Here is a 230686-nt window from a genome sequence, read left to right as displayed (position 1 = left end):
AGATAAACACGAAATCCTTTGACCAAATTTTGTCGGAGATAGTTGAAGTCTTTACCTGCGAATATGTAGTCATTAATTCCGTCCCTCCTATCGTTACTCAAAAACACATTATACATGGCTCAATCGCGCCTGTCACTTTCCGTTTTACAGTGTTAATACTTTTTCAGTTCTTGAGTTTATTCACACTAGTAGCAGAATATGGTATACTTAAAATAGATAATAAATATTTTAAAAATTTGGCATATCGCTAAAGGATTCTTATTAATGCTACTTTGATTCTTAGAATCCCTTATACTTTGAGTGCATAGATTAGCCTTAGTTGCACATATTATAAGAAAAGACCACAGCGTGAACTGTGGTCTTTGGATAAGTGGTTCCCCTAAAGGGATCGGCCATTTCTTTGCGAATAGACCTCACCCTAAAATCATTTCAGGGAAAATAGGGAGGGTCTATTTTTTATTGATCGTCGATATGATCAAGGCGAGCAATGCAATCAACATGGTACCAAAACTTCCCAGCACCATCATCACTTCATACACGCTCAGAGGCATCACCCCCTTTTCACAAAAGGGTTAGCCGACCTCCCTAAAAGAACATTATCCTTGTCCTATTATAATATGAACTTATACAATAAGAAACGTACATTCGTACCAGTTTTAGAATTTTTTCAAATTTATGGGCTATTGAATCTGCTGTGCAAGCATTAGTTGTGACTTATGAAGTAAGAATGTATTTATACGTTCTTACTTGCATAGAGAAACCCGGATGAAAACCCGGGTCATAAATCTATTCGCCTATTACACCACATGCTATCCGATCACCTGCATTACCAGATGGCTGTGACTTATAATCGTCTGCTTCAGCATGAATTATAAGCGCCGTTCCTTCATTTCCAAGTAAGGAATTCTTTTTACCTTTTATCAGTGTTACCATATCAGCTATGCCTTCTGTTCGTACTGTTCCATCCTCTTTTACTACTATATTTGGCAAGTCCCCCGCATGTGGACCCTTTGGATGTTCAAATCCATGTTTCGCGTTGGTCGGATTGAAGTGACCACCGGCCGACTCAAAATCGGGTGTTTCACATACTCCTTTTTCATGAATGTGAAACCCGTGAGTACCTGGTGGCAAGTTTGACGCATCAAGCGTAATATTAGTTCCCTCATGTACTTGTCTGATTGTCGCTGTGCCGACTTTTTCCATATCCCTATTATACATTGTTACATTAACTTCTGTTGTTTCTTCGCTTAGACTTCCAAAGGTTTCTATACTCGTTTCACTTCCATGGTGCCTAGTATTCTCCATGTCATCATCCGTATCTGCACAGCCGCTCAATACCATGAAAAATAACAATGCAGCTAATAAAACAACCCACCTCTTCATGTTTAGCAAGCTCCTTTCTGTTTTGGTGAAGTTCTTTTCTCAAACCTTATTCTGCACAAAACTGGAAGACTTAAACATTTCATGAAAGTGTAATAAATTTTTTTACTAAAGATTTTTCTTATGGGAATTTTTGATAATATGATGGAAAACGCATCTGAAGTTGATGGAAAAGAATGATCATTGCCGACGTTTGGCTGTGTCGTAAATAAGTATTGCTGCAACGCCGACACTATCACGTCCTATACAGCCTTTTGTTAGGATCAAGTCCACATTGTTAACCATGATGGGTCCTCGTTCCGTTAATTCAACAAATCCCGTGTTTGGAGATTGGTTTAAGATCCTCTTCATATCTCTTGGAACAGCTTTTTCTGCTTTTAGCGAAGAGGATTCATATTGCCGATCTGCATTTCGAATTAGCAATAAAAAATACACACGCTAGTTTAACGTGTGTATTTATTTTTTTACATATGCACCTATTTTTAAAGTTAGACAGTTGCTGCCTCGTTTCTATGTTTTTGTTTAGGATTATGTGCCTTTAGGAATGGAACAACCCAGCGGTCTAATCCAAATCGACCTGCGTTATACCCAGCTACCAGGATGAACACTGTAATTAATACCATTTGAGCGTTTGTGCTGACCGTACCACTGAATAAGAATGCAAAGTTCATTGTGATACCCATCAGTGCTGCAAAGTTTGTGAAAATACCTATGATTAGCGCTAACCCGACTAACAACTCGCCCCACATAACCATAAAGCTAAATAACTCAGCGTTCGGCAATGCGAAAGTTTCAAGGAAGGTTGCCCACCAGCCTTGAACAGCTGGATGTTCCCCGCTTGCACTTGCTATTGCTCCTTGCATAAAACCACTTGCATCAAAATTGCCTCCCGCTATCTTTCCATATCCTCCGGTCAGCCATTGGTACCCAATGTATATTCTAAGAAACGCCAATACTCCAGCTGCTACTTTATTATTGCGAATGAAATTTACAAACATGATATCCATCTCCTTAAAGTTTTTATTATTATTTGTTCAGTATTTCACAAATTAACTTGGATGAATCTCTTTACTACACTTATATAATAACATGGATCTACTGATCTTTGATTATATTGTTCAGTATTTCACAATTTAGATGAAAAGTTATGTCAAAAATGTGAACTTGCTGCTTTGTTGTGGTTAGACTGGTTATCTCTTATGATTTTTTTATTGCGTAAATAATAACATATATACCCGCCAGTGCTGTAATACTAGCTATTGTAAGGGGGATTGCAACAATTTCTTTTAATTCCATGCTAAAATTATGGAACTCGACTGCATAAATTGCATTTGCAATCAGCGCTGAGCCATATATGATTGCGCTAACCAGTAAAAGTTTAACCCCAAAGTCTATTTTCTCCATCATAATTAGTCTTCCCTCCTTCACATTTCGTATAAAAATCAGTTGTAATGAAACAATAAGCGTTAGATTGGAGGCTTGTACATGCGACTATTACTCATTTCATTCAGTGTATTTCTACTACTATTTTCATCTAACCTAGAAGCATTTCCAGTTCAACAAATTGCAGTTGCGGAGAAAGATATCCCTTCTTATGCTAAATGGGGAAGAATGGCTATGAAGGAGACGCAAGCAAAATACCCTAATGCTGATATCATCGACTACCTTCACAGAGGACGGGAAACCAAAGAAGGTTCCACAATTGAAAAATTCAAGTTGTGGTTAAAGGAAAATGACAAAGAGTTCGGTGTCTTCATTAACATAGAATTTAATACCGAAACAGAAAAAGTTATCGATATTACGTTCCGGGAGTCATCAAGCTAAGGTTGTTCTTTATTTTTTAACGTGAACTCCTCTGTTTCTTCGCCCCACTGAACACTGACTTTAACCTCTTGGTTCTCAGAGCTAGTAACTCCACTGCTAGCGCCGCCATGTCTAAATACTTTCTTTTCAGGTGCCTTATCAAATGTACGATTGGACCCCATACTTCCAGACGAAGTTTCAAACTTATATTTCAGTTTTCTCACTGACGACAATTCGCTAAGTTTTCCCTTATAAGCAAGTATAATGTCGGTTTCACTTTCACTGTCACCCCTCAAGGTGTCATTCTCTTCATAGAAGACTTGTTCCCCTTCTACATGATATTCTGCTTTCCAATTTTCACTTTCGCCTGCAAACGTATAGTCATGTTCAATAACTTCTCTATTCTCTGACCTCATTACGGAGGTTGTCGCAATTAGTAAAATTACAAGTCCGACAATGCCAATTATTAGCTTATTACGGTTCAATTGCAGCCCTCCTCTTTTTAATAACTTCTATTATAATAATTAAAAGTCCTGCGAAAAGACGCATCCTTTATGGAAGATATGCGCCCTTTTTGTTGATTATTTAAATTCTCCCCCGCTCTAATACTTCTAATATCGACTCTTATGGATAGCCTCCTGTGCCTTATGCAGATATTTCTGTTTAACCTTAATATCATATGTTGATGAAAAGCTTGAACTTCCTAAATTTCCGTTCATTGGTGTGGCTGTTTTTGTTTTAGTAATTATTCCTGCATCATTAAGATTACCTTTAACTCTCCCGTATTCCTCCAGATTTTGAGTGAAGCAAACAGTTTCCCAGCTATTTTCTCGAAAAAATAAAACAATGCGCCGCAGCATTTTAAATACCTCCAGTCACTTATCATGAGTGAATTTTTTCCACATCAACATTTCCTGGCATTAAAAAGAAACCGGTGTCATCATTAATTATTATATCTCACCCCTCCACATTCCCCCTCTTCTTGATTAGCTTCACCGACTCTTCTACTCCTGCTGCAATCACACATTACTCAGACAGTTTACTTGATAGATATCCTAATCACCTTATGTTTATATTTATTAATATTGGTCTGTCCTTTATGAAAAAGTCTTATTGACAATTTCTACTCATTCGATAAAATTCCTGCAAAAAAAACGCATTCTTTATGTAAGAAATGCGCCTGTCTTTAACTCGTAGAATTAATTAACTCTTCCTTTTCACCAAAAGGGTTCCTGTTTATTGGATAACTTTAGTATAGATGGGTGAAAAATGAACGAAGCAATTACAGCCGCTATTATAGTCACCAGTACCGCCCACAAGCTTAAGTCAAGTAACACAGTGATTGGGAATACAGCTAACGGTAAGAAGTCTAACCATGACCTTATTTGTCTTGACTTGTTCGTCTCATATTGTTTTTTGCCACAATGAGGACATTTCATCTTAAAAGCTGCAACTGATTGGATCCACGTCCATTCGTTCCCGCAATTTTGACAAATCGGCATTACAAGTTAGTCACCCTTCTCATTCGGATACGTTTCTCTTAAAATACTTGGCCCCCACATCCTCGCTGGATAGCCTGTCGTTTCCGTAAATATATCCAGCAATTTGTATGCATCTTCACGCTTTTTAGTGCTGTCGACATTTTCAATAAACTCTATCACACTTTTGTCATTTTCCTTTGTTTTCAGTTCATACATTTGTGTCACTACTATTTAATAGATTTTTCATATCTGTTGGGGTTAAAAGATCCGTATCAGATGGAATATATCCTAACTGCCTAGCCATTGATACAATTTGGCCTTTGTGATGAAACTCGTGAGTGGTTGTATGTGTGAAAAGCCATAATACAGAGAGTTCCTCGTGATCTTCTTGCCAAGGAACTCGTCCTGTCAGTTTATATTCATACTCACCTTCGTATTCATCTATAAAACTGCAGACCAGGGTATCTATTTCATTAAAGACTTCTCTCATATTATTAACGTTACGTACATTTTCAGGGTTCACTGGTGTTATATTTTTCTTTAGTCCGAACTTACCCAGCCAGGACTGGTAGCATTCAGCTACATGGGCATGGAGATTTCGTACAGACCCCCAGCCAAACCCTTCAATTTCCTTTACATAATCATCATGATCCAACTGTTCACATAAGCTAAAGAGCTGCTCTCTAGTATATTTAATTAAGTCGTACTGGCTTTTTAATAGATTCATAATGATTGACTCCTCTCTATGTTTAATTAACAAAAAGCTATTTCTTCTTACTGCGAAAAATTACGAACAGATAAAAAGATAACATAACAAAATAGATCAGGCCGATACCCAGTAAAGCTTTAATAATAAAGTCCACAGAACTCCTCCTTTTTCATGCTTCCCAAGTACGGCTTAATCTCTTTTTGATAGTTATTTAATAATTTTTTCAGTTTCTTCCCGGAATTGTTCCACCAATGGCATCAGTTCATTAGTCATACGGTCAAATGATTCCTGGTTCATTTCCTCATCACTGTATATAATTAGCGAATTGAAAATCTCATTTAGAGTACTTTTAACTTTATTATATGAATCGGCATCACTATTTAGTAAATTACGAACGCCCTGTTCATAATTTGAGAGAAGCCTGTTAGCGTTTAAATCAGTAGAGTGAAACGTTTCCAAGGTAGATATCTGTAACAAAACATTCTCCATAAGGGTACTGTCTCTCTTTTCTATAGCTCTCACAGTCCCTGTTATATGGTTCTGAAAAATTAATAACTCCTTACGATACAGCGCACTCTCCATATCTTCGTTCGTTTCGTATTGATTTAACGAAACAATGCTTAAAATAACGATTAAGAGAATGGCAATTACTGAATATAAAGTTCTCCTATTAATCTCCTGCCTAATGTTACGTTTTTTAATCTACCTCAATCCTCCCATACTCTTTTCACTTCCACTAAAGCTTTTTCATCGAACGTTAATTTATAGATATCCGGCATACTTAGCGCTTTCCAAAAATGAAAATCATATTGCTTATCAAAATAGTTCATGATTATCGCCATAATATTACCATGTGTTCCAACCGCAACATTTCTCCCTTTATACTGTTCTGACACATGCTTAATAGCTTTCACGCCTCTTTGTTGAGCATGGTAATTTGACTCTCCCCCGGTCCACGCAAAATTATAATCTTGCCAAACCTTCGTTATAGCATCATCAAAATCATTAACAGGCTTTCCAGCTAACTTCCGCTCCTTGAACCCTTCCTCTATAATAACTTCCTGTTCTATGTATTCTGCTATTCCTTCAACCGTCTGAACCGCACGCATATAAGGGCTAGATACCACTACATCAATGTTTTCAGCTTGGAGCAATTCCGTAACCTTTTCAGCTACAATAAATCCTTTCTGAGATAAAGGCCGTTTTCGTTCATCAGGCGTATAAGTCGAGTGGGCATGGCGAACTAAATATATATTTGTATTCATAATGCATCCAACACTCCATTATCCTAATCAATAATTAACATGTCATTCTCATCAAATTCCCAGTCTTCCCCATAGGCAACTTCCCACATATAGCCATCTGGATCTGAGAAATAACCACTATATCCTCCCCAAAAAACGCGCACAGGATATTTCACTACAGTACCTCCAGCTTGTTCAGCTTTTTCTATTACCTCATCAACCTCCTCAGCTGATTTTGCGTTATAAGCAAGGGTGATCCCAGAGAATCCCTGTTTTGCTGGTGGATGTTCAGCATTTATATCCTTTGCTAATTCTTCCAGCGGGTATAATGCCAGTTTTGTCCCATTATTATGGAAAAAAACAATCCCTGGATTATCGTCTGTTACGGTAGTTTGAAAGCCTAGTCCATCACGGTAGAACTTTAGAGATTCACTTATATTTGTTACACCAAGTGTTAATAGATTTATTCTGTTCATCCTAATTCTCCTTCCTACACTATTATTTACTTCTCTATTTTCCAATTAAATCCTCCATTTTTTGCTAGTTCTTTTGATTTATTTTGCAGAAAAAAGGTTTATTATTTTTTATAAAGGAAATAAAATGACCATTAAGTTTAAGGAGGATTTCATGAAACAAAACCAAACTGTCACTATTGTTGGTGTCTTTTTGCTATTACTTTTAGTATTTATACCCTCCGTTCATGCCGATAGTGGACAGACATATGAGGTTGGCACTGATTCACTGAATGTCAGATCTGCCCCGGCCCACAGTGCTGAAGTAATCGGTCAGCTTAATGATGGTGACCGAGTAGTTGTTTTCGATAAAGCTTTTGGTTGGGTACAAACATATTACAACGGACAAGAAGCGTGGGTGGCATCGGATTATTTGTTTGCCGCTAATGGGGTTACTTCTGTTAACCAAAAGGAAATAACTGTTATTGCTGATGAGGTGAGACTCAGAACAGGTCCAGGTACACAACATAAGATACTCGGGTATGCTTCCTCTGGAGATACATACACCATGGTTAAAACATCAAATAAGTGGAATAAGATTATGCTCAACGATGGCTCTATTGCATGGATTGCTTCATGGCTTACAAATGCCAACGGAAGTAATCATCCAGCCGAAACTAGTGAAAATCACAATCATGCAAAAAAGCAATCCAGCGGCTCTTTAGCAGGTTACAACATCGTCCTTGACCCTGGTCATGGCGGTAAAGATCCTGGTGCTATTGGGATTGGCGGAACGTTTGAAAAAGGTATCATCATGGATACCGCTGATAACGTTGCAAAACAGTTACGTGATGCTGGCGCGACCGTTATTCTGACCCGAGAAGACGATTATTTCATCCCACTTGAAGAACGCGTGAGGATCAGTAATGCTTATAACACACATGCTTTTATCAGTCTTCACTATAATGCATATCCCTCACTTGCGATAAATGGTGTGAGTACTTATTTCCATTCCGGTGGGGATGATCGTGTTCTGGCAGGTGAAGTTCAATCTGCCATTGCACAAAAAGTTCCATTAAAAAATCGAGGTGTTATGCAAAAAGGTTATCATGTGCTGCGTGAGAATAATGATTTGTCTGTGTTAATTGAATTAGGATTCATCACCAATCCTTATGATTTAGATACGGTTCGAACAGCGGAATATCATAATAATGTAGCAGCAGGAGTTGTTGAAGGTTTAAAGAATTATTTTAATGAGTAATATGAAGGGCTGTCCATTAGCTATTATGGCTAATGGACAGCCCTTCTTTAACAATAAACAGCATAAGTATAATTTTTAACTACCTTTTCATAGCATAGACCATACTCAATATATCGTTAAACTGATATGTCTCCACGCGATAATTGTTAGCAAACAGCCATTCTACCAGCTTAGATTGATCGGCATAATATTCATCCTCGATTGCCTCGATTGCTTCGGTATTACCCTGTGTACGGAATCGTTCTATCACTTCTTTTCGATGCTGTTCATCCTGAAACATCAAATCCACAATGCAAATCTGCCCATCTTCTTTCAGGACACGGGACATTTCTTCTAATGCAAGCAATTTCTCATTTTCTGAAATATGGTGCAATGCATAGCTTGATACGATTCCGTCAGCATGGTTATCCAATAACGGGAGCGCGAGAAAGTGTCCTTTTCGTGTTTCGATTGTCGGGTGTTTTTCGCTACATACGTTAAGCATTCGTTCGGATTGGTCTACACCGATTACATTTACTTGCTTATCGAGAAATCTCGAACCTAAGTTACCCGTGCCGACTCCTACATCCACACATACATCATTTGGCTGTAGCTTGATAGTATCTGCAATTCTGGATAATGCTTTATCATAATCCTGATGAACATTGAATCGATAGCCTGCCATTTTGATATTCTGATCATATCCTGCAGCCTGCTTATCAAAATTCCATTTATCTTCCCAATTTTTGCGCAAGTTTTTCATGTTTTTCAGGTGCTGGGAAAGTATGAAGATATCTCGTGCCTGATAGTTATCATCAGCTGTCTGTTCAACCATCTTATCAATCGTGTTGATCATATCCTTCATCTCAATCCATTTTTCAAAGAGAGCTGATCGCTGAACGTTCAAATAATCTTTCATACACATATTGGGATCATCCAGAATTCGCTTTATATTTTCAATACGCATACCGATTTCCCTTAAAGCAAGAATCGTACTTAGGCGCAAAAGGTCTTTTTCAGAATAAATTCTGTAATGATTTTCTGTGTCCTTCTTTGGCGAAATCAGTCCCTTTTGTTCATAAAATCGAATTGCTCTTGATGTTGTGTTTAACTGTTTTGCGACTTCTTTAATTTGCATGTTTTAGCCCCTTTCTATTACTACTATAAACGTTGACGTTACGTTAATGTAAAGGGACAAATTTAATAATATTGTTATCACTATATAATCGAACCTCACGGCAAAAAAGTGCCATAATTTATTTTTAAATTTATGACACCTAATTGGATCGAGATTCGATAATAGGGTGAATAGATCTTTATTTATTTCGATCATCTGAAGTCATTAGTGTGACAACAATCAGTACGATTACGGCTACCGGAAGTGCTATGATAACACTGTTCAATTCAAACGGCTTTCCAAGCAGAATCTCCCAGATTAACGTCGTTACGACACCTGCAACCATCGAGGATATACCACTCGCCATGTTTACCCGCTTCCAGAAGAAAACGGCGAGTAATGCTGGGGTAAGACCCGCTCCGTATACTGTATATGCGTACATTTGTACTTCAAGGACTGTTGGGAAAAATCTGATCAGAATATATGATATTACACCCAACAGGATGATGAAAAATTTTGTCATTCCTAATAATTGCTTGTCCGAGGCTTCTTTTTTTATATATTTTCCCACGATATCATATGTCACATTTGTCGCTGCTGATAAAAGATAAGAATTACCAGTCGTTACAATAAACGCTGTTGCTGCAGCCAGCAGGATCCCGCCAATTACTGTTGGCATAACAGTGGTTGTAGCCATTAGTGCCATCCCCGGATCAATATTTGGGAACATGGAACTTGATGCAAATGCAATAAAAGAAATCGCTGGAGAAATAAGCAACATTCCGATCAGCCAGCCGATTTGCGCTCTTTTTGCTGATTTACCACCTGTCGATGATGCCAGACGCTGGTACATGTTCTGGTCACCTAACAGTAGAAATAAGGATGGTAACAGGAATCCGAGTAATTGAATGTTGTTTAATTCACCTGTTGCAGTTAAGTGTTCAGTCGGAACATTATTCGTTACGCCATCCCATCCACCTGCTATCACGTAAATCGTTGGCAATGTTATAAACAATGCTGCAATTGCCAGAAATGCGCTTAATGCATCGGTTGGTGCGACTGAACGTAAGCCACCGATTGAAGCCAGAAACACAATGAGAACTGCACCAATAATGGTACCAACCTCTACTGACATTCCAGTTGTTAAGTTTAAAATAAATCCAAGACCTGTCATTTGGTAAGAAACGATTCCAACAAAGGCAAGGATAATAATGATACTTGCAATCATTCTGGCAGTTGAACCGTATTTTTCTTCCAAAATTCCCGATACAGTATATTTACCGAACTCACGAATTTTTGGGGCAATTAAATAAAGTATACCAATACCTACAAGGGTGGGGATCATCATCAATAGTGCGGGGATAATTCCATAGGTGAATGCCATTGATGTTTCCCCACCAGAAATACTTCCACTGCCTGTCCAGGTGGCAAGCAATGTACCTGTTAAGACTATCGTTCCTAAACCTTTTCCTGCTAAAATAAAATCTTCACTGTTGGATATTTTTCGAGAATAGTAAATACCCATTATAATCATGATAACTCCATAAGCACCTACAAACCAAAGCAGAGTAGGATTATGTTCAATACCCATATGTTACGCTCCTTTTCTAAGTTGTTTTTCCTTATAATGCTGTTATTTAGGCTAACATATACAGTTGAAATTAATATGGATAGAAAGAACTAATTGAAATGTTATAATGGATATAATTCGAAAAAAGAGAGGTTTTAACGATGAACGGACAGCTTCAGAACTTAATTGACTATACCCGTGAGAAATTTGGACTAAATGATTATTATTTGAAAAGACATCATTTTTTCCGCGAAATAAATAACTTTAATGAGACAGCGTATATTTTGAATATGGAATGGTTCCCGAATAATTCTGCCCAATCTGATGAAGATTATAACTCGTCTGGGACAGCGGTAATTGATATTAATTTCCACACGAAGGCGTTAAATCGCATTATTTTTGTGGAGGATGTTTCACATGCCGAAAGCAGCTTGTATCCATCTTCCGAAAAAGAAAGTGCGATTGAATGGATTGAAGAGGTGACAGACCTAACATTTGGCAGACAATTCCTGCTAGTTAGTGAAGATGACAACGTATTAAGCTTTGGAGCAGCTGTTGACAATATCCCTGTGGCACCAACTGGAACAATTGAAATAGAGTTTAACGAGGAAGGAAAACTAACCTTATTTTCGATTGATGGAGATTTTCCGAATGAGGACCAAATACAATGGGAACCGTTTGGTTTGACACCCGATAAGTATGAGCCCTTTGCAAGCAGGCAGTGTAAATTGATAGAGGTCCCTGATAAGGACCAGGAGAAATGGCTGCCAATCTATGGTATAGAGGAGATTTATTTAGTAAATGACGGGGAAAAAACAATCCCATTTGATAAGGATCTAAACTCATTTGTAAAAAAAGATAGTGTTATGAAATGGGACAAGCCAATCGAAGGAGAATTCACAAAACAAGATACAGACTTGTCGATCGAAGTGACGCTTGACCAGGTACTGGCAAATGAACCGCATCCGGACACAATACCAATTACCAATAGAGAAATGGAGACTTGTGAACAAGAGGTGCTACGTTTTTTACAATTGGAATTCCCGAATGGAAGCGGTGAATGGAAGTTAACTGGATTATATCTGGAAAATGGATATATTTTCGCGGAACTAAAACCAACTAAGTTTACAAACCGTGCTTTTGATCGAAAATTAAAACTAATGATTGATCGTGAAAATTATAAAGCTGTTAATTATATCGATAATGATATGCTGCTTGATATGTTTAAGCATTTTAAGGATGCGGATGATCCATCTGTTACACAGGAGGGAGCATTTGAAAAGCTTCGCGATTATGTAGAAGTAGAACCTGTTTATGTTTATGATCATGAGCAAAAGAGTTACATCATGTGCGGGAAGCTTGAATGCCCATATGGCGTGAATGCTATTACCGGTGATATAGTCTTATTGGCTGGATTATAAGGGGGAAACGGTGTGCTCTGGAGGGGGCACACCGTTTGTTGTAATAATTACGAAACCTGGTCAAACATTTGTCTGGCTAATTATGAACATTCGAGCCGAAAATTTGTGAACTTGAGCCGAGTTTGTGACAATACGAGCCGAACTTGTGACTACTTCAGCCGATTTTGTGTCTACTTTAGCCAATCAGCCTTCTCACGCCAAACTAAAGGTCATCAAATCCATTTAAATCGCTCGTCTTCGTATATTGTCGTGACTTCTGCTCAAAAAAGTCTGTTTTCGTTCCATCGAAGTTATCAACATAAGCACGGATCCATTTCATTGGGTTATCTGTATGATCAGGATAGATTTCACTGAGCCCCATCATACGCAGCATCTTGTTCGCACGGTATTTAATGTATCCTGACATTTCATCCAAATCGATGCCTTCAACATCTGCCAGCACATAACGGGACCACTCTGTTTCCAGTTCAACCGATTCCTTGAACTGCTCATATATCCAATCTGAAAATGAAGCAGTATTCAACTCCGGATTCTCATCCAGGGTTGCCCGGAATAATTCAGCAATAAACCGGCCATGCTCAAGTTCATCCCTATTGATATAGCTTATCATTGTTGATGTGCCGACCATTTTATTTTGCCTGGCCAGATTATAAAAGAATGCGAACCCCGAATAGAAGAACATACCTTCAAGTAGTCCAGTATACACCATAGTTTTTAGTATATTTTCCATTGATGGCTCGTCCACAAACGCATTGTATTGCTGCATGAGATTATCATTCCGCTTGATTAAAACAGGATCATTGCGTCCGAGCTGGAATGCTTCATTTTGTTCATCCAGTGAAACGACAGACGACAGCACATAGGAATAACTCTCATTATGGACGGCTTCCTGCTGAGCAATCACTGCCATAATCGACTGGACAGATGGGTCACTGGCATACAAGGAAAAGAGCAGTGCCGTTCTTGTCTGAGGTGCATCCAGGGTCGATAATAGTCCAATAATTTTTAAATACGCGTCCTGGTCCGTTTTCGTCAGCAGCGAAAACTGGCGTACGTCGCCTGACATATTTACTTCATCAGCCTGCCAGTAGTTTCCGATGAGTCGTTTATACATTTTATACCAATGCGGATATGCGATATCGTTCCAGTTCAGGATTCCACTTGCTTCCCCTCCGAATAGTGCCGTTGATTTGTTAGGGTGTAATGGTTCCAATGTTTTGGCTTTTTTAAGCAAGGATTTTGACATCATGCAACACTCCTTCTACCCATTTTTCTACTACGTGCTCCTGTGAACCTCGTGGTGACTGCTCAATTTTCAACCCAGGCCACTGGCTATGATAAAATGCCGATAATTTATCCACTGCCCTGCAAAAAAGCGTATCCCCGCCGAATTGCGTGTCACCAGTGCCAAACACAGCAACATGCTCCGGTTTATAGCCAACCTCCTGCACAAAATCTTTCACTTCGTCCGGCGTACGACCCATATCCCACGTGAACGTTCCGAGAAAAATTTGGTCATATTCAGAAGCATCAATTGGATAATCAATTCCAATCCGATGCATATCAACAGTCACATTGTCTGTTTGAAGTTGATCAGTAATAATTTCCGCTACTTCCTTTGTGTTTCCGCTGTATGATAAATACGCTACTAAACTTCTCAACTCTCACACCACACACATTCTTCGACATCATTAGCTGTTGAACGTACATAATAGGTCGTTTTCAGGCCTTCCTTCCATGCCCGGAGATGTAAATCCAGCATCACAGACGCTTTAATAGTGTGCGGGACATAAAAGTTGAATGAGATACTTTGATCAATATGTTTTTGTCTTGCAGCGTTCTGTCTAATCGACCAGCGCTGGTCAAGTATATATGCAGAGCGTCGGTAAACATCATAGGACTGGTAATCCAATTCTGGCGCAGTGACTGCAATCTTGAAATCCTTTTTTTCCTCATAGTAAAATGGTTTGAAAATTGGATCGATACTCGCTGTCGAGCCAGCAATCATGGATGTTGATGAATTTGGGGCAACTGCCATTAAGTAGCCATTTCTAATGCCATTATCTGCTACATCACGCTTCAGATTCAGCCACTTTTCATCGGTATAGCCCTTTTCGGTAAAATAACTCCCTTTCTGCCATTTACTACCTTCAAATGCTGGATAGTTCCCTTTTTCTTTACTAAGTTCCATGCTGTTTTTGATTGTCAGGTAGGCAATTTTTTCATATAAGTTGTCGGCATAGGATACTGCCTCGTCTGATTCCCAATGGATATGTTCTTTTGCCAGCAGATGGTGCCAGCCGAATGTTCCCAGACCAATAGCACGGTATTTCTGATTTGTCATTTGCGTTTGCTTGATTGGTAATGTGTTGATGTCAATCACATTATCCAGCATACGAACCTGAATAGTAACAAGCCGCTCAAGCACACCATCTGGAACTGCTTGTCCCAAATTAATCGAGCTTAGATTACAAACAACATAATCGCCTGTCTTATATTTTTTCACAATCGTATTTTCCGCTTCCACATACTCCTCCAGAAATTCGGTCGGTGATTGATTCTGAGTAATTTCAGTGCATAAATTCGAGCAATAAATCATCCCATTATGTGGATTATTATTTTTTCGGTTTACTTCATCACGGTAAAACATGAATGGTGTTCCCGACTCAAGCTGTGATTTCATAATCCGTTTGATAATATCTATTGCCGGCACGACTTTTCTCGATAGCTCCGTCGATTGCACACATTCCAGATACCTTTGACGCCATGTGCCATCGCCTTTTTCCTCATCATAAAAGTCTTCCAGCGAATAACCCATAACCTGACGAACTTCATGCGGATCAAATAAATGCCAATCACCGCGGTTTTCTACCTGTTCCATAAAATAATCCGGTAAGCTGACACCCGTGAAAATATCATGGGCGCGCATACGATCATCACCATTATTTAATTTCAAGTCGAGAAATGGCTCAATATCTTTATGCCATACATCCAGATAGATAGCGATCGCACCTTTTCGTGTCCCTAGCTGGTCTACGTTAACAGCGGTATTGTTGAGTTGCTTAATCCATGGAACGACACCGCTGGACATATTCTTGTATCCCTTAATTGAACTGCCGCGGCTACGGATTTTCCCCATGTAAACGCCAATTCCTCCACCATTTTTGGAAAGCTTAGCAATGTCAGTATTACTGTCATAGATAGACTGCAAACTGTCATCTACTGTGTCGATAAAACAGCTGGACAGCTGACCGTGCGATTTACCAGCATTTGTTAATGTTGGTGTGGCAACCGTCATATATAAATTACTCAACGCCCAGTATGCTTCTGTGACATAATGACTGCGATTTACTTGCGCTTCGTCCTGCATTAAGTACATCGCAATGATCATCCATCTTTCCTGTGGTAGCTCATATGTATTCTTGTTATGGTCTGTTGCAAGGTAGCGAGTTGCCAGCGTGTACAGTCCCAAGTAGTTAAATAATAAGTCCCTCTCTGGCTGAACTACTTCGGCAAAATAATCGATTTCCTCTTTCTTATACGTTTTTAACAAATGCTCTGAATAGATACCCTTTTCCGTAAGTGTTTTGATAAGTTCATAGAAGTTTCCGTACCGTAAATTCGCATCGTATCCCCTGTTTTCTGCAGCAGTTTTGTATAATTCCTTTAAATAAATACGGCTAGCTGCAAAGGTCCAATCAGGGTTGGCTTCATCGATATTTTCAAGGGCTATTTTTATCAGATTCTCCGTAGTTCCGGTCCGATTGGCTTTTTCCAACAAAATTTCCTTGTCTATATTTAATCCTTTTGTTGCATATTCAATCAGTTGTGAGATTTGCCCATTTGCTGTCATTACCATGTTTTTTCCTCCTTTTTTCTAAAACAAAAAAACGTTCACCCAGGGGATGAACGGTTAGAACGACAGAAAATATGTATATATCTCTCTATCGTTTCACCTTCTCTTACCCCGAGGAATTGAAACTACAAGCTATGGCAGGTCTCCTGGCTCGTGCTTCTATCTACTAGAGTCCTTCCCATACCGTAGCCGTGAAGCTTTCGGTACAGTGGGTTACTCGTTCGTCCACACTTACAGTTGCGGGGACAGCTCCAGTTTTTCACTGGATTCCCTATTATGACAATAAATGTCACCTTAACTTGCAACACTATATATAGTTGTTATTTTTATTTTTATACCAATATATTGTATTGAAAGACTATCATATAATATTACTTCTTGCAATACAGATATGTAAAAATAGTCTTAATGGAGGATTTAAGTTTTAATATAATTGCAACGATTTTTAAGAACTTCGGCGAACTAGTTGTGAACTTCGAGCAACCTAATTGTGATCTTCGGCGAAATCAGTGTAATCTTCGGCGCTTCCATTGTGAACTTCGGCAATTTGGTGATTTCCGCTGGATTATATTAATAATTTCGTTTAAATTTCTCGTCTTAACTGATCTTCTTATAAACCTTATTCCGCTCAATCACATGACACCCATTGGCCATAAAAGTTTTTAACATCGGCTGGTTACTTTCACTCGTACCGCCAATATAACGGGAAGCATTAAATTCATCCTTTAACAGCTGCAGTGCGAGTTTATGAAGGGGGATGCTTTTGCCTTTGCCACGTTCGCTTGGAATCAAGCCAAAATAAAAAAGCCTTCCTTCGTCCAGGGTATCTGGTTCAATATGTGGAATAGCAACTCCAACTGGCCGCCCTTCCTCATAAGCAACTAAACAGGAGTCTTTATAGTCTGGCCCTAACTCTATTTCCAGGCTTTTCATTTGTTCATCAAGCGTTAATGAAGATGGGGCATTGAGTGAATCGGTCATTGATTCTGCCCAAATTTCTCTAAACTCATGTTGCGAAATACTATGTAATGACTTAAATGTAAAATTAGATTCCAGTTCAACTACCTCATTAAGTTCCTTATAAACAGTGACCAATTCATCATGAAACTGAAAATCATTGTCTTGAAGCACTTCATAGACCTCTTCAGTGAATTTACTGTTTACCATAATATTCACATTGGGGATTTCCCCGAGCTCAAGGTCATTAATAAAATTAGATATAAATTCAATCATTTCCTCAGCAGTTAATGCCTTTGTCTCTTCAATCGTTACAAAGTTTTCACCTTTCACAATTTTAACTTTTGCATAAATTTCTAATCTGCCAATAGTTCCTTCAGGTTCCATAATTCACACGACCCCCAACCCTTCTATTCCTTAAACCATTCATTCTCCAATATACTCATTTCCCATACGTTCCAGTACTCATCTCCAACTTTTGCTGCTTCTCTATGTAACCCTTCTTTTGTAAATCCTGACTTCTCATAGCAAGCAATTGCTGAAGCATTAAAATCATACACACCAAGACTCACTCTGTGCAAATTATGTTTTTCAAAAGCAATGCTTAAGACTTCTCTAATCATTTGCTGACCTATCCCTTGTCCTCTCACGCTTTTATCACCAATTAATACTCTGCCGATTCGCCCCTTATTGTTGGCTTTATCAATCCTTCCTAACGAAATATGACCAATTGTGCTTCCTGATTCTTTATACACAACTTTATATGCAAATGTATTGGAGTCTTCGCTATTCGCATTCTGAATATAGTTTAATAATTGGGTTTCACTTAAAGGGTACTCAAATTGATTAGCACCTCCCCATTGGTATAAAAATTCTTCTGTGTTAATCCAATTGATCAGCTGTTGGAAATCCGTACTTTCGAATTGCTTTAACTCAATCATTTTTACATTCTCCCCTAAAAATTAATTGTATTTCTTAGTATAAAGGTTACTTTCAAACTTTCAAACGCTCCATTATTTTGAAAACTTGGCTTATCGCCAGCCTTTATATAGAAAATCCTTAGTTGCGCTTATTCAGTAAGAAAGTATTGGTACTTTCTTAACTCAAAAATTAAGACGCTACTCCATGAGCAACGTCCATACCATTTACTTCTTCTTGCTTCGTATTCCTATTACTCGGCCAGCTTCTTTGGGCTTTTCATCTGGAGTATGATTATCTGCTAAATCTTTAACCTTTGCAAAAATTTCATCTGGAAAAGGTGCAGGTCTGCCTGACGTTTGGTCAATTCCCATCAGCATTTGCTCGCTTGTTGCAGCACGTTTTCCATTTTCCCCATACAATTCATAAAAAACATGTGCACGCTTTTCGTCATAATCAAGCATTTGCAGATGTACTTCAAACGGCTCACCTAACTTCATTTCAGCCAGATAACAAACATGATTTTCCATTGTAAAAACCGTATAGTGATTATTTTCGCGAAAGTCATCTGTAATTCCAACCAGCTTCATAAATCGATCGACGCCCCAGCTAAATGCGCGGACATATTCAGCATCATTCATATGCCCATTATAGTCAATCCAATCTTTTGGAACCTGATCATTAATAATTACTTTTGCTTCTCCCATATAAAACTCCCTCTTTCTATCAAATTTTACCGGTAAGATTTGCACCAGGCCAGTATTTTTCTAATAATTGCTGCAGTTCAATTAAAAATTGATCCCTGCGTTCTTCGAGACTGTTCATCTCAACTCCATCAGTCTGCTTTTCACACCCAGTAATGACTTTCTCAGCCAATTCGTCGGTTAATTCAGGGGCTACAAGTTTCGTCCATGGCAGCTTTAAAGCTGGTCCAAATTGATCAAGTAAATGACGCATACCTTGCTTACCGCCTCCCATATGTAATGTTAGAAATGGCCCCATCAATGCCCAGCGTAACCCAGGCCCATAGATAATAGATGCATCAACTTCTTCCGTTGTTGCTACACCATCGTTAACAATATGAAGCGATTCACGCCAGATAGCTTCCATTAACCGATCGGCGACATGCCCTTCGATTTCTTTTTGGATAACAAGTGGTTTCATATTAAGTTTATCATATAAGTCTTTTGCTTTTTCAATAAAAAATAGTTCCGTTTTACTGCCGCCAACCAATTCTACTAATGGTATTAAGTATACTGGATTAAATGGATGAGCAACAATAACGCGCTCTGGCTGGTGAGCACAATCAGCCTGAAGTGTGCTTGGCAATATTCCGGATGTGCTCGAAGCGATCACCGTTTCTTCAGGTGTGTATTGGTCAATTTCAGCCATGACTTTTCGCTTAAGCTGCTCACGCTCCGGTACGTTTTCCTGCACAAAATCAGCATGAGTCAGGGCAATTTCAAGGTCTGTTTCAAATGATAAATTATGCATAGATGCCTCATCTGCTAATCCCATCCTCTCCATTGCTGGCCAGGCTTTTTCTACTGCATCACGCATTCGTTCTTCTGCCGCCGGATCAGGGTCAGTTGCTGTGACATGATAACCGTTCGCTAAAAATCGAGTAATCCAGCCATTACCGATTACGCCAGTCCCTACGACAGTGATGTTTTTTATCTGAGATGTATCATGTCCATCCATGTTAATCCGCCTTCCCATCTTGTTTACGAAGTTTTAAAAATTCACGTGCATCATGTGGAGTCATGATTTCTGACCCTAAACTATGAACAATTCCAATTGCTTTATCGACCAGTTGTTCATTTGTCGCCAATGTTCCCTTTTTCAAATAGATATTATCTTCCAAGCCAACACGAACATTTCCGCCCTGGAGAACTGATTCGGCTACCATTGGCATTTGCATCCGTCCGATACCAAACGCAGCCCAGCTAGCATTATCCGCGACACAGCCTTTCATATATGCTAATGTCTCTGCATCGGCATCAGCTCCCCACGGGATTCCGAGGCAAAATTGAAACATTGGATCACCATCAATTAAACCCTCTTCCACCAATTGATTGGCAAATCTGACATGACCTGTATCAAAGCACTCAAGTTCTGGTTTAACACCACTTTCCTGAATTAGCTTTGCTTGTTTTCGCAGCCAGTCTGTAGGGCTGACATAAACCTGATTTCCAAAATTGACACTTCCGCAATCCAGCGTACAAATTTCAGGTAACAGCATACCCACAGGCTCATGGCGCTGTTCAGGGGTTTGCATATCAGTACCTTCACCACCCTTAGTAGGATCAGCATCACTTGGAACCCAATCGCCACCACCACCAGCAGTAATATTTATAATCACATCAGTATCTGCTTCACGTATTCGTTCCACTACTTCTCTAAAAATCTCCACATCATGACTTAGCATTCCTGTCTCAGGATCACGTACATGAACATGAGCAATCGTCGCACCTGCTTTTGCCGCTTTAATGGATGAATCCGCAATTTCTTTTGGTGTTACAGGTACATTCGGATTTTTTGATGTGGTATCTCCCGCACCTGTTACCGCACATGATAAGATGACATTTTTATTCATGAAATTCCTCCTAACAGTTATCCGTTTAATTTAAAAATTTTTCTCCTGCTTATACTGTTTACAAAAATAAACTTTATTATTATTTCTTTTGAGGTTTACAGCGGTACTAATGTCTTCTCTAAAACAAATCAGAAAGATTAATGATTGTGTATATCCTGCTAAGTTATAGAAAAGCTATCTTTAGAAAGGGTGATATAGATATGAATAAAAATTTGATTGACTGGCCCACATTTATAGGTGCTCTAATATTACTCCTAGCTGTTTCCATTCCACTTGCTGTTTTCCCTGAAGAAGGTAAAGAGATCGTCGGTGCTGCAAATGAATTCATGACAGGGAATTTTGGTGTACTTTATTTATTGGGTGGACTCGCAGCTTTTGCATTTCTAATCTTCGTTGCGTTCAGTAAAAACGGTCGTATTAAACTTGGGGATGAAGATGCCGAAAGGGAATTTGGAACAATATCCTGGGCGGCAATGCTTTTTGCAGCGGGTATTGGCTCGAGCATTCTTTACTGGGGAATGATTGAATGGGCTTACTACTATCAAGGTCCGCCGTTTGGCATAGAGGGAAGCTCACGTGAGGCGATTGACTGGGCGCCTGCATATGGTATTTTTCACTGGGGTCCAATCGCTTGGGCAATTTATACGCTACCGGCTCTACCGATTGCATACTTTTATTATGTAAGAAAAAAACCTGTATTGAAAATAAGTGAAGCAGTAAGACCTGTCCTTGGACGATTGGTAGATACACCGCTAGGAGTTGTTATTGATGTCCTTTTCATGTTTGGGCTAATGGGAGGTGCAGGAACAACACTTGCATTAGGTACCCCTATGATTGCTGAAGGCGTTAACTCGATAACCGGCTTACCGGTAAACCTAACTTTAAAAGCCTTCATTATGCTGATTTGTACTGCTATCTTTGCAGTAAGCGCCTATTCCGGCTTGCGTCGCGGAATAAAAGTGTTAAGTGATATCAACCTATGGCTTGCCATCTTCATTTTATTATTTATGTTTATCTTTGGACCAACCTTATTTATCAGTGAAACAACATTGACCAGCATCGGTCTAATATTCGATAATTTCTTTAAAATGGCGACATGGCTGGAACCGTTTGGAAATATAAGCGGATATAGTGAAACAGAATTCCCAGAAGCATGGACGGTTTTCTATTGGGCATGGTGGGTTGTTTACGCCCCATTTGTCGGTCTGTTTGTTGCACGTATTTCCCGCGGAAGGACTATACAAGAAATGATTTTCGGGACGATGATGTACGGTACGATAGGATGCATCCTGTTTTTTGGAATTATGGGGAACTATGGTCTGCATTTACAGCTGACCGGAAGTTTCGACGTTATTGGTTTTATGAATGAAAATAGTGCACCTGCAGCTATTATCGCCATTATGAACCAGCTTCCAATGTCCGGCATAATGGTTACCCTCTTCACCATTCTTGCAATTATTTTCCTGGCAACGACTTTCGATTCATCATCCTATATACTGTCTGCTGTTGTGCAGAAGGAAGTGAAGGGAGAACCACTCCGCTGGAATCGCCTGTTCTGGGCATTCACACTTTGTCTGATGCCACTTGTTCTGATGATTGTCGGGGACCTCCAGACGCTGCAAACAGCCAGTATTGTAGCCGGTTTTCCAGTCATTTTCATCATGGCACTGATGGCCTGGTCATTTATGAAAGCGTCTAATGAAGACATAAGGGCATCCAAGGATTATGAGCCACCAACAATTCACATTGATCATCGTGAAACAAAAGAACTTCGCCGAAGGAAAAGAAAAGAAAGGCGGTCCGCGCTGGAAGCCCTGGAAGGTAAGGATATAAATAAAGATAATAATCGTGATAAATAGACCGTTGGCATGCAGACGGATGATCTCTCAGCATGATTTGCAAATACCACCCTTTCATTAGAGTAAGTGTTCTCAAATTAGCAAAAAAGTGATTGTACTTTCATTACGTAATAAAGTGTTCTGGCATGTCTCCCTTGTTGGGTATAAGGGTTGATTAGAGGGCGAAGACGGTAAAGAAATTCCTGATCACATTTACATGAGGGACCATACCGTCTATAGCACATATCATGTTCTTTACAGGCAGCATCAACCGGGTTAACTGGAGAACCTGGTCCACTGCAGCCCGGCCCGCACCATCTATATCCTGGAAACAGGCAAATTCGCGTACGTAAATTCCCATTCTTTTTTTCCATAACTTTACCTCCTGACTTACAGGAATAATATCTAGTTTATGTGAGGCAAAAACGATTGGTTGTTTGAATACCTAAGTACAACTAATACTTTAATTAACACAGAATGAAATCAAGTAAATCGTAGCTATGGAAGGTGGCAGTTACAATGGAACATGCTTGGCTATCCTTAATTCCATTTATAATCGTTATCGGATTGTCCATTTGGCTTAAAAAAATCCTGCCAGGACTTGTGCTTGGCCTCCTTGTTGGAGCGTTGCTTGTTGAATTCAGTGTGTTAGGCGGGTCCCAGGAAACTGTCAATTATATCGTAACGACTTTATCAGACGAAAATAACATTAAGATTATTGCCTTTCTTTATTTATTTGGCGGCCTTATAGGCATGATGAACATCTCGGGTGGTATTAAGGGTTTTTCTGAGTGGATTGGTGGAAAGATAGATTCACAACGTGGGTTGTTAAGCCTTATTTGGCTCACATTGCCATTTACATTCATGATGCCGATGTTCCGGATTATGATGATCGGTCCAGTGGTTAAATCGCTGATGAGTGAAATGAAAATATCCAAACGGAAAGTCGGTTTCACGATGGATGTATCGACTAGTTCGGTAATTGTCCTGTTACCTGTTGCGACTGCATTTGTCGGTTTTATGGTCTCACTTGTTGAGGGTGGCATTCAGAAACATAATCTGGATATGGATCCATACCAAATTTTCCTGCTCAGTATTCCGTTTAACTTTTTTGCCATCGTTATGCTAATCATAGGGCTGATTCGAACATTCTGGTCGTCTTCTGAGAAAGAAGTGGAAAAAAAGAAATCAAATGAGGAAGAAAGCTATCACCGTAAAGGAATTAAAAAGGAGTTATCGATGGTTAAAGCACAGCCATGGAACCTGATTGTGCCTTTATTTTTATTACTGGGGTTGTCGCTATTCCTTTTGTGGCAAGATGGAGTTGCTAAGGGAGCGGACACTATTTTCCAGGCGTTCTCGGAGGCCGATGCAACGTTTGTGATGCTGCTGGCAGTATTTATAACACTAATAATAACCTTTGTTTTTTACATGATACGTAAACAGGAGTTAGGAGAAACAATCTTCCACTTCTTTGATGGAGGAAACCAATTGATGCAAGCGATTATTCTGCTTGTACTTGTTTGGGCATTGTCGCTCGTTGCAGAAGATCTCGGGTTTTCCCAGTTCATCAGCTCAACGCTCGGTTCTTTTTTACCAAGCTTTACTATTCCTGCTATCATATTTCTCCTCGGTTCGGTTGTTGCTTACTTCATTGGATCATCCTGGGGAACATGGGGCTTATTCATGCCACTCGGAATAGCACTGGCTGTATCGACAGGTGCGTCGATTCCTTTGACGGTAGGGGCTGTATTTGCAAGTGGATCATTTGGCGCGATGACATCTCCACTTGGCGACACAACCATAACAACTGCATCCATCCTGGAGATGCCTTTGGTCGATTATGCGCGCTATAAATTAAAAATTTGCTCTATAGGCGTAGGGATTGCTGTTGGAATATATCTTGCCGTCGGGTTCTTTGTATAGTCAGTAAAACACCCCCACCTTATTGTAAATGTTTTGGCGAGGGTGTTTTCGGATTATCTTCGTCCAATTCGTTAAAAATATCTTTCTGGTTGGTTACTTGTGTCAATTGATTATTCAGTTGTGTTAATTGCTTGTTTAACTGTTGAATCTCTTTATTTGGTGCCAATTGATTCAGTGTTCCCTGCATATCAGTTGCCAGCTGCTGAAATTCTTTCTTTGTAACTGGCTGTGCTTCTTTTTTCAATATAAATCCTACTTGACCATTCGGTTCCAGTGTTGCCCACTCTATATCACTTAGATTTAATACATTTTTAAGGCGCAGGTTCATCTCAAGCTGATCTACTGTTAATCTTAACTTCTTTAGGTTTTGTTCCTGTAATTGACCGTTTTTAATTAACACTTTGGATTTTCCCGTAATAATTCTTTCAAATATATTTCCCTTAACTTGTGCATATTCCATTAAGAATAATGTGAAAACCAGTACTGCCCCTACAGCTAGAGTCTGCCAGATGCTATTGCCAGAAACCGGTTGTATAAGTAATGAGCCGATACCAATCATGATTACTGTTTGCGGAAGAGTCATTTGTGAAATTGACTTTCTGCCTGCAAACCGCAATAAGAATGTACCACCCAAAACGATAAGTACTGCCTTCCATATCCAATCAAGCTCCATCATACCAAACTCCTTTATCATTCTCTAGGCTTAGTTTGATATGATTGGTGATTATTATACGAAAAGATACAGGAACGTAACTAAACTTTCCATTTTAAAGGCGAATAATAACACGACAGGATGTTTAGAACGTTCATTTTCAATGGTTGGATATAATAAATAGTTGATATAAAATGCGACACGACTATGAAAAATAATTTAAGTGCAATTACACCGCTCCGGAAATATACACTACGCTTTCCGTGGGCAACGCTTCAGCTTCCTCGGAAGCAAAAACCGCTTCCTGCGGGATAGCGAGGCGGCCACTGAAAAACTACCGTCTTTTTATTCGAGTGAAAATCAATCCCCAACTTTCATGCAATAATCACCTTGTAGTGGGAATAAATTTTCCAAAATATGTTTTTCGGTCGCCTTTTTACCCGGAGTGGTGAAAGCGAATATATTCCATCTGCGCGGTCAGGGATCCACACTAAATACTACGAATCGGCACCTTTAGTTTACTTAGCAACATTAGAAACATTCACCGAGCCTTTGGGGAATGCTTAGTTGAACTTATGCAGTATGAAAGTAGTTATACTTTTTAAACTGCAAAATAAATCCGAACTAATTCGAATTCTTTTTCAAGAATTTTGAATCATAGTTCGGATTTTTACTTTGACTAAGACACTTTTGTGCCGGCCACTTTCATTATTTATTCATTTTTGAGAAAAAGTCACCTAATGGATCTTCCTCGTCTTCCTCAGGTTCTTCTTCCTGATGAAGTTCATCTAATTTATCCAAATCCACTCCGTCTAAATTGATTTCCTGTTCTTCATTTGTGACAGCAGCATCTTCTTCCTGTAAATAAAGTGCCTCTTCCACGTCACGGGAATTACTGTTTAAAGACGCCAGCAAAGTTGTTGCCCGCATTGGATCCTGAAGCAGCTGGTATAGTATACTGCCAATTAATGCTTCAGAGTGCTCATGCTTCAACCAGCTTTTCTGTTCTTTGGTCAATTGTTTCGGGAGCGGTACCGTTAATGTTTCCCGTTCCTTTGCAAAAGTCTCGTTAACGCCTCTAAGTACATATTGTGCGATTTCGCTTGAAAAATTCCGGCGTTCCGTTTCCTTCAGTCGTTGCAGTTGCTTTAATAAGTAATCAGGTGTATCTGACGGGACACGAAACGTAATCGATTGCCCCCGTTCGATGCTTTTTTTGGAATCTCGCATACTATCACCCTACTTTTCTTTCGTTGTCTCTTGTTCCTTTACCTCTTTTGGAGCATTCTTGTTCGTAAAATCAGTGATTAACTTGTAATACGCATTGGCCATCATCCAGATGCTCTCATTTTCATCTTCAAAGAAGTCTAAATTGTAGCCATCGAGCTTGTTATTAAGTGCCTTTAGATAATCCTTCAGCACCGCTGATCCGCCACCAACAAAGTAACAGATTTCCGACTGGGAATTCTTTTGCCATACATTACGTAGATAACGATATTCTTTCTTAGCAAGCTCCAATAAAATTCGATCAGTAATGTCATGAACATTTGTCCGACTTCCTTTTACCATAATGTGATGACGATCATTTTTACGTGTAATTATATCAACTACATCACGGCGGCTGTCGAGCTCTACACCATGTCTGGTACGAATTTCTTCGCGGATCTCCTCAAGGGATTCTGCAACACCAAGATGGAATCCTTGTGCTTTATCATCGTCAACATTCCGGTTGCGAATTACAGCAATATCCGTTGAAAGTCCGCCAATATCTTGAATTAGTATTTGCTTATCAATTAATTCCTTATTAATAACGTTAAGATCATTATCCATAATCAGGTTTACATATGCTGCAAAGCCCTCAGGATAAACCTTTACTTCATCAAATTTGATGTTTACTTTCTTCCCTTGGTGTTGCGGTGTTACTAAAAACTCAACCTGATGAACGGAACCAAGTAATTGGGAGCGGTACCCTACATCTTTTCCTTCCTTTACTTCACGTAATGGAAGACCTGTTCCCAGTGTATAGTTGGCATCAATTACATCTTTTTTTGTCGCTTTAAATGCATCACTGCTTACTGCATCAAATGCAATAGAAGCAAACAGCATAATCAATGTCTGGTCTTCCTCCGACTTACTGCTTCCCGGATCCAGTTCTGTTGAATTATTCGTTTTAGTTGCCAAATTACCAACCCGATATACCGCATTGTTTTCTTCCAGGGCAGGGGAGTGGACACGAATGTGCAGGTTATCTATTGGATCCTTTTTATCGAGGTCTTCAATTCCAATAACCGGCCTGTCCTCCATATCCCTCGCAATTACATTTGGTATGTAGCAATTACTTTCCATTTTACCAAAGTTTGCCTTTAATGCATCATTTCCTACATCGACTGCTGCAATTCTAGATTTTGTCATGTTTGTATTTCTCCTCTCGTGAAAATGAACTTGCTAGTATAACGTTAATAGATTTGCTTTAATTACGCAATCGGACTTTTATCGTATTCTTTTATGTATACATGTTTTCAATATTGCAATCATTTATATAACGGTATGCACACAGTTTTGTATACTTGTACACGGTAATGAATGCAATACGCAAACAATTTGTATTCATGTGTACATTATTGTTTACACATGAATGAACAGAGGAAACTTGAATTATCCCTAATCTTTTTTATAAAATTCTACTTTCTTAACTGCCATAAAAAAGCTAGTTATGATATGATAAAGGTTATTATATAGGTTGTAAGTCCTATACATATAAAAAGGGGGCCATACTATGTTGCGAGTCAAAATCTTCATTATATTTCTATTCTTAACTTCCTTCGTTCTGGCTTTTATGTCAGGACCAATTTCAATCGAAACCTCAACATATATGAAAGCCCTTGTACTGTATTGGCTTTTCTCAACTCTTTACACACATCTTAGAGTGAATTCAAAAAGCGGAAAGTTAAATATGGATTACGGTGTTTCCTATAGTATGTCAATTGCTCTGTTCGCTGGACCGATTGGGCTATTTATCTATGAAACACTTTATCGTTTTACTGTATATATCATTAGAAGAGTTACAAAAACAGGTGACCCGGATGAATTGTTACATACATTTTATAATATTGGTTCGTTTGCACTTAACAACACAATTGTCTTCTATTTATTTTTTTACTTTTATCCCAGTTTTCAAAACATCCCTTTTGGTTTTTGGCTGCTTATTATCCTATTAGCGCTAATTGTTGCCCTATTATCGGATATATACCTAATTACAATATCCTACTTTTTTGGTGATATAAGCACTCCTAGAGAAGCATTCGACTTCATAAAAAGCCGCAGCATAACAGATTTAGGTAAAATAGCATTCTCAAACGGATTCTTGCTAGTATTTTTACAAGCGGAAAGCTGGCAGATGGTTATCGCCCTATTTATCTTAAACTATCTGGTCAGTCGTTCTTTTGTTGATAAATCACTAAGCATCCAAAATAAAGTGGAGCGTGACAAATTTGAACAAATGGCGTATACAGACTTTATGACAGAAGTGTATAACCGCGCTTTTATGGATAAAAAAATGAAGGAATTTAATTTATCAGGTGAATATCTAGGGATAATTGTAGCGGATATAGATAAATTCAAGCAATATAATGATAATTATAATCACGCTGTTGGAGACAAGGTTATTCAGAGTTTTGCTACCACTTTGCACAGGTACCTAAACGACGAAGACTTCCTGTTCAGAACAGGTGGTGAAGAATTTACGATTTTCCTAAGAAATAGAACATTTGAAGAATGCTCGGTACTCGTTGAACAGATGCGAGATGGTGTAGTGAATAGCCCGGTACATGCGGAATTTCATTCAAAAAACGTATCCATTTCATACACAGCTTCATTTGGATTATATTTCTATAAAACTAGTGAGTTTCTATCTATTGAAAAGGGTTATATTTATGCAGATCACTTATTACTACGATCAAAGGAACTTGGTAAAAATCTTGTGTCAGTGAAGAATGGAATGAATGATCTTCCATTGTCTGTGAGGTATTCTGAGTGACAACCTAATGTCGAATAGGGGGAACTTCTGTCCCCTGTTCCTCCATTAGTGAAATCTGAAGCTCGTGCTGATAATTAATGGAGGCATAAAAAACGTCATCTAAGTTGTCAATATTCCTACTGGCTAATTGCTCCATCAACCAGCTTTCATCCAATTTAAGACTGTACAGCACATTAGTATATATATTTCCCTCTACGATAACAGGAAAGGTTATTGATGAGGTTGTTTTGACTATGCCCAAATCTTGTGCAGTAACTGAATGATTGGATGCTTTTTTCAAAACACTTAGTGATCCATTCGCTTCAATGATTGCCGTCTCAACTTCGTTTAAATCAAATACACTCTTCTCTCTGAGCATCTGCAGGATATTGTCAATGGAATAACGCATCTGTTTCATGTTTTTATGTAACAGTTTGCCATTTTGGATAACGATGGTTGGTTCAAATGTCAGTAGTTTTCCAATTTTTCGATTGGATATTTTCCATTTAGCTACGATTTTTTGAAGTATAGCGATAGCAATAATTGCAAACGCAGTTGGAAGATGGTGTATATTCGGATCTGCTATGTCAGCCCCCACTACCGCACCCAAAGTGACGATAATTAGAAAATCAAATATTGGTAATTCCCCTATCGCACGTTTACCCATAAAAATTGTTACAAAGAGTAATAATGGCAAAATAGTAACAATCCTACCTAGAATGATAAGTAATTCTTTTATTGTTTCCAGCATGGCTTACCCCTTACTCATACTCTCTTCTAATGGATATTGGATAGTAAAGTATGAAAAATATGATACTAGCATTCTTTCCTGCATTGACCCTATTCATACATTTATAGATTACATGAAAGATGCATTTATTATTCATGAAGGCTTCCATCGGCTAAGAATCAACCATCTATGTTATCCTTGTTATGCTTAATAGTAGGAGGCGGAAATAGATGGGCGATAAGAAGGGTATTTTCTTTGTATTAATAGGTGCAGGCAGTTTTGGATTCACTCCGGTTTTTGCCAAACTAGGATTCACTATACACTCGGGCAAATTAATATTGTTCAAATGCTTATATCCCTTGTTTTACTGTGGGGCATCGTCATAGCAAAGCGCTCTTCATTCAGGGGATTAAACAAAAAGAACATTAAACAAATTATGATAACAGGCTCATTTGTTGGACTAACGAGCATATTTTACTATGGTTCGATGATATACCTTCCTGCTTCATTAGCAATTATATTATTATTTCAATTCGTTTGGATTGGTATCCTGTTTGAATGGATTCTTAGTAAAGTAACACCAAGCCTAGTAACATTATTGGCAATGGCACTGATATTAATAGGCGTGTTTTTTGCCTCAAATATTCTAAATGGCAGTCTGGAAAAGTTGCCTGCGATGGGATTTGTATTTGGGATTCTTGCGGCATTTACATATGCAGGATTTATAAATTTCAGTGGTAAAGTGGCAATTGAGGTTGATCCATGGGTTCGTAGTTCATTGATGGTTACAGGATCGACTGTGCTGGTAATCCTGATTTTTATAAAGGATATACCATCTATACCTGTGACAGATGGGTCTTTATGGATAGTAACTGCGGGGGTTGCCTTATTCGGATCCGTTATGCCTCCATTATTTTTCGCGCTTGGAGCGCATTTGATTTCAGGTGGTCTCGTAAATATTCTGAGTTCATTTGAATTACCAGTGGCTATTATATCGGCAAGTATAATTCTCTCCGAATCTATCACTCTTGTACAATGGTTAGGAACGTTTTTGATTATAGTCGCTATTATATTGAATGAATTGGGGAGTATGCGGCTTTACCATAGAAAACATTCAGCAAGTGACTAGGACATAGATCCTCCTTTATGGCTTTACCGTATTAAAGAAAATGATACATTCTTAACTGCATGAAAAAACCAATCGCCTGATAATGACGATTGGTTTTTTGCTTGGCAGATAAGAAAGTATAAATCCTTTCTTACTGCATAAGTGCAACTAAGGCTTTCGCCATAAAAGCATGGCGACAAGCCAAGTTTTCTAAACCACTATACTGTTTTCTTTTCTTTGTTTTTCTTTATTTGTTTGCTTCGGAGCTGTCCGCATGCTGCGTCAATATCTGCTCCGTTTTCCCAGCGAACACCACAATTAATACCGTTTTGTTTCAATGTTTCATAAAACGCCTGAATTGTTTCTGAATCACTTCGCTGATATTGATTATCATCAACTGAATTGTATGGAATTAAATTCACATATGTCAGGTGCTTCTTATCACCAAGCAGTTTAGCAAGCTGTCTTGCTTCTGTCTTATGGTCATTTACATCCTTCAGCATGATATACTCATACGTTATGCGACGATTTACTTTTTCCAGGTAATAATCGACAGAATCCATGAGCTTCTCAATTGGAAATGCCTTATTTATTTTCATAATACGTGTTCTGAGTTCGTTATTTGGTGCATGTAATGAGATGGCAAGGTTAACTTGTGTGCCAGCATCAGCCCACTCATATATTTTGTTTGCAATACCACTTGTTGATACAGTGATATGTCTTGCACCAATGCATAGACCTTTGTCATCGTTCACGACATTAATGAAGTCCATAAGATTTGTGAAGTTATCAAATGGCTCACCAATTCCCATAACAACGATATGACTAACGCGCTCACCTTCATCCTTCTCATCAAGATGCTTCTGTACATTCATGATCTGTTCGACAATCTCGCTACTATTCAAGTCGCGACTTTTCTTCAATAGACCACTCGCACAAAATGTGCATCCAATGTTACAGCCTACCTGTGTCGTTACACAAACAGATAAACCATAATTGAAACGCATTAACACCGTTTCAATAATATTGCCGTCTGACAGCTTGAATAAGTATTTAATCGTACCGTCAGCTGATTCTTGCTTGATTTCCTCCGATAATGTGTGCAGGACGAAATTCTCTTCCAGAAGTGCTATCGTTTCCTTGTTCACATTTTTCATCTCAGAGAACGCTGTGACGCGTTTTTTATAAAGCCAGTTCCATACCTGGTCGGCACGGAATCGTAGTTGACCATTATCCATTAACCAGTCTGTTAATTGTTCATATGTTAGTCCATAAATGGATGTTTCACTCATTTTGTACCCTCATTTCAAACATTGCAATTCTTATATTGTACTATATTACTGCATCAATCGCAACGTCGCAAATACAAACCTTCTAATCATCGAATCCGATTCAACGTTAAAAGATTGATTTCAGGTGGATTGAACATTCGAAACTTAAAAAAAGATAATGCATCACTGCTTCCTAAACCTGCACTGACATATTGTTTTGTTTGTTTATACTCCCACAGTCCCTTCACACGATCATTTGATGGGAAAAAGCTGCTTTTATGCCATGGCTCCGGGACAAAAAGCGCTCCAACAAATGGCAGTCGAAATTGTCCCCCATGATAATGTCCTGCCATTATCAGGTCATAGTCCCTCCAAATTGTTTTGTCGTTAGTATGGATAAAATCAATTCGGTTATCTGCCACTGGATAATGGTTTAGTGCGATTACCACATCCGCTTCATCTACATTATCAAGGACTTTCATATCCTGCCATAACTGTTTTTGGTATGTAAGATAGTTCTCATTTGAATTATACGGCGGTGTGACGATTCCCTCACTTGTTCCCACATATTCAGAGCTGCTTATTATCGACAACTCGAAGTTAACAAAATGGATATTCGCTTCTTCCAGTTTAACCGTTTCAACAGACTCTAATAATTCAACCCCTCTTTGTTCCATACCTTTAATGAACTCACTTTTTTCAATGCTAGGGGCAAATTGATAACTATAGGGGTCATCGTTCCCTGATACGAACCAGGCATTTTCCTTATCCGTTATCCCATCAAGTATCGAATAAAAGGACTTGTAATTAGTGCTTTCTGTATTGTCGAGAATGTCTCCTGTGAAAACAATCGCATCATAGTCAATATCATTAATAGCACCGATCAAGCGCTTCTGATTGTTACCGAATTCTTTTTCCTGCAGGTCAGAAACCTGAAGAATCCGGAATCCATCAAGCTCTTCCGGCATATCATCAATTGCGATATCTTCCTCTGTGAGGGTGATTCGATTGTTATCCCAAACTATATAACCAATTAAAATGAAAATACCAAGTAAAGACCCTAGTAAGATCCTGCCTCCAATCTTCTTCAATGATAACCCGCCCCAATGTTCATTATTGTGTTACTTCTGTCTGATTTCGCAATAAATAGCTGAATGTACTTCTTTTTTCTCTGGCCAGCTCCGTAAAACCGCCCTTTTGGATAACTTCTCCCTCCTCCAGTACAACAACTTGATCCGCATTCCGGATGGTCGACAAACGGTGCGCAATCACAATAATCGTCATCTTCCCTTTTAATCTATCTAATGCTTCCTGGATTTTCGCTTCATTTTCCGTATCAAGTGCACTTGTCGCTTCATCCAGCACAAGAATGGACGGGTTGCGCAGAATTGCACGTGCTAATACAAGACGTTGCCGTTCGCCGCCTGATAACTTAATCCCCCGATCACCAATCAGTGTATCAATACCGTCTGGAAGTCCGTTGACAAATTCAGCTGCTGAGGAAAATTCCAAAGCTTCCCACATCTGCTGTTCGTTCGCGTTTGGTTCTACTAACAACAAATTTTCTCTTATACTCGTATTAAATAGAAATGGATCCTGTGGCACATAGCTAATCGACCGCCTTAATGATAGAAGATTGTCACTCGTTAAGGGCACTCCATCAATTAACACCTTCCCTTTTTCGGCCTGGTTAAGGCCCATCAGTAAATCGACTAATGTGCTTTTTCCTGCACCAGAACGCCCGACAAATGCAGTCATCTGATTGGAAGGAATGCTTAAGTTTATTTTCTGTAATGCATAGTGTGGTTCATTTTGGTTATATCGGAAATAAACACTGTCACATTGCAAGCCTTCTCTAATATCAAGCGACTGGATATTCTGATTACCACCCATCGCAAATTCTCTAGCAATCTCACATTCATTTTGAAGCGCATTTACAGCTTTAAAGGATGGGATCGTTGTTGCAATTTGTTCCATTGAAGATTGAATCCCTGCAACTCTTGGCCAAAGCCTTGAAAAAATGACGATAACTAACATTAGTTGCGCTGCCTTCGCGCTAAACATGGTTACCGCAATATAAATAAATACAGCAATTAGAACTGCAGATGCAATTTTATAATATAATTGCGAGGTTGATTTCAATCTCGTATAATCCACCTGCTGGTTTTGCATCTTTTCCGTGATCGAGCCAAACCAGTCTAACCTCGAATCCTCCAATGTATTACTTTTGATATCCTTAATCCCATTAACCTGATCGGTTATACCCGAAAGATAACTTCTTCCCAGTTCAAAGTTCATTTTCCCTAAAGCAAGCGATCGTTTAAGAAACTTCCGGTTAAAAAAGATAAGTACTAATCCACAAAGTAATACAAATACCGTAATATTTGGTGAAAGCCAGAATGCAAGCCCGATCTGTATTAACGTGAAAACAAGTGAAGCAGCAAATTGTAAAAATGAGTATGTGCCCGCACTGGCACGGGCTATTTCAGCTGTTAATATATTGATAAGGTCAGATTTTCGTTGTTTAATGAAAAAATCCCAGTTCGCGTGAAGTAACGTCCGGTAAGTCTCCATCCGCATATGCCTTAAAAACCCTTGCTGTATAACTGTATTTTTTACAGTTAACTGCCTGTTCATAACATTTTGTCCAACAACAACAAGCACAAATATCGCTAATATTATCGGCAGACCAAATGAACTTGGAATATCCTGTAAAAACCCAAACATACTAAACAATGGCGATCCTCCAGCATCCATATCTACTATCCCGCTCATACTAATTAAGGGAATCAATAAAATTATCCCAATCCCTTCAAGCAACCCTATGCCTATCATTGCAAAGAGGTTAATATACAGGATTTTACCGGAATACGCATGAATTTGTTTTAAAAAGTAAAATACATGTTTCAATTGAAAGTCCCCCTAGGGTAAAGCATGCTTTCTTGTTTTTCTCCAGACCCACAAAAATGGGCGCAACGGAAAATAGAGAAAATGAAACGTCTTTGGTAATGGCAATGTGCTCTCATCCTCTGGATATGGATAAAGAAAGCTCATCATAAAAAATAATTTTTGCTGTGTACTCATTAACGAAAATAGATAATGTTTATGATAGCTGGCAATAGCTTCAGGTACAGGATCCGTATGTAAGTTGACCTGTTGTTTATAATAAAATAGTGCCTTTTGCGCTAGTTCCTTTGGGCAGGTATGATTGGTTAATGCTTTCATCCCTCTAGTAAGCTTTTTATCTAGCAGCTGTTCTACTAAAATTAACGGTTGCCCTGCAGTTTGATATAGTTGGTATTTTTTTAATAAACGTTTGGTTAGCTGCCAATCCATTTGCTGATGGAGTAATTCACGAATATCGAGCAGCCACCGCATACGGGACCAGCCATGGCGTGCCCCGTGAGACACAAGGAATAAAAACATGTCTTCTTTACTGAGAACATGAACTGGAAAGCTGGTAAGATTACTAATGCACTTTCGCTTCCACAAGTCATTAAAACTCGGTTCCTTTCCGGGTCCAGGATTCAGCCTCCAATGTACTTCAAGTTTAATCTTCTTTTGCGGGTGAAAATAGGTAACATGATGATGCCGCCACTTCCAGTCATTCAGCACCGTTTGAATATAATCATCCTTTTGATACCCTTGTTCTGTAAGTAGCGTTTCAGCCTTTTCAAGTTGATTGATCGGAATCAGCATATCCAAGTCACTCGAAGTACGAAGCGAAATATCTCCGTATAGCTCATGCGCAAGAACAGGCCCTTTCAGGAAAATCAGTGGAATGTGGTCGTCAGCAAACATCCTACCTACCCGCTCCATTTCACCACTTAAATAAAGCATCTGAAACGTATTTCGTTTATATTGCTTATTGAGGAATTTTTTTACAAAAAGGGGAATTATATCGTCATCCATCTGTTTTAACTTTGGACTTAACACCGGATAGACACGGTGGTGCATCGTTAAATCAATGAACTGATCCCAATCGATATCTGTTAGCAGTTCAAAATATTGTGTTTTAAGGTGAGCAGGTGAATCACTCTTCAGCAGCATAAAAATAAGCTGTAATTCTTTTGGTATAGCTGTGAGATCAAGCTTGAACTTATTAACCATTGGTAGTTACCCTCCCTGCTCAAACACTTTTGGCAAACTTACTGATTACAGTAAAGCGTTCCATTCCTTCCGAGCCCGTAATGTAAAAAGGACCACTTCGAAGCCATGCATGTGCGATTAATTGGCCGGTGTCATCCTTGGCAGTCCCCAGATAAAGCGTGCTTTCGATTTTCCTTCTTTCCAGCATTTTCATTGCAGCAATTGCTTGAACAAGACACTGACTTTCCCATAACGTGTAACGGCTTGTGATTTGTATAGTCTGGGATATATGTGCCAGGAGAGCTTTATTATCTGTCTGCAGCGTAAACGGTGTCTCACCCATAATATCTCCCAGTGAAGGTGCAACTTTCGCAAATGGAAGGGCTTTGAGAATACGCCCCCATCCTAAATAAAAATATGATTCAAATAAGAGCAGCTTCGACTGTCTATTTAATTTTAAAAAAACACCTAACTTTTTCATAAGGGTCGTTCCTTTCTTAATTAGGCTGCGTCCACTATGCCTTCCTCTACTAAAAGGGTTAAAAAAGACAGGACCTGCTCTTCACATTCACTATGTTCGACATCATACTGCTCGGTTAAGATAGTAATTAGGTTTTGGACGGTGATTGGCACTTCAAGTAACTCCCATATTTCACCGCCCATTTCGCCCAAGTTATAATACTTACCATTGTGAATGCTCAGCATCACTTTTTCTCCATCCATATCACTGACGATGTTCCCTTCTTTTTGACTAACCATATGTTGAACTGAAAGGCTTTGGTGTTTAATCATACAATCTCCTCCTTCTTAACTCTAGTTAAAATGAAGTCCGCTAACTTATCGGCTGTAAAATGGGAAGTCGGCCGAATTAACCGATGAAAATCTATTTTATTGACCATGCTTGCAGAAGTACTGAAGTGCCAATCCATCATCCCTGAACGAGAAACAAGGAAGTTTCGATATGTATGGTGAAACAATGCATGGAACCGTTCCAGTTTCTGAATTGGAGCAACCTCAATCTCATTAACATCTGATCTGATCAGTTCAAAAACACCTGCTAAAGGGACTGACTCTCCAGCAAACTGATCACGAACTGGAACTGCGAATTTAGTCTCTCTATCTATTATTGGCCGAAGTTGTTTTGAATCAATTCCAAACTGATCCAGACTCTCCTGCCACAATTTCTGCTGTGGATATGCTGGGGTAACGATTGGGACATTCTTTTCAGAAAGAGTTACTGGAATTACGTCATCACTTAAAAGCTGGTAGCCCCGCTTTAATAACGCTGAGGCAAGTGTTGATTTTCCAGCACCAGAATCACCAACAATTGCATACGCCTTTCCATCGATCACTAGTGCACTGCCGTGTAATGGGAGAACCATTCTTTGCATGAGTAATGCCCCCATGCAGGTGCCGAGAATATAGAGACGTATTTGATCTTCCTCTGAACCTTTGATAGGTGAAACGAAGATCTCCCGCCCATTTTTAACTAAATAAATAGCGGTGTCTGGCACATGAAACATAATAAAGTCCTTCTCCACCACAAAATATCTATCTGGCATGGAAAATTCAGACCACAGCTCTGTTAAATCAGCTTTATGAACCTTCACACTGGCCAAATGTTCTTCCATGTCTATTTGTGGCAATTCCGGTAAAAAAAATTCACTGAAAATGCTTAAGCCAAAAGCTCTGTATGTGAATTTTTTTAACGTGTTAATCATCATGTGAGTTCCCCCATTTTTATGGCGGCCCTTATACCTCAGTTTTGGTATAAGGGCCGACTTTCTTAAGTAGTGCGCTTAGCTACCCAAACAGCTTGCGTTTGACCTTCCTTCATGTGTTTCCTCTTTCCCATCCGAAACATCAAAACAATCAGCATTTGCGTTTCCTGGTCCATTCAGGGTCATGCTAACGTCGAGCACCTCAAGCATTGGTTGTTTCCATACTTTTTTCACGTTATCACCTCCTTCTTAGCGAAAACGTTTAATAAAACGGGAAACGATCAAACTTCGCGTCAACAATTTAAAATTTGCATCAAACAGTAATTCTTGCTTTGGCTCAGTCCCTATATTTGATAATGCTTCTTTAATTATCCTCCCGTTTATAAACTCGTTAACTTTACTGTCTTTAGAAAGCTCATGTAGTTCATAAATAAAACCATTCCAATCAGATTTCATTCGGTGGACGATATCTGCTCCCTGTATGCCGCGTTTTCTTTGGTTCAGCCTTACCTCATCTGGCAGGAAACCTTTCATAGACCGCCGAATGATCGATCTTTCCATACCACCTGTTACATACTGTTCATTTGGTAGCGCTAGGCAAAAACGAATGACGTTTAGATCGTTGGTTGGGTCACGATTCCATATTCCATATCGTAAAGACAGTTTTGTTTCAGCCACCCCACTTTTATTCCAAGTAAATAGCTGCTTATAATAATTATTTCTATATTCAGTTAGATTAGTAAGGTTACTGTTCAAGCTGAAGCCATTAGCTTTAAGCTTTTCAAATACATTCGTCTCTTCTGCCAATGATGGACTAATAAATGCGGGGAAGTAATCATGCTGTTGTTTCTTTTTTGTAACTAATGACCGCAGTGCTCTTTGAACAATAAAAGGAGCAACAACGGACTTCCCAGTATTATAATTAGTACAGTATGCATCTAATTCGTTATAAAGGCTGATCCAACTTAACTTCTTAAACATATCTGTATAATAATCATACGTTAATTTCATGGACCCCCACGAAATAGAGTGGTTTCCTCTTGCCCCGTTTAGCATCATTTTTACCCCGTTTTTCTGGGCATGTTCATTTATTCCTTTTAACCAAAAAGCATTTTCAAAGAACTTATAAGGCATCTCCATAATTTCGAGAAAATTATCGACTTCTGATAAAGGGCTTTTGCCATCGAAACTTAAATAGTTATCCGATATATTACCTACATGATTTACAGTTTCCTTTATATACGGACTTTCATTTGCTACATAGTAATTAGGAGTCCAATCGTCAAAAGAACCTTCGGGAACATAACTAAAAGTATGTAATCGTTTATTTTCCTTTTTAAGCACCGGTGCTGCAAAACTGACTACAGAACCAGAATCTAATCCGCCACTTAAATGTGATCCAACCTCTCCATGTGTACGAACCCTTGCCTTTACTGACTTTTGAAATACATCGCGAAATGCTTCCTCATACTCTGCGTTGGAATTAAGCCTGAGTGTTTCATTCACTTCGACCGTGCAATATCTTGACAGCGAAACCTTTCCATCCTTAACCGTTATACAATGTGAAGGTGGAATCTGTTGGATGGACTTGTAAACCGTCGAAAACATATCAACCGCTTCGACCATCGTTGGGATTGCTATAAATTCAGCAAGCCACTGTTCATTCAATTCTTTATTTACATACGGCAATGTGAATAATGGTTCTATCGTTGTAGAAAAGGCAAACCTGCTGTCGTTACGGTAATAATACAGAGTCCTTGCACCTGAAAAATCTCTTGCACCAAATAACTTATGTTCTTTTTCATCCCATATCATGAATGCAAAATCACCGAGCAGCTTCTTTGGTGCTTCTTCTCCCCATTTATAATACGCCAACAGAATTAATTTGCTATCGGGCATTGACTTCCTTTGTTCTTGATCAACCTGTAGCATATTGAACAATTCATCCCGATTATCGATAATGGCATCAGCTGTAATTGCTAGCTGTCTTTCATAATCATAATATGGCAGTAGCTCGCCTATTGACTCTGGTGTTATCCACTGGGCATGGCACCCCAGGAATATATTATCGTTTTTCCATGTATTAATATTGTCGGAGGGATATTGTAAGAGGGACTTCATTAGGCTATCGATATGGTCAACTGGAATAGGACCTCTGTTAGCATGAAAAATTCCCGTTATTGCACTCATTGGGGGCCTCCTTATCGATTACACCAAAGCTGTTGTTCTCATTAAAGAACTATAAATCAAAAAAAATATATGTTAAAAAGTATTCGTAGTATAAGAATATTTTGTTCGTTATAAAATACAACGTTTACATAAATTTACCACTTTTCAGCTATAGTGTCAATCAAGCAATTAAGATTTTTATATGGAATTAGCCCTCATACCTCACTATATGTATAAGGGCTGTAAATCCATAATGTTGCTGTAAAATCCAAAATTAACTTTCATGAAGTTGAACTGACTCATCGTCATCTTCAAATGTAGCATCTACATCCCTAATTCCAGGTCCCTGCATTGTCTTGTTAATGTCTAACACTTCCAACATTGGTTTTTGCCATTCTTTTTGCATAGATATCACCTCCCTCAAGGTAAAATGACTTTAAGAAACGATAAACAATTAAGGCGCGCATTAAAACCCTGAGTTCTGGGTCAAACGCATATTCTGGTCGTGGTCCTTCCTGAACTTTGGGAATGGCTGTTTCAAGCATTTCTATATTCAAAAAATTCGAGACTATAGGATCTTTAACGAGTTGTTTTAATTCTTCTAAAAACGAATCCCAAGATGGAGTTGATCGATGAATCCAATCAGCCCCTTGAATCCCTCTTACCTTTTGATTCAATCTAACTCTATCAGGAAGAAATCCTTCTGTTGCCCTTCGAATAAGTGCTCGGTCTAATCCATCTTTCACAAACTGTTCTTCCGGTAATGATAAACAAAATCGAATGACCCTTATATCATTAGTTGGATCGCGGTTCCAAACCCCATAACGTAAAGATAATTTCGTTCCAGATGTTCCAGTTGAATTCCACATAAATTCCTTTTCAAAGTGTCTTTTCCTTATTTCATAAATGTTGTATTTTGAGGCTCCATCCATATCAATCCCGTTTTCCTGAAGCTTATTAAATACCTTATATTCCTTTGCAAATTCAGGATTTATTAGCATCGGCAATTGATAAACTTCTTGCGGCTGACCCAATCGATTCATTAACGGAAATGCTTTCTTTCCAATAACTGAAAGTAATCGGGATTTATTAGTTATTCCTGTTTTTAAGCTATAACGCTGCAATTCGTCCCTAAGTCGAGGCAACTTCATCTTTTTAAGGAGGAGCCCATAATAATCCAAAGCCGGTCCCCAGGAAATTGAAAAGTTACCCCTCGCACCATTCAAAAGCACCCCGATTCCCTGGTGTTTTGCTTCCGCATATATCCCCTTTAACCAAAGAGAATTTTCAAAAAATTTATAAGGCATTTCCATTATTTCAAGCCATTCATCAATTTCTGAAATGGAACTTCTGCCTTCAAAGCGCAAATAGTGGTCCTCTATATTACCAGCATATTTAACAGTTGATTTAATATAATCCTGTTCATCAGCCATTCTGTGACTAGGTGTCCAATCTATAAAGTCGTTCTCTGGAATATAACTATATGTATATAATTGTTTATTTACTTTTTGTAAAGACTTAGCTGCAAAACTAGCGACTGCACCCGAATCTAAACCACCACTTAACTGAGAGCCAACTGAGTGGAATGTACGTAAGCGTGAATTCACTGCGGTTTGAAATACCTCTTTAAATGCTTCAACGTAATCTTCATCCTTTTTATAGCTAACATTTTTAACTGAAATCAGCGTATTATACTTTGATATTATTATTTTTCCATCCTCTACTGAAATTGAGTGAGATGGAGGAACTTGTTGAATATTTTCAATGACGGTTATTGAGCTATCGACGACATCAATCATGTTAGGTATAGCTAGGTATTCCGCAAGCCACTGTTCATTTATACACTTTTCTATATAAGGTAACGCTAATAATGGCTGCATGACCGTACAAAAGGCGAATCGCTGATTTTTATGGAAAAAATAGAGCGTTCTAGCTCCAGAAAAGTCCCTCGCACCAAATAGTCTTTTCCTTTTCTCATCCCAAATCATAAATGCAAAATCACCTATTAAATGTTTAGGAGTTTCCTTCCCCCATTTATAGTAGGCTAGCAAAATTAGTTGGCTATCAGGTATGATTTCCCCTTCATCTTCATCAATTTGCAATTTCTGAAACAATTCCAGACGATTGTCAATAATCGCATCCGCTGTTATTGATAATTGCCGCTCATAGTCATAGTAAGGTAGCTGCTCCCCAACTGATTCAGGTGTTATCCACTGGGCATGACAGCCTAAAAAGATATTCTGTTTTTGCCATATCTGAACATCATCCGCAGGGAATTTCTGCAATGCTTTCATCATTCCTAGACTATGTTCCCGTGATACAGGTTCTTCGCTTATATTATAAATTCCAGCAATTGCACTCATGGCTTCCTCCAGTTTAAAATACTCTAGCATTTCTATATTTAGAATTAGTTCAATACCATACCAATTTGTTCCTTATAACGAACAATACTATAAATACTTAAAGAATGCAACCGTAAAATATACTTTAAACCCTGGCATTTATTAAGATTTTCTCCATAGTATTGATATTTGGATAATATGTATTTTTAAACTGCCCAATCACATCATGTTCGTTATACTTAACTCTTACAATAGACACTTGAAAACTCTCATTTTCAACATCCACCACAACGTACGAAGCCATGTTCAGTCCGTCAAACGGCAAGCCAACACTACCTGTATTCACAATACATTTTCCATTTATATATCTGATATAGGCTTTATGGATGTGCCCATATATATATAGATCAGCATCTCGTTGCATTAGTTTTTCCTCTACGGAATCATCATGCTCATGTGGTTGAACAACATCAAACAAACTTAACGGCGTCGCATGGAATGCATGAATTTTGAAGTTACTATATTCTAGGTTTAACTCTGTTGGAAGCTGACTAAGATAATCGATGCTATTCGAACTAAGTTTGGAGTAAGTCCAGTCTCTTTCCTTATTCATTATTTCGAAAGCCTGTTCAGGTACCTCGTCATTTTGAACTCCACGTACTACCCACTCATCGGCATTTCCTTTGATAACATCCGTATTCAATGATTTTACTAACTCAAGTGAACGCTTTGGCTCTGGACCTCTAAAGCACAAATCGCCAAGAACAAAAATCTTATCTATTTCTTTCTGTTCTATGTCTTTCAAAACTGCATCCAAAGCAAGTGCATTACCATGGATGTCAGAGATAAATGCTAGTTTCATTGTTACCACCTCATTTTCTTTAAATAGCTGTCTTTTTAACTTCTTCTTCCATCATGGGGGCACTGTTCTTGCTGGTATTATTACCAAATCTAAGCAAAGAAAATAACAAATTAATCCTATACAGACATAAGTTAAATACTTTATAGAAGTAATAAGAAATAATAAAAATGACAAACGCAAATATAAAATTAAACAAGATATTATTCCTTAAATACTCCAGCCCCATAAAATTAAGAGAAAGCGCTGCAATACTTATTATAAATAAATGTGAAACATATATCCCTACTGCATTTTTACCCACTTTTGCTATAAATGTTTTTGGACCTATCGATTTATTTTTCAATGCTATAAATAAAAAACATAATGTTAAAGGGGCAGTTGATAAGTAATAATCCCCAATGGTCCGTTCACCGTCTAGCACAAATACAGTAATTAATCTCTCCATAACCTGAATTAATGAAAAAAGCAGAATCAAGTAAATAAAGTATCTTGATTTAATTCCACGGACTTTCTGCATTATCCATTTATAATGAAAGGCAATATAGCAGCCAAGTGTTGTATAAAATACTCCAAAGAACAATGCGTCTTTCGTTTGTATTGGTAAGTGAAATATACTTGTATATGTTTGTCCAAAGAGACCAATTATATTTAAGATAGCGCCCAAAATCAGCAGCAGACCTAGCTTTCGAATTCTGATAAATACATATAAGATAACAATCGACCAAATTAACGCCGTCAAGTACCACAAATGATACGACGTCATCCCTTCTCCATAATAAAGGGCATCTATATTTACAAAAGTCTTTATGTATTGATTCAACTCAGAACTTACGTTTAACCCCATATAAATAGCTAGCACAGCTCGTAAAATAAGATCATAAATCAGATAAAATAAGTACCAAGTAATAAACAATCCAATCAGCTTGAACATATAGCGGCTAAAATAGGCTTTTGAGGTAAAGTTATTCATCACTTTTTGGCCAAAGAAGTATCCTGAAACAATAAAAAAGAAGGGGATTACCCATCTTGGAAAAACACCTATTATAAAGGATATATGTTCACTACTCTGCCAATCGTAGCCATAAGTTACGGTATGTAAACAGACAACTATAAATACCGCAAAACATTTTACAACGTCTATTGTAGTGTTTCTTTCCAAGTAAAGTTCCTCCCTTCAAAGTCTCGAACTTGACTTGTAGCAGAATGCTATATCAATACAGACTCACATTTAACGCCGGCCTTCCAACCGAATGATATTCTATCCCTTTATCTTTAACCATATCTAGTGAAAAGCAATTTCTTCCGTCAATAATAATAGGGTCAATCATCAATCTTCTGACATTGTTAAAGTCTAATTCTATTATTTCTCTCCACTCTGTTATGATAAGAGCTAGATTAGCTTCGGTTAGGGCATCATTAATCGAATTAGCAAATTGTACTTTTTCAGAAAGTACGTGCTTTGCAACTTCATTTGCAATTGGGTCATAAGCAATAACCTCAGCACCTTCTTGAAGAAGTCCAGTTGAAATAACAATAGATGCAGCCTCACGCATATCATCTGTATTTGGTTTGAATGCTAAACCCAGCAAAGCAATCCGCATAACTTTCAGACTACCCAAGCGTTGTCGTGCCTTCTCTACTAACAGTGTTTGCTGATTATTATTAACATTTATTACAGCTTTCAATAGATTAAAATCATGTTGTACTCCACCAGCGATTTGAACCAAAGCATTTGTATCTTTTGGAAAGCAAGATCCTCCATAGCCTATTCCTGCATTCAAAAATTGATTTCCAACTCTTTTATCCTTCCCCATTCCTTTAGCAACATCATCAACATTTGCACCAAGCTTTTCGCAAATAGTAGATATTTCATTTATAAAACTAATTTTTGTTGCTAGAAATGCATTAGATGCATATTTAATCATTTCTGCACTTCGAATATCAGTTTTAAAAATCGGGACACTGAATGGTTTATTAACCTGTTCGATTATTGATGCTGCTTTATCATTTTCTGCACCAATCACAATACGATCGCCATTAAACGTGTCATTGATTGCTGAACCTTCTCGCAAGAATTCCGGATTCGAAACAATGTCAAAGGATATATCTTTGGGGATCTTCGCTTTAATTAATTCCCCAATATATTCATTCGTCCCTACTGGTACAGTACTTTTAATGATTCTCTATATCTTTTGAAATATTCATTGCAATATCTTCTGCTACTATTTCCAGGAAATTCAAATTAGCTGTACCATCTTTATTTTGTGGAGTCCCAACTGCAATATATATAATATCAGTATCTTTAAGGCACTCTTTCAAACTACTTGTAAAACTAAGCCTATTATCATCTATATTCTTTAGCATAAGTGATTCCAGGCCAGGTTCATGAATAGGAGAGACCCTCCTTCAATTTAGCAATCTTATCTTTATTAACATCAACACATGTGACATAATGACCAATATCTGCTAGAGAAACGCCAGTAACTAATCCTACATACCCCGCCCCAACTACTGTTATATTCAACTGTTCTCCTCCCTAAATTCATTCCATTTTTAGCCTTCAACTCGTTATCAACTATTAATTGGCAACTTTTCAATCGTCTCAAGCCATGCTGTTAAAGCTAAGCTCTCGGGCAGCTCCACATCATCGAACGTAATGATTTGTCCTTCTTCGACTGTTCTTTTCATGACTGCATTCACCAGCAAACCAACAGGAACGTGATTTTGATTCGAAGTCATTTTAACGGCTTCTCCTCTTACCTGAAAACTGCCAATTCCTTTTTCGATTTCCTCTCCAGGCTGAAGTGTTCTCTTTGCAATAGCCGCGACTCCAACTGAAGGATTTTCTCCGTTGTTTAATAGAACACCACCCCCATTGATAACCCTTTTGATTGTTTTTACGACTTCCAGGTGGCAAAGATGAAAGTTTTGCAGAATTGTATAATATGGTCCTTCTCCCATCTTAAAATAACGAAGGGCATCTTTTTGACGGCTGTCGTGTTCTGCTGTAATAAATACACCAGGGGGAGCTTTTGGTGCTAACACAAATTCAGAAATAGGATACCCTAACTGTTTAGCCTCTTCAGCTAATTCGGTACCAGTCGCGTTTAAGTCATTTGAACTGGGTGCCAGAAGCCCATCAACAGCAATTCCAGCGCCAAGTCCGTTAGCAACTAATGCTTGTTCTACTTGAACTTTTGTGCCATCTGTAAACGATATTGTCATGTCAAGACGAACACCATTCCTTTTCGAGAAATACTCCATATCTTCAAGTATCGGATCTAATTTGAGAAAGCCTTTAATATTTCCATATACTAATGGTTTAAAGCCCATCTCTACTACATTTTCATGTAATGATGCTAAACAACCAGGTTGATCTCCCTCTGCTTCAGTAATGAATCCCCTCTTTGCAAAATATGAACCGGTTGTCACTTGAAGTTCAGCATTCATTGTTATAACAGGTAAGGAAGCTTTGCATGCCTGATCGATAACTTCAGTTCCATATATAACATCACCACTGCATTCGACTACTAAGTCACAATTTCCAATGAAATCTTCTACGGAATTTGTAAGTCTTTCTGGAAAGGGATAATCATTCATAGTAGTAATATCACGGCGCGTGAGAACCTTTGCTAAGCTTAATTCAGATTGTTTTCCAACTTCCAACGCTATCCCTTTACCAATTAAACCTGTTCCAGCAATACCAACTCGCGTTATTTTATCCATTAAATAGCCTCCTAATAAAGTGTTCTTTCTCAATAAAGAACGTTTCAATTAAAAAAACACTCCCCGACTTCGGTGAGCTATACTTAATTGGTCATTTTTTTGTATTTCTAAAATACCGCCATACATGCCTACCTGCTTCATTATGTTCTGCCATTTAATTAATTCTTTATACCAATTTAGCGTTATTGTTTGCTCCGTCTTTTCGAGGGTTCCAGCTTCCAACTTCTGATAAATTTGAAGTGCACCATCTGCCGCTGTATAGTTAGCCTCCCAATTCAGAGCGTTCTCGATCTTCTCAAAATTAACACGATATGAGCGGTGATCTGGTTCGCCATACCACTCAATCTTTACATCAATTGGCAATGCAGCGGCAATTTCCTCCGCAAGTGGTCCTAATTGATAATTATTTCGCTTAGATCCTACATTAAAAATCTCACCATTAACCATATGAGCATCCGCTTCTAACAACAGGCACATTACATCGGTCGTATCTTCCACATGTACCATTGGCCTCCATTGTGACCCATCGCGCATTAAAGGAATAATTCCATTTTCCCATGCACCATAAGTCATCCCATTTACCGCTAGATCGAACCTCATTCTTGGTGAATAGCCATAAACAGTTGCTTGCCGCATCACAGTCACCGTAAAATTATCCTCAGCTAATGGAAGGACCCCATTCTCAGCCCCTTCATTTGCTTTTGCATAGACTGTTAATGGATTTGTTTCAGCATACTCATCAACGATTGTATCCTTATCCTGAAACCCATAAATACTGCAGGAAGAAGGCAATATGTATCGTTCTACACCCATCTTTTTTGCAAGCATAGCCGTGTTCACTCTTGCTGCAAAATTCACTTCATACGTAACTTCCTTAAATAACTCCCCACTTGGATCATTTGAAATAGCTACTAGATCAATAACTGCATCAACGTCAATGAAATGCTCTTCTTTTAACCGCCGACAATCTTCATGAATAATCGTTAAGTTGTTGTGGGGTTGTAGTTTATCAACTCCAAAAAAAAATCGATCAATTACCGTAACTGTGTAATTTTTTTCTAATAACTTCGGTACTAAAATACTTCCAATATACCCACCTGCACCTGTTACGAGCACATTTTTCACTTTTTTCTTCCTCCTTACGATATTTTATCCTTCTCTAACTTTCTCCCTTGCCTCTTAACAATTCCATCCACTACATATCGTGAAAATGGGAATGCACAGGTAAAGCCTGGTGAAACTGCATTTAGTATATGGAAGGAACGATTATCACCTTCAACAACAAAATCCTGTACGAGCTCTAATGTTTCTTTGTTCAATAGTTGAGCACGAATCCCGGGTCTCATGAAATCACCAAATCCTTTATGATTTAAATGCTTAACCATCTTAAAGGATAAATTTATAAAATAAGCTTTCTTATATTTTTTCATTTCTTCAAATGCCAGGGATCGGAAATTAAACGAATTGGTTAAAAACAACTTTGCCTCATAAAATAATATGCTGAAAAACTCGTTAAACTTGAAATTACCCAACCCACTGTAGTTTTCCCGCCATAAAGCAGGGATAGCTGTTGGCCCGATTTTAATTGAACCATTCACTGTCTTCGTATAGTGAACACCTAAAAAAGGATTAGCTAAGTTCGGCACAGGATATATATTTGTCTTCACATCCGATTTATTCTTGGCATACTTAAGATAGATACCTTTAAACGGAATAATTGTATACTTCTCACCGAACTGATAATCCTTAGCAATTTTATCTGCATATAACCCAGCTGCATTTATAAAATAGTCACATGTGAAGGTTCCATTATTTGTTCGAATCTGTTCATTTAATTTCCCCTTATATTGGGTGTTGCACCTGATGTCTACACCCTTGTTTATGACTTCAGCTTTAACTGCCTGACATACCTCAATTGGATCTACAGAAGAGGTTGTTGGAGAATAAAGAGCCCACTTACAGGTCTTTACATTAGGATCAATCAAATGTGCTTCCTGTTCTTTGAGCCAGTGGAGTTTAACGCCGTTTTTCTCTGCTCGCTTTTTTAATTCTTTTAATCCCTGCAACTCTTCCTCATTTGTAGCCACAACAAGCTTCCCACACTTATTTATCTTCAGGCCATGTTCATCGCAATATGCCGTCATTTCCTGGTTACCTTCTCTAGTAAACTTTGCTTTCAAGCTATTAGCGGTATAATAGAATCCAGCATGTAGCACGCCACTATTCCTACCGCTGGAGTGATGGGCTACATCGGATTCCTTCTCTAAAATACAAACAGACTCATCTGGAAATCTATTCTTTAATTCCCTTGCAATGGACAATCCTATGATACCGCCCCCAACAATCAGGTAATCATAAGACTCCATGATCAACACCTTCTTTAGTCTGATACAGGAAGTTAATTTCCGCATCGTTTAGCAATGGCTGCTTAGCATCTTTTTCGGATAAAATTGGATTAGAGGTAGGCCAGTCAATTGCAAGTGCAGGATCATTCCAAAGTATGCCCTTATCATTTTCTGCCGAGTAATAGTCATCTACCTTATACTGAACATGTGTGTTTTCCTGCAATGTACAAAATCCGTGAGCAAATCCTTTCGGAACAACAAGCATCCGGTGATTATCCTCACTCAACTTAACCCCCATCCATTGACCAAATGTCGGGGAACCTTGACGAATATCTACTGCTACATCATAAATCGACCCAGTAATCACCCTGACAAGTTTTGTTTGAGCATTTGGATTCAACTGATAATGAAGCCCACGAATTACGTCCTTATCTACTGAAAGTGAGTGATTATCCTGAATAAAATCAAATTTTAACCTAAGTTCTTCAAACTTTTTAAAATTAAAGCTCTCCATAAAAAAACCCCGATTATCCTTAAAAACCTTTGGCTCAATAATTTTCACACCATCAAGCTTTGTATCAATTAGTTTCATTATTTTCCTCCCAAGGTATTTATTAATTTACTTCAACAGATGTAATCCTTCTCTCTCTTTATTCCTGTTAATCTCCACCAACCGAATCAAATATTGACCGTACTCACTCTTCCTTAGGGGATCCGCTAACTCTAATAGCTTAGACTCAGAAATATAACCTTTGTTATAAGAAATCTCTTCCAAGCATGCCACTTTTAAGCGCTGTCGCTTTTCGATTATTTCAATAAACTGTGATGCTTCTAACAATGACTCATGTGTTCCAGTGTCTAACCAGGCAAATCCTCGACCGAGTAAATCAACATTTAACCGATCTCGCTCTAGGTATTCTTGGAGAATATCGGTTATTTCCAGTTCACCTCTTGCGGATGGCTTTACACTTTTTGCTATATCTACAACCTGATTATCAAAGAAATATAAGCCGGTTATCGCATAATTAGATTTAGGCACCAAAGGCTTCTCTACAATAGAAAGTGCCTTCCCATTTGGATCAAATTCCACTACACCAAACCGTTCAGGATCTTTAACATTATAGCCGAAAATAGTAGCACCATTTAATTGCTTTGTTACTCTTTCAAGGTGCGACGTGAATTCATGACCATAGAAAATATTATCACCTAAAATTAAAGAAACATCGTCATCACCAATAAAATCTTCACCAATTATAAAAGCCTCTGCTAACCCATTAGGTTCATCTTGAATGGTGTAAGACAAATTAATTCCTAACTCCGCACCATCACCTAATAACTGCTCAAACCGTGGCGTATCCTCAGGCGTCGATATAATCAAAATATCCCTAATCCCAGCCAGCATTAACACCGAGATGGGATAGTAAATCATCGGTTTATCATATATCGGCAGCAACTGTTTGGATATCGATCTTGTTAATGGGTATAACCGTGTTCCGCTTCCACCAGCCAGAATAATTCCTTTCATAGTAGACCACCTTTTAATTGTTTTTGTAAAAAATTGCATAAAAAATAAAAGACCTATAAAGTCTTTTACTAGTTTTCTAAGTTATGGATTAACTACTTACTGTCTTTTATAGCAGCAAGAGAACCGGGTTTACCCTTTATCTTATCCTCAACGTTGTATGTCATAATACGTCCGACAAAATATTTACCAAAACTAAACTGGTTAAATAAATAAGCTGTACCGATGCATAGGAGCATGGTTAATAAAAATACCAGAAGTGTATAAGAAACTACATTCAAAAAAGCAGGTGGTTCTATATATCTTAGTAAGTGGAAATAAAGTAAGTTCAATAAAAAAATACTGAATGAATGGTTGCTAATAAACATCACTAATTTTGGAACCTGTTTTATTCGGGATGCTATATACATAATAAAAAATATTACAGAAGTGCTATAAATTAACATATCCACCCTCTTAGAATCATAATCCATATAAAATACCTTATTTATAATTAAAAGTAATAACAAAGATAATATAGGTGCCACTAGTACCCATCTTTTCTTTAGAATCGTTAACATATTATGGTAATTACGGCCACAATAAAATCCTAAAACAAAATAAAAAATCCATCCAGCAAATGGCATCCAATAACCTTTAGTCCAAATGAAATGTCCAACTGTATTATTAGGGGATTCCACAAAATTAAAAAAAGCTAAGTACAAAAAATTAATCACCAAGGCTAAAGGAATAACAAATTTTGCTGACAAGTGATTTAAGTACTTACGTAATAGCAAATGTAAAAAGTAAAATTGGAATATGATTAAAATAAAATAAACTGCTGAATCTCCAAGGAAAATACTCATAGCCAATCTAGAAACTACAGCTTGTAAAGTCCATGTATCAATAGAAATAATTGCATAAACAATACTCATAACCAAATATGGCAATAATAAAATCTTAACTCTTTTCATCATAAACCCCTTAGGTACGTTTTCAGTATATTTATTTGCTAAAAGAAGCTCAGAAATAAATACAAATACAGGGACCCCAAAAAGAACAGCCATATGTAAAACATATAAGCTCGAATGAAAAAAATTTGGCTCCATATAAAAGTGAAACCCATTACCAATAGCATGACCTAATGTAACAGCTAAACAAGCTATGCAACGGAGCCAAAAGACTTCATTCATTAAAAGTTGATTTTTCATTGGATCCCCCTTTCATGTCATTAACCATTTCTATTAAATCTGTGCAGAACTTTCCTTAAATATCCGTCGCCATGTGTTTTTAAATTTTGCATACCTCCTTCACCTATGAATCTGCCTTTAAAATCATTCATCTAATATTCTCGGTTGACCCATCCAGTATTAGTTTTAATTATCTCTGGGTGATAAATTTTCAACACTTAAATCAACTCCTAAACTCCAATCAAATTAATAATTTACAATTATGTGTGTCTATTATTAGCATTTAACTTATGAAACCTTTCTTTTAAAATGTCCACTCCATAAATTCCTTAATCTAGTATAAGTACCCTTGCCCATGAACTTACTAATAAAATAAAATTTTATTATATATCCGAATGCCATAAATTTTGATGAGAACGGAATTGTAAAGTCTCTGACCAACATTTCTTCATAAACCTCTTGCAATGATTTGACACTTTTTCTTTTTGCTAGAACGGTTGCGATATATTGATGCCTGCTAGAGTAATATGCTTTAAGATTAAAGACATTTGAGTAACATTCTATTTTTCCAATTACTTCAAGTATCAATAGTGTTTTTAAACACTTAGGACATTTTCCGCAATTATACTTATTAAAATAGCAAACATTCAAATACCTATATGAAGGTTTATAATTAGCTACAAGTTCAGTTTTTTCAATCCTTGTCATAAATGGACAACCTGAGAAAAACCTAATTGTTTCAGTAGATAACATACTCATATTAAAGATATCAAAAGCTCCTGTGTCCTCTTTGACCAACCTGAATCTTTTCAAAGGAACACTAGATGAATAATAGTATACCTTAAATAATTTTTGTAAGATAAGAACTGCAGACAAACTTCTTAAAGTGTTAGTCTGTTTAAAATTCATGTGTAATACTTCGCTAATATTACTATCTACAGAAATAAATTCCTTCCCAATCTCCCGAGCATATTCACTAGTAATTTTCGCCCTTTCTCGAAAAAATTTCCTTGCCTTTTCTCCGCCATTATCACCATGAGAACCAACATTAAAAAATGTATAATAAGTAATCTTATAATTTTCTGGACATTTATCATCCAAATGATCGATAATCGTAGCGAAAGAATCAATTCCACAAGAAAGACCAGTACCAACAGCACCCTTATTTTCTATGGGCTCCGTAATTAGTTCACTACAATATATATTAATGTTACTATACCCATATACTTCTGCTAACAGTGGAAGTAAATAGTTGTTAAGTGAATAATATAAGTTCTGTGAAACAGGTGCTACAACTTCTATGTCATAACCATTTTTTAGCGCGTAAAACAATAAGCCAACTAAAAATCCATCAGCTGTTTCATCTGTCAGATATTCGCTATATTCCTCTTCTACTTCGTACCATAATGTATCTATACTTCGTTCATCCTCAAACGCAGTTTGTATTCTAACACCAGTATTAGTTTTTATTATTTGTGGTTTATGAATTTTCAGCACTCTTATCAACTCCGAATTTCTTTTAAATTAAATAATTCTTATTGATATCACGGATATGAATATTTATCGTATTAATAACTGGGTTGCTTCTAGATGATTGACTTTTCTATTTTATTATCAACTGCAACCAATTCTGCTTTATTTATTTTAAAAACGATATCACAATTTTCAATAGTACTTAATCTATGGGCTATTATAATCAAGGTCTTTTCACCTTTTAAACCATCAATTGCCTTCATAATTTCTTTTTCCGTTTCATTGTCTAAAGCTGACGTTGCTTCATCCATAAATAATATTTCAGGATTGTGATATAAGGCTCGCGCTATTCCTATACGTTGTCGTTGACCTCCAGATAGTCTTACTCCTCGCTCTCCCACCGTTGTTTCAAGTTTTTCTGGGAGTCCTTTAACAAATTCTAGTAATTGCGCTTGATCTAATGCACGCCATACTTCATCTTCATCTATTTTAGTTTTATCTATTCCAAATGCAACATTTCCACGTATAGTATCATCTGAAAGGAATATGCTTTGAGGAATATATCCTATTTTTTGCTGCCATAATGCTTTTTGATCATGGAGGTTTTTTTCATCTATCAACACTTCTCCTTCTTCTGGTCGAAACAATCCCAGAATAATATCAACTAGGGTTGTTTTCCCAGCACCCGACTCGCCAATAAACGCAACTGACTGTCCTATTGGTATAGTCAATGAAATATCCTTTATTGAATATTCCTTTTGGTTTGGATAGCGAAAGGATACCTTTATTAATTTTATGGAGTCTTTAAAAGTCTTTTCCCCTTGATTTACTATAATTGATTCTTTATTACTTTTAATCTTTGTATTTTCATCTTTGTTCAGAAATATGTCATTATAAACAACTGATAATGCAGGTTGACTATACCTAATTCTAGTAATCAGTGATACCACACGTGTAATTGAGGGCATTAAACGAAAAGAAGCCATAGCAAATAAGGCCATTGTCGATACAATTTGAGTTATACCTGTTCCTTGAAAAACAATAATTAACATCGTAATTAGAACGATAGATACCAATAAAGTCTCGATAAACAACCTTGGAGCTACCTCCAACATCTTCATATATCGGCTATTGTTTGCCTTAATTTGACTCTGTCCAGTGTATGAATTAATAAAGAAACTCTCTTTTCCTGATACTTTTACTTCTTTACTTGCGCCTAACCCCTGATTAACCCATTTAATCATTGTTCCACTTACTTTTTGCTGCTCTTTCCCTAAATGGCTAATCTTTTTACGAAGAATCGCAAAAAATAAAAAAACACTTCCACCTAACAAGATAGAAGCTACTAATGTTGCAATTGGAGCTGTTGCCAACAACAATATTAAAATACACGCAATAACAAGGAACTCAGTAAATAATTGAAACCCCGACATAACGATTCCTTGAAACACCTTAGATACTTCTCCATTTACATTCCGGAGTAGATCTGCAGTATTTCTTTGTAAATGAAAAGTATATGGTTTTGTTAAATACTCTCTAAATAAATTCCGAGATAACTTAACTTGTTGATTTAAGATGACTCTAAACTGTGCGTAGTTAAAAAGAAGTAAGTATAAATTCTTTAAAACAAATATTGCCAGCAAAGTTATCACTGAAAACACAATAAAATTAGTTTCTGATTGAAAATTAAACAGTTCGTAAATATAAGTCAAAATAGCTTGTTCCTGAATAATAGCAGGATCGGTTACAATCCCAACAAAGGGGACTATTAAACCTATTCCAACCGTCTCAAATAAAGCTGCAACTATCATCATAAAGAGTAATATTAATAACTTTTTCTTTTCCCTTTTGTTAAAAAACTGCAGTAATTTTTTAATGGACATTCTCATTTTTGACATCACCTTTTTAAAGAATTCATTATGGCTCTGTTAGAGCAAGAAATATATATATAGACTATAATAATAATAGATCTAATTTATTAAATTGTTTTTCAGCTTCCAACATTACACTTCTATTCTTTAATTTATTTCCGGGTAAAATTTTTATCATTTTCTTTACATCAAGCTCTTCAATATCTTTAATAAAGCAGCATTTACCATCCATGTTTATATCTTTTAGCACATTGTAGGACTTATCACTATAAATTATTGGGAAAATATTTTGATTGAATAACAGACTCAAAATAATAGAATGGAATCTCGTTCCTATTACAGTCTCACAAGCTTTATATTCATCTAGAAATGTGTTTATATCTACGCTGTAATTAACAACTTTCACTTGTTCTGTGTAACAAGAGTCCAAGCTATTTAAAATATAATTTATTGCTCTCAAATCGCCTTCGTTTTCACAGAAAGAAAAAAATTTAATTTTATATCCAAGGTCTATATAGGTAATTGCTATTTCACTCATCTTTTGGATATATCTATAAAAGTATTGTTTCAAGTCTTTTCTCTTCTCAACATCAATGATTGAAAAGCCTATAAACTTATCTTGTGCGACGGAGTATCCACCTTTCAAGCTAAAGACAACGTCTGGTGCAGATCTAACATTATTTAAATCACCAAAAATTTTGTAAGAATAATTGTCTCTAAAACATATGTCATCAAAATGCGAGAAAAATTCTTTATGTTTCTCAATAAATAAGTCATCTTCAAATGGCCCAAAATTTGCTCCTATAATATATGTTTTCTTATTTCCCTCTTTAAACTTTTCAGGTAATTGGCTTCTACTTTCTAAACTCTTTTGCCAACCCATACTTTCCATAAAAATAGAGCCACCTATGTTTAAAAATGCATTATAATTTCTATATTTCACAATACCCTCGTGTAACTTATTAAATAAATTAACTGTGCGATTTCCTATTTTCATACTAAGACTTTTTATGATTTTAACTTTTCTGTAATTTTGAAATACTATATTGTAATTTTCACTTGCTGTTAATAAATGAAATTCAACGTTAGGGTATCTATCAAATAGTACTTTTAAAAATAAATCGTCTCCCAGGTTTTGAGCAAAGTACGCATTTACTAATACTCTTTTTTTACTCACGAGTCACTACACCTCTTAAATAAGTTATTAATCTATATTAGATCTAAATCCCATAATAAAATTATGTATATTTTGAACTCCAATCTTAATTCTTACAATACTTATTAATAGTTTTATTTTTTTTCTAATACTTAATACTTTTAGAACTTGATAAAAGAATGATGGGCTAGAATAGCTTAATATATCATTCATAAATACTTCATCTTCCATAATTGACAACAATATCTTTTGTTTATCCACTTTTGTTAAATTAGCATTTAAAACAACATCCTGTATGTGCAATAATGTAACATTTGTAAAATGGCTAGTTACAAATTTGATTTTTTCGTTCATATTATACTTTTCACATAATTTTACTAAAAAGGTCCTGTTATCTTTTATATACTCAAACAGATTAGGTCTAAAAACTTGTGTTAATGAACCCCTCTCCCTTATGTAATATATGTATAAGGGCTTATCTACAAAGACCAAGGTATCTATTATCATTAGTAGAGTGAAATTTAACCTTGCATCTTCACTGTGATGCTTTTTTTCATCAAATCTTATACCATAGAAGTCAAAAATTGTTTTTTTATATAATTTGTTGACACTAGATACTAAACTATACGTTTTATTAACTAAAATAGATGGTATGATCTCATTCTCTATTATTTGCTTATTTAGTACACATCCAGATTTATTCCAAATCGAGGAAATGGATATTCTATTAATTACTTGATTTATCGTCTTAATAGGACAAACCACAATATCTGCATCTAGTTGTTTTGCTGATTTCCACAACTCCTCATACATGGTTGGTTCAATAACATCATCTGGATCTACAAATGCTATAAATTCCCCTTTTGCAGCCTCAATACCTTTATTACGTGCAGAAGAAACACCACCATTTTTTTTATGGATCACTTCTATCCTGTTGTCCATATTTTCATATAAATCACAAATAGCGCTGGATTTGTCAGTAGAACCATCATTTACTAGAATTACTTCAATATTTTTAAAAGTTTGGGCAAGTATTGAACCCATACATTTGTGTAAATATTGCTCCACGTTATAAATCGGTACAATTATACTAATTTGTGGGTTCACTTAATTCCACTCCCCTAATTACTGTTACTATGAAAGACTAAGTTATTTCAGTAATGTGACACAATTTTTTCAAAGTGCTCCTTTGATATGCTTTCAGAATATCGTTGGCATAATAATTTATTATCTAACATTTTTTTTATTGCGTTATACACATCTGTTTCGCCAATATTTACAATAACGCCTGTCTTTCCATTTACTATTTGCTCTCTAGCCCCGGTAAAGTTGGTACTGACAATGGGTTTATTGAAACACTTCGCCTCAGCCAATGTTATACAATAACCCTCATGTCTTGATGGTTGAACATATATATCGCACTGTTTCATATAAGGATACGGATTAGGCTTTGCACCTAGTAATATAAAATCATTATCTACCTCATATTCCTTTATTAATTCTTGATACTCTGCTCTAGCACTTCCTTCGCCAATGCAATACCATCTAACATTAAATCCTGCCTTTTTTAATTTTGCTAGTGCACGAATTGCCAAATCCTGACCTTTTTCCTTACTTAATCTCCCAACGGTTAAAATTCTGACTCCATTAAAGTTACCTTCAAATCCTGGACCTTCATCAGCCATTTTTAATACTATTTCTCGGGACACCTTATTAGGAAATGACTCTACCTTATTCTCAAATTGCGGAAATAAATTGATGAACTTGTTCTTTCCTTCTTTAGACACCACAAAGATCTTATCAAACTGTTTATAGAGTTTAGCCGCAAACCTATTATCAAATCCTACCTTAGTAATATCAAAATGGATCCATTGAATTTTCTTTTTAGCGTTAATTTTCATGGCAACAAAATAGCTTATGAAGTCCATTGGACCTGCATAAGCTATGGCGACATCATATTCATTTGTTAATTCAGGGACATTTTTTAAGAGATAGTTAAAAAAGATACTTTTGTTTTTTGTCAACTTTGATAATAAAACTATAGTTGAAAATAATATTCCTTTTATGAACCTACCTCTTTTAATAAGTTTAAGTGCTTTTTTCTTTGGCGGCTGATTAAGTTCCTCTTTAAATGTAGGATATTCTTGTAAATATTCAACATTTACTTCACTAGGGATAGATTCTAAAAATCCTCCATATTTCTCAAGCATTAAAATTGTAATATCATAATCAGCTTTTGGCATTTCAGCTATCATATTAAGTAATGCTTTTTCTGTTCCGCCAACATTCATGTTTATTATCATGAAAATAACTTTCTTTTTCATAGACCTACTCACTTTCAACATATAAGTTTTATTATGTGTATTTTTTATAACTGCCTAGTTACAGTCCTTTTTATTTTATTATTCAAAAATAAAAATCTCACATTGTAATTTATTAAGGTGGTTAAATATTTATACTTCAATGACAAACGTGCATTTTTAAGGATTTCTTTATAATATTTCCTAATAAATTTTTGTATATATAAAATGTACTTCTCCTTCTCGGCCGGGTCTTTTACTTGATTCAAAATGGAGTACACATGATCCATACTATAGTACACAAAACAAGAAATATACTCTTTAGATAGCTGCGGATAGTTTTCATTCATAAAAGCAATGATTTCATCCCAACCTATAAATACATCTAGTTTTTTTTCATTATAAGAAGAAGTTAATATACTGTTTTCTCTTAGCAAATATACATACCCAGCATAACTTGTATAAACAACCTTATTTGCATTCGTAAATATTTTATATGTGGTTGGTAAGTCGTCGAGCCTTCTGTCTTCTGGATACTGAATATTTTCAAAGCAACTTTTTTTATACAATTTTGCCCATACTGCAAATCTGAAATATTTTCCTGTAAATAACTGTCTCATCGCTTCCGTATTATCCATTTCTATTACAAGTTTTTCTCTTTCAACATGAATGACATCTCCATTTACCTCTCTGTAGTTTCCACAAATTGAAATATCACTATCTGTTTCTTTACATAACTCATATAACCGATAATACATATCGCTATAAATCCAGTCGTCTCCATCTACAAAGCTAATATATTCCCCCTTAGCTATGTTAATCCCAGTATTTCTTGCAGAGGACACTCCTCCATTTTTTTTATGAATTACAATTATCCTACTATCTTTTTCAGCATATTGATCACAAATTTGACCACTATGATCCGTCGATCCATCATTAACTAAAATCAGTTCAAAGTTCCTAAATGTTTGTGCCATAATACTTTCTATACACTTACTAATATACTGGCTAGAATTATAGATAGGAACGATAATACTTATATCTGGTTGCTTCATTTTTCTCCTCCCACTCTATAAATATCATCCAATTAATTGATAAAACTTCTCTATTTCTTCAACATTTCCTTTTTTCTCATTCTCCAAATAGCTTACAATACTTTGTCTTAACTCATGATCATTTATTAATGCCATAATCCCATCACATACTGCAGCGGAATTCATATCAACAACAAGGCCATTTTTTCCATCAACCATTTGACTATATACTGCATCGAATTTAGTAGTTACGACTGGAACATTAAGCATCCGTGCTTCTGCAATGGCAATACCGAAACCTTCAAATTTGGACGTCTGCACGTACATATCAGCGTTTTTTATGAATGGATAGGGATTTGCTTTTACACCTAATAAAATAAAATGTTCACTTAAATCATGTTTTTCGATATAATCCTCTATTTCTTTCTTCAGAGGCCCCTTGCCAAGAACATACCATCTAAAATGAATACCTTGCTCTTTCAGCTTTCTACATGTCTCAAGTGCAATATCATAACCTTTTTGATTCGCTAATCTCCCAATAGTAACTATTCTAATTCCATCAAACAAATCCTCATAATCACTTCCAATCCCTGACATATCAGAAATTAATAGAGGATTATTAATATCATGAATCACTTTTATTTTATCTGTGTATTTAGGAAATGATTCCAAAAGGACCTCTTTGGTAGAGTCAGACACTGTAACAATTTCATTTATTTGATCATAGAACTTTTCTTGGAATTCTTTCTCTTTTTTATCTAATCTATAACTAACATTAACCCAACCAAATTTCTTCGAGGCATTAACTTTTTCAGCTACATAGAAAGTTGGAACTCCCTGAGCATAACTTATAGCCACATCGTATGTTTTCGGATTTCGCTCAATTACTCTCGAAACACTCTGCCAATATAATCTTGCTTTCTGCGAATTGCGGTATTTTTTACTGTGTATCTTTACTGAATATTTCAGTCTCGCATAAAGCATTTGAAAGCTACCCTCTTTAAAGGATTCTACAAATACTTCTGATAGCCTTGATTTCGCAAATTGAGTATACTTGAAAGGTGGAAGAATATTTACCTCATCAGGAACAAGTTGTTCTAATTCACCACCGTGACCAAACAAAATTAAATCAACATTGTATTTAGAGTAATCCAACAACCCCAATAAGGTAACTAAGCTTTTTTCTGCACCTGCACAATGAAGTGAGTCAATAACAAATAATAAACGCTTCTTCATTTTTTATTCTTCACACTCCTTTCTAAAATCAGTCTAAGCTTAAGATTCATAATTTGAATGTCTTTTAATAAATTTAATTATTTTTGAAAAATCTTTTGCAAATTCCCTATTCTCAAACTGTATAAGCCTTAATGTTATGTCCTCTAAATAAAATAAATCTAAATAATTATTCATATAACGTTGGATTAACTCGTTACCTCTTTTAGTTTTATTAGACAACTTATCGAATAAGTATTTATTTAACTTAGAATAGAAATCATCTCCAAAATTCGGAAACCTTGTTTTAAATTTTATTAAATCAAAAGTTGGAGAACGGAATCCACAAAACTCCCAATCTATTAACACAATTTTATTATTCTGTACTAGAAGATTATCTTCTTTTATATCACCATGACTAAGTGTTAGTTGTATAAACCTTTCTTCATTGTTTTTGATAAACCTTTCGTATATTCGAACAAGAAAATTTCTCACATAACGAGATTCTTTTTCCGTTATCCCCTCAGAATTTCTATCCAAAATTTCTAATGTAAGATCGACAAGTGATTTAGCATAGACCCTAGCATTAACATTTCTTATGTCTGATTCTGCTAATAAGCTTATAAACATATCTGTTAACCTATTTTTAAGAATTTTACTTTTTGTTTTATTTAGGTTAGGGTGATGTCCGTTATAAAATAATCCTGTTATTATTCTGTTTTCCTTATCAATATCCCAAATTTTTTCATACAAAGTGCTTGAGTCTTTATATATCAAGCTGCCACAAATTTTATCTTCGTTCTCCTCATCGAAAATTGTTTGAATGATTTTCCTTTTCAAGTTTATGACTTTGTAATTACTATCGACAACCTTTATAGCGACGTCCCCATCACTTCTTAAGATGTGTTCATTAGACACATTATTTCGTCTGAACAGAATTAAATAGTTATATACAACCCTTAGTCTTTTTAGTGGGTTTCTCGGCATTAAAGGTTTACAACAAAACAATTTGAAAGCTATAGATGGAATTGATAATTTCTTGTTTATACTTATAAAATTACCCAGAGATACAAATGTGCTCATCTTAATCCAACCTTTTTCAACTATATTGTATGCTTATATTTCAGTTGTTTATCCCAATTTAATTTTCTCATTCACGATCGTCGACGAAACACCCTTTGTATATGGGAAATAGACGATGTCGACTCCTTCTTTGTTAAACTTTTTTTCCAGTTCATTAAAAAGAGCATTTCCTTTCCAGTCGTCACCAACAAACATGACGTCAAAAATTAAATGCTCCCAAGCTCGATATTTATCTCTGTCTTTTTGTGGTATTGCTTCATCGACATATTTAATCCCTTCTACAATTTCTATTCTTTCCTCATAAGGGATGATGGGTTGCTTATTTTTGTATTTCATCACTAACTCATCTGTACTTACGCCTACAATGAGAAATTCGCATTTTTCTTTTGCTTTTTTTAAAATGTTCAGGTGACCAACATGAAATAGATCAAATACCCCTGTTGTATAGCCGATTTTATACTGCTTCATATATTTCTTCACTCCTTTTCCCTTTTTGGCCATGGCAAATACGGTCGATCCGCTTTACCAATTGTTTGCTTGCATTTCCGTCCTCGAAAGTACCAACCTTATATAGGAATTTTTCTATTTGTTTTCTATATTGAACGTAATCAAACGTGGCAACTTTTTCTAACAGGTCATTGTTACTTGTTGCACTAATGAACGGAAGGTCTGTTATATCAAAATACAGCTTTCTGTCTTGCCTTGTATACTCCTCTAGATCCGGTACATAGAGAAAACATGGCCGTTTGGTTATCGAATAATCAAATATTAGTGATGAGTAGTCGGATATCAGTACGTCTGCTGCTAGCAGCAATTCCTGTATATCGTCGTATGAAGTTACATCCATAACACGATCACCATAAGTAAGCTTGCCTGATTCTGCGGTTAAGTGTGGATGAAGTTTGACCAATATTGTCCACTCATTGCCAAATCTGCTTTCCAGCTGGCGTACCAAGCGAGACCAGTCAATATTATAAACTTCCAGGTTATTATTTTTTCTAAATGTTGGTGCATATAACAAAACTTTAGAATCAGAATTAACATGTAACTTTTCTAATACATCCGCTCTCTTGTCTGGATTACGTTTGAACAATAAGTCATTCCTTGGTGTTCCATGCTCAAAAATCTCTCCTCCATACCAGAAGGATCGTTTAAATATAGCGGTACTGTACTTACATCCGGATAATAATAAATCACATTTTACTGAGTCTTTCTTCGCCATTTTTACGTAGCTTGGTGGGAGCACAGCCTCAGCATCCTTTTCAATATGTTTTAACCGTAGTGAACTGTGCCATGTTTGAATGTAATACTGCTTCTTTCGTTTAACAAATAAACCAGTAGTTCGATAATTTGTAATGATCACTTTCGACGTACACAATTCATAAAAATATCGTAATGACATGACCTTTACTTTTTTAACTTGGTCCAGGTGTTTTTTGGAATCAGGGTCATTAAAGGCCCAGACAACGTCAAATCTGTCTTTTGGGTAATACTTCTTAATATATTCGGTAATATACTTTGGACTGCATCCATACTGACTTCCATAATAACTAAATAAGAATATTTTGTTCTGTTTTATCGGAAGACAGTTACATATATAAATAATAATTAACGCGATCCATTTCTTCATTTAGATGACACCTCCTGCTTTAATCCAACTGGTTTAGGCAATATTCTAGCCGCCCTCATCACTTTCCTTACTCCAAGAAATAGAACATTTAAATAAGGATGTAGGGAAAATAAATATAATTGCTTTCTTAACGTTTTGTCGTCCATTACTGCTCTTCTCAGCCTATAGTAGTTTTCACTTATGTAGGATTGTATTTCTTTTCTATGCAACCCGTTTTTATCCTTCTCTCTGTTAAGCAGCAATAGATTATAATGGATAAAACTCATATTCAATATAGCCTTATAGGACTCATCTGTTAGTCCCTGATAATAATTCTCGATAAACCGGTGCCTTTCCTTTAACCCTTTAATAATATCGAGGTTTCTTGGAGTATAGGATGCGACGATGCTATCATACCGTTGATAATAGTAATATAATGGCTTATGTAAAAGCACAAACTTTTCAACTCGTTGCATCACTTGATGTGCCCAAAACACATCTTCAAATAACACCCCTTTTTGAAATGGGATATCGTTGATCAGCTTTGTTTTATAAAGCTTACCCCAGGCAAAATTCTTCACCCGTTCGTTAATAACTAACTCATACATTAGCTTTCTATTATCCAGTTGTATTGGCGCATCATGTTCATTATGATACCTATTATCCAAAAGTAATTTATCTTCATGGGCATAAAAAAAAGCTGATTGAACAACTTCAGCTTGATATGCCTGGCTACATTTAACCAGGCTTTCAATCATGTTATTCTCCAGCCAATCATCACTATCAACAAACATGGTGAATTCTCCTGTTGCACGTTTCATTCCATGATTTCGTGCGTCCGATAACCCCCCGTTTTCCTTATATATCACCTTTATCCGGGGATCTGATTTTTTGTAATTAGCTGCAATAGCTCCACAATTGTCCGGAGAACCATCATCTACAAGGATGACTTCTAAGTTAAAGTATGTTTGATTAAGAATACTTTCGATGCAGCGATGAATATATTTTTCCACCTTATAGATTGGGACAACAACACTAACTTTTCCCTTTCGCATCCTGTATTGCCCCCCTCTATATCAGTTCGTATAGTTTTTCCAGTTCCTTGCTATTATGAAAATTGATGTTGCTGCAGTTTGCTGCGAGTCTATCTCGCAATGCCTTATCGCTATATAACGTTTCTATCCCATCCGCTATACCGCCAGCCGATAAGTCGCAAATCATTCCATCAACCCCATCGTTCACCTGGCTTCTTGCTGTTGGATAATTTGTTATCAGTACTGGCTTACCAAGTATCTGCGCTTCCCCAACCGTTACAGCCTTTCCTTCATACCGTGATGGCTGAATATAAAGGTCTGCTTCTTTTAAATAGGTATATGGATTGGTTTGTTTCCCCAATAAAATGAAGCTGTCTTGTAAATCATTTGTCGCAATTAACTTCTCCAGCATTTCCTGATCACCGCCATAACCAACAACATACCAGACGATATCATCATAACCTCTGTCCTTTAGTAGCTTTAAAGCACTCACTGCATTATCAATTCCTTTTGCATGAGAAAGTCTTGCTACTGTTATCAGTTTAAATCGCGGATCAGCAGTCATCGGATTTTCAACTTTCTCATCTGATAATGCTTTCACAATGTCTGGTGATGCAATGTTCTCGATGACAATAACCCTCTCTTTTAAGCTAGGGTATTTTTTAATAAATGCGTTTTTACATGCTCCGGATACGGCTACAATATAGTTAAATTTGCACCACATGTTTAAATCCATGTTTATATCCGTTTCTACTGTTGAAAAATCAGTATGTATCCAGGCTATCTTGGTCTCGGCTTCTACCTTCTCTGCTACAACGTAATGCGGCCATAAATAGCTGATTGCAGCATCGTATTTCTTTTCCAATCTTGGCAGAAATGGCAATGCATACTTCCACATAAATTGCATTTGCCTGTATCCTGGTTCTGAAACAACCTTGCTCTTATTTGCTTTATACTTAGCCATAAGCCTTGTCAGACCTAGTATTACTTTACCTGATTTTAAAACTTGCCCGATCGGTATTCGAAAGGTTTTATAGGCGTTTGACTCTTCCAGTAAATTTGCTTTATCAGGGAGCAGATCGATTAAATCGCCTGTATGGCTGTATATCATAAGATCAATATGGCTTCTGCTGTAATCGAAGTTATCCAACATACTAATCAGACTTCTTTCAACACCTCCAACCTCCATATCAAAGCTGGCGATTAAAATCTCTTTCATATTGCCCTCCTGAACTGGATTGATATATAGTCATCAAAGTGGCTATTGCTCGCTTTAGGGAATACCCGCTTTTTTCAAATCCATTTATAATATTATAGGTGTTTTTTTCTTTCTGACCTGCCAATTCAACTATTCTGTCTGCCCAAACATCAGGTCCATCAGCTAATGAAAGCTTTGATATTAAACCTATTCCTAAATCTGCTTCTGGCTGGATAGCTTCTGATACCACGGCGGGCAATCCACATGCTTGAGCTTCAAGCAGCACAAGACCTAATCCTTCATAATGGGATGGAAAAATAAAAACATCCATGCTATGCAACATGGTAGATATGTCATGTCTTATCCCCGTAAATCTTATGTTTTCAAGGATGCCTTCCTGTTCAGCCTTTTCTTCTATTTGTCGTCTTAAATTTCCATCTCCTACTAGTAACAGTTTAATAGCAGGGTCTCTATTAATGAGACATTTCATTATTTCTAATATAAATTCATGATTCTTTGCTTCTATAAACCTGCCAATATGACCAATAACGATGCTCTTACCTAAACCTTCCTTTACTTTAAGTTCCGTGACCTTCTTTTGCGGATTTACCAGGAATGTTAAATACTCAATCGTATTTGGGAAGTATGAATACTTCGATTTTGCTAACCCTTTATTTCCAAATAAATACTTTCCTGCCCCCTCGCTGCACGCTAGTAAGTTTGTAGAGAAATGGTTGATGATAAACCGCATTACTTTGATGTAGGCTTTTCGCATAAATCTGCTACTACTGTCCATGGTTGTATGTGCATGTGAAATTCTAATTTTAACACCAGCTAAGTAGGCAGCAATTGCTGCAATACCACAATGAAACAATGTATGTGCGTGTACAGCGTCATATGGTCCATATTTATTGATGACATGATAAAGTTCTTGTATGGAATTGGTCTTCGATAATTTGATAACTCTGCCACCGCGGTCTTTAATTTCGTCATCGTAATGAGCATCTTGATCGCTATATGAAATAAAATCAAACTGTACCTTCTTACGATCAACGTTTCTGTAAATATTCATTAGCATGGTTTCTGTTCCTGCTCTGTTCATTGCCCCAACAACGTGAAGAATCCTCATTTTGTTATCCTCTTTTCACGTCTTTTCCCCAAATTTGTCATTCTGCCATTTAGCAAATTCAATAACCGTCTTATATTTCTGGAGCTCATCTTTATCAACTCCCGAATTCTTCAGTTCCTCAACAAAATCCAGCCATTCATTTTCTGGCAATAGTTCATCAATCGGTTTTGTACCTAGTAATGTTCTAAGGTCCGCATCTAAGACTGCTGCGATTCGGTCAATAATTTGAATAGATGGATTTTGATTTAAATTACGTTCAATATTACTCAAATACGACTTAGATATATTTGCTCGCTGGGCACACTCAGATAAACTGAGCCCTTTCTGTTTACGGATAATTTGTATTTTTTCACCTATCATAGTCTATACCTCATGTTTTCTTAGGATAAAATAACTTGTATTTTTACCGATTTCACGAAACATATCTCGAATACATCTTATAACCCTCTGTTGATCGTCACCTGTTAAGTTTGACCCAGATGGAAGACATATTCCTGAGGTAAATAATTGTTCAGCAACATGCTCGTTCCCCTGGTGAGGATAATAACTTGCTTCTTTGAAGAGTGGCTGCATATGAAGGGGCTTCCATACAGGACGGGCCTCTATGTTTTCATTGTTAAGTGCTGTTAATAATTGTTTCACTGTCACCCCTGCTTCTTCCTCATTAAGAGTTAACGTTGTAAGCCAGCGATTCATCCTGGTTTCTTCCAATTCTGGCATAAACGTTATTCCGGGGAGGTTAGCTAATCCTTGATAGTAAATTTCATAAATGCTTCTTCTTGCTGAAACGCGACTGTCGAGTACTTGTAATTGCGTCCTGCCGACCCCAGCTAATATGTTACTCATCCGGTAATTAAATCCGACTGTGCTATGCTGATAGTGAGGAGCCTGATCAGCCTGACTTGCCAGGAACCTGGCTCGTTGTATGGCCTTGGCATCATTCGATATAAGCATGCCTCCGCCGGATGTGGTAATAATTTTATTGCCATTAAAGGAATAAATACCGAACTTGCCTAATGTGCCACTGGCTTTTCCTTTATAGGTAGTTCCAAGTGATTCAGCTGCATCCTCAATAATTGGTACATCATATGCGTCACAAATCTCCAAAAGTTCATCCATCTTGGAACTTTGGCCATACAAATTTACAATAATTACGGCCTTTGGCAGCCTTCCAGCAAGTGATGCTTCTTGCATCGCCCTTTCAAGTGCTTGTGGTGACATGTTCCATGACTCAGGTTCTGAATCAATAAAAACTGGATTTGCTCCTTGATATAAAATCGGATTTGCACTTGCTACAAATGTAAAAGTTGAACAGAAAACTTGATCACCCTTTGTTACATTTAATAAAGAAAGAGCCAAATGAATTGCGGCAGTACCCGAACTTACGGCTGCAGCATCTTTGACTCCAACTTTTTCTGCTATTTCCTTTTCAAACGCATCCACATTTGGACCTAGAGGCGCTATCCAATTTGTTTCAAATGCTTCATTTATATACTGTTGCTCCCTTCCACTCATATGTGGGAGTGATAAATTAATTCTCGGCTTTGTCAAAAAACCACCACCTTTTCTAAATCATTAATCGTTCAATTATTCTCGTCGGACTTCCAACGGCTTTGCTGAATGCTGGAATATGTTCTATTACTGTAGACCCAGCACCTATTACGGACCAGCTGCCAAGATGCTTTCCAGGAATTATTGCTGCCGTTGATCCAACATGCACCCCTTCGCCAGAAGTAACACCTCCAGTTAACGTTGCGTTTGGTGAAATATGTGTATAATCACCAATATTGTTGTCATGCTCTATGACTGCTCCTGTGTTAATAATACAGTGCATGCCGATTTTGGCACTTGCATTGACTACCGCATTTGGCATAATGACAGTTCCATTTCCGATTTCGGCAGAACTGCTTACAACTGCTGTTGAATGAATAACGGATAAAAATTGCTCGGGAAGTAAATTTACTTGGTCAACTATCTTCTTCCTAATTTTATTTTCTCCAATGGCAACCACTACTCGTGTATCGTGCTGAAATAATTGTGTTAAGTAATCTATTGGTGCATAAATAATTCCATTTTGTTTAAATCCACGTTTATGCTTATCATCCAAAATAGCAGTGACTTGATAGTTCACATTCGGAAATAACATCTCTTGTATGACTCTGCTATGTCCACCATCTCCTAAAATAATTACATTCACCCTACAGCACTTCTTTCGTGCCATTAAATTTTTCAATCGTAACAGAATCCCGGCCCGTGATTCCTTCTTTTTTGACTACTTTTAAAAAAGTTTTCAGCAGAATCCTGCAATCAAGAAATAGTGATCGGTTTTCGACATACCACGCATCAAGTCTGAACTTTTCTTCCCAGGTAATTGCATTTCTGCCATTTATTTGTGCCCAGCCAGTAATACCTGGTTTCACGGTATGACGCAATGACTGCTCCTTTGTGTAAAGAGGTAAATACTCCATCAATAATGGCCTGGGTCCAACTAAACTCATATCTCCCTTTAAAACATTGAACAACTGCGGGAATTCATCCAGGCTATACTTTCTAAGAAATTTCCCTAATGGTGTGAGCCTGACATCATCAGATAATTGCTTACTATTATGATAAAATCCGTTAGCCATTGTTCTGAATTTATATAAATAAAAGCCTTCACCGTTCAATCCGGGACGTTGTTGTTTAAACAATATTGGTCTCCCCATTCGCAACCAAATGATTACTGCCACTATAATTATTAAAGGAGAAAACAGTGCAACAATCATTATCGAAATGACACTATCAAGTAAGCGTTTCATTCACCTCTCACTCCTCAGGACATTATTTGGGTATTAGAAAACTAAGCATTCGTTAAAGGGAATCTTATGAAAGCGTATTTTGCTTTCTTAGAAGCCCTTATACTATGGTGTGCAAGCCTTAGTTGCACTTATGCAGTAAGAAAGTATTTATACTTTCTTACCTGCTTAAAAAATCCGCTGCATGTAGCTGCACCGGAGATTTACTAGCTTTATTTGTTTTAGTAACCTTTTCGTAACCATTTGGATTATTATATTGCCATCGCCATGTATCTTCACACATAGCATCTATGCCTCGGATTGGCTGCCAGCCGAGTTGTCTCTTTGCCTTTGACGGGTTTGCATAACATAAACATATTGCAGCATCACCTGGGCGCCGTTCCTCAATGCAGTAGGGGACTGTCTGATTAGTAGCCCTTTCAAATGCATTGATCATTTCGAGTACGCTATAACCTTTACCGGTCCCAAGATTGTATGCATCTACACCATTGGCATACTGAATCTTTTTTAAAGCTTTTATGTGACCAGCTGCTAAATCGACTACATGGATATAATCTCTGACACCTGTTCCATCTCTTGTTGGATAATCAATCCCAAACACCTGTAGTTGCTGTCTTTTTCCAACCGCAACTTGTGATATATATGGCATCAGATTGTTTGGAATGCCATTCGGATCTTCCCCAATACGACCAGTCTTATGAGCTCCGATTGGATTAAAGTATCTTAGTAAGGCAATACTCCATTCCTGGTCTGAACGATATACATCCCGCAACATCTCCTCAATCATTTGCTTTGTGCGACCGTATGGATTTGTCGCTCCAAGATGGGTTTCTTCTGTAATAGGTACGTTACCCGAAGTACCGTATACAGTCGCTGATGAACTAAATACAAGTTTTTTAACCCCATATTGTTGCATCACTTCACACAATGTAATAGTTCCTGTGATATTGTTTTTATAATAGCTAAGTGGATCGCTAACTGACTCGCCAACAGCTTTTAAGCCTGCAAAGTGAATGACTGAATCAATTTTGTTTTCTCTAAATACATCAGTAACATGTTCTTTATCAAGTAAATCAACATTATATGCTTTAAACTGTTTTCCTGTGATTTCTTTTACTCGCCTTAATGCTTCATCATTACTATTCGATAAATTATCCAGGACGATAATTTCGTAACCCTCATTAAGAAGCTCCACACATGTATGACTCCCGATATATCCAGCCCCTCCTGTTACTAGAATAGCCATTAAAATCTCCTCCTTTCAGCTACCAAATTAAATAGTCACTTTTATATAAAATATTGAGATTAATAACATTTTCAAAGAAGTAATATGCAAGGTAACATGCAACAATTCCAAAGTAGATAAATTTTTGATCCTTTTTAGTAAACACTTTTACAACCCATGAAATAAGAACTATCTGGTAAAGCTCAAAGTAAATTGAAATTCTGGCAAAAATCCAATTTTGTGTTGAGATAATCATAAAGACCAATCCAAGTATTGCCATATTTACGATATAATCACTTTCAGGAAATATCCGCCTCAGTTTATCTCTCCCTAAATAGGCAATAACTATGGGAGCTGCTGCAACCGCAACCCTCAGAAAGTTAGCACCACCTTCAGAAAAACTTTTGTAATGACTATACTGCGTATCATCTAATGCCGAAAACAATAATGCTGAAAAATAATCAAATCCTATAACAATAAACACAGAAAGCATAAGCAGTACTACGGTGGCCTTTGACCATGCCTTGAACCTAACTAAAAAGTAAATTGGTAATAATATAAGTGCACTTTGATGGAAGAAGGATGACAAAACTATAACTAAAGCATACTTCACGAAGCTTCCTTCAATTAAATATTTTGTAGCTGTAAAGGCTATTGCTGCCGCAAGCACTTGTCTTATCCCATTCATGGACACTAAAAATAGCCCACCCGTTATATAAACGTATAGGCTAATCTCAATCATCCTGGAATAATTATATAAAACCATTACAATAAGCACGTTTGTTATTAAGGCTGCCGTAAAAATCATGATTTGCGGATCTTCTGATATATACGACTTTAATAATCTTTGTAGAATGCCAAATCCGATATCCTTTTGGGCTAGAATGAAATCCCAAGAAAAATCATTTTGCTCATATATTCTTTTATAAACAAATGTATCTCCAATATTTGACCGAAGCCCTGATACAAGTATTAATGATAATAGTGCACCAGATATTAAAAGTTTGTTAGGTTTAATTGGAACAGGTGATTCAATTTCTTGTGCAGGGGACGCAAAGTATCGTGCAAAAAGAGAAAAACTGAAAACGATGGCAAGGTTTATCCATAATATTGTCATCTGAAGTTTCCTTTCAATCTAAAACATTAAACTGTCCTCGTTTTGGTTTTTATATATAGATATAATAAAATTCCTATAGGCAGTGCCGGAATAGTAAGCATTTTACTTGGTGTTTCCTGTAAAAATGACCAATTACGACCTAATAAACTGCTAGATACATAGTGGATTGCTTGCTTAAATTTAAATACAAAACTCGCGGATGGTATCTTCATTAATTCTTTACGATAAAAAGAAAACCCCTTTGGATTCCTGCGATATTGATGAAGCATGTTTCGCGAAGAACCATCTGGAAGATATTCGACACAGCATAACACTTCATTCATCAATAACATTTCATAGTCCTGATCGAGCATGTAATACTTGTATGCGAGACCAACATATTTTTCATTCTGAATGATCGGATATGGATAATTTTTGGTTAATTCTGTACGATAAACAAGCTTCTTATCACCTGTTACCCCATGCGTGTAATGCAGATTAAACAACGTGGAACACTTTATATGATCCGGCAAGATAGAACCAATTATTTGATTATTGCTGTCCGAATCAAGACCAATAATGCCACTAACATTATTACTTCCATACTTCTTCCAGAACGATAAAATCTTTTCCACTGCATCATCTGGCATATAGTCATCTGAATCAATACAAACATTTAATTCTGTATTGATCAGTTCGTATGCGGTGTTATGTGCACCATGCATTCCTTGATTTTCTTGGCGGTAATAGTTTATTTCAAGGATGCCTTCCTTAATCCACGACCTAACCAGGTCCTCGGTATCATCAGTTGACCCATCATCAATAATTAGCCAAATAAAGTCTTTACACGACTGGCGTTTCAGACTCTCGTAACAGATATGAAGACAATATGCCCGATTATATGCTGGGGTGAATATGGTTAGCTGTTTCATATAGCTGCTGCTCCTAATGCCAGATAGGATGCTTGTGTCTGCCCGGCTGTCTCCTTTATGTCATAGCCACTTTTCGATAAGGCGTGGTAATCAATTATTCTGGGTCTGATTTGTTTATCTAAACTTACAATACGTTTAATCCAAATGGCTGTATCTGTTAATGGCAGATAATCAACAAGTCCTGACCCCATATCAGCTTCCTTGGTAATCGTGTCAGCGATTAAACATGGAAGTCCTGCACCTTGTGCTTCTATTAAGGTTACTGGTAAACCTTCATGTATCGAAGGAAAAACAAAAATGTCAATGCCCTGAAGGATTGCGTCAATGTCATCCCGTACCCCCAGTAATTTCACCTTACCGTTTAAATTTAACGCATTAATCTTCGCTTCGATTTCTTTCCTTAGTGGCCCCTCACCAGCTATTAACAGAACAGAATTTGCTATCTGCTTATTCAGACCAGCGAAGATATCTAATAAATGTAATTGATTCTTCTGAGGTGCCATTCTTCCAACATGACCGAGGACCAGAGTATCTTTGTCCAGGTTTAGTTCTCTTCTGATAGCATTACGGATCTGCTGTGAGAATTTAAATTTATCCGTTTCAATTCCGTTTTTCAGGATAAAAGCCTCTCCTGATTTATTTTTAAATAACCATTTAGCTGCTGCATGCGAACAGGCATAATAATGTGTTGCATGTGCATTAATTTTGCTGCCTGCGTACCATTTATAGGTTCTTGATGTAAATCCACCTTCACTTTCCGTATTATGGCTATGAGCAATTCTTACCGGTATATTCGCTTTTTTAGCTGCTCTTAACACAAATCCGCTCATTTTATCCATGTGGGAATGGATGATTTTATACTCATGGTGTCTCTTCAGGAATTGATTCAGTGCACGGATAAAACCAGTATGTCCGGCATCAGTAACATATGGGATACGATGAATCTTACCTCCCATGCTTATTATTTCTGAGTCAAAGACTCCCTCTTTACATGTTAAAAAGTCAAATTGTACCTTTGAGCGATCTATGTTTCGGTAGAGGTTCATGATTAGGGTTTCAGCACCACCTCTGTTCATATTAACGACAACATGTAGTACCCTTAACGGGCTGCCCATACCGGTTCCCCCTCTTCCTGCATATAGGATCTATAAATTATTTCCTTCTCAGCCAATACTTTATTTGTAGAATACTTCGCGATAATTGCATTCCTTCCATTTTGCCCAAGCTGATGCTTCATATCGACTGCATTCGAAAGAGCTATTATTTTATTAGCAAACACCTGTGGCTCGAATTTAGCTAACAGCCAGCCTGTTTTGTTATTTTGAACAAGTTCTCTATGCCCTCTATTATCAACCGCTACGACAGGGAGCCCACATGACATCGCCTCCATGACATTGACAGGGAGTCCTTCTCTGTAGCTTGATGCAACTGCTATATCACACATTGGCAGAATCTGGTCAATATCCTTTCGAAAACCAAGAAAATCGACCATATGGCTTATTCCAAGACTATTTGCTAATTCCTGGCAGTTCTCTAATAAAGCACCTTCTCCAGCAAGCAGCAGCTTTGCATTTGGAATTTTTTCTTCTAGTAAAGCTAACGAGCGAAGGAGAAATTGCTGATTTTTATTTTTATTAAACTCAGCTGCATAAAATAATAAAAAGTCATCGGCATGATAGCCAAATGACTTTTTCAGTTCTGCCCGTTTATTTTCATTGATCGGCTTATAACGTACAGTATCGACTCCTACGCCATGAATTTGTTCCGTTCTTTCTGCTTTAAAGCGATGTTTGGTGGCAATATTATAATCTTCCTGATTAATCGTTATTAGACTGTCCGTATATCGTGATAAAAACTTTTCAATCGGATAATAGATAAACCAATTAATAAGAGGTGCGCCTTTACAGAAGTGGAATCCATGTGCTGTATAGATAACTTTTGTTCCTTGTTTTCTTGTCTGCTTTGCAGCGATTCGGGCAAGCACTCCTCCTAGGGGGGTGTGACAATGAATAATAGAATAATTATTCTGACTCATAACCTTCTTTAACTGCTTATAGGCTTCTATATTTGATTTGCTAAAAGGGGATCGTTCAATTGGAATATTATATTGATTATCTGTGTAAGGTAAATTTATGTTTCCTGCTGCAGCAACATCAACATCCCACCCTTGTTCCTTAAACCACTTCATATAAGGCAAATGAAAAGCTTTAAAATGATAATCAACTGTCGCACAGTACAGTATTTTCTTCGTCATGAACATCCCCCCTTTCGCTATAGTTTCTATTTTGTTAATTCTGTTTCGACAACTGTTGAAAGATAATCTAATAAGTCCTTACGCAAATCTTCCCGATCCAATGCTAATTCTATAGTTGTTTGGATAAATCCCATTTTCTCTCCAACATCATAACGCTTACCTTCAAAGTCATATGCATATACCGCTTCGTGCTTATTAAGCTCTGCGAGGGAATCTGTAAGCTGTATCTCATCTCCGGTACCTGGCTTTTGGTTACCCAGAATTTCGAATATTTGCGGACTTAGAATGTATCGGCCTAAGATGGCTAAATTGGATGGTGCATCTTCCTGTTTTGGTTTTTCCACCAGATTGTGAACATTATAGAGATGGTTTTCTATTGTACTTCCACCAACTATTCCGTACCTTGACACATCTTCATCTCTTACTGTTTGCACGCCAAGGATGGAGGCGTTATATCGGTTATACTGATTTATCAGTTGCTTCAGGCACGCAGTTTCAGATTTGACAATGTCATCTCCGAGCAGCACTGCAAAAGGTTCATTCCCGATGAATTTACGTGCACACCAAATTGCGTGACCAAGACCTTTAGGTTCTTTTTGGCGTATATAATGGATATCCACCATTTTTGAGGATTTTTGGACTTCGCTTAATAAGTCGAACTTCCCTTTATCGAATAAATTTTGTTCCAGTTCAAATGAATTATCAAAGTGATCCTCTATGGCTCTCTTTCCTTTGCCAGTTACGATAATAATGTCTTCAATCCCTGATTCAATTGCTTCTTCAACAATGTATTGGATCGTTGGCTTATCAACAATCGGCAGCATCTCTTTTGGCATTGCCTTTGTTGCTGGAAGAAATCTTGTTCCTAATCCAGCTGCTGGTATAATGGCTTTTTTTACTTTCATTGTATTCCCCCTCTATGCCTTTTATAATGAAATAGCTTTTCTTTGTTGTTGAACCACATCATTATTTGCGAGATTTATTAATTTTTTCCTGAGTAATTCTCTCTCAAATTTGGTATAACTTGAAACGATTTCTTCAATATCTTCCACATAAACACTTGTGGTTTTTCCGATATAAATCTTGGAGTACACTTGCTTTTTATTTACTTCATCTTCTTTTAACAACTCTTCAAAAAGCTTTTCACCTGGCCTTATCCCAGTGAACTCTAATCCAATTTCATCAATTGAATTACCGGATAGTTTGATAAGATTCTTGGCAAGCTCGACTATCTTTACCGGATCTCCCATATCCAGAATAAAGATCTCTCCACCTCTTGCCAATGCGCCGGCCTGAATAACCAATCTCGATGCTTCAGGGATAGTCATGAAATAGCGAACCATGTCTGGATGGGTCACTGTTACCGGGCCACCTTTTTCAATTTGCTTTTTAAATAGTGGAATGACACTTCCACGACTTCCTAATACATTGCCAAATCTCACTGCAACAAATTTTGTACTGCTATTTTGATCCATGTCTTGAATGACCATTTCGGCAAGTCTCTTTGATGCACCCATAACACTTGTTGGGTTGACAGCTTTATCTGTTGATACCATTACAAATGTGTCAACATTATTTAAATGTGCAGCATGAGCAATATTAGTTGTCCCGATAATATTATTCTTAACTGCTTCTTCCGGGTTACGCTCCATTAACGGAACATGTTTATGTGCTGCAGCATGGTAGATGACGTCAGGATTATATGTACTGACTACCGACAACATTTTCTCGGCATCCTGTATATCAGCTATTTCTGTTACGAAATCAATTTCATCCTTTTTAAAGTTCTCTTTCAGCTCCATTTCAATCGTATAGATACTGTTTTCACCATGGCCCAGTAAAACAAGCTGCTTTGGATTAAATTCTGAAATTTGTCTTGATATTTCGGATCCTATCGAACCACCAGCACCTGTAACTAAAACAACTTTATCCCTAATGTTGTCTGAAATGCTTTCGATATCCATTTCCACAGGATCCCGCCCTAGAAGATCTTCCACTTGAACATCACGAAATTGATTAACTGAAACTTTTCCTGTTATTAAATCCTCCAATAATGGAAGGATTTTCGTCTGTGCTTTTGTTTTAGCACATTCCTGAAAAATGATATTTAAATCTTTCTTACTAAGGGAGGGAATCGAAATGATGATATTATCAATCTCGAATTCTTTAACACATTCTGCTATCTGTTTCACCCCGCCTACCACGGGAAGACCTAGGATATCAAGCTGATGTTTCTTTAGGTCATCATCGATAAATGCAACTGGTAATAGATTCCCCTCATTATGTTTTAGTAGCTGTCTTGCAACCATTGTCCCAGCTGAACCTGCCCCAATAACTAATGTCCTGATTTTATTGTCCTGCTTATTCATTACTGAGTCACGGTATAATCTCCATACAAACCTTGAACCGCCAATTAGAAACATATCGAGCAGCCATGTAACGGCAAGAAGTCTAAATGAAATATCGTTTAGAAAAATAAATTGGATAACAGCCGCGGACAAAATGGAGTAGGATACTATCTTAAAGATTATTAATAATTCTTTTGTACTGGCATATTCCCAGACTTTTTTGTAGAGTTTGTATTTTACGGATAAAATATAGTGACACAACAATATTGCCATTGAAATTACAATTAACGGCACAGTAATAACATAGATACTTGCATTAACAAGAAAGCTGCTAATAAAAATCGCTGATAATACGATACACGAGTCAATAATGATGAATAAAGATAAGCGTTGCCGGTATGTCATACATATCCTCCTTTCTTTTAAAGGCCTTAAAATTAAATTATGTATGTATGGGCATTTAACCCGCCCTCACACCACACTACCGACGACTGGCGTCTAAGGTTTATATTGGATAAACCCACAGCATGATCGAGTGCCTACATCGATAATGGCAAGTAGACATCACCAAGATTTCTTAATAACAAATTTAAATAGCGATTTAATTCTTAATAGAGAACGTTTTGTGTTTAGAAAACCTGGCTTATCGCCAAGCCTTAATGATGAATATAGTATTTATGAAATCGACTCAACTGCCAATAAATTTGTATAACTACTTATTGACAATCACGCCTACTATTTCTGCATGAGCTAGGTCCAGAACCCTTTGTGCCTCAATGGCTTTCTCCATACCCGTCTTTCCACGTTGTAAAATTAAAACAACGCCATCACACATATTTGCCAGTATCCTGGTTTCTGTAAAGTCTAAAACAGTCGGAGAGTCGATCAGCACCATATCATAAGCACTTGTTTCTTTCTTTAAAAGATCTATCATCAACTCATTTCCTAGTAATTCAGCAGGGTTGACCAGTGTGGAACCACTTGTAAGTACCTTTAGTTTTCCAATTCCCGGAATGTACGTTGCCTCTTCAATCGATATTTTGCCAGTAAGTACATCCGTTAACCCAATTTCATTCGATGTTTTAAATACATTATGGATATTCGGATTTCTCAAGTTAGCATCGATTAACAATACTTTCTCCTTTTGCTGTGCCATGGAAACTGCCAGATTCGCTATTAATGTTGTTTTTCCTTCACCTGATCCTGGAGATGTCATTAGAAAAGTCTTATTTTCTTTCTCTTCCGTTAAAAATTTAATATTAGTGCGGATTGTTCTAAATTGGTCAGAAATTATCGAGTTTGATCTTGTGTATGTGATTAGATTTTGTTTTTTTAAGTTAGCAGTTTGTGTCCTTTTATTTAACATCAACTGTTTCACCTCTAATTTCAAGTTGCTTATGTTTTGTTTGCTGGGCCGTTAATTTCTTCTTATTCATATTGGAAACAGTTCCAAGTACATGCACCCCTAATACTTCCTCAATTTCAAGTTCTTTATTGATTGTGTCATCCATTGAATCCAGTAAAAACACCAATCCCGTTCCAGCAATAATTCCAAATACAAATGCAATGATGACGGTTTTATTTTGCCCCCCATTTATAGGAGTAGCATTCACCATCGCTTCATTTAAAATCTGTACGTCATTAAAATTAAGTATGTTCGCTACTCTGCTTTTAAATGCCACTGCTGTTGAATCTGCTATAGCAGCAGCTAACTGCGGATCAGTATTCGTGACAGATATATTAATAATCTGAGAATCTTCCACTCTCTGTACTTCTATCTGACTTTTAATATTTCCTGATGACTGTGATAACCCTAAGTCTTCCTTAACCATATTCATAACGATTGAATCTGTAACCATGACCATAATCGTGCTCATAGACTCGGCTTCTGGGCCAATAATGACATCCGTTGAGGTATTATAAATTGGAGTGCTATTCGCACTTATATAAAAATGCCCTGCTAAAGTAGTGATAACAGTAATTAATGCAATTATCCAAAACCTCTTTTTAATTAGAATAAAAAAATCCTTTAAATTTACTTCTTTAGCTGTTCTTCGATCTATGTATCGATTTTGTTTTAATCTGCTCAATAGCACCAGCCACCCTATCTTTTATAGAATTACATATATATGCATAAAACACATTTATATTCTTTATAACGAACATTTATTCCAAAAAAAATTTCCTTTGCTCATGAGGATATAATATATATGATTAATACTTATTTTAGTTCTTTATAATGAACAAGTCAACAGTTATTTGGTAATTATATTTAAATTTTTGCTAATTAATACTTAATAAAGAACATACGCTTGTATTTTCCCTACTTATTAATCAATTATTTTACCCAATTAAAAAGCACCCCCAATTGGGGAGTGCTTTATTTTATGGCAATACGGTTTCGCCCATCAAATATCGATCACATTCACGTGCAGCTTCCCGGCCTTCATTAATAGCCCATACAATAAGGCTTTGACCTCGGCGCATGTCACCAGCAGCGAACACGCCATCGACGTTTGTTGTGTATTCACCATATTCAGCTTTAATAGTAGAATTTGGACTTCGTTCAACATTAAGCTGATCCAGCAAGTCCTGTTCTGGTCCGGTAAAACCGATTGCAATCAAAACAAGATCGGCCGGCCAAACTTTTTCAGTGCCTGGTATTTCGTCACGAACCTTTTTCCCGCCTTCATAGCGAAGTTTTACGTTGACCGTATGAACTTCTTTAATATGTCCATTCTCATCGCCAACAAATTTCTTGGTCATAACTGCATATGCTCGAGGATCCTCACCAAGCGTGCTTGCTGCTTCCTTATGACCGTACTCAACTCGGTGAATCACTGGGTATTGCGGCCATGGGTTTGTTTCCACATCACGTGTTGAGCCTTTTTTATCATAAATATCAAACTGTGTAAGACTCTTACAGTTGTGACGTACAGACGTAGCAAGACAGTCGGTTCCAGTATCACCGCCACCGATGACAATAACATCTTTGTCAGTAGCAGAAATATAGTTACCATCAGTCAAATTAGAATCAAGCAAGCTTTTTGAGTTTGCGTGAAGAAAATCCATCGCATGGTGAACACCTTTTAGTTTACTACCCTCTACCTCGATATCACGGTGAACTGCAGCGCCACCGCATAGAATAGTAGAATCGTAATCTGATTTAAGCTCAGAAACTGTTATATCTTTACCAACTTCGGTATTTGTTATAAATGTTATACCTTCCTGTTCCAAAATATCCACACGGCGTTTTACAATCTCGTAAGATAGTTTCATCTCAGGAATTCCATATGTTAGTAATCCACCTACACGGTCACTGCGTTCAAATACCGTAACGGTATGTCCTGCTTTATTCAACTGAGCAGCGGCAGCAAGTCCAGCTGGACCAGATCCTACGACTGCAATCTTTTTACCTGTACGTTTCTCGGGAGGATTTGGCACAACCCATCCTTCGTCGAAACCTTTTTCGATAATAGAGCGCTCAATTGTCTTAATTGCCACAGGTGGTTCATTTATACCTAACACACATGCTCCTTCACAAGGGGCAGGACATGCGATTCCTGTAAATTCAGGGAAATTATTCATTTCATGTTCACGTTCTAATGCCTCTTTCCATTTACCTTCATAAACAAGATGATTCCATTCAGGAATAAGGTGGTAAACAGGGCAACCAGTTGTTACGCCATTGATTTCCATTCCTGTATGACATGTTGGGACACCACAGTCCATACAGCGTGCCCCTTGCTGCTGCACTTCTTGTTCAGACAATGGCTTTGTATAGTCGACCCAGTCTTTGGTACGCTCGGCTGGGTCTCGTTCTTTTTGTGCTTGACGGCTATATTCCATAAATCCCGTTTGTTTCCCCATTAGACTCCTCCTTCTTTTGTGAAAATTCTTTTCGTAAGGATCTTTTCATAAACTTTTGTTGCTATTTAAACCCCGCAGTTGATATAAAATACGACACATACTAGGATTACCGATTGTAGTATTTAGTGTGGTTCTCTAACCACGCAGTTGGAAGATACTCGCTTTCCGTGGGCTCACCACGAGCCTCCTCGCTCGCAAAGAACGCTCACTGTGGGTCTCTTAGGATCGCTGTCCCACAGGAGTCTCGCATATTCCAACTGCTGGTTTAAATGGTTTGAAATCTAGTTTTTCTATCTCAATATACACTTTGTAAATTTTTAGGATATAGTAAGCAAAATCCAGCTTCGGAAATACACGAAGACTCCTGCGGGAGGATAGGCATAGGTGAGACTCTGAAATGCTTCAGCATGAAGAGGCTCACCAGCCGCCCGCGGAAAGCGAAGTGTATTTCCGCAGCGGTGTCATAGCACTCAACTATTTTTCCACATTACTTCGCAGTTTATATCTTTCGCGACAAATACACTATCTTTTACAAAACAGACTTTATGAAATACCAATTATTCGATGTGCACTTTAACCGATATCACTTCATAACGGGTTCCAATTTTTCTATCTCCGTTTTTATTTTACTGACTCCATTTTTACTTTCTTCAAATGCCTTCATTTCAGCATCAAATTTCGTTAAACCGCTATTTTTCAGCTCTTGAATTCGATTTTGAATTTTAATGTACGATTTAGGGATAACTCGAACAAAACGACCTGCATATATCTCCCAATAAGCAAGAATTCGTTTTGCATGCTTACTTCCAGTATAAAGGATATGCCGTTCGATCATTTCTTTAATATCATTTATTTCTGACTGATTAGTCAGTGGGTCCACACTTACCAGCTCAGGATTCACATTCTCATTAAACGTGCCTTCCTCATCAAATACATATGCAACACCACCTGACATGCCTGCTGCAAAGTTACGACCAGTTTGGCCTAATACGACTACTTTCCCACCAGTCATGTACTCGCAACCATGGCCGCCAACTCCTTCTACAACTACGTTTGCACCACTATTTCTAACACAAAAACGTTCGCCAGCAATTCCTTCAATATACGCTTCACCGGCTGATGCTCCGTAAAAGGCAACATTTCCAACAATAATATTATCTTTAGGCTGAAAAGTTGTAACTGGATCAGGATGCACAATAATCTTTCCACCTGATAATCCTTTTCCAACAAAGTCGTTGGCATCTCCTACAAGGCGTAAAGTCATGCCCCGCGGAATAAACCCTCCAAAGCTTTGACCGGCCGACCCTTTGAGGGTCAAGTCAATAGTGTCTTCTGGCAGTCCTTCCTCACCGTAGCGACGAGTTATTTCACTTCCCAGCAGCGTACCAGTAACCCGATTAATATTACGAATCGCTGTTGTGAATTGAACAGGCTCTTTATTGTCTATTGCCCGCTGACAGCTTGGAATGAGTTCTTGGTAATCAAGGGTTTTCTCGATTCCGTGATCTTGCTTTATCTTGTTATATCTACCAACCTTTGCTGGCAGATCTGGTTGGTAAAGAAGCGCAGATAAGTCAACATCTTTTGCTTTCCAGTGATCAATGTTTTCATTTCTCTCGAGCGAATCGGTGTTACCAACCATTTCGTTTATTGTTCTAAAGCCTAATTCTGCCATGATTTCGCGTGTTTCCTGTGCGATAAATCGCATAAAATTCGCAACATGCTCTGCTTCGCCTGTGAATTTTTTACGTAATTCCGGATTTTGTGTTGCCACACCTACCGGACACGTATCTAAATGACAAACTCGCATCATTACACAGCCTAGTACAACGAGTGGGGCTGTTGAAAACCCATACTCTTCTGCCCCAAGCAATGTCGCATAAACAACATCATGACCAGTCATCATTTTTCCATCAGCTTCCACAGCGATACGGTCTCGTAAACCGTTCAATAAAAGAGTTTGATGGGTTTCAGCAAGTCCGATTTCCCATGGCAGCCCAGTATGCTTAAGGCTAGTTCTAGGAGCCGCACCGGTTCCACCGTCATAGCCACTAATTAACACATGATCAGCACGACCTTTTGCTACACCAGCAGCAATCGTTCCAACACCAACAGCAGATACAAGCTTAACGCTAATCCGAGCATCTGGATTCGTGTTTTTCAAATTATGGATTAACTCGGCTAAGTCCTCAATTGAATAAATATCATGGTGCGGTGGCGGTGAAATTAATTCAACCCCAGGAGTTGATCCACGAACCTCGGCAATCCACGGATATACTTTTTGGCCTGGAAGATGTCCACCTTCACCAGGCTTGGCACCTTGAGCGACCTTGATTTGAATTTCATCTGCATTAACAAGGTAATGACTATTCACACCAAATCTACCAGATGCAACCTGTTTAATAGAGCTTCGTCTAGTATCACCGTTGGCATCAGGCGTAAATCGATTTGGATCCTCACCGCCTTCACCAGAATTGCTTTTCCCGCCAATGCGGTTCATAGCAACTGCCAGTGCTTCATGGGCTTCCTGACTTATTGCTCCGTATGACATTGCACCAGTTTTAAATCTGGCACAAATAGCTTCAACCGATTCAACTTCTTCAATCGGAACCGAGGTTTGTTTTTTATAACGCATTAATCCACGAAGTGATTGCAGATTGTTTCGTTCATCAGTCAGCAGCTTAGAATATTTTTTGAAAGTATCATAGCTGTTCGTCCGACATGCATGCTGCAGCATATGGATTGTATTCGGATTATATTGATGGTCTTCGCCGTCTCCTCGGAACTGAAACTCGTCTCCTGCAGTTAAAGCTTTGTTGCCGCCACGGTTCTCAGTAAACGCTGCTTGATGACGTAATAGTACTTCTTGTTCAATTGTCTTTAAGCCTATACCGCCAAGTCTTGATGCTGTTCGGGTGAAATATTTATCTATCACATCGCTCCGAATACCGACAGCTTCAAAAATCTGTGCGCCACGATAACTTTGAATCGTTGAGATTCCCATCTTGGACAAAATTTTAATAATACCATCTGTAACAGAAGTAATATATTGATCAATTGCTTCATGCTTAGACGAAACAGCTTCGATGTCATTATTTTCAACGAGATCACCAATTGTATCAATCGCCAAATAAGGATTTATCACTTCTGCTCCATACCCTATAAGCGTTGCAAAGTGATGTACCTCTCTCGGTTCGCCTGATTCAACTAATAGACTAACTTTAGTTCTGATACCTTTTCGAATCAGGTAGTGATGCAGTCCTGAAACGGCTAATAACGCTGGTATCGCAGCTTTTTCCTCTTTAACACCGCGGTCGGATAATATAAGCAGCGTCGAACCATCAGCTATTGCTTCATCTGCTTTTTCAAACAGAACATCTAACGACCCCTCTAGACTTCCTTTTTTTGCATCGAAAAGGGTGGATAACGTTGCTGCTTTGAATCCAGGCAAATGCTCTGCACGGAGCTTTTCCAACTGGTCCTTAGTTACAATAGGAGTTTTTAACCTTATATGCTTACAACTCTCCGGCCCCGGATTAACCAGATCTCCCTCAGCACCAATCGTCGTTTGTGCCATCGTTACAATCTTTTCGCGGATCGCATCGATTGGCGGGTTCGTGACTTGGGCAAATAGCTGCTTAAAATAGTTATATAAAAGCTGTGGTTTTTTTGAAAGAACAGCAAGTGGTGAATCATAGCCCATTGAACCAATCGGATCTTTTCCATCACTGACAAGTGGCTTGATAATTTTATTTAATTCTTCACGTGTATAGCCAAACGCTAGCTGTTGCTCTAATAATGAATCCTCACGATACGATGGCTGCTGCACTGTAGTTCCAGGAATATCCTCAAGATTTTTCATGTTCGTAAGCCAATCTTTATATGGCTCCTCAGCAGCAATTTCCATTTTAATTTCTTCATCTGGTACTATGGTTCCTTTTTCCAAATCCACAAGCAGCATTTTCCCTGGATGCAATCGTTCTTTGTAAAGGACTTCATCAGCAAATATGTCCAGAGCACCTACTTCTGACCCAAGCACAATCATGCCACCTTTTGTAACATAATAACGTGCTGGCCTTAGCCCGTTTCGGTCCAAACATGCACCAATCTGATTGCCGTCAGTATATACGAGTGCTGCAGGGCCATCCCACGGTTCCATTAATGTACTATGAAATTCATAGAAATCACGTTTCTCCTGATTCATTGCTTCATCATTCGCCCATGGTTCAGGCACCATCATCATTGCAGTATGGGCTAGTGAACGACCTGATAAATGTAAGTATTCAAATGTATTATCGAATATTGATGAGTCACTTCCATCATCATCAATAACAGGCAATATTTTTTCTATATCCTCATCACTAAAATACTCTGATGAACAAAGCTGTTCACGTGCATGCATCCAATTTACATTACCTCGTAAGGTATTAAACTCACCATTATGAATGGTATATCGATTTGGATGTGACCGTTTCCAGCTTGGGAAGGTGTTCGTACTAAAGCGAGAGTGTACTAATGCTAACGCGGATTTAAAATTCGGATGGTTTAAATCAATATAGAAGGAATCCAGCTGCTCAGGAATAAGCATACCCTTATACACAATTGTGCGGGTTGATAAGCTGCTAACGTAAACGTCCTCAAATCCTGTTAGACTGGCAAGTTCCTTTTCCACCCGTTTACGAATTACATATAGTTTACGTTCAAATGCCATTTGATCAGTCAGGTCATCTGATTTCTGAATAAACACCTGACGGATAAACGGCTTACGCTTAGCCGCAACTTTTCCAATAAAGGATTCGTTTATTGGTACAGGTCTCCAGCCCAGAAAGGTTTGGCCCTCTTCGCGAATAATATTTTCAAATATCTCCTTACTCTTTAGTCTAGTCTCACGGTCTTGCGGGAGAAAAGTCATCCCAATGCCATATTCACCAGCTTGAGGTAAAGTGATATTTTCTTTTTCACATTGCTTTTGGAAAAATCGATGAGGAATCTGTGTAAGTATACCAGCACCATCACCTGTACTTGTGTCAGCTGACTGACCACCACGATGCTCTAAATTACACAGAATGTTTATCGCATTTTGTACGATGTTATGTGTCTTTTTGCCATTTATATTTGCAATCATCCCAATACCGCATGCTTCGTGTTCCAAATCAGGATGATACAGTCCCTGCGATTCAGGAAATCCATTTTTAGTTCTTGTCATCACAACAACTCCTCTCTTTTGTGGTGCCTTTATTCCCCGGTTTTTGTTCGATATTTACCAAGCCGGGATCAACTTTCTTTTAAAACGGTGTCCTTCAGTATATCATAAATACATTTTTAACTCAAAATTCAGATAAGTTATTTACATACATTAGTATACAAAATGGTCGCTTGTAAACGCTGTCATTTTAGTATTTACAAAACTTTTTATGCACCTTTAATGCATTACTGACAAGGGATTAAGAGTAAATGTGACTAAAATTGAAATTTTTTTATAAAAAGTTTAGATTTTTTTAGAACTTGTTTAGATTTTTGCGTTATGCTAAAGAATATAACAACTGAAGGTGGATATTATGTCAATACGTAAACGGCTTTTTATATCAAATGCAGCAATGATTGTTATGCCAATCATTTTTATAATAGTTATCGTTATTTTATTAAACATCGTCATTAGTGGCGGTTTTAATCAATTCCAGAAAGGAGGATGGAATTCGATGGAAGAAAATGATATAGAAACTTTTAATAGCTTAAAAAAAACGGCATCATTGGAACAGGGTAAATTAGATGACCCTGCCTATCTCCAATCGCTAACAAACCAGCTGGAAGGCGATGAAAGCGGAATAGTTATTCGTAAGGGTTCAGAGCTTTCTTACACGTCGAATCGTATAGGAGATATCTCATATCACGATCTTCCACAATTTGGTAAAAATGAGTTCAACACCAGACCTCCGTTTGGACATGATAAATATACCATTAAGCAGTATGATTTTTATTTTGACAATGGCACAGAGGGTTCTATTTTTCTATTAAGTGAATCTTCATCATTCGCACAATTTGCCAGAACATTTTTTCCGATATTATTTATTAGTTTAATACTCCTGCTTATCCTTACTAATGTGCTCTTATCTTATTTTATGTCTAAAGGCATCCTAAAACCGGTCCGTCAACTATCAAATGCTGCAGCAAATATCCGCAATGAAAATCTTGATTTTTCTGTCAAACCAGTAAGCAAGGATGAGTTAGGTGAATTGGTTAAATCTTTTGATGAAATGCGATTACAATTGAAGGAGTCAATGGAGCTACGTGATAAATATGAAAATAACCGTAAAGAATTGATTGCTAATATTTCACATGATTTGAAAACCCCTATCACTTCAATAATGGGCTACGTGGAGGGGATACAGGATGGTGTTGCCAATACAAAAGAAAAACGAGGAAGGTATTTGGAAACCATACATGCCAAAGCTGAATATATGGATATGTTGATTAAAGAACTATCCCTATATTCCAAACTGGATGTAAAAAGCCTTCCGTTCCATTTTGAGGAAGTAAATATTAAAGCATTTGTGAAAGATTATCTGGAAGAAATGAAGCCAGAACTTATGGACAACAAAGTTCAATTAACATTTAACGAGAATGCAGTTTCGCAAACAACTGTTTCATTGGATAGAGACAAACTCATTCGTGTGATGAACAATATTATTTACAACAGTATAAAATACATCGATAAAAGCGAAAGCATCATAAAAATTTCACTTAAGGATCTTGGCAATATGGTTGAAGTACGTATTAGTGATAACGGTCCAGGGGTTTCGGAAGTAGACCTTGCCAACATTTTTAACCGATTTTACCAAACAGATCCATCACGAAATAAAGGGGGAAGTGGACTTGGTCTTGCGATAGCTTCACAAATTATTAAAGCTCATGGTGGTACAATCAGTGCTACAAGCCCTCAAAATGGGGGATTAACTATTTGCTTTACCCTTAATAAAACTGAAGGTGATAAACATGCGTAGGATATTAATCATTGAAGATGACAAGAGCATTGCAGAATTGGAACAGGATTACCTTGAAATAGAAGGTTTTGAAGTCGTAATTGCTTCAGATGGAGAAAGCGGTTTAGAAGCTGTATCGCGACAGCACTTCAATCTTATTTTACTAGATCTAATGCTTCCTAATATAAGTGGTTTTGAATTATGCAAAAAAATACGCATAAATTCCAATATTCCTATCCTCATGGTTACAGCTAAGGATGAAGATATTGATAAGGTACGCGGCCTTGGACTTGGCGCTGATGATTATATTGTAAAACCGTTCAGTCCCAGCGAATTGGTGGCACGAGTAAAAGCGCATTTAGCCAGATATGAACGCTTGATTAAGACCAATGACACTACCGAGGATATTCATAAAAGCGGACTTCGAATAAATATAGCATCCCGACAAGTTTTTATCCACGAAAAGGAAGTTCCATTTACCACTCGTGAATTCGACTTATTAACATTCCTGGCTAAGCACCCAAACCAGGTTTTTAGTAAAGAGCACTTATTTGAAAGAATATGGGGAATCGAATCCATGGGTGACACAGCGACCGTAATCGTTCATGTGAAAAAAATACGCAAGAAGATTGAAAAGGATACAGCTAATCCACAATTTATTCAAACAGTGTGGGGATCCGGATATCGATTTAAAGGCTAAACCATTCCGTTACGGGTGGTTTTTTTGTTTCTTTTTTTTCATCAGATGTTTATAAAAAGTTTACAAATGCTTTAGTAAGGGTTTATATCTGCTTGTTACATTAGAATAGCAGAACATTTCCTTACGAGGTGGTGAAAAAATGAAACTATCCATTACGCCTAAAAGGTGGTTATTAACTGCCCATATCCTGTTTGCGGCAATCATGCTAGGTAATATGGTAACTTTCTTGCTATTGAGTATAACCATAGCTGTTACGGAGAATGGACAGCTTATCGAAAGCAGTTACCAAGTCATGCATTTATTATCCAAAACTTCCGTTAAAGCATCGACATTCGGAACGATTATCACCGGCATCCTTCTTTCTATCTGGACAAAATGGGGGCTATTTAAATTTTATTGGATTATCGCAAAAGAGTTATTAACAATTCCAATATTCGCGTTAAATTTGTGGGGAATGTACTACTGGACATTACAAGCATTTGAGTTGATTGAATCATCAGGGGCACGCGCAGATATTTTCATCGTACAGGCAGAGCTTTGGATAGGGATAATCATTCAACTCATTTCACTACTTCTCATGTTTGGACTATCTGTCTTTAAGCCATGGGGAAGGCGTACTACGGTTTCTAAATGAATATAAAAAAGGAGGGAATTCATGAAAACTGAAACACTTTCGAGTACCGATCGTATAGTTCGAGGAATCTTAGCAGTAATTTCCCAGTTATTTTTCATTTGCGTAGTTATTCAGGTATTTCTTGCTGGCATTGCAACCTTTGTTAATTATGGTGATTGGGAATTGCATACAACTTTCATTCATTACTTTGAATTCACCCCAATTATCATGCTGATTCTTTCATTCTTTGTAAGGGTCCCTAATAAATTACGGTGGGATTATGCAAGTCTGTACCTCTTAATCATTATGCAATATGTGACAACACAGTTAACTGGAAGTGCACCCTTTGTAACCGCAATCCATCCAGTTATCGCATTAGTATTATTCTGGAGATCGCTTGTTACTGTGAAGTCAACTATGAAAATGATGCAATTAAAATAAAAAACTATAGGAGAGTTGATCATTATGTATGGAGAATACTTTCATCCATTCGGGTTCTTTCTCTTTATATTACTCTTCACATTATTCATTACAAACATTATCATGTGGAAGCGCAGAAACAGTGAGAGGTGCTATTATAATAGTGGTAGCCCCAACGCAATAGCTACCTTGGATAATCGCCTCGCTAAAGGCGAGGTTAGTATAGAGGAGTATAAGGAGATCAAGGAAACCTTAAAACATTAAATAGTTGCCATCAAAAGTTAAGAACTTTTGATGGCTTTTTTTATACAAAAAGAGGAGCTTGTTAAAGCTAATAATTGGACGTTCTGTTATTATCGTCGTATCATTTCTCAATAAGGAGTGAATAAAATGACTAAAAAAACATTTAACAATATACCGCTATCCGTATTGGACCTTGCTCCTGTACTGGAAGGCAGTGATCCAGCAGAATCTTTTAAAAATAGTGTAGAACTTGCTCAAAGTGTTGAAAAAAACGGCTTTAACCGGTTTTGGCTTGCAGAACATCACAACATGCCTGGGATTGCGAGTTCAGCAACGTCAGTAATAATCGGACACATCGCTGGTGCAACCAATCACATGCGTGTCGGCGCTGGTGGTGTTATGCTACCAAACCACGCAACATTAGTTATCGCAGAACAATTTGGCACACTTGAATCCATGTATCCGGGGCGAATTGATCTCGGCTTAGGGCGTGCACCCGGAAGTGATCAAGCTACAGCATATGCCTTGCGTCGTACGTTGAATCAACGTGTGGAGGACTTCCCATTACAAGTTGATGAGCTTGAAGCATATTTTGAGGGAACTGCCAGAGTCAGATCTGTTCCAGGCGAAGGATTAAATATTCCAATTTGGCTATTAGGCTCAAGTGGATTCAGTGCACAACTGGCTGCAAAAAAAGGCTTGTCATTTTCTTTCGCAAGTCACTTCGCACCAGATTACACGATTCCAGCTTTGAATCTTTATCGTGACAATTTTAAACCATCTGATACATTAGCAAAACCTTATGCAATGGTTGGCGTAAATGTAATTGCTGCCGACACAGATGAACAAGCAGAGTACTTAGCAACATCACAGCAACAACAATTCCTAAGTATAAGACAAGGAAAACCTACAAAATTGCAACGTCCAATTGATGATATTGACAGCGTTTGGACCGAAATGGAAAAAGCTGCAGTCGAACAATCAATCAATTCCCGCTCAACCATTGTCGGAAGCAAGGAAACTGTAAAACAAGGACTCGAAAAGTTCCTGGAAGAAACCCAAGCTGATGAAATGATTATCAACTCACAAATTTTTGACCAGGAAGCCCGGAAACGTTCTTATGAAATCGTTGGAGAACTGATGGACTAGAACGATAAAATGCCCCTCACTATTACATGAGGGGCATTTTAATATATCATTTAACTGTCCACCCACCATCAATTTTGATTGGTGCTCCATGGATAAAATCTGATTTATCACTTGCTGAAAATACAGATAAATAAGCAATTTCCTCCGGCTTTGCTGCGCGGACTGCTGGAGTATCATTCAGCAATTCTGCAAAGCCTGAACAGCTGGCATTTATGCGATTTTGGCGATTTATAGTTGTGCATATATCCAATAAGAAAGGATTTACTACTTTCTTACCTGTAAAATATTCATTCATTTAAGCACAATTACAGACGGACACCTATATGTTGTATTAAAAGCATATAGAGGTGTTTTCTATGGAAAATTCTGTTACATCAGGATTCACTGATGGTAATAAGATCAACATTTATATAGATTTAAATTATCCAATTGAATGTATTCAAGTGTATCGTGGCAACCAATTAGTTAGAACATATTCACCCTCACCTGTGATTCGATTGCAAAACAGGAATGTACAGCTACTAACAATTGTTTGTATATTTTCTAGTGGCTACAAACATTCTACAGTCTTTGCCCCTAATTTCAGACAGCCTGAAGGCGATACAGTTGGTAGGATTTTCAAACCTGGCGACATCTTATGTGCCAGTGATAATTATGGAGATTTCCTGCCGCCAGGATATATGGGACACTCCGCTATAGTAGTTGATCAAGACTCTATTATTGAAGCTGTAACCTCCCATCCTCAGGTTAAAAAAAGTCCAATTGACGAGTTCCTAACTATCCATCCAATCCATGTTCATTATCGAAGTAAAGAATCAGATTCAGGAAATAAAGCAGCTAATTTTGCTGAAGAATTCCTGCAGAGATACAATGATAAATTGGACAATGGATTAGCTGTTCCGCCCTTCACATTCAGCAACCAAATCCCATTAGAAGATCTGGAGACAGGTCTCTACTGTTCAAAGCTTGTCTGGCATAGCTATTATCAAGGAGCTAATATAGCATTTAATAATGACTTCTTCCTTTTCGCACCAGAGGACCTTGCTACAACCCTTCAAAATGACAGTCGCTTTAAACAAATTTATAAACACCCAGAATTCGGCTTTAAAATAGACTTGTAGGGCCTTCCCGGTTAAAAAAAGCCCTTCATTCGTACTTAATGAAGGGCTTCTTAAAGTTGAAATTAGCTTCCTGATTTGATGCGTGTTGCAATATCTACGGTTCGTTTTGCCTGATGCTTAACCGCACCTTCTACCTCTTCGACCATGTTACCGTCCTGGTCGACAGAAACGCTTGTTCCATATGGATTACCACCAGCCCCAAATAATACAGGGTCAGTGTATCCTGGGGTTGCGATGATCATACCCCAATGCATCATGGAAGTATATAAGTTAAGCATTGTTGCCTCTTGTCCCCCATGAGGGTTTTGTGCAGATGTCATTCCGCTTACTACTTTGTTAACAGTTTTGCCTGAAGCCCACAGCCCACCTTGTGAATCGATGAACTGTTTCATTTGAGCAGGAAGGTTTCCAAAACGAGTTGGAACACTAAAGATAATTGCATCTGCCCACTCAACATCTTCTGAAGTTGCTTCTGGGACGTCTTTGGTTGCCTCAGCATGAGCTTTCCATGCTGGGTTAGAAGCAATTGCTTCTTCCGGCGCAAGTTCAGGTACTTTGACTAGTTTTACTTCAGCACCTGCTTCTGCTGCTGCAGCTTCTGCCCATTGAGCCATTTGATAGTTTGTTCCTGTAGAGCTGTAATAAATAACTGCTAGGTTTACGTTTGCCATGTTATTTGTCTCCTTTGTAGTTGATTTTTTACCTAATATTTTCTCTAAAAAACCCATATTGACTTTCCTCAATCCTTTCACTTCTATATTTTGTATCAAACACTCCTTTATTATTAAAGAGTTTTAAAGTAATAATTTATTACTAACTTACTTTATGTAACTATATTATCTTGAATTACTAATAATGTCAACTTTGAAAGTCCGAAAACAGTTCACAAAAAAAGCCCAGCACTAACTGAGCTATTTTTTGTGAATTAATTAAATTATGACCTTCCCGGAGGATCGTATGTCACATACGTTCCAGCTATAAAGTCATGAATTGAACGACTATCTTCCCTAATACCAATCATAAAGGCACTTACAATTAACCCAATTCCTAATGTAAATGCATAGGCCATACCTGCTACAATGACTCTTAATAACATGGTCCCTAAACCTACTTTTCTCCCATCTACTCTGACAATACGGTTCCCATACAAACGTCTTCCCAGTGTATACCCATACCAGCTAACTGGTAATAACAATGTGTACAGTGGCCCTAGTAATTCGATTGGATTAATTGATTCACTATATAAAAACTGACCATATGAAATTAATGAAATGATGCCTCCTGTTAGAAATATAATGATTAAATCTGCAATCCTTGCTCCAAATCTATTCTGAAACCCGGCTGGATTACTAACCCCCATACATCCACTCCTCAAATGCACAAAGAACTTTGTTTAGTTAAATTGTTTTCTCACCTCATGCAGACCTTCCATTCGTTGAATATCCTTATTAACTTTCCAACCTTCATCCGTTTTGATGACACGGATTTGTCCAAAATTTGATATAATTTCCTTCTTACCTTCCTTATTAATTCGTTCAAATTCAATTTCAATGTCATAGTCAAGGCTTACTTCTGATTCTGTTTCCATATTGCCAATTTCAAACGAAATATCCTTAACTGTTAACTGATAAATGACTTTTTGAATCCTGAGCTAGATTGGGGGCAATGGTGTCTAATGCCGTCATCAAGATTTTTGTCATATGAGATTCTGTAACATACATACTATACTTTTCCTCCGCTTGCTTCCGCCTGTCGGGCAGACTGTCGTAACCAAGGTAATCAGAACTTTCATCGTAATCAATCGTAAATTGCTCCGTCTTAAAATCTCTAGCCACATCAATTGCCCTGCTTGTCATTACCTTCTGTGATTCAAAAGTTGCAACCTTATCCTCTTCACTGGTAGTGAAAATTACAATAATTACAAACAGAACAACAACAATGACACTAATAAAAACTTTACTTCTCATCAAATCTACCACCTTAACTGACATCTAGCACAACCTTTATAGTAAGTTTAACACAAATATTCAGAATATGATGTAAACTAAAAAATGGCTAACAAATCTTAAAGATTTATCAGCCATATTAGTTTCTTTATTACTTTTCTCTCGAAAGTTCTTGTCTATTCGGTACAAGCGGCTGTTGCTCCAGCCACTTATTTTCCACCATAATTTTATACCATTTTTGAGTTACCCTAAGATTTCTTAAAATAACACGTTCATAAGCGGTTAAAATATCTGTTCGCATGGCTGAGGCTAAGCCCTTACCATAATAACCCTGTGCAACTTGTGACAAAAAGCCAATATGATACATCAGTAATTTATCGGAAAAAGGAGATTCAGTTGAAGTTGTTACCTCTGTCTCCCAAGACTTCGGAACCGATAAATTGTCATCGTCCAAAATTTTTGAGAAAGATTTTATGTTAGCCTCAGCAATTTTTTGGGAATCAGTCATAAACTTTCTCACATCTTTTGATTGAGCAACCTGACTGAATGCAACACAAAGCGTCTTGGCTAAAATGCTTTTTTTAATATTAAGTGACATACCTATGATTTCTGTTGAAGCTAATCGCCTTCCTTTTCCAAAAAATCCATCCGTAAAATCTTTGGTCGTAATAAATTCCGGGGATTCTCCAGGATAACAGTACGGATCTCTCTGAAAGTCTCCTTTTTTAAGTAATAAATCAATTGTTTGATGGTACATCTTTTTTCCATCAGTATCACATGAATCATAAAAATACCGTAAATCCTCTCTAACGGCGATTCCAAATGAAGTTGTGTGACCAACTAAACCATGTATAGTCATGATATGTAAATAATTCAGACAAAAAATATCACTGAACAATCTCTTCGTACCTTTATTAAGGTCAGATTCATTAAATCCAATTGGCACTGGAAACCCTTCGTTCTCTATAAAAAATACTAGTTGTTTCTTTTGTTTAGCAAAAGTATTAATAGCACCCTGAAAGATGGCTTTTATGGCCTTATCCTCGATAATCGAGAGCATATAGCGATTTATGATATCTGTCATCGTTCCGTTCATATACTGTCCCCACAATGATCCTATTTCGGAGGATGTGAGTTTTAATTTTTCCTTATTCATATCTTCACCTCATTAATACCATTTACTAAAACAGTATTAAATATGAGACTTTTTTGGATTTAACGATTGTGAACAGAAGGTTTTGAAAACATGTTTACATGACTATTCCATTTCCGCTAATTTTACTGCTATTTCCGCTCCAACATGCGCATTATGTTTCACCAACGCAATGTTGGCATCTAAGCTCTTGCCATCGGTTAATTCTTTTACTTTACCTAACAAGAAAGGCGTTACATCCTTTCCGGAGACATAATTTTCTCGGGCTTCCTCCAACGCCGTTTCAATTACTGCGGTAATGTCTTTTTCATCCATTGCATATTCTTCTGGAATCGGATTTGCAATTACAGCTCCACCAGACAAATTTAAATCCCATTTTGCCTTTAATGTAGCAGCAACTGTCTCCGCCTCGTTTATTCGAATATTTACCGGAAATGGGCTTGTCCGTGTGTAAAATGCCGGAAGCACATCTGTCTGATACCCCATTACAGGAATCCCTTTTGTTTCAAGGTATTCCATTGTTAAACCAAGATCCAGGATCGACTTTGCCCCTGCACAAACAACAGCTACATTCGTTTTTGCGAGTTCCTCAAGGTCTGCTGAGATATCCATTGATGTTTCCGCTCCACGATGAACACCACCAATACCACCTGTCACAAACGTCTTGATACCAGCTGCTTCAGCACAAATCATTGTCGCAGCCACTGTCGTTGCACCCTTTTTGCCAGTAGCTAATATAAAAGGCAAATCACGGCGGGAAGTTTTTGCAATATCTTTACTACTGCCAAAATTCTCAAGTTCATCATCACTTAAGCCTATTTTGATTTTCCCATCCAGAATGGCAATGGTCGCCGGTGCTGCTCCATGATCACGAATAATTTGTTCAACTTCACGAGCCGTCTTGACATTTTGGGGATATGGCATTCCATGCGAAATAATTGTTGACTCCAGTGCTACGATAGGTTTTCCTTGCTCTTTTGCTGTGCGGACCTCTTCAGATAATGTAATATAGTTTTTCATGATAACTCCTCCATGTCTTCTTGTAATTGTAATGCCGTCAAGTCACGGCGAACCGTGTAATCTGTTTGCAGTGTTTTCGTTGCATTGGCAATCCCGGCCTTTGTAATGTCTATCAGGCTTTTACCTTCCAGCCATGCATAAGCAACAGCGGATGAGAAGGCATCTCCCGCTCCTGTCACATCAATAATCTCCCTTGTTTCAATCGCCGGTACATGATAGATCTCTTCCGCTTTATTTCCAACAACTGCTCCTTCTTTTCCCTTTGTGATTACTACATTTTCTACACCTAATGCAAGCCACTTTTCAACAACTTCACTTGGTGTAAGATCACAATTAAAGAATGCATTTGACTCGTCAAGATTTGTTATCATCCAGTTCAGCCCATCAAGTGTATCTGGAATATGCTTCATTTTTGGTGCTGATACAGCTACCAGTATAAGTGGTATATCACGACTATTGGCAAATTTGCATAGAAATTGAAGTGTATCTTTGGGACAATTAAGGTCAGCAAGAATGCATTTTGCCTGTTGCAATAGTGACACATGTTGTTGAATCCATTCTGGAATCATTAAATCAAAAACGTCCATATCAGCTAGACCCAGGACGAGTCCACCCGTATCATCCAGTACAGCAGTATATGATCCGGTTGTAGCCTTTGAGAAATGAGTAACATCTTCTAGATTCATATATGGAAGTGATTGCTCTGCAATGTAGTTCCACTCTGAGTCCGATCCGCTGACTGTAAGTAATGTTGCATCCATACCTAGCCTCCCCAGGTTTTCAGCGATATTACGCGCCACACCACCTGCATTTTTTGTTGAACGAATAGGATTAGAAGTCCCCAATTGAATACTATCTTTGACATAAACTTTACGGTCTAAATTGGCACCTCCAACACACACAATCTGTTTTAAATCATTCAGCACATATGCCTTACCCCTGATGTATCCCTTTTTCACTAGCCCTGAAATAAGATTAGCTACTGAAGGACGTGATAATTCAAGTGCATTCGCCATTTCCTGTTGGGATATGTATGCATTTTTCTTTATTAAATCGTAAATTTTTTGTTCATTTTCATTCATACGGAAACCTCATCTCTAAACTTTTGTTTATTATACAAACATTTGTTTAAATTGTACACATAAGTTTCTTTATAGTCAAGTAGAAAACGCCGTTTAGTGCGAATCATAAAACCTGGCATTTGCTAGACCTTGCCTTGGTGGTACTTATGCTGTAAGAGTGTCGTCTTTTTACGAAACAAGTGAATAAAATTCTATCAATAGTGAAGAGGCTGCCGTTAAGCAGCCTTTTCATTATTAAAAATTATTGTGAAGTGATATTGGGTCCAAGGTTACCTAGTAGGTTAGATAGAAAGTCTAAGATTTGTTGCGCTTGGTCTGGTGTTAAATTGTCTTCTGAAGTTAGTCTGATACATGGTAATTCTAATTGAAGTTCAAGCCCGAGAAGTACAACGGTTATTGGGCAAGGGATAGAAACACATAGTAGTTCGTCACCTCGACAACATCCTTCTGGGCATTCTGTCTGTTGTTGGTTGTTTTCAATGTTTGAAGGAACTCAAAAGTAGTGCTTAAACCAAGTCACACCTATAATCACATAATTTTCACTAAACAGGCCTATGCAATGATTTGGCGGATCCTCATTCCGTTATTTCCTGAAAAACGCCTATTTTGATTGTGTTATGTAATCCTCATTCCGCTATTTACCCTTTTCAGCCACATTTTTCATTGTTATTAGGTAAATAACGGAACCAGGAACCGATTCAACCTTCTAAGACGGCTTTTTCACCCATTTAGCGGAACCACGATTCATTCACTGGTTTGTGTGATTCACATTCTGCTGAATCCACACCTGGAATCACTGTGAATGGACATTAAGAACCCTTTCAAACCTTGATATAGCAATAAAAATACACATAGGATTTTACAAGCGAAATCCCGTGTGTATTTTTTGTTTTTAATGTCCCGTTAATACTTTTATTTACTCTACTTATTTGATAACTTGCCTCTATCCTCCATTTGAGGAGGCTCCTCTGTCCAGCCATGTGTAATCATAAGATTACCTCCATCACTTGCAAAGTTGAATATATCTTTAGCGGACATCGCCATCTTAAGCGGCAAGTCATTTCTTAGGCTGAAGGAGGTTCCTAGCGCATTACTTCCTAAACCAAAAGTGCTTAATAGTGACGTGTTATACATCATAAGTTTATCTGAGAAAGGAGATATAGTTGAGTTTGTAACCCTTCCAGATGATGTGGATGGAATATTGATATCGCTATCCATTAATATTTCACCAAATCTTGATATAATTTTTTTCGCCAACTCTTTTCCTCGAAAAAAGTACTTTATAACCTCTTTTTCTTGAGCCACTTGAGCGAAGCCTGTCATTAATTTCATCCCTACAACATTAGATTCAATACCTTGATAAATATAAGAAACCTCAACAGTGTTTAATACTCTCCTGTTACCAGCAAACTTAAATCCTGCACGGTAGTCCTTATCATTTGCAAAAGCTACATGATTTGGTAATGTAACAGCCGGAGATCTAGGAAGAACACCTTTCTCCAATAAATACGTTGTCGTTTTTTCATAATAATCTTCTGAGAATGCAGAACACCTTTTGTATAGGTCAATAATGTCTTTCCGATAGGCCATGGTCATATGTAATGCATGGAGACCAATGGCAATTTTCATCATCATTCGCAAATACATAATATCAAAGATATCATCATACAACTGCGGCGCATTTAAGTTTACATCGTTCTCTGTAAAGGCAACTGGAACTGCGACCCCTTCCCGTTTAAAAATCCCCTTTATTTCATTGACTAAATCCTGTTCTTTTTCGTGAAAATCCCTTAATATTTCTAGCGCTACTGGATTTTTATTTGTAATTAAAAAATGGTCCATAACTCTTACTATCATCGTTTTCTTTTGGTAAACAACCCAAAGAGTTGCGAGCTCAGAGGATGCTAATGGTGCATGTTCTTCGGTCAATTTCATCCCTACCTTTCAAGCCGGTCCAAACTAATATCGATTATTTTATTTATATACTCCCCACTTTATAAAATCTTATTACCTAAAGAGTTATCAATAGGCAATACACCAATTTACACAAAAGACTTTATTCCGAGTAAACAACTGTGTATAATATACTTTAAGAAGGAAGGGGATAAACATGACTATTCCAAAGCCGCTTGTTCAGATCAATCAGGCATTTATTGTGATTTCTGCTTTATTAGGTATAATTATTCAACCAGCGATCTTACTTGTACCATTCGCTGTCGGTGTTTATACTTTGCTTACAAAACAAAACCCAATTATTCTATTCAGCAAACGATTTTTACGCAAGCCTTTTGAAAAATATAGACAAGAAGATAAAGATCAGCAGCTTTTCAACCAATGGATCCCAACGGTTTGCTTAGGGCTATCAATTATATTCTTTTATGTTAATCTGACTGTACTTGGATTTGTATTTAGTCTGATGGTTTTAGCTGCTTCAGGAGTGGCTTTAATGGGCTATTGTATCGGCTGCACGATTCGATACCGGTACATGATGTGGAGGCACAAACGTTCAAACGCTCATTCATAAATCACTCTGATTACCCACCATAAATTGGTGGTTTTTTTATTTTTTAGGAAACTACAAAATTTAAGTGCTGTGGATAACTGGACTTCCGAATCAGCGACGTACAGCTACGACGTACAGGACGTACTAGTGCCGGTGACGCCACAGGACGTGGCGTTCTCACCGGTCAGCGCCTAGTGGACTTCCTTCCCAGTGTCTACGATAAATCAACATCGAACTTCATTAAGTAGGGAATTTTTTATTACAATGAGGTTTGTTAATAAAAAGGATTAACGGTATGATCAGAGTAATCAAACAGCAAATCAAAGAATTGGAACAGGAGATTTTTAGAAAGAAAAGGGCTTTAGCGGAGTTGCGAAAGAAAGATGAGCAAAAATATATTACTGATGATGAACTGCGCGAGGCAGACGGCAGAAAAGTCAAGCTAAACAAATTATTCGGTGATCACAAACATTATTCGTCATTCAAAATATGGGTAAAGGCTGTAATTATTGCACATTGTGGGCTGATGAAATCAATGGAATATTCCACCATATGGAAAGCATAGCACCAGTAGTGTTAGCATCACCTGATGAGCCTTCTGTGATGGCTGAATTTGCTAAAAGTAGAAACTGGAAATTCCACTTGATTTCAACAGCAGGATCCGAGTTTAAGCAATCATTGGATTTTGAGACAAAACCAGGTCCACCACAGCCTGGGGTCTTAATTTTAAAAATGAAAGATGATGGCACGATATATCAGTATACCAAGGCCAATTTCGATCCGGGTGATGACTTCTGTGGTATATGGTCCTTCCTGGATCTTTTACCAGAAGAAGAAGCAGACTGGCACCCTAAAAAGAAATATTAATCGAAGTATCCCTGCTGAGTTTGGCAGGGATTTATCTTGTCATTAAGCCGAGCCCTTATTTCACCTACATCCACTTTTGATAGCCAGTCCATATTAAACTTTTCTAAATTAAGTATGAAAAATCATCCTCAAAATTACGGATTCATCTTCGCAATGTTTCAGATTTTAGAATTGGATATCAAATTGGTATAATTAGGTTAACTACATTAGAGGAGGATACGTATATGAATGATTTAATGTATACACAGTTTGATAAAACGCGAAAAGCCTTTATAAAGAAAATAGACGGTTTGGATAAGGACCTTGCCGATATACAGCCTGCTGGTTTCAATAATACGATTCATTGGCATATCGGTCATGTTCTAACAGTAACGGAGCAAGTGTTATTTGGTTTCCCAAGCAAATCCCAGCATCTTCCTTCCCATTACAAAGAACTATTTGCTTATGGAACAAATCCTGCCGATTGGTCAGATGATGTTCCATCAGTCGAGGAGCTAATAAGTCAATTAACGGATCAGCTTGATCGCATTAAAGAAATACCACCGGAAAAATTCAATGAAACACTGCCAAAACCAATGATGGGTAATGAATCATATGGTGAACTGGCTGTTATGACAACATATCACGAGGCCAATCATCTAGGACAAATCCATGCGATGGAAAGAGTTATTGATAATAAATAGCATTCCTTCCCCTCTCTATACTAAAAACCACGTCCCATTTAAGGAACGTGGTTTTTTATACGGTTTCAGCAGAAAGCACGCGCATTGTGCCATTTTCTTTAAAATTTGTATGCCATGATAGGGCTTTTTCCAGTATGTGCGGAGTTTGTCCGCCACGTTCAAGTGCTTCTTGATAATACGCCCAAAGCTGCTCGCGGTACATGGGATGTGCGCAATTTTCGATAATCAACGGTACACGTTCGCGTGGAGCAAGTCCTCGTAAATCTGCATAGCCCTGCTCAGTTACAACGACATCGACATCATGTTCCGTGTGATCGATATGAGAGGCAAACGGGACAATACTTGAAATGTCGCCATTTTTGGCAATAGATTTTGTTACAAAAATAGCTAATCGCGCATTACGAGCAAAATCACCTGAGCCACCTATACCATTCATCATTTTCGTACCAGAAACATGTGTGGAATTAATGTTTCCATAGATATCAAACTCAAGTGCTGTATTGATTGATATTAGTCCCAGGCGACGAATAATCTCCGGATGATTAGACATTTCCTGTGGTCGCATAATCAATTTATCACGGTACTTTTCAAATTCAGAGAATACCTGCTTCATCTTTGGCTCTGATAGTGTAATTGAACAGCATGAAGCGAAATCTACTTTTCCGGCGTCAATTAGATCGAATACCGCATCTTGTAACACTTCGGAATATACTTCCAGATTTTCAAATTCTGAATCTACCATTCCGTGCAGCACTGCGTTCGCAACCGTGCCGATACCAGATTGAATTGGTGCAAGGCTTTCAGTTAATCTGCCGGATTTCACCTCTTTCCCTAAAAATTCCAGCAAGTGTTCAGCCATAATTTCTGTTTCATGGTCTGGCTGTACAATGGTTGAAGGTGAGTCCTCCTGATCTGTAAAAACTATTCCTTTTATTTTCGCAGGATCAATCGCAATCCCGGTTGTACCGATTCGGTCATCTGGCTTAACTAATGGAATCGGATTACGTTCCCCTTGCTCCCCAGGGCTATACAAGTCATGAACTCCTTCCAATAGTTCTGACTGTGCCATATTCAGTTCAATAATAACGTTCTCAGCATGCTCGGCAAATGCAAGTGAATTTCCAATCGAAGTTGATGGAATAATCATACCATCCTCTGAAATAGAAATCGCTTCCAAAATAGCAAAATCAATTGATTCCAGTACATTACCTCTAATTAATTCTGATGTGTGTGATAGATGATGATCTACAAATAAATGCTCACCTTGATTAATCTTCTTTCGCATAGTCGGATCCGCTTGAAATGGTAAGCGCTTATAAACAATACCAACTTCAGCAAACATCTTGTCAATATCAGATCCTAGAGAAGCACCTGTAAACACATTTACTTTAAATACCTCTGTCCCGGCCCGCTCAATCAACGCAGTTGGCACCGCTTTCACGTCACCCGCTCGAGTGAATCCGCTCATTCCCAACGTCATGCCATCCTGGATCCATGATGCAGCTTTTTCAGCTGAAACAACACGGCCCTGCAAGCGAGGGTCCCTGATGCGATCATAGTTAGTATTCATATATTATATCCCTCTTTCACAACTTTTAAGATAATTCTAACTAATAAACGCTTACATTTGGGGATTTTAGAAGGGAATAGAGAATAATTGACTAAAGCATAGGATCAAATGTATAAAGCAGCATTTTTCATCAAAAACCCAGCAATTTTCTGAAATAGCTCGAATAAGACTGACTGACAGGAATCCGTGTGCCATTATCCATCGCCAGCACGAATGTGGAATGTGTATCTGGGTAAATGTCCGTTATATGATTAACATTGACAATAAAAGAACGATGGCAGCGTATAAACGATTCTCGCGGCAAGGAATATTCAAAATCCTGCAGTGCCCTTTTATTCGTGCCGACGTACTCATTTGCATATACATGTGTCTTTCGGTCCTTCACTTCCAGGTACTTTACATCATTAAATGGGATTGGCTTCCAACCGTCTGATGTTTTTACAGTAACTACAGACTTCCCTTCTGTCATTGCTGGATAAATAGCAGTCACACATCCCTCAAGCGTACCCTCATTATGAAATGGGACTGCCATCCCGTGATAAGGAACTCCAAATACATCACGATCGATGAATTCAGATGCCTTTTGTTCCGTATGCAACGCTTTATGAGCTATCGTCCCTTCTTTAACCGGATCACCATTCCTTATTTTTAAATCAATCCGTTTACTTGGGCGATAATAAATGTATTCTGTTGTATTCGAAACCGCTATGGAAATTTCATCTGAAAACAACTCCCCGATCACGTCCAACAGGGATCCAAACGTCAATCTTTGCATATGTAAGCACCTTTCTAATCGTTCATTTTCTTTACATAATGTATCATTATCACAAGAAAAACAACAATTCCATGCTTTTCCTAGTTTTCAAGCACAACTTTTGGTAATCTTAACAATAGAAGTATTTATACGTACATAAGGGGTTTTTTACTATGAAAAATTTAGTCATTTTAGGTGGCGGCTATGGCGGTGTTAATATTGTACTTGGTTTAATTGATCAAAACCTGCCTGAAGACGTGCGAATTACGGTTATTGATCGCAACCCTTACCATTCGGTTAAAACAGAATTTTACACAATAGCGGCAGGCACATCCGCTGATAAAGATGTCCGCATCGAATTTCCAGACCATGAAAAAGTAGATTATGTTTATGCTGAAGTTAGTCAAATAGATTCAGAAAACCAGCAAATTCTTTTTGAAAACAGAAGTGAGCCAGTATCATATGATTATCTTGTGATTGGCCTTGGATGTGAAGACAACTATCATGGAATCGAAGGGGCTTCAGAATTCACTGAAAGTATCCAAACAATTGGCCATGCTCGTCATGCTGGAATGTCCATTGGTAATTTAAAAGCCTATGGCAAGGCAACGATTGTTGGTGCAGGCTTGAGCGGTATTGAAGCAGCAGCTGAGATACGTGAAAGTAGACCAGACTTGAACATTCGATTACTCGATCGAGGTGCCACAGTATTAAAAGCGTTTGATACAAAAATTCAAAATTATGTTGAAGACTGGTTTTTGAAAAATGACGTTGAAGTCGTACATGGTGCTAACGTTGAGTATGTAGAAAAGGATGGCGTATGCAACAATGGTGTTTGCTTCGTTAATGATGTGACCATCTGGACTGCCGGTGTTCGACCTAATTACCTGGTGCGCGAGCTTCCTTTTGAAAAAGATGATCAGGAAAAGATTATCGTCAATGACTTTTACCAGGTGCCCAAACAGCCAAACACATATGTAGTTGGTGATTGCGCAGCCTCCGAACACTCGCCGAGCGCACAGCTTGCTCGACAGCAAGGTGAGCAGATCGTGGAAATACTAATGGATGTATTCCATGGCAATGAACCGAAAAAGCCAAAAGAACTTAAACTTAAAGGAACTCTCGGTTCACTTGGAAGTTCAGAGGGATTCGGAGAAATGATGTCAAAATCAGTTACCGGCTATCTGCCTCGCGTTGCAAAGTCCGGTATACTATGGCTAAATAAACGACACTAAATTAATACTAAACCAATCGGGCTCTAAAACGGTTCGATTGGTTTATTTTATTTAAGATAATGCCTTCAATCCGACCACACCGATAATAATTGCGGCAAGACTCACAATACGAGACAGGCTCTTGGATTCTCCAAAGAAAAGCATATTCATCAATACCGCACCAGCAGTACCAATACCTACCCACATGGCGTAAGCAACACTAACTTGTAAAAACGAGAAGGAAATCAAAAGCATCCCCAGTGAAGCGCAAAATCCGCCTATATACAAAATCCCATTTCGAAATGTGCTCTTTTGACTGAATAACTTCAAACCAATGACACCACTAATTTCAAAAACAGAAGCTAACAATACTAAGATTAATCCCATCAGTGAGAACCTCCTTTAGAACGTTTTTCATCTGCCGTATCCGCAAGTTTTAATCCTACTACACCTGCAATCAGGAGCATGATGAAAAACATTTTTCCCAAATTTAAGCTTCCATCAAATAAGTACACGTCCATTAACGCTGTTCCAATTGTACCCGTTGATGCAAATATCGCATAAACAGTGCCAGTCGGAAGTGCTTCACAAGCTTTTCTTAGGAATTGAAAATCCATTATAATTACAATAACTACCAATCCCCATTGCCACCAACTCACAGCAAAATTAAACCCAAGTACCCAGAGCATTTCAAATAAGCATGTTAATAACACATAGATCCAAGCTTTATTCATCACGAGCACCTCCTTTTGACTGACGTTCAGTCATTTTTGCGCAAAAATAATGTAAAGGACATTGCACCAGTTTAGAGTCCGAGCGCATGCCCCGCAAATTCCAATACTTCTTTTTTCTTTAGATCAGCAACCTTCTCATCATCATTGCCATACATATAAGATTGTTCTGCAGCTGCTTCAATTAATCCGATTAATATCTCTGCCGTGCGCTGTGGATGTAATGATTCTCGAACGACGCCATCCGCTTGCGCTTTTTGCAGCTGTTTACTTAGCCATTCATAATATGGTTCGTATATCGTTTCCCATTCTTTCAAATACTCAGTTGACGCAAGTCCTGCATAAGTTAAAGCAAACAAATCCCGGTATTCCCTCGTCACATCGAACACTATATCAATAGCTACCTCCAGTTTTTCCGGGAACGGTGAGTCATCCTGAACATTATCATTTATTTTTGTAAGTATTTCTTCTGTCAAAACTTCCGCAATTGATAGCATTACAGATAGTTTAGATGAGAAATATAAATAAAAGGTACCTTGAGCAATGCCGGCGCCTTTAACGATATCTGATACCTTGGTCTTCTCTACACCTTTCTCACGAAAAACATCGATAGCTGATTGTATAATACTCTCTTTTTTATTATCCATTTATAAGCCCTCCGTTGGTGACTGACTATCATTCATTTTACAATTTACTTTCATTTTTGTCAAATTTACGTTCCAGGCATAACACTTTTATGTTTTTTTTAATTTCGATGCCACCTAACCACCCCTCTCCAACGATAGTAATTGTGAAAACAATTACTAGGAGGAGACTATATGAAGCTACTATTTGAAAAAACATCCTACACATTGGTATCACTGCCTGTCATCCTACATGATCCAGGGTTATGGTACCAACTCAGAGCAAGTCTAACGCTAAACCAATGGAACTGGATCTATTACCACATTATTGGCGGTATGACCATAAGCGAACTTGCCATCCAGGAAAATACTACTATTGAGGCGGTGAATACTTGGGGCAGACAGGTAGAAATGATGCTCACAAGTGAGACTTTCCGGAAGAAAATTATTACCAGAACATAGCCTTGCTGTGAGGGGATTTTTCGTTTAAGGAGGAATAAACTAGTTGTGGTTCGCTTTTCAATGATTACGACATTTCAAGCTACGTAAACGCGGTAATAGGAAAAGACGGCTTGTTGATAAACTGATTATAAGTTAAATCAGGGTCAATTTGCTGTTCTGACGGATCCTCATTCCGTTATTTCCTATAAATCCCTTGTTTGGAGCATAGTTTAGGATCCTCATTCCGTTATTTGACTGTTTATACCTCATTATCACTTGAATTTGTGCTATTAGCGGAATGAGGATTCATATCACCCCTGTTAGAGCAGCTTTTCTTCCTTTTTGCGGAACGAGGATTCACTTTGCCGAACCTCTTTCCGTCATAGGAAATCTTTTAATATAAAATAACTTTTAGTTTTGTCCCAAAAATAAGGGGTACTAACCAACGTTCGATTGTACCCCTTTTAAGCAGGATTGTTATTATTCACCTGTATCGGCAAAACGTTTGATTCGCTCGCCAATTTGGTCGCGTACACGTTGAAAAACCCGCCACTGTTCCTCTTCTGTTCCTTTTGCTTTTGCAGGATCGTCAAAACCCCAATGTTCTCGCTTTACATGGGGTGGTGTCATTGGGCATTTATCTGCAGCATCTCCACAAAGCGTGATAGCCATTGCAGCATTATTTAAAATATCCATATCAATAATTTCTGATTTCTGATCAGAAATATCGATATCCACCTCACCCATTACTTTAACTGCTTTTGGATTTAATCCATGTGCTTCAATTCCTGCACTCTTCACTTCCCATTCTTCACTTAGAAACTTTTTTGCCCAGCCTTCTGCCATTTGGCTTCTGCAGGAATTTCCAGTGCACAAGAAGTAAATTGTTTTTTTAGACATAGTGGTTCACTCTCCTAATTAAAATATCAGTAACGTTAAATATAGTCCTACTAAGGTTATCAGCAGAATCGGAATGGTAAGAATAATTCCCGTTTTAAAGTATGTTCCCCATGATATTTTGACTCCTTTTTGAGACAAAACATGCAGCCATAACAGAGTTGCCAGGGAACCAATCGGTGTAATCTTCGGACCCAGGTCAGAACCAATGACGTTCGCGTAAATAAGTGCTTCACGCATCACGCCGGAAGTATTCGTTTCCGCAATTGCCAGCGCATCAATCATAACTGTTGGCATATTGTTCATAATTGACGACAGGATAGCAGCAATAAAGCCCATTGAAATGGTAGCTACAAATAAACCTTGCTCAGCACTTGCTTGAAGGGCCTGAGCTAATAAATCAGTAAGCCCGGCATTTCTCAATCCGTATACAACAACATACATACCAATTGAGAAAAAAACGATATCCCAGGGTGCTCCCTTAACCACTGATTTAGTATCAACAGCCTTACTTCTTCTAGCCATTAGTATAAAGAAGATTGCAATTACACCAGCAACAATCGAGACAGGCAGATTAATAAACTCACTGATAAAATAACCAATCAGCAATACACCAAGAACATACCATGATAAACGAAACATCTTTTGATCTTTTATCGCTTCAACTGGTTCTCTCAATTGTGACAGGTCATATTTATCCGGGATATTCTTTCTGAAATAAATTAATAATACTACTATGGTCGCAGTCAGTGAGAATAAGTTTGGAATTATCATTCTGGAAGCATACTCCACAAATCCAATATCAAAGAAATCTGCTGACACAATATTAACTAAGTTACTTACTATAAACGGTAATGATGTTGTATCCGCAATAAATCCACTAGCCATAATAAACGGAAATATCATCTTTTCCTGAAAATTTAAATTGCGGACCATTGCTAAAACAATTGGTGTCAGGATTAGAGCTGCCCCATCATTCGCGAAAAGTGCAGCAACAATTGCACCTAACAAACTCACATAAACGAACATCTTGACCCCGTTGCCATTTGCTGCCCTTGCCATATGAAGAGCTGCCCATTCAAAGAATCCAATTTCGTCTAATATTAATGAAATAAGAATAACAGCAACAAATGCTAATGTTGCGTTCCATACTATTTGTGTAACTTCTATTACATCACTGAATTCAACTACTCCTACTATTAAAGCAAGAACAGCTCCGCCACATGCGGACCATCCAATTGATAACCCTTTTGGCTGCCAAATAACTAAGACAAGCGTTGCCAAAAAAATGAGTGATGCTAGTATAACCGATGATAACAAATCAATTTCCCTCCAATTAACAACATGTAATTCGTGTACCTTGTTCTTCCAATTCTTTTAATCTAAAAACCTGGTCAGGCAGTTGTTCTAGAAGCTGCTCAACAAATGGATAATATTCATTATTTTTATTTATCGAGTAAAAAATCCATTGCCCTCTTCTTTCTTCTTTTACCAATCCTACATCACGCAGTTTTCGAAGATGTTGACTAATGGATGGCTGACTTGCTTTAAAAATCTCAACAAATTCACAAACACAGCAATCATGATTATCAAGTATTTTAACCATGGTCAAACGCGTTTTATCACCCAATAATTTTAAAATTAATGCCGCACTATCTATTTCAATCTCTGTTTTCAGCAAAGAAACACCCCCCTTAACACTCGGATATAAATATATAATAATTTACTTATATATACAACCGAAAAGATTATTCCCGAACACGAATTCATTTACAAACCTTATATATGCTAGAATAATACTATTATCTTCAGGAGGTGAATAGTAATGGATTATAAGCTTGATCACATTGGAATTGCCGTTCGAAATTTAGAGGATAGTATATACTTCTATGAATCCATATTAGGCGGATCATTAATTGACCGGTATAAAAGCGATGCAAAAGGGGTGGAAAGTGAAATTGCTATCATGGAAATTGGTGGAGATCGAACCGAATTACTGGCACCAACTAATAACACCACCTCTCCTATTGCCCGTTTTCTAAAACAAAAAGGAAAAGGTGTTCATCATATTGCCTATCATGTTGGTGACCTTAATAAAGCACTGGATGACCTCAAAAACAGGAATATCCGTGTACTAGAAGATTCCTTACGCACTAATAAGCATGGAAGACGACTAATTTATTTGAATCCTGCTGACACAGATGGAACAATAATCGAATACTGTGATTATCCAAATTAATAAGAAACAATTGTAAGAAAATTATAAAGTTTAGTATACTGTTAGTATGTTATACAGATTGGGTAGATACATATGGAGGGATGTTGAATTGAACAAAAATTATATATATCTTATGGCTTTAATCGGCTCTATTATGGGCATTCTTGGATCAATAAGCTGGGTTTACTATGGGACATCCTTTATTGGAGGATGGATTGAAGGCGACATACAGTCCACCCCTTTTCAGCTCTCTGATAACGCAATGAAAACAGGTTTAATAATTGCATTCATACAAAGTATCATAACGATTTCCTTTTTCATCGTTACTTTAGTTAAAACAACACCAGAGAACCTGGAAAATGAGACCAGGCTGACTGGATTGTGGTTTTTATGGACAGGCATAGGAATTGCGGTTATCAATTTCTTTCACGTAATACCTTGTATTTTATTAATTCTAGCAGGAACTTATAGCATTAAAGAGACGAAAGAAACCGATAATCACACTACTGATCGTGAAATGGATACTAATGAGAATGGTCCTGGATACATCGAAACCTAAAAACGCGCGCATTTATAAAACAGAACATCAGAAAGGGTGGTTTATAATGGTTAATAAAGTCGAGTTAGGAAAAACAGGTCTATATATTCATCCGGTTGGATTGGGAGCAAACAAGATTGGTGAAAAAAATAAAGAAACGAATACGGAATATGGCGGTAAAATTGTTTCTTCAGCAATTGAAAACGGCTTGAATTTCATTGACACTGCATTCATGTATGGGAGAGGGCTTTCTGAAGAAATTATCGGAAGAACATTAAAAGAAAACAACTGGAGAAATAACGTTGTACTAGCAACAAAAGGAGCTCATAAGTATACTGGCGACCAGGTAATCACCGATAATTCACCCGAATTTTTAAAGCAAACAGTGGAAGATAGCCTCAAGCGCCTGCAAACAGATGTTATCGACTTATTCTATATTCACTTTCCTGATGATAAGACGCCTAAATTCGAAGCTATCGGTGCACTGAATCGGTTAAAGGAAGCAGGGAAAATCCGCTCGATTGGTGTTTCCAACTTTTCTATTGATCAGCTAAAAGAAGCAAATCAGGACGGTTATTTAGATGTTGTACAAGGGAATTATAACCTGCTTGACCGCTCAGCAGAAAGTGAACTTTTCCCATACTTTTCGCAACATGAAATATCCTTTGTTCCATATTTTCCTTTAGCATCAGGTCTATTAGCAGGAAAGTATGCAAAAGATACGGTCCTTTCTGAATCACAAAAGAAACGACCTCAATTTCAGGGTGAAACATACATCCGTCATTTAGAAAAAGTCGATACGATCCGGGAGATTGCTGTGAAACATAATGTGGGCGTTTCACATGTTGTACTGGCATTTTATTTATCTCGTGATCAGATTGATTCTGTTATTCCAGGTGCGAGAAATTCCAAGCAAGTAGTAAATAACTTAAAAGCAGCAGATGTAAAACTTTCTTCAGATGATATTCAAATCATTGATGAACTATATCCACTGCATAAGAACTAGTATTGAACTTTAACTAGCGGACACAAAATCCGTTATTTCAATTAAAAGATGCTTTTAATTGGATAGGAGGACACACTGGACCTTATTTAGCATATATCAATTTAAAATAAGAGCATTTCTACTAAATAAGGTCTCTGGTGTCCGTTAACACTTTTATATTGTTCGTTTTCTGTAAAATAGCGTACCTGATGTCCGCCAATGTAATTTGCTTTTCCTCAATTAAGTATTTTCAATTTTGATGCCACCAAAACGTCCCCACAAACAAAAACTGCGGATAACTTAAATCAATGGCTTAACAAGATATTATTACTTACCAAAGGTATCGGGCATGAGTGCGGCAACAACTTCACCTTTTGCACAGCATATTTCCCCTGCATAAACTTCCGTATGTATCTTGAATTTCTTGGGATGTATCTCTTCCACCTTCCCAAATGCTTTCAGCGGAACATCCTGTGGTGTCGGTTTAACGAACTTCACCTCGAGTGATGCAGTTACAAAACGTGGTGGTTCTGCACCATCACCAGGTTCATTCCCGTTCTTCCGGTGCAGTGCCAGTGATGCTGAGCCTGTTCCATGACAGTCAATTAGTGATGCAATCAAACCGCCGTAAACATAGCCAGGTATTGCCGTGTGTTCAGGTCGCGGCATGTATACAGTAATCGTTTGAGCACCATCCCAGCCAGTCCGAAATTGATGACCCTTTATATTTAATCGACCACAACCATAGCAATGTGAAAAATCATCCGGATATTCATCTTGAATTGCGTTTTCTATCTCTTGATTCATTCGTTTACCTCCTTTTTCTATTAGTATAGCATGAACTTTTGTCAATAATTTGTTTAATAAAATAATATAAATTACACAAACTAAACCTCAGCAGATATATTAAGGAGGGTTAAAGATGGAATCGGAAGGATCACCTCATGATAAAACGAAGAAACACATGGAAGAACATCAACATCATAAAAAGCTAGCCGCATCAGAGTTAGGCGATTTATTTGAAAATTACCTAGGAGATTCTCTGTTTAAATGCGTATTTGAGCACCATCTGCATGTTGTAGAAGATGAAGAAATTAAGGATTATATTGAGTTTGCTTTGGATATCTCAAAAAAACACCTAAATATAATTAAAGATATATATACAAAGGAGAATATTCCTATTCCAGTTGGCTTTGGAGAACAGGATATTAGAAAAGAAGCACCGCGATTGTTTAGTGATATGTTTATGGTCTTTTATATTACGGAAATGACTAGAGCCGGGTTATTAACTTATGGTGGTGCGCTTTCAAGCTCATCCAGACAAGATATTATCGACTATTTTGATATGTGCATCCAAGATACTTCCAAAACTTACCGAAGAGGGATTGAGTTATTACTAGCAAAAGGGATGGATATCCTGCCGCCTAATATTCCGTACCCTTCAAAAGTTGACTTCGTTGATAGAAAATCCTTTACTTCAGCTATCAACGCAAAAAATAGACCCTTATCCGCACAGGAAATTAAGCATTTGCAAGTTAATATTAACTCAAATACACTAGGTAAATCCTTCATGCTTGGATTCAGCCAAGTTGCTTCTTCTGATAAATTAAGAAAATATTTCTATGAAGGTGCTCAATTAGCAGATAAGCAAATTAAACAACTGGGTTCCGTCCTTATACAAGATAACTTGCCTTCTCCAAAGCTAATGGACGCGCACGTAACTGATTCTACTACACCACCATTTTCGGATAAATTAATGCTTTATCATACAACATTGTCTAACGGTATCGGAATACAATACTATGGACTGGCTCTTTCCAAAATTTTGAGACATGACATCCATGCAAAACTAGCTACACTTACAGCAGGAATTGCCAAATACTCAAATGAAGGCGTAAATATCACCATTAATAATGGTTGGTTAGAGGAACCTCCAACAGCTGCTGATCGTAAAAAGCTTTCTATAATGTCTCCCGGAAACCCACCGAATAATTTTAGAAATTAATTAAAGTGGAATTAGGAAACTTGGCAGTCATTAAAGGGATTCTTGAAAGCGTATTTTGTTTTCTAAGAACCCCTTATACTCTGGAGTCCAAGCCTTTCGTATGGCAGTCCTTCTGATTAGGACTACTATATTAAAGTATGACAATTACATTAATCGTAAGGGCATGTATGGAGTTTTGCCGTTAAATTGCACTATATCCCTTACCTCCTATCCCTGGTTAACTTGCCGAATAAACTCTTTCATCAATCCGGGCAGGTCTGGCCAAGCATGTCCTGAAATCAAGTTCCCATCTGTGTGAAGTGGCTCATCAATATAAGTCGAACCAGCAGCTTCCACCTCAGGCTTACAAGCTATATAGGCAGTCATTTTCCGGTCATGCAGATGCTCCCTGACCGTCGTTAATACGAGACTTGCGTGACAAACTGCTGCAATAGGTTTTTCAGTTTCAAAAAAATGACGAACGATAGCTGGCACATGCTCATTTAAGCGAACATGCTCAGGGGCACGTCCACCAGGAATTATTAATGCATCATATTCTTCAGGATTGATTTCATCAAAACTGGCGGTTGCATCAATCCTATAGCCTTCCTTCTCGGTATATGTTTCCCAGCCGATAAAGTCATGGACAACAGTATGCAGCTTTTTAGCCGAACCCGCGGCAATTGTTGTTTCATAACCTTCCTCGAGACAACGAAAATAAGGATAATAGATTTCCAACGATTCAACAGCATCACCAGCAATGATCAAAATTTTCTTTGACATTTAAATAACCTCCCAAATAGAATTTAAGACTTACTTAAATATATTCTATTTGCAAAAAATTAATCCTTTAAAAATTTACCGTCCCATTACTGTATTTTTCAGCTGTCCAATCTTTTCTACTTCTATTTGTACGACATCCCCGTCCTTTAAAAATTGTGGTGGGTCCATGGCCACACCTACACCATTTGGAGTTCCCGTCAGGATAATATCTCCCGGCTTCAATGTAACGAGATTGGAAATAAACTCAATCAGAAACGGAATATCAAAAATTAACTTATTTGTATTGGAAGATTGACGTTCCTCTCCATTCACAGTTGAACGAATCGATAAGTTACCGGGATTCCCTACTTCATCAGCTGTAACAATCCATGGACCAACTGGAGTACTTTTATCCAAGGTTTTCCCCTGCAGCCACTGAGGCGTTCGTTTTTGCAGATCACGTGCAGAAATATCATTGCCAATCGTGTAACCGGCAATGTAATCCAGGGCATCCTCTTTTTTGACTTGTGATGCTTCTTTTCCAATAACGACTGTTAGTTCAGCCTCATAATCGAGTTTCTGTGTAACATCCCTTTTCTCAATCACATCTTCAGGTCCAATAAGCGCATTTGAAAACTTTGCAAAAAGAACAGGAAACACAGGAACGTCACTTTGCATCTCAACTGCATGTTCAGCATAATTCTTCCCAACACAAATAATTTTTGTTGGTGCAGGAATAGGTGTGGATAGTAATATTTCCTCCTGATTCAGACTAAAACCTTCTGTACTATTTGTTTTAGCATAAGTATATGCTTCTTTGGCTTTATCAATCAATTGATTTCCAGCAGCAAAAAAGTGCTTTGGATCAACAGGAAGCAGCTTTTCTAAATCATTACTAAGATCTGTTTCCTGCTTTGAAAGAAGTAATTGACGATAGGCTTCCTGCAGGTCAATTACCTTCTCATCTAGCATAAACCCAACCCGAAACGAACTTGGTCTTTCTTTTATTTTATAGCTTACTAATTTCATCACAAACACCTCTCTTAAAGTTTTAATCCCAGTTTTTGATCTTTTGAATAATTTTTTTATTAAAAACTGAAATTAGTGTATCTTTTCCATCTGATGTTTTTTGCTTATGCCATTCATTGTAACTTGCAACTGCGATCAATATGGAACCCGTAATAAGCAGATACATCCACCATGGCAGGTTTCCCCAATATGGTCTGGTTTGCAGAAATACATTTAATAGCAGTACTCCTGTTCCAACAAAGAAGAAAGACTTCATTTGATAGGCCATACCACCAATAATGGATACAAGGGCGAGGGTCCCAACAATCAATGCGTCATAAATCGTTGAACTTGCCATCCCATCCTGAATTAAAAGAAGCGAAACGATAACCAGGACTGCCCACTGTACATTGTTGATGAGTGTCTTTAAGGAATTGTCAGCAACCTTTTTAAGTAAAATAACGAGAACGACCCATGGCAGGACATACATTTCCCTTTCCATCAGCTCAGGTAAATCACTATTAACCAATATTGAATAATAGGGTTGCAGTAAATAAGCACAAGCAACAAATATAACCCATTTCGGCGCTGCAAAAGGAATACGATTATGCTGCAGCAATAAGCTTCCGACTAGTAGTAGCCCCGGCAGCAGCTTTGTCCATAGATCTTCTGTCGTCCACAGATATAAGCTTCCTGCAGCAATGAAGCCAACAACCGTATACCAATCAATACGCAGCGGCTCTCCTTCTTCTTTTGCACCTTGAAAAACCAACTGATAAAACTGCTTTCCAACTAGCAAAACTATCAGCACGAATCCCGTTACGGCAACCTGCATTGAATAATCCCATTCCAGTTGGTCGTAGCTATATAAGAGCAACCCCTGATATAGAAGAAGAAGGGGGATTGCATTGAGGACATCCCATTTTTCCTTATGCAAAATCCATAACAGACCAATTCCATACAGAACTGTTACAACGAATAACAGTAAGTCAAATGGGCTTACCGATGTGAAAACCCTGATTCCGATCAGAGAGAATGGTACTATATAAAAAGCAATTCTTCGTCCCAAGGATCTATTACTGAGATACCATCTGACAGCAAGTACACCACTTGTTATTAAGAAGGCATAATGAACATGATTATTCAAATCTAACAAAAGCATAGCAAGACTAACAGTTATCCAAAATGACGTGAAGCCGGCGTATAAAAAGGTGTTTTCCTTCCATCTAGCATTTACTTTAAGAACACTTACACCATAAATCACAGCAGCCAAAAGAAATGCCCAGACTGCCTCCTCACCATTAAACATGTAAGTAACAAGTAATGAAAACGGCAAGTAAATGTGTCCAATCCACCAAAAGGCTTTAACAAGTTTGCGGTCCTCGTTTCCGATGAATATTCCAGTACCCAAAAGCAGTAGTGAACCAACAACAAATTGCAAAGAATGATACAAATCAGATTGGATATTAAATTGCGTATGAACTGCATACAACACGGTGAAATAAAATAATAAAGAAGTTACACCAATCAGATAAGGCATGACTATCCATTTTGTCTTTCTGTACAGTAAATAGGCCATTCCGATTCCGCCAAGGACAATCAATGCACGAAAATTGTCATCAAAGTCATATAAGAAAGTCCGCATCATTCCAATAACGTAAAATCCTTGAGCAACAAAAAAGGCATTATCAGAAAAAGCCTTTCGTTTAAGCTTTTTCCATAAAATACTTATAACCAGAACAACAATTCCTGCTAATACCAGATGCCCAGCATCCACAGAAATTGCAGCAACGAAAAATTGATCTTTTGTAAAAAAAGAAACGACTGCAAGACCGATAGAAAGTGCATGAATCCAGGAAGCGAATCTATTACTTATAAAAAAGACTCGTTGTTCAAATTGGTCCATAAAAAGAGAAACTATAGCTAACAATAGAAACATTGTACCTACCTGCCACCAGCTGACAATTCCAAAATTTAGTACTATAGAAAGGACCATCACAACTCCGCCAATATCACGTGAGCTCTGATTAATCAGTTGGAAGAAATCAAGCTTCATGAAGCAGCCAAAAACAATATATAAGAAAAGGCCAGCTATAAACATTGGTAAACCTAAGTACTCATAATCAAATAAATTGCGGACTAATAACACCACTTCATACAATGCAGCCATGAAAAATACTGGACTTAGATATGAAAACAGCGTTCGTTTCACCTTGTTTGTTAAATATGTAAAATTAAAGGCTATGATTAAATACGCAATTAGTAAAACAAATGATGGTTCATTCATATTCATAAGTATTCCTTCAAAACTTATAAAAACAAATGCACCAGCTGAAACGATTGCGCTCGTAAATTGGAAGGCTTTTTGCAGTGAACTGCTATCCTTTATAAAATTCGGCAGTACCACAAACACAATCCCAAGCAGCGCATACACAATTGCCCCAACCTCATTCAATGCTGAGAATTCAATCAATTGATAGGCACCGTATACTAACAACGCACTAAACACGAAATGATATTCCTTATGGTTTGTCACAAATATCATGGAAAAATATATAACTGCTGTAAGCATCAGGTTAAAGCTATAAATCAGTTCACTTTCATAAAATACAAGCATCAGTAAAGTAGACAAAATTAAATTTGCCTGAATATATAGGACAAACTCCTGTGTAAACAACTGAAAACGTCCCTGCTTGTCTGCATAATGATACGCCGCGATGAGTACTGCGTTAAATGCTATAATCCCCAAGTAAAAACCGTCGACAGACATGCCCAAGGATGCTATAAGAAACCCGGCAAATACCGTAAACGTTACAAAAGAAAACCACACAAATAAACGTGATGCTAACTTTATGGAGAGGAGTAAGTACACAGGCAGAATCACAAGGCTCCCAGCTGCTCCGTATAGATATCGTCCCTCACCAGAAAATGAAAAATAAGCGCCAAATAACTCAAAATAGCCTAGAGACAATATGACAATCGGCAAAAACAGACTACCAAGCACATGAAATGCAAATGCAGTCTTTTCTATTTTTAATATACGTGTTGTAAAATATGCCAGACCGAAGAACAGTAATGATACGAGACCAATAAATCCTGTTTTCTTCCAGTCTGTCAACGTATCCCAAGTGCTTGTAGCAAGAACCAGTCCTCCAATCAGCAGCAAAACCACCCCAAGGATTAGAGACCATGTAATATTCCGATCACGGATTTCCTGTGATGAAAGAACTTTTTTGGCCTTTTTTGGCTTTGGTGCTTTTGGTACTGACTGCTTTTTTACCTTTTCCACGTTCTGTCCCGATATCTGTTGCCTGTCTTCCTGATCAATATAATACTGGTTATGAGCATGCAAAACATCCAAATATGTTCCATTGTCTATGTATTGTTTCTCTTCCAGCTTCTTCAACTCTTCCTCTACAATCTTCTGTCGCTGTTGAGCGTGCAAATGATTCAAGAAATCACCTCTATCTAAACATTACGTAATTTGGGGAATTGGCTGCGAAAAGTAAACAGCTACACGGACTTTCCGGAACATATTGGAGAAGGAATAACCCGTACTTAAGAAAACCCACTGCAACGCTTTTTTTATCGAAATATTTGAAACATTATTATATCATATAATGGTGCCTGTCTGTCATAATTATCCACATCTATAATGTGAATCCTCGTTCCGTTAAATGGACAAAATCAATAGAATATGAGGTTTAAAAAGACAAATAACGGAACGAGGTTCCAGACAGGTCTGCAAATCAGGGGCACTAATTATTATGAGGTTTGAATTTGGATTCGATAAACAAGTTTATTCGATACATTACAGATAACTTTATACTTTTGCGTTAAATCCATCGTTTGGTTCAGTGTACTTTTTTTACTAACTTACTAACAATCGGGTTTGCAACCAGCGTTTTTTTCATTGCAAATCTTGCAATCGGCTGTGCGAGCAAAGCACACTTTTGTTAAATAACGAACTTAAAAACGCTCAGATTTAATCTGAGCGTTTCAATATGTTTTTTACATTTACTCCTCGTAACTGAACCCGAGACCTTTATTTCTTAATGTTTCTCATTTGTCCAAACACGATCAAAGTTCGAGTTTTGCGGAAATTTCTCTCCAGCCTTCAGCTTAACTCTTTTCGGATCATTGACATTGTTGCCTGTCTCCCCAATTTCTCTATAAACACCATTGTTCGGTGCTTTTTGCCCAAAACGAAAATGACTGTATTCACCCATTTCAATCACTCCTTATCCTTATTCGTTCTTATTATGGCTAATTGCCCAGCCATTCATTCTTAGAAAAATTGGCTTATCGTTAAAGGGATACAAGGAGCGTCTTTTATCAGACTCGTGAAACTACCACGTACTATAGACTTCTGAACATTCATCTGCTGTTGGCTCATAAAAACAGTGAAGCTTATATCGCCCCACTATGGGTTGATCATACCATGTAGCTGGGCAATCAGCTGGAGGTCTAAAATACCATAAACTATATTTAGCTGGCCAGCGCCTTTCCCCGTTAATTACTCTGCGTGCTAACCGTTTTTCACTTTCTCTTGCTCTTTTATAAAAAGTACCATGTTGAAGTGCTTCATATGCAGTTGGCTGGTTAATTACTTGTGGCAATGTGCGTAATCCTTCAAAATCGGAACAATCTACTCTGGCTCGGTTTACTGTTACAGCACCAACATGCAACATGCCTAACTTCCCTTCTCCTACAGCTTCTGCTCGAAGAAGCCTTGCCAAGAGATTGATATGATAATTTGTAGCCTTCACAACGGCCATTTTTCCACCTCCGTTTAACACCTACTTTTATAAGTATTAAAAAGGCGGTAACATAGTGCCTGTTTATGTATAAATCTACAGCTTAATTCTTAAACTTAACCTAAAGCAGCGGAAACATGAAAGACCCCGGTAGCGAGGTGCAAGCGAAGGAGCTTTTCAGCTTGCTCGGCGGATTAGCGAGTATATTTACAATGCGGTATTTACCAGCCTAAACAACTCTTTTCTAGACGAAGTTTATAAAGATAATAGCAGTAATAAGAACCAAAGCGATAATTGAAACGAATAAGAGAGAAAGTTTACGGGAAATATTTGCCTTCTGCAGATCCTGCCAATTGTTTGGTTTAATACCGCTTAGCCAAAAGACGATAACTGCTGAGAGCATTATAGAATTAACATTGACCAATAATAGAATAAAAGGAACAATAGCCTCCTCCCATCTAGCTGCGCCAAGGTTCATACCCAGCACTACAGCAGGTGGCACTAATGCAACTGAAACCATAACACCCACAAGAGCACCCTCATTCCTTTTAATAAAAGAAAGCGCTCCTGCAGCGCCAGAAGCTAGGGCAGCAATGACATCAATGATCTGAATGACTGTTCTAGATAGAAACTCATCACTATTTACAGGCGCATTGAAAAGAAAACTAAATACACTAGCAACTAATACAGGAACTCCTAATCCAAATAACGATGTCAGTATAGACCGACGCAGTAACTTAAAATCGCCTAGTACAGAAGCAAATGAAACAGCAGTAACAGGACCAATGATCGGAGCAATTACCATAGCACCGATCACAACAGCAGGACTGCTCTTGATAACACCCACCGTCGCAACAAATGCAGAGAAAACGATAAACCACATATAGCTGACACTCATATGGCTTGCTTCAGTAATTGTCGTGAATAATTCGTGACGGCTTGCTCGCTGTAAATCTTTTTCTTCATCCTTAGGTTCCTTTTTTTCCCTGGGAAGATACGTTTGAACAGGCAGCAACATAACTTGATATGCATCGCTCTCGTTAGGTATCTTCTCCAAATAATTAAGAATTTGTTCAACATCATTTGTTTCCACAAGAATCCGAGTCAGCTTCTGATCTGTAAATTTTTCAGAAACCCAATACGATACAACAGAGAAATTATTCTCAATATCTTCAATATCTAAAAAATCCGGTGGCGCGTAAATTTCGAGCAATTGTAATTTCATCGTTAATTCGTCTCCCATTTGCTTAGAAAACTTGGCATATCGCCATATCTTAATGGCGACAGCCTTAGTTACACTTATATTAACTGCTAAGAAAGATCCTACGCCTTATTGTTACCCCTTTCGTGCTTCTTCATGACGAAAAACACAATTTTTCATTTTTGGCTTTGAAAACTTGGATTATCATTAAAGTGTTCTTAAATACTAAAAAAATAACCCTTCTTATTATTTAAGAAGGGCCATAAATTTAATACTCGCCTATTATATCTAATACATCCTCGACTAATGACGGATCTACAGCCTTATCAAAGTCTACTTCCCCTTTAATAGCACCATTTTCTTTATACATATTGTATTGTTTCTTGATATCTTCGGTGAACATACGACCATCTGGATTCAAGCCTGTAACGGCAACCTTATTCCATATGGCTGGATCCTTAAGTGCTGTGTGTTCCGTCATAATGTTAATAATCTCTTCCTTTTCACCTTCATCTTTGACAAACACATCATTATAATCACGAACACCTTTTAAGTAGCCTGCCATAAATCGTAAAGCTACTTCTCGACGTTCATTAAGAAACTCTGGTGAACCTAAGACCATTGCGATTTGAGCCTTTGGAGCAAAGTCAGTCACATCCCCAAACTTAACGTGTAAGTCCTGTTCAATTCCTTGTGTTATCAAGGGCTCTATTTGCAGCGCTGCAGCGATTTGATTATTTCCAATCGCAGACATCATATTTCCAAAGTCGGACATTAAGGTAAACTCCACATCATCCCTCGTTAACCCAGCATGCTCTAACATCCGCTCAAATATATAATCATCAACTGCGTTTTTTGTGGAAACTGCTATGCGTTTTCCTTTTAAGTCCTTATAATCTTTAATTTCATCCTGCAGATCTTTTCGTAGAACAAAGGTAAAATAAGAATTACCCATAACGTTATGACCTTTATCAGCTATCATGCGAACGTCAATACCTTGGGCAATGGAGTTAAAAAATGATGCTGAAGATATACCTCCTGCCACATCAATCTTTCCAGCCGCTAGAGCTGGCAGCATTTCATCACTATTACCAAATTTAACGAATTCAACGTTTATGTTGTATTCCTCAAAATAGCCTCTTTCCTTGGCAATATAAAATCCTGCGCCAGATGCGGAACCATCCTCAGCAATTGTTACAGTAACAGGTTCTGCAAGTGGATCAAGTGCCCCTTCCGAACTAGAGTCTTCAGTAGTGCTATCCTGATCCTTCTCTTTTCCTGGATCTGTATTTTGGTCATCTTGTGTGTTTTCTTTAGGTTTAGTCTCTGAATTAGCACAACCTGCTAAGGCAAGCGTTACAATTATGAAAAAGACACCAATTAACTTTAACCATTTTCCCCTCATGATTAATCAACCTTTCTGTTCTTTGGTTTTACGATCATTTTGTACTTCTCTTTGTAGATGCTTCCATATATCAACGAACTGCTCTGCCATTTCCGGGTTTGACCGGACATCCTCAATCGTCCTTGGACGTGGTAAATCAATTTTCTTCTCGCTCAAGATTTTGCCTGGCTGCGCACTCATCAATAATACTTTGTCACCTAACAACAATGCCTCATCAATGCTATGTGTAATGAATAATACAGTTTTCTTTGTTTCTGCCCAGATGGCGAGCAATTCTTCTTGAAGTATAAATTTATTTTGTTCATCCAATGCCGCGAACGGTTCATCCATCAATAGTATTTCCGGATCGTTGGCAAAGGCTCGGGCAATGCTTACCCGCTGCTTCATTCCTCCAGATAATTCTTTTGGAAACAGCTTTGCAAACTGCTTTAATCCAACCTTATCTAAATAGTAATCTGTTTTCTCTTTCACTATTTTCTTCGGAAGGTGACGCATCTTTAATCCAAAGGCAACATTTTCTTCAACTGTCTGCCACGGAATTACACCACGTTCCTGAAATACCATTGATTGCAGAGGTTTAGCATCATCTGACTGATGAATTTCAAATGTTCCTGTACTTGGTTTTTCTAAGCCAGCTAACATTCTTAATAGTGTCGTTTTTCCACACCCACTTGGTCCAAGCAAACAAACAAATTCACCGTCCTCAATATTAAGTGATATATCCTTTAATGCTGTTACACTTTCATTTCCTTTATAAAATACTTTTGTTAACTGATTAATTGTTATTTTACTCGGCTGTGCCATTGTCAAATTGACCCTCCTTATGATTTAATTTGGCTATCTCCACGGAATCAATTTACTTTGCAGTCCTCTTAGAAGTAAGGAGAAGAAGTAGCCAAAGAAGGAAATGAGCACAAGACCTACATACATTTCGGTTAATAAAAAGGCCTTATAATTTACCCAAATTAGATAACCGATCCCGCTGTTTGCTGCAACCATTTCAGCAGCCACAATCGTTAACAAGGCAATCGCCTGCCCCATTTGAATTCCTTCCAGCATAACCGGCAAGGAGCCAGGTAGTGCAATTTTAAAGAAGAAATCCTTAGCACTTGCCCCATAATTCCTAGCAACATCAATATAAATCCTGTCAATATTTGTTACCCCTGCAGCTGTGTTAATGACAACAGGAAAGAAAACGCTGATTGCAATGATCAACATCTTGGAAAACTCACCAATTCCAAAAATAATGAGAATAATCGGTAACATCGCTAATGTTGGAATTGGCATTAATGCCATAACTAACGGTGAGAAAAAATGCCGTATCGGTGAATACATTCCCATTAATAGCCCAAGAGCTATCGCTGGGATTACTCCAAGTACAAAACCCGAAAAGATACGATATAAACTAATTTTAATGTGGATAAATAACTCGCCGCTTGTTCCCATCGTAATTAACGTCTTGATTATTACAGAAGGTGGAGGGAAAAAGCGCGGGTCTATGACACTTGTTCTTGATAAGATTTCCCATAAAACCAAAATGAAAATAGGAGATGAGATTGTTAACAAACTCTTCAACCTTTGATTACGTTGTCTTTTTTGCCATTCATTACGTTCTAGCTGAACAGCAGATTGACTGTTCCCCATATCCTCACCACCTCTCATGCACTATGCTATGCATCCGCCCAGAAAGTGGTGATGAATTATACAAGCCATTTTGCTTAGAACCCATTCTACATAGCGTTCTTCTTCATAACTTGATTGTGGGAAAACCAATAATGCGAGGGGACAAATACAGATGGCAAAATATAATATTTACCAAGATCAGGTGAAGAACTTCAAAATGTGGAATATAAAGTAAGTCATGATACAGGAAGCCCAACGTGCCGTCAGGAGCTTAATGACTATGCTTTAAACAAAATAAGGTGATTCAACAGCCCGCATTTTTCGCGAGCAATTGAACCACCTCTTTGGCTTATCCTAAGATTGCACGATCATTTTCAAATTGTTGACCTCTAATTCGTTGGAATTCATGCAATAATTTTTCGATTGTTAGTTTCTGTTTTTCTTCGCCTTTTACATCTAAAATAATTTGTCCCTTATCCATCATAATCAAACGATTCCCTAAGTCTAAGGCCTGTTGCATGTTATGGGTAACCATTATTGTAGTTAAATCGAACTTATCCACTACATCTTTTGTTAGATTTTTAATTAACTCCGCACGAGAGGGATCAAGTGCAGCAGTATGCTCATCTAATAGTAATATATTTGGTTCGGTAAACGTAGCCATCAACAATGATAATGCTTGCCGTTCTCCCCCAGAAAGCAAGCCTACCTTAGCTGATAAACGATCTTCTAAGCCGAGATTCAATGTTTTCAAGTAGTCCTGAAACAATTCTTTTCGCTTTTTTGTTACCCCAATTCGCAGCTTTCGTTTTTTATCGCGTGCATAGGCCATGGCTAAGTTCTCTTCAATTGTCATGGTTGGGGCTGTACCTGCCATCGGATCCTGAAAAACCCTTCCAATATACTTTGACCGCTTGTATTCTGGCAAACTTGTAACATTTTTTTCACCTACATGAACAAACCCTACATCAGGAATAAGTGTTCCAGAAATTACATTCATCAAGGTCGACTTTCCAGCTCCATTACTGCCAATGACAGTAACAAATTCGCCTTTTTCCATCGTTAAGTTCACCTGTTGCAGTGCCTTTTTCTCATCGGGTGTATTTTCATTAAACGTTATTGAAATATCACGAAGATCTAACATGTTAACCCCCCTCTGCCACAGTACTGTTCAGTTCTTTTCGCTTTTGCTGACGCCGCTTTTTTTCTTTATGTGATTTAATTATTTTCGGGGTAATTAAGGCCGCTACAACAAGTAATGCGGTAATTAATTTCATATCACCCGTTTCTAAAAACTCAACACGTAAAGCAAGGGTTACCACAATACGGTAAATAATCGCTCCACCGATTACGGCAATCGTGGTAATGGCGATTGTCCGTTTTCCAAACAGGGCTTCCCCAATAATCACCGAAGCAAGACCAGTAATAATCATCCCAATTCCAAGCCCAACATCGGCAAATCCGCCATACTGGGCAACTAAAGCTCCAGATAAGGCAACAAAGGCGTTAGAAACACCAAGACCCAGAATAATTAATGTATCCGTGTTAGCCGATAAACTTCGTATCATTTTTTGATTATCTCCAGTAGCTCTAATTGCAAGTCCTACCTCAGTTTTAAGAAAATAATCGGTCAATAGCTTGATGAAAATGCTAACAAATATCATAAAAATAAGAATAGCCCATGTACTGGGTACTTGAGCTGAGCCTAGCGTCTTCAACATGCCATTGAGCGCTTGATCAAAACCTGTTCCTTTCCAAAATCCTTCCACTTGAGTAAAAAGTGTTGATTCATTAAGGAGGGATAAATTCGGCCGACCCATTATCCGTAGATTAATAGAATAAAGTGCAATCATCATGATAATACCTGATAATAATGGGTTTATTTTTCCCTTTGTATGAAGAACACCTGTTATACTGCCTGCTACAAATCCGGCTATTGTACCCAAAATTGTGGCTGTTACAGGATCTGTTCCATTTATAATAGAAATGGCAGCGACAGCACCGCCTGTTACAAAACTTCCATCCACTGTCAAATCAGGGAAATCTAAGATACGAAAGGATAAGTACACACCAAGCGCCATTATCGCATATATAATTCCTGATTCAACTGCTCCAAACATTGATATAAACACAAGATGTCCTCCTCTCTACAGCAAAGGATACAATTGGCCCCTCTAAGAAAGGGACCAAATTCCTATCTCTTTATTTAGGCTCAACGAACTGAGCTTTTTCATCCCATTCTTCGTTCCACTCAATGCCTTGTTCCTCTGCTGCTCCTTTATTAATAAACAATTGCATTTCTGCTGGGTATTCTACCGGAATATCCGCAGTTGTCTTTTCGCCTGTTAACACTTCTACAGCCATTTCACCTGCACGAGTACCAATTGTATGATAATCGATTCCGTATGTGGCAAAACCACCTTTTTTGAGTGAGTTTGGTTCACCAACAATCAATGGAATATCCTGATCATTTGCTACACCAACGACACTATCTAATGCCGATACAACAGTGTTATCCGTAATAATATACATAACATCGACCTCACCTACAAGTGTTGTCGCTGCTTGTTGTACCTCAGCAGATGTTGAAACAGTACGCTCAGCTACACTTAAACTTGTGCCTTCAACTTCTGCCTTCACAGCTTCTATCTGTGATACAGAGTTTTGCTCACCAGAATTATAAATAAGCCCAACCTTCGAACCCTCAAAGTACGTATCGATAAAGTTTACCGTATTCTTAATCGCATCCGGATGAAGGTCGAGTACTCCCGTAATATTTTCTCCCGGTTGATCCATCCCGTCTACTAGACCAGCTCCCACTGCATCCGTAACAGATGTAAAAATAATCGGAATGTCCTGTGTCGCCTGCAATGCACTTTGGGCACTCGGTGTCGAATTGGCAAATATTAAATCAACATTATCTGCCACAAAGTTCTGTGCTATAAGACTCGCATTGTTTTGATCATTCTGTGCGTTCTGAAGATCAAACTCTACATCCAGACCCGCTTCGTCAACCGCTTGTTTAAACCCATCATAAGCAGCATCCAACGATGGATGTTCAACAATCTGAGTTGCCCCTATCGTAAAGGACTGTTTATCCTCTCCTTGATTAGCATCTTGATCAGTTCCATCCCCTGATCCTGAAGTCTGCTCTCCTTCAGCATCTTCACTGGTTCCACAAGCCACCAATGATAGTAAGCTAATCAAAGCTATAATTAGAAAAGCCCGCCAATTTTTCTTCATTTATTTACCCCCTGTATTCTCCGTTTTTTAGAAACTTTCAAAAGATTTATGCCATATTATATCACAGAACAAAATTGATAACATTGTTTTTATACATTAATTTTCATAAATATAAAACTTTTAGGGCTTTTTAGTGATTTTATTAGTACTTTATATGAATATTTATTCGCGACAGCTTATTGATTAATAAAAAAATGAACCCTTCCTTGTGTTCAGAAAGGATTCATTTATATATATATACTTAGTACTCTTATATTGTGCTTTAAGTTCACATCTTTTTAATCTATCACCTAGATTAATACCTTTACTCTACATCGATCAGGAAGACTCTATCATTAAATCCACCGCGTTGTTCGGCTTTTTTCTCGCGAATCTTCTCAACCTCTTCCATAGAGCTTTCATGCACATTTGCTAGTGTATGCATTAATTCAAGCAAGTCAGCTAGCTCATCTAAAGCATCTGAGTCATTATCAGCAGCTAAATATTCCTGCAGTTCCTCCTTGGTCTTCTTTCTAAGTTCTTTTATATAATCTTCATCAGAAAGCGTTGCAGTATTTGCCTTCTTCCCCGTCATTGCAATGATTCCCGGTATTTTATCTCGTATTAGCTTGTTGTATGTTGGCATTTGGCACTCTCATTTCGTTTTTTATTCAATTCAATTTTCGATAATGTAAACTATAAATCCTTTATTTTAGTGAAAAAGAGGGTTATTTTCCCTTTTTATTATTTTCACTTGATTTAATGCGATATAAGTATCTATCATATTAGAAAAATTGGTTTATTGCCAAGCCTTAGGTTGCACTGTTTATGCAGTAAGAGATTATTTATGTTTTCTCAAGTGCCAAAAGACTAAACGCCACTATAGCATTCAGCCTCTCATATCACTTATAATCTTCCTCATCCTTTAAAAAATTATCGTAATGCTCCATTTCCTTATAACGTTGCTGCTGGCGATAGCCGTACATAATATTTCGCACAACTTTATCACTTTCAAGTCCTGACCCGATTGCGCCTACTACAGTAGCAACAGAGGTAACAAGCCATGTTAAATGGAAATAGTATTTAAAACCGACTTCTCCCTCAAGTCCTACTGTCTCGGTAAATACTTCTGGTGGGACAAAAAAGGCTACTGCAATCAAAAACAAAATATAGAGCATTGTATAGTAAACCAATACAGCAATTCCCAGAGTTATTACTGTAGCAGTGTTATATAGCAGTCTTAGTTTCCTGTGACTTTTCTTAGTAGGCTTCTCCCACAAATTATGAGCAAAAATAATCCAAATAATCATGCCCATCATGGCTGCTAGCATCAACACAACAAAACGTGTGGGCCCGTAAGCGACACTAAGTTTCCAAAGGGAAGGAAATACTAGGCCGTAAGCACCGGTTGCGAATGCGATAGCAACTACACGTTTAAATGCAGGAATAATTGACCATGGTCTGTTTGCATGGGCCATACCAAAAAGTAGTCTTTGCCGTCCATTAACTCGCGGTACGACAATAAAACGTACATCGGCTTTTTCTATCTTATCAGGAGGATTAATTTTGCGAATTGGAGAAAAAGCGGAGTCACTTCTCAATAAACGCAAATTATTTATGGCAGCACTATCTAAATCCTTATTTAAAGCCTTGCCATGTCCGTTTACTCGATAATATAATTCACTAACCATTTGAATGATTGCTTTTTCCACTCGTCTTCCTACAGGCAAAATTCCGAACGCTGGTATAGAAATTTGCGCTACCCCTTCTTTATCATTAACATCACCTAATACGACATCTTTCCCTGAAAAGATAGGAAGATCTGTCAGGCATACTGCATAATCCCAGTTATGTTCCTGTTTTAAATCAGTTGCTCTATTAATGATCTCGTCCACTTTTTCTGCAGCTCCTGTAAGTGGATCACGAATTATTTCAACCTCCCACGAGAGGTTTTTATCAATATTACCGGAGAATGCATCTGGCAATTTGTCCACTAATTTATATGCGATTGATTCTGGTAATTCAGGGGCTGGAATTATTCCTACGGTCATTTTCTTCAAATCAAAGTTCCTCCCCTCTGCAGATTACAGCCTTTTATTAGTTTACTTACGTTAGTCTTCAACTATTTCCTTATAATACCCGTTTTTTAGTCGCACAAACATTAAAATTTGGTTTATCAGGGTTGTGATTTGCACTTAGTGAAGCAGGAAAGTATAAATAGCATTCTAACTTGTATATCTGACTTAAATGGTACTTGTTTACCAGATTCAGTATCAAACCTCAACCAATCTTTACTTATAAAGTCAATTAAAGTACTATTTATAACAGGTTAAAATTTGTTAAATTTAAATTATTTAGATTAATATACAGTAACCTGATAGAGATTGCTAAACGAAGAAGGTGGAGTAGTGAACATTACATATTTCCTGTTTTTCTTATGTATTATTGTTTGTACGTTGATTATTACTTACTGGGCGGCAAAGCAAAGCAAGACAACAAATCAATTTTACATTGCAGCTGGGAGTTTAACGGGTGTACAAAATGGCATGGCCATTGCTGGAGATTACATTAGCGCTGCATCCTTTCTTGGAATTGTCGGCACGGTAGCAATTAATGGCTTTGATGGGTTCCTGTATGCAATTGGTTTTTTAGTTTCTTATTTAATTGTATTATTTTTCATTGCGGAACCTATTCATCGTTTGGGGACTTATTCACTTGGTGATGTAATTTGTTCACGTTTTCCGAGTTATAAGATGCGCTGGATGATGGCAATTGGAGCATTTATCATTTCTATTTTGTACATGATTCCGCAATTGGTAGCGGCTGGTCTTTTAATACGTTTACTTCTTGATATTGACTATTCAACTTCCGTACTAATAATTGGAAGTCTAATGACAATTTATGTGGTATTTGGGGGAATGTTTGCAACGTCATGGGTACAGATCGTTAAAACGGTCGTGCTTCTGTCTGGCACTTTCCTGCTCTCATTAATCGTATTTTCGCACTTTGATTGGAGTATAGCTGAGCTGATTTCACAGGTAAAGTTGGGAACGCCATTGGGGGACCAGTTCTTCATGCCTGGTAATTTGTTTGGAAGCCCCCTGGAAACACTATCGCTTCACTTGGCTTTAGTTCTTGGAACAGCTGGTCTTCCGCATATCTTAATCCGCTTTCTTACCGTCCGAAATACATTAGAGGTGCGCAGATCACTGTTGACGGCGAGCTGGATTATCGGAATTTTTTATATTATTACTCTTGTTCTTGGACTTGGTACAGTTGCACTTATCGGATACCAGGAATTAATTGCACATGACCCGACTGGGAATTTGGCTGCACCATTATTGGCAAATGAGTTGGGAGGAGACTTCCTGATGGCCTTTATTGCGGCGATTTCATTTACAACTATTGTTGCAGTCGTAGCTGGTTTGGTGATATCTGCTACAACTGCTTTTTCCTATGATATCTATTACCATATTATTAAAAAAGGACAAACAACCGAGAAACAACAGATACGTGCAGCACAATGGACCGCATTTGTCGTTGGACTCATTTCTACTTTATTTGCGCTTGGACTGCGGAATATTAATGTTACATTCCTTGTCTCCTTGACGTTTATTGTCGCAGCTTCTAGTAATTTACCTGTTCTTTTGTTTACAATCTATTGGAAGCGTTTCACCCAAACAGGAGCAATTATCGGAATGGTGTGTGGATTAACTGCCTCACTGACGCTGCTAATTTTCGGTCCGCATATTATGAATCCGAATGGGGGCTGGATTGCGAGAGAGCCTTTTTTTCCATTACATAACCCAGGTATCATTGCCATTCCAATAGGATTTTTAGGTGCGTATCTTGGCTCGATATTTTCAAATGGGCCAAAGTCTAGTAATTCTGACTTCAGACGCTTCTTTATAAAAGCACAGACCGGCATTGATACGAAGGAGGATATCCAGTGAAATACTTGACGATTATTTTATTTGAACGTCTTGGGTTATTGCTGGTGTTCGCGTTTGTGCTTACACGTATCCCAGGATTCAAGTCATTGCTTTATCGTGAATACTCGAAAAGGATGTCATTTGTACATGCTTGTATGTTTGGCCTTTTTGGTATTGCGGCAACAATAACAGGGATAGTCATTGAAGGAGATTCTGTTGTTAATCGTGAATTTGTCTGGTTTGTCGAGGATGACCAAATGGCTGTCAGTTCCAGTCTGGTTGCCATTGTCATTGCCGGATTATTAGGTGGACCTGTAGTTGGGTTGGGGGCAGGATTGATTGCTGGAGCGCATCTTTTTTACCTTGGTGGTATCGGTGTTCTGGCAAACAGTCTGGTCAATCCACTGACAGGATTATTAGCAGGATTAACTGCCCAATTCTTTTCAAATGAACGGGTAATCTCCCCATGGAAAGCATTGTTTATCGGTGTATTTCCTCCAGTTCTGCAGATGCAGTTGCTGCTTATTTTTGAACCGCATTCAGATAACATCATCTCACTTGTCAATACGATTGGACTGCCGCTTGTCTTATCAAACAGTATTGCTATTGCGATTTTCACAGCTATGATCAGCATTGTACTGCGTGAGCAAGAAAATGAGGCTGCACTGGCTACCAAACAAGCCTTAACAATCGCTGAGGAAGCTCTTCCTTTTTTAAAAAAAGATTCAACACGTGATATGGCATCGGGAATAGCCAATTTACTCTATGATAGGTTAAAATTAGCTGCTGTTTCCGTAACGAATGAAAAGGAAGTTCTTGCTCACAGGGGTCTAGGAGAAGATCACCATCGCGAGGGAGATCAGATTATTACCGCCTTATCCCATCAGGCAATTTATTCAAAACAGATGCAGATTGCCCATTCACGTACAGAAATTCAGTGCAAACATATCAATTGTCCCCTTGAGGCTGCCATAATAATCCCTGTTATGGATGCAAATGATGCAACTGGACTAATCAAATTTTACTTTCGTAAAGCACAACACATTCGTCCAGTGGAATTAATGCTAGCACAAGGACTTGGACAGTTAATATCCAATCAACTGAATACAATTGCAACTGAAAAGATGAAAACACATATACGTGACGCAGAACTGAGAAATCTTCAAGCGCAAATTAATCCGCACTTTTTATTTAATACACTGCACTTGATTGCTGCATTGTTTCGAAAAGACCCGGAAAAGGCACGCAATATTACGGTTAACCTAGCCCGCTATATGCGCTTTAATATCGGGCTAGTTTCTTCGTCACTCATCCATTTGGAAAAAGAATGCCAGCATGTGAAAGCATATATTGAAATCGCCCAGACTCGTTTTTCCAGTCAGCTGCAGATCTTTTTTTCAGAACCAGATGGTATTTCAGAAGTATTTATACCACCATCAACAATTCAACCACTTGTAGAAAACAGTGTCCAGCATGGCTTGAAAGATGCTACAACTGGCGGCGTCGTTAATGTAACAATTCAAAAGCTGGACACCTTCATTCAAGTATCAGTGAGTGACAATGGCTGTGGCTTCCCACCGGTTATTTTAAACCAGGCGGGAGATAAATTATTTGAATCTGACAAAGAAGGAGGCGCAGGTTTGTATAACGTTAATCAGCGTTTAATCCATTTACTGGGAGACACTGCACGCTTACATATACGCAACCTGCCTTCCAGTGGAAGTGAAGTGTATTTTAACATTCCGTATAAAGATTAATGGTACGAGGAGGTATTTTTATGAAGAATATTCACGCCTTGATTGCAGAGGATGAACAATTTACCCGTGAAGAATTAATCGACTTGCTGAAAAAAGAACAAGATGTCATTACCCATCCAAGTGCTGAGAATGGCCAACAATTAATAGATCTATATGTGGAACATGAACCTGACGTTATTTTCCTTGATGTTCAGATGCCGGGTATTGCTGGTGTTGAGGCAGCGAAGCGAATCAAAGAGCTTTCCTATATTCAACCGCCATTATTCGTCTTTACAACCGCATATGACGAATATGCCATTGATGCGTTTGAAATTGACGCTGTCGACTATTTGTTAAAGCCTTATGATGATACACGTTTTCAAAAGACGATGAAGCGGATCCGAAAACAAATAGCGCAGATGGATATGAAAGAAAACAAGCCCTTCCAGCTTGATGTCCAGTCCCCTGCATCAAAATTACTCGTTGATGATGGGGAACGAATGGTTGTTTTGTCTCCAGATTCCATCTATTACGCAGTTCCATTCAAACGTATGCTTGAGATCCATACAAAGGATGAAGTGATCGAAAGTCGAATGACACTACAGGAATTGGAGGAAAAATTACACGGACTATCTTTCTTCCGGACACATCGAAGCTATTTAGTAAATTTGAATTTTGTTCGGGAAATCACACCATGGTTTAACGGATCGAGTAATGTAACCCTCAACGATAAACATGGCACATCATTACCGGTTAGTCGTTCTGCAAGAAAGATACTTCTTGACGTATTTAAACATTAACCATTTATGATTTAATTTAGACTATTCAGACATAATTCATTGCAATTGGCCCAATTTCCCTCTCTTATCAAACACCATTCATTTATACTATCTAGTAAGCGCTTTCAGGTGAATGTGGAGGTGATCCATGTCAGCTATTCAGATAGCATGCTACAATTATTAATAGGAGGAGGAATTTGAGGTGAGTAATACACTCGCTCCGTTAAAGGGGCAAGCTAATATGCCTAATTATGATGAGGCGCGTGCTAATTTTTCATGGAAAGAAGTTGAAAAGGACTTTTCATGGCATAAAACAGGGAAAGTGAACATGGCATATGAGACAATTGACCGTCACGCAGAAACGTGGCGAAAGAATAAAGTGGCACTTTATTACAGTGACGATGATCGTGATGAAAAATATACGTTTCAGGACATGAAATTCCTGTCTAATCAATTTGGAAATGTATTACGTAACATTGGAATTGAAAAGGGTGAACGTGTTTTTTTATTTATGCCAAGATCACCCGAGCTTTATATAAGTTTAATAGGAACATTAAAAATCGGAGCTATTGTCGGACCTTTATTTGAAGCTTTTATGGAACAGGCAGTTCGAGACCGCCTTGAAAATAGTGATGCATCCGTTCTAATTACGACATCTGATTTACTGCCACGTGTCCCATACAAAGAACTTCCACATCTAAAACATATTATTCTGGCCGATGAAGGTGATGCTCCTGATGTGGATAAAGACACTACATTTCACCGCTATGAACTGGAAATGAGTAAGGCTTCATCGGATCTTGATATCGAATGGGTTGATCGTGAAGACGGTATGATTCTCCATTACACGTCAGGTTCAACCGGCAAACCAAAAGGTATCCTGCACGTCCACAATGCAATGCTCCAACAATATCAGACTGCAAAATGGATATTAGATCTCAAGGAAGATGATATCTACTGGTGTACAGCTGACCCTGGATGGGTGACAGGTACCTCTTATGGCATTTTCGGACCATGGTTGAATGGCACCTCTAATCTCATTCGCGGTGGTCGTTTTAGCCCTGAAAATTGGTATGGAACCATCGAGAAATATAAAGTGACGGTATGGTTAAGCGCACCAACAGCATTTCGGAAGCTTATGGCTATTGGTGATGATGCAACAAAAGATTTTGATTTAAACTCATTACGTCATGTATTAAGTGTGGGAGAGCCATTAAATGCAGAAGTTATCCATTGGGGAACGAAGGTTTATAACCTGCGTATTCATGACCACTGGTGGATGACAGAAACGGGCGGTATTATTATTGCTAATTACCCATCCATGCCCATGAAACCAGGCTCTATGGGGAAGCCATTTCCAGGCATACATGCGGCCATTTTAGATAATGAAGGGAATGAACTTCCTCCAGGACAAATGGGGAAATTATCTGTCAAATCAGGCTGGCCATCTATGCTGCGAAACGTTTGGAAGAATGAAGAACGCTTCAATAAGTACTTCCCTGTCAAAGGGTTTTTTGAATCAGGTGACCTTGCTTCCAAAGACGAAGATGGCTACTTCTGGTTCGAGGGACGTGATGATGACGTTATTCAAACTTCAGGTGAGAGAGTAGGACCATTCGAGGTTGAAAGCAAGCTTGTCGAACATCCTTCAGTTGCAGAAGCAGCCGTAATCGGCAAACCTGATCCAGTTCGCGGTGAACTTATAAAAGCGTTTGTCGCACTTAAAGACGGCTACACAGAAAGCGAAGAATTACAAGAAGAGCTTCGTTTGTTCGTTAAAAAGGGATTAGCAGCTCATGCAGCTCCAAGGGAAATTGAAATTCGCGACTTTTTACCAAAAACCCGAAGCGGAAAAATTATGCGTCGTGTTCTAAAGGCATGGGATCTTGATCTTCCAACTGGTGATCTGTCAACAATGGAAGAATAGATTCTTAGAAGACTTGGCATTCGTTAATGGTGAATGCTTTAGTTGCACTTTTGCAGTAAGAACGGATGTTAACTGCTAAGAGAAAGAGAGGTTTCTAAGGTTAGATAAAAAACCTCTATCTCTAACAAACGAGGAGGGTGATTATGAGTAATGTGAACGATTATAAGACAGAGGAACAGACAGATGACAAGATCGATTTTGTGAAAATAGAGCAGAGTGAGAAGTTTCAAAGGCTAATGAACGACAGAAAAAAGTTCATTGTTCCCTTAACTATATTTTTTCTCGTCTTTTATTTTATGCTTCCCATTCTAACGTCCTATACGACTTTCCTGAATACACCAGCAATCGGTGATATTTCATGGGTTTGGCTATTTGCCTTTGCGCAATTTGTTATGACATGGGTTCTATGTACTTTATATGTTAAAAAGGCAGCATCCTTTGACAGGCAGACAGATGAAATCATTGACGAACAGATTAACAACAAAGGAGGTAATAGCTGATGAATGCAACTGTCGTAATTCTTTTTCTTGCTATTGTCATACTAACACTGATTATTACGTATTTTGCCGCAAAACAAACCCAGTCAACTACTGATTTTTATACAGCTGGTGGTGGCTTGAAGGGGTGGCAAAACGGGGTTGCAATAGCAGGAGACTATTTATCGGCCGCCTCCTTCCTTGGGATTGCCGGCGCAATTGCATTATATGGCTTTGACGGGTTCTTTTATAGTATCGGTTTCCTTATTGCCTATTTGGTTGTCCTGTTTTTAGTGGCAGAGCCGCTTCGGAATCTTGGAAAATATACACTTGCAGATATGCTTAAGGCCCGGTTCGATGAGAAGAAAGTCAGGGGCGCTGCTGCACTTAACACGATAACAATCTCAATCTTTTATATGATTGCACAGCTTGTCGGTGCAGGAGCACTTATCCAGCTGTTATTTGACATCCCCTATTGGATAGCGGTTCTGATTGTTGGTGTAATGATGACGATTTATGTATTGTTTGGAGGAATGATTGCAACCAGTTGGGTTCAAATCGTAAAGGCCGTTCTGCTTATGGCTGGTATGGTTATTATTTCGTTCCTTGTTTTATTGAAGTTTAACTTTAACATAGTAGATATGTTCAATGATGTTAAAACTGTTACTAGTAATGGAGCAGATTATCTGAAGCCGGGTCTAAAGTATACGAATCCATTGGGAACCATTTCCCTAATGATTGCATTAGTACTTGGAACAGCTGGGTTGCCACATATACTAATGCGTTTCTTCACAGTTAAGGATGCTAAAACTGCTCGAAGTTCTGTGATTACAGCAACATGGGTGATCGGTATATTTTATGTGCTGACTTTATTTCTTGGGTTTGGAGCAGCAGCTTTTGTTGGTGAAGCAAATATTCTTGCGGCGAACCCTGGCGGAAACATGGCAGCACCATTACTCGCCGAAGCATTAGGCGGGGAAATTCTATTCGCGTTCATATCGGCAGTTGCCTTTGCTACCATTCTAGCAGTAGTTGCCGGTCTGGTCCTATCAGGTGCATCGGCATTTGCGCATGATTTATATGGTCAGATTATTAAAAAAGGAAAAGCATCTGATCTGCAGCAAATGCGAGCAGCACGATATGCCTCTTTAGCAGTATCAGTTCTTGCAATTATCCTCGCATTGTTTGCGCAATACTTAAATGTAGCCTTCCTAGTGTCATTAGCATTTTGTATTGCAGCAAGTGCAAATCTTCCAGTCATTATTTATACAGTTTACTGGAAGAAGTTTAATACAGCGGGTGCTGTTACAGCAATGTTAACCGGTTTGTTCTCAGCGTTAATTCTTGTATCTATGAGTCCAAGCGTTTTCTCACCGATAGAAGGTGCAGCATTATTTGTCGGGGATCCAATCTTCCCTATTTCTAACCCTGCACTTGTTTCAGTTCCATTAGGCTTTCTTGGGGGTTATCTTGGCACCCTGTTCTCTAAAGACGCCAGTGCGAAACGATACGCTGAAGTTAAAGTAAAAGCGAATACTGGATATCGGGAAACAGGAAGCTGAAGCAGACTTTGAGCGACTGCCATTATGGCGGTCGCTCATTTTGTTTTATTGGTAGATCACCACTGACTTGTATCCAATCCCAACCAATCAACATCCTCTTAAATCTTAGAGTTCTCCAAAACATAGAAAAAGCTGAACAGTGCCCGGCACCATTCAGCCTTTATAAAAGTCTAGTTATTAATATATTTCTCAAAAACGTCTCCGAAGTCTTTCTCATGATATTCTTCACGAACCGACTTCAACCAGTCAAATCCAAACTCCGTTAACTCTTTATATTGTTCTGCAAGCTTCGTTTCAGATGTTCTTGAATTTTGCAGAACTGTCACAGCTTTATCTAAGCTTTCTCCGGCCATCTCTGTAATAATAGCATTTTCGTGGGTTGTTTCGGCAATGAACAACAACGCCTTATATAAATCTTTTAATTTATCAATCTCGTCTTTATGGACATCAATACTTAGTGGTTCTTTTCCTAATGTGAATTTGATTTCGATATCCAAATCGATTTTTCCTGCTGTCTCAAGGGATACATCAGAAATCTTGTATTGTGAATAAGGATAACGATTTAGCGTTCGTTTAGAAGAAGCGGCATTTTCACCATTTACATGAATTAGTGCCAGGTTAGTGAAGCAATACTCATCTGCTTTTGTCTTAATCAGGAAGTAAATTTTTTCATCATCTTCGTGTCGGACGTAATCATCCGCATCTGTCTTATCATAGTCCTCCGGGCCTATAATTCTGCCAATATCGGATAAGCCTAATGCATCTGAAGCTAATTTTTTAAACATTCACGTGACTCCCCTTCTTATAATTATTTTCTGAATTATTATACCATTAATGGGCTTCAATGACACTCACCCATTCCTCTGTCTGTGAATAGGCTGTTACGATATTCAAAACAGAGGAGTGAAGAAACCAACATGAATAGAGAATTTTATTATACTATCCAGCCAGGAGATAATCTCGGGCTACTGGCTGAACGATTCCACACACCAGCAGAACAAATTTCCAAAAATAACCCCGGAGTGGACCCATACAATCTTCGGGTGGGTCAACGCCTGCTTATTCCAATGAGACAATCCGCTTTCAGGCAGGATGATTGTATCAGTCAAGCAGAATTCGAATTTAGAAGTGATAATCGCAGACTTTGGGAAGAGCATGTTGCATGGACCAGAATGACTATTATCAGCTTGACGTTTAATCTGCCAGATGTGGAATTTGTTATCGCACGACTTTTACAAAATGCTACGGATATGGGAAATGCAATCAGACCCTGCTATGGTGACCGCCTAGCTGATATATACGCTAATTTGGTAAAAGAACATCTCTTATTTGCCGCGGATATTGTTAAAGCAGCAGTAGCAGGTGATCAGCAGGCTGCAATGGCTGCTGAGCAAAAGTGGTACACTAATGCAGATGAGATTGCCAGGTTCTGGAGCAGTGTAAATCCTTATTTGTCCGAGAAAGGTGTTAGAGATATGTTCTATCAGCACTTAGATTTAACAAAACAGGAAGCAATATTTATGATAAATATGGATTACCAGAAAGATATTCAAATATATGATGAAATTGAGGAACAAGCTTTAGCGATGTCAGATGCCATATCAATTGCAATAGTAAAACAATTTCCTGAACTATTTGCGTAAATTAACTTGAGTAGGAGGCATATGCCCCTACTCGGCTTATTACTATTACTGCGGGAATCTTTAAATATGCAGCCTTACAGGACAGTAAGAGTTAACTTTCTACTAAAAGACATTTACTAACGATTCCAGTCAGTTTTCTGAGATTCTCTCTTCCTTTCTATGCTCTCGACATTATACTCCATCAAAGGCTTAACAAATTTCTCATAACGTTCCTTCTTGAATCTCTCTAACTCCTCGGCTGTCATGTCCTTTATCACCTCCGACACATGTTGCCCTGGAAGTTCATCAAACTCCTCCTTCGTCAGCCATGTCACGTTCCCATTTTCGATAATGAAATGTTTCATATTACTTCCTCCTTTACATATTAAAAACCCCTTCATGCGTTGGATGCATAAAGGGGTTTTCTACCGATTTATCACTCAAAGCATGGGCTTTGCTGGTGGGAGCACCTTACATTTGCAGGTTGCTGTGACGTCGTTGAGCCAGTTCTCTCGATCACTCTTGATAGCTATTCAATTACATTAAGTATATATGAATTTTTATGATATATCAATGAAATACCGCCAGCACATTAATTCATCACTGTTGGTTACACTAATATAAAGGCTTTTTTAAGTTTGTTGCCTTATCAAATTAATGAAATCATAACGTAGTTGATATAAACTGCGACATAGTGAAAATTTTCTTTTGCACCACTCCGGTACCAATGCAACATCTGCTCAAGCTAGCACTTTCGCAGTCTTACTAGCCATGGGCTCACTCTACAAGGTTATGAGAACCCGAACCTGTTCAAATTGCGTGAAACGTGTCTTCATCAGGGCTATGAGACCCGGTTGAGTATTTTTCAAAGTAATTCGCAGTTTATATCAACTGTGATGGTTAAAGAGCAACATAACTTGCGAAAAGAACAAATACTAAAAAAGGATTGCGGTGACTTTAATGGTGTGGTTAATTATTCAAAATCTTATCCCACTCAACGAGTTAATCCTATTGAATTCCATTTCACTGCCCCAATTAATTGAAGCCCACAGAGAATTCAGCGACACATTTAAAGCATACTGGCATCAGAATGTATTTCTAACACCTAGATGGTGGTTCTTGATTATGCTTAGCATACTGCCGGCCATTATCTGGTGGATATTAGTTAATAAGAAGAGAATTATTGAAATTACAGCATTCGGATTATTCTATGGTGTTGCAGCAATTATTCTTGATTCAATAGGAAGCAACGCCTTAGCCTGGACCTATCCTTATATCCTTTCACCGTATTTACGTCCGCAATTATATCCTTATGATGTTGGTGTTGTGATCATATCCTTTATGTTTTGTTATCAGCTGTGGAGTAACAGTTTTAAAAAGTTCTTCTTATTTTCAGGACTGCTGGCTGCTTTTTTAGCTTTTGTTGCTGAGCCGATTATGGTATGGTTAGGTTTTTACAAAGCAATATACTGGAAACACATTTATTCATTCCCCATTTACTGGCTTTTAGGCATAATATGCTGGGGAATAATTACGTATTTTAAAAAATTAGAACAGGAGAGATAAATTCTTATGTCTTCTGTTCTTTTCTATGAAAAGAATGAATGTTTTAGCTTTTTATATCGTCTAAATAAGTAAGGAGTAAATAAGGGGGATATTCACATGTCTAACAAAAAAGAGTTGCTATTAATTATTATATCCTTGTTAGGTCTATTTCTAACCGCCTGTAGTCAGGGTGATGAATCTGACCAAGAAGAAACAACTGAGAATAGTGAAGAAACTAAAGAGAACGCCGAAGATAACAAGTCTGATAAAGATAAAAAGGAAGAAACAGAAAAAGATAAACCATCTTCTGATCAGAAAGATCAGAAAAATAATGACTCATCGGAAAAACAGGATGATTCTTCCGATAAACAAAAAAATGAAGATGACGGGAGTGCTAATGAAAAAATCCTTCCTGCAGGGACATTATCACATGGAGATAGTGGCCAAAAAGTTAGTATGATGCAGAAGGCCCTTAACCGATTAGGTTATTCATTGACGGTTGATGGTGACTTAGGATGGACCACCGTTTGGGCGATAAAAGATTTTCAAGCACAGTTTCCTAACTTGAAGATTGACGGTGTTTACGGGAAGAACACACGAGAATATATCTTAAAGGCCGTTAATGGTGAGATTGAAGCAAAACCAGGCACTGGTCTAGAAAATAACGATACTGAAGACAACAATGAAAAAAATAGTAACGTTGTATCCAATCCATCAAGTATCCTTGCTTTAGTGAATAAAAACAACCAACTGCCAGCTAGTTATGTTCCGAAAAATCTTACAAACCCAAATGTAAGGTTTCCATTTACAGAAGACTTGCCAAAAAAACAAATGCGACAAGTAGCAGCAAATGCACTTGAGAATATGTTTAACGCTGGAGATAAGGCAGGGGTTGACCTTTTCGCACAGTCTGGCTATCGTTCATATGATAGGCAACGAGCCATTTTCGCAGCAAATGCTAGTGAACATGGGCACGAAGCAGCAAATCAATTCAGCGCGCAAGCCGGGGAAAGCGAGCATCAAACCGGTCTGACTATGGATGTCACTAGCGCTGATATCAATTACCGTTTGAACACCAATTTTGCCAATACTGATGAGGGTGAATGGGTTAAAAAACACGCTAGTGAGTATGGTTTCATCATTCGTTATCCAAAAGGAAAAACTAGTATTACCGGCTATCAATATGAACCTTGGCACCTTCGTTACGTTGGCGAGAAAGCCGCTAAATACATTGACAGCAATAACACTACGCTGGAACAGTATCTCGGTGGTCAATAATAGTTATTTTACACAGAGCTTGGACGCGGTTTCCAAGCTCTATTTTATGTAATTAGTCTAGTGATAACAAGGCTCCAACTGCACCGCTATATTCACCGTCCTTTAGAAAAACTGGCTCTTTTCCTGCTATCCTAGTATAATCATCAATAATCTCCCGCAAAAGGGGGTTTGACCGGAATGACGAACCGATATAAACGATGGAATCGACGTTGTATTGGACTGCCATTTGTGAGCTGACCGTAACGATTACTTCACCTATCATGCCAATGATTGCTGCCAATATGTCTGACGCTGATGGGTACTGCGCTATCATTGACTCCCTTTTCCCAAAATTGCTTGCAGTCAAATCTCCGGAAATTGGCGGAAGCGCCCCTTCGAAGATATCTTTTACTTTAAGATCCGTATTTCCCCTGTCACCGTTACTAGCTAACTGTACCATCCTTGCATAATCCTCAACTCCGGTTAATAAGTAGGCAAGTCCCATTAACGTTCCACCACCAATGCCAGTTCCTCCAACCCGCTGTTGTTCCATATCATTGACATGATGAATTGATGTACCAGTACCGACATTTACAAACAGAAAATTTGTTTTAAGAGATTCATATTGCTCTCCAATAAGCAGCTGTATACCACGGGAAGTTGCTTCAAATTCGACCACTGTTTTTGCAGAGTCATTCAGTTTTTCTGAAAGTAGCTGGCTTTTCCCACCCGTTATACAAATAATGGGGTTTTCAAAGCTTTCGTAGACCCATGAAACAACATCACCAAGATTGTACGAAGAGAATGTTTGATAAAGAATAGTTTCATTTTTCCTATAAGCCGTCTTTACAAGCGTGCCTCCTGCATCAATCCCTATTTTTGTTTGATTCATTAGTATATCTCCCCTCAGAATTATAGTTTCCAAACATTTCAAGGTTACCTATTGTTTGATAGTATTAAATAAAAGCAAACTAACGCACCTGAATGGAGGGACTAATGTGCATTTTCTTAAGGTATTAAAGAACTCAAGGGTTTTCAGAATTCTTACAACCTCAGTAGCCTGGAGTACTATTATTCTACTATTTTTCTTCATCGCTGCTATCGTTTATCTCCTTATTATGGATTATTTTTATAATGAAGACAAAGACAAGTTTAATCAGAATGGGGAGGAAATTACGTTACAATCCTCCTACCAAAGTTAATAAGCCGTTTCTTGAATCCATTCTCTTATATTCCTGGACACTTCACCTGGGGAATCACGATAAATATCATGTGTTGTATTGGGTATCAGACGAACCTGTGCATTCGGTGTGTTTTCTAAAAAATCGTTAGCTTGCTGTTGCCGAAGACCTTCCATTTCTTCCGGGAGCGTACTTCTAAGCAGTAATACCGGACAGATAATCTTCTCCAGAACATCTTTGGTAGGCTCGGCATAAATTCCTTTTAGAATTGCTTTCGCATCAGAAACTGGCAGAGCCAACCGGATTTCTCCATTAATTTCTGTAACCTGCGCCTTGGTAGCTGCCTCAATCTCCGTTGACCATCTTGGCATCTCACGCTTCTCTGATTCTATAAATGCCTCCCATGACGGAAAACGAATACTATTATGGAAATCCTCCATCCTTATTAGCTCTTCCTCCAATGAGTCGCTCCCCGGTTGCTGTATATAACCGCCATCAAGTAAAATCACACCCTGAACCTGTTCCGGATAAGCCTTTGCAAAATACAAAGCAAGATGTGCACCCCATGAATGGCCCACAAGGCAGATTTTCGATTTATCTAAGACCTTTACAACCTTCTCAACCTCTTCTGCCATACATGATGGCTTTTTGTACGCTTCTTCCTCTGACAAAGACTTATCGCTCCCATTCCTGGCTAGATCAAATGAGACGACATGATAGTCAGCCAAATAGTGCGCCAGTTCCCCAAAACTTAAACCCGTACTCCCCATTCCATGTAGACACACCAATGTCATATTTTCTCTGTTCCCCCATTCATATAAGCCACTTTCCATTCACTTCTCACCTCAAAATATATTTAATTAATTCAAGTTTATCAAAAAAATTAATAATTTTGTAAAATAACTGTTGTATGTTTATTCATACATATGTATAATAATACATACTTTAACTATGAAGCGGAAAGGATTTGATTTTAGTGGCCAACACAATTTCAAAACCGAAATTAAGCGGAAAAGATTTTTTGACGTTAAGTCAGTTAAGTAAGGCAGAAATATTAGGGCTTTTAGATGAAGCTGTTGCGTTAAAAAAACAGACAAATGAAGGAACACGTAAACCTCATTTAAAAGGGAAAGTCCTTGGAATGATTTTTGAAAAGTCATCTACCCGTACAAGGGTTTCATTTGAAGTAGGCATGCTTCAGCTTGGAGGGGAGGCCATTTTCCTTAGTTCTAATGACAGCCAAATCGGTCGCGGAGAATCAATTTTTGATACAGCAAACGTATTATCACGTTATGTTGACGGTTTAATGATCCGAACCTTCAGCCACGACATTGTTGAATCCTATGCACAGCATGCCACTGTCCCTGTTATTAATGGCTTGACCGACACGCACCACCCAACACAGGTGCTTGCTGATTTATTAACCATTTACGAGCATAAAGGTAAACTTTCAGGATTAAAACTTGCCTTTTTCGGCGATGGAAATAACAACATGTGTCATTCATTAATTGAAGGTGCGGTCAAAGTTGGGATGGATATTGCTATTTCCTGTCCCGCCGGTTATGAACCGAACCAGGAAATTTTGCAGCAAATGAAGCAAGCAGCTGAGCAAAATAGAACGAACGTAGAATACAGTGAAGATCCATTTGATGTGGTAACAAATGCAGATATTGTTGTTACCGATGTATGGTCGAGTATGGGGCAGGAAGCTGAGAATGACCAGCGAAACAAAGCTTTCACACCCTATCAGGTAAACGAAAATCTGTGTAAAAACGCAAAATCCGATTTTATTTTTTTGCATTGCTTACCGGCCCACAGGGGGGAAGAAGTTACAGCAGACATCATTGATGGATCGCATTCTGTAGTATTTGATGAAGCGGAAAATCGTCTGCATGCACAAAAAGCTTTATTAAAACTATTACTAGAAGATGGAGGGATTAAACATGGCTAAAGAAAAAATCGTGTTAGCCTACTCAGGTGGTTTAGATACTTCTGTATCGATTAAATGGTTACAGGAGAAATATAATTATGAAGTTATTGCACTGGCAATTGATCTAGGAGAAGAAAAGGATTTAGAAACGGTACGTCAAAAAGCATTAAATGTTGGTGCCATCAAATCAATCGTTATCGATGCTAAAGATATGCTTGCAAAAGAATATTTAATGCCAGCATTGCAAGCAAATGCACTATACGAAGGCAAGTACCCATTATCCTCGGCATTAAGCCGACCATTGATATCAAAGTTACTTGTCGATGTAGCAGAACAGGAAAACGCAGTAGCTGTTGCTCACGGCTGTACCGGAAAAGGAAATGATCAAATACGTTTTGAGGTCTCCATTAATGCACTTAATCCTGACCTTCAAGTGGTGGCACCAGTAAGAGAATGGGGAATGACCCGGGATGAAGAAATTGTTTATGCAAAGGAAAAAGGTATTCCTGTTTCAGCTAATTTAGACAATCCATTTTCAATCGATGCAAACATTTGGGGAAGAGCTTGTGAAGCGGGTGTACTGGAAAACCCATGGAATGAAGCCCCTGAGGAAGCATTTGCATGGACCAATCCAATCGAGGCTACTCCGGACGAGTCTGAATATGTTGATATCACGTTTGAAGGTGGCATCCCTGTGGCACTCAATGATGAACCAATGGAACTTGTTGACATTATAGAGACATTGAATGAAGCTGGCGGCAAGCATGGCATAGGGCGAATTGATCATATTGAAAATCGCTTAATTGGTATTAAATCACGGGAGGTTTATGAAAATCCGGCAGCATTAATCTTAATCAATGCCCATCAGGAAATGGAATTTCTGACACATACAAGAGAAGTAAGTCAATATAAAAAAACAGTTGAACAGCAATATGCAAAAATGATTTATGAAGGTCTTTGGTATTCACCGTTACGTCCGGCAATAGATGCATTTGTTTTAGAGACACAAAAAACGGTCTCTGGAAAAGTTCGAATCAAGCTGTTTAAAGGAAATCAATTCGTCGTTGCCCGGAAGTCCGAATATAGCTTATATAACGAAGAGCTAGCTACCTATGAAAAAGGTGACATGTTTGATCATACAGCTGCAGTTGGGTTTATCAAACTGTGGGGATTACCAACGAAAGTTCATGCGGAAGTCAATAAAAAAGCAACTGATCCGGTTAAACAATAGGGAGGATTACAAATGTCAAAGCTATGGGGCGGACGTTTCACTAAATCGACCAACGAACTAGTAGAAGAATTCACAGCATCCATCGAGTTTGATCAGCAGTTTGCAATGGAGGATATTGAAGGAAGCATTGCCCACGTTACGATGCTTGCTGAGTGTGAAATCATCACCCATGATGAAGCAAGCAAGCTTATTAGAGGCCTTAAAATCATTGAAGAGAAAATCAATAACGGCCTGGCCGATTACACGGTTGGGAATGAAGACATCCATATGAACATTGAGCAAATGCTAATTGATGAAATTGGAGCTGTTGGCGGTAAGCTTCACACCGGAAGAAGCCGTAATGATCAAATTGCAACAGATATCCATCTATACGTTAACAACAAAACAAAGGAAATTATCAAGCTTGCTGAGTCTGTCCAATCAGCTTTTATAAAACAAGCAAAATCAAATATAAATGTGATCATGCCAGGATATACACATCTGCAACGGGCACAGCCTGTATTATTTTCACACCATCTGCTTGCATACTTCTGGATGCTGGAAAGGGATAAACAACGCCTGATAGATAGTTTACAGCGGGTTAACTGGTCGCCATTAGGTGCTGGCGCATTAGCTGGAACGACATTTCCGATTAACCGCGAACGAACTGCAGAATTACTTGGGTTTGACATGGTTTATCCGAACAGTCTGGACGCTGTTAGTGATCGCGATTTTGTCTTGGAATTCTTATCAATTGCATCAATCATGATGACGCATATTTCCCGGCTATCTGAAGAGCTTGTCATTTGGTCCAGTCAGGAGTTTAATTTTATCGAATTAGATGATTCTTTCTGTACCGGATCAAGTATTATGCCACAGAAGAAAAATCCTGATGTCCCAGAGCTATTGCGCGGAAAAACCGGACGTGTCCATGGTAATTTATTCGGGTTATTGACAGTATTGAAAGGGCTCCCGCTTGCCTACAATAAGGATATGCAGGAGGATAAAGAAGGACTTCTTGATACGGTGAAGGCAATAGATGGTTCGTTACGATTACTTGCGCCAATGATTGAAACGATGCAAGTGAATCAAGACAACATGTACAATGCAGTTGACCAGGACTATTCCAATGCGACTGATATCGCGGACTACCTGGTCACAAAGGGCTTGCCATTTCGACAGGCTCACGAAATAATAGGAAAAATTGTGCTTTATGCAATTGAGCAGAAGAAATATTTACTTGCGTTGACACTAGAAGAATACCAATCCTTTAGTAATCTATTTGAGGAAGATATTTATGTTGTACTCGAGCCAAAGCATGTTGTAGATGCCAGAAACAGCACAGGTGGCACCGCAGAAAGCCAGGTTCGTAAACAGCTTGAGCAGGCTGAGGCAGTGCTTTCTGGAAATAACCCTTTTTAATACTGCACATATTCAACTATTATGCCTTCTAATGTTAATTTTAGAAGGCTTCATTTTTACTCTAAATGCTGGACATGTGTAATTAGGAATACGATTTTAACGAACGAATAAATAAATCCCAAAATTTATCCTGGTTCAATGTTCTAGCAAAATTCGCATTCGGCACCCTGTCTGTCATTCCGTTTGTGTACACACAGGTCATCCCGTAGGTGAATTCTCCTTTTGTCTCAATGTCTACTCGCACGCGTTCCATTTCAAACATTGTGGGATCGATTAAATAAGCAACAGGGCAGGGATCATGTACAGCCGCTCCAGTAAATCCAAGTTTACCCTGATATATCCTCGAATAGAAATTCATCATTTGCATAACAGCTGCAGCAACTGGATTGTTGATATCTGACATTTCCTTCATTCTATCTGAAGTTGCCAAAGCCTGATGTGTAACGTCAAGACCAAACATCTCAATTTGTACTCCACTTTCGAAAACAATTTTAGCTGCCTCAGCATCCACATATATATTGAATTCGGCTGCAGGTGTCCTATTACCATATGTTCCGCCACCCATTAATACGATTTCCTTTATTTTCGGAATGATTTTAGGTTCCTTTCTGATTGCCAGCGCAATGTTAGTCAATGGTCCAGTTGGCACGATTGTAATATCTCCATCCGAATCTATAATTTTTTCAATAATTAAGTCCACAGCATGCTGATTAATTATTTGTTTAATAGGCTTATCAGGAAGTGTTGTACCATCCAGCCCGCTTTTGCCATGAACATGTGCAGCAGCTTTCATTTTACGGACCAAAGGCTGTGCTACTCCCTTTGCGACAGGAACAGCATTTAATCCAAGAAGATCGCATAGCCTTAAAGCATTATTTGTATTCTTTTCTACATCAACATTACCTGCTACAGTCGTAATCGCCTCAAGCTTCAAGTTGCTAAGTTTTGACGCAGCAAGCATCATTGCCATCGCATCATCATGGCCTGGGTCACAATCTAAGATAATTCTCCTATTCATATGTAATTCCTCCTTCCGTTCCTATCTATAAAAATGGTCACTTTTATTTAACCTTCCCATCGCTTGTTAACTCTTGAGGCGCTACTAATTCAGTACCTTCCAATTCAGGTTCCTTTGATGTTGAGAACTGAAACGATTGACTGGTTTCACCCTCCAATTCCGCTATCGCCACCGGATACGTAAGTGTTTGTATATTCACACTTCCCTTTTCAGGTTCTGTCACTTCATAGCTAACAGTGTTAACACTATCCGTTTGCGAAGAATTGGTATTCATCTTCTTTATTTGTTCAATTTCTACATTATAGCCGCCGGTTGGCTTTTGACCAAGCAGGATAATTGCATATGTCATCCCATCGACATTGAACACCTTTTCCACTTCTTTTGATCTGTTTTTCTGAATCCATTTTTGAATCCATTTTTGAACCCTATCCGGGGTATTTTCAACTTTAATTGTTTTAAAAGATAGATTAGTGGACTCCTTTTCTCCTCCCATTGATTCATCCTCCGTTGTCCCTGACCCACAGCCAGATAATAATAAAATTGATAAAATCATTAATACCAGATAACGTATACTATTCCGCTCCATTTATCATGATACTCCTTTCGGTAATACCACTTATTTCTAATTCTTATATTTCCCTACATTTTCTTTTTTAAAAGATTTTTGCTTTTTCCAAGCAATGAATCTTAGAAGTAGCGGCTTTAAACTGTGTCATAACATACCGCTCCGGAAATACACTTCGCGGGAGTTGTTCGCTGGTAGACTTGTACCCCAAAGCCTAATGGGTCTAAGAAAGCAAAAATCTTACCTACTATAAACAGCGAAGTTGCCGCATTCCTAATTGGAAACTGCGGCAACTACATTATACATTACCTACTAATTCAATTACGCAACAACTGCCTGAATTATTTAATCTTACCCCTTTGCTCAATTACTAGATTGTGGAACAGCTTTAACTTGTAATTCAGTTTCGGTAACTACACCTGCTTCAATGTCCAGTGGCTTTGAAGATCCTTCACCGGTTTCACCATCTATCTGGGCGACATAATGGCCGTCCGGCAAATCTGTTAGCCCAAAGAAACCATTTCCATCCGTTTCGAATTGATATGTTTTTCCTTTTGACCCGCGTAGCACTACTTTTCCATTATCAACCGGGTCCCCATCCTCATCCATAAGATAGCCCATCAAATGTCCTTTAGTTGGGTTTGTTTTCCATGGCATGTCTGGTATTGCTGCTGGTTCAGAGAATACAGGTTCTCCGTATTCACTTTCCTCTGACAACGCCTGGAAGAACGTGTCATTTTCGATTCCGCTGTTATTGGTAGAAGCATAGCTGTATAGTGAAACGCCTGCTAGTCGGTTCCCTTCAGCAGAGGGCTGTAACGCACGATTAATTTGTGCCAGCGTTCCTTCGATTGTATTAATGAAACTTCCGGGTCCAGCAGCTACTTGCCGATCGTACTGATGATCTTTCTCCCATTCAATCCACAAATCATACCACGCTTTTTGAAGCGGAACATGTTCCCTATCGTAATTCATTGGAATAGCCAAATCGACAATACCTTCTTCTAACCACCCATTCCAATCCTGCAGAACTGTACTGTATGGCGCAGATTGTTTATACTCCTCCATTGTTTCTGGTCCCTTTCCCCAGGCTATGACGGCTGCGGATACTTTAACACCAGGATCTTCAGCAATGGACCTTAAATAGACTTGACGCACTAAGTTGTTTACCTGTTGACGACGCCAGTCTTTCCATTGAGGGTTCTCCGGTTCAGGAACATCCTCTGTACCAGTTTGAGTTAAATAACGATCTACACTTGTTGGATTATAGCCCCACGTTGGATCTGTGTATCGAACAAGGTCCAAATGGACACCATCCACATCATACTCCTTTACGACATTGACATATTGATCTGCTGTATAATCTGCCGCATCAGGATGGCCCGGATCGAGAATATAATCTGCTCCAGAACGATTATCCCCTGAGATGCTTTCTGTCAGCCAGTAATCCTCACCACTTGCAGAAGGACCATGCTGGTTAAATGCATGTTCTTCAGATTCTGGTGGATATAATGAGTTCCAAATCGGTAAAGTTGTTAGCCATGCATGAACTTCTATATCTGCTTGGTGGGCTTTTTCGATAAGGTACTCAAGTGCGTCAAAATCAGATTCTAACGCAGGATCCTGTGACCTCGGTTCAAGTGATTTATTAAAATAAGAATCTCCTCTCCGTCTTACTTGTACAACCACCGCATTCGCATTAGCTTCTCGGACATCCTGAACAAGCTTGTCCACCTGTTCAGGCGTTTTAATCCCATCATGAAAAGCATCTACCCATATGGCTCGAAATTCTTCTGGCTGCTCTTCAGCCTGTCCTACTGCCGGCACTAAGGAGATGACCATTAATATGACCATCGGTAACACTAACCGTTTTCTCACATCTACCTCTCCTCATTTTCAAATTTATTCCATTATACAAAAATTTCTGTAAATTTTAATGAGAAGAAAGATAGATTTATAGAAACGAAAACCATTTGGTACAGTAGTTTTTAACTAGTACAATACCCATGTATGCATTAAACTATCAGAATTCATTCAAACTAATAGAACTATGAGACAACCTCTGTTTTAAAAAGCCCCCTATAGCTTCTTATGCTATAAAGGGGGCTATATTGTCTGTTCTACTATTACAATCGAATGTCACCTGAAAAAAGTGGCATCACCAATTAATTTTATGTTTTTTAATAAAACATGCCACTTTTCTACTCTGGGGTTCGATTATAAGTAAAAGAGGGATATTTACACATTTTTCAGGGCTTCTGCAATAGAGGTATCACCTGACATAAGGTCAAATGACCGTTTATAGGTATTTTCTTCTGTCAGGGATTCCATTACGGTACGTGCTACATCTTCGCGTGGAATAGATCCTCTTTCCAAGTTCTCGGAAGCAGCAATTTTCCCTGTGCCGGGCTCATTTAATAACCCACCAGGTCGAACAATCGTATAATTCAGGTTGCTTTCTTCAAGCATTTTATCAGCGTAATGCTTAGCAACATAGTATGGCTTAATCTTTTCATGCCATTTTTCCCGGTTATTCGCTTGGAAGGCACTTACCATTACATAACGTTCAACTCCTGCTTTTTCTGCAGCTTCGAACGTTTTAACTGCACCATCAAGATCGATCAATAATGTTTTGTCATAACCTGTACTTCCGCCAGATCCAGCAGCGAAAATCACGGCGTCGCATCCTCTTGCAGCCTTAACGATTGTATCAGCGCCACCTTCAAGGTTAGCCAGAACTGCGTCAATGCCTTTTTTCTTCAGTTCTTCTGCTTGCTCTTCTTTTCGAACCATTGCTCTTACTGTATGTTCATTACTCTTGTCCAATAAGTCCACAAGGTGCTTACCAATTTGTCCATTTGCACCTATTAATAAAACATTCATGACGTACATCTCCTTCAATTTGGATTTGCCTCACCCTATTATTATTCCAAATTGATGGTTTCATGACAACTTTGCTGTTTGAGTTCAATGGATAATCTGCATTTCAAGTGTTAAAATGAAGCAATAACATTTCTGTTAGGAAAGATTGATGCGGATGAAAGGTTTACACTTAAAACATCACTGGGTTGGCAGACTTCTTGCTTCTGATCCAGGACAAATAAGGTTCCAAAAAGCTGGAAAAGCAACAATCAGTTTAATTTGTGCGGTTATAACTACACTGCTTATTTTGCGAGTAATGGATAATGATCTTCTTACACCGGCCATCGTTTCTGGAATGGTTGGCTTAATGGGTATCATGATGGTAATGGATGAAACCAAGAGTCAAAAGAAAGTGACTACGCTGCTGCTGGGAGTTTCTGGGGCAGCTGGAATAACGATTGGTTCTCTATTAGCAGGAAGTGCCTATTATATTAGTTTGATAATGATTCTCGTTATTTTTAGCAGTCTTTATTTTTCACGATTCGGCGTAAGGTATTTTTCAATTTGTATGATCGGTTTTATGACCATATATATTTCTTCTGTATTAAAGCTTTCCCAGGTTCAATTGCCATGGTTTTATACGGGAGTTCTAATAGGTGTACTGTTCGCATTCTTATTTAATTTCGTTCTATTTCAAGATTCTTCGCAAACTTTAAAACGAAGTATGCGTTCTTTTCACATCCAAAGCAATCTTACATTTAACATACTAATAAAGTCACTACAGAATAAGGATATCGACCATAATCGCAAGAAGCGTATAGAAAAGAACATTCAGAAGCTTCGTCTTTATGCACGAACGGTAGCTGCAAATCTTAACGCAGAAGATATTGATAAAATTTGGCCCGGACTTGAGCCTTCACAATTACGGTTGTACGTTTTCGATACTGGCATGCTTGTTGAGACATTAGGCGGGTCCATTTATAATTTAAAAAAAGCCAATGCCCTTGAATCAGATGAATTAAGACGCATACTTAAATGGGTAATGGAGTCGTTACGTGATGCAGAGGTGCTATCGCAAAACTATAACGAAAAGAATTTGCAAGACGCAGAACTGGCGGTTCAGGCGCTCCGGAATGTAATAAGAGATCTCCTCAATCGTACAGAAAATCCAAAAGGATGGTTATACCTAATCCGACGTATTGAGTCAATTGCCAATCATGTTGTTGAAGCAGGTATCACTATGCAGCATTCTTTAAACAAAGGCGAACTTGTGCAGCAAGAAGAACAAGATGAAGAAGACGCTGATGATAACGATGACGCTTCCGATGAAAATAAGGAGTTAAAACCATCAACTAAAAAAGCTTATCAGGCTTTAATAGCAGGTGGTATCGCCGTTATCGTTGGCCATATTATTTCACCAACACAGCCCTACTGGGTGCTTTTAACAGCGTTTGTTTGTCTGCTTGGCACTGAGTCAATTGGCAGGATTTATATGAAAGGCTTTCAACGTTCATTCGGTACAGTTATCGGTGCAGTGATTGGCTTTATGCTGGCAAAGATGCTTGCAGGACAATCAATGATTGAACTGGTCTTATTATTTCTGGTGATATTTCTAGCCTTCTATTTATTAACTGTTTCCTATACTTTAATGAGTGTGTTTATTACGATGCTCATCGCCTTTATGTACGATATTCTGCTCGGCGGGATTAGTTTTTCGCTAATCGGGGCCCGAGTCATCGACACAATTGCAGGTGCAATTATCGCGCTAGGTGTTTCAACTGTTATTTTTCCTAAAAAAACAAAAGATAAAGTTGCAGATGTAACTGATGAATATTTAGCCGAGCTAAAGCCATTTGTAATCAACTATGTACGAAGGTTTCGCGAGGATGTGAGTGTTAAAGAACTTGCTAACAGCGCAATTGACATAGACAATAAACTCCAATTAATCGAAGATGAAGCTCGTCCACTTTCAAAACCAACCGAGTCTAGCAGTACCTCCGATGTCAGTCGCTGGGTAACTATATTTACAGCAATAAATTATTTTGCACGACACCTGGTTGCTTCAACTTATCGTAAGAAATTTGATTATCCAGTGGAATTGGTAGATACATTTAAACAAGTGGAAGAAAAACTGGAGCATAACATGGATACCTTAAGCGAGCTAATTAAAGGAGCAGAGCATACCGGAATTATTTATCAGCTTGATCGGGAACGCGAACAGATTGAACAGCTTGCTCCGAGCATAAGTCAATCCCATCAGGATCTTATCCATCACTTATTCTATGTATGGCGAATCAACCAATCCATCGTGGCGCTGGCTATGGACTTAGGTGCAGAGGAGCAGTAAAAATGGTGCGTGTTCACCTAAAAAGTAGCACACCATTTGTATGGCTATACAAAAACCCCTTTATGCAACGGTGTACATAAAGGGGTTTTTCATATCGTTCATGGTTATGTTTACAGGCTTATTTCGCACTTGGCTCACTTTCAAAACCAATTTTCTTATGAGTTCCATCGCAAAATGGCTTGTTGGATGACTGCCCACAGCGACACAGGGAAAATGCCTTTTTCGTTTCAAACACGTTCCCATCAGCATCGACCATTTCTACATCTCCTGTCACAAGCAGTGGTCCATTATTGTTTACTTTAATTTTTCCTTTATCACTCATATAAATTTCCTCCCTTACAGTTCTATCTCTACTTATAACATTCGGTACATTTGCTTGAAAACCCTTCTTTATAATAGTGGAAACTTTTACTTTGGCATTCACGATTACACTAATTCAGTCTTCCCAGCAATTATTCAGTCTTTATCCAGTCACTTGTACCATTATTCAGTTTTCAGTATATTTTGACTGCTTCAAAAAACAAAATCCCCGATATAATATCGAGGATAGTTGTTGCACTTATTTCTTATGATGACCCCAGAATAATTTCCCATTTCTCTCTTCAAACGGGAATAACCCTAGTTGTTTTGCCTTCTCAGCATGCTCTTTCATAATCTCATCCATTATCTCCTGGGTATCTTTATCTTTCGTTTTTATTCCTAATGCCTCGGCTGTCTGGAAAACTTTCTTTTTATAAATTTCTTTATTCAAATCACGTGGATCCTTGCCTTCTGTCTCAATGCCTAACTCTTCGGCCTTACGCTTGACAGATGCTTCAAAAACTTCCTTTTTAAGTTTCTTAGCATTTTTACCCTCTGTTGAAATTCCTAACTCTTCAGCTTTTTGTTTCAGCATCTCTTCATAAACTTCTTCTGCTAGCTCTTTTGGCTCTTTACCCTCTGTCTCTACCCCAAGTTCCGCTGCCTTTTGCTTCACCTTTGCATGATGTACTTCCTTGGACAGTTCCTTCATGTCTTTTCCTTCTGTATCTATTCCCAATTCATTGGCAGCTTGCTTCATTTTCGCTTCCATTACTTCTTTTTCCAGTTGATCAATATTCTTGCCTTTTGTTTCTATTCCGAGTTCTTTAGCCTCTAACGTTATAAATATATCTTTATTCGAGCTCTCTTTATCACGTTTTTGAGTATGGATATCCTCTGCTATCCCCTTGTAAAATGGTAATCCTGAAGGTGCGCTCATGGAGAAGCCCATTGACAGCACCAATGCTATTAAAAAACCTTTTAACATCTAGTATTCATCCTTCCTGTTGTTAATTTCAATTTTAGTATTTCCAGAAAGAGAGAATACATGAAGATTTTATAATTATTTTGTTAATGAATCCGCGAACGAAATAAGGTTAGGGTAAAAAAAGTCAGCATCAGCAGCCTCATCTCTTCTGTCTCCAATGAGAACCGTCTGCGTGCCTGCTTCCCTTCCCGATTCTATATCAGGCGCTCGATCACCAACCATATAGCTATTGGATAAATCAATTTTATGTTTTTCGGCCAAATCCAGAATCATTTGCGGCTTTGGTTTACGGCAGGCACAGTTTGCATGTGGTTTATGTGGACAATATGCAATGTCGTCAACATGTGCACCAAATTCCGCTAAGTCACTTTCCATCTTTTTATGTACGTCATCTAAAGCAGATTCCTGCATATAACCAAGACCAATGCCGCCTTGATTCGTCACGACGAAAACCTTAAATCCTTCGTCGTTAAAACGTTTAATTGCTTCTCCAACCCCATTCAGCAAATAAAAATCCTTTGGCTTGTTCACAAATTTCACCCGATGACTAAGCACTTCATTTATCACGCCATCCCGATCAAGAAACATTCCAATGTACATGATGTCACCTGTTTTCTTGTAAGGCATCATATTCTGACTTCAACAATGAAAAGACGACTGTATCGTGATATCTCTTCCCGTCAAAGTCCGTTTGTCTCATGGTACCTTCTTCTTTGAATCCGTATTTTTTTAAAAGCTTTTCTGAACCTTCATTCTCGGCAAAAATGTCACCGACTATTCGATTTAATTCAAGCGTATCAAAGGCATAATGGAGAATTTGTTCCAAAACCTCCGTCACGACTCCCTTTTTTTGATATTCTTCACGAATGATGACACCTAATTCAGCTTTTTTATGCCACATACTTAATTTATGTAAACTGAATTTACCGATGACCTCACCATTGTCTTTATCTTCAATCACCCATGGCAGTTCTTTTCGTTTAGCAAAGTTCTCCAGTTGTACTTGGATTTCCTGCCACATATCAGTCTCTGATTTTACTGGGTCAGGTGTAATAAATTTCATCGTGTTCTTGTCACGCATAAACCCGAATAATTCACTTGCATCATCTTCCCTTAATCCTCTTAATCGATAGTGATCCGTTTCCAAAACCGGAACCGTTGAAATTACAGCTTCATGGCTCACTTAATACCCTCCAGTAAAAAAGCAGTGTGATTCCATACTATCACACTGCATTGATTTCTATATTAATCCTTTTTTTGATCAATGAACTCGTTTGGCTCATCGCCGCCATGGATACTGTTATTCTTATATTGACTCTTCCGGCCGTTTCGATGTTCGCCATGTTGTTTGTTTTCTTTAAATTGATTATTCTTGTTTGACATAATAACGCCCCTTTTTAATTACTATGCCTTAGTTTTAGAATTAGGGGCTAACTTTATACATGAGACTTTATTTCTACTTCAGCCAGCCTTTTTCCTTCACCTTTGATATCGCCTCAATTCGGTTGCTTACTTCAAGCTTATCCAAAATCACGGAAACGTAATTACGAACAGTTCCATTGGTAAGAAATAGTTCGTTGGCAATTTCCTTTGTATTTTTCCCTTCAGCAACCAATTTGACCACCTGCTCTTCACGCTCAGTCAGTGGATTTTCTTTTTCATATGCCATATCAACAAGCTCCGGAGCATAGATACGCCGGCCTTCCATAATTGTGCGAATGGAACTCGCTAAATCTTCACTCGGACTATCTTTTAGCAGATACCCACTTACTTTAGCTTTTCGGGCTCGTTCAAAATAACCTGTTCGGGCAAATGTTGTTAAAACAATAACTTTACAAGGCTCATCCTTCAATTCCTCAGCTGCATCGAGTCCGCTTTTTATTGGCATTTCAATGTCCATAATGCAGATATCCGGCTGTTGCTCCTTCACAATACTTATAGCTTCCTCTCCATTCTTTGCCTTACCGACAACTTCCATATCTGTCTCCAAATCAAGCAAAGAACCGAGAGCTCCAAGCAGCATTCCCTGATCTTCAGCAATAACAATTCGAATCACAGCATTTCCTCCTATTCTGTTTGCTTGACGACCTTTGGCACTTGGATCTTAAGCGTTGTACCATTATTTGACTCAATATCTAAGCTTCCGTTGACAAATTCCAAGCGCTCTTTCATCCCCTGCAATCCATTTTCTTTATAGGAATCTTTTTTATTAGATATTCCAATCCCATTATCTTCCACTTTTATCAGTACCTCATTTGGAGATTGTGTAATCGTAACATTGCAGAAAGTAGCCTGACTATGCTTAACAATGTTAGTCACAGCCTCCTTCAAACACATACTAAGTACATTCTCAACAAGTAAAGGTGTTTTGGTTAACTCGGTATTTCCCTCCAGATGAAAGTCTATTTGTGCAGCCTTCAATACTTGTTCGACACGTATTAATTCATCGTTTAATTTTGCACCTTTCATATCTGAAACCATCTCACGTACTTCTTTTAACGCAGTTCGTGCTGTTTGATGGATATCATTAATTTCATTTTTTGCTAAATCAGGTTCAACACTTACCAATTTTCCAGCCAGATCACTCTTCAATCCAATAAGGGAAAGCTTTTGTCCTAAAGTATCATGCAAATCACGCGCTATTCGCTGACGTTCCTCCAGGACAACCAGCTGAGAAAGCTTTTGGTTCGCATCTTTCAATTGGTTTTCCAATCTCTCCCGCTTATTTCTAAAGTATATGGTAATAGGCAGTAATATTACGCCTATTACACTTATAATTATAAACGGCAGCTGTGTACGGAATATTTCGTTTTGGATAAAAAAACCAGCACTTACTGCAACAATAGTGGTTGTAAGGTGAATCACATATAACGTAATAAATCTGGATTTATGCTGAATATTACCAATATAGAATGCCAAAAACAAGGCGAAGTAAACATAGCCCAAGAATAGTGTCATTACGATGCTTATTACCATTTCTGTACTTACTGAGAGATATACTGTCCAGCCTTTAGAAAGGAAAGATACCCTGTATGCAGTGAAAAATAGCAGAATCATGAAAACACCGAAAATAATTTCCCATGTACCTGAGGTTCGAAAAATAAAATAAAAAGGCAAAATACAAAAAATAATCCATGCATAGATACTAAGCCCTGTATTTTTCGGGATAATATGATACCACTTCTGCATTACAGTTCCTCCTTCTCCACTTTTATTCAGTATATTAGAAATCTTGACTTATCGCTATCAATACAAAAACATGACCCCTCAATACAATATTGAAGGGTCTTCTACTAAATTGATTATTTTTCCTGAAAACTGGATTTTCCAGGGGTCATTTGTATCCCTAATTTTCTTTTGCGCAATAACTCTTTAATTTCTTTAAAGCTAACAAAAGTCTTGTTGTCTTCATCATATAGTCTGAATCGTATTGACTTCAAACTGGAAGCAAGCGTTATTGTTGTTGCCTGTTGTAATGGCGGAGTTGATTCATGTGCTTTTTCCAGATTATAGTTTGGAACTCTTGGACTTAGATGATGCACGTGATGGAAGCCAATACTTCCTGTCATCCATTCCATTACTTTTGGAAGCTTATAATAAGAGCTTCCATCTACAGCTGCTTTAACAAAATCCCACTCATCTTCGTTTTCAAAATAAGAATCCTCAAATTGATGCTGTACATAAAACAGCCAGATACCTGACGCGCCTGCAATGAACAGAATTGGAACCTGAACTATAACAAATGCCTGCCAGCCAATTGCCCAAATCAATAGTGCATAAATAACTGCAACTGATGCATTGATCAGGTACGTATTCATGCGTTCTTTACGTTTTGCACCTTTGCGATTAAATCGGTTCGACACTAAGAAAAGAAAAATCGGGCCTAAGCCAAACATAACTATTGGATTACGGTAAAGACGATAAGCCATTCTGCCCCAGAAGGATGCTTCAACATACTCATTGACAGTCATCACCCATACATCACCAGTTCCACGCTTGTCCAGGTTACTGCTTGTCGCATGGTGTATCGCATGATCCCGTTTCCACTTATCAAAAGCAAACAACGTTATAACACCGGTTATTGTACCAACAATCCGATTTGCTTTAGCACTTTTGAAGAATGACCCGTGGGTGCAATCATGGAAAATAATAAATGTCCGTATAACAAACCCTGCTGCAACAACAGTCAAAGCTAATGTTAACCATATCGAAACAGACAAACTTTGGTATGCAAGAAACCATGTCAGGAAAAACGGTATTAATGTATTTATAAGCTGCATTATGCTCGCTTTCTTATCTGAACCCGCAAAAGGGGTAACACTTTTTCGTAATTGTGCTTGTTTTTGTTTACTCATATTGCTTCCTCCTAGAGTAGGATTCTCTATATTTATTTGCAATTATTGATATTCTACTCTCCATAATAGAGGAAAAATACAAGCTAATATAGTCATAAACGTCAAATATATCGTATGACAAATGTCATGTTTTTATATATTGATTTTACTTAAAAATGAATCATTCCATTAAAATACAACGTCTTACACATGAAAAACAATATTAGGGGGGAAATAGAGTGGGCCACTCGAAAGCTTTCCATCTACCGTACAAGAAAGATGATCAGGACATTATACAGATGAATCCGGCTGAAGCAATAGCAGAAATTATGGACTTGTACGGTGATGAAATAAAACGATTGATATACACATATGTGAAAAATAATGCCGATACAGATGATGTCACACAAGAGGTTTTCATGACCATTTACCAGAAACTGAGCACGTTCCAAGGTAAATTAACACTAAAAAGCTGGGTTTATTCGATCGCGATCAATAAATCAAAGGACCACTTACGTAGCTGGCGATCACGGAATAAGCGTCTAAAAGAAAAATTGTCGCAGTCCGCCCGCTTTTTAGAAATATCCGATGAAACTCCAGAGGAATACATGATTAGGGAAAACGAATCAAGTGACCTTTTGGATAAGGTTATGAATTTACCGATTAAATACCGCGAAGTCATTATCCTGTATTACTTCAAAGAACTATCAGCAAGAGAAATCAGTTACGCATTGAACATGAAAGAAGTATCCGTAAGAACCCGGTTAATTCGTGGACGAGAGAAATTAAAACAGGTCTTATCACTAGAAAGAGGTGTAAATCATGGATAAAAAGTTAAAAGAATTGAAAGATCGATTTGAAAGTGATATACCAACCTCCTTTACGAATCGAGATAAACAAAGGGTTTTAACTAAAATAAAAAACGGGTAACATAATCAGGGCACCAAATATTTTCTTCCTAAAGCATTAACATTAGTCGTCTTAACTGCAATACTCTTTGTAGGAGTGACAATCGCCAGTGAACAGCTTGGGTTAACTGGAGGAGATAAACCAAACGAACAAGATTACAGTGATTACAGCGTCCTTCTTGAGGAGAGTACGGAACAATATCTAACGTTTACTCCTGCTAAAGTTAAGGTAGGAGATACCTTTGGTCAAATGGAAGTAACCGAGATCCAAAGACAAGACGATCAGACAATTGTTAGTTTTAAGGAGTCCAATAAACCATTTATGGTAACTGGAGTACTCTACAATGATGACCGATTCAGTTTTATTCCAGACAAAAAAACTTTGTTAAACATACCGGTTGCAGCCAAAGACATAGGAAAAAACCTAGAATTTCATTTTCAAAATAATAAAAAGGTCAAAAAAATATTTGGAATGGACTTAGAAAATTCAACACTTATATCTATAGAAGACTTGTCAGTTAATGTTGATCAAATCCGTTATATCTTTTCAGAAAATGGGTCGCTTATTAAACTTGGAATGAGGAATGCTGTAAGTTCAGAACCAGAACTTGATTACCCAAAGGAAAAATATAATACATCGATTGAACTATCAGATAAACTCTTAAATGTTTATAGTAAATATGCGGAAACTTTTGATGACAACTTCTTAAAAGGACTAAAGCCAATAGATATTTTTAAACTTTATTATCATTCTAAAAACGAAGGAAATAATAATGTTCAGTATGCCCTTTATATTAAAGGTGAAAATCAAGGTACGCCAGATAAAGAAACCTATTTTAACGATCCATTCTTTGCTATTGATCAAACGATGAAACAAAATGACAAGGAATTTTACCAAAAATTAAAAGAAGTTAAGATTTTTGAGGAAGTTTATTTATCCGGACAACAGGCAATAATCCGTTTTGAACTGGAGGATTCTAACTTTCAAATGGCTACATTCAGGTTAATTAAAAGCACAGATTTGGGCGTATGGAAGGTTGGTTGGCGGTATTGGTTTAATTTCCCAATACCGTTTTCTATTGATTTACTAATTAATAGTAATTTTAGTTTTAATATATTTGAATATGACTCCACGTGTTGTTCTGTTGATTCACGGGGCTCTTCTGTTGATTTCGCATGATGTTCTGTTGATTCACAAGGCTCTTCTGGCGATTCCGCATGTTATTCTGTTGATTCACGGGGCTCTTCTGTTGATTTCGCATGTTATTCTGTTGATTCACGGGGCTCTTCTGTTGATTCCACGTGTTGTTCTGTTGATTCACGGGGCCCTTCTGGCGATTCGGCATGATGTTCTGTTGATTCACGGGGCTCTTCTGGCGATTCCGCATGTTGTTCTGTTGATTCACGGAGCTCTTCTGGCGATTCCGCATCACATTCTGTCGATTCCACGTGATTTCCCCCTACAGCATATCCAACATATAAATAATTAACGGACCTAACAATACAATAAACATCGCTGGAAAGATAAACAGCATCATTGGAAAAACCATTTTAACCGGAGCTTTCATCGCTTGTTCGCGGGCTAATTGGGTCCGCTGCTCCCGAATTCTTTCCGTCAAAGATCTAATAACTTTTGCCATGCCTATCCCCAGCATATCGGCTTGAATTAGTGATGTGATGATGCTTTGGAACTGGTGAACCGGAACACGCTTTCTTAAATCAGCAAACGCTTCCCGTCTGGACTTTCCAAGCTTCATATCGTCTAATTCTTGCATGAACTCTTCTGATAGTGGTCCTTTTGTTTGTTCGCAGACCTTTAGCAAAGAAGCATCTAGACCCATACCTGCCTCGATTGAAAGGTTTACCATATCAAAAAAGTCCGGCATTTTTTTCTGAATCTCCTGCCTTCTTTTTTTAGTGATTTTACTTATATAAAAGGACGGATAATACATACCAAGAAGTGCTACAACCCCTGCTAATACAATTACAGAGAATAAACTTGTTTCTGTTTTGCCCAATAACAGAAAGATAACAAAAAACAGGAATGCGCCTATTAGAAATTGCAGAAAACGAAAGTCAATTGGTGACAGCTTAAGCGGATAACCTGCCTCACGCAGTCTTTGTTCGAGCTCTTTTTTCCTCGTCTTTGATGTTCTCTCGTCGATTACCGCCTTTGCTTTGTCTGTATACTTTTTCATGATAACCAAATTTTTACCGCGGTCACGATTCTTCTTCGCCTTTTTCTCGCGCTTTAATTTAGCTTCATCTATGTCAAAGTAATACTCCGTTCGGCTATTGATAATAATTTGTTTCTGAAACAACTTCGTTAAAACGGCTCCAAAAGTAATCATGAAAAAAAGGGCAGTAAACATGAAAAAATATAAATTTATCATACTTTACACCTCGATGTGTACGATTTTTTTGATAAAAAACCACCCTAGTACGATGTTAATACACCCAACGATGACCATTGTCCAACCTAGTGGATGTGAAAATAACATTTGAAAATATTCCGGGTTAACAAGTTTGAGATAAAGTGCTAGTGCTATCGGTAAAAGGGTAATGATTACTGAAGACATTTTCCCTTGTGCTGTTAACGTATTTACTTCATCCTTCACTCTTGATCTATCGATGATTGTCTCCTGCATCGTCTCCAACAGAAAGGCTAGGTTTCCACCACTGGACCGTTGAATGAGCAATGTATTTAAAACTATTTCAAGCTCTTTGTCAGGAAGCCGCACCAATAAACTTGCAAATGCATCCTCTACTGAAACCCCATAATTTATATCCTGGATGGCTTTTAAAAATTCCGGTCCTAATGGATCATCGATTTCCTCAGCGACCATCTTCATTGCCTGCATAAAGCTAAATCCAGCCCGGAGTGCATTCGCCATTGTGCCAAGCGCTTCACCAAGCTGTTTAGAACATGCATTTAACCGCTTTTTTCGCTTCCTCTTCACATACATAATTGGAACGTAAAATCCAACTGCACCACAAACAATAAGTAGTGAAAAGTGAAAATTATACATGTATCCAATCATTACTAGGAGAACCCCTACGATTATCCTTCCAATCAATAACTCTCCAAGGGATAGTTTAACGCCTGACTGTGTAAGCAGTTTTTCATTTTTCGATAAATTAATAAATGCTTCTAAAGATTTTCCAGCCTTTCTAATAAAGAACTTCTTTTCTTTCTGACTAACATCTTTCTCTTTTTTAATATTCTCAAAAAAAACATACTTTCTTAAACGTTTTTCGTATTTGCCCTTTTCAATAATTATCGAAAGAATAATCTTCGAAAAAATCGTAATAATTACGAATGCTACAATAATATAAATAACAGTGGTGGACATTACCATTCCTCCCTGAACATTGGTTGTAGGTTATATCCCGCTTCTTCAAGCTTTTCCAAACAATGTGGACGAATTCCTGTTGATTTAAATTCCCCTTCCATCTTTCCAGAAGCTATATTTCTGCGCTCATTGTAGACGAAAATATCCTGGAGTACGACTGTATCACCTTCCAGACCTAATACCTCAGTGATTTTAACAATCTTCCGTGAACCGTCCTTCATGCGCTCTTGTTGAACTATAATATCGAGCGCACCAGCGACTTGTTCACGAATCGCCCTAACCGGCAGATCAAATCCAGCCATTAAAACCATTGTTTCAAGCCTTGCCAGCAAATCCCTTGGTGAATTCGCGTGACCAGTCCCTAAACTCCCGTCATGACCAGTATTCATTGCCTGAAGCATATCAAGTGCCTCTGCACTTCGAACCTCCCCAACAATAATTCGGTCAGGTCGCATTCGTAGAGAGTTTCGCACAAGGTCCCTGATGGTAACTTCACCTTGCCCCTCAACATTCCTAGGACGAGATTCCAGTGAAACAATATGATCCTGGGAAAGCTTCAGCTCGGCAGCATCCTCAATTGTAACAATCCGTTCATGCCGTGGAATAAACGATGAGATCACATTTAATGTACTTGTTTTACCTGACCCAGTACCTCCACTAATAAATACATTAAGCTTTGACTCGACTGCCGCCTGTAGAAAATCAGCAATATCCTGGTTGACGGTCCCCATTCGTAATAAGTCATATATCGTAAACGGGGTCTCCGAAAATTTACGAATCGTAATCGTTGGACCATTTAATGCAAGAGGCGGAATAATTGCATTAACACGCGATCCATCAGGTAATCTTGCATCAACCATAGGTGAGCTTTCATCGATTCTCCTCCCTAGTGGTGCAACAACTTTTTCAATGACACGCAATACATGTAAATCATCACGAAAATGGGTAGTAGTCTTTTCAATCCGCCCATTTAATTCGATATAAACATCGTTTGGCCCATTCACCATAACTTCGGTTACATTCGGGTCAGCGAGCAGCGGTGAAATTGGTCCATAGCCTGTTAATTCATGGGTCATGTCTTTAATCATTTGCTTTTTTTCTTCAAATGTTAGTGTTTTACCCTCTTCTTCAAAAAAACTTTCCGTAAGCTGTTCTATCAGTACTTCAATCTCTCCACTTTGGTTTGCAGGCTTTTTCAGTTCATCAACAAGGAAGTTATGAAGACGAACCTCAATGTCTGATGATTTATTAATCGTACTTGAAGGTTTTGCCTGACCTTTATTTGCTGTCGGCTGCTCTCCACTTAGACGTGTTAATAAGGACATTACACATGCCCCCCTGCTGATACTTCAATCCGTTTAGCCTTTTTTTTCTTTTTAGACGAACGACTCTCTGGATTGTATAAGGCTTCAGCCAGCCGGAATAGTCGCTTGGCTACTTGCGATCTTGGATTTGTATAATTTAAAGGATTCCCCTCGTTTATCGCGGTTATCATTGGCTTATCGATTGCAGGAAGTGTTGTAAATACTTTCCTTCCAAGCACTTTCTCTAACGTATCAACATTTATCCCTTTTACTTTCATTTGCCGATTCAATACAACTTTGGCCCTGTCATCTATATGTAATGAACCCAATGTATCAAGCAACATCTTACTATTTTTTAGTGTTGGAAGATCAAGGAATGTCATCACCAAAATATCGTCTGAATTCTCCAGCGCAACAATGACATTCTCATCCATATTGCACGATGTATCGATGATCACCACGTCATAAAGCTTTTTAAGCGCATAAATTGCTTTTCGCACATAGTCACCAGTGATGACCTCAGCAAATTCAGGCCTTGGCGGAGCTGCCATTACCGAAATACCATTCTTATATTCCGTCATAAAGTTTTCGATTTGGGTTCCATCCTGGTCCTCTTTTACCCAGTCATATATCGTACGCTTAGGCTTCAGGTCCATGTACATCGCGACATCACCGAATTGCAGATCTAAATCAATCACAGCAACTTTTGCTATCTTCTTGCCATAGGATGCCGCAAGATTAACTGCTACCGTCGTCTTACCAACACCACCCTTAGTACTGGCAACCGTTATTACTTTGGCGTTTTTGACTGGCTTTGGCTTTGACTTTGACTGAAAATACGACTTGCTCTCACTGTTTGAAATAGCCAGCTGGATATCCTCTCTTATTTTAGAAAAGGAAGATGAGAGAAAGATAACATCTGCGGCGCCTGCCCGTAATGCTTTTTTCATATCCAGTTCTTCCTCAGATTGAAAAATTAACAAGGGCGTAGTAAGCGGAAACTGCAGGGATATCTTTTCACATAAACGATACACATCGTAAGCAGTAGTATCTGGTAAAATAACAACACTCTTATCCTCGGATTGTAATTGTTCAAATAACTTTGCCTCATTTGCAACCCAGTACAACTTATTTTCAGATTCGTTTATCAATCTGCTTAATCCTGATGTTAAGTCGTCATTTCCGGCAATAGAAAAAATTTTAACCATTATTTAAACACCCCTTCATGTAATTCATCCTCATGGATATGGGTATCCTTTGGCGCTAACTTGTTATCGCCTTCTTGTCTAAGCATTAGATACAGCTCATACCTTGTGGCGAATCCAAGTGCAAGACCCTGTTTCGGCGATAATTCAACCGTCACCATCTGATAACGTTTCATCGTCTCTTTATCATCTGCAGCATGACCGATTGCTAACACTTTCACATTTTCTAAAAGGAGCGTCGCTGAATCATGCTGTGTATCCCTATACTCTTCTGGAACGGTCATAACACCGACTACATCGACAAATGCCCCAGCCTCAATGAAACCTGCAACCCCAGTCACATCAGTTAATTCCATTGTCATTGCACGATTTCCTTCTGAAACTGGGATCATCTCATTTCCTGTGAATTCATCTGGTTCTTCAGTCTGTGACTCCTCCTCATCGCCAGAGGCTTTAGCCGTTTTAGCTTCTTCGTCTGTCTCATCTTCTGTTGCAGTAGTAGCCGGTTCAACAGTCTGGTTTGTGTTTTCTGTAACCAAAAAGTACATCATGCCTGCAGCAATTAATCCAAACACCATCGCAATTAACCATATCTTCTTGGAATTCATATACCCACCTCCTTAACTAAAATTTTATTATTCAACAAGCTTTACTCCGGAAATGCCATAGTCCTCACCTTCAGCACTGAATTCACCTGACCTAACGTAATCGATAAAACGTCCACTAAGTTCAAAATGGTGAACCGATTCAATCCAAAAGGCAGCAAATCCAACAATCCTTACTTCTGAAGAACCCGATTCCGTATATTCCTCTACTATTGGAACTGTTACGACACGACTGCATGTATTATCAGCTGTTTCATATGTTTGACAGTGTTCTTTGTCTGCATCCTGTTCAATAAGCGTTTCAAAGGCATCATTTACCGGACCTACCATTGCTCCTGTTTCGGTTTCCACATATTCATAGCTTTCAGGATCATCTGGATCATAAACTTCAAAATCAGCTCCATTTAAAATCGCATCTGCGAGTGCCTGTGCTCCATTTCCGTCTATCCCAAGAAAACCAAAGTTCCCCCCAACAGACGAATTCTCACCATTCCCAGGCTGAAAATTCATAACATATGGTGTTCCATCTGCAAACTCCCATTCGTCTCCAAGTTCAACCCCAACAGGTGTTATCCCATCTCCACCTATTAACGTATTCATAATTTCCGCACGTGCCTTGGCGGCTACATCTGTCTGGTCGAAACCTAATACTCTAGCAAAGGTGAGGTCTTTGTTAACCGTCTTATGTATTTCAATAAAGTTTTCACCGGTTGATACTTCACTGTCAATAACGGTAAAGCCGTTATCTGCTGCAATATCTATTGCGACTGCTTTGGCATTAGCCTCTGATGTGGTTAAAACCTGCGCACCTCCAAGTACTGCAGCATCCAATGATTTTTGCAGACGGCTTTTCTCAAGATACAATCCTCCTGCATCCACCACAATTGCGCTGAATCCTATTAGTACAAGCATTAAAAGCGCGACTAAAATCATTGCAATTCCACTTTGTTCTTTAAAAAGTAATTTAAATTTTTTCTTCATCATTCCACCCTCATTACTGTTGTGTCTTTTAAATCAAACTCTTCTATAATTTGACCGATAACCGGCGTTAAAAAATCAACTGGATATGTAAGTGTAATGTTCACTTCACTTCCACTTGTTCGGTTTGCTTCGCCTCCTGGAGTAATCACAATCCCTAAATTGTCTTCATCAAGGCTACTAGTTGCATCGATAATTTTTGCTTCGATAACACTGTCTGCAGAACCAATTGCTGCAGTTCGTGCTGCTTCTCGCCCTGCATGATCAAGTGTTAAATAAGCATGAAATATCCTCCCGAAATCAGTTATCCCAAACACCAGGAGCAACAAGATTGGTAATATTAATGCAGTTTCTACTAATGATTGACCTTTTTGTGATTTCATAGATAACTCTCCATTATAAATGTCATGAGTGCTCCCAATGCGATTGGAATTGCGTATGGGATTGATACATTGTTCTGCGTATCATTAGAAATTTCCAGTGACCCTTTTGTACTTTTTAAAAATAATAGCGAGAAAAGCATGTTTTTCACTGTCCATACAAGCTGCTTTCGTTTGATTAAGATGAATAAAGCGATAATTCCCCCAAAAACCCCTGCGTATATTCCGGTATAAAGAACAAATAATGTCCCTTTCCATGCACCAACAGCTGCTAGTAGTTTTACATCACCCGCTCCAATGCCTCCCATTACAAATGGAATGAATAACAACCCGATTCCTACTAAAAACCCTTGGCCACTGAACAGAAAGCCGTCTAGGCCGGTTGTAATGAGGTGATAAATAAGCGCAAAAATAATAGCTGGCATCGTTACTATATTAAGAATTTTCCTGCTGCGAAGATCTGTTATGGTGGAGATAATTAGGATGAGGATAATTGCTAGATTTGTCATTTTTGGTACTCCTTTCTTTGAAAAATCAGCCCCGCCGGAGCAGGGCTATTTAAACTAACTAAGCGCCTCTTAACGCATTCAATATGTCACGAAATAGTCTTTCTAACTCAGGTCCAATAGCAACTATAACTGCAATACATGCAACAGCAATCAACCCTACTAACAATCCATACTCCGTTAATGCTTGCCCTTCTTCTTCCTTGAAAAGTCTGATAAAATGATTCATATAAAATTCCTCCTAAGTATTTTTGTTCTTTTTAAAGAACTTAAATGAATTATATACAGAACGATTTTATTTGCAAACCCTCAAATTAGTTCGTTTGAACTCTACAAAGAACAATTTGCTTTGTTTTTCGTTCTTTATCTCGTTCATTCTCACAATTTTGTTTTTTATTTAGAACGAATAATTCATTATAATGAACGAAAGAAGATAAGAGGGGTGGAAGCTTTGGAAATTAGTTTACCGTTTGAAATAAAGGTAGCTGATAGTTATTGGGCAAGATTAAAAGGACTTCTGTTTTATAAGAAGCCTTTTACGGATGAAGGTCTTTTAATTACACGGTGTAAGTCCGTTCACATGTTTTTCATGCGGTTTCCGATCGATGTGGTATTTCTTGATCATTCAAACAAAGTAGTTAGAGCAATCCCGAATTTAAAACCATGGAAAGTAGTCCCACCAATACCCAATGCTGATTCAGCACTTGAGCTGCCTATTGGTACGATAGTGAAAAATCACATTACAGAAGGGGATACTATAAAGCTGTAATCGTTATATCCAGAAGTCAACTTCTTAATCGTCGGCTCTTTTTTATGCCTTTTTCGAAACATCTCATGGTAAATTTCATGAAATTGGTAAAAATGAGTGATATGATATGAAAAAGTGTTCGATGAAGGAGGAACAGCATAGTGCAGGAACTGGATTTACATCATATATTTTCGCTTGCTCTTATACTGGTGATGATTGCAGCGGGGATTACCGCTATTGCCATGAAATTTAATAAACCATATCCGATTGCGCTTGTCATTATTGGAGCAATCATTGGTCTAATTAACATCCCTGTCCTTGAGCCTTTAAAGGGTTTTATAACAGAAGGAGAAGTATTTAATTTTGCTGTCATTACGCTGTTCTTGCCTGCTTTATTAGGAGAAGCAGCATTAAAGATTCCATTTTCACACCTATACGATAATAAAAGGCCCATTATCATGCTCGCTTTTGGAGGAACCTTTTTATCTTTTATTGTTATCGGCTTTTCTTCCATGTGGCTGTTACAGTTTTCCGTCCCAGCAGCCTTCGTATTTGCAGCTGTTATGAGTGCTACGGACCCCGTCAGTGTTTTATCGATATTTAAAAACCTAGGTGTAAATAAACGACTATCTACCATTATAGAAGGGGAAAGTTTATTCAATGATGGGTTAGCAGTTGTGCTATTCAACATCTCCGCTTTTTCGCTAATCACCTATGCTGGAATGGGAATTGAAGGGGCAGGTTTAGGTGCTTGGGAATTTGTAAAAGTTGTTGCCCTGGGCGTGATCATTGGTGGTGCATCTGGATATATCATTTCAAGGATTACAAGATATTTTGACGATTACCCATTGGAAATCATTTTCAGTATCATTCTCTTTTATGGAGTCTTTTTACTGGCAGAGACCATTCATGCATCAGGGGTAATTGCTGTTGTTGTTGCTGCACTGATTTTAGGAAATTACGGAGCAAAAATCGGGATGAGCCCCACGACAAAATTGAATATCAATAACTTCTGGGATGTTGTAACATTGCTTGCAAACTCCCTGGTATTTTTAATGGTTGGACTCGAAATCACCATAATTGATGTAACTGATATGTGGGGACTAATCTTCCTCGCTATTATAATTGTCCTTGCTGGTAGAACTGTCGCTGTTTACGCGGGCTTATTTTTCACAAAAACTGTCCCGCTAACCTGGAAACACACGTTGACTTGGGGAGGCTTAAAAGGTTCCTTATCAATTGCGCTGGTTCTCAGCCTGCCAAGAGACTTCGAGGGGCGTGAGGAAATTTTAATATTAGCCTTTAGTGTAGTTTTATTTTCTCTAGTCCTTCAGGGGCTTACGATACAGCCACTGCTAGCTTGGCTTGGCGTTGACAAAAAGGATGACGGCTACGATGATTATGAAAAATTACTCGCACAAGCATACCGTTATGAAAAAGGAATTGAGGAAGTTAAACGGGTTAAAAAGAACCTGCGGATAACCGATACTGTAACAGATGTGATTATCGATGAATACCAGGAAAATCTTGATTCTGTACAGAGCAAAATTGAACAACTCATCCAGAATCAACCTGAATTACGAGAGAAACAGATCAATACACTTGAGCGTCATTCCCTTTACGCACAGCACGAAGCTGTTGAACGTCTAGCTAAAGAAGATATCATTTCCACCGAAATTGCTGATCAGGTAGTTGAGCAAATTATGAATCAACTGGCAGAATTGGAAAGTGAACACTAACAGCGCATTTAGTTTGGGTTGTTGCATTTGTGAAGAGTCCAATCAGCGGAATGAGGAACCGACAAATCTTGTGAGCGGATCCTCGTTCCGTTAATTGGAGGAAAAGCCGTCCCAAATGCGATGAGATGAATCCTCGTTCCGTTATTTGCTCAGAAACAATGAAAAATGAGGGTGTGAAGAACAAATAGCGGAATGAGGATTACATAACGTGCTCCAAACAGCCGATTTATAGGAAATAACGGAATGAGGATCCGACAAATCAGTAAAACTGATTCCGGGTCCGCTAAGTATAATAAGGCAAGATGAAAGCGCACTTAGCTTTAACTGCAAAAAGAGGAGTATTTGAAGGTAATATCGAATAATATATAGAATTACCATATAAGGATGTGAGTTTATTGAAAAAATATGGCTTACCTGTACTTATCCTATTAATGAGTATACTCTATATATTTTTCTTTTCTGATCAAATTGTCTTCAAGTTAATCCCAATGTGGCTAATTATTTGTTATGCCTATCTGCAATTCCCATCCAAAAGATCATTTACGCATTGGCTAGTCTTGATAGGTTTATTTTTCTGTATGCTCGGAGACGGATTGTTAGAGAAATGGTTTGTTATCGGGCTGACCGCTTTTCTTATCGGGCACCTTTTTTATATGGCAGCTTTTTTCAGCTGCTGGAAATTCTCTAGAATCAGGTTTGGTACAATCATACTATTAATATTGTACGGCCTATTAATTGGCAAAGAGTTAATGGACGGGCTTGTTACACAGGGGAACGACGCCTTATTGGTACCTGTTCTGTTTTACATAATTATAATTTCCTTAATGGCTTGGGCCGCTATAATGACTAAGAACAAGTGGGCTATTACAGGCAGTATATTCTTTGTTATCTCAGACTCGATTCTTGCTTGGAACATGTTTATTTCAGATATCACTTATTCAGGATCGCTTATCATGACTACGTATTATGGAGCACAATTCCTGATTGCTCAAAGTATAGGCAATCTAAAAACTGACTTATAAATGGCGTTAATAACTACGCCATATAAGTCAGTCCTTTTTTATTTTAATTCTTTTGCTATCGCTCGGCCTGCTTCCCGTCCAGTGAATAAACATCCACCTAAGAAGGTCCCCTCAAGTGCGCGGTAGCCGTGTAATCCGCCACCACCAAATCCAGCAACCTCGCCTGCAGCGTATAGGCCAGGAATTGCCTCAACTGTTTCACTTAAAACTTGACCAGACAAATTAGTCTGCAGACCACCCAATGTTTTACGACTAAGGATATTCAACCGAACTGCAATTAGTGGTCCGTTTTTCTTATCCAATAATTTGTGGGGAGAAGCAACTCGGATTAATTTATCACCTAAGTATTTACGTGCCCCACGTATAGCTGTTATCTGTAAATCTTTCGTGAATTTATTGTCCATTTCACGGTCACGTGCTTCAACCTGCCGTTTAATGTCCTCGATATCCAAAAGCTTATCACCTGTCAGTTTGTTCATGCCAACTACTAAATTATCAATATTATCAGCAACAACGAAGTCCTCACCCTTGTCCATAAATGCCTTCACCGGAGAGGTTGGACCAGGCAATACTCTGCTCAATACTTTTTTAATGCTTTTCCCCGTTAAATCAGGGTTTTGTTCTGAACCTGATAGGGCAAATTCACGTTCAATTATTTTCTGTGTCAGAATAAACCAGGAATAGCTGTAACCTGTTTTTTGAATCGTATCCAAGGTCCCGAGTGTATCGAAACCTGGAAAATTTGGTGCTGGCAATCTTTTTCCGGTTGCATCCAGCCATAGTGACGATGGCCCAGGCAGAATGCGTATCCCGTGTTTATTCCATACAGGGTTCCAATTTTTTATCCCTTCCGTATAGTGCCACATGCGATCGCGATTAACAACTCTGCCACCAGCTTCTTCTGTAATAGAAAGCATCCGCCCATCAACATGCTTTGGGACACCGGAAATCATATTTTCAGGTGGTTTGCCTAGCCGATCTGGCCAATTTTTTCGAACCAAATCGAAGTTGGCACCTATTCCACCACTGGTAACAAGCACTGCCCTTGCACTATATTCAAAGTCATCAATAATTTCACGTGAACTTTCCTCACCTCGCCCGGCAGAACTCGGAGCGAGAACAGCCCCTCCTGCGCCAACAATAGCACCATTACTCGTAACAAGGTTATCCACACGATGGCGTGGCATGTACTCGACCAGGCCATTTTTCATGTGTTCGCGAACGCGTCGTTCAAAAGGAGCAACAATTCCAGGACCTGTTCCCCATACAATATGAAAGCGTGGCACCGAATTACCATGCCCTTCAGCATCATATCCACCACGTTCAGCCCAGCCAACTACCGGAAAGAACTTTACACCCATTTCACGAAGCCATGCACGCTTTTCACCAGCTGCGAAGTCCATATAAGCTTCACCCCATTTTCTCCCCCAATAGTCTTCATCATCTTCTCTATCAAATCCTGCTGTACCAAGCCAATCCTGCCAAGCAAGTTCTTTGGAGTCCTTTACTCCCATTCGGCGCTGTTCTGGCGAATCAACCAAAAACAAACCACCAAACGACCACCAAGCCTGCCCTCCAAACGAAGCTTCAGGTTCCTGATCCAGCAACAGCACTTTTTTGCCAGCGTCAGCTATCTCTGCAGTAGCCACCAAACCAGCAAGACCAGCCCCAACTACTATTACATCATATCCCACTATATATATCTTCCTCTCGACACTATATTATCTCTAACATTATTTTTCTTTTGAAAAGTCAATGTTCTAAAGCATGACTTTAAACCCATTACATTACACAAAATTAACCCTTATTACCTACGTCAGAATTAGGTCTTATAACCCCTTATTTGTCATAATCTGTTTATAATATTTACAATATTCAATTATGAATATACTATTAAATTACTCTTACAATTTTTTTACTATTTCAATAGATTTGGAAGGAGGTCTTGATTAATAAATTTATAAAAAATCACTACAATACTTAGGAGGCAATTCATCGTATGAAGAAGAAGGGACTAATTCTTTCGACAACGTTAGCACTTTCACTAGGTTTTAGTGCAGTAAGTGCTGATACAATCTCTACAAACGAAACCGGATCTAATCTATCTACTAAAGTTCAATCATCACAAGGATCATCCTTTGATCCAGGAATGGCTAATGATGAGAAGTTAATCAAGATGCTAAAAGAAAATGGAACCATTGCTAAAGATGCATCACCTGCAGAGGCTCAAAAGGCACTGCAAAAATACTTAAAGAGTAAAGCAAAAGGTGCTAATAAGACTAAAGATGATCTGCCAAATGGCCTTGATACGAATATGAAAGATTCAAAGAATAATAACAACAATCCTCTAAAAAATGGAGAAGGTAACAAACTAGGACAAGCTAAACAGGGTGAGGTTGACTCTGTTGAAGAGGAGAGCTATAACGGGGAAGTTCGTAAAGACAAAGTTCTAGTACTTGCAATTGACTTTCCTGATTATGAAAAAAGCTCGATCACACCAGAGGAAACGGATATGTGGTATGAGAATTATCCAACCCAGCATTTCCAGGACATGATTTTTGGTGATGACGGATATGAAGGCCCTAATGGCGAAAATTTCACCTCTATGAAGCAATATTATGAACAACAATCTGGTGGAAGTTATACTGTTGAAGGTAATGTAGCTGGCTGGTATACAGCTGAAAACCCTGCTGCTTACTATGGCGGAAACGTTCCAGCTCCTGATGGCAGTGATGCTCGCCCTCGTGAGTTAGTTTATGAAGCACTTACAAAAGCAGCTCAGGATGAAAGCATTGATTTAAGCGAATACGATGTTTGGGATCGCGCTGATTATGATGGTGATGGAGTAAAAGCTGAGCCAGACGGAATTATTGACCATTTAATGGTTATCCATGCTGGTGTTGGTGAAGAAGCTGGTGGCGGCTCACTTGGTGGCGACGCAATCTGGTCTCACCGCTGGAACCTTGGGCAGTTAACTGCAGTTCCTGGTGCCACATCTGATAGTGATCGTTTCGGCGGTCTGCTAGGGGCTTATGATTATACAATCGAACCGGAAGATGGCGCTGCTGGTGTATTTGCTCACGAATATGGACATGACTTAGGTCTACCTGATGAGTATGACACTGTATACAGTGGAGCTGGGGAAGCTGTAGCATATTGGTCACTTATGGCAAGCGGCAGCTGGGCTGGAGATGTACCTGGAACAGAACCTCCTGGAATGAGCCCTTTTGCAAAAGAAATGCTGCAAGCTAATCATGGTGGCAACTGGTTAAGCGGATCTACACTTCATTCAGACGAAGTCACATCCGAAGGTACTAGTGCCCTTCTAGATGAGGCTGTAACAAAAGGTACCAACAATGATACAGTTCGCGTCGACCTGCCAAAAAAATTAAATGTGTTGAACACACCTGCAGAAGGTGAGTTTGAATATTATGGTGGCAAAGGTAATGAAGTTGACCACAATATGACAACAACTGTTGACTTAACAGGGGCAACAAATGCAACACTCGATTTCGATGCTTGGTATAACATTGAGCAGGATTGGGATTATGCAATGGTTCAGGTTTCAACAGATGGTGGCGAAACCTGGGAATCACTATCAAGTGAACGAACTAGTTCAACACTAGCTGAAGGTGGATATCCTGCAATTGAAGCAAATCTTCCTGGTTACACTGGTTCAAGTGACGGTTGGGTTCATGAAACAATCGATATAAGCCAGTATGCCGGACAGGAAATTCAGCTTCAATTCCGTTCCATGTCAGACTGGGCTACAAACCTTGATGGATTCTTTGCTGATAATGTAACAGTGACAGCAGACGGAAGTGAAGTATTATCTGACGGTGCTGAAGCAGAACCTAAATTTGAATTAAACGGATTCGTTAAGCATGATGGTAAGTATAAAACAGATCATTATTACTTGCTTGAGTGGAGATCACACAACGGTGTGGATGAAGGTTTAGCAAACATCCGCCGTGGGGCTAGCTTAATGAGCTATGATCAAGGACTACTTGTATGGTATGTCGATGAGTCATACGACAACAACTGGACTGGCACTCACCCAGGTGATGGATTCCTTGGTGTTGTTGATGCTGACCAGCATGCTACTTACTGGAGCGATGGAGCAGTTGGAGCTTCCCGTTATCAATTAAACGATGCGGCATTCAGCCTGGATAAAAGCAGTAAAATGTTCTTAGATTACACTGACCTACTAGGTGTTACGATGACAGACAACTACACGAAACGTACACCATTATTCGATGACAGTGCTGACTGGAGTAATCCAGGTCTTGTAGACGCTGGACGTAATGTTCCAGAATACGGTTTGAAATTCCGTGTAACTGGTCAAAGTGATGATGGTACTGTTGGTCAGGTACTAATCTCTAAGTAAACAAACTTTAAGCCTACCTTTAGTCTTCCTAAAGGTAGGCTTTTATTAGCAGTTACGGCGCTTGCTATTAATGTTTGCACTCCAGATTATAAAGGGTTCTAAGAAAGCAAAATACGCTTTCATAGAACCCCTTTAACGAATACCAATTTTTTCTTATTTTCTGCAAATAACTAACCCAAGCGGTAATTTCTCTGCTGCTTCAAAGTCTGCCGGCTTGATTAACGCACCTTTTTGAAAATAGAATTCCTTGGTTGTATACTCCGGAAACAAATTTCTAAACTCATCAATCCTCAACTGATGGATGTGAAATGGTGAACCACATGCAACACCACGCCCTTCACCAAAAGGGGTTGATAAGATAAGTGTGCCCCCTGGCCTTAGCATTTCGTAAATATTAGCTAAAAATTGGCTTTCTTCTTCTACATGTTCAATAGTTTCAAAGCTGAGAACACAGTCAAATTGCCCCAATTTGTCTGGTACTGTTGAATCTGTCACATCACCTTCTATAAAAGTGGATAACGGATGATAAAAAGTACCCTGTGCGTATTTCACTGCTTCAGTATCAATATCGACTCCCACAACTTCACTTACTTTATCCTTACATTTCTTTGCGATGATATGCGTTCCATAACCAGCGCCACTTGCAAAGTCCAGTACACGTCCATGAACAAAATCACTGGCAAAATGATATCTTGCCACATGTTCAATTAACAACTCGTTAGTTATTTTCATCTTTTCGGGAATAACGCGTTCTCCAGTATCCTTTAACATCATATTCACCGCTTAATTAAATTTTATACACTTATTTTAACATATCCTACTTTTTACACCGCTTTTAACTTGTCTTTCTGAGGCTTTCTTGCTGTTATTGCACAAATTAGTCCAATTAATGGAAAGGTCAGTGAAGCAAGCAAAACAGGTGTATAGTTATGAAACAAATCAAATCCAGCACCAAACGGCAGTGGGCCTAAAGATGACCCAAGTACAACCATTGTCATCCCAACACCATTTATGCTGCCGATATACTTCCTGCCAAAAAAATCAGGCCAGACAACATTCATTCCAATCCGCTCAATACCATTTGCTATACCCCAAATTGCACCAAATAAAATCGCCATTAGCAAACTATTTGTGATTAAAAGCATTAACATAAAGATCATTTCGATTACAAAGACACTTGCTAACAAATAATTCGTCTGTATTTTTTCGGTGATAAATCCTGAAACTAGCGACATCGGAAGGCCAACAATAGCCATTAAACTTAACACCATTGCAGCAACACCTGGAGAAAGGCCATTCGAATCAAAGATGGAAATAATGTGAAACGTAATGCCTGTATTTATCATTGATGGAATGCTGACACTAACCAGAATGCCCCAAAAAGCCCAAGTACGCATCGCTTCTTTTAATGTCCAATCTTTTTCCGATTCAGGTAGAGTTGTTCCGATAACTGGTTCTGAGTTCTCGTCATCGGCCTCATTTGTCCCGTCCGGTTCCAGTCCCATTACTTCTGGGCGATTGCGGACCCCAAACAGAGCAATTGGAACAAATATGACAAGCAACGACACTCCCCAGAATCTCCACGCAAACTGCCAATCCCATGTTTGAATGAGCCAGGAATTAATAATTGGCAGCAGCATCGCACTAATGAAACTGCCCATCGTCATAAAACTGAATGCCCGACCTCTCTTTTTAACAAACCATTGAGCCACAAGGGTATTGGGAATAAGTGACATTGTGCCTTGACCCAACAGTCTCACTAAAAAGAAACCAATCGCAAGCATAAACATGTTCGTAACTGCACTGTTGAAGAAACAAGCCACCGCAAAGACAATCCCAACTGTTACCATCATGAACCGCTGGCCAAATCGATCAATAAACCGACCAACAAACATCATTGTTAACCCAGCGACAAGTGTCGCTGATGAGTATAAGCCGGACACCTCCGTTCGAGACCAGCCAAAATCATTTATGTACTGGTCAATAAATAATGAGATGGAATATGTTTGACCAGGCCCTGAAAAAAAGATTCCCAGCCCGCCAATAAAAACAATAAACCAGCCATAATAAAATTTTTGAAAAAATTTGCCTAACAAAGCTGCACCTCCATGTCCGAACGCTGAAACATTTTAAATCCAGATTAAATTTTACGTCAAAACAAATGCAAATACAAACTTAAAAATGGTTATTTCATCCTCGTATATTCCCTTTCCCAAAGCAAAAAATAAGATTAAGCAATTCAGAAAGGAGAACTATCATGGACAGTAATCGGGCACAGGAAATTATTGATTCATTTGCAATGATAAACGTAAAATACCATGGGATACCGGTCTATATACAAGGAATAAACGAAGATAGCGAAACAGCAACTGTCTTCCCGCTTGATGAAATGGATCATGAACAACAAGTTGACTTAGAAGGCTTATTTGAAGATGGCCCATAAGAAAGGAGTAAGTGAACAATGAACAGACAACGAGCCGAAGAAATAGCCCAATCAGCAGATATGAAAAACGTTACCTATAACGGAAAACAAGTCTACATTCAGCATGTTAGTGATCAGAATGAAACAGCTCGGGTTTTCGCTCTGAATGACACGGAAAATGAATTTGACGCCCAGCTTGCACAACTTAACGAAAAGTTAGGAGGATAATAGATGGATGACACACATAATTTTGTGAAAAAGTTTAATGAAACTTAGAAAACTTGGCTTACGCCAAGCCTTAATGTAGATAAGCCTTAGTTGCACTTATGCAGTAAGAAAGTATTTATACTTTCTTAACTGCCAAGAAAAAGGATAGACACACAACAAGAAACAACAAGGCCGAGGCGATCCTGCCGATAAACTGCCTAACAAACGGAACTAGACATTAAAAGTCCTCCATTTGCTTTAATTTCCCATATATATTTATTAAATAAAAGCACAAATTAATAAAGACAATGAGCAAAGGAGGCTTATAACATGAAATTTAATAAACTTTTCGTAGTATTAATAAGTATACTCTTCTTATTACTGGCTGCATGTAACACTACCAATAATAATGAAGATGCTTCAAATAACGATCCGAGTGAAGAAGATGCTATCTCTTTTACCAAGACAGATGAATCCAGTGGAGACCTTCAGACAGACCAAATAGAAAATCAGCAGAACCAGGGTAATTTCAATATCGACATGTTTGGTTTAGGAGAAGATGATAAAAATTGGAACCAGCGTGAACAGAGTCGACAAGGATTAGATCGACAGGATCAAGGGCAACTTAGACGAGATCAGCAACAGCGAAATCAAGGACAAGAAGGACAAACGCAACAAGAGCAAGACCAGCAGACAGAAGATGAGGCAAACCAAACACAGCCACAACAAGGGCAAAATGAGTTTACGTCAAATGTCATCAAGTTAACAAATCAGGAAAGAAGTAATCAAGGGCTCTCCCCGTTAAAGGCACACAAAAAACTAAGCAACGTAGCCAGAAATAAAGCTCGGGACATGCAATCTAATGGTTATTTTTCACACAACAGTCCAACATATGGATCCCCTTTCGATATGATGAAGAATGCAGGTGTTTCTTATCAATCAGCTGGTGAAAACATCGCTCGTGGGCAGCAGTCACCTCAACAGGTTGTCGATGCCTGGATGAACAGTCAAGGGCACCGTGAAAATATATTGAATGAAAGCTTCACACATATTGGAGTAGGTCATACGGAAAGTGGCGATTACTGGTCACAGATGTTCATCCAAAAATAACGATAACATTTTAACGAGGATCTAAGAAGTCAATTCTTCTCTGATCCTCATTTCTTTAGCCCTTCCTACTTAAGCATGGACTTTGACAGTATTATGTGAGTGCTGTATGTTAAAATAAATTCCGATAAATTTTATAGGAATAATACTTTATTTAGAAAACTTGGCATTCGCCATGCTTTTTGGTGAATACCATAGTTGCACTTATGCAGTAAGAAAGTAGTTATACTTTCTTAACTGCCAAAAGAAACCTGCTTTAAAGGAGGGCATTTTATGAATACAATATGGAAAGGCTATATCAATGCTTCACTTATCCTAAAAATTACTGTCGCACTTATTCTTGGCGTTATTGTCGGTTTATTATTTGGCAAGGAAGCAGCTGTCTTAGCTCCTTTTGGAGATTTACTAATTCGATTACTTAAATTCGTTATCGTACCACTCATTTTATTTACGTTAATCGTCGGAGTAAATCAAACCAGGCTGGCTAATCTAGGGCGTATGGGTGGAAAGGTATTTCTGTATTACCTGTTAACATCCGCATTGGCAATTACTGTTGGAATATCTGTTGCAAGTATTCTCGATCCCGGGACTGGGATGACACTAGATACAAATGAAGAATTTGAGGTTCCTGATAACCCGGGTGTCACAAGTGTTATCCTAAATATTGTTCCTGAGAATATTATAACAGCGTTTAGTAACCTAAATCTGCTCGGTATTATTTTCACTGCAATCGCGTTTGGAATTGCTATATCTGCTTTAAGGTCATCCAAAGAGCATGCAGAACTTGGGGAAAGTGTGTATAAAGTAGTTAACGGGCTGAATGAAGCTACATTGAATATTATGAAGGTCATTATTCAATACGTCCCAATCGGGATCTTCGCTATAGTTGCAGAGATCGTTGGTAACCAAGGTTTAAATACACTATTAGAGTTAGGTAACATGATTGTTGTCCTCTATATTGCGTTAATTGTTCAGATTGTTTTTTATATAATCTTTATGATTTTATCAAAAGTAAACCTAAAAGAATTCTTCACACAGGCACGTACACCTATGATTACCGCCTTTGTGACGCAAAGCAGTTCAGGTACATTACCATTAACGCTTGATGCTGCGAAGAACCTGAAGCTAACCAAGAGCCTATATGGATTTAGCTTGCCATTAGGAGCCACTATTAACATGGATGGGGCTGCAATACGCATAGCTGTATCTGCAGCATTTGCCGCCAATATTATTGGTGATCCACTGAGTATTGCTGACATGCTTCAAGTTGTATTAATCGGTACATTAGCATCCGTTGGTACAGCAGGTGTACCAGGTGCTGGAATTATTATGATTGCTACCGTGTTTGCACAGTTAGGACTGCCAATGGAAGCAGTGGGATTACTGACTGCAATAGACGTTCTTGTTGGCATGGGCGCTACAGCACTAAATGTCACCGGTGACTTAGTCGGTACATCTGTTATTAATAAAACGGAAGCCGAACGTAGTAATGAGGAATCAACCACGAATTAAATAGAAGCAATTTAGGACGTGGCTGGGACAAAAGTATTTAGTCAAAGTAAAACCCGTGATTCAAAATTCTTGAAATAGAATTTGAATCAGTTCGGGTTTTTGTTGTTGATTAGAAATAAACTGCCACATACTTTTAAAAAAGTTTGAGTGCTATTATACCGCTCCGGAAATACACTTCGCGCACCTAGGGCGGCTGATGAGCCTCCTTGCTCCTACGTCGCTGCGTAGTCTATCTAGGCACAAGCTCCCACAGGAGTCTACGTGTATTTCCTCCGCTGGATTGTACTCACTTTATCCTAACAATTAGCAAATATTTCAGATACGTGCAGTTTTTTTTATTCCAGCTATGGACCTTCACAGTGACATCTTAATCAGTGGAGGCGGAATACATAGACTCCTATGGGAACAGCACGTTCCGAAGACCCCGGAAGGAGCGTTCTGAGCGTCACGAGGAGGCTGAAGTCGTGCCCATGGAAAGCGAAGTATTCTGCCGAAACGAGTCAAAGCACTCTACCCTCTTTAGAACTGGAAAAAAGGCTAAAAAATATTTCCACAGTATGTCGCAGTTTATTTCAATTACATATTAGATTCAACCATTGATAATGAACGTTCTAAATAACCTATCCTGTTATTATTCGTCTTTAAAGTAGAGATTTTATTTATGTCCCAGCCTCGTTTTTATGCATAACCCTAAAATTGTTGCGAAAACAGTCGATATAAGAAGAGTCGAACTTTTTTAAATAGGAGATGATAGCGTGACCAAGGATACGGAAAAAAAGTCAATGGGCTGGTTGAAAGGTGTTTTATCTAATCAAAATCAGCCGGAACAGGCAAGTCTTGAAGAGCACCCCTCTTCTGAAGTAACGGAAAAACAGCAGCCAAACAATCATGAGGAACCTGAGCAAACAGACACACCTGAGAACAAACATTTATTCTCAAAGGATAACCAGGATAAGATAGCTTCAGATTTAATTGTTTCTTTAGAAAACATGCTAAAGGACAGGGAGCTGATACTTTACAAAAATAATGGGCTAAAAGATCAATTACATACAGCGAATGAAACCATTAATCGTTACAAGCATGACGAAGTTAAAAAAGATCAGCTTATACAAGATAAAAATAAGGAAATTCGCGAGCTAGAAGGTAACCTTACGAATAAACAAATGAGTTATGATCAGCTTCTTGAGGACTACAAAGAATACCAAAGTACTTCTAACAGCGAATATGAGAAAATCTCCAATGATCTTGAAACAGAAAGCAATAAATACAACAAGCTAAATGAGGAATCTACGAATGCTCAATACCAGAGCATGTTAAAGATTAAAGAACTGGAAGAAAAAGTTAGAAATCTAGAAATAGAAAACAAAAAATACAATGAACAATACGAAAAAATTACCGATGAAAAAGCTGAATTAATGCAGACCATTAACGACTTTACCGAGCGGATGTCCTTTTCTTTCTCTCCAAAGACTACCGCCGCCAATACTTCACCAGAATCAGCTGATTCATCAGACTAACCAATCGGGTTGCAAACTTCTACTAATAAAAAAAGGAGGCAGCCATGTCAGTCTACCATGGAAAACTAATCGAACTAATAGACATTGAAACCAACGCAGAACAATCATTTTTACGGGTGAAATTATCATTCGAACAGGATACTGAGCTCATTTGGAAAGTTACTAATAATACAGCTGAGAGTTTAAAGGAAATAACCACCTCTGACAAACATTATAAACACAGATTATCCTTTTATAGCTCCTGGGACCCCATCAGAAAGTGTTACGTTAGTTTTTTAACGAGAACATATCGAGATCAAAGTGATAAGGTTTATTTTGCCTGCTCAGAAGAATATGTGAAAGCATTACATGAGATTAAACTTATCCAAAAAACAGAGGACATTGAAAACATAGCCTGTCTATCTTTTAATCAGTTGGAAAGCGTTGAGCTAGAACAAGCACCAAAGCAAGATGTACCCAAACTAAAAAAGCCCAAGCACAAAATGACATGGGCGGCTGTTGCTTTAGTTGGCATCATATCTACTATTCTATTCAGTTATTCAAGTCAAGCTTTAAAAAATCTGTCTGATGAGAAACCAACCGCTAATGCAGAAACGACCAACAGCGAATTGAATACAAAACAAGATATAAAACGCAAACATCCAATTACTAGTTCAACAGAGGTTACCCCTTCTGAACAGTCAAAGTCCAGTATTCCCTCTGTAGAGCTTAATGATGCTCTAACATACAGCATCCCAGAAGGTAGCGTAGCACTTACATTTGATGATGGTCCTTCAAAATTTTCCAAGGAAATTGTTGATATATTAGATGACTTTCAGGTTGGTGGGACATTCTTTTTTATTGGACAAAATGTTAAAAAACATCCAATTTATGTGAAGTACGTGAACTCAGAAGGCTTTTCTATTGGTACGCATTCAACGAATCACGTACATGTATCAAGCCTCTCTTATGAACAACAGGAAAATGAATTAATTCAAACAATACAATTAATTGAAGACATAACGAATGAAGAGGTTGATCTATTTAGACCACCATATGGTGATATGAACCAACTAACAATAGATTTAATTAATGAGCATCAAGGAAAAATGGTGCTTTGGAATAACGATCCGAAAGATTGGAAAAGCAATGACCCAAAAGAAATAGTCAGCTCTGTCCAGGGCACAAAAACATCCGGATCAATTATCTTGCTTCACGAATCAGAAGCTGTAATAGAGGCATTACCACAGATAATTAAGTATTTACAAAGCAAAGGCTTGCAAATTGTCAATTTAACTTAGCAAGGAATTATTTAAGGAGTGATAATAAACATTGAAGCGGAAAATGAAAACACTGACCTTCACCATTCTATCAAATGACGCTAATAAGGTTGTCACTCGGTTTCAGCTACCAAGAAAAATTGTATATATCGTATCGTTTATAGCTATTATCCCAATAATACTTTCATTTTATTTTTTCAACGAAACGAACCAGAAACAACAGATGAATAATCATCTAGCTGCTGATTTAACTATTCAAACGAACAAAGTTGATGGATTACAGACAAAAGTTGATAGCATGGAGCAAAAAACGGCTAAAGTACAAGCTAAAATGAAGGAATTAAAACTGTTGGAATCCCAGATGAGAGAATCTATGACAGAACTACCTGTTAGTTTAGGGCCTAGTGGCGGAATTGATATACAAATACCGGAAAATGAAATGAAACAAAGCGAGTTCGTTAAGCACTATAAAAAAACAATTGACGAAATGGAACAAACAAACAAGGAGCTTAAACATACCCCAACCATCTGGCCGTCAAGCTCACATAGTATTTCATCAGAGTTTGGACCGCGTAGTGATCCATTTAATAGATCATCTTCCCTACATACCGGAATTGATATTAGAGGAAGTACTGGTACTCCTGTTTATGCAGGTGCTGATGGAACTGTAACTTTGGCTAAATACTATGGCGGATATGGAAATACGATTAAAGTTCGACATTCAGATAAGTTCGTAACCCTTTACAGCCATCTTTCAGAAATTAAGGTGAAACAAGGTGACAACTTGAAAAAAGGAGATAATATCGGATCTATAGGCAGTACCGGGAGAAGTACAGGCCCCCATCTCCATTACGAAATTTTGGAAAATGGAAAACCAGTTGACCCTTATCCTTATATGACTATATTTAATAAATAAGTAACAACTTCGAGAAAGGAAACTGTATATGAAAAAAGAAAAACAGCAAAAGATTGTTGATACAATTATTGGGCAAGGGACAGTAATTGAAGGAAAGATCAAACACCCATCAAGCCTGCGTATTGATGGAAAAATTTATGGTGAAGTTGATTGTGCCGGTGATGTTTTTATTGGGAAAGATGGCTATGTTGAACCAACCATCAAAGGAAAGAACATTATCATAGCCGGTGAAGTAAATGGAGATTTATACACTTCTGAAAAAGTACATGTCCAGCCAAGTGGTAAATTATCAGGCAGTGCAACAACAAAAGGTATTATTATTGATGATGGTGGTACGTTTAACGGTGAAAGCACGATTAAAAATAATGACAACAAGGCTTCTGAAAAGAAGAAAAAGAAACAAGACGAAGAAGCTAGTTAACGATTTGAAAAACTTGGCATTCGTTGAAGGATGCTTAGCAAGCATGGATGAGGATCTACATATTGCTAACCTTGCTGGATCCTCGTTCCGTTATTCCTTACAATTCCATCGTTTGGAGCATGATTTAGGATCCTCGTTCCGTTATTTACGTTATTTAACCTCAAATATCATTGATTTTGTGCATTTAGCGGAACCAGGATCCACTTCATCCCCCTTATAACAGCTTTTCTCCCTTTTAGCGGAATGAGGATCTGTATTACTAATCTGAATTTCGCGTTGCCGATAATTCATCTCTCACCTTAACGACATTCTAATGTAAATTATTTTTCAATCATACTAACTTTCGACAGATTAATCGATAGGAATGAATTATAATATAGACAAGTTTATAAAAGGGAGTGTTTTATTTGAAGAAAATAGTTAAGTTACTCGTATTCATTTTAGTTGCAAGTTTGCTTTTCTCAACTCCTGCAGTTGCCAAAAATGGTAATGCGAAAGAGTCCCTTGTATCGCTGGGTGATTCAATTCCATACGGTTATAATTTAAACCAACATAACAAGACAACATCTAAAGATGCTTTTCCATACTTAATGGGAGATTATGGTGATCTGCAGGTTCGTAACCTTGGCATTCCAGGCTGGACAACTCCTGAACTACTAACTTCATTGAAAACAGATCAAAAGTACCGGCAAGCGGTAAGGCATGCAGACTATGTTACATTAACAATTGGAAACAATGACCTGCTCCAGGCACTGCAGGCTGCTCAAAGAGAAAGTGGTGGTGATCAGGGTTCTTTTATGGCCATATTACAGCAAAAAGTTGAAGAAAGTAATGTGTTTGCAAATATTGGAGCTATTATAGAAGAAGCTCGTTCACTAACTGACGCGCCAATCGTAATTTACAATGTATATAATCCTTTTCAGCTAGATAATCCATTGCATGCTATCAGCTCTCAAATTTTACCGAGTATAAATAAAAATTTCACAGATTTAGCATCTCTATATAATGTTATGTACGGCAATATTCTGTTAGCTGATTCTTATGCAGCATTCGGCCAAAATCAAGATACCTATGTGATTCCTGATGACATTCATCCTACTATCGAAGGTCAAATTAAGCTTGCAGAAATCGGATTAGATGTGCTGGGCCTAAACGAATAAAGCAATCTCAGGAAGGATGTTATATCCTTCCTGTTTTTTTGACCAAAAAATCTATTTTACTTACTCATTCCCAATTTTGCCCATAGGTGCATATACTGACTCTGTTAGAAAACTTGCTTTATGCCAATCCTTAATGGCAAAAAGCTAAGTTCCACTAACGCAGTTTCTTAACTGCTAAAAAATGAGGAGGTATATAAATTGTACAGATATCCATATCAAACACCACAATTTGTACCAGTAGATTATTATGGTCAACCTTATATTGATTTTAGGCAACAGCCACAGGAAGTTATGCAGATACTTCGTTCACAGCATAATAACTTATATTCCCAGCTAGAACAAGCTGGAATGAATCGAGGTATAACGGATTATATTTTTTCGCTTGCTGTAGGTTATACACTCAATCAGGCAAACACAAATCAGTCAGCGAGCCAAATATATACTCAATTTCAAAATCAAATCCCGTGGCTATATCAGTTTTTCAGACGATTTAATGTATCGCAGAATCTGGCTGACCGTATACTGACTAGAGTTATTGAAATAACGTTAAATCAGATCGGAAACGGTCAAGGGCAGCCTGGCCAAGGCTGGAGCAGCTGGGAAAACTTAGGAGGCACATTAACTTCTGCTCCCACTGTAGCTTCCTGGCAACCAAATCGGCTTGACGTTTTTGCAAGAGGTACCGGAGACAGACTATACCATAAATGGTGGAACGGAAACCGGTGGAGTGATTGGGAAAACCTTGGCGGCACATTAACATCCCCACCTGCAGCAGTATCTTGGGGTCCTAACCGGATTGATGTATTTGCTAGAGGAACTGACCAGAGCCTGTACCACATATGGTGGAATGGAAATCAGTGGAGCAACTGGGAAAACCTTGGCGGCACGTTAACAAGCGCCCCTACAGTCTCCTCACGCCGTTCAAATCAGCTTGATGTCTTTGTACGAGGAACCAACCAAAGGCTCTATAAAAAGACATGGAACGGCTCAAGGTGGCAAGACTGGGAAGATCTAGGTGGCTCTTTAGCATCAGCACCGGCAGCAGTATCTTGGGGACCAAATCGTATTGATGTATTTGCCAGAGGGCAAAACCAAGACTTAATTCACAAATGGTGGAATGGAAGCAATTGGAGTAACTGGGAAAGCCTTGGTGGTACTTTAACTAGTCATCCAACTGTCTCTTCACGTCGGCCCAACCGACTTGATGTCTTTGTACGTGGAACCAATCAAAGGCTTTATAAAAGATCATGGAATGGTTCTCGCTGGGAAAATTGGGTAGATCTTGATGGCACTTTAACGTCAGCACCGGCAGCAGTATCTTGGGGACCAAATCGTACTGATGTATTTGCTAGAGGGCGTAATCAAAACCTCATTCATATATATCAAGGGCGTTAGAAAAAATCTTATCCTCACTTTTTACGTGAGGATATGATTATCTTTTACATTCGTATATTTTTTTGTTATATAACTTGAAGACATAATAGCCAGGAGTGCTCCATAATTGGGAGAAAATTTTACCTGATCACCTACTTGCAAATTGACGTCCTTCGCATCAAGAATCGTATGATCGCTGCTTGACCCGAGAATTTCAATATCTAACTCAGGTGTTAATCCTGTTACAAGAACATCCTGGGATCCAAAAGCAACAATGGCCCTGCGAATCGGTCCACGATCACGAAACTTAGGTTGATTTCCAAATGCATCCTGTCCGGTTTCTCCGTCCGGTACAGATGGCTTTATTTTCGATTCAATCACTTCTGAAATGAACGTAAAAGCATCGGTAAATAAACCAGGAATTGCCTTTCGATCAAGTGTTTCACGTCCCAGATAAATGGACTCACCTAGTCTTAAGTTATTGATTTTCCCGATATTTTCAGTAGCCGTAAACCAATTGTAATTAGCCGAATTACCCCCTGAAACATATGAAAGTGGAAGTGAGAATTTTAATTCAATAAGACCAGCTAGTTTCGATAGGTCTGCCATCTTTTTTTCACTTGGTTTGACCCCTCCAAAGCAGGCGAAGTTTGCACCGATACCAATGATTTTAACTCCTGAAAGTTTTAGGATCTCTTGAACAAAACCCTCAAGGTCTGCAGGCATAATTCCTTCTCTTAAATCTCCCATTTCAACCATCAAGATAATTTCATGTACTGTATTGTATTTTTCAGCTATCGTACTTAGCCCTCTGATAACAGCTAACTCCGTATTCATACTAATATCAGCACTTTTAACAACTGCATCAAGCTCACTGAGAGCAGGTGATCGTAACAGAACAAATTGTGCGTTCACGCCAGCATCACGCATCTTCTTGATATTTTCTATCTTAGAATCTGCGAGTATGTGAATTCCTTTATTTACAAAGATTTTGGCGATATTCGGATCACCGCAAACGGTTTTTGTAACCCCCATGATTTCGATCCCTTTTGATCCATAAAACTGAACTAGTTTCTCTGCATTATGGGCAATTTTTCCAATGTTAATTTCAACCCTAGATGTAGCAGGTGCAGCAGTAGCAATCAATTTACGAGTACTTTATTCTTTTTCCTTGCTAACTCCGGATAAGTAGAAAATAATGTATCAATTAACTTGTCACAACCATGCTTAAGTACATCCGTCGCAGGAAGCTTCAGATCCTTTTCATACCTGGTTACAGCCTCAGAAATTTCTGTATCGGACATATTTTCATGGTTAATAGTTATCCCAATTACCTTTGACTTTGAAAAGTTTTCGATGAGTTCAATTTCACTTTGTATCGTTGGCATTTTCATATAGGTAAAGTCACCAAGATATTTTCTTTTCGGTGGATGCTGAACAATAATCGAACTTGGTCTTGATCCCCTAATGATCGAACATGAACTAATATATGCAGGATGGCTTAATGCCCCCTGGCCCTCAACAATAATTATATCTGGATTCTCATTATCATAAGCTCTCATAATTTGATTTTCAATCTCACCTGTCATAAATTGTGAAGGGATAGCATCTATTGCTACGCCGTATTTCGCACCTTGAATTAAACCAGTTTGCCCAGTTGCAACAAAAGCCACATTTAGACCCTTTTTTATTAATGCTTCTTCAAGGATTACCGATGTTGTTCGTTTACCAACTGCACTGTCTGTACCAAGCACAGCTAGGATTGGGGTTTTTATATCTAATATTCTTCCTGAAAATAGGTGCATATCCTTTTTTTCAGGTGGCTTTCTCACATCATTGATATTTACCCCATACTTTATTGAATGCTTCACAAATTCTTCATCGTTTGTAAAAAATTCATGAAGGGTGTTTACAATACTCATCCCTTTTTTCATTGCCTCCAACACAATTGCTCGTTCATTACGTTTCAGAAAAGCTTCAGATGGAGCTATCCCATAAATAAACTGATCAGGTACTTTAGACAATTGCGCAAGAGCTTGCTCAAGACTTGCGAATACAGGGATGTTGTTTGGTTTCCCTTCTAAGTAATCACCAGCGTCTACACCAGCCTTTGTACTGTCGATTACTCCAACAACCTGATATTTATCCGATCTGCGGACAAGTCCATTTGCAGTTTTTCCATCCATTGTACCGAACATGCTTTCACAATAAACAATTGCTGTTTCTTTCATAAAATTCCACTCCTATAAATATTTTTTCTTAAATAGGCTTTCGTATAAATTGGGAATTTTTACCATATAAGGGCAAATAAAATCCCTTCCATTTAGTAAAGATCGACATACGATGAGCCAAGATACTAATCATGCAAGGATATTTTTCGAGGTATTAAGTTTTTTACTCTACACTTATAAGTATAGCATAGTTTTAGAAATAATGTGCCTTTTCAAAAAATACTTGTTTACTGTGCAAACTTTAGAAAACTAAGGCATTCACTAAACCTTAATTCAAGTGCTTTAATTGTATTTATACTTTCTCAACTATTAAAAAGGCAACACTCCCCCGCTTTCTTTAAAGCTGGATGCGTTGCCTTTTTAAAATTTGTACGTCATCACACCAAGGTCCTCTGGTGCTCCACTTACTAAGATTCTGTCACCATGTTCTAATGTAGTATTCCGATGAGGGATGACTACTTTTTCATATTTATAAATGTGCAAGTTGAGTGACTCTCCCAGAAATGGCAGATTAGTAAAAGGTGTCTGATAATAAAATGGATGATTGACGCAAATTTCTCTAATAGTTTTGTTATGTAAGTCGAACAATACCTGGATTATCAATAAGACCAAGTAAAGAAATTGCGTATTTTATACTCAGGTATAATTTATTAATTATATGCTTGCTGTTAAGCTATTAAAAAGTATAAGGGGGAATTAACTCCAATGAAAAAGTTTATAACCGTTTTATGTCTATTCTTCGCTCTCAGTATATTTCTAGTGGCGTGTGGATCCGGTGAAGAAAAATCAAATTCAGAGGCAGATACGCAAGAAGATGTAAATGTTAGTGCCACTGATGAAACAGATGAAGCAGAAAATAAACAGGATGAAGACGCAGCTCAGGAAGAAGATCAATCAGCATTACCAGAGGGGGTTCCAGCAGATCTTCCATTTCCAGCTGAAGCCGATTTACAGGTTCAGTCCTATGATACGGCTGGACACAAACAATATGTGGTAGGTTTCTCGTTCTCAGAAGAAATTGATGAGGTCTATAAAAAGTTTAAGGAGTATGCAGATAGTAATGGATACAATATCATCACAGAAGATAATGAAAACAACGGCTTTGAATCGATGAAAGAATCTGATGCAGGCCCCACAACCCTTGGCGTGACCTTTTCAGATATGGGGTCAGTTAAAACGGGAACTGTGAGTTTTGCTATTCCATTAGAATAGACATTAGGATCCTGCCTACAGCGAAACTCTGAAAAGTATTTGATGGTTTGCCAATAAAGTCACTTCAACGGAATGAAGATCCACTTCGACTGTTTGGCGGATCCTCGTTCCGTTATTTCCTCGAAAACCCTTGTTTCAGGCTTGGGTTCGGATCCTCATTCCGCTATTTCTCATTTTCACCTCAAATTTGGCTGATTTTTTGCTATTAGCGGAACGAGGATCCGTCTCCCCCTTCCGAGAGCACCTTTTCTGCTAAATAACGGAATGAGGATTCACTTCGATTGATTGACGGATCCTCGTTCCGTTATTTCCTTGCAAACACTCATTTTAAGCTTGGGTGCAGAGGTTCAACCCATAACCGCGAAAACCTATCATGATTTATATGCTAAGTAAATATGATAGATTAGCCCACCAAACCCAATTATCCATGCGGCCAAAGCAACAAAAACCATAAATTGAGGTATCACTACCAGAAATGGGACACCTAAAGCTGCTGACAGCTGAAACGTGCTAGTGGTATACATGGAAAGAGGGAAGACCATCCCCCAGAATTGCGGGTCATACTTGAATGGGTAGTGATTGTATATATGACGCCATATCATCAGAATAAATAGTAACGGAATCCACCATGTTCCCGTTATCCAGAAGAATAATGTAAATCCTTTTAAGAATGGAGTGATTTCATCAAGCAAACTCCAATAGTCAGAATGCAATATTAAGGTAGATCCAGCCAAAGTAGTAATGGCAACTGCTCCCATGTTAATCCAGTAAGGAGGAGTAAGAGCCGCAAATTTAAAATTTACAAAGGTAAATCTGTAAAAAATGAGCGTGATAATATTCAGATATAGCATACAGCCTAGAAAATACATACATAACGTAAAAAATAAAATGATTTCATGGCCACTTTCTACATGAGGGGATAAAAGAGTTCCTAAGATAGAAACGGATTGTGTAGCAACTGCTGCAATTAACCAAGCGCCATTAATGCCTTCTGCTATTGTAGGTTTATCCCTCCGTACTGTGACCGCTGTAAAAAACGTATACATAATAACTACCCACAGAATAATTGCAAGTATCCACAAATAAACCGGTAATAAAGAATTTTCACCAACAATTATTAGCTGACTTCCAAACACACTTGTTCCAGCAACTAATGTAAAAAAACCAGGTCCAAGCGTGTGGCTTGTCAAATCTTCTATTACATCAGGAAAATAGCCAACAAGACGGATAATTGTCAGCAACCACAAGGTAAGATATGCAACAGTATTAATATACAACAATATAGTGGATATAAACTCCATCCCCAGCAAAAATGAACCAATTGATAATGCCCCAGTAGCCATAACCAATGCGAAATAGCCCGGAAAGAGATCCCTTGCCTGCTGCTTTAAAAAATTAATCATTGCTAATCCACCCCCTGAAATCAGGACATTATTGTACATCTAGTTCCTATCTTATCATTTTCTCATTATTTATAACCTCGAATTTATAAAGTAATAAAGAGAAACCTTCTAAATCCGATATTAACTTCCCAGCTAATTAACATGTTATCCTATAAATACACTACTATCATCGGGGTGATTATATGAAAATAGGAATTATTGGTTTGGGTGATATTGCCCAAAAAGGCTACTTGCCTGTTCTCTCTGAAAAAGAAGGAATTGAACTTGTTCTTTGTACTAGAAATGAAGACACGCTGAACCGGTTATCGGAGAAGTATAGAATTAATGAAAAGGTGCAAACAGTAGATGAACTGATCACCAAGAATATTGATGCTGCATTTGTAAGCACTGCTACAGAGGCACATTTTGAAATAGCTGAAAAATTACTTAGAAGTGGAATACACACATATATAGACAAGCCGATATCTATGAAGTTTCACGAAACCAAGAAAATTACAGAGCTCTCAAAAGAAACAAATACATTAGCCATGGTAGGTTTTAATAGAAGATTTATCCCGAAAGTTAAAGAGCTAAAGAAACATGGTAAACCAAGTCTGGTACTTATTCAAAAAAACAGATTTTCCTTACCAGATTATATAAGAAGATTTGTTGTAGAAGATTTCATACATGTTGTAGATACACTTAGATTTCTGATGGATACAACTGTTTTGGATGTAAAAGTAGTGAGCCTGAAAAATGGTGAAATGCTTGACCAACTGGTTATACAGCTTCTTGGAGAAGGGTGTACCGCTATGGGGATAATGAACAGGAATGGCGGTGTCACCGAAGAAATCATTGAGTACTCTACTGGGCATGACAAATATGTAGTGAACGGTCTTGTTGAAACAACCCACTATCATAATAAAGAAATACGTATTGCTAAGTCTGGTGATTGGGAGCCAACATTATATAAACGTGGTTTCTATCAGATAGCAGATCATTTTATAGATTCCGTACAAAATAACAAAGTACCTGACCCGTCTATTGATGACTCACTCATCACTCATGAAATATGCGAAAGAATAGTGAAGCAGATTGATCAAGATGCTTAATAATAGGCACAAAATATTTTCAACAATATAGAAGTAAAGTCACATACTAATTATTTCAGTTTTGGAGTACAAAACTTAAGCGTATACAAACTTGTTAAAAATTCGTATCCCCCTTTTTACTGATGTGATAGTGTTTTTTTGCAAATTTATAATCAAAATGCTAGTGTATTTCGTTACATTTTTAAAGTAGATACGAAAATGTGAACGAAAGTATGGCAATTTTATGCGAAAAAGCTGATAAAAATGGGAAGACACCAGTTCAACGAGTAGGTGTTATAAATAGACAATTTGAATAGAAGATATAATTTATTTCAAGTAACTGATAAAGAGCTTGGGGTTTACCAGCTCTTTGATATTTGGTTTTTCGTTTTTAGCTTTTCTCACGTTAGTGTAGCAATGAGTTTATTTAATGTTTAAAGAAAAGGCATAGCTTGCAGTACCTTGATCCCATTTCACCAGCACCTCATAAATAACCTTGCCTACCCCAGAAAGAACCACCTTATCAGACTCGTTAATGATATTGTTGTCGTCATCCCATATCCTTATGGTATAACTATCTGGCTCTTTTTCGAAGTCAAGTTTGACATTACTATCGGTTGTTACCTATATTTGTAATTAAAAATAAAAAAATCTCAGTTCACTGAACTGAGATTTTTCTTCTATTTATTTTCAAGTGCTTCTTAAACTAAAGCACCCGTTAGTTGATCAACTCAAAATATTTTTGTTTCTTCTTTCTTGAAAATACCAACCAATAACATAACTAGTCCGATTATGAAGATAAAAGGGAAAATATACCACATTATCAATCCTGCCCAACCACTTTCTACAATGACTGCATAGGTTAACCCTATCGCAAAAGCAAAAGCTGGTGAAATTGGTACCATAAGAGCAATGCCCCATACCTTATATTTCTTGTTTTTTGGTTTACCTACGCTTAGCTGATAAGCTACAAGCGCACCTATAAATGCAATTCCATACCCTATAAAAATCGCCATTTTACCAATCCTTTCTCTATTTCAATATTCTCTTATTTCACAAACCTGCCTCTTTAGCAAAATAGGAGTTGCCGCATCAACAATCTCCTTCTTGTGTTAAAGCACCCTTTAGTTTAAGTGTAATCCTTCACAATATATTTTATTTAAGGATAAAGAGGTACCTTTCAAAAAATCAAATACACTTCATTTTAAATATATCAATTTTTTCGTGATTATCATCAGAAACAGTTTCAACATAAGCCCAACCTCTATTTCTATAATACTCAGACGTATCTTCTGTTCTTAAATAAAGTTCCTTAAATCCTAATTCTTTGACTACATCTATTGTTTTGGCTACTAACTTTTGTCCTATACCTCTACTACGGGAATCAGGTTTCGTATATAGAGATGCAAGCCAAGGTTTATACATATCTCTTATCTTTAAATCGTTTTCAAATATGGATACAGTTCCTAAACATTCTCCATTCTCTAAAGCCAAGAGTGTTATCGGAAATGTATTGTCTCCCGTATTTGAGAAGTGTTTAACAACATCTTCAAATTTCATACCATTACTCGCTTTTACTACAAATTCCTTGTAAATCATTTCAGCAACTTCTTTTATCTTATCGGGATGGTTTAATAAAAAATCAATTTTCATTGTAATTCTCCTTTTGTTGTTATGTATGTCCCTTTGTTATATTGAATTGGTCTTCTTTAAGTTACTTGCATCAGTTAGTGGAAAAGTGATTGTTCCTATTAAACAATCGCACCTGTTAACGCAAGAAGAACCCCTTTTTATTTACTAGTAAACCCTTTCCCGAGAACTGTTTTTTTATCCAAACCAACAAAAACTACAAGGTTTCCATTGGTATCTGTCTTAGTGTTATTAAAAGTAACAGAATAAACTTGGTCTTTATCATAATTTATATCAATTGATGTTTTTATATCATCGTTAACAGGTATTTGTTTTACAATTGAATCCTTTGGGCTTACTGGAATTAAAGCACTTTCTTCATCAGTTAAATTATTGAAAGCTACCATCTCAATTGGCATTTGGTTCTCGGTCTTGGATGCAGAATAGAAAGAAACTATTCCTATAACCATAAATATTAAAAGCAACCCTAAAATCCCGAAAATAAGAAGTTTAATTGATTTCTTCATAATACTTCTCCCATCAAAACCTTATTAAACAATCTCACCCGTTACTTCAATAAGTTATCTGTCTTTAACCAATGACCTGACTAACAAAACCCCAGTGAGAATACCCAACATTATTAAAGTATGGGTGTTTTGTAATGGGGCAAACAAAATACCGTGTGGAAAATGACGGTACGAACTTATACCAATATAATAAAATGTATAAGTGTGAGGTAACAAACTTATTACTAATAAAATCAGTGAAGGGATTATAAGCCAATTAACTTTTAAACTTCCTGTAAAGATAGTTAAGAAACGCCTCGATTCAATCAGTACCCCAAATAAAACACTAAGCAGAGATATACAGAAATACCCCAACAGAACATCACTATCTATTCGTTGTATAACTACAGGATTTATAACGTGTTTGTGAATTTCAGTTATAACATTCAAAATTATTAAACCTAATATTATAACAATAGAATAATAAGCCACTTTTCTAATAATTGTTATCCCCCTTTTTTTTATGTAACAACTAGTTAGATAATCACTGAATATATTAACTTTTAGCGTTATTACAGTAAAAAAGGAACTCTCGTTCAAACTTCTTTTTCAACTCTTGCACCCGTTAGTTGAAGAAGAAAAATAATCTTACTTTCCTTCTACATTCACTATTACATGACCAAACAATTCTTCATCGAAGTATACTTCTAACCTCCATTTTCCTGAACTCGGCAATATCATTGATGAAGGAATATGTTGGTCTGCCCCCAAGTGTGGAGATAGTATTTCATTGCCACCTTCAAAGACAGTGATTCTTTCATTGGTCTTCTTGCTTATCCCAACTACTTTAAACGGTTGTGTAAATGTATCTTCGTTCCCCCAAAAAAACCACATGTACTTCTGTTTCACACCCTCTATAAAAGGTCCGTACTCTGAAAAACCAAATTTCCCATTATTACCAATTCTAAATACAAAATTTCCTTTCTTACCATCATCTGTTACTACAACTTCTCGAACAAGCGTCGGACTTTCTTCCCAACTTTTTTCGTCTTCATTAGTCGTCTCTTCTTTTGTGCACCCCATCAGCAATAATCCACTAATTAATATGATAGCAATTTTTTTAATAAATAACGCCCTCCTAACTTAGTTTTTGTTGAACACTCCTGCTGCGTTAGTTTAAGTGTAATCGTTCACAATATCTAAATTTATTTTATCATAAATATTCTGAATACCTTGAAAATCAAGCGAAAACTATTCTACTCCCAATTTATTGGTAAATTAATGTATGACAATTTGCATTTGAATTTGTAGGTCAAAATGTAGACATACACTGGCTATTGTTATCCAACAAATTGGGGTACAAATTACACTACAATTTTATGATTATTAAACCAAGCACACTATTACACCAACAAAAAAATGACCATCAAATTAGCATACAAATTGATAGTCATTTTACATTACATTTTTAATATTTGTGATAGGAAACGGAACCCGTTATCGTTTTTGGAGTGTTTTTTTAAAATTATACTCCAAAACCGAACTACATAGTTACATACCCAAGTTCTTTTTTGTAACTGGGATAATATGCCTTAACTATTTGTGATAGAGGATACTGGGGTTTATTTAAAATACACCTTTTCAACATTGTACTTTGATTTGAGTTCATTAATAATATACGTTTCATAGATCTCTCTGTGGGCAGGATCCCTGACAATACAAACTTCAATCTTGCTTACTTCATCCCTGTGCAATTTAATTGGCGATACATTATCATTAAAATGTTTTTTAATTCTTGGTCTTAACTTCCTTGCTTTACCAACAAACAAAAGCTCCTGGTTGTCGTTGTAAAACATGAAAATTCCACCCTTATCTCTTGTAATCAGGTGAAAATCTGTAAATCCGTATATATTACTAAGTTCCGGATTATCCTGTTTCGTAATGGTGACATCTGGTGTTGGGACTGTTATATTTATCATTATGCTCACTTCCTCTTCCTGCGTTGTTGTGTAAATGCTATCACAAATCGACATGTATTACTATTTCCATACATATTAAGCCAAATCGTGATAAATAAAAAAAACCTGGCATCCACCCTCTTCAAAGAGCAAATGCCAGATTTAACTATCGACTTGAGTAGTTTAGTATATGGAAAAGATGATTTATTAATGAATTCTTCTGTTTATTTAAGCACCAAAAGACTTAACTATGAGCCAGCTTCTTTTCGTTTAAATCCAACGCCTCCACTATTGAAGCATGAATTTCCCGAAAAAGCTCTGGGTTCTCGACTAGTGAAACGCCATAAGAAGGAATCATTTCTTTTATTTTCGGTTCCCACTCTTTTAAATATTGCGGGAAGCATTTTTCTATTACCTCAAGCATGACGTGAGCAGCAGTAGAAGCTCCCGGAGAGGCGCCTAGCAATGCTGCTATCGAACCATCAATGGAAGTGATTACCTCTGTACCGAATTGAAGCGTTCCTTTGCCGCCTCCCTCTGTATCTTTGATAATCTGCACACGCTGCCCTGCTACAACTAAATCCCAATCCTCACTTTTGGCATTCGGGATAAACTCTCGTATTTCTTCCATACGCTTTTCCTTAGATAGCATAACTTGCTCAATCAGATATTTTGTCAATGGCATCTCTTTAGTTCCTGCCGCCAACATCGTTACAAGGTTATTCGGTTTTACTGAATTTACTAAATCCAGCATGGAACCAGTTTTCAAGAACTTTGGCGAGAAGCCGGCAAATGGGCCAAACAACAGTGATTTTTTATTTTCGATATATCTTGTATCAAGATGCGGAACAGACATTGGCGGAGCACCAACCTTAGCCTTGCCGTATACTTTTGCTTGATGCTGTGCTACTACTTCCGGATTGTTACACACCATAAATTGCCCGCTTACCGGGAATCCTCCAACATGTTTTGATTCTGGAATACCGGTTTTTTGAAGTAAAGACAGACTACCGCCTCCGCCACCGACAAAGACGAATTTAGAAGTATGGTACTCGATTTTGCCGTTAACGTTATCATGTACTTTTACTTCCCACTTGCCGTCACTGGTACGTTGGATATCCTCAACACTGTGCTTGTAGTTTACCTCGACATTGTTACTTTCCAAGTGGTCAAACAACTTGCGCGTTAAGGCACCAAAGTTAACATCCGTTCCAGAGTCGACTTTTGTGGCCGCTATCGGTTCATTCGATGTACGCCCTTCCATGATAAGCGGAATCCATTCCTTCAGTTTTTCAGGGGCATCGGAAAATTCCATCCCATGAAACAGAGGATTCTTTGATAGTGCTGCAAAACGCTTCTTCAGGAACGTTACATTTTTCTCTCCACGCACAAAACTCATATGAGGTAATGGCATGATAAAGTCCTGTGGATTATGAATCAGATTGCTGTTTACAAGATATGACCAAAACTGTCTTGAAAGCTGAAACTGTTCATTAATTTTTACAGCTTTGCTAATATCTATAGATCCATCCTGTTTTTCGGAAGTATAGTTTAACTCGCACAGGGCAGAATGGCCAGTACCCGCATTATTCCATTCGTTAGAGCTTTCTTCTCCTGCTTTGTCGAGCTTCTCAAACGCTGTAATATCCCAATTTGGGGCCAACTCTTTCAGTAATGAACCCAAAGTCGCGCTCATAACTCCAGCACCAATTAAGATAACGTCTGTTTCTTTAGGCATGTTACTCATATTTATCATCCTTAAAATGTTAATTTTACAAAGGGTGTAGGCACAACCTAGTCAAATACCGTACACTATAATCCATTTATATTGTATCATATTTATTTAAATCATAGCTTAATAAATTAACAAACTATCTAAAAATGAAGGAGATTGAATTTATCTAATCTCCTTCCGTTTAAAGAACTATCGAGTGACTTCATCTGATTATTATGTGCGAATATTTCAATCACCTTGTCCCATACTAAGTCCAAAAAGGAGGGACATTCATGGCAAAACGAACAAAGAAAAATGACCCACAGCAAAAGAATAAACAAGGATTTGATTCCAGTAAAACGGATTCAGAATTCTCCAAGGAACTCGGTAGCGCTGCTGCAAATAAAGCACACAAAGAGAAAGCAAAAAAAGAACGAGCATCGAAAACGCAAAATTAGTGAACAGGGATAAACTACAACATAAAAAGGAGTTCTAGCAGATATGTCTAAATCCAAACATCAGCAGGAACGGGAATGGAAAGGCAGAAAACAATCACAAAACCCACACGGAAAAGTTAGATCTTTTGAAGAGATAGCTGACGAAACAAGAAGAGATGGGAACAAGTAGGTAAGTCAAAAAAAGAGCCAAAACAGTGCAGTGAGGCGAATCCCCACTGCACTCACTGTCTACAGACTTACAAGTGTTTCCGTAATATGTATTCATACCGACTTTTTCATCAAATTTGAATACTATAAAAGGATTCGTTTGATAACTTTACTTAGTTTTTGAATTCCTTCTACTATCTCTTTTTCCTCCGCGTAACTAAATGATAGACGAAGGTATTCCGCTCCATCCTGCTGATTCAGAAAAAAATGTTTTCCTGGGATATAGGAGACACCTTCATCGAGAGCGTGGGTTAATAATTCCGATGTATCGGCGCCAGCAATTTTGACCCACACAAAGTAACCACCTTCAGACACATACCAGGAGACTGGTTTTGGCATGTATTGTTCCAATGCAGAAAGTAAGACCGTACACTTACGTTGATACGTTTCCCTTAAGGTCTTGAGCCGCTTCTCGAAGTCATTTTTTTCTAAAAAGGAAGCCATTGTTGCTTGAGCAAATGGATGGTCTAAATCCTTTTTAAACCAAGCCACAGCGGTAATCAATTCGGGTGTTGCAGTTATCCATCCGATACGCACTCCCGGCGCTACTACCTTGGAAAAAGAACCAAGATGCAGTACACGGCCTTCGTTGTCCATTGCTTTTAATGGGTCTGGTTGTTCATCAAAGTATAATTCGCCATAAGCGTCATCTTCTAAAATCAGAAAATCATATTTGGCAGCAAGCTCCAGCACATGTTTCCGGCGATCCATTGTCATCGTTGTACCTGTTGGATTTTGAAAAGTTGGGATGGTATATAAAATACGTGGAAGCGGGAGCCCTTCCCTTTTCCTTTCCGCTAACATCGCTTCTAATTTATTTGTTTGCAGGCCATTTTCATCCACTGGGATACTAATAAAGTGCTTCGTATAGTTTTGGAATACTTCTAACGCTTCCATATACGTTGGCGACTCTATGGCAACGACAGTTTCATGATCCATTATAATGCGGGCAACTAGATCGATCGCCTGACATGCTCCAGATGTAATGAGAAGTTCTTCTTCTGAAACACGGATACCGCGACGTAACAACCTATCATTAATCTGCTCCTTTAACTTTGCCATTTTAGGGCTTCCAACATAATGCAACGGTAAATCCTTCTCTTCCTCAAGCAGGCGGGTAACTGCTGCTTGAAGCTGTTCAACTGGGATAAGGTTAGGTGCAGGGAATCCAGAACTTAAACGTATACAACCATCTGGAAGTGTTGGCATCCATTCGCCTGGTGGGTTATTTTTAAGTGCGGCTTTCGTGCTTTCAGTGAAAAAAGATTCACTATTCATTTCTATCAATCACCTTTCCATTAAAACGTGCTGTTATATGCAGATCACTACTTCATAATACCAAAAATAGAAAGCATTGGTGGCGAATACCAATGCTTTTTAGTCTAATTCACTAGAAAAATAACAGATGTGCCATTAATGCAGCAACTGGCAACGTCACGACTGTTCTTTGCAGGAAAATAATAAACAGTTGCGCAAATGAAACTGGAATTTTTGATTTTATTAATAGGATGCCAATTTCAGACATGTATATCAACTGGGATAAGGACATTACACCTATAACAAAACGTGTAAGCTCTGACTCAATCCCACTTCCAATTACAGCTGGTAAAAACATATCTGCAAAACCAACAAGCATAGCAGGTGCAGCAGCTTGAGCCTCTGGAATTTGCAGTAATTGAAGTAATGGCACGAAAGGATATGATAAGTAATTAAAGATAGGCGTAAACTCCGCAATAACAAGTGCAACCGTTCCTAACGCCATCACCAATGGTATTAAAGCGAACCAAATATCGATCACATTCTGTACCCCGCTTTTTATAACACCGGGATAACTCTTGACTTGGTCCGCTTTTTCAACAGCCTTTTTTAATCCCCACCGGAAACTAGATACCCCTTCTGGCACAACTTCATCTATTTGTTTCCCAACCGGCTCGTAATACGTATTTTTCTTAATTGAGAGAGGCGGGATCCTTGGACAAATAATAGCAGCAATTACTCCTGTTACAATTACGGTAAAATAGAACTGGATAAACATATGGTCAATATTTAAAAACCTTGCAATCACAAGACTAAAGGCAATCGAAGCAATGGAGAAGTTCGTTGCAACAACAGATGCTTCACGCTTTGTATAGTAACCAGATTCATATTGTTGTGTTGTTAATAATACACCCACTGTTCCACTTCCCATCCATGATGCTAATGCATCAACAGAGGAACGTCCAGGTAGTTTAAATAAAGGAAACATTACTCTACGTACCAATGTTCCTATAAAATCCATCAAGCCAAATTGAAGTAAAAGAGGCATAAATAAACAAGCAAATAAGAACCAGACCATTAATACCGGAATTAAATCATATAATACTACCCCGCCTGTAATACTCGACCAAATAAATTCAGGACCTATTTGATTCAATGTAAAGACAGCAAATAATGCGCCAATACATCTCAAAATTAACCAGAACGGCGTAATATCAAATAAAGCCGTTAAGAATGCACTCTTTTTAACCGCTTCTATTGTGGTATATTTAACGATCAAACTACCAGCAGCAGAAACACAGAGGATAATTGTCATTATTGAAGGAATATAATCAGCTATTGCACCCTGTAAACCATCCGCTAAAACCCCTAATCCGATTGTTACTTTTCCATTTACAGAAATAGGGACTAAGAACAGCAAAACGCCAATTAATGAGGGAAGCCAAAAAGCCAAATATTGTTTGGCTGTAAACTCCTTTTTGTTCGTAACTTCTTCTGCCTGTTGTAGTTTTTCATTTAACATGAAGACTCTCCCCAACTTTTATATTTTAAGTAGATTTTGTTGATTGTGTTATCCCGCTAATCTTAATAACTCATAATATATCATTTATTTGCATAATTATGCAATTACTTATCTTATCTTTCAATATGTAATTTGTCTTAATAAAAAAGCCTGTTTTCTTTTTTACTAACTAGAAAACAGGCTTTTAGAATAGATAAATAGATGTATAAAATATAGTATCTTTTTTTATTAAATTGCTCCGACTTACTTTAAAAACTTCGTCCTCCACACAGAAAAAAGGCATCTATTTATGGTACGGTTCTACCCTATTAATCCTAAACCCTCGATAAATCTGCTCCAACAAAATAAGGCGCATTACCTGGTGCGGAAAAGTCATTTTGGAGAAAGCATGGGGTTCAACCGCTTCCATGCCTCAAAATGGAAGCATGAGAACCGTCCCCGTGCGTCTCAAACCGAATTAGTAGGTTGATCCCTTTTTGCTTCTTTCATAATTGGCTATTCACTATTTATTTTAATAATTATAATACGATAGGCAACAATAGAATTGAATTTCCCAAAGAAAAGAGGCGAATTGGTGAATGCTGTTAAAGTATAAAAACTTTTTTTCAGTTCTGGGTCAATGGATTATCTTTGGAAGCATAATTGGTATAGTTGTTGGCTCGACAACCTATTTCCTTTTAGAGATGAACGATTATCTAGGAGATGATATACGATTAAAAAGGGATTGGCTTATCTTCCTTCTCCCCTTTGGAGGAATTATCATAGGATTCATATATATGAACTACGGAAAGGTACTTTTGAATAATACTTTGAATGACACTGCTGAACTAAATAATCTGGTGATAGACTCAGTTCATGGAAAAAAAGAGGTACCTCGGAGAATGGGACCTATCGTTTATTTCGCAACTTTTGTCACAGTCCTTTTTGGAGGTTCAACTGGAAGAGAAGGTGCAGCTGTCCAAATGGGAGGAAGTGTCGCTGCTGCGGTAAACAAATTTTTTGAGGTAAACATATTCGACAAGAGAATTTTAATGATGAGCGGGATAAGTGCTGGTTTTGGTTCTGCATTTGGAGCACCTATCACAGGTGCTGTTTTTGGCATGGAGATGACTGCTTTAGGAAAGCTGAAATTTGAAGCACTTGTTCCTTGTCTTACGGCAAGCTTTGTTGGTCATTATGTAACTGCAGCAGCATGGGGACATAAACACGAAGAATTTATAATACAAACCATACCGGAAATATCTATTAGTACATTTATAATAGTTATTCTTCTATCAGTCATTTTTAGCCTAATAAGTGTTTTATACTGTCAGTTGAGGCATGGGATAGAAAAATTTTCTGAGAAACTTTTCAAAAAAAACCATATGAAAAGAGCCTTTTTTGGAGGTATTGTCATTGTGGTACTAACTTTAATCGTTAGTTCACAAGATTACAATGGCCGAGGATTACAGATGTTAGAACAATCTTTTATAGAAGACGTACCACCCTTTGCTTTCCTGGCCAAGCTAATATTTACAGCAGTGACTCTTGGTACCGGCTTCGTTGGCGGTGAAGCCATACCTTTATTTTTCATTGGAGCAACATTAGGCAATACCTTACATACATTCATCGATTTACCTATGTCATTTCTCGCTGCATTGGGATTAATTGCTGTTTTTAGTGGAGGGGCTAATACCCCTATAGCAGCATTCCTGCTGGCAATGGAGATGTTTGATGGAAAAGGGTTAGAGTACTTTTTTGTTGCTTGTTTAGTCAGCTATCTATTCTCAGGACATCATGGACTATGGCCATCTCAAAAAATATATGAGCCTAAAAGCAGGTTATATAATACACTTCGCGCGGAAACTATTGAAAACGTTGAAAAAAAGAAAAAACTTTAGAAAACTAGACGTAAAACAGCAATAAGTAGCCGTTTTATTGCTCTAGTTCTATAAAGACACTTCACTAAAGAATAAAGTAAATGATTTCATCCACAATAAACACTAGATATTAAACCAGAAAGAGTCAACCGTAAGTATATTTTAGTAACATTTGAAAAGAGGGGATCCTATTGGATTTACACTTCATATGGAAAGCTGTCGTCGTCGTGATAGGAGGAATCCTGATTTTACGGTTAGCTGGAAGAAAATCAGTCTCACAGCTTACTGTTGCTCAGACCGTCATGATGATAGCTGTTGGATCATTAATTATTCAACCTGTTGGCGATAGGAACATTTGGATTACAATGTTGATTACATTTTTAATGGTAGCTACACTTCTTTTTATTGAGTATATCGTTTTGAAATCGAATGCTCTTGAAACTTTAATTTATGGTAAAGGACTTGTAGTAGTTGAAAATGGCCAAATTAATGAAAGTAATTTAAAGAAGCTGCGGTTAACGGTTGATATGCTTGAAGTACGAATGAGACAACAAAACATTCAGCATTTTACTGATTTACAATGGGCTACTATAGAATCGAACGGTCAGTTAGGATATATGTTAAAGCCTGATAAACAATACGCTACTAAAGAGGATATTGAGATGCTTAAATCGATGATTGAATCAAATCAATCTAATCCTCCAAATGAACCATCAAAAACAAGTGTGTCAGATAACATATTTACTGAGGTTAAAAATAGAAAGCATAAAGAAAAACCTAAAGAGAATTTGGATTAACAGTAATGATAAAAAATTCCAACTAAGCATGATGATTTACGTTTTCTCACTTTTATGATGATTGATTGGAGCGGAGGGCAGTCACTCCTGCTGGAACAGCACGTGTCCGAAGACCTCGATTAGGTGCGCCTGCGTCTTCTAGTAACGCTTCGAAGTACCCGATTGCGATAAACATTTCGAGGTTGTAGTGCTTCGTTTTTCAGTTTGGTAGATTAGGATGTCCGTTTCCTTCTGCATTAGATCACTCTTTTTATTTCTAATTTTCTATTATTATATCATTTTATTACCTAATTAATTAACATAATCAGGAACATTTGTTCTTGTATTTGTTATTAGAAAACTTGGCTTATTGCCAATCCTTAATGGCGATAGCCTTAGTTGCACTTATGCAGTAAGAAAGTATTTATACTTTCTTATCTGCCAAAAAAATCCTTCAAACTTGTAATAGTCTAAAGGAATTAAAATCACATCATCTATATTGAACAAGTATTAGCGAAATGCTTTTGCTGCAGTGCACAAATCCCTTACATCAAAACCGCAACCAGTCCCGGCGTTATAACCGATACAACTACCGCACTGACAACCATTGCAATCGTGCTGACTGATCCTGCGAGCTGGTCAAGTTCCATGATGGTTGCTGTTCCGATGGCATGTGATGCACTACCCATCCCGACACCGCGTCCGATCGGGTGATGAATCCGGAAACATTTCATAACTGTTGAGCTGATTAGCACTCCGCCAATTCCCGCTATCATCACAAAAACTGCCGCCAAAGGAGTTGCTCCGCCAAGCGTGTCTGTGATGGCCATGGCTACCGGGGTAGTGACGGATTTTGGAGCAAGTGAATGGATAATCAATTGATCAACCCCCGACCATTTTGCCAGTAAAACACCCGTTGACACGCCGACCGCTGCTCCTAGCATCGTTCCGCTAAGAATAGGCACCAGCAATTTTTTTAATATTTTTCTCCGCTGATAAACCGGATAGGCGAGCGCCACAATCGCAGGACCCAGCATATGGTCTATCCATTCCCCGCCACGCATGTAGATTTCATAAGGAATTTGAAACGCCAATAAGATAGCAATGATGATAACCGTAGCTATAATGACAGGTATGGTAAATGGAGAATTGAATTTCTTGTATATATAGACTGCCGCAGCATATATCCCAACTGTACCGGTAATAGCAGCAACGGCAATAAGGCTATCAATCATGTTCTACTTCCTTCCCACGCATCATCCATTGAGTCACAAGTCCTGATCCTGCCATCACAAGCACCGTACTCACGAGAACGATTACAATCAGGAGAAATCCCTTTCCGTAAAAGACCCCGAAATAATTTATAATCCCGACCGTAGCCGGAATGAAAAACAGCGTTAAATGTTTCACAAAAAAATCGGCACCCTTTTCAACCCACACGTCCTTCACAACATTTGTTGAGAGCAGGATAAACAGAATAATTAACCCGATGACACTCCCGGGCACAAATAAATTCAATGCTTCCTGGATCCAATGTCCAATTAAATAGATTCCATACAAAAAAGCAATTTGGATAATTATTTTACATACCTTCAGCAATTGACGACACTTCTTTCGGAAAAAATATAGTAGAAAGCTTTAATTGCACTTATGCAGTAAGAAAACTGCCGATAAAGTCTATCATAGATTGATTCAGACTATTTGAAAAGTGAACAGGCTCCATACTGACAAATATATAGTAACGTACAGACTGTGTCAGCGATGATTTCATCCTGAAAAATAATACTATCATTTCGTTCTAGCGTATAAAATTTATGACTGCCCTTCTTTATATTATAATCGAACCATTTTTTAAAAAGGTGGCATATATTTCTTAGAAATTTCCCCATTCAAAATGACACTTTTTACTGAGCAAAAACGATTATAGTAATGAATAGAGTGGGCTAACTGCTTTCATCAGTCATATGAAGCAATAGCGTCCCTATGCTGCTTGACCAACCCGCCCTCATTAGATGGCACAAGCAAATATCCTAGTATATTTGATTAATAACCATCATAATATTAAGAAAAAAGTGTTGGGAAGTGTTTGCTTGAGCATGTTAAACCCCGATAAACTTTATGTTGAGTTTAGAGAAGGTATAACCTCTACAGAACCTATAATCCATAGGCGCTACACACTGACTCATTCGGATATTACTGCAGAGCTTTTTTTGACAGTTGGATTAAGCTTTGCCCGGGATAAATTTAGCCCTATGAGAGATGAAGTGATTGGTGAGTGGACTAAAATTAGAGGCTGCTATGTATATAATGTGTATTTGGATGTAGATGGACAATCTGATCAGACTGTTGCAGCAAAACGAAATGACATATTTAGACGTGAATTACCACTTGCCTTGAAAGCCATCAGATATGGAGATAGTAGATTCTTCATTTCACATCCTGAGTTGAATAATTCTCCAATAATAGTTCACTTTAAATCACTATATCCTCAGTTGAATAAGATAGAAAATTGGGGTACTTTTGCAAAGTATACTTAACTCAGATTTCAATAACCAATGGAAATATTTATTGGTACCACTTCTTTTAGGACACGCATTACATTACCTAGTGCGGAAATGTCCTTTTAGAAAATAACAAGCACAGGGGCGGTTATAACGCTTCCGCCAAAATAAGGAAACATGAGAACCGCCCCCGTGCGTCACATCCTGCAAAATAATAACCGTTCCGGAGAATAAAGTGGGCTAACTGCTTTCATCAGTCTTCAGTTATATGAAGCAATAGCTCCGTCCCTATGCTGCGTGAATATTAATTTAATGATGAAAAAGAGCATCAAATTGCGTTGCAATTCAATGCTCAATTATGTTGTATTTTTAATGTTTGTACTTCAAAATTGAACTACTTACTCTCGATCGGAGCGGTTTTCTCTAAAAGACTACAAAAGACTATACTTTTTTCTCAATGATTAGCCTTTTGGTGTAATGCCTTATGGCAAATAAAATATGGTTGTTCTAAATATTTTAAACTTATTTAAGAACTCGATACTGCAGATGAATGGCTTTGGAAGTATCCATTATGGTGACGGGTTCAAGTAGAATATGCTCGTCTCTGAGCTTTTCGAATAATGGAATGCCTTCACCAAACAGTACGGGGACGAGATGAATCGATATCTCATCGACCAGCCCAGCCGCAATGAACTGTTGGGCGGTGTCCGCACCACCCATGACAGAAACGACTTTACCGTTCGCTGCTTTCTTCGCCTGTTCCAGAGCACTTTCAATTCCATTCACATACGTGTACACACTATTCTCGGGAACATTCTCTGGGGTCTGATGTGTGAGAACAAAAACAGGAATGCGAGCGGGCCCCGTTGGTCCATTTGCACCCCACCAACGAAGGGAATCATCGTATGTAACCCGTCCGGTGATAACCGCCCCCAGACCATTGCCGGCTTCTTCAAGAAGCTTGCGGTTACGACTGTCTTCATCGTCCATCACCCATCCGTGAAGTCGCTCTCCACCAGCCCCCATCGGTTCATCTGCAGAACGGTTTGAAGCCGCTATGAATCCGTCCAGTGACATACTGATATCAAAGACTACTTTACTCTTCGTGCTATTATTTGTCATTAAATACTCCTCCTATTTTTTAAATAATTCAACAAGCTTGTCGAAAGACTGTCCCCATCCACTAATAGCGTGATTCATTTCTTTCGAATACGGGCCGTTGTGTAACGTCATCTTGGTTTTACCATCCATTTCATCGAGTTGAACCCGAGTAATCATGGCAGAAAGCCTGAGATCTGTTTGTTCCTCGGACCGGAGGACAAGGAGACGAGGTTCTACAAGTTCGATAATTTCGTGTTGAATCCATATCTCTGTGCCAGTATTGATTTGAACCATACATAAATTAAACCAACCGCCTACACGAAGGTCAATGTCAATAGATTCCTTCGGGGTTTGGAACCCGGCTGGCCCCCACCATTTAGCCAACAGCTCAGGTTTTGTCCAAGACTTCCAAACTAGCTCACGGGGCGCATCAAAAATTCTTGTTAGAGTAAGCTCCTTATCCCCATTTACATCATTCGGGTTCGTCATATTGATCAGCCTTTCTTTCCTTATTCTTTTTCATTTCAGCTTCTAACACCTTATCTAATGCATCAAAACGTTGAGTCCAAAGCTGTGTAATGTGGTTCGCCCATTCCTCAAGTTCGATTATGGCGTCAGGATTAAGCTGATATATACGCTGTTGAGCTTTTTTTTCCATCCGAACCAGATTCGCTTCTCGAAGAATTTTTAAATGTTGTGAAATCGCTGGTGGACTTATATTAAAACGATCATAAATATCCGTTGCAGTTAACTGCTCTTGACTGGCCAATATCTCTAAGATGTATCGTCGATTAGGCTCGGAAAGAGCATGAAAAATATCCTTAGACACCATGGTAATGTTAAAGTCACCTCCTTCTAAAGGAACTTTGGAACCGTTGCTTACATAATAAATTATATACTTAATTAAGTCAACACTTAAATAAACACTTAAAAAAACATTACACCGCAATGTAATTGAAGTCATTTTCCTTATTAAACTTAATCGAACCACCTTTTAAAAGGTTGTTGCCGAGCAGTAAACGGAAGAACAAACCTTTATATTTTATATCGGCTAGACCAGCAATCACAAGTACAATAATGACTGGCAGCAAAATTCTTCTTTTTCCTGAAAAATTCATTCATCCATGCTCCTCTACTAAAAGTTTATTAATTACATAACAGCTTTTGTTCATACGCACTAAGGAATGGTAACTAACTATTGATACATGGCACATTTAAATACAGCTAATGCTTATTGCATAAGAGTGGTTAATTTTGGCGATAATACTTGATAGTTTCTACTAATCTTAAGAGGTGGACTATGTATTTATTATTAGTTTTAGTGGTTTGGACTTTATTTGCATATAAATTTATTGATTGGTCACGTGTAAAAGACCAATATCCTACGATCTTATTTTTCATTGCCATAAACATGACGTATAACACTATTTATCAAGAACAATTACTTTGGGCTTTTCAGGGAATCACTGCAGAATGGTTAAACCATATGACGATTAATTTATTTTTCACGTTTTATATATGTCCGGTAACCCTGATTATTTTTTTCCAGCGAATGCCTGCAGCCAGAAATGCAAAAATTATCTATATAGCAGTTTGGGTAATTTTTTACACTATTATTGAGGCATTATTTGCTCATAAAGCAATGTATGTATACGGAGATGGATGGAATAGCTGGCAGAATATTTGGTTAAACGCCTCATTGTTTATGTTTTTACTTATCCATTATAGAAAACCTGCTTTGGCACTTATTCTTGCTTTACCAGCAGCAGCACTTTTCTATATCATGTTCCCGGTTCCGCTCTATTAAATAAACCATTCAAGAGGTGATATCCTATATGTTCGTTCAAAATGTCTTGTCCACACCAGTCTTTTTGCTGCTACTATTTTTGACCTATTTATCCATGGCGTTCTATTTATTTAGAATCGAAGGAAGAAAACCAAAAAAATAATGATGAAAACAGTTTAAACAAGCCAAAATATACAAGTTTCCTTTACAAAACTTGATATTTTGGCTTGTTCCTTTTATATATTCATTTACTTATGGTACGGCTTCATGTACGGCACATTTAAGTCCAACGCTGCCGTTTCACCTATTATCTCGCTGGTATGATTTTGTCAATGATCCCATAATCTTTCGCTTCTTCAGCATTTAAGAAATAATCACGGTCTGTATCGACTGCAACCTTTTCAACCGGTTGGCCAGTTCGTTCTGCTATTAATTGATTCAACTGTTTACGCAGCTTTATAATCCTTTTAGCTGATATATCAATATCCGTTGCTTGACCTCGTGCACCACCGAGTGGCTGATGAAGCATAATTTCACTATTTGGGAGTGCAAATCGTTTACCCTTTGTTCCTGCGAGTAAAAGCATTGCAGCGAATGAGGCCGACATTCCTGTACAAATCGTGCTAATATCTGGTTTAATGTATTGCATCGTATCAAAGATTGCAAACCCTGCAGAAGTTGAACCACCTGGGCTATTGATGTAAAGAGAGATATCCTTATCAGCATCATTAGCCGCTAAAAACAATAGTTGCGCTACAACGCTGTTTGCCATGTGGTCGTTAATTTCATCACTTACCATAATAATTCGATCCTTCAACAACCTGGAATATATATCGTACGATCGTTCACCGTGACTTGATTGTTCAATAACATATGGGATTGCAGTCATCCTTATTTCCTCCTTTGTATACAGCCTAAGCTGCCATCGAGAAGGAGCCTGAAGGAGGAGAGAATTGATAAAGTTTCAGCTTCGGTTGAGTTTCCATTGGGAATAAAATTGGTATAAGCCTGATCACACCAGTAGGATCATTCAACCGGATCGCCTGGGTTAATGCCGGGGTCAATACTTCTACATTCTCCTCGGACCAATAATCCCTAACAGAATGTGTTTCTTCATCTAATAACAGCCTTGCAAGCCTTTTTCTTGCTCGGTTTAAAACTGCTTTGACAGCCGTTTCAGTCATATCGAACATCTCGGCAATCTCCATAATTTGATACCGAAACACATCTTTTAACGCAACTATAACCGATTGCTTTGGTGTGAGCTTAGAAATCAACTCTTCCACCAAGTCCGTCATATCATCCTTATACTCATTTGCTTCATCAGTTTCTTCAAACATAAACCCGATTATTTCTCGATTACGTTTTTGGAGTAAATCCATCCACAAATTAAATGCCATCTTTTTTAACAATGCAGCATTCAAATCTTTATGTTGTCCATAGTGGTTTATCGCTTTGAATAACGTTTCCTGGACAAGATCCTCAGCATCCCATTTGTTTTTGGTCAAATAATGGCAATAAGGAATAAGTGTCGAATAAAGATCTTTCAGCTCAGAAGAATTAACTTTTTCAGTTTGTACTTTTATGCCAGGCCTGGCGTACATTTTACTCACTCCTTTAGCTCCTCTCTTTACTTATTTAACGATTAAAGAAGGAAAAAAGATACGGGAGTTATATTTATTTTTTTCATACTAATATTTATATCTCATAATTAAGCGGAAAATGATTATCTTCTCTGATTTTCCTAACATGGAGTAGTTCTCTTTCATAGATCCTTAAAACATCCCATTGTTGTTAGGAGGACTCTCTGGTATGGGTTGACCTAAATCCCATAATTCAACAATATGACCATCATGGAAACGGAAAATATGAACAACAGCTGCTCCAAGGTCTTCAGGATTCTGTTTCACATGGGAGTGAACCGCAACCATCTCTCCCTCTTCAATAGCATGCTTGATCTTAAATATCTTGTTGGGATTCTCAGTTGCATCCTCTTTCATTGCTAGTTTGAGCGAATCTGCATCTCCCTGGAAAAAGGCATTATGATGGTGGAATTCTGAACCTATGTATCTCCGATATGCTTCATCTACATTCCCCGATGCTACAAGCTTTAGAAATGATACCGCTTGCTCTTTAAAAGAAACGGCCCCTTTACTCTGCTTTTCCTTATTAATATCAATCATCCTTTCATTTTGGGAGTTAAACTATTTAAGATTAATATAACTTATTTTTTAATCTAATGTAATCCATATTGTTCGAGATAATCTTTCTCCAGCTTTCTCAAAATTATTTTTCTTTATAGCTTCTAAGATGGATGATAAACTGGGTATGAAATTTGAAGAAGCACAGGGACGGTTCGACCGCTTCCATTAGGTAATATCAAGCAAAAGCTCTGTCCGTCCCCATGCTTTCTCGATTTCTACTCTCTGTTTTAACACTATTTGTGATACGGTTCACCGTTATTATTTAAGAGGCAAAAATAAGGCATTGGATTCGTGTTCCAATGCCTTTATTATAAATTCGGATTATTATCCATAACTATTAACTTAAAACAAAAGAAAGGATTTCACCCTTTATTAAGTTTACGCAAACTGCTTTTGTTCAGTTACTTTTTTATGACGACAGATTACGTTAACAGACTTATTTTTCTTACTCGTCTGTATGACTATCCCACCTTCAAAAAATGTTTTTGCAGTATTCTCATTAATAATAAGCATTCTTTTTCCAAACTGTTCAGTTACTTTTATACTCTCAGTATGTTCTGTCAACACCTTAGAGATTATCTCCTCTCTAACTTCCTGTTTTACCTGGAACCCCTCTGCTTGGATAACATCAATTATATGTTCTGCACTAGCCAAAACAACCTTATCTTTTTCATTGAAATAAAACTCCAAGTCAGTTTCTTCGTTATTTAATCGGGCTTCAAGAAGAGAGTATTTTATTTCTTCATTTGATAGGTCTAAAGATAATGGAATACGAGTCTCAAGTTCAGTTTTAGCTTTAAGGATAGATAAGGTTTGGAGGTGGTCTAACCTTCCAACTCTAGAAGTCTGAAAATCTATTATATCCCCGTCTTTCTTAATTGTATAAGCAATTCCTTTTGACCATTTAATATGTTCTCCATTAGCTAACCCTTTAAATTCCTCAGATTTATTAGTAATTAAGTTATTAATATATTTGTGGAAAAAATTCCCCCATGTAAACTCCCTATCATTACTCTTATTTAATTCAAATCTTGATGTGCCTTCCTGGGCATCTAAGCTAGTAAAGTCTAGAACCCAAGTTGGTACTGTTATATGTCTCCTTACATCGAATACTATTTCTTCTGTCCCTAACCTTAAATTTATACAGCCCTTACCTGTCGAATTAGATGTCTCTAGTACTATTGAAGCTACTTCCGCATTACGCTTAGAAGTACCATTAATTTCTCTTACTATTAAATCGCATGACTGTGATATAAGAATTCCTCGTAGTGTTTTACCATCAATGTTAATATTATATATATCACCAAAGTCTATTGGATCATTTCTCATATTTACATTTTCATCTAGTAACTCTATTCTTCTTAAATCTCTCAAATGATTATCAGTTTCAAAATCAAATATCTCACAAGACCATCCTTGAATGTTTATTAAGTTTTCATGAATCTCTTCCATTTCAGAAACACTATCAGTTATTAGATTTTTTACTAAAGATAAACTAAAATCAATTAGATAAGAGGTCTCAGAGACTCCCTCACTTTCTAGTTTTTCTGTTATTAGTGCTTTCAATGTTTTACTATTAGTTAATAGAAGCTTTCTAAAAGCCTCATTGACTCCCTTATCCAATAAGTTTTTCATGGAGAACAATGATTCAAACATTAATTTTCCAGACTCCAATTCAAGTAGAGTCTCATATAAAGAAGCAAAAAACCTATCTTTACTATCAACTTCATTCTTACTAATAAAATTTAAAAGTGCCTTAAATTCAAGGATGTTATTACTCATATATTTCCTAAACAAATCCTGTTTGTTTTCAGAGTCTGTCATATTGTAAGATTTTTCTTCATACTCAAACACTTCGTGAGAGCTAATGAAGATTATATATGTTAATTTATTATTTAGTGTTTGATCTCCTAATACCTCTAAAGCAGTAAAATTACCATTTTTATAATTGTAATCCATAATTATTAAATCGAATTCGTCAAAATTCTTTTCGTTTGGGATCAAAGCGGTTTCAATAATTATATCATCACTACCAAAATATTGTGTAAGTTTTTTTTCTATATGTTTTGCAGGGCCTTCTAATAACTCAGGTTCAATTTCATTCATAATATTAAAGATAATCTCTCTTTTATCTGGTTCTTCTTGCAGAAAAGAAAAATCTTCTTGTTCAAAAATCATCTCAACTTCTACTTCACATAGCTCTTTTTTCACTAAATCCCTCAACTCATGGTTTTCCTTTTCTTTACTTAAATAAATTCTCATCTGAGTTAATTTATCATCATCACTTAGCTCTAATTGATCATCAACAAAAAGAATTCTTGAAATATTTAGGTCCGCTAGCAATTTATTAACTGCTTTCAATCTATTCTCCCCCTATAATAACTTCTGAAAAGTCTAAACTAAAACAGTATAGTCTACCTTTTGAGTTCTTATTTTCAAGCAAATCTAACTTTATTTTATGGTAAGCAGCAATCTCTCTACATATAAATAAACCTAAACCTTTACCATCCTTTCTTCGTGAAAAAAATGGTTCAAATATAGACTCCGAATCTATTAAAGAAATTCCAGTTCCATTGTCATAAAAAATAACATGGCCATCTTTTTTTATTTCAATTCTAATTATACCTTTATTGGTGTTGTCCAATGTTCCTAGTGAGTTTACCCAATAAAACGAATTTATTAACAAATTATCAAATAATTGTATTAGTAACCCTTTGTTGACTTTAATATCTAAACTCTCAACTTCTGAAATCACTTCAACCTCTAAGGGGATATTTTTATAGTTATTTAATAAGGATTTTGACGTATTTACTATTTGTTTTATCTGCTTAACAAGGTCCAATTTAGATTTAGCCCTTCTTAAGGTTGATGCTTGTTCATCTATTTGAGAAATCATTGCTTTAAGCGACTTTATATTTAATTCTAAGATGTCTATTTTATTTAAATATTCATTAGGAAGTTGTGTTTTTAAATCATGAAGAATTGAAAGTATTTTTTGCACAAAGTTATGAATTTCATGAGCAATCTGCATAGAAGTCATTCCGACACTAGATGTTTCTATTAGAGCCTTCTCTCTTCTTTTTAACTCACTAATCCCTTTATTAATTAATTTTGATTCCTTAATAATATTTTTTAAATCCTTATCAACAATTTCTCTACTACTAGAAATTCTAAGAATAGTTTTTTCAATATTAGTTGCAGACTTTTTTGCTGTATTAGTTATATTATTTGATGTTTCTTTTGGTTCATTTATTTCAACTATATCAAGCAATTTGTTAAAAATACTCTTAACAATATAAGAAAAGTTATCAAATGAGCGATTTCTAACTAGACCTTCACGGTTTGTTTGGTCAACTAGATAAGGGGACTTATTCGAATTTAAAGCTATATATCCAGTAGTTTGCTCTCCTATAATACTCGCCTTCCCTTTCCGATATTTTTCTTTATTTAATTCTAACCAATCATCTCCAGGATCACCATAAGGGAATATTCTAAATCCATCCCGAAATATCATCGGTCCACCAGTGTATCTATCTAAAATCTCTCTTATAACTCTAGTATTTTCAAAACCGGTAAGCTCTTTCAGTCTTCTTCTATTAAAAATATAAAAGTGAAATTTAAACTTACCTACAAAACCTTCCGCCAAAGAATCAAGGTCATGCAGCTTAGAATCTAACAGGATGTTATCTTCTCCCTGGTCTACTATAATTCCATTTCTTTTTACTTTAAATAGATAATTGATCTGACCTGGTATATATTCACCTTTAATTTCATGATGTGCTTGCTCTAACAATTCTTTTTCAGATTGACCTAACTTAATAAAACTTTTTTTATTATATTGATCAATAAACCATACTTTGATCTTAAATTTCCGAGGTAAGTCATTAAAAGGATTAATATACTTGGCAACGGTATTAGATATAAATTTTTCTACTTCTAGTTTACTCCATTCCTCTCCGATAAAGTCTTTAATATCAGTAATAACTATTTTGGTAAAAGATCTATTTTCTGTTTTAGGTGTGTCATATAAACTATTATCTATTTCATCAAGATACAAATCTGACTTATACCCAAACTTATCCCAGTCAACTTCTAAGTTCCATACAACATTAGATTCCTTAGTTGTTGTTTGTAAAAGTAACTTATTACCAAGTTTCATTGTAGAGAAACGCCCCAAACCTTTCTCACCAAGTGGAATATCCTCATTATTATTAACAACTCCTTTATTTTCAAGTCTGTTGTTTGTACCTACCACAAGCCAAAAGTTTTCAATTGTCTTATTATCCATTCCATGCCCTTCATCGTATATGACAATTTGTTTTTCTTTTTGATTGATTGTGATTTCAACAAATTCAGACTTAGCGTCATAGGAGTTCTTAACCAACTCTAGTAAAGCAACTTTAGTACTACTAATTAATCTTTCTCCAAGATGAGAAATTATCCTTGCCATCGGCCTAAACTGTGCCACTAAGTATCACCTCATAAAAGTTATATATTTTTTACTCTCTACTATTAATACACATTAATGACCATGTATATCTAAGCGATTATATTAAAATGGAATTGTATTTAAGCCTTTCTACTAATGTAGCTAAACCCCTTCAGATGATTATACTTTTTGTGATATTTCTTAAAAACTGCGTCTAGTTGTTCTTTCCTCATGTACAATTTAGCATTTATTTTTCTTATATTATTATAATCTTCTTCGGTTGCATCTTCCCACTGAGCATCTAAACAAAGGTTCAGCAAATTCGCTAACACTAATCCGAGGATTTTTTTCGTAAGTTTTTTAACAATAAAATTCAACCGAGCCTTAGCATATAACCCATCAAAGTTATGTGTATATACACTTCTAATGACTGATATATTCTATCTTTTCGCATCCTGTTCACAACAACCTATATCGTAAATAAACACTTAAACATTAGAACTTATCAACCTCTTTAATAAAAAGAAGCCACTTCAACGGTATAGTGACTTCTTATGTTTAAACAACTATTAGTTGTCCTCATCTTCTTTTATGGCATCTACTACTTCAATAGAATCTCCATTTGATAAAAATGGTACCTGAGCATGGATTAAATTGGACTCTCCTGATAGCCTCGCTGCTAAATGACCGTTATTTAATAACCTCTCTGCACCTTTTTCGCCTAACGCTATTTCCGAAGTACCAGTACTTTCAACTCTCAGAATTAACCTATTACCCAGGTTATCTCGCAGTTGTACTGGTAAAGCATCTTTGTCTGGCCTTTGTGCAGCAAATATCAAATGAATACCAGCAGCCCTTGCCTTTACTCCTAACCTCTGAACAGTAGCCGAGACAGTTTTTTTATATTCATCTACTAACATCCAATCAGCAAACTCATCATGAATCAAAAAGATTAAAGGCATTTTCTTACCTTCTGGGGCTTTTTTATTATACTCTTTAATATTTGGAACTTTATTATCTCTAAAGATAAGGTAGCGCTCTTCCATTTTTGCAACTAATGATTCTAAGACAGAGGTTGCCTTATCTTGATTGATAATTATCCCCTCTAATAAGTGAGGTAAACCTTCTAAACTCTGATAATCAACCCCAAATTTTGGATCTATTAAATATACTTGCGCCATTTCTTGCGAATTTGTTGCACAAATGTCAAGAATTAAGTTTTGTAACAATATAGATTTACCACTTCCAGTGGCACCAGCAATAAGGGTATGTGGCGCATGTTGTTGTAAACCTTCAAATCCCCCACCTAAGTTTAAATACAGTAAATCTCCATCCACTTCTTTAACACCAATAAGGAAATTCATATTCATACCAGGCATGACTTGTTCGACCTTACGTCTATTCCATAAATCTCTCAAATATATAACTTGTCGTTCCGGCCTTGCAATAAATACAACAACTTCACCAGGATGGGCCATCACATTTAAAACTTCTAAAGCATGCGTAGTTAATAATTGAGATCTTTTTCTTTCAATATCCTCAACCTTTAAATTATCTGAACCCTTTAACTGTATTATTGCTGAATTCGGTGTTAATCTAGATCCTAGTACTTTTGCCTGTAAGTTATATGACATGAGAGCACTTTTTAATTTCCTCACAGCTTCTTTTAACCACTGATCTGATTCTTCATTCATTGTGTAAGTAATTTCCTTATTTTCTATCCATTGTTTAAGTAAAGAACCCCCCCAAAAGGTAGAATGACCTTGTTCGTCATTCCCACTTTGATTTTCCTTATCAATTTCTGACTCAGAGTTTATCTCATCCTGTTCGTTTGAATCAAATGATTTTTCATTTCCATTTTCTTTTGACTTTTTTTCACTATCTTCTGTCGAACTAGTACGATTAGCATTTTTTAATGTCTTACTCTCAATACTTATTTCATTACTTGGAGTAATTGCCTCAAGACTTTCCCAAGGTCTTTCATCACCAATTTCGCCCCGAATATCAATCAGTTGCTCTTGTTTATATATTGCTAAAGTTAACGCTCTAACCTTTTCTCTATTATATACCTCCTGATAGCAATTTTCTAAATTACTAAGCTGCAATTGCTCGCAATCTATATTACTATCATCTGTAGACCCCGATACAAACACATGTGAATAACCCCTTAAATCAATTGGAATATCCCCACTTCTGATACCTTCCCTCCATTGTTCTAACGAAAGACTAGCATCTTGGGAAAACTCCACACCTTCCACTAACATATCACTAATTCTTGCTAGCCAGAGATCTTTATCTAACCTACTAGGACTGCCAAATAAAGCACTGTGTATTCTCATAACTGTATCGCTTAACTGTTTTTTTGAAGTCTTTTTAGCGTTAGCTAGCCCTTTTATATCAACGTACTTGCATTCTGTTATTATAACTTGCAAATAATGTTTTCCGTTTTCTTCTTTAGGATACAGGGCTAATATATCAGCTATTTGCTCCTCTTTCTTACCAAGCCAAGAAGCATAATCATCTAAGAAGAACCACCCCACAGATTGAGGCTCTCCAAGTTCAGACTTAATCAAAAGTTTGCTAAATACTACACCTAGTAACTCACTTGCAAATTTACCTTGCTTTGCGGCTCTTAAAACAATATCACCCGATAAATCGTTTGCTTCTTCAACAAAAATTTCAGATAATTCAAACAGTTGTTCATCCGTTAACCCGAGGTTAAGGTTACTCAACCTTCTTTTCACTAAAATTTGAAGTAAATTTAATTTTGATTTTGTAGACACTACTAAATTAGGTCCGTTTGATTGGTTATGTTGATATTTTATAACATTAATACCCTGGTTCTTTAATAACCTTTGATCTAGTAATTCATCATAATTAGCTACCCATTCTCCCAATTTATGTGCTTCATCAAAGATACTTCTTGTATCTTCATTTTGAAATGATATTTGACGAGATGGTAAATAATAAGTATCCTGTTCGTTTTCGACACCTTCACAAACTCCTCTTAAGGCATTTAAGTACGACCATCCAACTGAGGGTTGGCTTGGACATACTAAATAAGATGTGGATTTTAATTCGTCCTTTACGGCTGGTCTCCTTCTAGACCATCTTGGAGGAAAGTGTTTTAGTAATTCCTGTGTAGCGCCTTTGTTAACTGCAGACCATACAAACTTTGCCTCTCTTGAAATGACCTCCTGTAAGAAAACTATATCTGAAGGTTTTTCACCATTAATATCATTTACTGGTGCAGTATCCGCCATAACTCCTATTCTAAGTCGTGCCATGAAATCACGGGATACTTCACTAGCTACAAAGGTATCTGAGTCTGCATCCGAATTTTCAACCATTTTTGTGTATAATTCACTTAACTTATTCATATTTCTGTGACGCAAGACCACTTGGCAGCGAATATCATCATTTTTATCTCGCAAGGACGAGAGAGAATCTACTATAGCTTTTGGTAATCTAGTCGAATCACAATTATATAGAACAACGCCTAAATTTGTACTTTCGTGCGGTTGAAGTTCTATATATTTCTGGACTAAATTAGATACTTTTGTGCTAGCTTCTTTAGGATCTTCATTCGTCTCTTGTTCATCAAACTTCCTAATAGGCATCTCCATTAAACTATATTCATTAACATTATCGGTAATCGATAACAATTCGGGTTCTTTACCTTTATATCCATAAGAAACCTCTGGATAATAAGGCTCCATAAAGTCGCGCTTTAAATCTGAAAAATATAATTTTGAATCCCCAAAATCTACTTCTTCTGACTCTAGAATAAATCTAACTATAGCCTCAAACTGTATAGCTTTAACTGCTATAGATGCAAACCTCATAGGATGCCAAGGGGCGATTATTGACATCGGTTGGCTTCTATCCACCTGTACATTACCTATATTTAATATAGGTTGCCAAAGTTCTACTCTATTAATGTCACTTGATGCATATAGATTTAAAACATTTAATAAGTCATCATATGCATTACATTGAAGTATAATAGTTTCAGATGATAGCCCATACTGCAAGAAATCTTTTATTGATTCTTTATATAGCCTTGAGAATTTTTCCCATGCCCTATTTATTTCATCAAAACCATCCTGTGATAAGCGTTCTTCATTACGGGCTTCTTTTAAGCTAGAAATGAATTCCTTACCAATGTCGTTACTTGAATTATAAACTCCCACTAAAGATCCTCTATTTTGACGATAAACTGCATGAAGGGTTCCAACATCATTTAAAGAAATTCCTTGTAGTTTTCCTTTTTTACTTATTGGATTCCTTGAGACCCTACAAAGTGGAAATGCGTTTTTCTCTATTCTCTCTAGGTCATTTCGAAGTTCCAATCCTATTTTGTTAGGATCACCCTTCCAAATAACCTGAACCTGGTGTGACGGGTTCGACTCATCATCATATTCTAACTCTACATAAAATTTTATTTGAGTTGCATTTCTCGATACAGAGTTATTCTTTTTATACTTTGGTTTGTTTTTTACATCTTCTAGTAATTCTTCATATTTAAATAACCAATGCACATCCCAAATAATATTTGGGTGAGTAAGTCTTTCTAAGCCTTTGTATTTTGTGGAAAAAAACAAACCTATTTTTGCATTTAAATCTAACCATGAACTCTTACTGTTTCTCTTTTGAGTTCTAATTCTTATTTTTTTCTTACTTACTGTATTTTCACTTTGTGAAAATAGCCTTTCAACAGCATCTAGCAGGCCAATAATAAAATCTTCACATTCTATTGGTTTTCCATATACAAACTTATCCCATTTAGACTTTAAGGGGCGATTAGAATCTAGTTCTTGACGATGAGCTTCATAAAATTCAATATCCTCTTCAGAAGGTTCTGAGGCTGTTCTTTTTGAAAGTGTTTTAAGGTAATCTCTATCATCATCTATAAGAGTATCAGAATATTCATCTTCTAAGTGTTCTAGTGTTTGTGTTCCCAAATCTACTTTCTTTGTTCGAATACCTGAAAAGAAAACATAGATATTATCGCGTTCCCACTCAAAGCTAGTTAACGCTTCCGCCTCTCTAGTCCAACCAGGTTTTGCTTGAATAAAACTTTCTATTACTGGCCGTATATGTTCTGGAATATCTTCCTTTACTTTATTATATGATGAATGCAAATCTTCATTTTCAATAATTTCTCTATTAGGAGACTGCTTGTAAATATAACAAGAACGTTTTGCTATTGCTGATTGATAAAGGTCCGCCCACCTCTTCTTATGTCCTAAAAACTTATCGGGAATTGCTTCAAAAAGTGCAGAATCACGGGGGATTCTTAATGAAGGTAATGCCCAACCTAGTGCTGAAATTAGGGGTACACTATCCTGTAGAATCTTATTCCTTACCTCAACAACGTATAGACTAAATCTTTCTAAGCTGAAATCACTTATTGTTTGTAAGCCATTTATAGCTTGTCCCCAATACTTTCTTTGCTCTTCCGTCAGAGCTAAACCTGTACTAGCGATATTTACCCAAAATTCAGGGCTACCTTTTAAATCCTTTGCCCCTATAGTCGTAATATCCCTTAATGATTGTCCTTGATCATCATTAGTATTCGCAAGAATAATTGCTGGTTTATCTATAAATGCATTTCTCCAATAAGTTGTTTTTTCATCTGTGGTTATACTTTCTGGTAAATCATACTCTTCTACTAATTTGCTAGGTACTTTTATTTCAATGTACGAACTTAGTTCTACATCTTTTAATATTATTTCGCATATACGTGCTACTTGTTTACCCGTGAGTCTATCGAGTAAAAACCTTGCAATCCCCTCTGAGTCACCATCTATATTTAGGTTTGCTCTAATATATTCAGTAGCAACTTTTCCAATTAAATCTATCTCATTCATCTAATTCCCGCCTTTACAAATGGATTTTCTACATATGCACAGGCATCTGATAGTCTTTTTAGAAGACCCATACTTGAAAGTCTTTCTTCTAATCTTACAGCATTTTCAGAAAAAGATTCCATGTCCGCTTGACCTGCCTCTAGTAATTTACCAGCTTGGCGGTCTCCTATAATAAAACCATATTTATTGAATAAAATCTCTAGGAATTCTTGAAACTCCATCTTACTTTCCACATTACTTAATACCAGTGCTTTAAGTAATGAATCTGTAGGCGCATACCTTAGTCTTCTACTACTTCTCTTAGAAACCAAACCAATTTCTTTACCCCATACTCTATGAAAGTTTTGAACATGCTGTTTGTGTCTAGCAGTTACCTTTTTTGAAAACTCATTTAAAAGCCCTTCTGCGGTAGTTGCATTGGCTTTATCATCATCTTTCCAAGAAAACTCTTTTATAATCAAATCTCTAGCAGACTCATATGGTGCATCAGATGTAATAACTTCATTCCACTTCTCTGTATTTTTTATTCCTAGCACGTATTCTTCTACTGCCTGCCTTGAAAAATTATTGTTTTGTGAGTATGAGTCAGATGCTAAATCCCTTATTATTGTTTTTTGTGGAGCTATTATTTCTAAAATAAAGCTTGTTTGGTTACTATCCTTAAGAATTTCTTTGGAACGGTTTAACAAGTAATTTATCATGTGTAAACCTGTAATGTTAACTAAGTGAGGAAACACATCATAATTCGGCATATTACACTTAAAAAGATTTAGCCAGTCTTCGGATAGTAAATCGTATTCTTTTAGTTTCTCATAAGGAAGATAACCACCTTGCCTTTTTTCTCCAACAAGCTCTTCGCCGTCAGGTTGAAGTTGTGCAACGAGTCGATTAAATGGTGATCTACCATTAAGTATTTTTTTACTTAGATAGTCTAGAATCATCTCCTTATTTTTACTCCTAGATAGCATTAAATAGAGTAACTCACCAGTTCTACCAAAAAAACGTCTATCATTGCTTATATTGTTACCTGTTACCCTTAAATCTTCATATAAACAATCAGGACCATATGGAAAAATGAATTGAGAACTCCACCTTTTATTATTTTCACCTTCTATTGTTGTAGAGCGTAAAAAGTTCACAATCTCAACAAAATCGTTAAAATTGGCAAAACGTTTCTTTAGATAAGAAAAATCTGCCCCCTTCATTCCACCCGGATTTTTATTCATCTCTTCAATCCATATGTCCCATTGAGTATTTTGAAAACCCTTATCAATAATTCCCATTCGAGGGTTATTGAATAAAATGTTTCTTAAGTACATTCGAGGATAAGCTGTGTATTGTAATGAGTTATACTTTTCTTCTTTAAAAGCTCGCCCTCCGCCGTATTCCGATTGAAGAACATTCAAAAATTCCATAATACATAACCATGGTGTTTGTTCATCATATAAACGATGTCCCCAAATCGCTTCATCTACCCACATACTTGAATCGATTCGATTAGGGTGTGGCAATCTATTCATCACTCAAAATCCACCTCCACAGCTCGCCTATATAACATTCCCTCATCATTTATTTGAAGCAGCTCAAGGACTAACCTATCTGTGTCAATCTCATAAGCCCCCTCTATTTTTCTGCGATGTTCTAAATGAGTTAGTAAACGGCTTTTAAATGCGAGAATATCCTCGTAACATTCACGCGAAAAACTTCCAGGCAGTTCTCCTTCAGCTACTCTTGATATAAACTCATATCTTACTAAATGTAATTTCAGATGAACTGCTTCTACTTCATCACTTAAGGACATGTTAACTTTAAAAACAGGCTTATCATTTTCATGGACTATGTTTACGCTTTCTCCTCTATCAGGTCTTACTGAAACCTCCGATTCGTAAACCCTACTAATTTTAGATTGAGAGTGACTTCCTGAAGTAGATAGGTATACAACATCACTATCTTTCGTTAACAACCCCGTGGAAATCCGATTAATCCCTTTAACTAACCTTGATAATAGTTTTGCTTGTACTCTTTTATTGTTTTCTAACCTTCGGTGAATTTTTTCTAGGAACTCCCCGGCATATTTAAAAGTGGTTAATTCCCAAACCTGAATTTCCTCTAAATCATTTGAATTCACTGTAAAAAAAAGTCTTTGCCTTTGGGACCTTAATCGACTTAGAAAATCTTCGCTTTCTTCTTTGCTGACTTCACCTTCAAGATAAGATTTTTGTTCAGCTCTAAATGTTTCATCAGCGCCGTAAAATTTATCAGATATCATATATTTGTTGAATAAATCATATAATTCGGGATCGTCTTCTCCAAAAATAAGAATATTATCTATGAAGTTATTACTTTCCGTTCCGATTCCAAAGCGATTAAGTGTTGAAAAAATGTCCGTTGACTCTCTACGTCGGTCACTTAAGTTTTCCCCAAATATATTTCTATAAATGCTAGCACCAGAAACAGAATTGCTTTCTAAGATTTTTGGAATCTGAGTACAACTCATTAATTTATCTCTTGCATTTGGATGTCCTAATATCATATTAGATATTAGTAATAAGAGTTGTCTTATTGGAATATGGACTTCATTCAATTCACATAATTCTAGTAAATCGACTAACCGTTCTTGGATAATTTTTCCATCATTAGTTCCCTCCAAGCGTTTTTTGTTCTCCCAAATAGGACATCTTAAACCTATTGATTCATTATCCTTTAATGAGCAATTATCGCAGTTGCTCCAACCAGGGTGATTAATAACAGAGTTAACTATTTGAGGGAATATTCTAGCTGAATTTGTTTTACTAAGATTTATTAATTGTAAATTATACCCCTTTCTTATTTGTTGCTCGGAAACTAATAAATCCTCTATACAATCCGCGACTTCTGTAACAAAATAATTATGATTTTCTGATTTCCATTTTTCCAATAACTGTCCGTCATTTGCAGCAACAAGGAAAACCTTTCTATTACCCTGTTTAATAGATTCAGCCATTTCATTAATTATGTAGCTACTCATATCAGATAACTCACTCAAGTCTTTGATAACGTATAAAGAGTGATTCTCTAGTGGGATGGTCTTAATAGTTTCACCGTTATCCCACGCTTCTTTTGTTCCACCTAATGCAAACCATACCTCACGACAATAAAAAGTTTTTCCGTCACCAGCTGTCCCTGTTAAAATAATGTTTTGAGGATAACTAGTTTCGAAATTTGCAATTAAATCTGAAAGGTGTTGTGGCTCAACTTTAATTGGTTTTATTCCTTTCTTATCTATTGATCTTTGAATTGCCTCATCGTACATATTATCGTTCCTTGGAATAGGACCGTATTGCCTAAGAAAATTAATCCACTCGGATTTTACTACACTCATAACTCCCATCTCCCATAAAGTTAAATTTCCGTTACAATTTTTTCCTGATTATAATTATACAGAAAAGTCCCAAATTATTAAACAAAACAAATAAAAAAGAGTAGTATATTCTATATTGAACATACTACTCTCTTTTAGGCTGTTATTATGCATAATGACAGATGCAAGGAACGTCAGTTTCCTCATTTAATTTCTTTGCTATCTCTGAATCAAGATCTAATTCTTTTCTATACTCTGTTAAAGTGAAAGGTTTTCCATTCCTTTTAAGAATACTTACATCACCCAGTTGTTCCCTTAATCTATTCTCCATTTCTTCCTGTTCAATATATACATCCGGCCAAGTATCATAAAGGTGCTTATAATGATTGAATCCCCCCCTTACACAGCGTCCACCACAGTTAGCATGAGAAAATCCAAGATGGTACATTTCAGGAAGCTCTATCCCCCAATCTTGAGTAATAATCCTTTTTATTTCATCATCTGATATATTACTTTCATAAAGAGGAAATACAGTTTTTATTGGTTGCTCTTTTCCATCACGTGGTAAGAGATTGTGGTTATATAAGGATTCTAGTCCTTCTCTCCTTCTCTTTTCATGTTTGCCAATTCCAAAATATAAAATAGGTTCATAACCTTTATCTCTCAACTCTTCAAGATATATAACTGTCTGATGAACTTTTAACTGAGAGGAACACTTTGCTAACCGAGAGTTTCCAAGAAACTTAGTATCCTCAAAAACCTCTTCTGGTGTTCTGCCATCTCTAACCGTTTCAATTTCAATTCCTATTTCTTCAGCAACTTCAACCATAAATCTCTTATTATCTTTATGCTCCCATAGGGTATCAGTGAAAAAAAGCTGTGAATTTTTTTTGCCGTGTTTATGAACCATAAGATAAGCAACGTAGGCGCTCGCTGCTCCTCCACTAAACATAGAAATATAAATAGGTTCTCTTCCGTACATTGTATCACCCTTCTTTTATTTATTTTCATCATAATAATCTACTAGTAACTTATATAATAAAGCTGTAATTTCTTCTTTTGGTAGCTTTCTAGACATCAATTCTAAATCTGTTTTGACATTTGAATAAATGATTTTGCCTTTGGACGAAAGTTCAGTTTTAGATATTGCCATAGTTTTATTCTCATCTTTTACTTGATAGTATTCTTGTTCTAATAGAGACGTTTGATCAAACTCTATTAATGATTTTATAGTTTTAGAAAACACTTCATCTGTTGCATCTGACCACTCAGACCTATCAACTCCGACTAATTCCTTTGCTAAGTTGTTTATCCAATTTCCTTCGTTTGACCTCGAAACTACTTTATAAAATCTATTATCAACTTT

General features: G+C 37.7%; 224 protein-coding genes, 4 pseudogenes and 2 riboswitches (2 of these 230 running past the window's edge). Of the genes and pseudogenes, 61 read left to right on the top strand and 167 right to left on the bottom strand.

What is annotated here, in order from left to right:
* The 6 genes from BMY13_RS02010 to BMY13_RS01990 all read right to left on the bottom strand — a co-directional run.
* Positions 1–73, bottom strand: the 5' portion of a protein-coding gene (locus BMY13_RS02010) for an MFS transporter (protein ID WP_092502131.1). It extends 1127 nt beyond the left edge of the window; only the first 73 of its 1200 coding nucleotides appear in the window; its start codon is at positions 71–73; the stop codon falls past the left edge of the window.
* A 376-nt stretch (positions 74–449) separates the two neighbouring features.
* Positions 450–551: a putative holin-like toxin gene (locus BMY13_RS19660; RefSeq protein ID WP_280922988.1), complete on the bottom strand. Its 102-nt coding sequence runs from the start codon at positions 549–551 to the stop codon at positions 450–452.
* Between the two features lie 235 nt (positions 552–786).
* Positions 787–1383 (bottom strand): superoxide dismutase family protein, encoded by a 597-nt coding sequence (locus tag BMY13_RS02005; RefSeq protein ID WP_092502129.1) that lies wholly within the window; start codon positions 1381–1383, stop codon positions 787–789.
* 177 nt (positions 1384–1560) lie between these two features.
* Positions 1561–1803, bottom strand: coding sequence for a hypothetical protein (locus BMY13_RS19395; protein WP_092502126.1), 243 nt, complete (start codon positions 1801–1803; stop codon positions 1561–1563).
* Positions 1804–1868: 65 nt separating this feature from the next.
* Positions 1869–2378 carry a DoxX family protein gene (locus BMY13_RS01995; protein WP_092502124.1) on the bottom strand — a complete coding sequence of 170 codons (510 nt, stop codon included), beginning with the start codon at positions 2376–2378 and terminating at the stop codon, positions 1869–1871.
* 199 nt (positions 2379–2577) lie between these two features.
* On the bottom strand, positions 2578–2787 hold the full coding sequence (locus BMY13_RS01990; RefSeq protein WP_092491342.1) for a hypothetical protein: 210 nt from the start codon (positions 2785–2787) through the stop codon (positions 2578–2580).
* A 78-nt stretch (positions 2788–2865) separates the two neighbouring features.
* On the opposite strand from BMY13_RS01990, the gene BMY13_RS01985 reads away from it, so the two are divergent.
* On the top strand, positions 2866–3204 hold the full coding sequence (locus BMY13_RS01985; protein ID WP_092491341.1) for a YqzG/YhdC family protein: 339 nt from the start codon (positions 2866–2868) through the stop codon (positions 3202–3204).
* On the opposite strand, the gene BMY13_RS01980 is transcribed toward BMY13_RS01985, so the two are convergent.
* The 8 genes and pseudogenes from BMY13_RS01980 to BMY13_RS01945 form a co-directional block, all read right to left on the bottom strand.
* Positions 3201–3668, bottom strand: coding sequence for a hypothetical protein (locus tag BMY13_RS01980; RefSeq protein ID WP_092502122.1), 468 nt, complete (start codon positions 3666–3668; stop codon positions 3201–3203). The two genes, BMY13_RS01985 and BMY13_RS01980, sit on opposite strands and share 4 nt — an antisense overlap.
* A gap of 126 nt (positions 3669–3794) precedes the next feature.
* Complete coding sequence (locus tag BMY13_RS01975) at positions 3795–4043, bottom strand: hypothetical protein (protein ID WP_092491339.1); 249 nt, start codon at positions 4041–4043, stop codon at positions 3795–3797.
* Positions 4044–4400: 357 nt separating this feature from the next.
* Entirely contained in the window at positions 4401–4685 is a 285-nt protein-coding gene (locus tag BMY13_RS01970) for a TIGR04104 family putative zinc finger protein (protein WP_092491338.1), read from the bottom strand.
* Between the two features lie 39 nt (positions 4686–4724).
* A pseudogene (locus BMY13_RS01965) lies at positions 4725–4880 on the bottom strand (DUF1801 domain-containing protein); the annotation flags it as partial.
* Positions 4873–5391: a DinB family protein gene (locus BMY13_RS01960; protein ID WP_092502118.1), complete on the bottom strand. Its 519-nt coding sequence runs from the start codon at positions 5389–5391 to the stop codon at positions 4873–4875. The gene BMY13_RS01960 and the pseudogene BMY13_RS01965, both read right to left, overlap by 8 nt.
* 189 nt (positions 5392–5580) lie before the next feature.
* Positions 5581–5862, bottom strand: a complete 282-nt coding sequence (locus BMY13_RS01955) for a DUF3642 domain-containing protein (protein WP_139184780.1) — start codon at positions 5860–5862, stop codon at positions 5581–5583.
* A gap of 218 nt (positions 5863–6080) precedes the next feature.
* A complete protein-coding gene (locus BMY13_RS01950; RefSeq protein ID WP_092502114.1) occupies positions 6081–6638 on the bottom strand; it encodes a histidine phosphatase family protein in 558 nt (185 codons plus the stop codon).
* A gap of 23 nt (positions 6639–6661) precedes the next feature.
* Positions 6662–7093: a VOC family protein gene (locus BMY13_RS01945; protein WP_092502112.1), complete on the bottom strand. Its 432-nt coding sequence runs from the start codon at positions 7091–7093 to the stop codon at positions 6662–6664.
* Positions 7094–7244: 151 nt separating this feature from the next.
* Between BMY13_RS01945 and BMY13_RS01940 the strand changes: the two genes are divergently transcribed.
* Positions 7245–8330, top strand: a complete 1086-nt coding sequence (locus BMY13_RS01940) for an N-acetylmuramoyl-L-alanine amidase family protein (protein ID WP_092502110.1) — start codon at positions 7245–7247, stop codon at positions 8328–8330.
* Positions 8331–8409: 79 nt separating this feature from the next.
* On the opposite strand, the gene BMY13_RS01935 is transcribed toward BMY13_RS01940, so the two are convergent.
* Positions 8410–9447, bottom strand: a complete 1038-nt coding sequence (locus tag BMY13_RS01935) for a MerR family transcriptional regulator (protein WP_092502107.1) — start codon at positions 9445–9447, stop codon at positions 8410–8412.
* Between the two features lie 178 nt (positions 9448–9625).
* Positions 9626–11017, bottom strand: a complete 1392-nt coding sequence (locus BMY13_RS01930; RefSeq protein ID WP_092502105.1) for a sodium:solute symporter family protein — start codon at positions 11015–11017, stop codon at positions 9626–9628.
* 140 nt (positions 11018–11157) lie between these two features.
* Here BMY13_RS01930 and BMY13_RS01925 point away from each other — a divergent pair, with 140 nt between their 5' ends.
* Entirely contained in the window at positions 11158–12417 is a 1260-nt protein-coding gene (locus BMY13_RS01925; RefSeq protein ID WP_092502103.1) for a hypothetical protein, read from the top strand.
* A gap of 202 nt (positions 12418–12619) precedes the next feature.
* On the opposite strand, the gene BMY13_RS01920 is transcribed toward BMY13_RS01925, so the two are convergent.
* The 8 genes from BMY13_RS01920 to BMY13_RS01885 all read right to left on the bottom strand — a co-directional run bounded on the left by BMY13_RS01920 (position 12620) and on the right by BMY13_RS01885 (position 20744).
* The gene (locus BMY13_RS01920) at positions 12620–13663 is read right to left on the bottom strand and encodes a ribonucleotide-diphosphate reductase subunit beta (protein ID WP_092502101.1); all 1044 of its coding nucleotides are present in this window, start codon (positions 13661–13663) and stop codon (positions 12620–12622) included.
* Positions 13644–14078 (bottom strand): flavodoxin, encoded by a 435-nt coding sequence (locus tag BMY13_RS01915; protein ID WP_092491327.1) that lies wholly within the window; start codon positions 14076–14078, stop codon positions 13644–13646. Before BMY13_RS01915 ends, BMY13_RS01920 begins: the two co-directional genes overlap by 20 nt.
* A complete protein-coding gene (locus BMY13_RS01910; RefSeq protein ID WP_092502099.1) occupies positions 14075–16276 on the bottom strand; it encodes a ribonucleoside-diphosphate reductase subunit alpha in 2202 nt (733 codons plus the stop codon). The genes BMY13_RS01915 and BMY13_RS01910 overlap by 4 nt, the downstream gene beginning before the upstream one ends.
* A 116-nt stretch (positions 16277–16392) precedes the next feature.
* A riboswitch (cobalamin riboswitch) is annotated at positions 16393–16585 on the bottom strand.
* 285 nt (positions 16586–16870) lie between these two features.
* Complete coding sequence (locus tag BMY13_RS01905; RefSeq protein ID WP_092502097.1) at positions 16871–17617, bottom strand: GNAT family N-acetyltransferase; 747 nt, start codon at positions 17615–17617, stop codon at positions 16871–16873.
* 23 nt (positions 17618–17640) lie between these two features.
* On the bottom strand, positions 17641–18171 hold the full coding sequence (locus BMY13_RS01900; protein WP_092502095.1) for a GNAT family N-acetyltransferase: 531 nt from the start codon (positions 18169–18171) through the stop codon (positions 17641–17643).
* Positions 18172–18375: 204 nt separating this feature from the next.
* The gene (locus tag BMY13_RS01895; RefSeq protein ID WP_092502093.1) at positions 18376–18855 is read right to left on the bottom strand and encodes a thioesterase family protein; all 480 of its coding nucleotides are present in this window, start codon (positions 18853–18855) and stop codon (positions 18376–18378) included.
* A gap of 19 nt (positions 18856–18874) precedes the next feature.
* The gene (locus BMY13_RS01890) at positions 18875–19849 is read right to left on the bottom strand and encodes a 3-hydroxyacyl-CoA dehydrogenase NAD-binding domain-containing protein (protein WP_092502091.1); all 975 of its coding nucleotides are present in this window, start codon (positions 19847–19849) and stop codon (positions 18875–18877) included.
* A gap of 1 nt (position 19850) precedes the next feature.
* Positions 19851–20744: a beta-keto acid cleavage family enzyme gene (locus BMY13_RS01885; protein WP_092502089.1), complete on the bottom strand. Its 894-nt coding sequence runs from the start codon at positions 20742–20744 to the stop codon at positions 19851–19853.
* Positions 20745–20944: 200 nt separating this feature from the next.
* Between BMY13_RS01885 and BMY13_RS01880 the strand changes: the two genes are divergently transcribed.
* Positions 20945–22603 carry a BCCT family transporter gene (locus BMY13_RS01880; RefSeq protein ID WP_092502087.1) on the top strand — a complete coding sequence of 553 codons (1659 nt, stop codon included), beginning with the start codon at positions 20945–20947 and terminating at the stop codon, positions 22601–22603.
* A gap of 77 nt (positions 22604–22680) precedes the next feature.
* Here the strand turns inward: BMY13_RS01880 and BMY13_RS01875 are convergent, their stop codons facing one another.
* Positions 22681–22956, bottom strand: coding sequence for a phospholipase (locus BMY13_RS01875; protein WP_092502085.1), 276 nt, complete (start codon positions 22954–22956; stop codon positions 22681–22683).
* A 145-nt stretch (positions 22957–23101) separates the two neighbouring features.
* Here BMY13_RS01875 and BMY13_RS01870 point away from each other — a divergent pair, with 145 nt between their 5' ends.
* Positions 23102–24508 carry a Na+/H+ antiporter NhaC family protein gene (locus tag BMY13_RS01870; protein WP_092502083.1) on the top strand — a complete coding sequence of 469 codons (1407 nt, stop codon included), beginning with the start codon at positions 23102–23104 and terminating at the stop codon, positions 24506–24508.
* A gap of 19 nt (positions 24509–24527) precedes the next feature.
* Here BMY13_RS01870 and BMY13_RS01865 read toward each other — a convergent pair whose 3' ends face one another.
* The 3 genes from BMY13_RS01865 to BMY13_RS01855 form a co-directional block, all read right to left on the bottom strand.
* A complete protein-coding gene (locus tag BMY13_RS01865) occupies positions 24528–25181 on the bottom strand; it encodes a DUF421 domain-containing protein (RefSeq protein WP_092491318.1) in 654 nt (217 codons plus the stop codon).
* A 687-nt stretch (positions 25182–25868) separates the two neighbouring features.
* Positions 25869–26390 carry a hypothetical protein gene (locus tag BMY13_RS01860; protein ID WP_092491317.1) on the bottom strand — a complete coding sequence of 174 codons (522 nt, stop codon included), beginning with the start codon at positions 26388–26390 and terminating at the stop codon, positions 25869–25871.
* 9 nt (positions 26391–26399) lie between these two features.
* Complete coding sequence (locus tag BMY13_RS01855) at positions 26400–27572, bottom strand: ParM/StbA family protein (RefSeq protein WP_092491316.1); 1173 nt, start codon at positions 27570–27572, stop codon at positions 26400–26402.
* Between the two features lie 364 nt (positions 27573–27936).
* Here BMY13_RS01855 and BMY13_RS01850 point away from each other — a divergent pair, with 364 nt between their 5' ends.
* On the top strand, positions 27937–29196 hold the full coding sequence (locus BMY13_RS01850; RefSeq protein ID WP_092491315.1) for a GGDEF domain-containing protein: 1260 nt from the start codon (positions 27937–27939) through the stop codon (positions 29194–29196).
* A gap of 4 nt (positions 29197–29200) precedes the next feature.
* Here the strand turns inward: BMY13_RS01850 and BMY13_RS01845 are convergent, their stop codons facing one another.
* Positions 29201–29926, bottom strand: a complete 726-nt coding sequence (locus BMY13_RS01845; RefSeq protein ID WP_092491314.1) for a DUF421 domain-containing protein — start codon at positions 29924–29926, stop codon at positions 29201–29203.
* 325 nt (positions 29927–30251) lie between these two features.
* On the opposite strand from BMY13_RS01845, the gene BMY13_RS01840 reads away from it, so the two are divergent.
* Positions 30252–31034 (top strand): EamA family transporter, encoded by a 783-nt coding sequence (locus BMY13_RS01840; RefSeq protein ID WP_342728149.1) that lies wholly within the window; start codon positions 30252–30254, stop codon positions 31032–31034.
* A gap of 197 nt (positions 31035–31231) precedes the next feature.
* On the opposite strand, the gene rlmN is transcribed toward BMY13_RS01840, so the two are convergent.
* From rlmN to gltB, 48 genes and pseudogenes are all read right to left on the bottom strand, one after another.
* Positions 31232–32305 carry a dual-specificity RNA methyltransferase RlmN gene (gene rlmN / locus BMY13_RS01835; protein ID WP_092502081.1) on the bottom strand — a complete coding sequence of 358 codons (1074 nt, stop codon included), beginning with the start codon at positions 32303–32305 and terminating at the stop codon, positions 31232–31234.
* 86 nt (positions 32306–32391) lie between these two features.
* The gene (locus BMY13_RS01830; protein ID WP_092502079.1) at positions 32392–33375 is read right to left on the bottom strand and encodes a metallophosphoesterase; all 984 of its coding nucleotides are present in this window, start codon (positions 33373–33375) and stop codon (positions 32392–32394) included.
* Between the two features lie 22 nt (positions 33376–33397).
* On the bottom strand, positions 33398–35194 hold the full coding sequence (locus BMY13_RS01825; protein ID WP_092502077.1) for an ABC transporter ATP-binding protein: 1797 nt from the start codon (positions 35192–35194) through the stop codon (positions 33398–33400).
* A gap of 12 nt (positions 35195–35206) precedes the next feature.
* Positions 35207–36394, bottom strand: coding sequence for a nucleotidyltransferase domain-containing protein (locus BMY13_RS01820; RefSeq protein WP_092502075.1), 1188 nt, complete (start codon positions 36392–36394; stop codon positions 35207–35209).
* 19 nt (positions 36395–36413) lie between these two features.
* Positions 36414–36854 (bottom strand): lasso peptide biosynthesis B2 protein, encoded by a 441-nt coding sequence (locus tag BMY13_RS01815; protein ID WP_092502073.1) that lies wholly within the window; start codon positions 36852–36854, stop codon positions 36414–36416.
* Positions 36855–36874: 20 nt separating this feature from the next.
* Positions 36875–37165 carry a lasso peptide biosynthesis PqqD family chaperone gene (locus BMY13_RS01810; protein WP_092491307.1) on the bottom strand — a complete coding sequence of 97 codons (291 nt, stop codon included), beginning with the start codon at positions 37163–37165 and terminating at the stop codon, positions 36875–36877.
* Positions 37162–38094: an HPr kinase/phosphorylase gene (locus tag BMY13_RS01805; protein ID WP_092503393.1), complete on the bottom strand. Its 933-nt coding sequence runs from the start codon at positions 38092–38094 to the stop codon at positions 37162–37164. Before BMY13_RS01805 ends, BMY13_RS01810 begins: the two co-directional genes overlap by 4 nt.
* Positions 38095–38172: 78 nt before the next feature.
* Entirely contained in the window at positions 38173–38328 is a 156-nt protein-coding gene (locus BMY13_RS19120) for a paeninodin family lasso peptide (RefSeq protein WP_139180752.1), read from the bottom strand.
* Positions 38329–38343: 15 nt separating this feature from the next.
* Positions 38344–40284 (bottom strand): asparagine synthase-related protein, encoded by a 1941-nt coding sequence (locus BMY13_RS01800; protein ID WP_092502071.1) that lies wholly within the window; start codon positions 40282–40284, stop codon positions 38344–38346.
* Positions 40285–40537: 253 nt separating this feature from the next.
* Positions 40538–40669 carry a paeninodin family lasso peptide gene (locus BMY13_RS19115; protein ID WP_139180751.1) on the bottom strand — a complete coding sequence of 44 codons (132 nt, stop codon included), beginning with the start codon at positions 40667–40669 and terminating at the stop codon, positions 40538–40540.
* Complete coding sequence (locus tag BMY13_RS01795; RefSeq protein WP_092502069.1) at positions 40623–42626, bottom strand: lasso peptide isopeptide bond-forming cyclase; 2004 nt, start codon at positions 42624–42626, stop codon at positions 40623–40625. The genes BMY13_RS19115 and BMY13_RS01795 overlap by 47 nt, the downstream gene beginning before the upstream one ends.
* 124 nt (positions 42627–42750) lie before the next feature.
* On the bottom strand, positions 42751–43467 hold the full coding sequence (locus BMY13_RS01790) for a metallophosphoesterase family protein (protein ID WP_092502067.1): 717 nt from the start codon (positions 43465–43467) through the stop codon (positions 42751–42753).
* 19 nt (positions 43468–43486) lie between these two features.
* Positions 43487–44626 carry an acyltransferase family protein gene (locus BMY13_RS01785; protein ID WP_092502065.1) on the bottom strand — a complete coding sequence of 380 codons (1140 nt, stop codon included), beginning with the start codon at positions 44624–44626 and terminating at the stop codon, positions 43487–43489.
* Between the two features lie 52 nt (positions 44627–44678).
* Positions 44679–45991 (bottom strand): annotated as a pseudogene (locus tag BMY13_RS01780) (UDP-glucose dehydrogenase family protein).
* Positions 45992–46038: 47 nt separating this feature from the next.
* Entirely contained in the window at positions 46039–47193 is a 1155-nt protein-coding gene (locus BMY13_RS01775) for an NAD(P)-dependent oxidoreductase (protein WP_092502063.1), read from the bottom strand.
* Between the two features lie 48 nt (positions 47194–47241).
* Positions 47242–48318, bottom strand: a complete 1077-nt coding sequence (locus tag BMY13_RS01770; RefSeq protein ID WP_092502061.1) for an NAD-dependent epimerase/dehydratase family protein — start codon at positions 48316–48318, stop codon at positions 47242–47244.
* 14 nt (positions 48319–48332) lie between these two features.
* Positions 48333–49559 (bottom strand): L-2-hydroxyglutarate oxidase, encoded by a 1227-nt coding sequence (gene lhgO / locus BMY13_RS01765; RefSeq protein ID WP_092502059.1) that lies wholly within the window; start codon positions 49557–49559, stop codon positions 48333–48335.
* The gene (gene rfbC, locus BMY13_RS01760; protein WP_092502057.1) at positions 49546–50130 is read right to left on the bottom strand and encodes a dTDP-4-dehydrorhamnose 3,5-epimerase; all 585 of its coding nucleotides are present in this window, start codon (positions 50128–50130) and stop codon (positions 49546–49548) included. The genes lhgO and rfbC overlap by 14 nt, the downstream gene beginning before the upstream one ends.
* 27 nt (positions 50131–50157) lie before the next feature.
* A complete protein-coding gene (rfbA, locus tag BMY13_RS01755; protein ID WP_092502055.1) occupies positions 50158–51063 on the bottom strand; it encodes a glucose-1-phosphate thymidylyltransferase RfbA in 906 nt (301 codons plus the stop codon).
* 92 nt (positions 51064–51155) lie between these two features.
* Entirely contained in the window at positions 51156–52250 is a 1095-nt protein-coding gene (locus BMY13_RS01750) for an acyltransferase family protein (RefSeq protein WP_092502053.1), read from the bottom strand.
* A 267-nt stretch (positions 52251–52517) separates the two neighbouring features.
* Positions 52518–53726, bottom strand: a complete 1209-nt coding sequence (locus BMY13_RS01745) for a hypothetical protein (protein ID WP_092502051.1) — start codon at positions 53724–53726, stop codon at positions 52518–52520.
* A gap of 89 nt (positions 53727–53815) precedes the next feature.
* Positions 53816–55585, bottom strand: a complete 1770-nt coding sequence (locus tag BMY13_RS01740; protein ID WP_245735968.1) for an ABC transporter ATP-binding protein — start codon at positions 55583–55585, stop codon at positions 53816–53818.
* Positions 55586–55655: 70 nt separating this feature from the next.
* On the bottom strand, positions 55656–56750 hold the full coding sequence (locus tag BMY13_RS01735) for a polysaccharide pyruvyl transferase family protein (RefSeq protein WP_092502047.1): 1095 nt from the start codon (positions 56748–56750) through the stop codon (positions 55656–55658).
* Between the two features lie 27 nt (positions 56751–56777).
* The gene (locus tag BMY13_RS01730; protein ID WP_092502045.1) at positions 56778–57836 is read right to left on the bottom strand and encodes a glycosyltransferase; all 1059 of its coding nucleotides are present in this window, start codon (positions 57834–57836) and stop codon (positions 56778–56780) included.
* Between the two features lie 47 nt (positions 57837–57883).
* The gene (locus BMY13_RS01725; RefSeq protein ID WP_092502042.1) at positions 57884–59053 is read right to left on the bottom strand and encodes a glycosyltransferase; all 1170 of its coding nucleotides are present in this window, start codon (positions 59051–59053) and stop codon (positions 57884–57886) included.
* Between the two features lie 44 nt (positions 59054–59097).
* Entirely contained in the window at positions 59098–60084 is a 987-nt protein-coding gene (locus BMY13_RS01720) for a glycosyltransferase (RefSeq protein ID WP_092502039.1), read from the bottom strand.
* A 24-nt stretch (positions 60085–60108) separates the two neighbouring features.
* Positions 60109–61299 carry a glycosyltransferase gene (locus BMY13_RS01715; RefSeq protein WP_092502037.1) on the bottom strand — a complete coding sequence of 397 codons (1191 nt, stop codon included), beginning with the start codon at positions 61297–61299 and terminating at the stop codon, positions 60109–60111.
* Between the two features lie 39 nt (positions 61300–61338).
* Complete coding sequence (locus BMY13_RS01710; RefSeq protein WP_092502035.1) at positions 61339–62358, bottom strand: phosphotransferase; 1020 nt, start codon at positions 62356–62358, stop codon at positions 61339–61341.
* Between the two features lie 48 nt (positions 62359–62406).
* Entirely contained in the window at positions 62407–62826 is a 420-nt protein-coding gene (locus BMY13_RS01705; protein ID WP_092502033.1) for an FAD synthase family protein, read from the bottom strand.
* Positions 62813–63988 carry a CDP-glycerol glycerophosphotransferase family protein gene (locus BMY13_RS01700; RefSeq protein WP_092502032.1) on the bottom strand — a complete coding sequence of 392 codons (1176 nt, stop codon included), beginning with the start codon at positions 63986–63988 and terminating at the stop codon, positions 62813–62815. The genes BMY13_RS01705 and BMY13_RS01700 overlap by 14 nt, the downstream gene beginning before the upstream one ends.
* On the bottom strand, positions 63985–65022 hold the full coding sequence (locus BMY13_RS01695) for a glycosyltransferase family 2 protein (RefSeq protein ID WP_092502030.1): 1038 nt from the start codon (positions 65020–65022) through the stop codon (positions 63985–63987). Before BMY13_RS01695 ends, BMY13_RS01700 begins: the two co-directional genes overlap by 4 nt.
* A 16-nt stretch (positions 65023–65038) precedes the next feature.
* Positions 65039–66220: a glycosyltransferase gene (locus BMY13_RS01690; protein ID WP_092502028.1), complete on the bottom strand. Its 1182-nt coding sequence runs from the start codon at positions 66218–66220 to the stop codon at positions 65039–65041.
* On the bottom strand, positions 66192–67328 hold the full coding sequence (locus BMY13_RS01685; RefSeq protein WP_092502026.1) for a glycosyltransferase family 1 protein: 1137 nt from the start codon (positions 67326–67328) through the stop codon (positions 66192–66194). Before BMY13_RS01685 ends, BMY13_RS01690 begins: the two co-directional genes overlap by 29 nt.
* Before the next feature lie 15 nt (positions 67329–67343).
* Positions 67344–67688, bottom strand: a complete 345-nt coding sequence (locus BMY13_RS01680) for a helix-turn-helix domain-containing protein (protein WP_092491279.1) — start codon at positions 67686–67688, stop codon at positions 67344–67346.
* A 3-nt stretch (positions 67689–67691) separates the two neighbouring features.
* Positions 67692–68843, bottom strand: coding sequence for a DegT/DnrJ/EryC1/StrS family aminotransferase (locus BMY13_RS01675; protein WP_092503391.1), 1152 nt, complete (start codon positions 68841–68843; stop codon positions 67692–67694).
* A gap of 52 nt (positions 68844–68895) precedes the next feature.
* Positions 68896–69525 carry an acetyltransferase gene (locus BMY13_RS01670; RefSeq protein ID WP_245735966.1) on the bottom strand — a complete coding sequence of 210 codons (630 nt, stop codon included), beginning with the start codon at positions 69523–69525 and terminating at the stop codon, positions 68896–68898.
* Position 69526: 1 nt separating this feature from the next.
* Positions 69527–70126: a sugar transferase gene (locus BMY13_RS01665; protein WP_092502024.1), complete on the bottom strand. Its 600-nt coding sequence runs from the start codon at positions 70124–70126 to the stop codon at positions 69527–69529.
* 157 nt (positions 70127–70283) lie between these two features.
* Positions 70284–71369, bottom strand: coding sequence for a UDP-glucose 4-epimerase GalE (galE, locus tag BMY13_RS01660; RefSeq protein ID WP_092502022.1), 1086 nt, complete (start codon positions 71367–71369; stop codon positions 70284–70286).
* 19 nt (positions 71370–71388) lie between these two features.
* Entirely contained in the window at positions 71389–72465 is a 1077-nt protein-coding gene (locus tag BMY13_RS01655; protein ID WP_092502020.1) for an EpsG family protein, read from the bottom strand.
* Between the two features lie 26 nt (positions 72466–72491).
* Entirely contained in the window at positions 72492–73376 is an 885-nt protein-coding gene (locus tag BMY13_RS01650; protein WP_092491274.1) for a glycosyltransferase family 2 protein, read from the bottom strand.
* Positions 73373–74491: a glycosyltransferase family 1 protein gene (locus tag BMY13_RS01645; protein ID WP_092502018.1), complete on the bottom strand. Its 1119-nt coding sequence runs from the start codon at positions 74489–74491 to the stop codon at positions 73373–73375. The genes BMY13_RS01650 and BMY13_RS01645 overlap by 4 nt, the downstream gene beginning before the upstream one ends.
* Complete coding sequence (locus BMY13_RS01640) at positions 74476–75630, bottom strand: glycosyltransferase family 4 protein (RefSeq protein ID WP_092491272.1); 1155 nt, start codon at positions 75628–75630, stop codon at positions 74476–74478. Before BMY13_RS01640 ends, BMY13_RS01645 begins: the two co-directional genes overlap by 16 nt.
* Positions 75631–75656: 26 nt before the next feature.
* Positions 75657–76535 (bottom strand): UTP--glucose-1-phosphate uridylyltransferase GalU, encoded by an 879-nt coding sequence (gene galU / locus BMY13_RS01635; RefSeq protein ID WP_092502016.1) that lies wholly within the window; start codon positions 76533–76535, stop codon positions 75657–75659.
* A 21-nt stretch (positions 76536–76556) separates the two neighbouring features.
* Positions 76557–78383 carry a polysaccharide biosynthesis protein gene (locus BMY13_RS01630; protein WP_092502014.1) on the bottom strand — a complete coding sequence of 609 codons (1827 nt, stop codon included), beginning with the start codon at positions 78381–78383 and terminating at the stop codon, positions 76557–76559.
* Positions 78384–78690: 307 nt separating this feature from the next.
* Positions 78691–79344: a CpsD/CapB family tyrosine-protein kinase gene (locus BMY13_RS01625; protein WP_245735965.1), complete on the bottom strand. Its 654-nt coding sequence runs from the start codon at positions 79342–79344 to the stop codon at positions 78691–78693.
* Positions 79334–80068: a YveK family protein gene (locus BMY13_RS01620; protein ID WP_175476687.1), complete on the bottom strand. Its 735-nt coding sequence runs from the start codon at positions 80066–80068 to the stop codon at positions 79334–79336. The genes BMY13_RS01625 and BMY13_RS01620 overlap by 11 nt, the downstream gene beginning before the upstream one ends.
* 295 nt (positions 80069–80363) lie before the next feature.
* Positions 80364–81848, bottom strand: a complete 1485-nt coding sequence (locus tag BMY13_RS01615) for a glutamate synthase subunit beta (RefSeq protein ID WP_092502012.1) — start codon at positions 81846–81848, stop codon at positions 80364–80366.
* Positions 81849–82431: 583 nt separating this feature from the next.
* A complete protein-coding gene (gltB, locus tag BMY13_RS01610; RefSeq protein WP_092502010.1) occupies positions 82432–87054 on the bottom strand; it encodes a glutamate synthase large subunit in 4623 nt (1540 codons plus the stop codon).
* A 352-nt stretch (positions 87055–87406) separates the two neighbouring features.
* Here gltB and BMY13_RS01605 point away from each other — a divergent pair, with 352 nt between their 5' ends.
* The 5 genes from BMY13_RS01605 to BMY13_RS01580 all read left to right on the top strand — a co-directional run bounded on the left by BMY13_RS01605 (position 87407) and on the right by BMY13_RS01580 (position 91953).
* Positions 87407–88849 (top strand): sensor histidine kinase, encoded by a 1443-nt coding sequence (locus BMY13_RS01605; RefSeq protein WP_092502008.1) that lies wholly within the window; start codon positions 87407–87409, stop codon positions 88847–88849.
* Positions 88842–89528 (top strand): response regulator transcription factor, encoded by a 687-nt coding sequence (locus tag BMY13_RS01600; protein WP_092502006.1) that lies wholly within the window; start codon positions 88842–88844, stop codon positions 89526–89528. Before BMY13_RS01605 ends, BMY13_RS01600 begins: the two co-directional genes overlap by 8 nt.
* A 139-nt stretch (positions 89529–89667) precedes the next feature.
* Positions 89668–90162 carry a hypothetical protein gene (locus BMY13_RS01595; RefSeq protein ID WP_092502004.1) on the top strand — a complete coding sequence of 165 codons (495 nt, stop codon included), beginning with the start codon at positions 89668–89670 and terminating at the stop codon, positions 90160–90162.
* Between the two features lie 21 nt (positions 90163–90183).
* Positions 90184–90582 carry a DUF6220 domain-containing protein gene (locus tag BMY13_RS01590; RefSeq protein WP_092502002.1) on the top strand — a complete coding sequence of 133 codons (399 nt, stop codon included), beginning with the start codon at positions 90184–90186 and terminating at the stop codon, positions 90580–90582.
* Positions 90583–90951: 369 nt separating this feature from the next.
* The gene (locus tag BMY13_RS01580; protein ID WP_092501998.1) at positions 90952–91953 is read left to right on the top strand and encodes an LLM class flavin-dependent oxidoreductase; all 1002 of its coding nucleotides are present in this window, start codon (positions 90952–90954) and stop codon (positions 91951–91953) included.
* A 46-nt stretch (positions 91954–91999) separates the two neighbouring features.
* On the opposite strand, the gene BMY13_RS01575 is transcribed toward BMY13_RS01580, so the two are convergent.
* Positions 92000–92248, bottom strand: coding sequence for an SDR family oxidoreductase (locus BMY13_RS01575; protein ID WP_092501995.1), 249 nt, complete (start codon positions 92246–92248; stop codon positions 92000–92002).
* A 61-nt stretch (positions 92249–92309) separates the two neighbouring features.
* Here BMY13_RS01575 and BMY13_RS01570 point away from each other — a divergent pair, with 61 nt between their 5' ends.
* Positions 92310–93074 carry a C40 family peptidase gene (locus BMY13_RS01570; protein WP_092501993.1) on the top strand — a complete coding sequence of 255 codons (765 nt, stop codon included), beginning with the start codon at positions 92310–92312 and terminating at the stop codon, positions 93072–93074.
* A gap of 62 nt (positions 93075–93136) precedes the next feature.
* Here the strand turns inward: BMY13_RS01570 and wrbA are convergent, their stop codons facing one another.
* From wrbA to BMY13_RS01525, 8 genes are all read right to left on the bottom strand, one after another.
* Entirely contained in the window at positions 93137–93802 is a 666-nt protein-coding gene (gene wrbA / locus BMY13_RS01565; RefSeq protein WP_092501991.1) for an NAD(P)H:quinone oxidoreductase, read from the bottom strand.
* A 206-nt stretch (positions 93803–94008) separates the two neighbouring features.
* On the bottom strand, positions 94009–94434 hold the full coding sequence (locus BMY13_RS01560) for an RDD family protein (RefSeq protein WP_092501989.1): 426 nt from the start codon (positions 94432–94434) through the stop codon (positions 94009–94011).
* Positions 94435–94467: 33 nt separating this feature from the next.
* Entirely contained in the window at positions 94468–94662 is a 195-nt protein-coding gene (locus BMY13_RS01555; protein ID WP_092501987.1) for a hypothetical protein, read from the bottom strand.
* A 25-nt stretch (positions 94663–94687) separates the two neighbouring features.
* Positions 94688–95041 carry a hypothetical protein gene (locus BMY13_RS01550; RefSeq protein ID WP_092501985.1) on the bottom strand — a complete coding sequence of 118 codons (354 nt, stop codon included), beginning with the start codon at positions 95039–95041 and terminating at the stop codon, positions 94688–94690.
* A 130-nt stretch (positions 95042–95171) separates the two neighbouring features.
* On the bottom strand, positions 95172–96176 hold the full coding sequence (locus tag BMY13_RS01545) for a DUF3231 family protein (protein ID WP_092501983.1): 1005 nt from the start codon (positions 96174–96176) through the stop codon (positions 95172–95174).
* Positions 96177–96278: 102 nt separating this feature from the next.
* Complete coding sequence (locus BMY13_RS01540) at positions 96279–97193, bottom strand: pseudouridine-5'-phosphate glycosidase (RefSeq protein ID WP_092501981.1); 915 nt, start codon at positions 97191–97193, stop codon at positions 96279–96281.
* Positions 97190–98275 carry a carbohydrate kinase gene (locus tag BMY13_RS01535; protein WP_092501978.1) on the bottom strand — a complete coding sequence of 362 codons (1086 nt, stop codon included), beginning with the start codon at positions 98273–98275 and terminating at the stop codon, positions 97190–97192. The genes BMY13_RS01540 and BMY13_RS01535 overlap by 4 nt, the downstream gene beginning before the upstream one ends.
* 921 nt (positions 98276–99196) lie before the next feature.
* Positions 99197–100210, bottom strand: coding sequence for a DUF3231 family protein (locus tag BMY13_RS01525; RefSeq protein WP_092501976.1), 1014 nt, complete (start codon positions 100208–100210; stop codon positions 99197–99199).
* 175 nt (positions 100211–100385) lie between these two features.
* Between BMY13_RS01525 and BMY13_RS01520 the strand changes: the two genes are divergently transcribed.
* From BMY13_RS01520 to BMY13_RS01510, 4 genes are all read left to right on the top strand, one after another.
* Positions 100386–100799 carry a DUF4395 domain-containing protein gene (locus BMY13_RS01520; protein ID WP_092501974.1) on the top strand — a complete coding sequence of 138 codons (414 nt, stop codon included), beginning with the start codon at positions 100386–100388 and terminating at the stop codon, positions 100797–100799.
* Between the two features lie 274 nt (positions 100800–101073).
* The gene (locus tag BMY13_RS19390; RefSeq protein WP_175476686.1) at positions 101074–101343 is read left to right on the top strand and encodes a hypothetical protein; all 270 of its coding nucleotides are present in this window, start codon (positions 101074–101076) and stop codon (positions 101341–101343) included.
* Entirely contained in the window at positions 101268–101645 is a 378-nt protein-coding gene (locus BMY13_RS01515; protein WP_092501971.1) for a DUF899 family protein, read from the top strand. Before BMY13_RS19390 ends, BMY13_RS01515 begins: the two co-directional genes overlap by 76 nt.
* Before the next feature lie 224 nt (positions 101646–101869).
* Complete coding sequence (locus BMY13_RS01510) at positions 101870–102328, top strand: DinB family protein (RefSeq protein WP_092501969.1); 459 nt, start codon at positions 101870–101872, stop codon at positions 102326–102328.
* Positions 102329–102383: 55 nt separating this feature from the next.
* Here the strand turns inward: BMY13_RS01510 and scpC are convergent, their stop codons facing one another.
* Together scpC and BMY13_RS01500 are read right to left on the bottom strand one after the other, a co-directional pair.
* On the bottom strand, positions 102384–103898 hold the full coding sequence (scpC, locus tag BMY13_RS01505; RefSeq protein WP_092501967.1) for a succinyl-CoA:acetate CoA-transferase ScpC: 1515 nt from the start codon (positions 103896–103898) through the stop codon (positions 102384–102386).
* A gap of 130 nt (positions 103899–104028) precedes the next feature.
* Entirely contained in the window at positions 104029–104673 is a 645-nt protein-coding gene (locus BMY13_RS01500; protein WP_092501964.1) for a LytTR family DNA-binding domain-containing protein, read from the bottom strand.
* Between the two features lie 152 nt (positions 104674–104825).
* Here BMY13_RS01500 and BMY13_RS01495 point away from each other — a divergent pair, with 152 nt between their 5' ends.
* The gene (locus BMY13_RS01495; RefSeq protein ID WP_092501961.1) at positions 104826–105887 is read left to right on the top strand and encodes an NAD(P)/FAD-dependent oxidoreductase; all 1062 of its coding nucleotides are present in this window, start codon (positions 104826–104828) and stop codon (positions 105885–105887) included.
* A gap of 51 nt (positions 105888–105938) precedes the next feature.
* Here BMY13_RS01495 and BMY13_RS01490 read toward each other — a convergent pair whose 3' ends face one another.
* The 3 genes from BMY13_RS01490 to BMY13_RS01480 all read right to left on the bottom strand — a co-directional run bounded on the left by BMY13_RS01490 (position 105939) and on the right by BMY13_RS01480 (position 107244).
* Positions 105939–106253 (bottom strand): DMT family transporter, encoded by a 315-nt coding sequence (locus tag BMY13_RS01490; protein ID WP_092501958.1) that lies wholly within the window; start codon positions 106251–106253, stop codon positions 105939–105941.
* Positions 106253–106600: a DMT family transporter gene (locus tag BMY13_RS01485; RefSeq protein ID WP_425445134.1), complete on the bottom strand. Its 348-nt coding sequence runs from the start codon at positions 106598–106600 to the stop codon at positions 106253–106255. The genes BMY13_RS01490 and BMY13_RS01485 overlap by 1 nt, the downstream gene beginning before the upstream one ends.
* A gap of 71 nt (positions 106601–106671) precedes the next feature.
* Complete coding sequence (locus tag BMY13_RS01480; protein WP_092491245.1) at positions 106672–107244, bottom strand: TetR family transcriptional regulator; 573 nt, start codon at positions 107242–107244, stop codon at positions 106672–106674.
* Between the two features lie 171 nt (positions 107245–107415).
* Here BMY13_RS01480 and BMY13_RS01475 point away from each other — a divergent pair, with 171 nt between their 5' ends.
* Positions 107416–107682, top strand: coding sequence for a hypothetical protein (locus BMY13_RS01475; RefSeq protein WP_092501956.1), 267 nt, complete (start codon positions 107416–107418; stop codon positions 107680–107682).
* 459 nt (positions 107683–108141) lie between these two features.
* Here BMY13_RS01475 and arsC read toward each other — a convergent pair whose 3' ends face one another.
* Genes arsC through BMY13_RS01460 form a run of 3 tightly spaced genes read right to left on the bottom strand, consistent with a single transcriptional unit; the run spans position 108142 to position 110239 of the window.
* Positions 108142–108561: an arsenate reductase (thioredoxin) gene (gene arsC, locus BMY13_RS01470; protein ID WP_092501954.1), complete on the bottom strand. Its 420-nt coding sequence runs from the start codon at positions 108559–108561 to the stop codon at positions 108142–108144.
* Between the two features lie 18 nt (positions 108562–108579).
* The gene (locus BMY13_RS01465) at positions 108580–109878 is read right to left on the bottom strand and encodes an arsenic transporter (RefSeq protein WP_092491242.1); all 1299 of its coding nucleotides are present in this window, start codon (positions 109876–109878) and stop codon (positions 108580–108582) included.
* 16 nt (positions 109879–109894) lie between these two features.
* Positions 109895–110239: an ArsR/SmtB family transcription factor gene (locus tag BMY13_RS01460; protein WP_092491241.1), complete on the bottom strand. Its 345-nt coding sequence runs from the start codon at positions 110237–110239 to the stop codon at positions 109895–109897.
* Between the two features lie 144 nt (positions 110240–110383).
* On the opposite strand from BMY13_RS01460, the gene BMY13_RS01455 reads away from it, so the two are divergent.
* The 3 genes from BMY13_RS01455 to BMY13_RS01445 all read left to right on the top strand — a co-directional run bounded on the left by BMY13_RS01455 (position 110384) and on the right by BMY13_RS01445 (position 112320).
* Complete coding sequence (locus tag BMY13_RS01455; protein WP_092491240.1) at positions 110384–110797, top strand: VOC family protein; 414 nt, start codon at positions 110384–110386, stop codon at positions 110795–110797.
* An 88-nt stretch (positions 110798–110885) separates the two neighbouring features.
* Positions 110886–111335, top strand: a complete 450-nt coding sequence (locus tag BMY13_RS01450; protein ID WP_092491239.1) for a hypothetical protein — start codon at positions 110886–110888, stop codon at positions 111333–111335.
* A 46-nt stretch (positions 111336–111381) separates the two neighbouring features.
* Complete coding sequence (locus BMY13_RS01445) at positions 111382–112320, top strand: aldo/keto reductase (protein ID WP_092501952.1); 939 nt, start codon at positions 111382–111384, stop codon at positions 112318–112320.
* A gap of 306 nt (positions 112321–112626) precedes the next feature.
* Here the strand turns inward: BMY13_RS01445 and BMY13_RS01440 are convergent, their stop codons facing one another.
* Positions 112627–113106 carry a PaaI family thioesterase gene (locus tag BMY13_RS01440; RefSeq protein WP_092491237.1) on the bottom strand — a complete coding sequence of 160 codons (480 nt, stop codon included), beginning with the start codon at positions 113104–113106 and terminating at the stop codon, positions 112627–112629.
* A 115-nt stretch (positions 113107–113221) separates the two neighbouring features.
* On the opposite strand from BMY13_RS01440, the gene BMY13_RS01435 reads away from it, so the two are divergent.
* Positions 113222–114304: a DUF3231 family protein gene (locus tag BMY13_RS01435; protein WP_092501950.1), complete on the top strand. Its 1083-nt coding sequence runs from the start codon at positions 113222–113224 to the stop codon at positions 114302–114304.
* 207 nt (positions 114305–114511) lie between these two features.
* On the opposite strand, the gene BMY13_RS01430 is transcribed toward BMY13_RS01435, so the two are convergent.
* From BMY13_RS01430 to BMY13_RS01365, 14 genes are all read right to left on the bottom strand, one after another.
* A complete protein-coding gene (locus BMY13_RS01430) occupies positions 114512–115066 on the bottom strand; it encodes a DJ-1/PfpI family protein (RefSeq protein ID WP_092501949.1) in 555 nt (184 codons plus the stop codon).
* 75 nt (positions 115067–115141) lie between these two features.
* Positions 115142–116074 (bottom strand): fumarylacetoacetate hydrolase family protein, encoded by a 933-nt coding sequence (locus BMY13_RS01425; protein WP_092501947.1) that lies wholly within the window; start codon positions 116072–116074, stop codon positions 115142–115144.
* A 22-nt stretch (positions 116075–116096) separates the two neighbouring features.
* Positions 116097–119507 carry a hypothetical protein gene (locus BMY13_RS01420; RefSeq protein WP_092501945.1) on the bottom strand — a complete coding sequence of 1137 codons (3411 nt, stop codon included), beginning with the start codon at positions 119505–119507 and terminating at the stop codon, positions 116097–116099.
* A gap of 598 nt (positions 119508–120105) precedes the next feature.
* On the bottom strand, positions 120106–120282 hold the full coding sequence (locus BMY13_RS01415; RefSeq protein WP_092491232.1) for a YjzC family protein: 177 nt from the start codon (positions 120280–120282) through the stop codon (positions 120106–120108).
* A gap of 120 nt (positions 120283–120402) precedes the next feature.
* Positions 120403–120831, bottom strand: coding sequence for a cell wall hydrolase (locus BMY13_RS01410; RefSeq protein ID WP_092491231.1), 429 nt, complete (start codon positions 120829–120831; stop codon positions 120403–120405).
* A 223-nt stretch (positions 120832–121054) separates the two neighbouring features.
* The gene (locus BMY13_RS01405; protein ID WP_092501943.1) at positions 121055–122035 is read right to left on the bottom strand and encodes a TIGR00341 family protein; all 981 of its coding nucleotides are present in this window, start codon (positions 122033–122035) and stop codon (positions 121055–121057) included.
* A 244-nt stretch (positions 122036–122279) separates the two neighbouring features.
* Positions 122280–123416, bottom strand: coding sequence for an ABC transporter substrate-binding protein (locus BMY13_RS01400; protein WP_092501941.1), 1137 nt, complete (start codon positions 123414–123416; stop codon positions 122280–122282).
* A gap of 6 nt (positions 123417–123422) precedes the next feature.
* The gene (locus BMY13_RS01395; RefSeq protein ID WP_092503387.1) at positions 123423–124220 is read right to left on the bottom strand and encodes an ABC transporter ATP-binding protein; all 798 of its coding nucleotides are present in this window, start codon (positions 124218–124220) and stop codon (positions 123423–123425) included.
* 33 nt (positions 124221–124253) lie between these two features.
* On the bottom strand, positions 124254–125060 hold the full coding sequence (locus BMY13_RS01390; protein WP_092491228.1) for an ABC transporter permease: 807 nt from the start codon (positions 125058–125060) through the stop codon (positions 124254–124256).
* 328 nt (positions 125061–125388) lie between these two features.
* The gene (locus tag BMY13_RS01385; RefSeq protein ID WP_092501939.1) at positions 125389–126183 is read right to left on the bottom strand and encodes an ABC transporter ATP-binding protein; all 795 of its coding nucleotides are present in this window, start codon (positions 126181–126183) and stop codon (positions 125389–125391) included.
* A gap of 1 nt (position 126184) precedes the next feature.
* Positions 126185–127171: an ABC transporter permease gene (locus BMY13_RS01380; RefSeq protein ID WP_092491226.1), complete on the bottom strand. Its 987-nt coding sequence runs from the start codon at positions 127169–127171 to the stop codon at positions 126185–126187.
* Positions 127172–127241: 70 nt separating this feature from the next.
* Complete coding sequence (locus BMY13_RS01375) at positions 127242–128282, bottom strand: ABC transporter substrate-binding protein (protein ID WP_092501937.1); 1041 nt, start codon at positions 128280–128282, stop codon at positions 127242–127244.
* A 304-nt stretch (positions 128283–128586) separates the two neighbouring features.
* Positions 128587–128907 (bottom strand): nucleoside triphosphate pyrophosphohydrolase, encoded by a 321-nt coding sequence (locus BMY13_RS01370; protein WP_092491224.1) that lies wholly within the window; start codon positions 128905–128907, stop codon positions 128587–128589.
* A 256-nt stretch (positions 128908–129163) separates the two neighbouring features.
* Positions 129164–130321: a hypothetical protein gene (locus tag BMY13_RS01365; RefSeq protein ID WP_092501935.1), complete on the bottom strand. Its 1158-nt coding sequence runs from the start codon at positions 130319–130321 to the stop codon at positions 129164–129166.
* A gap of 348 nt (positions 130322–130669) precedes the next feature.
* Between BMY13_RS01365 and BMY13_RS01360 the strand changes: the two genes are divergently transcribed.
* The 6 genes from BMY13_RS01360 to BMY13_RS01335 all read left to right on the top strand — a co-directional run bounded on the left by BMY13_RS01360 (position 130670) and on the right by BMY13_RS01335 (position 138673).
* Positions 130670–132214 (top strand): solute symporter family protein, encoded by a 1545-nt coding sequence (locus BMY13_RS01360; protein WP_092501933.1) that lies wholly within the window; start codon positions 130670–130672, stop codon positions 132212–132214.
* Positions 132211–133950: a LytS/YhcK type 5TM receptor domain-containing protein gene (locus tag BMY13_RS01355; RefSeq protein WP_092501931.1), complete on the top strand. Its 1740-nt coding sequence runs from the start codon at positions 132211–132213 to the stop codon at positions 133948–133950. The genes BMY13_RS01360 and BMY13_RS01355 overlap by 4 nt, the downstream gene beginning before the upstream one ends.
* A gap of 20 nt (positions 133951–133970) precedes the next feature.
* Complete coding sequence (locus BMY13_RS01350) at positions 133971–134729, top strand: LytR/AlgR family response regulator transcription factor (protein WP_092501929.1); 759 nt, start codon at positions 133971–133973, stop codon at positions 134727–134729.
* A gap of 220 nt (positions 134730–134949) precedes the next feature.
* Entirely contained in the window at positions 134950–136635 is a 1686-nt protein-coding gene (gene acsA / locus BMY13_RS01345) for an acetate--CoA ligase (protein WP_092503385.1), read from the top strand.
* A 143-nt stretch (positions 136636–136778) separates the two neighbouring features.
* Positions 136779–137135: a DUF485 domain-containing protein gene (locus BMY13_RS01340; RefSeq protein WP_092491219.1), complete on the top strand. Its 357-nt coding sequence runs from the start codon at positions 136779–136781 to the stop codon at positions 137133–137135.
* Positions 137135–138673 (top strand): solute symporter family protein, encoded by a 1539-nt coding sequence (locus BMY13_RS01335; RefSeq protein ID WP_092491218.1) that lies wholly within the window; start codon positions 137135–137137, stop codon positions 138671–138673. Before BMY13_RS01340 ends, BMY13_RS01335 begins: the two co-directional genes overlap by 1 nt.
* 170 nt (positions 138674–138843) lie before the next feature.
* On the opposite strand, the gene BMY13_RS01330 is transcribed toward BMY13_RS01335, so the two are convergent.
* Complete coding sequence (locus BMY13_RS01330; RefSeq protein ID WP_092491217.1) at positions 138844–139458, bottom strand: PH domain-containing protein; 615 nt, start codon at positions 139456–139458, stop codon at positions 138844–138846.
* 132 nt (positions 139459–139590) lie between these two features.
* Here BMY13_RS01330 and BMY13_RS01325 point away from each other — a divergent pair, with 132 nt between their 5' ends.
* Positions 139591–140316 (top strand): LysM peptidoglycan-binding domain-containing protein, encoded by a 726-nt coding sequence (locus BMY13_RS01325; protein WP_092501927.1) that lies wholly within the window; start codon positions 139591–139593, stop codon positions 140314–140316.
* A 116-nt stretch (positions 140317–140432) separates the two neighbouring features.
* Here BMY13_RS01325 and BMY13_RS01320 read toward each other — a convergent pair whose 3' ends face one another.
* Positions 140433–140660, bottom strand: coding sequence for a hypothetical protein (locus tag BMY13_RS01320; RefSeq protein ID WP_092491215.1), 228 nt, complete (start codon positions 140658–140660; stop codon positions 140433–140435).
* 65 nt (positions 140661–140725) lie between these two features.
* Positions 140726–140827, bottom strand: a riboswitch (SAM riboswitch).
* Between the two features lie 479 nt (positions 140828–141306).
* On the opposite strand from BMY13_RS01320, the gene BMY13_RS01315 reads away from it, so the two are divergent.
* The gene (locus tag BMY13_RS01315) at positions 141307–141861 is read left to right on the top strand and encodes a CBO0543 family protein (protein ID WP_139180750.1); all 555 of its coding nucleotides are present in this window, start codon (positions 141307–141309) and stop codon (positions 141859–141861) included.
* Positions 141862–141957: 96 nt separating this feature from the next.
* On the top strand, positions 141958–143118 hold the full coding sequence (locus tag BMY13_RS01310) for a D-alanyl-D-alanine carboxypeptidase family protein (RefSeq protein ID WP_245735964.1): 1161 nt from the start codon (positions 141958–141960) through the stop codon (positions 143116–143118).
* Positions 143119–143170: 52 nt separating this feature from the next.
* Here the strand turns inward: BMY13_RS01310 and coaW are convergent, their stop codons facing one another.
* On the bottom strand, positions 143171–143989 hold the full coding sequence (gene coaW / locus BMY13_RS01305) for a type II pantothenate kinase (protein WP_092501925.1): 819 nt from the start codon (positions 143987–143989) through the stop codon (positions 143171–143173).
* Positions 143990–144295: 306 nt separating this feature from the next.
* Positions 144296–145111 (bottom strand): alpha/beta fold hydrolase, encoded by an 816-nt coding sequence (locus tag BMY13_RS01295; RefSeq protein ID WP_092501923.1) that lies wholly within the window; start codon positions 145109–145111, stop codon positions 144296–144298.
* A gap of 143 nt (positions 145112–145254) precedes the next feature.
* Here BMY13_RS01295 and argF point away from each other — a divergent pair, with 143 nt between their 5' ends.
* The 3 genes from argF to argH are packed head-to-tail and all read left to right on the top strand — an operon-like array spanning position 145255 to position 148840.
* Positions 145255–146229 (top strand): ornithine carbamoyltransferase, encoded by a 975-nt coding sequence (argF, locus tag BMY13_RS01290; protein WP_425445133.1) that lies wholly within the window; start codon positions 145255–145257, stop codon positions 146227–146229.
* Positions 146222–147439: an argininosuccinate synthase gene (locus BMY13_RS01285; RefSeq protein ID WP_092501921.1), complete on the top strand. Its 1218-nt coding sequence runs from the start codon at positions 146222–146224 to the stop codon at positions 147437–147439. The genes argF and BMY13_RS01285 overlap by 8 nt, the downstream gene beginning before the upstream one ends.
* Positions 147440–147451: 12 nt before the next feature.
* Positions 147452–148840: an argininosuccinate lyase gene (argH, locus tag BMY13_RS01280; protein ID WP_092501919.1), complete on the top strand. Its 1389-nt coding sequence runs from the start codon at positions 147452–147454 to the stop codon at positions 148838–148840.
* An 82-nt stretch (positions 148841–148922) separates the two neighbouring features.
* On the opposite strand, the gene BMY13_RS01275 is transcribed toward argH, so the two are convergent.
* From BMY13_RS01275 to BMY13_RS01260, 4 genes are all read right to left on the bottom strand, one after another.
* A complete protein-coding gene (locus BMY13_RS01275; protein WP_092501917.1) occupies positions 148923–149858 on the bottom strand; it encodes a nucleoside hydrolase in 936 nt (311 codons plus the stop codon).
* 43 nt (positions 149859–149901) lie between these two features.
* A complete protein-coding gene (locus BMY13_RS01270) occupies positions 149902–150444 on the bottom strand; it encodes a protease complex subunit PrcB family protein (RefSeq protein WP_092501915.1) in 543 nt (180 codons plus the stop codon).
* Positions 150445–150786: 342 nt separating this feature from the next.
* Positions 150787–152301, bottom strand: a complete 1515-nt coding sequence (locus tag BMY13_RS01265; protein WP_092501913.1) for a family 10 glycosylhydrolase — start codon at positions 152299–152301, stop codon at positions 150787–150789.
* Positions 152302–152661: 360 nt separating this feature from the next.
* On the bottom strand, positions 152662–153306 hold the full coding sequence (locus BMY13_RS01260; RefSeq protein WP_092491205.1) for an SDR family oxidoreductase: 645 nt from the start codon (positions 153304–153306) through the stop codon (positions 152662–152664).
* Positions 153307–153460: 154 nt separating this feature from the next.
* Between BMY13_RS01260 and BMY13_RS01255 the strand changes: the two genes are divergently transcribed.
* Positions 153461–155632: an FUSC family protein gene (locus BMY13_RS01255; protein ID WP_092503379.1), complete on the top strand. Its 2172-nt coding sequence runs from the start codon at positions 153461–153463 to the stop codon at positions 155630–155632.
* A 118-nt stretch (positions 155633–155750) separates the two neighbouring features.
* Here BMY13_RS01255 and BMY13_RS01250 read toward each other — a convergent pair whose 3' ends face one another.
* From BMY13_RS01250 to desA, 8 genes are all read right to left on the bottom strand, one after another.
* The gene (locus BMY13_RS01250; RefSeq protein ID WP_092501910.1) at positions 155751–155954 is read right to left on the bottom strand and encodes a CDGSH iron-sulfur domain-containing protein; all 204 of its coding nucleotides are present in this window, start codon (positions 155952–155954) and stop codon (positions 155751–155753) included.
* Between the two features lie 237 nt (positions 155955–156191).
* The gene (locus tag BMY13_RS01245) at positions 156192–156920 is read right to left on the bottom strand and encodes a hypothetical protein (protein WP_092501908.1); all 729 of its coding nucleotides are present in this window, start codon (positions 156918–156920) and stop codon (positions 156192–156194) included.
* 75 nt (positions 156921–156995) lie between these two features.
* Positions 156996–157520: a D-glycero-alpha-D-manno-heptose-1,7-bisphosphate 7-phosphatase gene (locus BMY13_RS01240; protein WP_092501906.1), complete on the bottom strand. Its 525-nt coding sequence runs from the start codon at positions 157518–157520 to the stop codon at positions 156996–156998.
* 4 nt (positions 157521–157524) lie between these two features.
* A complete protein-coding gene (locus BMY13_RS01235) occupies positions 157525–158103 on the bottom strand; it encodes a GNAT family N-acetyltransferase (protein ID WP_092501903.1) in 579 nt (192 codons plus the stop codon).
* Between the two features lie 62 nt (positions 158104–158165).
* The gene (locus BMY13_RS19380) at positions 158166–158303 is read right to left on the bottom strand and encodes a hypothetical protein (RefSeq protein WP_175476684.1); all 138 of its coding nucleotides are present in this window, start codon (positions 158301–158303) and stop codon (positions 158166–158168) included.
* Between the two features lie 73 nt (positions 158304–158376).
* Entirely contained in the window at positions 158377–158976 is a 600-nt protein-coding gene (locus tag BMY13_RS01230) for a response regulator transcription factor (RefSeq protein ID WP_092491200.1), read from the bottom strand.
* A gap of 11 nt (positions 158977–158987) precedes the next feature.
* Positions 158988–160109: a sensor histidine kinase gene (locus BMY13_RS01225; RefSeq protein WP_092501901.1), complete on the bottom strand. Its 1122-nt coding sequence runs from the start codon at positions 160107–160109 to the stop codon at positions 158988–158990.
* 113 nt (positions 160110–160222) lie between these two features.
* Positions 160223–161275: a Delta(5) desaturase DesA gene (desA, locus tag BMY13_RS01220; protein WP_092501899.1), complete on the bottom strand. Its 1053-nt coding sequence runs from the start codon at positions 161273–161275 to the stop codon at positions 160223–160225.
* 218 nt (positions 161276–161493) lie between these two features.
* Between desA and BMY13_RS01215 the strand changes: the two genes are divergently transcribed.
* On the top strand, positions 161494–162084 hold the full coding sequence (locus tag BMY13_RS01215; RefSeq protein WP_092501897.1) for a sigma-70 family RNA polymerase sigma factor: 591 nt from the start codon (positions 161494–161496) through the stop codon (positions 162082–162084).
* A 175-nt stretch (positions 162085–162259) separates the two neighbouring features.
* Complete coding sequence (locus BMY13_RS01210) at positions 162260–163342, top strand: hypothetical protein (RefSeq protein WP_092501895.1); 1083 nt, start codon at positions 162260–162262, stop codon at positions 163340–163342.
* Positions 163343–163425: 83 nt separating this feature from the next.
* Here BMY13_RS01210 and BMY13_RS01205 read toward each other — a convergent pair whose 3' ends face one another.
* From BMY13_RS01205 to BMY13_RS01160, 10 genes are read right to left on the bottom strand one after another with little or no spacing between them, the layout of a single operon-like run.
* Complete coding sequence (locus BMY13_RS01205; protein WP_092501893.1) at positions 163426–163611, bottom strand: hypothetical protein; 186 nt, start codon at positions 163609–163611, stop codon at positions 163426–163428.
* A gap of 11 nt (positions 163612–163622) precedes the next feature.
* Complete coding sequence (locus BMY13_RS01200) at positions 163623–164555, bottom strand: type II secretion system F family protein (RefSeq protein WP_092501891.1); 933 nt, start codon at positions 164553–164555, stop codon at positions 163623–163625.
* A gap of 3 nt (positions 164556–164558) precedes the next feature.
* Complete coding sequence (locus tag BMY13_RS01195) at positions 164559–165515, bottom strand: type II secretion system F family protein (RefSeq protein WP_175476683.1); 957 nt, start codon at positions 165513–165515, stop codon at positions 164559–164561.
* Positions 165515–166840, bottom strand: a complete 1326-nt coding sequence (locus BMY13_RS01190; RefSeq protein WP_092501887.1) for a TadA family conjugal transfer-associated ATPase — start codon at positions 166838–166840, stop codon at positions 165515–165517. Before BMY13_RS01190 ends, BMY13_RS01195 begins: the two co-directional genes overlap by 1 nt.
* Positions 166840–168027 carry a CpaE/TadZ family protein gene (locus BMY13_RS01185; protein WP_092501885.1) on the bottom strand — a complete coding sequence of 396 codons (1188 nt, stop codon included), beginning with the start codon at positions 168025–168027 and terminating at the stop codon, positions 166840–166842. The genes BMY13_RS01190 and BMY13_RS01185 overlap by 1 nt, the downstream gene beginning before the upstream one ends.
* Complete coding sequence (cpaB, locus tag BMY13_RS01180; protein WP_092501883.1) at positions 168027–168632, bottom strand: Flp pilus assembly protein CpaB; 606 nt, start codon at positions 168630–168632, stop codon at positions 168027–168029. The genes BMY13_RS01185 and cpaB overlap by 1 nt, the downstream gene beginning before the upstream one ends.
* 27 nt (positions 168633–168659) lie before the next feature.
* On the bottom strand, positions 168660–169610 hold the full coding sequence (locus tag BMY13_RS01175) for a TadE/TadG family type IV pilus assembly protein (RefSeq protein ID WP_175476682.1): 951 nt from the start codon (positions 169608–169610) through the stop codon (positions 168660–168662).
* Positions 169610–169990, bottom strand: coding sequence for a TadE/TadG family type IV pilus assembly protein (locus tag BMY13_RS01170; protein WP_092491188.1), 381 nt, complete (start codon positions 169988–169990; stop codon positions 169610–169612). Before BMY13_RS01170 ends, BMY13_RS01175 begins: the two co-directional genes overlap by 1 nt.
* Positions 169987–170496 carry an A24 family peptidase gene (locus BMY13_RS01165; protein ID WP_092501879.1) on the bottom strand — a complete coding sequence of 170 codons (510 nt, stop codon included), beginning with the start codon at positions 170494–170496 and terminating at the stop codon, positions 169987–169989. The genes BMY13_RS01170 and BMY13_RS01165 overlap by 4 nt, the downstream gene beginning before the upstream one ends.
* Before the next feature lie 58 nt (positions 170497–170554).
* Positions 170555–170722 carry a Flp family type IVb pilin gene (locus BMY13_RS01160; protein WP_092491186.1) on the bottom strand — a complete coding sequence of 56 codons (168 nt, stop codon included), beginning with the start codon at positions 170720–170722 and terminating at the stop codon, positions 170555–170557.
* A 213-nt stretch (positions 170723–170935) separates the two neighbouring features.
* On the opposite strand from BMY13_RS01160, the gene BMY13_RS01155 reads away from it, so the two are divergent.
* From BMY13_RS01155 to BMY13_RS01145, 3 genes are all read left to right on the top strand, one after another.
* A complete protein-coding gene (locus BMY13_RS01155) occupies positions 170936–171262 on the top strand; it encodes a DUF192 domain-containing protein (protein ID WP_092491185.1) in 327 nt (108 codons plus the stop codon).
* 140 nt (positions 171263–171402) lie between these two features.
* Positions 171403–172980, top strand: coding sequence for a cation:proton antiporter (locus BMY13_RS01150; protein WP_092501877.1), 1578 nt, complete (start codon positions 171403–171405; stop codon positions 172978–172980).
* A 386-nt stretch (positions 172981–173366) separates the two neighbouring features.
* Complete coding sequence (locus BMY13_RS01145) at positions 173367–174002, top strand: lysoplasmalogenase (RefSeq protein WP_342728091.1); 636 nt, start codon at positions 173367–173369, stop codon at positions 174000–174002.
* 38 nt (positions 174003–174040) lie between these two features.
* Here BMY13_RS01145 and BMY13_RS01140 read toward each other — a convergent pair whose 3' ends face one another.
* The gene (locus BMY13_RS01140; RefSeq protein ID WP_092501875.1) at positions 174041–175696 is read right to left on the bottom strand and encodes an FAD-binding dehydrogenase; all 1656 of its coding nucleotides are present in this window, start codon (positions 175694–175696) and stop codon (positions 174041–174043) included.
* A gap of 305 nt (positions 175697–176001) precedes the next feature.
* Here BMY13_RS01140 and BMY13_RS01135 point away from each other — a divergent pair, with 305 nt between their 5' ends.
* Complete coding sequence (locus BMY13_RS01135; RefSeq protein ID WP_092501873.1) at positions 176002–178389, top strand: immune inhibitor A domain-containing protein; 2388 nt, start codon at positions 176002–176004, stop codon at positions 178387–178389.
* Positions 178390–178542: 153 nt separating this feature from the next.
* On the opposite strand, the gene BMY13_RS01130 is transcribed toward BMY13_RS01135, so the two are convergent.
* Complete coding sequence (locus BMY13_RS01130) at positions 178543–179160, bottom strand: class I SAM-dependent methyltransferase (RefSeq protein WP_092491181.1); 618 nt, start codon at positions 179158–179160, stop codon at positions 178543–178545.
* A gap of 53 nt (positions 179161–179213) precedes the next feature.
* Complete coding sequence (locus BMY13_RS01125; protein WP_092501871.1) at positions 179214–180485, bottom strand: MFS transporter; 1272 nt, start codon at positions 180483–180485, stop codon at positions 179214–179216.
* A 161-nt stretch (positions 180486–180646) separates the two neighbouring features.
* On the opposite strand from BMY13_RS01125, the gene BMY13_RS01120 reads away from it, so the two are divergent.
* From BMY13_RS01120 to BMY13_RS01075, 11 genes and pseudogenes are all read left to right on the top strand, one after another.
* On the top strand, positions 180647–180832 hold the full coding sequence (locus BMY13_RS01120) for an H-type small acid-soluble spore protein (RefSeq protein WP_092501869.1): 186 nt from the start codon (positions 180647–180649) through the stop codon (positions 180830–180832).
* 18 nt (positions 180833–180850) lie between these two features.
* Positions 180851–181039, top strand: a complete 189-nt coding sequence (locus tag BMY13_RS01115) for an H-type small acid-soluble spore protein (protein ID WP_092501867.1) — start codon at positions 180851–180853, stop codon at positions 181037–181039.
* A gap of 151 nt (positions 181040–181190) precedes the next feature.
* Positions 181191–181253, top strand: a pseudogene (locus tag BMY13_RS20025) (hypothetical protein); the annotation flags it as partial.
* Between the two features lie 95 nt (positions 181254–181348).
* A complete protein-coding gene (locus tag BMY13_RS01110) occupies positions 181349–182128 on the top strand; it encodes a CAP domain-containing protein (RefSeq protein WP_092501865.1) in 780 nt (259 codons plus the stop codon).
* A gap of 270 nt (positions 182129–182398) precedes the next feature.
* The gene (locus tag BMY13_RS01105; protein ID WP_092501863.1) at positions 182399–183637 is read left to right on the top strand and encodes a dicarboxylate/amino acid:cation symporter; all 1239 of its coding nucleotides are present in this window, start codon (positions 182399–182401) and stop codon (positions 183635–183637) included.
* A gap of 755 nt (positions 183638–184392) precedes the next feature.
* Positions 184393–185154 (top strand): AAA family ATPase, encoded by a 762-nt coding sequence (locus BMY13_RS01100; RefSeq protein WP_092501861.1) that lies wholly within the window; start codon positions 184393–184395, stop codon positions 185152–185154.
* Between the two features lie 44 nt (positions 185155–185198).
* Positions 185199–186434: a polysaccharide deacetylase family protein gene (locus BMY13_RS01095; RefSeq protein WP_092501859.1), complete on the top strand. Its 1236-nt coding sequence runs from the start codon at positions 185199–185201 to the stop codon at positions 186432–186434.
* Between the two features lie 31 nt (positions 186435–186465).
* Complete coding sequence (locus tag BMY13_RS01090; protein ID WP_092491173.1) at positions 186466–187329, top strand: M23 family metallopeptidase; 864 nt, start codon at positions 186466–186468, stop codon at positions 187327–187329.
* Positions 187330–187357: 28 nt separating this feature from the next.
* Positions 187358–187750, top strand: coding sequence for a bactofilin family protein (locus BMY13_RS01085; RefSeq protein WP_092491172.1), 393 nt, complete (start codon positions 187358–187360; stop codon positions 187748–187750).
* A gap of 407 nt (positions 187751–188157) precedes the next feature.
* Entirely contained in the window at positions 188158–188910 is a 753-nt protein-coding gene (locus BMY13_RS01080; RefSeq protein WP_092501857.1) for an SGNH/GDSL hydrolase family protein, read from the top strand.
* Positions 188911–189108: 198 nt separating this feature from the next.
* Positions 189109–190305 (top strand): PLL family lectin, encoded by a 1197-nt coding sequence (locus tag BMY13_RS01075; RefSeq protein WP_245735960.1) that lies wholly within the window; start codon positions 189109–189111, stop codon positions 190303–190305.
* Positions 190306–190326: 21 nt separating this feature from the next.
* Here the strand turns inward: BMY13_RS01075 and BMY13_RS01070 are convergent, their stop codons facing one another.
* The 3 genes from BMY13_RS01070 to BMY13_RS19625 all read right to left on the bottom strand — a co-directional run bounded on the left by BMY13_RS01070 (position 190327) and on the right by BMY13_RS19625 (position 192998).
* Complete coding sequence (locus BMY13_RS01070) at positions 190327–191430, bottom strand: alanine/ornithine racemase family PLP-dependent enzyme (RefSeq protein WP_245735958.1); 1104 nt, start codon at positions 191428–191430, stop codon at positions 190327–190329.
* A complete protein-coding gene (locus BMY13_RS01065) occupies positions 191427–192515 on the bottom strand; it encodes an N-acetyltransferase DgcN family protein (protein ID WP_092491170.1) in 1089 nt (362 codons plus the stop codon). Before BMY13_RS01065 ends, BMY13_RS01070 begins: the two co-directional genes overlap by 4 nt.
* A 360-nt stretch (positions 192516–192875) precedes the next feature.
* Positions 192876–192998 carry a TrkA C-terminal domain-containing protein gene (locus tag BMY13_RS19625; RefSeq protein WP_217649048.1) on the bottom strand — a complete coding sequence of 41 codons (123 nt, stop codon included), beginning with the start codon at positions 192996–192998 and terminating at the stop codon, positions 192876–192878.
* Positions 192999–193220: 222 nt separating this feature from the next.
* Between BMY13_RS19625 and BMY13_RS01060 the strand changes: the two genes are divergently transcribed.
* Positions 193221–193727, top strand: coding sequence for a hypothetical protein (locus BMY13_RS01060; RefSeq protein ID WP_092501855.1), 507 nt, complete (start codon positions 193221–193223; stop codon positions 193725–193727).
* A 371-nt stretch (positions 193728–194098) separates the two neighbouring features.
* Here the strand turns inward: BMY13_RS01060 and BMY13_RS01055 are convergent, their stop codons facing one another.
* The gene (locus BMY13_RS01055; RefSeq protein WP_245735956.1) at positions 194099–195130 is read right to left on the bottom strand and encodes a tellurite resistance/C4-dicarboxylate transporter family protein; all 1032 of its coding nucleotides are present in this window, start codon (positions 195128–195130) and stop codon (positions 194099–194101) included.
* 182 nt (positions 195131–195312) lie between these two features.
* Here BMY13_RS01055 and BMY13_RS01050 point away from each other — a divergent pair, with 182 nt between their 5' ends.
* Complete coding sequence (locus tag BMY13_RS01050; protein WP_092501851.1) at positions 195313–196221, top strand: Gfo/Idh/MocA family protein; 909 nt, start codon at positions 195313–195315, stop codon at positions 196219–196221.
* Between the two features lie 710 nt (positions 196222–196931).
* Here the strand turns inward: BMY13_RS01050 and BMY13_RS01045 are convergent.
* The 6 genes from BMY13_RS01045 to BMY13_RS01020 form a co-directional block, all read right to left on the bottom strand.
* Positions 196932–197216, bottom strand: coding sequence for a hypothetical protein (locus BMY13_RS01045; protein WP_092491165.1), 285 nt, complete (start codon positions 197214–197216; stop codon positions 196932–196934).
* A 172-nt stretch (positions 197217–197388) separates the two neighbouring features.
* Positions 197389–197853, bottom strand: a complete 465-nt coding sequence (locus BMY13_RS01040) for a GNAT family N-acetyltransferase (protein ID WP_092501849.1) — start codon at positions 197851–197853, stop codon at positions 197389–197391.
* Between the two features lie 137 nt (positions 197854–197990).
* Positions 197991–198356, bottom strand: a complete 366-nt coding sequence (locus BMY13_RS01035) for a hypothetical protein (protein WP_175476681.1) — start codon at positions 198354–198356, stop codon at positions 197991–197993.
* 627 nt (positions 198357–198983) lie between these two features.
* A complete protein-coding gene (locus tag BMY13_RS01030) occupies positions 198984–199418 on the bottom strand; it encodes a hypothetical protein (RefSeq protein WP_092501846.1) in 435 nt (144 codons plus the stop codon).
* Between the two features lie 539 nt (positions 199419–199957).
* Complete coding sequence (locus BMY13_RS01025) at positions 199958–200314, bottom strand: nucleotide excision repair endonuclease (protein WP_092491159.1); 357 nt, start codon at positions 200312–200314, stop codon at positions 199958–199960.
* Between the two features lie 223 nt (positions 200315–200537).
* Positions 200538–202040 carry a malate:quinone oxidoreductase gene (locus BMY13_RS01020; RefSeq protein ID WP_092501844.1) on the bottom strand — a complete coding sequence of 501 codons (1503 nt, stop codon included), beginning with the start codon at positions 202038–202040 and terminating at the stop codon, positions 200538–200540.
* Between the two features lie 260 nt (positions 202041–202300).
* On the opposite strand from BMY13_RS01020, the gene BMY13_RS19375 reads away from it, so the two are divergent.
* The gene (locus tag BMY13_RS19375; protein ID WP_175476680.1) at positions 202301–202465 is read left to right on the top strand and encodes a hypothetical protein; all 165 of its coding nucleotides are present in this window, start codon (positions 202301–202303) and stop codon (positions 202463–202465) included.
* A gap of 43 nt (positions 202466–202508) precedes the next feature.
* Entirely contained in the window at positions 202509–202634 is a 126-nt protein-coding gene (locus tag BMY13_RS19655) for a DUF6254 family protein (RefSeq protein ID WP_245735954.1), read from the top strand.
* Positions 202635–202756: 122 nt separating this feature from the next.
* Here the strand turns inward: BMY13_RS19655 and BMY13_RS01015 are convergent, their stop codons facing one another.
* The 3 genes and pseudogenes from BMY13_RS01015 to BMY13_RS01005 form a co-directional block, all read right to left on the bottom strand.
* Entirely contained in the window at positions 202757–203950 is a 1194-nt protein-coding gene (locus BMY13_RS01015) for an aminotransferase-like domain-containing protein (protein WP_092501842.1), read from the bottom strand.
* 112 nt (positions 203951–204062) lie between these two features.
* A complete protein-coding gene (locus BMY13_RS01010) occupies positions 204063–205451 on the bottom strand; it encodes a YjiH family protein (RefSeq protein WP_092501840.1) in 1389 nt (462 codons plus the stop codon).
* Positions 205452–205734: 283 nt separating this feature from the next.
* Positions 205735–205854: pseudogene (locus BMY13_RS01005) on the bottom strand (23S rRNA (pseudouridine(1915)-N(3))-methyltransferase RlmH); the annotation flags it as partial.
* A 175-nt stretch (positions 205855–206029) separates the two neighbouring features.
* Between BMY13_RS01005 and BMY13_RS01000 the strand changes: the two are divergent.
* Both BMY13_RS01000 and BMY13_RS00995 read left to right on the top strand, forming a co-directional pair.
* Positions 206030–207331: a chloride channel protein gene (locus tag BMY13_RS01000; RefSeq protein ID WP_092501838.1), complete on the top strand. Its 1302-nt coding sequence runs from the start codon at positions 206030–206032 to the stop codon at positions 207329–207331.
* Between the two features lie 170 nt (positions 207332–207501).
* A complete protein-coding gene (locus BMY13_RS00995; protein WP_092501836.1) occupies positions 207502–208107 on the top strand; it encodes a DUF421 domain-containing protein in 606 nt (201 codons plus the stop codon).
* A gap of 524 nt (positions 208108–208631) precedes the next feature.
* Here the strand turns inward: BMY13_RS00995 and BMY13_RS00990 are convergent.
* Positions 208632–209321, bottom strand: a complete 690-nt coding sequence (locus BMY13_RS00990; protein ID WP_092501834.1) for an LrgB family protein — start codon at positions 209319–209321, stop codon at positions 208632–208634.
* Complete coding sequence (locus BMY13_RS00985; protein ID WP_092501832.1) at positions 209314–209685, bottom strand: CidA/LrgA family protein; 372 nt, start codon at positions 209683–209685, stop codon at positions 209314–209316. Before BMY13_RS00985 ends, BMY13_RS00990 begins: the two co-directional genes overlap by 8 nt.
* 497 nt (positions 209686–210182) lie before the next feature.
* Here BMY13_RS00985 and BMY13_RS00980 point away from each other — a divergent pair, with 497 nt between their 5' ends.
* Positions 210183–210623, top strand: a complete 441-nt coding sequence (locus BMY13_RS00980) for a staygreen family protein (RefSeq protein WP_342728534.1) — start codon at positions 210183–210185, stop codon at positions 210621–210623.
* A gap of 486 nt (positions 210624–211109) precedes the next feature.
* Here the strand turns inward: BMY13_RS00980 and BMY13_RS00975 are convergent, their stop codons facing one another.
* Genes BMY13_RS00975 through BMY13_RS00960 form a run of 4 tightly spaced genes read right to left on the bottom strand, consistent with a single transcriptional unit; the run spans position 211110 to position 212806 of the window.
* Complete coding sequence (locus BMY13_RS00975) at positions 211110–211709, bottom strand: dihydrofolate reductase family protein (protein WP_092501828.1); 600 nt, start codon at positions 211707–211709, stop codon at positions 211110–211112.
* 12 nt (positions 211710–211721) lie between these two features.
* A complete protein-coding gene (locus tag BMY13_RS00970) occupies positions 211722–212177 on the bottom strand; it encodes an SRPBCC family protein (RefSeq protein ID WP_092501826.1) in 456 nt (151 codons plus the stop codon).
* Positions 212161–212652, bottom strand: a complete 492-nt coding sequence (locus BMY13_RS00965; RefSeq protein ID WP_217649047.1) for an ArsR/SmtB family transcription factor — start codon at positions 212650–212652, stop codon at positions 212161–212163. The genes BMY13_RS00970 and BMY13_RS00965 overlap by 17 nt, the downstream gene beginning before the upstream one ends.
* Positions 212627–212806 carry a hypothetical protein gene (locus tag BMY13_RS00960; RefSeq protein ID WP_092501824.1) on the bottom strand — a complete coding sequence of 60 codons (180 nt, stop codon included), beginning with the start codon at positions 212804–212806 and terminating at the stop codon, positions 212627–212629. Before BMY13_RS00960 ends, BMY13_RS00965 begins: the two co-directional genes overlap by 26 nt.
* A 182-nt stretch (positions 212807–212988) precedes the next feature.
* Between BMY13_RS00960 and BMY13_RS00955 the strand changes: the two genes are divergently transcribed.
* The gene (locus BMY13_RS00955) at positions 212989–213495 is read left to right on the top strand and encodes a CBO0543 family protein (RefSeq protein WP_092501822.1); all 507 of its coding nucleotides are present in this window, start codon (positions 212989–212991) and stop codon (positions 213493–213495) included.
* A gap of 286 nt (positions 213496–213781) precedes the next feature.
* Here BMY13_RS00955 and clpP read toward each other — a convergent pair whose 3' ends face one another.
* The 10 genes from clpP to BMY13_RS00900 all read right to left on the bottom strand — a co-directional run.
* Positions 213782–214363, bottom strand: a complete 582-nt coding sequence (gene clpP, locus BMY13_RS00950) for an ATP-dependent Clp endopeptidase proteolytic subunit ClpP (RefSeq protein ID WP_092501820.1) — start codon at positions 214361–214363, stop codon at positions 213782–213784.
* 25 nt (positions 214364–214388) lie between these two features.
* On the bottom strand, positions 214389–215078 hold the full coding sequence (locus tag BMY13_RS00945) for a sigma-70 family RNA polymerase sigma factor (protein WP_092501818.1): 690 nt from the start codon (positions 215076–215078) through the stop codon (positions 214389–214391).
* A 171-nt stretch (positions 215079–215249) separates the two neighbouring features.
* On the bottom strand, positions 215250–215657 hold the full coding sequence (locus tag BMY13_RS00940) for a nuclear transport factor 2 family protein (RefSeq protein WP_092501816.1): 408 nt from the start codon (positions 215655–215657) through the stop codon (positions 215250–215252).
* Between the two features lie 399 nt (positions 215658–216056).
* Complete coding sequence (locus tag BMY13_RS00935) at positions 216057–218039, bottom strand: hypothetical protein (RefSeq protein WP_092501814.1); 1983 nt, start codon at positions 218037–218039, stop codon at positions 216057–216059.
* 1 nt (position 218040) lies between these two features.
* Complete coding sequence (locus BMY13_RS00930; RefSeq protein WP_092501812.1) at positions 218041–220146, bottom strand: sensor histidine kinase; 2106 nt, start codon at positions 220144–220146, stop codon at positions 218041–218043.
* A 530-nt stretch (positions 220147–220676) separates the two neighbouring features.
* A complete protein-coding gene (locus BMY13_RS00920) occupies positions 220677–225980 on the bottom strand; it encodes an FtsK/SpoIIIE domain-containing protein (RefSeq protein ID WP_092501808.1) in 5304 nt (1767 codons plus the stop codon).
* Positions 225977–227500: a methylation-associated defense system protein MAD7 family protein gene (locus tag BMY13_RS00915; protein WP_092501806.1), complete on the bottom strand. Its 1524-nt coding sequence runs from the start codon at positions 227498–227500 to the stop codon at positions 225977–225979. Before BMY13_RS00915 ends, BMY13_RS00920 begins: the two co-directional genes overlap by 4 nt.
* Positions 227500–229341 carry a hypothetical protein gene (locus BMY13_RS00910; protein ID WP_092501804.1) on the bottom strand — a complete coding sequence of 614 codons (1842 nt, stop codon included), beginning with the start codon at positions 229339–229341 and terminating at the stop codon, positions 227500–227502. The genes BMY13_RS00915 and BMY13_RS00910 overlap by 1 nt, the downstream gene beginning before the upstream one ends.
* Before the next feature lie 145 nt (positions 229342–229486).
* On the bottom strand, positions 229487–230302 hold the full coding sequence (locus BMY13_RS00905) for a phosphoadenosine phosphosulfate reductase domain-containing protein (RefSeq protein ID WP_092501802.1): 816 nt from the start codon (positions 230300–230302) through the stop codon (positions 229487–229489).
* A 15-nt stretch (positions 230303–230317) separates the two neighbouring features.
* Positions 230318–230686, bottom strand: partial view of a hypothetical protein gene (locus tag BMY13_RS00900; protein WP_092501800.1) — the end only. 3036 nt of this gene lie beyond the right edge of the window; 369 of the gene's 3405 nt are visible here — the last part of the coding sequence; the start codon falls outside the window, past its right edge; its stop codon occupies positions 230318–230320.

It is taken from the genome of Virgibacillus subterraneus (assembly GCF_900110695.1).
In the GTDB taxonomy this organism is placed as follows: domain Bacteria; phylum Bacillota; class Bacilli; order Bacillales; family Amphibacillaceae; genus Lentibacillus; species Lentibacillus subterraneus.
The sequence above is the reverse complement of the archived record's forward strand: the minus strand, read 5'-3'. Positions and strand labels throughout refer to the sequence as shown.

What these genes read in the sequence shown, in the direction of transcription:
- BMY13_RS02005 (WP_092502129.1), bottom strand. Translation starts at nt 1,383, where the DNA reads ATGAAGAGGTGGGTTGTTTTATTAGCTGCATTGTTATTTTTCATGGTA.
- BMY13_RS01605 (WP_092502008.1), top strand. Translation starts at nt 87,407, where the DNA reads ATGTCAATACGTAAACGGCTTTTTATATCAAATGCAGCAATGATTGTT.
- BMY13_RS01710 (WP_092502035.1), bottom strand. Translation starts at nt 62,358, where the DNA reads ATGAGCACATTTGTATCTCTGGGTAATTTTATAAGTATAAACAAGAAA.
- BMY13_RS01495 (WP_092501961.1), top strand. Translation starts at nt 104,826, where the DNA reads ATGAAAAATTTAGTCATTTTAGGTGGCGGCTATGGCGGTGTTAATATT.
- BMY13_RS00955 (WP_092501822.1), top strand. Translation starts at nt 212,989, where the DNA reads ATGTATTTATTATTAGTTTTAGTGGTTTGGACTTTATTTGCATATAAA.
- BMY13_RS01985 (WP_092491341.1), top strand. Translation starts at nt 2,866, where the DNA reads ATGCGACTATTACTCATTTCATTCAGTGTATTTCTACTACTATTTTCA.
- cpaB (WP_092501883.1), bottom strand. Translation starts at nt 168,632, where the DNA reads ATGAATTCCAAGAAGATATGGTTAATTGCGATGGTGTTTGGATTAATT.
- BMY13_RS01310 (WP_245735964.1), top strand. Translation starts at nt 141,958, where the DNA reads ATGTCTAACAAAAAAGAGTTGCTATTAATTATTATATCCTTGTTAGGT.
- BMY13_RS01630 (WP_092502014.1), bottom strand. Translation starts at nt 78,383, where the DNA reads ATGACATACCGGCAACGCTTATCTTTATTCATCATTATTGACTCGTGT.
- BMY13_RS01680 (WP_092491279.1), bottom strand. Translation starts at nt 67,688, where the DNA reads ATGATAGGTGAAAAAATACAAATTATCCGTAAACAGAAAGGGCTCAGT.
- BMY13_RS00965 (WP_217649047.1), bottom strand. Translation starts at nt 212,652, where the DNA reads ATGACTTCAATTACATTGCGGTGTAATGTTTTTTTAAGTGTTTATTTA.
- BMY13_RS01890 (WP_092502091.1), bottom strand. Translation starts at nt 19,849, where the DNA reads ATGGATGGACATGATACATCTCAGATAAAAAACATCACTGTCGTAGGG.
- BMY13_RS01455 (WP_092491240.1), top strand. Translation starts at nt 110,384, where the DNA reads ATGGATTATAAGCTTGATCACATTGGAATTGCCGTTCGAAATTTAGAG.
- BMY13_RS01445 (WP_092501952.1), top strand. Translation starts at nt 111,382, where the DNA reads ATGGTTAATAAAGTCGAGTTAGGAAAAACAGGTCTATATATTCATCCG.
- BMY13_RS00975 (WP_092501828.1), bottom strand. Translation starts at nt 211,709, where the DNA reads ATGACAAATAATAGCACGAAGAGTAAAGTAGTCTTTGATATCAGTATG.
- BMY13_RS01405 (WP_092501943.1), bottom strand. Translation starts at nt 122,035, where the DNA reads ATGAAATTACAATTGCTCGAAATTTACGCGCCACCGGATTTTTTAGAT.
- acsA (WP_092503385.1), top strand. Translation starts at nt 134,950, where the DNA reads ATGCCTAATTATGATGAGGCGCGTGCTAATTTTTCATGGAAAGAAGTT.
- BMY13_RS01130 (WP_092491181.1), bottom strand. Translation starts at nt 179,160, where the DNA reads ATGTTAAAGGATACTGGAGAACGCGTTATTCCCGAAAAGATGAAAATA.
- BMY13_RS00980 (WP_342728534.1), top strand. Translation starts at nt 210,183, where the DNA reads ATGTTAAACCCCGATAAACTTTATGTTGAGTTTAGAGAAGGTATAACC.
- BMY13_RS01810 (WP_092491307.1), bottom strand. Translation starts at nt 37,165, where the DNA reads ATGATTAAACACCAAAGCCTTTCAGTTCAACATATGGTTAGTCAAAAA.
- BMY13_RS01255 (WP_092503379.1), top strand. Translation starts at nt 153,461, where the DNA reads ATGAAAGGTTTACACTTAAAACATCACTGGGTTGGCAGACTTCTTGCT.
- BMY13_RS01930 (WP_092502105.1), bottom strand. Translation starts at nt 11,017, where the DNA reads ATGGGTATTGAACATAATCCTACTCTGCTTTGGTTTGTAGGTGCTTAT.
- BMY13_RS00910 (WP_092501804.1), bottom strand. Translation starts at nt 229,341, where the DNA reads ATGAGTGTAGTAAAATCCGAGTGGATTAATTTTCTTAGGCAATACGGT.
- BMY13_RS01035 (WP_175476681.1), bottom strand. Translation starts at nt 198,356, where the DNA reads ATGAAGAAATCAATTAAACTTCTTATTTTCGGGATTTTAGGGTTGCTT.
- BMY13_RS01370 (WP_092491224.1), bottom strand. Translation starts at nt 128,907, where the DNA reads ATGCCAACATACAACAAGCTAATACGAGATAAAATACCGGGAATCATT.
- BMY13_RS01440 (WP_092491237.1), bottom strand. Translation starts at nt 113,106, where the DNA reads ATGAATCAAGAGATAGAAAACGCAATTCAAGATGAATATCCGGATGAT.
- BMY13_RS01840 (WP_342728149.1), top strand. Translation starts at nt 30,252, where the DNA reads ATGCTTATATCCCTTGTTTTACTGTGGGGCATCGTCATAGCAAAGCGC.
- BMY13_RS01415 (WP_092491232.1), bottom strand. Translation starts at nt 120,282, where the DNA reads ATGGGTGAATACAGTCATTTTCGTTTTGGGCAAAAAGCACCGAACAAT.
- BMY13_RS00920 (WP_092501808.1), bottom strand. Translation starts at nt 225,980, where the DNA reads ATGAATGAGATAGATTTAATTGGAAAAGTTGCTACTGAATATATTAGA.
- BMY13_RS01800 (WP_092502071.1), bottom strand. Translation starts at nt 40,284, where the DNA reads ATGAGTGCAATAACGGGAATTTTTCATGCTAACAGAGGTCCTATTCCA.
- BMY13_RS01020 (WP_092501844.1), bottom strand. Translation starts at nt 202,040, where the DNA reads ATGAGTAACATGCCTAAAGAAACAGACGTTATCTTAATTGGTGCTGGA.
- BMY13_RS01010 (WP_092501840.1), bottom strand. Translation starts at nt 205,451, where the DNA reads ATGTTAAATGAAAAACTACAACAGGCAGAAGAAGTTACGAACAAAAAG.
- BMY13_RS01725 (WP_092502042.1), bottom strand. Translation starts at nt 59,053, where the DNA reads ATGAAAAAGAAAGTTATTTTCATGATAATAAACATGAATGTTGGCGGA.
- BMY13_RS01060 (WP_092501855.1), top strand. Translation starts at nt 193,221, where the DNA reads ATGAAAAAGTTTATAACCGTTTTATGTCTATTCTTCGCTCTCAGTATA.
- BMY13_RS01340 (WP_092491219.1), top strand. Translation starts at nt 136,779, where the DNA reads ATGAGTAATGTGAACGATTATAAGACAGAGGAACAGACAGATGACAAG.
- BMY13_RS01000 (WP_092501838.1), top strand. Translation starts at nt 206,030, where the DNA reads ATGCTGTTAAAGTATAAAAACTTTTTTTCAGTTCTGGGTCAATGGATT.
- BMY13_RS01475 (WP_092501956.1), top strand. Translation starts at nt 107,416, where the DNA reads ATGAAGCTACTATTTGAAAAAACATCCTACACATTGGTATCACTGCCT.
- BMY13_RS01325 (WP_092501927.1), top strand. Translation starts at nt 139,591, where the DNA reads ATGAATAGAGAATTTTATTATACTATCCAGCCAGGAGATAATCTCGGG.
- BMY13_RS01570 (WP_092501993.1), top strand. Translation starts at nt 92,310, where the DNA reads ATGGAAAATTCTGTTACATCAGGATTCACTGATGGTAATAAGATCAAC.
- BMY13_RS01105 (WP_092501863.1), top strand. Translation starts at nt 182,399, where the DNA reads ATGAATACAATATGGAAAGGCTATATCAATGCTTCACTTATCCTAAAA.
- BMY13_RS01510 (WP_092501969.1), top strand. Translation starts at nt 101,870, where the DNA reads ATGAATGATTTAATGTATACACAGTTTGATAAAACGCGAAAAGCCTTT.
- BMY13_RS01655 (WP_092502020.1), bottom strand. Translation starts at nt 72,465, where the DNA reads ATGACAATATTATGGATAAACCTTGCCATCGTTTTCAGTTTTTCTCTT.
- wrbA (WP_092501991.1), bottom strand. Translation starts at nt 93,802, where the DNA reads ATGGGTTTTTTAGAGAAAATATTAGGTAAAAAATCAACTACAAAGGAG.
- BMY13_RS01275 (WP_092501917.1), bottom strand. Translation starts at nt 149,858, where the DNA reads ATGAATAGGAGAATTATCTTAGATTGTGACCCAGGCCATGATGATGCG.
- BMY13_RS01865 (WP_092491318.1), bottom strand. Translation starts at nt 25,181, where the DNA reads ATGGAGCTTGATTGGATATGGAAGGCAGTACTTATCGTTTTGGGTGGT.
- BMY13_RS01350 (WP_092501929.1), top strand. Translation starts at nt 133,971, where the DNA reads ATGAAGAATATTCACGCCTTGATTGCAGAGGATGAACAATTTACCCGT.
- BMY13_RS01860 (WP_092491317.1), bottom strand. Translation starts at nt 26,390, where the DNA reads ATGCGAGATTCCAAAAAAAGCATCGAACGGGGGCAATCGATTACGTTT.
- lhgO (WP_092502059.1), bottom strand. Translation starts at nt 49,559, where the DNA reads ATGGAGTCTTATGATTACCTGATTGTTGGGGGCGGTATCATAGGATTG.
- BMY13_RS01385 (WP_092501939.1), bottom strand. Translation starts at nt 126,183, where the DNA reads ATGTTAGATCTTCGTGATATTTCAATAACGTTTAATGAAAATACACCC.
- rlmN (WP_092502081.1), bottom strand. Translation starts at nt 32,305, where the DNA reads ATGAGTGAAACATCCATTTATGGACTAACATATGAACAATTAACAGAC.
- BMY13_RS01335 (WP_092491218.1), top strand. Translation starts at nt 137,135, where the DNA reads ATGAATGCAACTGTCGTAATTCTTTTTCTTGCTATTGTCATACTAACA.
- BMY13_RS01580 (WP_092501998.1), top strand. Translation starts at nt 90,952, where the DNA reads ATGACTAAAAAAACATTTAACAATATACCGCTATCCGTATTGGACCTT.
- BMY13_RS01525 (WP_092501976.1), bottom strand. Translation starts at nt 100,210, where the DNA reads ATGAAATTGACCGAAGAACATGCACCATTAGCATCCTCTGAGCTCGCA.
- rfbC (WP_092502057.1), bottom strand. Translation starts at nt 50,130, where the DNA reads ATGAAACTAATTGATACAAAGCTTGATGGTGTGAAAATTATTGAGCCA.
- BMY13_RS01540 (WP_092501981.1), bottom strand. Translation starts at nt 97,193, where the DNA reads ATGAAAAACTATATTACATTATCTGAAGAGGTCCGCACAGCAAAAGAG.
- BMY13_RS00940 (WP_092501816.1), bottom strand. Translation starts at nt 215,657, where the DNA reads ATGATTGATATTAATAAGGAAAAGCAGAGTAAAGGGGCCGTTTCTTTT.
- BMY13_RS01615 (WP_092502012.1), bottom strand. Translation starts at nt 81,848, where the DNA reads ATGGGGAAACAAACGGGATTTATGGAATATAGCCGTCAAGCACAAAAA.
- BMY13_RS01545 (WP_092501983.1), bottom strand. Translation starts at nt 96,176, where the DNA reads ATGAATAAGGAAAAATTAAAACTCACATCCTCCGAAATAGGATCATTG.
- BMY13_RS01910 (WP_092502099.1), bottom strand. Translation starts at nt 16,276, where the DNA reads ATGGTAATGACAGCAAATGGGCAAATCTCACAACTGATTGAATATGCA.
- BMY13_RS01700 (WP_092502032.1), bottom strand. Translation starts at nt 63,988, where the DNA reads ATGAAGAAATGGATCGCGTTAATTATTATTTATATATGTAACTGTCTT.
- BMY13_RS01665 (WP_092502024.1), bottom strand. Translation starts at nt 70,126, where the DNA reads ATGAAACGCTTACTTGATAGTGTCATTTCGATAATGATTGTTGCACTG.
- BMY13_RS01795 (WP_092502069.1), bottom strand. Translation starts at nt 42,626, where the DNA reads ATGAGTGCAATTGCTGGAATTTATAATATAAGCGAAGAACCTGTATCA.
- gltB (WP_092502010.1), bottom strand. Translation starts at nt 87,054, where the DNA reads ATGACAAGAACTAAAAATGGATTTCCTGAATCGCAGGGACTGTATCAT.
- BMY13_RS01750 (WP_092502053.1), bottom strand. Translation starts at nt 52,250, where the DNA reads ATGAAAAATCAACTTTTAATGAATGAAGTCTTTTGGCTCCGTTGCATA.
- BMY13_RS01435 (WP_092501950.1), top strand. Translation starts at nt 113,222, where the DNA reads ATGGAATCGGAAGGATCACCTCATGATAAAACGAAGAAACACATGGAA.
- BMY13_RS19390 (WP_175476686.1), top strand. Translation starts at nt 101,074, where the DNA reads ATGATCAGAGTAATCAAACAGCAAATCAAAGAATTGGAACAGGAGATT.
- BMY13_RS01990 (WP_092491342.1), bottom strand. Translation starts at nt 2,787, where the DNA reads ATGATGGAGAAAATAGACTTTGGGGTTAAACTTTTACTGGTTAGCGCA.
- BMY13_RS01270 (WP_092501915.1), bottom strand. Translation starts at nt 150,444, where the DNA reads ATGGAGCGGAATAGTATACGTTATCTGGTATTAATGATTTTATCAATT.
- argH (WP_092501919.1), top strand. Translation starts at nt 147,452, where the DNA reads ATGTCAAAGCTATGGGGCGGACGTTTCACTAAATCGACCAACGAACTA.
- BMY13_RS01960 (WP_092502118.1), bottom strand. Translation starts at nt 5,391, where the DNA reads ATGAATCTATTAAAAAGCCAGTACGACTTAATTAAATATACTAGAGAG.
- BMY13_RS01705 (WP_092502033.1), bottom strand. Translation starts at nt 62,826, where the DNA reads ATGAAGCAGTATAAAATCGGCTATACAACAGGGGTATTTGATCTATTT.
- BMY13_RS00990 (WP_092501834.1), bottom strand. Translation starts at nt 209,321, where the DNA reads ATGATTGATAGCCTTATTGCCGTTGCTGCTATTACCGGTACAGTTGGG.
- BMY13_RS01715 (WP_092502037.1), bottom strand. Translation starts at nt 61,299, where the DNA reads ATGAAGAAGCGTTTATTATTTGTTATTGACTCACTTCATTGTGCAGGT.
- coaW (WP_092501925.1), bottom strand. Translation starts at nt 143,989, where the DNA reads ATGAATCAAACAAAAATAGGGATTGATGCAGGAGGCACGCTTGTAAAG.
- galE (WP_092502022.1), bottom strand. Translation starts at nt 71,369, where the DNA reads ATGGCTATTCTAGTAACAGGAGGGGCTGGATATATCGGGAGTCATACA.
- BMY13_RS01920 (WP_092502101.1), bottom strand. Translation starts at nt 13,663, where the DNA reads ATGTCAAAATCCTTGCTTAAAAAAGCCAAAACATTGGAACCATTACAC.
- BMY13_RS00970 (WP_092501826.1), bottom strand. Translation starts at nt 212,177, where the DNA reads ATGACGAACCCGAATGATGTAAATGGGGATAAGGAGCTTACTCTAACA.
- BMY13_RS01110 (WP_092501865.1), top strand. Translation starts at nt 181,349, where the DNA reads ATGAAATTTAATAAACTTTTCGTAGTATTAATAAGTATACTCTTCTTA.
- BMY13_RS01195 (WP_175476683.1), bottom strand. Translation starts at nt 165,515, where the DNA reads ATGTCCACCACTGTTATTTATATTATTGTAGCATTCGTAATTATTACG.
- BMY13_RS01955 (WP_139184780.1), bottom strand. Translation starts at nt 5,862, where the DNA reads ATGGAGAATGTTTTGTTACAGATATCTACCTTGGAAACGTTTCACTCT.
- BMY13_RS01055 (WP_245735956.1), bottom strand. Translation starts at nt 195,130, where the DNA reads ATGATTAATTTTTTAAAGCAGCAGGCAAGGGATCTCTTTCCGGGCTAT.
- BMY13_RS19660 (WP_280922988.1), bottom strand. Translation starts at nt 551, where the DNA reads ATGCCTCTGAGCGTGTATGAAGTGATGATGGTGCTGGGAAGTTTTGGT.
- BMY13_RS01945 (WP_092502112.1), bottom strand. Translation starts at nt 7,093, where the DNA reads ATGAACAGAATAAATCTATTAACACTTGGTGTAACAAATATAAGTGAA.
- BMY13_RS01590 (WP_092502002.1), top strand. Translation starts at nt 90,184, where the DNA reads ATGAAAACTGAAACACTTTCGAGTACCGATCGTATAGTTCGAGGAATC.
- BMY13_RS01375 (WP_092501937.1), bottom strand. Translation starts at nt 128,282, where the DNA reads ATGAAGAAAAATTGGCGGGCTTTTCTAATTATAGCTTTGATTAGCTTA.
- BMY13_RS19115 (WP_139180751.1), bottom strand. Translation starts at nt 40,669, where the DNA reads ATGCAAAAAGAATGGCAAAAACCAATGTTGGAAGTGTTAGACATTAAC.
- scpC (WP_092501967.1), bottom strand. Translation starts at nt 103,898, where the DNA reads ATGAATACTAACTATGATCGCATCAGGGACCCTCGCTTGCAGGGCCGT.
- BMY13_RS01515 (WP_092501971.1), top strand. Translation starts at nt 101,268, where the DNA reads ATGGGTAAAGGCTGTAATTATTGCACATTGTGGGCTGATGAAATCAAT.
- BMY13_RS01740 (WP_245735968.1), bottom strand. Translation starts at nt 55,585, where the DNA reads ATGTCCATTAAAAAATTACTGCAGTTTTTTAACAAAAGGGAAAAGAAA.
- BMY13_RS01575 (WP_092501995.1), bottom strand. Translation starts at nt 92,248, where the DNA reads ATGAATGAATATTTTACAGGTAAGAAAGTAGTAAATCCTTTCTTATTG.
- BMY13_RS19375 (WP_175476680.1), top strand. Translation starts at nt 202,301, where the DNA reads ATGGCAAAACGAACAAAGAAAAATGACCCACAGCAAAAGAATAAACAA.
- BMY13_RS01425 (WP_092501947.1), bottom strand. Translation starts at nt 116,074, where the DNA reads ATGAAATTAGTAAGCTATAAAATAAAAGAAAGACCAAGTTCGTTTCGG.
- BMY13_RS01880 (WP_092502087.1), top strand. Translation starts at nt 20,945, where the DNA reads ATGAATAAAAATTTGATTGACTGGCCCACATTTATAGGTGCTCTAATA.
- BMY13_RS01165 (WP_092501879.1), bottom strand. Translation starts at nt 170,496, where the DNA reads ATGACAAATCTAGCAATTATCCTCATCCTAATTATCTCCACCATAACA.
- BMY13_RS01500 (WP_092501964.1), bottom strand. Translation starts at nt 104,673, where the DNA reads ATGCAAAGATTGACGTTTGGATCCCTGTTGGACGTGATCGGGGAGTTG.
- BMY13_RS01775 (WP_092502063.1), bottom strand. Translation starts at nt 47,193, where the DNA reads ATGGATAAAATAACGCGAGTTGGTATTGCTGGAACAGGTTTAATTGGT.
- desA (WP_092501899.1), bottom strand. Translation starts at nt 161,275, where the DNA reads ATGAGTAAACAAAAACAAGCACAATTACGAAAAAGTGTTACCCCTTTT.
- BMY13_RS01395 (WP_092503387.1), bottom strand. Translation starts at nt 124,220, where the DNA reads ATGGCACAGCCGAGTAAAATAACAATTAATCAGTTAACAAAAGTATTT.
- BMY13_RS01295 (WP_092501923.1), bottom strand. Translation starts at nt 145,111, where the DNA reads ATGGAAAGTGGCTTATATGAATGGGGGAACAGAGAAAATATGACATTG.
- BMY13_RS01085 (WP_092491172.1), top strand. Translation starts at nt 187,358, where the DNA reads ATGAAAAAAGAAAAACAGCAAAAGATTGTTGATACAATTATTGGGCAA.
- BMY13_RS01855 (WP_092491316.1), bottom strand. Translation starts at nt 27,572, where the DNA reads ATGACAAAATCTAGAATTGCAGCAGTCGATGTAGGAAATGATGCATTA.
- BMY13_RS19655 (WP_245735954.1), top strand. Translation starts at nt 202,509, where the DNA reads ATGTCTAAATCCAAACATCAGCAGGAACGGGAATGGAAAGGCAGAAAA.
- BMY13_RS01925 (WP_092502103.1), top strand. Translation starts at nt 11,158, where the DNA reads ATGAACGGACAGCTTCAGAACTTAATTGACTATACCCGTGAGAAATTT.
- BMY13_RS01390 (WP_092491228.1), bottom strand. Translation starts at nt 125,060, where the DNA reads ATGGGGAACAGTCAATCTGCTGTTCAGCTAGAACGTAATGAATGGCAA.
- BMY13_RS01940 (WP_092502110.1), top strand. Translation starts at nt 7,245, where the DNA reads ATGAAACAAAACCAAACTGTCACTATTGTTGGTGTCTTTTTGCTATTA.
- BMY13_RS01595 (WP_092502004.1), top strand. Translation starts at nt 89,668, where the DNA reads ATGAAACTATCCATTACGCCTAAAAGGTGGTTATTAACTGCCCATATC.
- BMY13_RS01160 (WP_092491186.1), bottom strand. Translation starts at nt 170,722, where the DNA reads ATGAATCATTTTATCAGACTTTTCAAGGAAGAAGAAGGGCAAGCATTA.
- BMY13_RS01480 (WP_092491245.1), bottom strand. Translation starts at nt 107,244, where the DNA reads ATGGATAATAAAAAAGAGAGTATTATACAATCAGCTATCGATGTTTTT.
- BMY13_RS01905 (WP_092502097.1), bottom strand. Translation starts at nt 17,617, where the DNA reads ATGGAACCTGAAGGAACTATTGGCAGATTAGAAATTTATGCAAAAGTT.
- BMY13_RS01490 (WP_092501958.1), bottom strand. Translation starts at nt 106,253, where the DNA reads ATGGGATTAATCTTAGTATTGTTAGCTTCTGTTTTTGAAATTAGTGGT.
- BMY13_RS01120 (WP_092501869.1), top strand. Translation starts at nt 180,647, where the DNA reads ATGGACAGTAATCGGGCACAGGAAATTATTGATTCATTTGCAATGATA.
- BMY13_RS01790 (WP_092502067.1), bottom strand. Translation starts at nt 43,467, where the DNA reads ATGAAACTAGCATTTATCTCTGACATCCATGGTAATGCACTTGCTTTG.
- BMY13_RS01690 (WP_092502028.1), bottom strand. Translation starts at nt 66,220, where the DNA reads ATGAAAGAGATTTTAATCGCCAGCTTTGATATGGAGGTTGGAGGTGTT.
- BMY13_RS01850 (WP_092491315.1), top strand. Translation starts at nt 27,937, where the DNA reads ATGTTGCGAGTCAAAATCTTCATTATATTTCTATTCTTAACTTCCTTC.
- BMY13_RS01400 (WP_092501941.1), bottom strand. Translation starts at nt 123,416, where the DNA reads ATGAGGGGAAAATGGTTAAAGTTAATTGGTGTCTTTTTCATAATTGTA.
- BMY13_RS01065 (WP_092491170.1), bottom strand. Translation starts at nt 192,515, where the DNA reads ATGAAAGAAACAGCAATTGTTTATTGTGAAAGCATGTTCGGTACAATG.
- BMY13_RS01875 (WP_092502085.1), bottom strand. Translation starts at nt 22,956, where the DNA reads ATGGAAAAAAAGAATGGGAATTTACGTACGCGAATTTGCCTGTTTCCA.
- BMY13_RS01050 (WP_092501851.1), top strand. Translation starts at nt 195,313, where the DNA reads ATGAAAATAGGAATTATTGGTTTGGGTGATATTGCCCAAAAAGGCTAC.
- BMY13_RS00905 (WP_092501802.1), bottom strand. Translation starts at nt 230,302, where the DNA reads ATGTACGGAAGAGAACCTATTTATATTTCTATGTTTAGTGGAGGAGCA.
- BMY13_RS01975 (WP_092491339.1), bottom strand. Translation starts at nt 4,043, where the DNA reads ATGCTGCGGCGCATTGTTTTATTTTTTCGAGAAAATAGCTGGGAAACT.
- BMY13_RS01170 (WP_092491188.1), bottom strand. Translation starts at nt 169,990, where the DNA reads ATGAAATCACAAAAAGGTCAATCATTAGTAGAAACTGCATTAATATTA.
- BMY13_RS01935 (WP_092502107.1), bottom strand. Translation starts at nt 9,447, where the DNA reads ATGCAAATTAAAGAAGTCGCAAAACAGTTAAACACAACATCAAGAGCA.
- BMY13_RS01250 (WP_092501910.1), bottom strand. Translation starts at nt 155,954, where the DNA reads ATGAGTGATAAAGGAAAAATTAAAGTAAACAATAATGGACCACTGCTT.
- BMY13_RS00945 (WP_092501818.1), bottom strand. Translation starts at nt 215,078, where the DNA reads ATGTACGCCAGGCCTGGCATAAAAGTACAAACTGAAAAAGTTAATTCT.
- BMY13_RS01535 (WP_092501978.1), bottom strand. Translation starts at nt 98,275, where the DNA reads ATGAATGAAAATGAACAAAAAATTTACGATTTAATAAAGAAAAATGCA.
- BMY13_RS01895 (WP_092502093.1), bottom strand. Translation starts at nt 18,855, where the DNA reads ATGGGAGAAGCAAAAGTAATTATTAATGATCAGGTTCCAAAAGATTGG.
- BMY13_RS00915 (WP_092501806.1), bottom strand. Translation starts at nt 227,500, where the DNA reads ATGAATAGATTGCCACACCCTAATCGAATCGATTCAAGTATGTGGGTA.
- BMY13_RS01320 (WP_092491215.1), bottom strand. Translation starts at nt 140,660, where the DNA reads ATGAAACATTTCATTATCGAAAATGGGAACGTGACATGGCTGACGAAG.
- BMY13_RS01650 (WP_092491274.1), bottom strand. Translation starts at nt 73,376, where the DNA reads ATGAAACAGCTAACCATATTCACCCCAGCATATAATCGGGCATATTGT.
- BMY13_RS01045 (WP_092491165.1), bottom strand. Translation starts at nt 197,216, where the DNA reads ATGGCGATTTTTATAGGGTATGGAATTGCATTTATAGGTGCGCTTGTA.
- BMY13_RS01330 (WP_092491217.1), bottom strand. Translation starts at nt 139,458, where the DNA reads ATGTTTAAAAAATTAGCTTCAGATGCATTAGGCTTATCCGATATTGGC.
- BMY13_RS01995 (WP_092502124.1), bottom strand. Translation starts at nt 2,378, where the DNA reads ATGTTTGTAAATTTCATTCGCAATAATAAAGTAGCAGCTGGAGTATTG.
- BMY13_RS01870 (WP_092502083.1), top strand. Translation starts at nt 23,102, where the DNA reads ATGGAACATGCTTGGCTATCCTTAATTCCATTTATAATCGTTATCGGA.
- BMY13_RS01410 (WP_092491231.1), bottom strand. Translation starts at nt 120,831, where the DNA reads ATGGCCGTTGTGAAGGCTACAAATTATCATATCAATCTCTTGGCAAGG.
- BMY13_RS01430 (WP_092501949.1), bottom strand. Translation starts at nt 115,066, where the DNA reads ATGTCAAAGAAAATTTTGATCATTGCTGGTGATGCTGTTGAATCGTTG.
- BMY13_RS01240 (WP_092501906.1), bottom strand. Translation starts at nt 157,520, where the DNA reads ATGTACATTGGAATGTTTCTTGATCGGGATGGCGTGATAAATGAAGTG.
- BMY13_RS01245 (WP_092501908.1), bottom strand. Translation starts at nt 156,920, where the DNA reads ATGTTAAAAGGTTTTTTAATAGCATTGGTGCTGTCAATGGGCTTCTCC.
- BMY13_RS01115 (WP_092501867.1), top strand. Translation starts at nt 180,851, where the DNA reads ATGAACAGACAACGAGCCGAAGAAATAGCCCAATCAGCAGATATGAAA.
- BMY13_RS01520 (WP_092501974.1), top strand. Translation starts at nt 100,386, where the DNA reads ATGACTATTCCAAAGCCGCTTGTTCAGATCAATCAGGCATTTATTGTG.
- BMY13_RS00960 (WP_092501824.1), bottom strand. Translation starts at nt 212,806, where the DNA reads ATGAATTTTTCAGGAAAAAGAAGAATTTTGCTGCCAGTCATTATTGTA.
- BMY13_RS01645 (WP_092502018.1), bottom strand. Translation starts at nt 74,491, where the DNA reads ATGGGCAGCCCGTTAAGGGTACTACATGTTGTCGTTAATATGAACAGA.
- BMY13_RS01815 (WP_092502073.1), bottom strand. Translation starts at nt 36,854, where the DNA reads ATGAAAAAGTTAGGTGTTTTTTTAAAATTAAATAGACAGTCGAAGCTG.
- BMY13_RS01640 (WP_092491272.1), bottom strand. Translation starts at nt 75,630, where the DNA reads ATGACGAAGAAAATACTGTACTGTGCGACAGTTGATTATCATTTTAAA.
- BMY13_RS01225 (WP_092501901.1), bottom strand. Translation starts at nt 160,109, where the DNA reads ATGCAGAAGTGGTATCATATTATCCCGAAAAATACAGGGCTTAGTATC.
- BMY13_RS01600 (WP_092502006.1), top strand. Translation starts at nt 88,842, where the DNA reads ATGCGTAGGATATTAATCATTGAAGATGACAAGAGCATTGCAGAATTG.
- BMY13_RS01485 (WP_425445134.1), bottom strand. Translation starts at nt 106,600, where the DNA reads ATGAATAAAGCTTGGATCTATGTGTTATTAACATGCTTATTTGAAATG.
- BMY13_RS01015 (WP_092501842.1), bottom strand. Translation starts at nt 203,950, where the DNA reads ATGAATAGTGAATCTTTTTTCACTGAAAGCACGAAAGCCGCACTTAAA.
- BMY13_RS01845 (WP_092491314.1), bottom strand. Translation starts at nt 29,926, where the DNA reads ATGCTGGAAACAATAAAAGAATTACTTATCATTCTAGGTAGGATTGTT.
- BMY13_RS01625 (WP_245735965.1), bottom strand. Translation starts at nt 79,344, where the DNA reads ATGTTAAATAAAAGGACACAAACTGCTAACTTAAAAAAACAAAATCTA.
- BMY13_RS01040 (WP_092501849.1), bottom strand. Translation starts at nt 197,853, where the DNA reads ATGAAAATTGATTTTTTATTAAACCATCCCGATAAGATAAAAGAAGTT.
- BMY13_RS01095 (WP_092501859.1), top strand. Translation starts at nt 185,199, where the DNA reads ATGTCAGTCTACCATGGAAAACTAATCGAACTAATAGACATTGAAACC.
- BMY13_RS01685 (WP_092502026.1), bottom strand. Translation starts at nt 67,328, where the DNA reads ATGAGGATTCTTCACGTTGTTGGGGCAATGAACAGAGCAGGAACAGAA.
- BMY13_RS01560 (WP_092501989.1), bottom strand. Translation starts at nt 94,434, where the DNA reads ATGGGGGTTAGTAATCCAGCCGGGTTTCAGAATAGATTTGGAGCAAGG.
- BMY13_RS01820 (WP_092502075.1), bottom strand. Translation starts at nt 36,394, where the DNA reads ATGGTTAATAAGTTCAAGCTTGATCTCACAGCTATACCAAAAGAATTA.
- arsC (WP_092501954.1), bottom strand. Translation starts at nt 108,561, where the DNA reads ATGTCTAAAAAAACAATTTACTTCTTGTGCACTGGAAATTCCTGCAGA.
- BMY13_RS01185 (WP_092501885.1), bottom strand. Translation starts at nt 168,027, where the DNA reads ATGGTTAAAATTTTTTCTATTGCCGGAAATGACGACTTAACATCAGGA.
- BMY13_RS01695 (WP_092502030.1), bottom strand. Translation starts at nt 65,022, where the DNA reads ATGCGAAAGGGAAAAGTTAGTGTTGTTGTCCCAATCTATAAGGTGGAA.
- galU (WP_092502016.1), bottom strand. Translation starts at nt 76,535, where the DNA reads ATGAAAGTAAAAAAAGCCATTATACCAGCAGCTGGATTAGGAACAAGA.
- BMY13_RS01200 (WP_092501891.1), bottom strand. Translation starts at nt 164,555, where the DNA reads ATGATAAATTTATATTTTTTCATGTTTACTGCCCTTTTTTTCATGATT.
- rfbA (WP_092502055.1), bottom strand. Translation starts at nt 51,063, where the DNA reads ATGAAAGGAATTATTCTGGCTGGTGGAAGCGGAACACGGTTATACCCA.
- BMY13_RS01555 (WP_092501987.1), bottom strand. Translation starts at nt 94,662, where the DNA reads ATGGAAACAGAATCAGAAGTAAGCCTTGACTATGACATTGAAATTGAA.
- BMY13_RS01285 (WP_092501921.1), top strand. Translation starts at nt 146,222, where the DNA reads ATGGCTAAAGAAAAAATCGTGTTAGCCTACTCAGGTGGTTTAGATACT.
- BMY13_RS01675 (WP_092503391.1), bottom strand. Translation starts at nt 68,843, where the DNA reads ATGAGTGGAAGGGAGCAACAGTATATAAATGAAGCATTTGAAACAAAT.
- BMY13_RS01030 (WP_092501846.1), bottom strand. Translation starts at nt 199,418, where the DNA reads ATGGGGTGCACAAAAGAAGAGACGACTAATGAAGACGAAAAAAGTTGG.
- BMY13_RS01950 (WP_092502114.1), bottom strand. Translation starts at nt 6,638, where the DNA reads ATGAATACAAATATATATTTAGTTCGCCATGCCCACTCGACTTATACG.
- BMY13_RS01900 (WP_092502095.1), bottom strand. Translation starts at nt 18,171, where the DNA reads ATGATTGAGTTAAAGCAATTCGAAAGTACGGATTTCCAACAGCTGATC.
- BMY13_RS01885 (WP_092502089.1), bottom strand. Translation starts at nt 20,744, where the DNA reads ATGAATAAAAATGTCATCTTATCATGTGCGGTAACAGGTGCGGGAGAT.
- BMY13_RS01550 (WP_092501985.1), bottom strand. Translation starts at nt 95,041, where the DNA reads ATGAGAAGTAAAGTTTTTATTAGTGTCATTGTTGTTGTTCTGTTTGTA.
- BMY13_RS01190 (WP_092501887.1), bottom strand. Translation starts at nt 166,840, where the DNA reads ATGTCCTTATTAACACGTCTAAGTGGAGAGCAGCCGACAGCAAATAAA.
- BMY13_RS01175 (WP_175476682.1), bottom strand. Translation starts at nt 169,610, where the DNA reads ATGAAGAAAAAATTTAAATTACTTTTTAAAGAACAAAGTGGAATTGCA.
- BMY13_RS19380 (WP_175476684.1), bottom strand. Translation starts at nt 158,303, where the DNA reads ATGTCAAACAAGAATAATCAATTTAAAGAAAACAAACAACATGGCGAA.
- BMY13_RS01135 (WP_092501873.1), top strand. Translation starts at nt 176,002, where the DNA reads ATGAAGAAGAAGGGACTAATTCTTTCGACAACGTTAGCACTTTCACTA.
- BMY13_RS01805 (WP_092503393.1), bottom strand. Translation starts at nt 38,094, where the DNA reads ATGATTAACACGTTAAAAAAATTCACATACAGAGCTTTTGGCTTAAGC.
- clpP (WP_092501820.1), bottom strand. Translation starts at nt 214,363, where the DNA reads ATGACTGCAATCCCATATGTTATTGAACAATCAAGTCACGGTGAACGA.
- BMY13_RS01720 (WP_092502039.1), bottom strand. Translation starts at nt 60,084, where the DNA reads ATGAAGCAACCAGATATAAGTATTATCGTTCCTATCTATAATTCTAGC.
- BMY13_RS01260 (WP_092491205.1), bottom strand. Translation starts at nt 153,306, where the DNA reads ATGAATGTTTTATTAATAGGTGCAAATGGACAAATTGGTAAGCACCTT.
- BMY13_RS01025 (WP_092491159.1), bottom strand. Translation starts at nt 200,314, where the DNA reads ATGATAAATATAACAGTCCCAACACCAGATGTCACCATTACGAAACAG.
- BMY13_RS01970 (WP_092491338.1), bottom strand. Translation starts at nt 4,685, where the DNA reads ATGCCGATTTGTCAAAATTGCGGGAACGAATGGACGTGGATCCAATCA.